The sequence below is a fragment of the Polaromonas sp. genome, assembly GCF_016185115.1.
Taxonomy (GTDB): domain Bacteria; phylum Pseudomonadota; class Gammaproteobacteria; order Burkholderiales; family Burkholderiaceae_C; genus Polaromonas.
The window spans coordinates 114,863-341,485 of sequence record NZ_JACPOF010000020.1; the positions used below are offsets into that span (position 1 = coordinate 114,863).

The 226,623-nt window shown below is 60.1% G+C and carries 222 protein-coding genes and 2 tRNA genes (2 of these 224 only partly in view); 83 read left to right on the forward strand and 141 right to left on the reverse strand.

The genetic code is table 11. The annotated features are described in order from the left end of the window. The 7 genes from HYX42_RS13490 to apbC all read right to left on the reverse strand — a co-directional run. On the reverse strand, window positions 1-545 hold the 5' portion of the coding sequence (locus tag HYX42_RS13490) for a DUF3306 domain-containing protein (protein ID WP_293403829.1). The gene continues 163 nt to the left of window position 1, outside the view; only the first 545 of its 708 coding nucleotides appear in the window; its start codon is at window positions 543-545; its stop codon lies beyond the left edge, outside the window. After that, window positions 538-1,110 carry a DUF3305 domain-containing protein gene (locus HYX42_RS13495; RefSeq protein ID WP_293404541.1) on the reverse strand — a complete coding sequence of 191 codons (573 nt, stop codon included), beginning with the start codon at window positions 1,108-1,110 and terminating at the stop codon, window positions 538-540. The genes HYX42_RS13490 and HYX42_RS13495 overlap by 8 nt, the downstream gene beginning before the upstream one ends. Before the next feature lie 48 nt (window positions 1,111-1,158). Next, window positions 1,159-4,047, reverse strand: a complete 2,889-nt coding sequence (gene fdhF / locus HYX42_RS13500; protein WP_293403831.1) for a formate dehydrogenase subunit alpha — start codon at window positions 4,045-4,047, stop codon at window positions 1,159-1,161. A 1-nt stretch (window position 4,048) separates the two neighbouring features. Beyond that, entirely contained in the window at window positions 4,049-5,854 is a 1,806-nt protein-coding gene (locus HYX42_RS13505) for an NAD(P)H-dependent oxidoreductase subunit E (RefSeq protein ID WP_293403833.1), read from the reverse strand. A 24-nt stretch (window positions 5,855-5,878) separates the two neighbouring features. After that, window positions 5,879-7,507 (reverse strand): OFA family MFS transporter, encoded by a 1,629-nt coding sequence (locus tag HYX42_RS13510; RefSeq protein ID WP_293403835.1) that lies wholly within the window; start codon window positions 7,505-7,507, stop codon window positions 5,879-5,881. Between the two features lie 474 nt (window positions 7,508-7,981). Further along, entirely contained in the window at window positions 7,982-8,926 is a 945-nt protein-coding gene (locus HYX42_RS13515; protein ID WP_293403837.1) for a LysR substrate-binding domain-containing protein, read from the reverse strand. A gap of 12 nt (window positions 8,927-8,938) precedes the next feature. After that, the gene (gene apbC / locus HYX42_RS13520; protein WP_293403839.1) at window positions 8,939-10,030 is read right to left on the reverse strand and encodes an iron-sulfur cluster carrier protein ApbC; all 1,092 of its coding nucleotides are present in this window, start codon (window positions 10,028-10,030) and stop codon (window positions 8,939-8,941) included. 189 nt (window positions 10,031-10,219) lie between these two features. Here apbC and metG point away from each other — a divergent pair, with 189 nt between their 5' ends. After that, window positions 10,220-12,382: a methionine--tRNA ligase gene (metG, locus tag HYX42_RS13525; protein WP_293403841.1), complete on the forward strand. Its 2,163-nt coding sequence runs from the start codon at window positions 10,220-10,222 to the stop codon at window positions 12,380-12,382. A 16-nt stretch (window positions 12,383-12,398) separates the two neighbouring features. Here the strand turns inward: metG and HYX42_RS13530 are convergent, their stop codons facing one another. Next, the gene (locus HYX42_RS13530) at window positions 12,399-14,153 is read right to left on the reverse strand and encodes a 7TM diverse intracellular signaling domain-containing protein (RefSeq protein WP_293403843.1); all 1,755 of its coding nucleotides are present in this window, start codon (window positions 14,151-14,153) and stop codon (window positions 12,399-12,401) included. A gap of 101 nt (window positions 14,154-14,254) precedes the next feature. Between HYX42_RS13530 and HYX42_RS13535 the strand changes: the two genes are divergently transcribed. After that, window positions 14,255-15,925 (forward strand): SulP family inorganic anion transporter, encoded by a 1,671-nt coding sequence (locus HYX42_RS13535; RefSeq protein ID WP_293403845.1) that lies wholly within the window; start codon window positions 14,255-14,257, stop codon window positions 15,923-15,925. Window positions 15,926-15,952: 27 nt separating this feature from the next. On the opposite strand, the gene bamE is transcribed toward HYX42_RS13535, so the two are convergent. Beyond that, window positions 15,953-16,492, reverse strand: a complete 540-nt coding sequence (gene bamE / locus HYX42_RS13540; RefSeq protein ID WP_293403847.1) for an outer membrane protein assembly factor BamE — start codon at window positions 16,490-16,492, stop codon at window positions 15,953-15,955. Window positions 16,493-16,552: 60 nt separating this feature from the next. On the opposite strand from bamE, the gene HYX42_RS13545 reads away from it, so the two are divergent. From HYX42_RS13545 to nadB, 3 genes are all read left to right on the forward strand, one after another. After that, entirely contained in the window at window positions 16,553-16,780 is a 228-nt protein-coding gene (locus tag HYX42_RS13545) for a DUF3460 family protein (RefSeq protein WP_293403849.1), read from the forward strand. A 104-nt stretch (window positions 16,781-16,884) separates the two neighbouring features. After that, window positions 16,885-17,730: a ScpA family protein gene (locus tag HYX42_RS13550; RefSeq protein ID WP_293404542.1), complete on the forward strand. Its 846-nt coding sequence runs from the start codon at window positions 16,885-16,887 to the stop codon at window positions 17,728-17,730. Between the two features lie 33 nt (window positions 17,731-17,763). Then, entirely contained in the window at window positions 17,764-19,371 is a 1,608-nt protein-coding gene (nadB, locus tag HYX42_RS13555) for an L-aspartate oxidase (protein ID WP_293403851.1), read from the forward strand. Here the strand turns inward: nadB and HYX42_RS13560 are convergent. Genes HYX42_RS13560 through nadC form a run of 3 tightly spaced genes read right to left on the reverse strand, consistent with a single transcriptional unit; the run spans window position 19,314 to window position 23,141 of the window. Further along, complete coding sequence (locus HYX42_RS13560) at window positions 19,314-21,155, reverse strand: chorismate-binding protein (protein ID WP_293403853.1); 1,842 nt, start codon at window positions 21,153-21,155, stop codon at window positions 19,314-19,316. The two genes, nadB and HYX42_RS13560, sit on opposite strands and share 58 nt — an antisense overlap. Then, a complete protein-coding gene (nadA, locus tag HYX42_RS13565) occupies window positions 21,139-22,269 on the reverse strand; it encodes a quinolinate synthase NadA (RefSeq protein WP_293403855.1) in 1,131 nt (376 codons plus the stop codon). The genes HYX42_RS13560 and nadA overlap by 17 nt, the downstream gene beginning before the upstream one ends. Continuing rightward, window positions 22,266-23,141 carry a carboxylating nicotinate-nucleotide diphosphorylase gene (gene nadC / locus HYX42_RS13570; protein ID WP_293403857.1) on the reverse strand — a complete coding sequence of 292 codons (876 nt, stop codon included), beginning with the start codon at window positions 23,139-23,141 and terminating at the stop codon, window positions 22,266-22,268. Before nadC ends, nadA begins: the two co-directional genes overlap by 4 nt. Window positions 23,142-23,323: 182 nt before the next feature. Between nadC and panD the strand changes: the two genes are divergently transcribed. From panD to HYX42_RS13620, 10 genes are all read left to right on the forward strand, one after another. Then, the gene (gene panD / locus HYX42_RS13575) at window positions 23,324-23,704 is read left to right on the forward strand and encodes an aspartate 1-decarboxylase (RefSeq protein ID WP_293403859.1); all 381 of its coding nucleotides are present in this window, start codon (window positions 23,324-23,326) and stop codon (window positions 23,702-23,704) included. 109 nt (window positions 23,705-23,813) lie between these two features. After that, window positions 23,814-24,968 (forward strand): ABC transporter substrate-binding protein, encoded by a 1,155-nt coding sequence (locus HYX42_RS13580; RefSeq protein ID WP_293403861.1) that lies wholly within the window; start codon window positions 23,814-23,816, stop codon window positions 24,966-24,968. Between the two features lie 41 nt (window positions 24,969-25,009). Beyond that, complete coding sequence (locus HYX42_RS13585; protein ID WP_293403863.1) at window positions 25,010-26,344, forward strand: adenosylmethionine--8-amino-7-oxononanoate transaminase; 1,335 nt, start codon at window positions 25,010-25,012, stop codon at window positions 26,342-26,344. Further along, window positions 26,337-27,035 carry a dethiobiotin synthase gene (gene bioD / locus HYX42_RS13590; protein ID WP_293403865.1) on the forward strand — a complete coding sequence of 233 codons (699 nt, stop codon included), beginning with the start codon at window positions 26,337-26,339 and terminating at the stop codon, window positions 27,033-27,035. Before HYX42_RS13585 ends, bioD begins: the two co-directional genes overlap by 8 nt. Further along, complete coding sequence (bioF, locus tag HYX42_RS13595) at window positions 27,014-28,231, forward strand: 8-amino-7-oxononanoate synthase (protein ID WP_293403867.1); 1,218 nt, start codon at window positions 27,014-27,016, stop codon at window positions 28,229-28,231. The genes bioD and bioF overlap by 22 nt, the downstream gene beginning before the upstream one ends. Window positions 28,232-28,388: 157 nt before the next feature. Then, window positions 28,389-29,402 carry a biotin synthase BioB gene (bioB, locus tag HYX42_RS13600; protein ID WP_293403869.1) on the forward strand — a complete coding sequence of 338 codons (1,014 nt, stop codon included), beginning with the start codon at window positions 28,389-28,391 and terminating at the stop codon, window positions 29,400-29,402. Between the two features lie 60 nt (window positions 29,403-29,462). Beyond that, complete coding sequence (panB, locus tag HYX42_RS13605; protein WP_293403871.1) at window positions 29,463-30,368, forward strand: 3-methyl-2-oxobutanoate hydroxymethyltransferase; 906 nt, start codon at window positions 29,463-29,465, stop codon at window positions 30,366-30,368. Between the two features lie 27 nt (window positions 30,369-30,395). Continuing rightward, window positions 30,396-31,241 (forward strand): pantoate--beta-alanine ligase, encoded by an 846-nt coding sequence (gene panC / locus HYX42_RS13610; protein ID WP_293403873.1) that lies wholly within the window; start codon window positions 30,396-30,398, stop codon window positions 31,239-31,241. Then, the gene (locus HYX42_RS13615) at window positions 31,222-32,016 is read left to right on the forward strand and encodes an alpha/beta fold hydrolase (RefSeq protein ID WP_293403875.1); all 795 of its coding nucleotides are present in this window, start codon (window positions 31,222-31,224) and stop codon (window positions 32,014-32,016) included. Before panC ends, HYX42_RS13615 begins: the two co-directional genes overlap by 20 nt. A gap of 35 nt (window positions 32,017-32,051) precedes the next feature. Then, the gene (locus tag HYX42_RS13620) at window positions 32,052-32,474 is read left to right on the forward strand and encodes an N-acetyltransferase (RefSeq protein WP_293403877.1); all 423 of its coding nucleotides are present in this window, start codon (window positions 32,052-32,054) and stop codon (window positions 32,472-32,474) included. Between the two features lie 319 nt (window positions 32,475-32,793). Here the strand turns inward: HYX42_RS13620 and HYX42_RS13625 are convergent, their stop codons facing one another. The 4 genes from HYX42_RS13625 to HYX42_RS13640 form a co-directional block, all read right to left on the reverse strand. After that, the gene (locus HYX42_RS13625; RefSeq protein WP_293403879.1) at window positions 32,794-33,816 is read right to left on the reverse strand and encodes an NAD(P)H-dependent glycerol-3-phosphate dehydrogenase; all 1,023 of its coding nucleotides are present in this window, start codon (window positions 33,814-33,816) and stop codon (window positions 32,794-32,796) included. A gap of 76 nt (window positions 33,817-33,892) precedes the next feature. Further along, window positions 33,893-34,357 (reverse strand): protein-export chaperone SecB, encoded by a 465-nt coding sequence (gene secB, locus HYX42_RS13630; protein WP_293403881.1) that lies wholly within the window; start codon window positions 34,355-34,357, stop codon window positions 33,893-33,895. 219 nt (window positions 34,358-34,576) lie between these two features. Then, a complete protein-coding gene (gene grxC / locus HYX42_RS13635) occupies window positions 34,577-34,834 on the reverse strand; it encodes a glutaredoxin 3 (protein ID WP_293403883.1) in 258 nt (85 codons plus the stop codon). 64 nt (window positions 34,835-34,898) lie between these two features. Beyond that, the gene (locus HYX42_RS13640; RefSeq protein ID WP_293403885.1) at window positions 34,899-35,309 is read right to left on the reverse strand and encodes a rhodanese-like domain-containing protein; all 411 of its coding nucleotides are present in this window, start codon (window positions 35,307-35,309) and stop codon (window positions 34,899-34,901) included. Window positions 35,310-35,446: 137 nt separating this feature from the next. Between HYX42_RS13640 and gpmA the strand changes: the two genes are divergently transcribed. The 3 genes from gpmA (at window position 35,447) to HYX42_RS13655 (ending at window position 38,662) form a co-directional block, all read left to right on the forward strand. Then, window positions 35,447-36,202 carry a 2,3-diphosphoglycerate-dependent phosphoglycerate mutase gene (gene gpmA, locus HYX42_RS13645; RefSeq protein ID WP_293403887.1) on the forward strand — a complete coding sequence of 252 codons (756 nt, stop codon included), beginning with the start codon at window positions 35,447-35,449 and terminating at the stop codon, window positions 36,200-36,202. A 197-nt stretch (window positions 36,203-36,399) separates the two neighbouring features. Continuing rightward, window positions 36,400-37,842 (forward strand): S41 family peptidase, encoded by a 1,443-nt coding sequence (locus HYX42_RS13650; RefSeq protein ID WP_293403889.1) that lies wholly within the window; start codon window positions 36,400-36,402, stop codon window positions 37,840-37,842. 52 nt (window positions 37,843-37,894) lie between these two features. Further along, window positions 37,895-38,662, forward strand: a complete 768-nt coding sequence (locus HYX42_RS13655; protein ID WP_293403891.1) for a HesA/MoeB/ThiF family protein — start codon at window positions 37,895-37,897, stop codon at window positions 38,660-38,662. Here HYX42_RS13655 and HYX42_RS13660 read toward each other — a convergent pair. After that, the gene (locus HYX42_RS13660) at window positions 38,659-40,797 is read right to left on the reverse strand and encodes an AsmA family protein (RefSeq protein WP_293403893.1); all 2,139 of its coding nucleotides are present in this window, start codon (window positions 40,795-40,797) and stop codon (window positions 38,659-38,661) included. The genes HYX42_RS13655 and HYX42_RS13660 overlap by 4 nt on opposite strands. A 233-nt stretch (window positions 40,798-41,030) precedes the next feature. Here HYX42_RS13660 and HYX42_RS13665 point away from each other — a divergent pair, with 233 nt between their 5' ends. Further along, window positions 41,031-41,411 (forward strand): response regulator, encoded by a 381-nt coding sequence (locus HYX42_RS13665; RefSeq protein WP_293403895.1) that lies wholly within the window; start codon window positions 41,031-41,033, stop codon window positions 41,409-41,411. A 38-nt stretch (window positions 41,412-41,449) separates the two neighbouring features. On the opposite strand, the gene HYX42_RS13670 is transcribed toward HYX42_RS13665, so the two are convergent. Continuing rightward, entirely contained in the window at window positions 41,450-42,082 is a 633-nt protein-coding gene (locus HYX42_RS13670; protein WP_293403897.1) for a response regulator transcription factor, read from the reverse strand. Window positions 42,083-42,213: 131 nt separating this feature from the next. Between HYX42_RS13670 and HYX42_RS13675 the strand changes: the two genes are divergently transcribed. The 6 genes from HYX42_RS13675 to HYX42_RS13700 all read left to right on the forward strand — a co-directional run bounded on the left by HYX42_RS13675 (window position 42,214) and on the right by HYX42_RS13700 (window position 45,834). Then, window positions 42,214-43,554: a CHASE3 domain-containing protein gene (locus HYX42_RS13675; RefSeq protein ID WP_293403898.1), complete on the forward strand. Its 1,341-nt coding sequence runs from the start codon at window positions 42,214-42,216 to the stop codon at window positions 43,552-43,554. Window positions 43,555-43,816: 262 nt separating this feature from the next. Next, entirely contained in the window at window positions 43,817-43,981 is a 165-nt protein-coding gene (locus HYX42_RS13680) for a DUF1328 domain-containing protein (protein WP_293403900.1), read from the forward strand. An 80-nt stretch (window positions 43,982-44,061) separates the two neighbouring features. Then, window positions 44,062-44,463, forward strand: a complete 402-nt coding sequence (locus HYX42_RS13685; RefSeq protein WP_293403902.1) for a hypothetical protein — start codon at window positions 44,062-44,064, stop codon at window positions 44,461-44,463. 83 nt (window positions 44,464-44,546) lie between these two features. Continuing rightward, window positions 44,547-44,912, forward strand: coding sequence for a hypothetical protein (locus tag HYX42_RS13690; protein ID WP_293403904.1), 366 nt, complete (start codon window positions 44,547-44,549; stop codon window positions 44,910-44,912). 8 nt (window positions 44,913-44,920) lie between these two features. Then, window positions 44,921-45,373, forward strand: coding sequence for a hypothetical protein (locus HYX42_RS13695; RefSeq protein WP_293403906.1), 453 nt, complete (start codon window positions 44,921-44,923; stop codon window positions 45,371-45,373). A gap of 146 nt (window positions 45,374-45,519) precedes the next feature. Then, entirely contained in the window at window positions 45,520-45,834 is a 315-nt protein-coding gene (locus tag HYX42_RS13700) for a BON domain-containing protein (protein ID WP_293403908.1), read from the forward strand. Window positions 45,835-45,951: 117 nt separating this feature from the next. On the opposite strand, the gene HYX42_RS13705 is transcribed toward HYX42_RS13700, so the two are convergent. The 17 genes from HYX42_RS13705 to HYX42_RS13785 form a co-directional block, all read right to left on the reverse strand. Further along, a complete protein-coding gene (locus HYX42_RS13705; protein ID WP_293403910.1) occupies window positions 45,952-46,578 on the reverse strand; it encodes a thermonuclease family protein in 627 nt (208 codons plus the stop codon). A 1-nt stretch (window position 46,579) separates the two neighbouring features. Then, window positions 46,580-47,410 carry a DUF429 domain-containing protein gene (locus tag HYX42_RS13710; protein WP_293403912.1) on the reverse strand — a complete coding sequence of 277 codons (831 nt, stop codon included), beginning with the start codon at window positions 47,408-47,410 and terminating at the stop codon, window positions 46,580-46,582. Between the two features lie 27 nt (window positions 47,411-47,437). Then, entirely contained in the window at window positions 47,438-48,319 is an 882-nt protein-coding gene (locus HYX42_RS13715) for a DMT family transporter (protein ID WP_293403914.1), read from the reverse strand. Window positions 48,320-48,368: 49 nt separating this feature from the next. Next, on the reverse strand, window positions 48,369-48,791 hold the full coding sequence (locus HYX42_RS13720) for a BLUF domain-containing protein (RefSeq protein ID WP_293403915.1): 423 nt from the start codon (window positions 48,789-48,791) through the stop codon (window positions 48,369-48,371). 12 nt (window positions 48,792-48,803) lie between these two features. Beyond that, window positions 48,804-49,535, reverse strand: coding sequence for a GTP cyclohydrolase I (folE, locus tag HYX42_RS13725; protein WP_293403916.1), 732 nt, complete (start codon window positions 49,533-49,535; stop codon window positions 48,804-48,806). Window positions 49,536-49,626: 91 nt separating this feature from the next. Next, a complete protein-coding gene (locus tag HYX42_RS13730) occupies window positions 49,627-51,348 on the reverse strand; it encodes an ATP-dependent DNA ligase (RefSeq protein ID WP_293403917.1) in 1,722 nt (573 codons plus the stop codon). Then, on the reverse strand, window positions 51,345-52,394 hold the full coding sequence (locus tag HYX42_RS13735; RefSeq protein ID WP_293403918.1) for a ligase-associated DNA damage response exonuclease: 1,050 nt from the start codon (window positions 52,392-52,394) through the stop codon (window positions 51,345-51,347). The genes HYX42_RS13730 and HYX42_RS13735 overlap by 4 nt, the downstream gene beginning before the upstream one ends. A gap of 139 nt (window positions 52,395-52,533) precedes the next feature. Continuing rightward, entirely contained in the window at window positions 52,534-52,992 is a 459-nt protein-coding gene (gene nudB, locus HYX42_RS13740; protein WP_293403920.1) for a dihydroneopterin triphosphate diphosphatase, read from the reverse strand. A gap of 306 nt (window positions 52,993-53,298) precedes the next feature. Next, window positions 53,299-55,086: an aspartate--tRNA ligase gene (gene aspS, locus HYX42_RS13745; protein ID WP_293403922.1), complete on the reverse strand. Its 1,788-nt coding sequence runs from the start codon at window positions 55,084-55,086 to the stop codon at window positions 53,299-53,301. 100 nt (window positions 55,087-55,186) lie between these two features. Then, window positions 55,187-55,807: a DUF502 domain-containing protein gene (locus HYX42_RS13750; protein WP_293403924.1), complete on the reverse strand. Its 621-nt coding sequence runs from the start codon at window positions 55,805-55,807 to the stop codon at window positions 55,187-55,189. Then, the gene (locus tag HYX42_RS13755) at window positions 55,807-56,160 is read right to left on the reverse strand and encodes an FmdB family zinc ribbon protein (protein ID WP_293403926.1); all 354 of its coding nucleotides are present in this window, start codon (window positions 56,158-56,160) and stop codon (window positions 55,807-55,809) included. Before HYX42_RS13755 ends, HYX42_RS13750 begins: the two co-directional genes overlap by 1 nt. Before the next feature lie 130 nt (window positions 56,161-56,290). Continuing rightward, on the reverse strand, window positions 56,291-57,844 hold the full coding sequence (gene ubiB, locus HYX42_RS13760; protein WP_293403928.1) for a ubiquinone biosynthesis regulatory protein kinase UbiB: 1,554 nt from the start codon (window positions 57,842-57,844) through the stop codon (window positions 56,291-56,293). Continuing rightward, window positions 57,841-58,416: a hypothetical protein gene (locus HYX42_RS13765; protein WP_293403930.1), complete on the reverse strand. Its 576-nt coding sequence runs from the start codon at window positions 58,414-58,416 to the stop codon at window positions 57,841-57,843. The genes ubiB and HYX42_RS13765 overlap by 4 nt, the downstream gene beginning before the upstream one ends. A gap of 175 nt (window positions 58,417-58,591) precedes the next feature. Further along, a complete protein-coding gene (locus tag HYX42_RS13770; RefSeq protein ID WP_293403932.1) occupies window positions 58,592-59,563 on the reverse strand; it encodes a TIM44-like domain-containing protein in 972 nt (323 codons plus the stop codon). A gap of 55 nt (window positions 59,564-59,618) precedes the next feature. After that, on the reverse strand, window positions 59,619-60,350 hold the full coding sequence (gene ubiE, locus HYX42_RS13775; protein ID WP_293403934.1) for a bifunctional demethylmenaquinone methyltransferase/2-methoxy-6-polyprenyl-1,4-benzoquinol methylase UbiE: 732 nt from the start codon (window positions 60,348-60,350) through the stop codon (window positions 59,619-59,621). Window positions 60,351-60,484: 134 nt separating this feature from the next. Next, window positions 60,485-60,898, reverse strand: coding sequence for a DUF971 domain-containing protein (locus tag HYX42_RS13780; RefSeq protein WP_293403936.1), 414 nt, complete (start codon window positions 60,896-60,898; stop codon window positions 60,485-60,487). Further along, the gene (locus tag HYX42_RS13785) at window positions 60,898-64,839 is read right to left on the reverse strand and encodes an FAD/FMN-binding oxidoreductase (RefSeq protein WP_293403938.1); all 3,942 of its coding nucleotides are present in this window, start codon (window positions 64,837-64,839) and stop codon (window positions 60,898-60,900) included. Before HYX42_RS13785 ends, HYX42_RS13780 begins: the two co-directional genes overlap by 1 nt. A 223-nt stretch (window positions 64,840-65,062) precedes the next feature. On the opposite strand from HYX42_RS13785, the gene ugpB reads away from it, so the two are divergent. The 5 genes from ugpB (at window position 65,063) to ugpQ (ending at window position 70,027) form a co-directional block, all read left to right on the forward strand. Further along, window positions 65,063-66,391: a sn-glycerol-3-phosphate ABC transporter substrate-binding protein UgpB gene (gene ugpB, locus HYX42_RS13790; RefSeq protein WP_293403940.1), complete on the forward strand. Its 1,329-nt coding sequence runs from the start codon at window positions 65,063-65,065 to the stop codon at window positions 66,389-66,391. A gap of 56 nt (window positions 66,392-66,447) precedes the next feature. After that, window positions 66,448-67,329, forward strand: coding sequence for a sn-glycerol-3-phosphate ABC transporter permease UgpA (gene ugpA, locus HYX42_RS13795; protein ID WP_293403942.1), 882 nt, complete (start codon window positions 66,448-66,450; stop codon window positions 67,327-67,329). Further along, a complete protein-coding gene (ugpE, locus tag HYX42_RS13800; protein ID WP_293403944.1) occupies window positions 67,329-68,180 on the forward strand; it encodes a sn-glycerol-3-phosphate ABC transporter permease UgpE in 852 nt (283 codons plus the stop codon). Before ugpA ends, ugpE begins: the two co-directional genes overlap by 1 nt. Further along, entirely contained in the window at window positions 68,180-69,199 is a 1,020-nt protein-coding gene (locus tag HYX42_RS13805) for a sn-glycerol-3-phosphate import ATP-binding protein UgpC (RefSeq protein ID WP_293403945.1), read from the forward strand. Before ugpE ends, HYX42_RS13805 begins: the two co-directional genes overlap by 1 nt. Window positions 69,200-69,277: 78 nt before the next feature. Next, entirely contained in the window at window positions 69,278-70,027 is a 750-nt protein-coding gene (ugpQ, locus tag HYX42_RS13810) for a glycerophosphodiester phosphodiesterase (protein ID WP_293403946.1), read from the forward strand. Between the two features lie 244 nt (window positions 70,028-70,271). Here the strand turns inward: ugpQ and HYX42_RS13815 are convergent, their stop codons facing one another. Continuing rightward, window positions 70,272-70,562 carry a hypothetical protein gene (locus HYX42_RS13815; protein WP_293403947.1) on the reverse strand — a complete coding sequence of 97 codons (291 nt, stop codon included), beginning with the start codon at window positions 70,560-70,562 and terminating at the stop codon, window positions 70,272-70,274. Window positions 70,563-70,674: 112 nt separating this feature from the next. Here HYX42_RS13815 and hemA point away from each other — a divergent pair, with 112 nt between their 5' ends. From hemA to grxD, 4 genes are all read left to right on the forward strand, one after another. Beyond that, window positions 70,675-71,964: a glutamyl-tRNA reductase gene (hemA, locus tag HYX42_RS13820; protein ID WP_293403949.1), complete on the forward strand. Its 1,290-nt coding sequence runs from the start codon at window positions 70,675-70,677 to the stop codon at window positions 71,962-71,964. A 134-nt stretch (window positions 71,965-72,098) separates the two neighbouring features. Further along, window positions 72,099-73,217 (forward strand): peptide chain release factor 1, encoded by a 1,119-nt coding sequence (prfA, locus tag HYX42_RS13825; RefSeq protein WP_293403951.1) that lies wholly within the window; start codon window positions 72,099-72,101, stop codon window positions 73,215-73,217. Window positions 73,218-73,225: 8 nt separating this feature from the next. Continuing rightward, window positions 73,226-74,074: a peptide chain release factor N(5)-glutamine methyltransferase gene (gene prmC / locus HYX42_RS13830; RefSeq protein WP_293403953.1), complete on the forward strand. Its 849-nt coding sequence runs from the start codon at window positions 73,226-73,228 to the stop codon at window positions 74,072-74,074. A 100-nt stretch (window positions 74,075-74,174) separates the two neighbouring features. Beyond that, window positions 74,175-74,495, forward strand: a complete 321-nt coding sequence (grxD, locus tag HYX42_RS13835) for a Grx4 family monothiol glutaredoxin (RefSeq protein WP_293403955.1) — start codon at window positions 74,175-74,177, stop codon at window positions 74,493-74,495. Window positions 74,496-74,523: 28 nt separating this feature from the next. On the opposite strand, the gene HYX42_RS13840 is transcribed toward grxD, so the two are convergent. The 9 genes from HYX42_RS13840 to HYX42_RS13880 all read right to left on the reverse strand — a co-directional run bounded on the left by HYX42_RS13840 (window position 74,524) and on the right by HYX42_RS13880 (window position 81,818). Further along, on the reverse strand, window positions 74,524-74,793 hold the full coding sequence (locus HYX42_RS13840; protein WP_293403957.1) for a hypothetical protein: 270 nt from the start codon (window positions 74,791-74,793) through the stop codon (window positions 74,524-74,526). A 75-nt stretch (window positions 74,794-74,868) separates the two neighbouring features. Further along, window positions 74,869-75,087, reverse strand: coding sequence for a DNA gyrase inhibitor YacG (locus tag HYX42_RS13845; protein ID WP_293403959.1), 219 nt, complete (start codon window positions 75,085-75,087; stop codon window positions 74,869-74,871). Window positions 75,088-75,141: 54 nt separating this feature from the next. After that, window positions 75,142-75,897 carry a cell division protein ZapD gene (zapD, locus tag HYX42_RS13850; RefSeq protein WP_293403961.1) on the reverse strand — a complete coding sequence of 252 codons (756 nt, stop codon included), beginning with the start codon at window positions 75,895-75,897 and terminating at the stop codon, window positions 75,142-75,144. Window positions 75,898-75,936: 39 nt separating this feature from the next. Continuing rightward, on the reverse strand, window positions 75,937-76,533 hold the full coding sequence (gene coaE / locus HYX42_RS13855) for a dephospho-CoA kinase (RefSeq protein ID WP_293403963.1): 597 nt from the start codon (window positions 76,531-76,533) through the stop codon (window positions 75,937-75,939). Window position 76,534: 1 nt separating this feature from the next. Beyond that, complete coding sequence (locus tag HYX42_RS13860) at window positions 76,535-77,485, reverse strand: A24 family peptidase (protein ID WP_293404543.1); 951 nt, start codon at window positions 77,483-77,485, stop codon at window positions 76,535-76,537. A 32-nt stretch (window positions 77,486-77,517) separates the two neighbouring features. After that, window positions 77,518-78,735, reverse strand: a complete 1,218-nt coding sequence (locus HYX42_RS13865) for a type II secretion system F family protein (RefSeq protein WP_293403965.1) — start codon at window positions 78,733-78,735, stop codon at window positions 77,518-77,520. Window positions 78,736-78,817: 82 nt separating this feature from the next. Beyond that, window positions 78,818-80,551, reverse strand: a complete 1,734-nt coding sequence (pilB, locus tag HYX42_RS13870) for a type IV-A pilus assembly ATPase PilB (protein ID WP_293403967.1) — start codon at window positions 80,549-80,551, stop codon at window positions 78,818-78,820. Window positions 80,552-80,729: 178 nt separating this feature from the next. Further along, window positions 80,730-80,806: transfer RNA gene (locus HYX42_RS13875), tRNA-Pro, on the reverse strand. 28 nt (window positions 80,807-80,834) lie between these two features. Further along, window positions 80,835-81,818: a polyprenyl synthetase family protein gene (locus HYX42_RS13880; RefSeq protein ID WP_293403969.1), complete on the reverse strand. Its 984-nt coding sequence runs from the start codon at window positions 81,816-81,818 to the stop codon at window positions 80,835-80,837. Window positions 81,819-81,983: 165 nt separating this feature from the next. Here HYX42_RS13880 and rplU point away from each other — a divergent pair, with 165 nt between their 5' ends. The 4 genes from rplU to proB all read left to right on the forward strand — a co-directional run bounded on the left by rplU (window position 81,984) and on the right by proB (window position 85,041). Beyond that, complete coding sequence (gene rplU / locus HYX42_RS13885) at window positions 81,984-82,295, forward strand: 50S ribosomal protein L21 (RefSeq protein ID WP_077593996.1); 312 nt, start codon at window positions 81,984-81,986, stop codon at window positions 82,293-82,295. A 28-nt stretch (window positions 82,296-82,323) separates the two neighbouring features. After that, window positions 82,324-82,581, forward strand: coding sequence for a 50S ribosomal protein L27 (rpmA, locus tag HYX42_RS13890; protein WP_293403975.1), 258 nt, complete (start codon window positions 82,324-82,326; stop codon window positions 82,579-82,581). A 171-nt stretch (window positions 82,582-82,752) separates the two neighbouring features. Continuing rightward, window positions 82,753-83,823, forward strand: coding sequence for an Obg family GTPase CgtA (gene cgtA, locus HYX42_RS13895; RefSeq protein ID WP_293403977.1), 1,071 nt, complete (start codon window positions 82,753-82,755; stop codon window positions 83,821-83,823). Between the two features lie 81 nt (window positions 83,824-83,904). Then, entirely contained in the window at window positions 83,905-85,041 is a 1,137-nt protein-coding gene (gene proB / locus HYX42_RS13900) for a glutamate 5-kinase (RefSeq protein ID WP_293403979.1), read from the forward strand. Window positions 85,042-85,065: 24 nt separating this feature from the next. Here the strand turns inward: proB and HYX42_RS13905 are convergent, their stop codons facing one another. Together HYX42_RS13905 and HYX42_RS13910 are read right to left on the reverse strand one after the other, a co-directional pair. Further along, entirely contained in the window at window positions 85,066-85,599 is a 534-nt protein-coding gene (locus tag HYX42_RS13905) for a CNP1-like family protein (protein WP_293403980.1), read from the reverse strand. Then, a complete protein-coding gene (locus HYX42_RS13910) occupies window positions 85,599-86,255 on the reverse strand; it encodes an RNA pyrophosphohydrolase (RefSeq protein WP_293403982.1) in 657 nt (218 codons plus the stop codon). The genes HYX42_RS13905 and HYX42_RS13910 overlap by 1 nt, the downstream gene beginning before the upstream one ends. Window positions 86,256-86,380: 125 nt before the next feature. On the opposite strand from HYX42_RS13910, the gene HYX42_RS13915 reads away from it, so the two are divergent. The 3 genes from HYX42_RS13915 to HYX42_RS13925 are packed head-to-tail and all read left to right on the forward strand — an operon-like array spanning window position 86,381 to window position 89,707. Continuing rightward, the gene (locus tag HYX42_RS13915) at window positions 86,381-88,123 is read left to right on the forward strand and encodes a proline--tRNA ligase (RefSeq protein WP_293403984.1); all 1,743 of its coding nucleotides are present in this window, start codon (window positions 86,381-86,383) and stop codon (window positions 88,121-88,123) included. 15 nt (window positions 88,124-88,138) lie between these two features. Continuing rightward, entirely contained in the window at window positions 88,139-88,792 is a 654-nt protein-coding gene (locus HYX42_RS13920; RefSeq protein ID WP_293403986.1) for a lytic transglycosylase domain-containing protein, read from the forward strand. A gap of 45 nt (window positions 88,793-88,837) precedes the next feature. Beyond that, window positions 88,838-89,707 carry a hypothetical protein gene (locus HYX42_RS13925; protein WP_293403988.1) on the forward strand — a complete coding sequence of 290 codons (870 nt, stop codon included), beginning with the start codon at window positions 88,838-88,840 and terminating at the stop codon, window positions 89,705-89,707. 205 nt (window positions 89,708-89,912) lie between these two features. Here HYX42_RS13925 and eutC read toward each other — a convergent pair whose 3' ends face one another. The 8 genes from eutC to HYX42_RS13960 form a co-directional block, all read right to left on the reverse strand. After that, window positions 89,913-90,515 (reverse strand): ethanolamine ammonia-lyase subunit EutC, encoded by a 603-nt coding sequence (gene eutC / locus HYX42_RS13930; RefSeq protein ID WP_366931154.1) that lies wholly within the window; start codon window positions 90,513-90,515, stop codon window positions 89,913-89,915. Between the two features lie 7 nt (window positions 90,516-90,522). Next, window positions 90,523-90,732, reverse strand: a complete 210-nt coding sequence (locus tag HYX42_RS23255; RefSeq protein WP_366931155.1) for an ethanolamine ammonia-lyase light chain EutC — start codon at window positions 90,730-90,732, stop codon at window positions 90,523-90,525. Further along, a complete protein-coding gene (locus HYX42_RS13935; RefSeq protein WP_293403990.1) occupies window positions 90,729-92,135 on the reverse strand; it encodes an ethanolamine ammonia-lyase subunit EutB in 1,407 nt (468 codons plus the stop codon). Before HYX42_RS13935 ends, HYX42_RS23255 begins: the two co-directional genes overlap by 4 nt. Before the next feature lie 63 nt (window positions 92,136-92,198). Continuing rightward, window positions 92,199-92,672 (reverse strand): NUDIX domain-containing protein, encoded by a 474-nt coding sequence (locus tag HYX42_RS13940; protein ID WP_293403992.1) that lies wholly within the window; start codon window positions 92,670-92,672, stop codon window positions 92,199-92,201. Between the two features lies 1 nt (window position 92,673). Further along, window positions 92,674-93,615: an ATP-binding protein gene (locus HYX42_RS13945; protein ID WP_293403994.1), complete on the reverse strand. Its 942-nt coding sequence runs from the start codon at window positions 93,613-93,615 to the stop codon at window positions 92,674-92,676. An 8-nt stretch (window positions 93,616-93,623) separates the two neighbouring features. After that, a complete protein-coding gene (argJ, locus tag HYX42_RS13950; protein WP_293403996.1) occupies window positions 93,624-94,853 on the reverse strand; it encodes a bifunctional glutamate N-acetyltransferase/amino-acid acetyltransferase ArgJ in 1,230 nt (409 codons plus the stop codon). Window positions 94,854-94,971: 118 nt separating this feature from the next. Further along, entirely contained in the window at window positions 94,972-97,749 is a 2,778-nt protein-coding gene (gene secA, locus HYX42_RS13955; protein WP_293403998.1) for a preprotein translocase subunit SecA, read from the reverse strand. 150 nt (window positions 97,750-97,899) lie between these two features. Beyond that, complete coding sequence (locus HYX42_RS13960) at window positions 97,900-98,883, reverse strand: M23 family metallopeptidase (protein WP_293404000.1); 984 nt, start codon at window positions 98,881-98,883, stop codon at window positions 97,900-97,902. A gap of 83 nt (window positions 98,884-98,966) precedes the next feature. On the opposite strand from HYX42_RS13960, the gene HYX42_RS13965 reads away from it, so the two are divergent. Further along, window positions 98,967-99,263, forward strand: coding sequence for a hypothetical protein (locus HYX42_RS13965; protein ID WP_293404544.1), 297 nt, complete (start codon window positions 98,967-98,969; stop codon window positions 99,261-99,263). 115 nt (window positions 99,264-99,378) lie between these two features. Here HYX42_RS13965 and HYX42_RS13970 read toward each other — a convergent pair. The 6 genes from HYX42_RS13970 to petA all read right to left on the reverse strand — a co-directional run bounded on the left by HYX42_RS13970 (window position 99,379) and on the right by petA (window position 103,738). Continuing rightward, window positions 99,379-99,454 (reverse strand) — tRNA-Thr (locus HYX42_RS13970). A 13-nt stretch (window positions 99,455-99,467) separates the two neighbouring features. Next, window positions 99,468-100,028 (reverse strand): ClpXP protease specificity-enhancing factor, encoded by a 561-nt coding sequence (locus tag HYX42_RS13975; protein ID WP_293404545.1) that lies wholly within the window; start codon window positions 100,026-100,028, stop codon window positions 99,468-99,470. Window positions 100,029-100,067: 39 nt separating this feature from the next. Beyond that, on the reverse strand, window positions 100,068-100,679 hold the full coding sequence (locus tag HYX42_RS13980) for a glutathione S-transferase N-terminal domain-containing protein (protein ID WP_293404002.1): 612 nt from the start codon (window positions 100,677-100,679) through the stop codon (window positions 100,068-100,070). Between the two features lie 121 nt (window positions 100,680-100,800). After that, entirely contained in the window at window positions 100,801-101,571 is a 771-nt protein-coding gene (locus HYX42_RS13985) for a cytochrome c1 (RefSeq protein ID WP_293404004.1), read from the reverse strand. Between the two features lie 16 nt (window positions 101,572-101,587). Beyond that, a complete protein-coding gene (locus tag HYX42_RS13990; RefSeq protein WP_293404006.1) occupies window positions 101,588-102,997 on the reverse strand; it encodes a cytochrome bc complex cytochrome b subunit in 1,410 nt (469 codons plus the stop codon). Between the two features lie 114 nt (window positions 102,998-103,111). Beyond that, window positions 103,112-103,738 carry a ubiquinol-cytochrome c reductase iron-sulfur subunit gene (gene petA, locus HYX42_RS13995; protein WP_293404008.1) on the reverse strand — a complete coding sequence of 209 codons (627 nt, stop codon included), beginning with the start codon at window positions 103,736-103,738 and terminating at the stop codon, window positions 103,112-103,114. Window positions 103,739-104,034: 296 nt separating this feature from the next. Between petA and mscL the strand changes: the two genes are divergently transcribed. Continuing rightward, entirely contained in the window at window positions 104,035-104,466 is a 432-nt protein-coding gene (mscL, locus tag HYX42_RS14000) for a large conductance mechanosensitive channel protein MscL (protein ID WP_293404010.1), read from the forward strand. 238 nt (window positions 104,467-104,704) lie between these two features. Here the strand turns inward: mscL and pdxA are convergent, their stop codons facing one another. From pdxA to cysK, 3 genes are read right to left on the reverse strand one after another with little or no spacing between them, the layout of a single operon-like run. Continuing rightward, window positions 104,705-105,739, reverse strand: coding sequence for a 4-hydroxythreonine-4-phosphate dehydrogenase PdxA (gene pdxA / locus HYX42_RS14005; protein WP_293404012.1), 1,035 nt, complete (start codon window positions 105,737-105,739; stop codon window positions 104,705-104,707). Between the two features lie 18 nt (window positions 105,740-105,757). Beyond that, window positions 105,758-106,543, reverse strand: a complete 786-nt coding sequence (locus HYX42_RS14010) for a Nif3-like dinuclear metal center hexameric protein (RefSeq protein ID WP_293404546.1) — start codon at window positions 106,541-106,543, stop codon at window positions 105,758-105,760. Between the two features lie 2 nt (window positions 106,544-106,545). Further along, a complete protein-coding gene (cysK, locus tag HYX42_RS14015; RefSeq protein ID WP_293404014.1) occupies window positions 106,546-107,469 on the reverse strand; it encodes a cysteine synthase A in 924 nt (307 codons plus the stop codon). A 189-nt stretch (window positions 107,470-107,658) separates the two neighbouring features. Between cysK and HYX42_RS14020 the strand changes: the two genes are divergently transcribed. Further along, entirely contained in the window at window positions 107,659-108,804 is a 1,146-nt protein-coding gene (locus HYX42_RS14020) for a trypsin-like peptidase domain-containing protein (protein ID WP_293404016.1), read from the forward strand. Window positions 108,805-109,164: 360 nt separating this feature from the next. On the opposite strand, the gene tatC is transcribed toward HYX42_RS14020, so the two are convergent. The 28 genes from tatC to HYX42_RS14160 all read right to left on the reverse strand — a co-directional run bounded on the left by tatC (window position 109,165) and on the right by HYX42_RS14160 (window position 135,676). After that, window positions 109,165-109,977, reverse strand: coding sequence for a twin-arginine translocase subunit TatC (gene tatC / locus HYX42_RS14025; RefSeq protein ID WP_293404018.1), 813 nt, complete (start codon window positions 109,975-109,977; stop codon window positions 109,165-109,167). Window positions 109,978-110,028: 51 nt separating this feature from the next. After that, the gene (gene tatB / locus HYX42_RS14030; protein ID WP_293404020.1) at window positions 110,029-110,496 is read right to left on the reverse strand and encodes a Sec-independent protein translocase protein TatB; all 468 of its coding nucleotides are present in this window, start codon (window positions 110,494-110,496) and stop codon (window positions 110,029-110,031) included. Between the two features lie 126 nt (window positions 110,497-110,622). Then, entirely contained in the window at window positions 110,623-110,859 is a 237-nt protein-coding gene (tatA, locus tag HYX42_RS14035; protein ID WP_293404022.1) for a Sec-independent protein translocase subunit TatA, read from the reverse strand. 230 nt (window positions 110,860-111,089) lie between these two features. Then, complete coding sequence (locus tag HYX42_RS14040; RefSeq protein WP_293404024.1) at window positions 111,090-111,449, reverse strand: histidine triad nucleotide-binding protein; 360 nt, start codon at window positions 111,447-111,449, stop codon at window positions 111,090-111,092. A gap of 29 nt (window positions 111,450-111,478) precedes the next feature. Next, window positions 111,479-111,850 carry a hypothetical protein gene (locus HYX42_RS14045; protein WP_293404026.1) on the reverse strand — a complete coding sequence of 124 codons (372 nt, stop codon included), beginning with the start codon at window positions 111,848-111,850 and terminating at the stop codon, window positions 111,479-111,481. 31 nt (window positions 111,851-111,881) lie between these two features. Then, the gene (locus HYX42_RS14050; protein WP_293404028.1) at window positions 111,882-112,265 is read right to left on the reverse strand and encodes a phosphoribosyl-ATP diphosphatase; all 384 of its coding nucleotides are present in this window, start codon (window positions 112,263-112,265) and stop codon (window positions 111,882-111,884) included. Beyond that, the gene (hisI, locus tag HYX42_RS14055) at window positions 112,252-112,668 is read right to left on the reverse strand and encodes a phosphoribosyl-AMP cyclohydrolase (RefSeq protein WP_293404030.1); all 417 of its coding nucleotides are present in this window, start codon (window positions 112,666-112,668) and stop codon (window positions 112,252-112,254) included. Before hisI ends, HYX42_RS14050 begins: the two co-directional genes overlap by 14 nt. Window positions 112,669-112,881: 213 nt before the next feature. Continuing rightward, a complete protein-coding gene (hisF, locus tag HYX42_RS14060) occupies window positions 112,882-113,661 on the reverse strand; it encodes an imidazole glycerol phosphate synthase subunit HisF (protein ID WP_293404032.1) in 780 nt (259 codons plus the stop codon). Between the two features lie 129 nt (window positions 113,662-113,790). After that, the gene (hisA, locus tag HYX42_RS14065) at window positions 113,791-114,531 is read right to left on the reverse strand and encodes a 1-(5-phosphoribosyl)-5-[(5-phosphoribosylamino)methylideneamino]imidazole-4-carboxamide isomerase (RefSeq protein WP_293404034.1); all 741 of its coding nucleotides are present in this window, start codon (window positions 114,529-114,531) and stop codon (window positions 113,791-113,793) included. Between the two features lie 55 nt (window positions 114,532-114,586). Next, window positions 114,587-115,276, reverse strand: coding sequence for an imidazole glycerol phosphate synthase subunit HisH (gene hisH / locus HYX42_RS14070; RefSeq protein WP_293404036.1), 690 nt, complete (start codon window positions 115,274-115,276; stop codon window positions 114,587-114,589). A 24-nt stretch (window positions 115,277-115,300) separates the two neighbouring features. Then, window positions 115,301-115,912 (reverse strand): imidazoleglycerol-phosphate dehydratase HisB, encoded by a 612-nt coding sequence (gene hisB, locus HYX42_RS14075; RefSeq protein WP_293404038.1) that lies wholly within the window; start codon window positions 115,910-115,912, stop codon window positions 115,301-115,303. Beyond that, the gene (gene hisC, locus HYX42_RS14080) at window positions 115,909-116,997 is read right to left on the reverse strand and encodes a histidinol-phosphate transaminase (RefSeq protein ID WP_293404040.1); all 1,089 of its coding nucleotides are present in this window, start codon (window positions 116,995-116,997) and stop codon (window positions 115,909-115,911) included. Before hisC ends, hisB begins: the two co-directional genes overlap by 4 nt. Then, window positions 116,994-118,337 (reverse strand): histidinol dehydrogenase, encoded by a 1,344-nt coding sequence (gene hisD / locus HYX42_RS14085; protein WP_293404042.1) that lies wholly within the window; start codon window positions 118,335-118,337, stop codon window positions 116,994-116,996. Before hisD ends, hisC begins: the two co-directional genes overlap by 4 nt. 16 nt (window positions 118,338-118,353) lie before the next feature. After that, complete coding sequence (hisG, locus tag HYX42_RS14090) at window positions 118,354-118,992, reverse strand: ATP phosphoribosyltransferase (protein ID WP_293404044.1); 639 nt, start codon at window positions 118,990-118,992, stop codon at window positions 118,354-118,356. A 139-nt stretch (window positions 118,993-119,131) separates the two neighbouring features. After that, window positions 119,132-120,403 (reverse strand): UDP-N-acetylglucosamine 1-carboxyvinyltransferase, encoded by a 1,272-nt coding sequence (gene murA, locus HYX42_RS14095; RefSeq protein ID WP_293404046.1) that lies wholly within the window; start codon window positions 120,401-120,403, stop codon window positions 119,132-119,134. A 13-nt stretch (window positions 120,404-120,416) separates the two neighbouring features. Further along, the gene (locus HYX42_RS14100; RefSeq protein WP_293404048.1) at window positions 120,417-120,662 is read right to left on the reverse strand and encodes a BolA family protein; all 246 of its coding nucleotides are present in this window, start codon (window positions 120,660-120,662) and stop codon (window positions 120,417-120,419) included. Between the two features lie 128 nt (window positions 120,663-120,790). After that, window positions 120,791-121,546, reverse strand: a complete 756-nt coding sequence (locus tag HYX42_RS14105; RefSeq protein ID WP_293404050.1) for an ABC transporter permease — start codon at window positions 121,544-121,546, stop codon at window positions 120,791-120,793. Further along, the gene (locus HYX42_RS14110) at window positions 121,543-122,502 is read right to left on the reverse strand and encodes an ABC transporter ATP-binding protein (RefSeq protein ID WP_293404052.1); all 960 of its coding nucleotides are present in this window, start codon (window positions 122,500-122,502) and stop codon (window positions 121,543-121,545) included. The genes HYX42_RS14105 and HYX42_RS14110 overlap by 4 nt, the downstream gene beginning before the upstream one ends. 69 nt (window positions 122,503-122,571) lie before the next feature. Beyond that, entirely contained in the window at window positions 122,572-122,841 is a 270-nt protein-coding gene (locus HYX42_RS14115; protein WP_293404054.1) for an STAS domain-containing protein, read from the reverse strand. A 13-nt stretch (window positions 122,842-122,854) separates the two neighbouring features. Beyond that, window positions 122,855-123,487 carry a phospholipid-binding protein MlaC gene (locus HYX42_RS14120; protein WP_293404056.1) on the reverse strand — a complete coding sequence of 211 codons (633 nt, stop codon included), beginning with the start codon at window positions 123,485-123,487 and terminating at the stop codon, window positions 122,855-122,857. A 212-nt stretch (window positions 123,488-123,699) separates the two neighbouring features. Further along, window positions 123,700-124,482: a VacJ family lipoprotein gene (locus HYX42_RS14125; protein WP_293404058.1), complete on the reverse strand. Its 783-nt coding sequence runs from the start codon at window positions 124,480-124,482 to the stop codon at window positions 123,700-123,702. Beyond that, entirely contained in the window at window positions 124,479-125,000 is a 522-nt protein-coding gene (gene mlaD / locus HYX42_RS14130; RefSeq protein ID WP_293404060.1) for an outer membrane lipid asymmetry maintenance protein MlaD, read from the reverse strand. Before mlaD ends, HYX42_RS14125 begins: the two co-directional genes overlap by 4 nt. A 139-nt stretch (window positions 125,001-125,139) precedes the next feature. Then, window positions 125,140-125,940: a lipid asymmetry maintenance ABC transporter permease subunit MlaE gene (gene mlaE, locus HYX42_RS14135; RefSeq protein WP_293404062.1), complete on the reverse strand. Its 801-nt coding sequence runs from the start codon at window positions 125,938-125,940 to the stop codon at window positions 125,140-125,142. Further along, window positions 125,937-126,818 (reverse strand): ABC transporter ATP-binding protein, encoded by an 882-nt coding sequence (locus tag HYX42_RS14140; RefSeq protein WP_293404064.1) that lies wholly within the window; start codon window positions 126,816-126,818, stop codon window positions 125,937-125,939. The genes mlaE and HYX42_RS14140 overlap by 4 nt, the downstream gene beginning before the upstream one ends. A gap of 403 nt (window positions 126,819-127,221) precedes the next feature. Then, window positions 127,222-128,688, reverse strand: a complete 1,467-nt coding sequence (locus HYX42_RS14145; protein ID WP_293404066.1) for a glutamate synthase subunit beta — start codon at window positions 128,686-128,688, stop codon at window positions 127,222-127,224. 65 nt (window positions 128,689-128,753) lie between these two features. Continuing rightward, window positions 128,754-133,487, reverse strand: coding sequence for a glutamate synthase-related protein (locus HYX42_RS14150; protein ID WP_293404068.1), 4,734 nt, complete (start codon window positions 133,485-133,487; stop codon window positions 128,754-128,756). A 160-nt stretch (window positions 133,488-133,647) separates the two neighbouring features. Next, a complete protein-coding gene (locus HYX42_RS14155; RefSeq protein ID WP_293404070.1) occupies window positions 133,648-134,364 on the reverse strand; it encodes a transposase in 717 nt (238 codons plus the stop codon). A gap of 163 nt (window positions 134,365-134,527) precedes the next feature. Continuing rightward, a complete protein-coding gene (locus HYX42_RS14160) occupies window positions 134,528-135,676 on the reverse strand; it encodes an ABC transporter substrate-binding protein (RefSeq protein ID WP_293404072.1) in 1,149 nt (382 codons plus the stop codon). Window positions 135,677-135,710: 34 nt separating this feature from the next. Here HYX42_RS14160 and HYX42_RS14165 point away from each other — a divergent pair, with 34 nt between their 5' ends. Next, on the forward strand, window positions 135,711-135,869 hold the full coding sequence (locus tag HYX42_RS14165; RefSeq protein WP_293404074.1) for a hypothetical protein: 159 nt from the start codon (window positions 135,711-135,713) through the stop codon (window positions 135,867-135,869). Here HYX42_RS14165 and HYX42_RS14170 read toward each other — a convergent pair. From HYX42_RS14170 to HYX42_RS14210, 9 genes are all read right to left on the reverse strand, one after another. Beyond that, window positions 135,863-137,113: a CynX/NimT family MFS transporter gene (locus HYX42_RS14170; RefSeq protein WP_293404076.1), complete on the reverse strand. Its 1,251-nt coding sequence runs from the start codon at window positions 137,111-137,113 to the stop codon at window positions 135,863-135,865. The genes HYX42_RS14165 and HYX42_RS14170 overlap by 7 nt on opposite strands. Next, entirely contained in the window at window positions 137,110-138,312 is a 1,203-nt protein-coding gene (locus HYX42_RS14175; RefSeq protein WP_293404078.1) for a deoxyguanosinetriphosphate triphosphohydrolase, read from the reverse strand. The genes HYX42_RS14170 and HYX42_RS14175 overlap by 4 nt, the downstream gene beginning before the upstream one ends. Before the next feature lie 20 nt (window positions 138,313-138,332). Beyond that, window positions 138,333-139,448, reverse strand: a complete 1,116-nt coding sequence (aroB, locus tag HYX42_RS14180) for a 3-dehydroquinate synthase (protein ID WP_293404080.1) — start codon at window positions 139,446-139,448, stop codon at window positions 138,333-138,335. Window positions 139,449-139,516: 68 nt separating this feature from the next. After that, window positions 139,517-140,056: a shikimate kinase gene (locus HYX42_RS14185; RefSeq protein WP_293404082.1), complete on the reverse strand. Its 540-nt coding sequence runs from the start codon at window positions 140,054-140,056 to the stop codon at window positions 139,517-139,519. 149 nt (window positions 140,057-140,205) lie between these two features. Further along, complete coding sequence (locus tag HYX42_RS14190) at window positions 140,206-142,263, reverse strand: type IV pilus secretin PilQ (protein WP_293404547.1); 2,058 nt, start codon at window positions 142,261-142,263, stop codon at window positions 140,206-140,208. A 104-nt stretch (window positions 142,264-142,367) separates the two neighbouring features. Next, a complete protein-coding gene (locus tag HYX42_RS14195) occupies window positions 142,368-142,922 on the reverse strand; it encodes a pilus assembly protein PilP (RefSeq protein ID WP_293404084.1) in 555 nt (184 codons plus the stop codon). After that, window positions 142,919-143,587, reverse strand: a complete 669-nt coding sequence (locus tag HYX42_RS14200; RefSeq protein WP_293404086.1) for a type 4a pilus biogenesis protein PilO — start codon at window positions 143,585-143,587, stop codon at window positions 142,919-142,921. Before HYX42_RS14200 ends, HYX42_RS14195 begins: the two co-directional genes overlap by 4 nt. A gap of 12 nt (window positions 143,588-143,599) precedes the next feature. Next, window positions 143,600-144,238 carry a PilN domain-containing protein gene (locus HYX42_RS14205; protein ID WP_293404088.1) on the reverse strand — a complete coding sequence of 213 codons (639 nt, stop codon included), beginning with the start codon at window positions 144,236-144,238 and terminating at the stop codon, window positions 143,600-143,602. Next, on the reverse strand, window positions 144,235-145,314 hold the full coding sequence (locus HYX42_RS14210; protein ID WP_293404090.1) for a pilus assembly protein PilM: 1,080 nt from the start codon (window positions 145,312-145,314) through the stop codon (window positions 144,235-144,237). Before HYX42_RS14210 ends, HYX42_RS14205 begins: the two co-directional genes overlap by 4 nt. Before the next feature lie 270 nt (window positions 145,315-145,584). Here HYX42_RS14210 and HYX42_RS14215 point away from each other — a divergent pair, with 270 nt between their 5' ends. After that, window positions 145,585-148,017: a penicillin-binding protein 1A gene (locus tag HYX42_RS14215; protein ID WP_293404092.1), complete on the forward strand. Its 2,433-nt coding sequence runs from the start codon at window positions 145,585-145,587 to the stop codon at window positions 148,015-148,017. An 18-nt stretch (window positions 148,018-148,035) separates the two neighbouring features. Here the strand turns inward: HYX42_RS14215 and cyaY are convergent, their stop codons facing one another. Beyond that, window positions 148,036-148,365, reverse strand: coding sequence for an iron donor protein CyaY (gene cyaY / locus HYX42_RS14220; RefSeq protein WP_293404094.1), 330 nt, complete (start codon window positions 148,363-148,365; stop codon window positions 148,036-148,038). Between the two features lie 12 nt (window positions 148,366-148,377). Between cyaY and HYX42_RS14225 the strand changes: the two genes are divergently transcribed. Together HYX42_RS14225 and lysA are read left to right on the forward strand one after the other, a co-directional pair. Further along, entirely contained in the window at window positions 148,378-148,590 is a 213-nt protein-coding gene (locus HYX42_RS14225; protein ID WP_293404096.1) for a lipoprotein, read from the forward strand. Next, on the forward strand, window positions 148,587-149,885 hold the full coding sequence (lysA, locus tag HYX42_RS14230; protein WP_293404098.1) for a diaminopimelate decarboxylase: 1,299 nt from the start codon (window positions 148,587-148,589) through the stop codon (window positions 149,883-149,885). Before HYX42_RS14225 ends, lysA begins: the two co-directional genes overlap by 4 nt. Before the next feature lie 12 nt (window positions 149,886-149,897). Here the strand turns inward: lysA and HYX42_RS14235 are convergent, their stop codons facing one another. From HYX42_RS14235 to HYX42_RS14255, 5 genes are all read right to left on the reverse strand, one after another. After that, window positions 149,898-150,566, reverse strand: coding sequence for a sulfite oxidase heme-binding subunit YedZ (locus HYX42_RS14235; RefSeq protein ID WP_293404100.1), 669 nt, complete (start codon window positions 150,564-150,566; stop codon window positions 149,898-149,900). A gap of 1 nt (window position 150,567) precedes the next feature. Further along, window positions 150,568-151,566 (reverse strand): protein-methionine-sulfoxide reductase catalytic subunit MsrP, encoded by a 999-nt coding sequence (gene msrP / locus HYX42_RS14240; RefSeq protein WP_293404102.1) that lies wholly within the window; start codon window positions 151,564-151,566, stop codon window positions 150,568-150,570. A 67-nt stretch (window positions 151,567-151,633) separates the two neighbouring features. Beyond that, window positions 151,634-153,013 carry a c-type cytochrome biogenesis protein CcsB gene (gene ccsB / locus HYX42_RS14245; RefSeq protein WP_293404548.1) on the reverse strand — a complete coding sequence of 460 codons (1,380 nt, stop codon included), beginning with the start codon at window positions 153,011-153,013 and terminating at the stop codon, window positions 151,634-151,636. A gap of 11 nt (window positions 153,014-153,024) precedes the next feature. Beyond that, complete coding sequence (locus HYX42_RS14250) at window positions 153,025-155,238, reverse strand: cytochrome c biogenesis protein ResB (protein WP_293404104.1); 2,214 nt, start codon at window positions 155,236-155,238, stop codon at window positions 153,025-153,027. Window positions 155,239-155,383: 145 nt separating this feature from the next. Continuing rightward, window positions 155,384-156,046, reverse strand: a complete 663-nt coding sequence (locus HYX42_RS14255; RefSeq protein ID WP_293404106.1) for a c-type cytochrome — start codon at window positions 156,044-156,046, stop codon at window positions 155,384-155,386. Window positions 156,047-156,251: 205 nt separating this feature from the next. Here HYX42_RS14255 and yihA point away from each other — a divergent pair, with 205 nt between their 5' ends. Continuing rightward, window positions 156,252-156,992: a ribosome biogenesis GTP-binding protein YihA/YsxC gene (gene yihA / locus HYX42_RS14260; protein ID WP_293404108.1), complete on the forward strand. Its 741-nt coding sequence runs from the start codon at window positions 156,252-156,254 to the stop codon at window positions 156,990-156,992. A 6-nt stretch (window positions 156,993-156,998) separates the two neighbouring features. Then, window positions 156,999-157,898 carry an alpha/beta fold hydrolase gene (locus HYX42_RS14265; protein ID WP_293404110.1) on the forward strand — a complete coding sequence of 300 codons (900 nt, stop codon included), beginning with the start codon at window positions 156,999-157,001 and terminating at the stop codon, window positions 157,896-157,898. Window positions 157,899-158,124: 226 nt separating this feature from the next. On the opposite strand, the gene HYX42_RS14270 is transcribed toward HYX42_RS14265, so the two are convergent. Continuing rightward, a complete protein-coding gene (locus tag HYX42_RS14270; protein WP_293404112.1) occupies window positions 158,125-159,036 on the reverse strand; it encodes a lipid A biosynthesis acyltransferase in 912 nt (303 codons plus the stop codon). Further along, complete coding sequence (locus HYX42_RS14275) at window positions 159,033-159,905, reverse strand: lysophospholipid acyltransferase family protein (protein ID WP_293404114.1); 873 nt, start codon at window positions 159,903-159,905, stop codon at window positions 159,033-159,035. The genes HYX42_RS14270 and HYX42_RS14275 overlap by 4 nt, the downstream gene beginning before the upstream one ends. A 209-nt stretch (window positions 159,906-160,114) precedes the next feature. On the opposite strand from HYX42_RS14275, the gene metK reads away from it, so the two are divergent. Next, window positions 160,115-161,302 (forward strand): methionine adenosyltransferase, encoded by a 1,188-nt coding sequence (metK, locus tag HYX42_RS14280; RefSeq protein WP_293404116.1) that lies wholly within the window; start codon window positions 160,115-160,117, stop codon window positions 161,300-161,302. Window positions 161,303-161,366: 64 nt separating this feature from the next. Here the strand turns inward: metK and HYX42_RS14285 are convergent, their stop codons facing one another. Genes HYX42_RS14285 through HYX42_RS14295 form a run of 3 tightly spaced genes read right to left on the reverse strand, consistent with a single transcriptional unit; the run spans window position 161,367 to window position 162,220 of the window. Beyond that, a complete protein-coding gene (locus HYX42_RS14285; RefSeq protein ID WP_293404118.1) occupies window positions 161,367-161,768 on the reverse strand; it encodes a DUF2177 family protein in 402 nt (133 codons plus the stop codon). A 20-nt stretch (window positions 161,769-161,788) separates the two neighbouring features. Then, window positions 161,789-161,998 (reverse strand): hypothetical protein, encoded by a 210-nt coding sequence (locus tag HYX42_RS14290; protein WP_293404120.1) that lies wholly within the window; start codon window positions 161,996-161,998, stop codon window positions 161,789-161,791. A gap of 6 nt (window positions 161,999-162,004) precedes the next feature. Then, the gene (locus tag HYX42_RS14295; protein WP_293404122.1) at window positions 162,005-162,220 is read right to left on the reverse strand and encodes a hypothetical protein; all 216 of its coding nucleotides are present in this window, start codon (window positions 162,218-162,220) and stop codon (window positions 162,005-162,007) included. Between the two features lie 350 nt (window positions 162,221-162,570). Here HYX42_RS14295 and HYX42_RS14300 point away from each other — a divergent pair, with 350 nt between their 5' ends. Both HYX42_RS14300 and groL read left to right on the forward strand, forming a co-directional pair. Then, window positions 162,571-162,861, forward strand: coding sequence for a co-chaperone GroES (locus tag HYX42_RS14300; protein WP_293404124.1), 291 nt, complete (start codon window positions 162,571-162,573; stop codon window positions 162,859-162,861). A gap of 64 nt (window positions 162,862-162,925) precedes the next feature. Continuing rightward, on the forward strand, window positions 162,926-164,584 hold the full coding sequence (gene groL / locus HYX42_RS14305) for a chaperonin GroEL (RefSeq protein WP_293404126.1): 1,659 nt from the start codon (window positions 162,926-162,928) through the stop codon (window positions 164,582-164,584). A gap of 331 nt (window positions 164,585-164,915) precedes the next feature. Here the strand turns inward: groL and HYX42_RS14310 are convergent, their stop codons facing one another. From HYX42_RS14310 to tal, 5 genes are all read right to left on the reverse strand, one after another. Beyond that, on the reverse strand, window positions 164,916-165,911 hold the full coding sequence (locus HYX42_RS14310) for an ABC transporter substrate-binding protein (protein ID WP_293404128.1): 996 nt from the start codon (window positions 165,909-165,911) through the stop codon (window positions 164,916-164,918). 164 nt (window positions 165,912-166,075) lie between these two features. Continuing rightward, window positions 166,076-166,435, reverse strand: coding sequence for a DUF805 domain-containing protein (locus HYX42_RS14315; protein WP_293404130.1), 360 nt, complete (start codon window positions 166,433-166,435; stop codon window positions 166,076-166,078). A gap of 159 nt (window positions 166,436-166,594) precedes the next feature. After that, window positions 166,595-167,050 carry a GFA family protein gene (locus HYX42_RS14320; RefSeq protein ID WP_293404132.1) on the reverse strand — a complete coding sequence of 152 codons (456 nt, stop codon included), beginning with the start codon at window positions 167,048-167,050 and terminating at the stop codon, window positions 166,595-166,597. A gap of 60 nt (window positions 167,051-167,110) precedes the next feature. Beyond that, complete coding sequence (gene pgi, locus HYX42_RS14325; RefSeq protein ID WP_293404134.1) at window positions 167,111-168,655, reverse strand: glucose-6-phosphate isomerase; 1,545 nt, start codon at window positions 168,653-168,655, stop codon at window positions 167,111-167,113. 2 nt (window positions 168,656-168,657) lie between these two features. Continuing rightward, window positions 168,658-169,605, reverse strand: coding sequence for a transaldolase (gene tal, locus HYX42_RS14330; RefSeq protein WP_293404136.1), 948 nt, complete (start codon window positions 169,603-169,605; stop codon window positions 168,658-168,660). A gap of 185 nt (window positions 169,606-169,790) precedes the next feature. On the opposite strand from tal, the gene zwf reads away from it, so the two are divergent. Further along, entirely contained in the window at window positions 169,791-171,245 is a 1,455-nt protein-coding gene (gene zwf / locus HYX42_RS14335) for a glucose-6-phosphate dehydrogenase (protein ID WP_293404138.1), read from the forward strand. A 132-nt stretch (window positions 171,246-171,377) separates the two neighbouring features. Then, complete coding sequence (locus HYX42_RS14340; protein ID WP_293404140.1) at window positions 171,378-172,223, forward strand: SIS domain-containing protein; 846 nt, start codon at window positions 171,378-171,380, stop codon at window positions 172,221-172,223. Window positions 172,224-172,256: 33 nt separating this feature from the next. Here the strand turns inward: HYX42_RS14340 and HYX42_RS14345 are convergent, their stop codons facing one another. Next, window positions 172,257-173,024: a DUF3047 domain-containing protein gene (locus HYX42_RS14345; RefSeq protein ID WP_293404142.1), complete on the reverse strand. Its 768-nt coding sequence runs from the start codon at window positions 173,022-173,024 to the stop codon at window positions 172,257-172,259. 146 nt (window positions 173,025-173,170) lie between these two features. After that, window positions 173,171-174,415 (reverse strand): porin, encoded by a 1,245-nt coding sequence (locus HYX42_RS14350; RefSeq protein ID WP_293404144.1) that lies wholly within the window; start codon window positions 174,413-174,415, stop codon window positions 173,171-173,173. A gap of 276 nt (window positions 174,416-174,691) precedes the next feature. Here HYX42_RS14350 and coq7 point away from each other — a divergent pair, with 276 nt between their 5' ends. Next, complete coding sequence (gene coq7 / locus HYX42_RS14355) at window positions 174,692-175,309, forward strand: 2-polyprenyl-3-methyl-6-methoxy-1,4-benzoquinone monooxygenase (RefSeq protein WP_293404146.1); 618 nt, start codon at window positions 174,692-174,694, stop codon at window positions 175,307-175,309. 59 nt (window positions 175,310-175,368) lie between these two features. Here the strand turns inward: coq7 and HYX42_RS14360 are convergent, their stop codons facing one another. Beyond that, window positions 175,369-175,827: an OsmC family protein gene (locus HYX42_RS14360; protein WP_293404148.1), complete on the reverse strand. Its 459-nt coding sequence runs from the start codon at window positions 175,825-175,827 to the stop codon at window positions 175,369-175,371. A 283-nt stretch (window positions 175,828-176,110) separates the two neighbouring features. On the opposite strand from HYX42_RS14360, the gene ilvA reads away from it, so the two are divergent. The 8 genes from ilvA (at window position 176,111) to HYX42_RS14400 (ending at window position 185,084) form a co-directional block, all read left to right on the forward strand. Beyond that, entirely contained in the window at window positions 176,111-177,748 is a 1,638-nt protein-coding gene (ilvA, locus tag HYX42_RS14365; RefSeq protein ID WP_293404150.1) for a threonine ammonia-lyase, biosynthetic, read from the forward strand. Window positions 177,749-177,759: 11 nt separating this feature from the next. Further along, window positions 177,760-177,987: a cysteine-rich CWC family protein gene (locus HYX42_RS14370; RefSeq protein ID WP_293404152.1), complete on the forward strand. Its 228-nt coding sequence runs from the start codon at window positions 177,760-177,762 to the stop codon at window positions 177,985-177,987. Further along, window positions 177,984-179,024 (forward strand): nicotinate-nucleotide--dimethylbenzimidazole phosphoribosyltransferase, encoded by a 1,041-nt coding sequence (gene cobT / locus HYX42_RS14375; RefSeq protein ID WP_293404154.1) that lies wholly within the window; start codon window positions 177,984-177,986, stop codon window positions 179,022-179,024. Before HYX42_RS14370 ends, cobT begins: the two co-directional genes overlap by 4 nt. A 7-nt stretch (window positions 179,025-179,031) precedes the next feature. Next, complete coding sequence (locus HYX42_RS14380) at window positions 179,032-179,877, forward strand: adenosylcobinamide-GDP ribazoletransferase (RefSeq protein ID WP_293404156.1); 846 nt, start codon at window positions 179,032-179,034, stop codon at window positions 179,875-179,877. A gap of 111 nt (window positions 179,878-179,988) precedes the next feature. Next, window positions 179,989-180,537, forward strand: coding sequence for a histidine phosphatase family protein (locus tag HYX42_RS14385; protein WP_293404158.1), 549 nt, complete (start codon window positions 179,989-179,991; stop codon window positions 180,535-180,537). A 26-nt stretch (window positions 180,538-180,563) separates the two neighbouring features. Next, on the forward strand, window positions 180,564-181,532 hold the full coding sequence (locus HYX42_RS14390; protein WP_293404160.1) for a 5'-nucleotidase: 969 nt from the start codon (window positions 180,564-180,566) through the stop codon (window positions 181,530-181,532). Window positions 181,533-181,575: 43 nt separating this feature from the next. Continuing rightward, window positions 181,576-183,411 carry an ABC transporter ATP-binding protein/permease gene (locus tag HYX42_RS14395; RefSeq protein WP_293404162.1) on the forward strand — a complete coding sequence of 612 codons (1,836 nt, stop codon included), beginning with the start codon at window positions 181,576-181,578 and terminating at the stop codon, window positions 183,409-183,411. A 47-nt stretch (window positions 183,412-183,458) separates the two neighbouring features. Beyond that, complete coding sequence (locus HYX42_RS14400) at window positions 183,459-185,084, forward strand: MFS transporter (RefSeq protein WP_293404164.1); 1,626 nt, start codon at window positions 183,459-183,461, stop codon at window positions 185,082-185,084. A gap of 68 nt (window positions 185,085-185,152) precedes the next feature. On the opposite strand, the gene queC is transcribed toward HYX42_RS14400, so the two are convergent. The 3 genes from queC to HYX42_RS14415 all read right to left on the reverse strand — a co-directional run bounded on the left by queC (window position 185,153) and on the right by HYX42_RS14415 (window position 187,176). Continuing rightward, the gene (queC, locus tag HYX42_RS14405; protein ID WP_293404166.1) at window positions 185,153-185,854 is read right to left on the reverse strand and encodes a 7-cyano-7-deazaguanine synthase QueC; all 702 of its coding nucleotides are present in this window, start codon (window positions 185,852-185,854) and stop codon (window positions 185,153-185,155) included. A gap of 97 nt (window positions 185,855-185,951) precedes the next feature. Next, a complete protein-coding gene (locus HYX42_RS14410; RefSeq protein ID WP_293404168.1) occupies window positions 185,952-186,803 on the reverse strand; it encodes a class III extradiol dioxygenase family protein in 852 nt (283 codons plus the stop codon). A 19-nt stretch (window positions 186,804-186,822) separates the two neighbouring features. Beyond that, window positions 186,823-187,176, reverse strand: coding sequence for a protocatechuate 4,5-dioxygenase subunit alpha (locus HYX42_RS14415; RefSeq protein ID WP_293404170.1), 354 nt, complete (start codon window positions 187,174-187,176; stop codon window positions 186,823-186,825). A gap of 95 nt (window positions 187,177-187,271) precedes the next feature. Between HYX42_RS14415 and HYX42_RS14420 the strand changes: the two genes are divergently transcribed. The 4 genes from HYX42_RS14420 (at window position 187,272) to HYX42_RS14435 (ending at window position 191,697) form a co-directional block, all read left to right on the forward strand. Continuing rightward, a complete protein-coding gene (locus HYX42_RS14420; RefSeq protein ID WP_293404172.1) occupies window positions 187,272-188,195 on the forward strand; it encodes a LysR family transcriptional regulator in 924 nt (307 codons plus the stop codon). Window positions 188,196-188,464: 269 nt separating this feature from the next. Beyond that, window positions 188,465-189,397: an arginase gene (gene rocF, locus HYX42_RS14425; RefSeq protein ID WP_293404174.1), complete on the forward strand. Its 933-nt coding sequence runs from the start codon at window positions 188,465-188,467 to the stop codon at window positions 189,395-189,397. Window positions 189,398-189,487: 90 nt separating this feature from the next. Then, entirely contained in the window at window positions 189,488-190,795 is a 1,308-nt protein-coding gene (locus HYX42_RS14430) for a hypothetical protein (protein WP_293404176.1), read from the forward strand. Between the two features lie 38 nt (window positions 190,796-190,833). Further along, window positions 190,834-191,697, forward strand: coding sequence for a DNA adenine methylase (locus HYX42_RS14435; RefSeq protein ID WP_293404178.1), 864 nt, complete (start codon window positions 190,834-190,836; stop codon window positions 191,695-191,697). A gap of 69 nt (window positions 191,698-191,766) precedes the next feature. Here HYX42_RS14435 and HYX42_RS14440 read toward each other — a convergent pair whose 3' ends face one another. From HYX42_RS14440 to HYX42_RS14455, 4 genes are read right to left on the reverse strand one after another with little or no spacing between them, the layout of a single operon-like run. Continuing rightward, window positions 191,767-192,801 (reverse strand): formylglycine-generating enzyme family protein, encoded by a 1,035-nt coding sequence (locus HYX42_RS14440; protein ID WP_293404180.1) that lies wholly within the window; start codon window positions 192,799-192,801, stop codon window positions 191,767-191,769. 13 nt (window positions 192,802-192,814) lie between these two features. Beyond that, window positions 192,815-194,479, reverse strand: a complete 1,665-nt coding sequence (locus tag HYX42_RS14445; protein WP_293404182.1) for a sulfatase-like hydrolase/transferase — start codon at window positions 194,477-194,479, stop codon at window positions 192,815-192,817. Further along, on the reverse strand, window positions 194,476-195,318 hold the full coding sequence (locus HYX42_RS14450) for a type 1 glutamine amidotransferase domain-containing protein (protein WP_293404184.1): 843 nt from the start codon (window positions 195,316-195,318) through the stop codon (window positions 194,476-194,478). Before HYX42_RS14450 ends, HYX42_RS14445 begins: the two co-directional genes overlap by 4 nt. Before the next feature lie 25 nt (window positions 195,319-195,343). After that, window positions 195,344-196,057, reverse strand: a complete 714-nt coding sequence (locus HYX42_RS14455) for a TetR/AcrR family transcriptional regulator (protein WP_293404186.1) — start codon at window positions 196,055-196,057, stop codon at window positions 195,344-195,346. Between the two features lie 172 nt (window positions 196,058-196,229). Here HYX42_RS14455 and HYX42_RS14460 point away from each other — a divergent pair, with 172 nt between their 5' ends. The 5 genes from HYX42_RS14460 to HYX42_RS14480 are packed head-to-tail and all read left to right on the forward strand — an operon-like array spanning window position 196,230 to window position 201,787. Further along, window positions 196,230-196,529, forward strand: coding sequence for a hypothetical protein (locus HYX42_RS14460; protein ID WP_293404188.1), 300 nt, complete (start codon window positions 196,230-196,232; stop codon window positions 196,527-196,529). Further along, window positions 196,526-198,313 (forward strand): arylsulfatase, encoded by a 1,788-nt coding sequence (locus HYX42_RS14465; RefSeq protein WP_293404190.1) that lies wholly within the window; start codon window positions 196,526-196,528, stop codon window positions 198,311-198,313. The genes HYX42_RS14460 and HYX42_RS14465 overlap by 4 nt, the downstream gene beginning before the upstream one ends. Continuing rightward, window positions 198,310-199,776 (forward strand): NAD(P)/FAD-dependent oxidoreductase, encoded by a 1,467-nt coding sequence (locus HYX42_RS14470; protein ID WP_293404192.1) that lies wholly within the window; start codon window positions 198,310-198,312, stop codon window positions 199,774-199,776. Before HYX42_RS14465 ends, HYX42_RS14470 begins: the two co-directional genes overlap by 4 nt. Further along, window positions 199,773-200,840, forward strand: coding sequence for an MBL fold metallo-hydrolase (locus tag HYX42_RS14475; RefSeq protein WP_293404194.1), 1,068 nt, complete (start codon window positions 199,773-199,775; stop codon window positions 200,838-200,840). The genes HYX42_RS14470 and HYX42_RS14475 overlap by 4 nt, the downstream gene beginning before the upstream one ends. Window positions 200,841-200,851: 11 nt before the next feature. Further along, the gene (locus HYX42_RS14480) at window positions 200,852-201,787 is read left to right on the forward strand and encodes a haloalkane dehalogenase (RefSeq protein WP_293404196.1); all 936 of its coding nucleotides are present in this window, start codon (window positions 200,852-200,854) and stop codon (window positions 201,785-201,787) included. On the opposite strand, the gene HYX42_RS14485 is transcribed toward HYX42_RS14480, so the two are convergent. Continuing rightward, the gene (locus tag HYX42_RS14485) at window positions 201,773-202,834 is read right to left on the reverse strand and encodes an amidohydrolase family protein (RefSeq protein ID WP_293404198.1); all 1,062 of its coding nucleotides are present in this window, start codon (window positions 202,832-202,834) and stop codon (window positions 201,773-201,775) included. The genes HYX42_RS14480 and HYX42_RS14485 overlap by 15 nt on opposite strands. A 204-nt stretch (window positions 202,835-203,038) precedes the next feature. Here HYX42_RS14485 and HYX42_RS14490 point away from each other — a divergent pair, with 204 nt between their 5' ends. Further along, the gene (locus HYX42_RS14490; protein ID WP_293404200.1) at window positions 203,039-204,286 is read left to right on the forward strand and encodes an acyl-CoA dehydrogenase family protein; all 1,248 of its coding nucleotides are present in this window, start codon (window positions 203,039-203,041) and stop codon (window positions 204,284-204,286) included. Between the two features lie 105 nt (window positions 204,287-204,391). Here HYX42_RS14490 and HYX42_RS14495 read toward each other — a convergent pair whose 3' ends face one another. Then, the gene (locus HYX42_RS14495) at window positions 204,392-205,021 is read right to left on the reverse strand and encodes a hypothetical protein (RefSeq protein ID WP_293404201.1); all 630 of its coding nucleotides are present in this window, start codon (window positions 205,019-205,021) and stop codon (window positions 204,392-204,394) included. Window positions 205,022-205,126: 105 nt separating this feature from the next. On the opposite strand from HYX42_RS14495, the gene HYX42_RS14500 reads away from it, so the two are divergent. The 9 genes from HYX42_RS14500 to HYX42_RS14540 all read left to right on the forward strand — a co-directional run bounded on the left by HYX42_RS14500 (window position 205,127) and on the right by HYX42_RS14540 (window position 214,607). Beyond that, on the forward strand, window positions 205,127-205,765 hold the full coding sequence (locus tag HYX42_RS14500; protein ID WP_293404203.1) for a TetR/AcrR family transcriptional regulator: 639 nt from the start codon (window positions 205,127-205,129) through the stop codon (window positions 205,763-205,765). Between the two features lie 239 nt (window positions 205,766-206,004). Then, complete coding sequence (locus HYX42_RS14505) at window positions 206,005-206,778, forward strand: enoyl-CoA hydratase/isomerase family protein (RefSeq protein ID WP_293404205.1); 774 nt, start codon at window positions 206,005-206,007, stop codon at window positions 206,776-206,778. Between the two features lie 82 nt (window positions 206,779-206,860). After that, complete coding sequence (locus HYX42_RS14510) at window positions 206,861-207,502, forward strand: TetR/AcrR family transcriptional regulator (protein WP_293404207.1); 642 nt, start codon at window positions 206,861-206,863, stop codon at window positions 207,500-207,502. Between the two features lie 230 nt (window positions 207,503-207,732). Beyond that, the gene (locus HYX42_RS14515) at window positions 207,733-208,725 is read left to right on the forward strand and encodes a tripartite tricarboxylate transporter substrate binding protein (RefSeq protein ID WP_293404209.1); all 993 of its coding nucleotides are present in this window, start codon (window positions 207,733-207,735) and stop codon (window positions 208,723-208,725) included. Window positions 208,726-208,779: 54 nt separating this feature from the next. Next, window positions 208,780-209,559: an SDR family oxidoreductase gene (locus tag HYX42_RS14520; protein ID WP_293404211.1), complete on the forward strand. Its 780-nt coding sequence runs from the start codon at window positions 208,780-208,782 to the stop codon at window positions 209,557-209,559. A 21-nt stretch (window positions 209,560-209,580) separates the two neighbouring features. After that, window positions 209,581-210,810 (forward strand): acyl-CoA dehydrogenase family protein, encoded by a 1,230-nt coding sequence (locus HYX42_RS14525; RefSeq protein WP_293404213.1) that lies wholly within the window; start codon window positions 209,581-209,583, stop codon window positions 210,808-210,810. Between the two features lie 3 nt (window positions 210,811-210,813). Next, window positions 210,814-211,938 (forward strand): acyl-CoA dehydrogenase family protein, encoded by a 1,125-nt coding sequence (locus HYX42_RS14530; RefSeq protein WP_293404215.1) that lies wholly within the window; start codon window positions 210,814-210,816, stop codon window positions 211,936-211,938. Window positions 211,939-211,969: 31 nt separating this feature from the next. Next, window positions 211,970-214,048, forward strand: coding sequence for an acetate--CoA ligase family protein (locus HYX42_RS14535; protein ID WP_293404217.1), 2,079 nt, complete (start codon window positions 211,970-211,972; stop codon window positions 214,046-214,048). A 22-nt stretch (window positions 214,049-214,070) separates the two neighbouring features. Further along, the gene (locus tag HYX42_RS14540) at window positions 214,071-214,607 is read left to right on the forward strand and encodes a nuclear transport factor 2 family protein (protein WP_293404219.1); all 537 of its coding nucleotides are present in this window, start codon (window positions 214,071-214,073) and stop codon (window positions 214,605-214,607) included. Between the two features lie 263 nt (window positions 214,608-214,870). On the opposite strand, the gene HYX42_RS14545 is transcribed toward HYX42_RS14540, so the two are convergent. The 12 genes from HYX42_RS14545 to HYX42_RS14600 all read right to left on the reverse strand — a co-directional run. Next, complete coding sequence (locus HYX42_RS14545) at window positions 214,871-215,650, reverse strand: SDR family oxidoreductase (RefSeq protein ID WP_293404221.1); 780 nt, start codon at window positions 215,648-215,650, stop codon at window positions 214,871-214,873. A gap of 85 nt (window positions 215,651-215,735) precedes the next feature. Then, window positions 215,736-217,391 (reverse strand): NAD(P)/FAD-dependent oxidoreductase, encoded by a 1,656-nt coding sequence (locus tag HYX42_RS14550; protein WP_293404223.1) that lies wholly within the window; start codon window positions 217,389-217,391, stop codon window positions 215,736-215,738. Between the two features lie 34 nt (window positions 217,392-217,425). After that, window positions 217,426-218,196 (reverse strand): glucose 1-dehydrogenase, encoded by a 771-nt coding sequence (locus HYX42_RS14555; RefSeq protein ID WP_293404549.1) that lies wholly within the window; start codon window positions 218,194-218,196, stop codon window positions 217,426-217,428. 38 nt (window positions 218,197-218,234) lie between these two features. Continuing rightward, a complete protein-coding gene (locus HYX42_RS14560; protein ID WP_293404225.1) occupies window positions 218,235-219,197 on the reverse strand; it encodes a branched-chain amino acid ABC transporter permease in 963 nt (320 codons plus the stop codon). Beyond that, on the reverse strand, window positions 219,194-220,078 hold the full coding sequence (locus HYX42_RS14565; protein WP_293404227.1) for a branched-chain amino acid ABC transporter permease: 885 nt from the start codon (window positions 220,076-220,078) through the stop codon (window positions 219,194-219,196). The genes HYX42_RS14560 and HYX42_RS14565 overlap by 4 nt, the downstream gene beginning before the upstream one ends. A gap of 54 nt (window positions 220,079-220,132) precedes the next feature. Further along, complete coding sequence (locus HYX42_RS14570; protein WP_293404550.1) at window positions 220,133-220,858, reverse strand: ABC transporter ATP-binding protein; 726 nt, start codon at window positions 220,856-220,858, stop codon at window positions 220,133-220,135. 19 nt (window positions 220,859-220,877) lie between these two features. Further along, window positions 220,878-221,633 (reverse strand): ABC transporter ATP-binding protein, encoded by a 756-nt coding sequence (locus HYX42_RS14575; protein WP_293404229.1) that lies wholly within the window; start codon window positions 221,631-221,633, stop codon window positions 220,878-220,880. Between the two features lie 13 nt (window positions 221,634-221,646). Then, the gene (locus HYX42_RS14580) at window positions 221,647-222,399 is read right to left on the reverse strand and encodes a glucose 1-dehydrogenase (protein ID WP_293404231.1); all 753 of its coding nucleotides are present in this window, start codon (window positions 222,397-222,399) and stop codon (window positions 221,647-221,649) included. 40 nt (window positions 222,400-222,439) lie between these two features. Continuing rightward, entirely contained in the window at window positions 222,440-223,318 is an 879-nt protein-coding gene (locus HYX42_RS14585) for an SMP-30/gluconolactonase/LRE family protein (protein ID WP_293404233.1), read from the reverse strand. Continuing rightward, a complete protein-coding gene (locus HYX42_RS14590) occupies window positions 223,315-224,550 on the reverse strand; it encodes an NADH:flavin oxidoreductase/NADH oxidase (RefSeq protein WP_293404235.1) in 1,236 nt (411 codons plus the stop codon). Before HYX42_RS14590 ends, HYX42_RS14585 begins: the two co-directional genes overlap by 4 nt. A gap of 35 nt (window positions 224,551-224,585) precedes the next feature. Continuing rightward, on the reverse strand, window positions 224,586-225,824 hold the full coding sequence (locus HYX42_RS14595) for an ABC transporter substrate-binding protein (protein WP_293404237.1): 1,239 nt from the start codon (window positions 225,822-225,824) through the stop codon (window positions 224,586-224,588). Between the two features lie 108 nt (window positions 225,825-225,932). Further along, a protein-coding gene (locus HYX42_RS14600) for a long-chain-fatty-acid--CoA ligase (protein WP_293404238.1) crosses the window boundary here: on the reverse strand, window positions 225,933-226,623 show its 3' end. It continues 962 nt past the right edge of the window; only the last 691 of its 1,653 coding nucleotides appear in the window; its start codon lies beyond the right edge, outside the window — the gene reads right to left on this strand; it ends in the stop codon at window positions 225,933-225,935.

Sequence of the window (226,623 nt, forward strand, 5' to 3'; positions counted from 1 at the left end):
TCCTGACTTTCACGCGACTGTGCCACGGTTTGGCCTGTGGGGGTATTCGCACTTTCCCCTGATGATGCAGCGATGCTGCCTGCGGCTTCGTCATCTTGGTCCGTCACATCATCAAACAGATGGAGGAACTTGCTGCCGTTCATCTTCCTGAGCATGGACTCGGGTATCGGGTCAGGAATTGAATAGTCGTCAATGTATGTGTCCAGACCATCCATCACGTTGAAGTGCGGGTCGGAGAAGAGCTTTTTCATGGCCGCATTGCGCACGGCACTGCCCACACCACGGACCATAAAAGGCGTGAAGTCAGAGTCTTTTGTGAGCACCTTCGCATCATCAAGCGAAAGGACTTTTTCCGGAAGTGCGGATGGCGCCGCAGCGGGGCCCTCCGTTGCGGACATCGGCGCCGGCTGGCTGGCTGGCGGTATGACCAGCTCGTCTGGAACGGGTTTTGCGGCCGGCACCGTCTCATCGAGTGGCTTGCCCTGCAAGACCTTTGTCTTGCGGCGCGCCCAGCGCCCCAGAAAACCGCCTGGTTCCTCAGCCACGCCCAGGCCCTCCGGATGCCTTGCCCGTGCTGACACGCGCGGGATTTCCAAAACGGTCCTCCAGGGTCTTGAAACTCTGGGGCCGCTGGCGGCGTTTGGCTTCCTGCACATGGTGCTGCGCAACAAAAGTCTTTACCCACTGCACCACATCCGGCGATGCCGGCACCTGTTCAACGTTTTCCTGCGCATCCAGCCAGCGTCCCGCGTCGTGGTAACTCAAGGTAACGGTTTGCGGCAGAGCTATCGGCTCATCAGCCACGGCAGCTTCTTCCTCCATACGCCAGACCACCCAGAAACATGGCTGCTGTGTGGTGACATTGAGGTAATAACCTTCTGCATCACCGAGGAACAGCTCGACCGTAAAACCGGGATGCAGCCATCGCGTTTCATTTTCATCGTCAAGCAGCAGGCGCGGCTGGGTTCCGAAGCTGTCCTCATGCGGCACCACATCGGCAAGCGACCAGCGCCAGGACTGCCAGCGGTTGGCAATACGTTCACGGCGCATGACAACAGCCACGACAACCGCAGGGCGGGGGACAGGGTGACCGTCCTGCGGGGAACGCATCGAGAAGTCGGACATGCCCGCAGTGTACGGCTGCACGGGCGAGTCCGCTTATTCCGTAATGGCGGCCTTTGTGCCGTATCCGGCCACCAGCGCAGGTTGACCGCCGCGGCGGATTGCCACGGCACAATATTTGAACTCGGGAATCTTCCCGAACGGATCAAGCGCTGCATTGGTCATCAGATTGGCCGCGGCCTCGTAGTACGCAAATGGAATGAACACCGCACCATGAGGGGTGCCGTCGTCACGCCGCACATGAATGGCCACGCGCCCGCGGCGTGACTCCACGGTGATTGCATCCCCCTGCTTCAGCCCCATGGCATTCAGGTCATCGCCGCACATCGAAGCCGTGGCCATGGGCTCAATCGCGTCGAGAACGGTGGCACGCCGCGTCATGCTGCCGGTGTGCCAGTGCTCCAGCTGGCGGCCCGTGATCAGCACAAAGGGGTAGTCGGCATCCGGCCGTTCGTTGGCCGGAATGATGTCGGCCGGCACAAGGTGTACGCGCCCATCGGCGGTGGCAAATCTATCAATAAAAACGGTGGGGGAACCGGGATCTTCCGCGCTGAGGCAGGGGTAGGTCACACTGGATTCGCGTTCCAGGCGCTCCCATGTAATGCCCGAGATCGCAGCATGCATGGCCTGGCGCATCTCTTCATACACCGCAGCCACCCCATCGCTCTCTCCGGCATACTGCCAGTCCAGGCCCATGCGTTGTGCAATCTGCTGGATGATCCAGAGGTCCGGCCTGGCCTGGCCTGGTGGGTCGATCGCTTTTTTTCCCAGTTGCACCATGCGATCGGTGTTGCTGACGGTGCCAGCCTTTTCGGGCCAGGCTGTAGCGGGAAGCACCACGTCCGCCAGCCATGCGGTTTCGGTCATGAAGATGTCCTGTACCACCAGATGCTCCAGGCTGGCGAGCGCGTGCCGTGCGTGGTTGAGGTCGGGGTCACTCATGGCCGGGTTCTCACCCATGATGTACATGCCGCGCACCTTGTGCGGATCGCTGTCAGGCGCAAGCGCCTTGTGCATGATCTCAACGACGGTGTAGCCCGGCTTGTCGTCAAGTTTCATGCCCCAGAAATTTTCAAACCACTGATGAGCACCGGCATTGTCTACACGCTGGTAGTTGGGGAACATCATGGGGATCAAACCGGCATCACTGGCCCCCTGCACATTGTTCTGGCCTCGCAGGGGATGCAGCCCGGAACCGGGCTTGCCGATCTGGCCGGTCACGGTCACCAGCGCAATCAGGCAACGCGCGTTGTCCGTACCGTGCACATGCTGGCTGATGCCCATGCCCCACAGAATCATCGCCCCCTTGGCACTGGCAAACGCGCGCGCAACCTCGCGCAGGGTTTTTGCGGGAATGCCGCAAATCGGCTCCATGGCTTCAGGGCTGTAGCCTTTGACGTTTTCCCGCAGTGCTTCGTAGTTGCTGGCACGGTCACGAATGAATGCCTGGTCTGTCAGGCCTTCTTCAATCACCGTGTGGATCAGCGCATTGAGCATGGCCACATCGGTGTCGGCCTTGAACTGCAGGGTGCGCCAGGCATGTTTGCCGATGTCGGTGATGCGGGGGTCCGCCAGTACGATTCTGGCGCCCTTTTTCGCCGCATTCTTCATCCACGTGGCCGCCACCGGGTGGTTGGACGTGGGGTTGGATCCGATCACAAAAATCAGGTCCGAATGCTCAACGTCGTTGACCTGGTTGCTCACCGCTCCGGAGCCCACGCCTTCAAGCAGGGCCGCCACGCTGCTGGCATGACACAAACGGGTGCAGTGGTCGACGTTGTTGCTGCCGAAGCCGGTACGCACGAGCTTCTGGAACAGGTAGGCTTCTTCGTTGCTGCCTTTCGCAGAGCCAAATCCGGCCAGCGACTTCTTGCCCCGCGTATCACGCAGGCCCTTGAGCTTGCCGGACGTCAGCGCCAGCGCCTCGTCCCAGGTGGCCTCGCGGAAAACATCCGACCATTGCGCCGTGTCGCGATTGAGTTTGTCCAGCAGTTCCGGGTCTTTCGGTACGCCGGCCTTGCGGATCAGCGGAACCGTCAGGCGTTGCGGGCTGTGCGCGTAGTCAAACCCGAACCGCCCCTTGACACACAGCCGGCTGTGGTTGGCCGGACCGTCGCGCCCATCGACGCTCACGATCTCATTGCCCTTCACGTTATAGGTCAGCAGACAGCCCACACCGCAGAACGGGCAGACGGAGTCGACTTTTTTGTCTACAGACTGCGAACCCACCTGCGTCTTCGGCATCAGTGCACCGGTCGGGCAGGCCTGTACACACTCGCCGCAGGCCACGCAGGTGCTGTCGCCAATGGGGTCGTTCAGGTCGAACACGATCTCGCTGTGCGAGCCGCGCATGGCATAACCGATCACGTCGTTGACCTGCTCTTCACGGCATGCGCGTACGCAGCGGTTGCACTGGATGCAGGCATCAAGATTGACGGCCATGGCCGGATGGCTCATGTCGGCAACCGGCTGTTCGCGGCGCAGGGCCTTGAGTGCCGGGCGCACCGACACGTCCATGCGCGAAGCCCACTGGCTCAGTTCACCGTGCTGCAGGGCGTCGTCCGTTTTGCCATCACCGTCATTCCACTTGTAACCCTTGTCAGGCATGTCGGACAGCAGCATTTCCAGCACCATCTTCTGACTCTTGAGGGCGCGCTCACTGTTGGCCTGTACCTCCATGCCCGCGGTGGCGTTGCGGCAGCAACTGGGCGCAAGCGTACGCTCGCCCTTGATCTCAACCACGCAGGCGCGGCAGTTGCCGTCGGGTCGCAGTCCGTCCTTGTAGCAAAGGTGCGGAATGTCAATGCCATGACGCTTCGCGGCCTTGAAGATGGTCTCGCCTTCAAACGCGTGAATGGTTTTCTCGTCCAGTCTGAACGACACCGTCTGGGGAGTCACTTCTGCAAGTTTGGCAATAGCATTCATGTCATGCCACCTCGTGGGCGAAGTATTTCTGGACGCAACGCACGGGGTTGGGCGCAGCCTGCCCCAGTCCGCAAATGGACGCGTCGGTCATCACGATGTTCAGGTCTTCCAGGGTGTCGTTGTCCCAGACAGGCGATGCCATGAGCGCGACGGCTTTGGCTGTGCCAACACGGCAGGGCGTGCATTGGCCGCAGCTCTCGTGCGCGTAAAACCGCATCATGTTCAGCGCTGCATCGCGGGCCTTGTCGTGCTGGCCGAGCACGATCACCGCGGCAGACCCGATAAAACCGCCATGCAGTTGCAGGGTGTCGAAATCCAGGGGTACATCCGACAGGCTGGCCGGGAAAATCCCGCCAGACGCACCACCTGGCAAATACGCATACAACGTATGGCCATCCTGCATGCCTCCGCAATACTCCTCGATCAGTTCAGCCACCGAGATGCCGGCGGGCGCCAGCTTGACGCCGGGAAACTTCACACGCCCGCTCACACTGAAGGAGCGCAAGCCCTTGCGGCCGTTGCGCCCAAAGCTGGTGAACCAGCTTGCACCCTTTTCAACAATGTCACGCACCCAGTAAAGGGTCTCGAAGTTGTGTTCCAGCGTAGGCCGACCGAACAGGCCGACCTCTGCAATGTATGGCGGCCGCATGCGCGGCTCACCGCGCTTGCCCTCAATACTCTCGATCATGGCGGACTCTTCTCCGCAGATATAGGCACCTGCGCCGCGTCGCAGCTCCAGCGTCGGCAAACCTGCATACGGCGGGTTGGCCTGCAGCTTCGCGATCTCCGCCTCAAGGATGGCCCGGCAGCCGTGGTATTCATCGCGAAGGTAGATATAGCACGCATCCGTGCCCACCACCTGCGCCGCCACCAGCACGCCTTCCAGAAACCGGTGCGGGTCACGCTCCAGATAGGTTCTGTCCTTGAAGGTACCAGGCTCACCTTCGTCAATGTTCACCGCCATCAGGCGCGGGGCCGCCTGGTCACGCACAATGCGCCACTTGCGTCCCGCCGGGAAACCGGCGCCCCCCAAGCCCCGCAGCCCTGAATCTTCCATGGCGCGAATGACGCCTTCGACATCCTGACGTCCACTGGCCAATGCTATGGCGAGCGCGTAGCCACCACCGGCCCTGTAGGTCTCATACCCGGCATATCCCGGTGCGATCTCAACTGCGTGCGGATAAGGTGACACCGCTCTTTCGGCATGGCCGGATGCGATGAATTCGGTGGCTGGCGATGCAGCGGGGTGAACCGTCAAGGCCTGCCTGACGGCTGCGAGTACAGACTCCGTCGTCGCTGCCGGCACCGGATGCTGGTGAACCACCACGGCTGGTGCCTGTTCGCAGCGCCCTATGCACGGTGCTGCTATAACCCGTACATCAGCCGTGCCCAGCAATGCCGGCAGCCGGGCCAGCAAATCCTGCGCACCGGCCATCTCGCAGCTCAAGCCGTCACACACCCGCACCGTCAACTGCGCCACCGTTTCGTCACCTCTGACCACCTCGAAGTGGTGATAGAAAGTGGCGACCTCGTAGACCTCTGCCATAGGGATTTTCATCTCTTTGGCGAGGGCCACAAGATGCCTGTCATGCAGGCAACGGTAGGCATCGTTGATTTTATGCAGGTGTTCGATCAACAGGTCACGTCGATGCGGGGCCTGTCCCACCAGAGCCCGGACCTCCTGTACCGAATCATCATCCGCCTGCCTGCCCTTGAGCTTGCTTTTGCGGCGGATGCGATCACGCATGTCATCCAGCGTGGCAAGTGCCACCACCGGAACATCGGGGACGAGAACGGGTGAAGCCATGAATATCCTGTTGTGTCGGTCTGATCAGGCGAAGAACTTGGCCACGCTTTGCAGCGTACGGTAAACGCCCCAGGCCAGCGGAATGCCCACTGCCAGCCAGGCAAAGGCCACCAGCGCTGGGCTCACAGCATCAGCACCGCCACCGGTGCGGTGCACCTCGGACGCAGCCATCTTTTCGTGTGCCAGGCGCTTTTCCTCAGCCAGCTCGCTGTCTGTCATGAACCATTTCGGATTCAAGGGCTTGACCAGCAGGTTGCAAATCAGCCCCACTACCAGCATGCCCACAAGGATGTACATGGTCTGGTTGTAAACCTGTTCACGCGGAATGCCAAGACCAAGCTGGTACTCGCGCATGTAGTTCACAACCACCGGGCCAAGAATGCCTGCCGTGGCCCATGCGGTGAGCAGGCGTCCGTGAATGGCACCCACCATCTGCGTGCCGAAGATGTCAGCAAGGTAAGCCGGCACAGTGGCAAAACCACCGCCGTACATGCTCAGTATCACGCAGAACGCGCCCACGAACAGCAAAATGCTGCCGGCAGCAGCACTGCCGGGAACGCTGAAATACATGAGGCCGCCGAGTACAAAAAAGACCAGATAAGTCATCTTGCGGCCCAGCTTGTCGGACAGGCTGGCCCAGAAGAAACGGCCACCGATGTTGAACAGGCTGAGCAGCGCGGTAAAGCCCGCGGCAACCGTCGCAATGGCTGCAAGCTGGGTCTTGTCGAGTTCACCGAACTTCTTTGCCACGCCAATCAGCGAACCGCCAAACACTTCCTGCAGCATGGGGGAAGCCATGCCGATCACGCCGATACCCGCGCTCACATTCATACACAGCACCATCCAGATCAGCCAGAACTGCGGAATGCCCCAGACCTTCTTCACGTGCACATGACGCTGCGTGATCATGGTGTTGTTCACCTGCGCATGAGGCGGCGTCCAGCCGTCCGGCTTCCAGCCGGTTTCAGGAACCCGGTAGCCAAAAGCGCCCGCCATCATGAACACAAAATAAACCAGCGCCATCACAACGAAGGTCTGCATCACACCCACACTGGTCGGCGTGGCGAAATACTTCATGAGGTCAGCCGCCAGCGGCGAACCGATCATGGCACCACCGCCAAAGCCCATGATGGCCATGCCGGTGGCCATACCGCGTCGGTCCGGAAACCACTTGATCAGGGTCGAAACCGGCGAGATATACCCCAGACCAAGACCGATACCGCCGATCACGCCGGAGCCCAGAATCATCAGCCAGAACTGGTGCAGGTAAATACCCAGTGCTGAAATCAGCATGCCACCGCACCAGCACACGGCCGACACGACACCGGCCTTGCGCGGACCGGCACGTTCGAGCCAGCCACCCCAGGTCGCGGCAGAGGTTCCCAGCAACACAAAGAACAGGGTGTACATCCATCCCAGCGTGGAGATTTTCCAGTCGCAACTGGCGGTAAAAAGTTCGGCAAAGAACCCGACCTCAGGTCCGCACTTGATGGCGTCCTTGATGCCCAGCGCTTTCGAAAGTGGCAGCCAGAAAACCGAGAACCCGTAGGCCATCCCGATACACAGGTGAATGGCCAGGGCAGCGGGGGGCACCAGCCAGCGGTTAAAGCCCGGCCCCGCAATGATGCGTTCCTTATCGAGAATTCCTGACATGTACTGTCTCCGTGTTGTGTATTTATTGAAACCTCGCCAAGAGGCTGGCAGAGTGTCGCGGCGGCGGCGCAAGCCGGTCAAATTGAATCGAAACATGCATTGATTCAAAAAATAAATGAGGGGAATATGGCCCCCACGTTCGCTCACTGCGTGTAGCTCTCTGCCCCCCGAGGGGGCTGGCCTTGCTTGGGGCGGCCCTGCGCTGCGGCCCATGGCCCCCACGTTCGCTCACATCGCGTAAGCTCTCTGCCCCCCCGAGGGGGGCTGGCCTTGCTTGGGGCGGCCCTGCGCTGCGGCCCATGGCCCCCACGTTCGCTCACATCGCGTAAGCTCTCTGCCCCCCCCGAGGGGGGCTGGCCTTGCTTGGGGCGGCCCTGCGCTGCGGCCCATGGCCCCCACGTTCGCTCACATCGCGCAGGCCCTCTGCCCCCCCGAGGGGGCTGGCCTTGCCCGGCGCGCTATTTACCAGTCGCCCTACAGTGTCAGCAAACCACTGTGTGCCGCTGCGTGGCGCAGCCAGGCCGCATCCTGCGCGAGTGTCAAGGCTGCCTCCAGGGTGCGTGAGCGGCGGTCGCTGCCCTGTGCAATAAAGCCGATCGCGGTGCGGACTTCAGGACTGATCAGCGGCAGCGCTTCAAGCTCACGGTAACCACGCACCGCGCCGACCAGCGCACCTGGCATCACCGTACACACATCCCCTTCAACCACCGAGAGTGCGAGGGTGAGGATGGAGTTGGTTTCAATCGCAGGCCGGCTCACCACACCGGCTTCAACGAAGGCGTTTTCGACAATCGTACGGTTGTGCATCTCGCGCGTCAGCAGGCACAGGGGGTGAGTTGCTGCCTGGGCCCAGGTGGTGGCAGGACCGATCTGCAAGGTACTCTTGTGCGCCCGGGCCGCCCTGCGCACAAAAAAGTAATGCTCGGTGTACTGCGGTATCTGCCGCAGGCGCGGGCCATTGGTCCGCAGGCGATCGGTGTAGCCCAGTCCCATGTCGAGGGTCAGGCTCTCAAGGCCGGTCTCCAGCTCGTTTGAACTCATGGAGCGCACCTCTGGCGCGATGCCAGGATGGCGCGCTTTCAACAAGGCGCAAAACCGCGCCGCGATCGGCACCGCCGTGGGTACGGCGCCTATGCTCAGGGAACCTTGCGGCCGACCAACCACACTGTCGAGCTCCTGCTGCAGCAATTCGCGCTCATGCAACATGCGCTGGGCGCTCGCCAACACCCGTTCACCCTCAACGGTGAAGCCCTCAAAATTGCGTTCGCGCCTGACAATCACATGGCCGAACTCCGCTTCCAGAGCGCGCAAGGCATTCGACAACGCTGGCTGCGTGATATGGCAGGCCTGGGCGGCACGGCCAAAATGCCTGTGCTCGTCAAGTGCTACCAGGTAACGCAGGGACGCCAGCAGGTTCATGGACGTGAGCGATCAGGTGTTTTTTGAAATTGTGATGGATGGGAACTTCGCCGAGAAGTCCTTGGACTTGGCCGCGACCGTGATCGCCACTTTACGGGCCACCGCCTTGTAGATAGCAGCCACTTCACCGTCCGGGTCGGCCACCACTGTGGGCCTGCCGTTATCGGCCTGAAGGCGGATCTGCATGTCCAGCGGCAAGGCGCCAAGGTAATCCATCTGGTAGTCGGCAGCCATTTTCCTGCCGCCGCCTTCACCAAAAACATGCTCGGCATGACCGCATTTGCTGCAAATATGAACGGCCATATTTTCGACAATGCCGAGTATGGGCACACCAACCTTTTCGAACATCTTGATGCCTTTTTTGGCATCAAGCAGCGCGATGTCCTGCGGTGTGGTGACGATCACTGCGCCGGTCATCGGCACGCGCTGGCTCAGGGTGAGCTGGATGTCGCCGGTACCGGGGGGCATGTCAACGATGAGGTAATCAAGGTCGCGCCAGTTTGTCTGTCTAAGCAGTTGCTCAAGCGCCTGTGTCGCCATGGGGCCGCGCCAGATCATGGCTTCGTCCTGCGCAATCAGGAAACCAATCGACATCACCTGGATGCCGTAGTTTTCCAGGGGCTCCATGTTTTTACCGTCGACGCTTTCAGGCCTGCCTTCAATGCCCATCATCATGGGCTGGCTGGGGCCGTAGATGTCGGCATCGAGCAATCCTACGCTGGCACCTTCGGCCGCCAGGGCAAGGGCGAGGTTGACAGCCGTGGTACTTTTACCCACGCCCCCCTTGCCCGATGCCACCGCAATGATGTTTTTGACATTGGGCAGCAACTGAACACCGCGCTGCACACTGTGGCTGGCGATTTTGATCGTGAGATTGACCGATACATTGTCAACCCCCGGGACCGTTTTGGCTGCGGCAATCAGGCTTTTGCGAAACGCCGCCATCTGGCTCCTGGCGGGATAACCCAGTTCAACATCAAACGACACGTCACCGTCAGTGATCAGCAGGTTTTTTACCGCCTTGCTGGTTACGAAATCCTTGCCCGTATTCGGGTCGAGGACGGTTTGCAGTGCGGTCAAAACCGCCTGTTGTTCTAAAGCCATCTGAAAAACTCCGGGTAAAACTGGGGACCGAATACCTGCAAAACTTGTCCGGCGCGCCCGCCGGGGTTGGCGTGAAGTCTAACGCCGCAAGGTCCGGCCACAGGGTAGCAAGGGATTACACCGGGGGGACAGGGCCATCGGGACTTAAAATTGCGGACCAGTCCCCCTAAAGCCCAACCAAGCCCATTCATGTCCCAGCGCCGCCTGTTTGTCACCACCGCCCTGCCCTACGCCAATGGCAGGTTCCATATCGGCCACATCATGGAGTACATCCAGGCCGACATCTGGGTCCGCTTTCAGCGCATGCAGGGCAACGACGTCAACTTTGTAGGCGCCGATGACGCACACGGTGCGCCCATCATGATTGCCGCCGAAAAAGCGGGGGTGACGCCGCAGCAATTCGTGGCCGACATTGCAGCCGGCCGCAAAGAATACCTGGACGGTTTTCACATCAGTTTTGACAACTGGAGCTCTACCGACTCGCCTGAGAACCATGACCTGGCCCGGCAGATCTACCGTGACCTGCGTGACAACCCGCAAGGCTCACTCATAGAGACCAAAACCATAGAGCAGTTCTTTGACCCGGAAAAGAACATGTTTTTGCCTGACCGTTACATCAAGGGCACCTGCCCCAGGTGCGGCACCAAAGACCAGTACGGCGACAACTGCGAAAACTGCAGCGCGGTGTATGCGCCCACAGATCTGATCAACCCATACTCGGCCCTGTCGGGGGCGACGCCTGTACTCAAAAGCTCCGAGCACTTTTTCTTCAAGCTCTCCGACCAGCGCTGCGTGGACTTTCTTGAAAAGTGGACCCAGGGCAACGATGAAAGCGGCAAGCCCCGTCTTCAGCCTGAAGTTGCCAACAAGGTCAAGGAGTGGTTCAGCGTACGCACCAACCCCGACGGCACAAAAAGCGAAGGCCTGGGTGACTGGGACATCAGCCGCGACGCGCCCTACTTCGGCATCGAGATCCCTGATGCGCCCGGCAAGTACTTTTATGTCTGGCTGGATGCACCCGTAGGTTACCTGGCCTCGCTGAAAAACCTGCTCGACAAGCGTTGTATCGAAGCCGGCGAAGACGGGCTGTCGTATAGCGAATACATGGCCGACCCGGCGCTGGAGCAGTACCACTTTATCGGCAAGGACATCGTCACCTTCCACACCCTGTTCTGGCCGGCGATGCTGCATTTCAGCGGCCGAAAGACGCCGAACAACATTTTTGTGCACGGCTTTCTCACCGTGAACAACGGCGAAAAAATGAGCAAGAGCCGCGGCACCGGCCTGGACCCGCTCAAATACCTGAGCCTGGGCATGAACCCCGAGTGGCTGCGTTATTACCTGGCCGCCAAGCTCAATGCCAAGAATGAAGACATTGACTTCAACGCCGATGATTTCATGGCGCGGGTCAATAGTGATCTGATTGGCAAGTACATCAATATTGCCAGTCGGTCTTCCAAATTTATTAACGAGTACTTTGGCGGGCAACTTCGTTGGAGCGAAAGCCCGCACACTATTCCACATTCGGATTTACTGTTTGAGATCAGAAGGACTGCACAAGTTGTGCAAAGCTTCTACGAACAAAGAGAGTTTGGCAAAGCCTTGCGAGAAATCATGGCTTATGCCGACAAAGTCAACGAGCGATTTGACTCATCAAAACCGTGGGCACTCGCAAAAAATGAAAGCGCAAAAGGTCAAGTCCAAATGATTTGTTCTCAAGCGCTGTGGGGCTTCAAAGCAATGACGGTAATGTTGGCTCCAGTTTTCCCATCTGTCGCAGAGACTGTACTTAACGATTTCTTTGTGAAGCCTCCAGGGTTTGAATTTGAGAGGGTCAAAAACTTCCATTGGACAGACATGGAAGACGCCCCGACGAGGATTGGCGAATACAAACATCTGATGCAGCGAGTGACTTCCGAGCAACTGGACGCCCTCTTCGAGCCACCGGCATCAGCCGAACCCGCACAGCCGGAGGCAGTAGCCACCGTCCCCGGCGGCGAAGAGCTCGCCCCCGCCATCACCATCGACGACTTCGCCAAAATCGACTTGCGCATTGCCAAAATCGTCAACTGCGAAGCCGTTGAAGGTTCCGTGAAGCTGCTGCGCCTGACGCTGGATGTGGGTGAAGGCAAACACCGCAATGTCTTCAGCGGCATCGCATCAAGCTACAAGCCTGAAGACCTCATCGGCAAGCACACGGTGATGGTCGCCAATCTTGCGCCGCGCAAGATGAAGTTCGGCATCAGCGAAGGCATGGTGCTGGCGGCCAGCCATGCCGATGAGAAGGCACAACCCGGCATTTATGTGCTGGAACCCATGCCCGGCGCGCTGCCTGGCATGCGGGTGCGCTGACCGGCGCCCACGCGCCCTATACCCGGATCACATCGTCGCCGTCTGGTGGCTGTGAGAACGGCTGACTGCCGCTCCTGTAATGCATAAAACGCAAGGCCTTTCGGGGGGTTTTGGCAATCTCTTCGAGCAGGTTGCCCAGGTGCCTGAGCAGCCTCTCGCCGTCATCCTTGGGTAATGGGCAGCTCACGCAGGCCACATGCAAGTGCAGCATCAGGTCGCGCGGCAGGTTGCGGCCCGGGCGCAGGCCTTCTGCAATGATGCGTTGGGCCACGTCGGTGACCTGCGACTCGGTGGTTTTGCTTTCAATCAGCAAGACGAAGTCGCCGTCATTGTGCCGGCCCACCGTGTCACTGACTTGCGCGGGCGTGGCGACACAGGCGCCCGCACGCACCAGCGCAGCCTGTGCGAGCGAGGCCCCATATGCCATCCGTATTTCAGCCCCATTAACCAGCCGCACGCGCAGCACCGCACCGACCTGCGGGTCACGCTGGTGCCGCTCAAGAAGATGTTCCAGCCTTTCCATCAACAAACGGTGGCTGGCCACGCCGGTCAGCGGGTCGACGCGCGACAGCGCGCTCAGGCGAACCTGGGTATCACGCCGGTCACGGCTGCGAAAGTACAACGCCACCAGCAACAACGGAATCTCCAGCGCCGCGCCGATCTGCGCGCCAAACTGCGAGTAGAAGCTGATGGGCACTACATCAAGGTTGCGCAGTATCGGGAACAGCGAGCCGACAAAAAGACAGAAGAACCCCGCCAGCGCCCACAGCCCTATGACGGGTCGGCGTACCGAAAACCAGATCAGGCTCCCCATGAGCACCGGCAGGAAATAGAGGTAGGCGAGGTTGGATGTATAAAAAAGCCGCGAGCGCCCCAACAGCAGAAAACCGATGGCGTAAGCCAGCGACGTCAGCATGACGCTGACCAGGAAGGCACTGACGACATGGTTGCCGCGCTCGACCACCAGCCTGTGCACCAGCAACGCGGCCCATCCGGCAGACAGCATGGGCACGACGATGGCGGCAATGTCGTTCCACCAGGCGTGGTGCGGCCAGAAATACTCACCCGACAGCCCGGTGAGGGTTAACTGGCCGAGACCCAGAATCACCACATAGGCGGCGTACACCAGATGTATGGGGTCGCGCCAGTTCCAGGCATTGAAGCAGCTGAGTACAACAACCAGAATGACAAACCCGAGATACGCACCCAGCACCATATGCAGGGTACTGCTCTGGCGGTCAAAACTGGCACGGTCCCAGAGCTGCCAGTAGACGCCGACCCGACTGCTGTGACGAACCGCCAGGTACACGGCGCGGGGTTCGCCCGGCAGAAGCTCCAGCTGGAAGGCCGGATGCAGGTAAGGCCGGGACCATCTGGCCACAGGCAGGGAGTCACCCGAACGCTGCACATGCCAGTCACCACCCGGCACAAGGTCATGCAGCGACGCAGAGTCGAGGCCCGGATGAACCACTGTCAGCACTGCGTCTACCGGTGCAGTAACGGCGGGCAGGACAATGCGCAGCCAGCCTGTGCTCATGCCACCGAGCGGCAGCTGCTGGTTGCCAGAGACAACAACACCTTCGCCGCGTGCAAACCGGTTTCTGACGAACTCGAGGGACTGCTGCCCGGATTCGTCCATCACCACTTCAGTCGGATACTGCACGCCCTTCCAGACGGGTGCCTGTGTATGCGCGGCGCGCACCGGCAACGCCATACCCACAATGAGCACAGCGCAGGCCAGCAGAAAGGTTTTGAATCCGGGCGTTTTCATGTGAGCTTCAGGCTCGTGGGTATCTCAGGGCAAGAGCATGGTTTCAGTATGGATGAATAAACAGCGAAAATCCAGCGTAGCAGCGGCCACAATACGATTCCATGCCACCCATCCCGAACTTCGCACAATTCCGGCCACGTTTGCTGGACAGTCTGCACAACTACTCCCGCGAGCGGTTTGTGAAGGATCTGGGGGCAGGCGTCACCGTCGGTATCGTGGCGTTGCCACTGGCCATGGCTTTCGCCATTGCATCGGGGCTGAACCCGCAGGCGGGCATATGGACGGCCATCATTGCGGGCGCTCTCATCGCGGCACTGGGTGGCTCGGCGGTGCAGATAGGTGGCCCGGCTGGCGCATTTATCGTCATCGTCTATGGCATTCTTGAACGCTACGGCCTGGCCAACCTGCTGATTTCTACTGCCTGCGCGGGGGTATTGCTGTTTTTGCTGGGTTTCCTCAAACTGGGAACGCTGGTGCGTTATGTACCTGTCAGCATCGTGATCGGTTTTACCAACGGCATCGCAGTGCTCATCGTGCTTTCGCAGGTCAAGGACCTGCTGGGCCTTGATATTGCGAAAATGCCGGTTGATTTTTTCTCGCAGCTGCGCGTGATAGCTCGCCACCTTGACAGCCTGAACCTCCATTCCCTGGGCCTGGGCATTGCCTGCCTTCTCGGACTGTTCATCTGGCCTAGGCTGTTCGACACGCGCGCACGCGCCAGTCAGGGCTTTACCACCCGATTGCTCAAGCTGGTGCAGGCTGTCGAAGGCCTGCCGTTGCAACGCGCCACACGCATGGCATCGCGCATGCCGGGTCCCATCGTGGCGCTGGTCACCCTGACAGCGTTTGCCTGGTTTCTCAGCCTTCCCGTTGAAACCATAGGCTCGCGATTCGGCGGCATTCCGCGTGCCCTGCCGGTTTTTGCATTGCCAGATTTTTCATGGCAAACGGTACGCCTGCTGGTAGACCCCACCATCACGATTGCGTTGCTGGGTGCTGTCGAGTCGCTGCTGTGCGCACGTGTGGCCGACCAGATTTCAGGGCAGCCGCGACATGACCCGAACCAGGAGTTGATGGCCCAGGGCGTGGCTAATTTCGTGGTGCCTTTTTTTGGCGGCATGCCCGCCACCGGCACGATTGCCCGCACGGTGACCAACGTGCGGGCCGGTGCCACCTCGCCGGTCTCCGGCATTGTGCACGCCGCCACACTGATGGTCAGCGTGCTGGTGGCAGCGCCGCTGGCCGTTCACGTGCCGCTGTCGGTGATGGCTGGCATCCTTCTGTATGTGGCCTGGAACATGGGCGAGTGGCGCGAGTTCACCAAGCTGCGCCAGGCTGGCAGCCATTCGGCACTCATCATGCTGGGCACGTTTTTGCTGACCGTCATTTTTGATTTGACAGTGGCCCTGCAGGTCGGCCTGATCCTGGCCTGCATTCTGTTTATCCGTCGTATGAGCACACTGTTTCAGGTCGTCGAGGTCTCGCGCACGCCGGAAAGCGCAAGCTTCCAGCTTTACGGCTCGCTGTTTTTTGGCGCCGTCGCCAAACTTGACCCGATATTGACGCTGGTTGAAAGCTCACCCCAGGGGCTGGTGATTCGGCTGGATTTGCAGTCGCTGCAATCGCTTGATCCTTCAGGCCTGGATGTACTGGAGCAGGTGCACAAAGCGATCGTGCTGCGCGGCGGACGCCTGGTACTGGCTGGGCTCAATGCCGAGCCCAGAGCCGTGATGGAACGGTCCGGCTTTCTTGAAAAAGTCGAGTCACTTTGAGTCTGCACAAAACGGAAAAGCGCTGGCTCAACCGCCCTTGGGGTTCGCCAAGGCCTCCTCGACCGACGCCGTGCTGACAACTTTCAGGTCGCTGTCAAACACCACGGTAAAAACCATCGCCGTATTGGGCGGGTTCAGGTAGCGCCATTCGTAATGGGTCTGCTGCTGACCTGCATAAGGCGTGATTTTCATGGGCTTGCCCAGCGTTTTTCGCACCTGCTCCATCGGCATGCCGGGCAATATCCTTGCAAAATTCTGGGGGCTCAGCACCTGCCTCAACGCGCTCATTTTGCCATCCGGCCCTATGGTGATCATGTAATTGACCATGCCCTGGGGCTGGCGGTTGTACTCAAAGGTGCGGGCACCGGGGGCAGCGGCAGCGCCCGGCGAGGGCATGGAAGCCATGTCTGATGCGTCCCAGACCTTCTCGGGCTCACCGAAGCGGGCCCTCACATCCGCTTCAGTCGCCACGCCCTCTTCAAGTTCGGCAATGTTTTGGGAATCACAGGCAGCCAGACCCAAAACAAGGCCCAGGCTCAGGATTGAAGGGAATAAAAAAGATCGCAAGGCAGTCCCCGGTAAAATCGGGCTTGGTTCGTCAAACCCTATAAAGAACAGTTTAGCCCCATGTCCCTCCTACGCTTCTTCCGGCGCGCCGACTACACCTCGGACACCACCCAGTTCATCGACGGGCTCAAGGCCAGCAAGCCGACCCTGGAAGCCGAGCAACGTGCTGGCCGGGCGCTGCTCTGGGACAAAAACCTGAACCGCGCAGAACAGGCTGATTATCTGGATGCCAAGGTTGCCCAGAAGCCTTATGTCTACGGCACCGCAGGCCACCCGAACAGCAAATAGGCAGCAAGCCGGTTTTTCTCTGACCCAGCGTCACCGCCGGCCACCTGTTCATGTCCCAGCCAACCTCTTCACCCCCAGAATCCGGCCAGTCGCCCATACCCGGCATGCATGACATCCCCGGCATGGCGCTTGCGGCCATGCCCAGCCCCGACATGCCTGCAGTCATAGATCAGGTCGCCCTGGCACGCCTGTACGGCGAGCCCTTGTTTGCGATGCCGCATGACCTGTACATCCCGCCGGATGCATTGCAGGTTTTTCTCGAAGCCTTTGAAGGCCCGCTGGACTTGCTGCTGTACCTGATCCGCAAGCAGAACTTCAACATTCTCGACATCCCCATGGCTGCCGTCACGCGGCAATACCTGGTGTATGTCGATGAAATCCGCGCCACAAACCTTGAACTCGCTGCCGAGTATCTGCTCATGGCGGCCATGCTGATCGAGATCAAGTCGCGCATGCTGCTGCCGCCCAAAAAGGTGGCCGAGGGTCAGGAGCCCGAAGACCCGCGCGCCGAACTGGTCCGCCGCCTGCTCGAATACGAGCAGATCAAGCTGGCTGCCCACAAGCTCAACGAAATGCCGCAGTTCGGCCGCGACTTCCTGCGTGCACAGGTTTATGTCGAGCAGGCGCTGCAGCCGCGCTTTCCTGATGTCAATGTGGTTGACCTGCAGGACGCCTGGCGTGACATTGTCAAACGCGCAAAGCTGGTACAGCACCACGTGATCAGCCGCGAAGAACTCTCGGTGCGCGAACACATGAGCATTGTTCTGCGCAAACTGCAGGGCCGAAAGTTCCTGGAGTTTGAAGAACTGTTCGACCCCACCCGCGGCATGCCCGTGCTGGTGGTGACCTTCATCGCGCTGCTTGAGCTGTCCAAGGAAGGGCTGCTTGAAGTCACGCAAGCCGAGGCCTTTGCGCCCATTTACGTAAGACTGGCGTACACACCAGCCTGAATTCCCCGCGCCCAGCCGGCGCCTGATCGCTTCATGAATTCCAGCAACCCGCGCACCGAGCATTTCGACGTTCTCATCATCGGCAGCGGCCTGGCCGGCCTGACGGCCGCCCTGCTGCTGGCCCCGACGCACCGGGTAGCGGTGGTAACCAAGCGCGACCTGCGAGATGGCGCCAGCGGATGGGCCCAGGGCGGGCTGGCAGCCGTGATGGCCGATGGCGACACCACACAGCAACACGTTGACGACACCCTCGTGGCCGGCGCAGGCCTGTGCGATCTGGATGCCACCCGTGCCGTGGTTGAAGGCGCGCCGGCGGCAATTGCGTGGTTGCGTGAACTGGGCGTGGCCTTTTCACAAGACCCCGATCAGCCCGGCGAGTTGCACCTGACACGCGAAGGCGGCCACCGCCAGCGCCGCATTGTCCACGCAGCGGATGCCACAGGCGCAGAGGTGCAGCGAACACTTGTCAGCAAGGTACTCAAGGAGCCGCGCATCACCCTGTTTGAACACCACATGCTGGTGGACCTCATCATGGGCGCTGGCGACGCATATATACCCCGATGCAGCGGGGCGTATGTACTGGATGTCACCACGGGCCGTATCCAGGCCTTCACCGCCAGCCACACCATTCTTGCGACCGGCGGTGCAGGCAGGGTTTATCTGCACTCGACCAATCCTGACACCGCCACAGGTGACGGCATCGCCGCCGCCTGGCGCGCAGGTTGCAGGGTCGGCAACATGGAGTTCGTGCAGTTCCACCCGACTTCGCTCTGCCACCCAGATGCGCACTCTTTCCTGATCAGCGAGGCAGTGCGTGGCGAGGGTGGCCAATTGCTGCTGCCGACATCAAAGGGTGGTACGCGCTTCATGCCGGCGCATGACAGCCGCGCAGAGCTGGCACCGCGTGACGTCGTCGCGCGGGCGATTGACTTCGAGATGAAAACACACGCACTTGACTGCGTCTACCTCGATATCTCGCACCAGAGCCCGGCCTTTTTGCACGAGCACTTCCCCAACATCCTGCAGCGCTGCCTGGCGCTTGGCATAGACATTACCCGGCAACCCATACCGGTGGTACCCGCCGCCCACTACACCTGCGGCGGCGTGATGACAGGCTTGGACGGACAGACCGACGTGGCTGGCCTGTATGCCATTGGTGAGACCGCCTGCACCGGCCTGCATGGGGCAAACCGCCTGGCCAGCAACTCACTGGTCGAATGCCTGGTGCTGGCACGGGCGGCAGCAGAGGCGATAGGGCGGCAACAGCCCGTCGCGGCAGGACCGGTCTCAAACGGGCAAGACGACCAGACCACGCCCATCGCCGACACCACCATGGTGGCGGACAAACTGGACGAACTGCGCCGCCTGATGTGGGACGACGTGGGCATCGTGCGCACGACCGCGGGGCTGGCACGCGCAGCGCACCGTATTGCGCTGCTGCAGTCAGAACTGAAAGTACTTGATGGCAGCTCGCGCGTCACCCGCGAATCGCTCGAGCTGCGCAACCTCGCCCAGGTGGCACAACTGATCGTGCAATCCGCCCAGGGCCGTCATGAAAGCCGTGGCCTGCATTTCAGCCGGGACTATCCCGATACCGCAGCTTCTGCCAGTCCCAGCATCCTGGTGCCCGCCGAGGCCTGATCAAGGCTGGCTGGTATCCAGCCGCGCAGGCTGTTCACAAACGCCAGCGACTTCACGCGGGCCAAGTCCTCCAGCCGCACCACGGCTTCCACCACGCGACCGGTCGCCAGCGCGTGCGCACGGCCCACGCCAGCCAGCAGGCCGCAGTGCAGGGCAGGCGTGACCCAGCGGCCATCCAGCAGCAGGGCCACATTTCCGCGCGTGCACTCGGTAATCTCGCCCTCGGCATTCCACAGCAGGGTGTCAAACACGCCCGGACGGATAGGGGCGAACGCATCGTAATGCGACCGCCGCGTGGTCTTGAAGCGTACAAACTCGCTGCGCGCATCGTCCATCGACGTCTGCGCCAGTTCGAGCACGACCTGCGCTGGTGATGCTGGCAGCTCAAATGCCTCGGCACGCAACTGCCCCTGCGCGTCCAGCAGCAGGCGTACGCGCCTCGCACCCGGGGCATGCTGCTGCGCCAGCAACTCCAGGACGCGCTGCACCTGCAACGCGTCCCAAGGGTAGGCAAAATGCCCCGCTGCCTGCGCCAGGCGCGCCAGATGCGCAGCCTCGTGACGCAAGCGGCCATCTTCAAGGCAGAGGGTTTCAAGCAGCTCGAAAGGCTGGCTGGCACGCTGCACAAAAGCCTGTTTGAGCTGCCATTCACGCCATTCACCAACGGCCGTTGAACCCCAGGTGATGCCGCTGCCTATCCCGCAGTGTGCGGTCCGGCCGCTCAGTGTAACACTGCGTATAGGCACATTGAAAGTCGCTGCGCCGCCGGGACGCACCACACCCAGCGCACCGCAGTAGACGCCGCGCGGCCCGGCTTCCAGGGCATGGATGGCGCGCATGGCCTGGATCTTGGGCGCGCCGGTCACAGAGCCACAGGGGAACAGTGCCGCAAAGATATCGGCCAGGCGGCAACCGCCCCTCGTACGCGCCTCGACGTCGGAGGTCATCTGCCATACCGATGGCAAAGCCTCGACGTGAAAAAGCCGGGGGACACGTACGCCAGATGGCACGGCGATGCGCGACAGGTCGTTGCGCAGCAGATCCACGATCATCACGTTTTCAGCCCGCTCCTTGGGCGACAGGCGGAGCGCTGCGGCCTGGGCGGCATCGGTTTCAGGCGTGGGGCCACGGGGCGCGGTGCCCTTCATGGGCCGCGTCAGGACCAGGCCGTCTGCCCAGTCAAAAAACAACTCTGGCGACACCGACAGCACCTGCTCCTCACCAGTGTCAAGGAAAGCCGCATAACCGCCCGGCTGGGCGCGCTGCAGGGCGTGGAACAGGGCCAGCGCAGGCTTGACCCCATCCTCCACACCCTCTGCAGACAAGGCCGACAGCACACCATGCATGCGGGCCGTGAAGTTGACCTGGTACCAGGCACCGTCTGCGATGCCCTGCTGCAGCGTGGCCAGGGCCGCATCGAAAATGCTGCGCGGGAGGGCCTGCTCCCATTCCACCCGCACCGCATCACCAGCTGCGTCCGGCCAGGGCAACGCGCTGTCATAAACCGCAAACCAGGCCAGCGGCCCTTCAGCGGCATGGGTTTTCAAGGCGGCGTCAAAAGCAGGCGCGGCTTCATATCGCAGGTAGCCCACGCACCAGGCGCCTTGCTGCGCTGCGTGCTCCACCGCATCAAGCAGCGGCCTGACCTCGCCGGTCTCGCGGGCTATCAGCACTTTGCGTGGCGGGCCAAAAGCGTGACGCAGGCGCCGCCCGCCTGGATCACGCGGGTCGGTGAAATCTACAAGGGCGGAAAGCCCGGACGCGGACTCAGGCAGCGCCGACATTCGGCACCAGCCCCGCAGCCGCCTGGCCCGGGCGCAGCGTTGCCGTGAAGGCCAGCATGCGGTCTATGGGCAGGCGTGCGCGCAGGCCCGTGCCCTCGTCTACCAGCACTTCATTGGTACCGGTTTCCAGCACGTGGGCCAGTCCGGCCAGGCTGTTCATGGCCATCCAGGGACAGTGCGCGCAGCTTTTGCAGGTGGCGCTGTTGCCAGCCGTCGGCGCTTCAATAAATGTCTTGCCCGGGTTGAGCCTGCGCAGCTTGTGCATCATGCCGTTGTCGGTGGCGACAATGAACTCCTTCACGTCCATCTCGCGTGCGGCCTTGAGGATGGCCGAGGTCGAGCCCACCGCGTCGGCCAGCACCACCACGTCGGGATGTGATTCGGGATGCACCAGCACCCGGGCCAGCGGATGCTCCTTTTTGAGCTCCGCCAGTTCAAAGGCCTTGAACTCGTCATGCACGATGCATGCGCCGTTCCAGAACAGCATGTCAGCCCCAGTTTCGCGCTGCACATAGGCACCCAGGTGACGGTCAGGCGCCCAGAGTATCTTTTTGCCCTGTGACTTCAGGTGCGCCACCACATCGACTGCGCAGCCCGACGTGACCAGCCAGTCGGCGCGCGCCTTCACCGCCGCGCTGGTGTTCGCGTACACCACCACCGTGCGGTCCGGGTGCGCATCGCAAAAGGCAGTGAAATCATCCACGGGGCAGCCGAGGTCCAGCGAGCAGGTGGCGTCGGGATCGGGCATCAGCACTGTCTTGTGCGGCGACAGGATTTTTGCGGTCTCGCCCATGAAGCGCACGCCGGACACCACCAGCGTCTGCGCAGTATGGTCACGGCCGAAACGTGCCATCTCGAGCGAGTCAGACACCAGCCCGCCGGTTTCTTCGGCCAGGTCCTGCAGATCGGGATGCACGTAGTAATGCGACACCATCACCGCATTGCGGCTTTGGAGCAGGCTGCGTATGCGCTGTTTGAGCGCTGCACGCTCGGCCTGCGACGGCTCCGCAGGCACCCGCGCCCATGCGTGGCGTGTACCGCAGGCAGCGCCGGCCTGCGCAGTTTCAGGTTGTTCGTAATCGACCCGGATATCCGGCAGGGTGGCGGAACTCATGCACCCACCGCCGGCGCATCGAAGCGCATTGAGAAATCCACCGCCTGGATGTCCTTGGTCAGCGTACCGATGCTGATGCGGTCAACGCCGGTTTCCGCCAGCGCACGCAGGCCCTCCAGCGTGACACCACCGGAAATTTCCAGCACCGCGCGGCCGGCATTGATGCGCACGGCTTCCTGCAGGTCGGGCAGGCTCATGTTGTCCAGCAGCACCATGCGTGCACCGGCCGCCAGGGCCTGTGACAGTTCGTCGAGGTTCTCAACCTCGATTTCCACAAAGTCGGCCTGCGCGGCCACCTGCGCTGCGCGCTGCAGCACCTGGGCGATACCGCCGGCAGCGGCAATGTGGTTCTCCTTGATCAGTACCGCGTCGTACAGGCCCACGCGGTGGTTGGTTCCACCGCCGGTCAGCACCGCATACTTCTGGGCCAGGCGCAGGCCCGGCAGGGTCTTGCGCGTGTCGACGATCTGGCTCGAAGTACCCGCCACAACGGCCACATAACCCGCTGTCTTGGTCGCAACAGCACTCAACAGCTGCAGGAAGTTCAGGCAGGTTCGCTCCGCCGACAGCAGCGCCCGGGCCTGGGCCCGGACTTCAAACACGACCTGGCCAGCCTCGCAGCGCTCGCCGTCCGCCACATGCCAGACCAGACTGGCCTGCGGGTCAAGCTGGTGGAAGGTCGCCTCGACCCAGGCCTGGCCGCAGATCACGGCGGCCTGGCGGGCCTGCACCTGCGCCCTGGCCTGGGTGGCCGCATCAATCAGGCCGGCGGTCAGGTCGCCATCGCCAATATCTTCAGCCAGTGCCCGTGCAGCATCAGCCCCAGCCAGGACAGCAAGCGCCCCAGCCGAAAAATGGAAGGATTTTTTCATAAGCCATCTAATAAAAATTGGAGTCGGCCGGTGTTTTAAACTAGCAGCCTGCTTTGAGGCGCCGCGGCGTACCTCAAAAAACTGACGCGAATGTTACAGCCTATTCAAAAGCGCCTTTGATTCATGACCTGCCGGCCGCAAAAAACCGGTATGCCAAAAACCGGATTCGATCCCTTCACACCATGTTCCGCACCCTGCTCAAATCAAAAATCCACCGCGCTGCCGTGACGCACTGCGAGCTCAATTACGAAGGTTCATGCGCCATCGACGAAGACCTGCTTGACGCCGCCAACCTGGGCGAGAACGAGCAGGTGCACATCTGGAACATCAACAATGGCGAGCGTTTCATCACCTACGCCATCCGCGCAGAACGCGGCAGCCGCATCATCTCGGTGAATGGTTCTGCCGCACGCCGTGCTGCGGTGGGCGACCTGGTCATCATTGCCGCCTTTGCGCAGGTTGAAGAGAAGGAAGTGAAAGGCTTTTTGCCCAAGCTTGTTTTCGTCAACCCCGACAACCGCATCAAGGAAGAGCGCTCGACCATCCCTGTGCAGCCGGCCTGAGCAGGTATAGCGTTTCTGGAAAACTGCTATCTCACACCAGACAGGCGCGGCGATGCGAATCCGCGTAGGGTCAGCAGGCTTTTGCATTACTGAACCTTCTGGACACATCATGACTTCAAAACCCGTATCCGTTTTAACCCGCCGCGACCTCGTTGCCCTGGGCGGCCTCACCGCGACCAGCCTGGTCCTTCCCGCATTCGCGCAGGCACCCGCAGCCGGGCGCACCCTGAAAATCGGCAGCTCGTTTGACGACAGCAGTTTTGAAAAAGCCAATGGCAATGGCAACTTTCGCGGTGCTTCGGCCTGCTTCAACGCCATCAACAAAACCGGCGGCATCAACGGTGCGAAGGTAGAGCTGGTGATTGCCGATGACCAGTTCAAGCCCGATGTCGCCAAAACAAACGCGCTGGCCTTCCAGGCTGACAAGTCCATCCTGGCCATGATCAATCCACTGGGCACGCGACAGACGGCAGCCATCATGGAGTCGGTGCAGGACATGGCCATTGTCGGCCCCAACACCGGCACCTCCGGCCTGCGCAAGACCAGCCCGCCCAATGTGTTCTGGATTCGCGCAAGCTACGACGCCGAAGTCGAGAAGCTGATCAACACCGCCATCACGCTGGGCATGAACAAAATCGGCATCGTCTATCCCAAGGACCCCTTGGGCACATCGGTGCTGGCGGCATTTCAGAAGTCGATGGCCGATGCCAAACTCCAGCCGGTGGTTATGGCCACAACGCCAGGCACGGCCAGCACCGAAGTCGAGCCTGCAGCACAGGCGATTGCCAAAGCACAGCCGCAAATGGTGATCATGGTGCTGGGTGGCATTGCCCCGCTATTCCTCAAGGCATTGCGCGCCGCAGGCGGCACCAGTACGGTTTACGGCCTGTCCATCAGCGCCAGTCCGGCCAACATCACAGCCATGGGCGAAAGTGGGCGCGGCATGGGCTTTGCGCTGGTCGTGCCTTCACCTTTTTCGACCAAAAATGAACTGGTGCGCCGCTACCAGATCGACATGGCCGCCAGCGGCTGGACCGACTACTCCACGCCCACACTTGAAGGCTATGCCAATGCGCGCGTTCTGGCCGAAGGCCTGCGCCGGGCCGGCAACAACGTCACACGCGCATCGCTGATCGCGGCGCTCGACAGCATCACCGGCTTCAACATGGGCGGCATGACCGTGAGTTTCGGCGCCGGCAACCGGGTGGGTGGCAGTTTTGTGGACGTAGGCGTGCTTGGCACCGGCGGCCGGATTGTCAGCTGACGGACACTGGTCTCGCGCACGCTCCGCTTTTTTTCACCTGCATGTCCATGAACAACACCTCGCTGCTCCAGCGCAGCCTGACGCACGTGTGGCATCCATGCACGCAGATGAAACGGCACGAGACATCGCCGCTGGTGCCCATTGCAAAAGCCGAAGGCGTCTGGCTTTACGACTTTGAAGGGCGCCGCTATCTTGATGGCATCAGTTCATGGTGGGTTAACCTGTTCGGCCATGGCCATCCGCACATCAAGGCCGCGCTGGTCGCGCAACTGGATCAGCTCGACCATGTGATGCTGGCCGGTTTCACGCATGAACCCGTGGTGCAGCTGTCAGAAAAACTGGGCCAGCTCACGGGCCTGGGCCATGCCTTCTATGCCAGTGACGGCGCTTCGGCGACAGAGATAGCGCTGAAGATGAGCGCCCACTACTGGCGCAATACCGGCCGGCCAGAAAAATGCCGCTTTGTAGGCCTGGCGGGCGGCTATCACGGGGAAACTGTCGGTGCGCTGGCGGTGACCGACATTGCCCTGTTCCGCGAAGCCTACGCCCCCCTCGTGCGGCTGGCAGCCACCGTGCCCAGCCCCGACGCCCGCGCCGCACAGCCGGGCGAAAGTGCAGCCGACGTGGCCCACCGCGCGGCCAGCGCCCTGGAGGCATGGCTGGAGCTGCACCACAGCGGCACCGCCGCCCTTATCGTCGAGCCGCTGGTGCAGTGCGCCACCGGCATGGCCATGCACGATGCCTGTTACCTCCAGCATGTGCGTGCGCTATGTGATCGCTATGAGGTGCACCTGGTGGTGGACGAAATCGCCACGGGCTTCGGCCGTACCGGCACGATGTTTGCCCACCAGCAGGCCGGCATACGGCCCGACTTCATCTGCCTGTCAAAAGGCCTGACTGGCGGCACGCTGCCGCTGTCTGCGGTACTGACCACCGACACGGTCTACCAGGCTTTTTACGACGACGATGTAGCGCGCGGCTTTTTGCATTCGCACTCCTATACCGGCAACCCGCTGGCCTGCCGCGCGGCACTTGCCACACTGGAGCTGTTTGAAAAAAACGATGTGCTGGCCCGCAACGTCATGCTGACCCAGACCATCAGTCAGGCTTTTGCGCCCCTGACCTCCCACGCACGCATCAAAAACGCCAGGCAACTCGGCATGATCTGGGCATGGGACGCAAACACCACATCGCCCTCTTTTTCACGCCGCTACCAGCAGCAAGCCATGACGCACGGCGTGTTACTGAGACCGATCGGCAACACGATTTACGCCATGCCCCCTTATGTGATGGACGAGGGAGCGGCAACGCATTTGGCGCAAGGCGCGCTCGCGGCACTTGAGGCCACGCTTGCCGAAGACAACACGCATGCCTGAGGCACGCAGGTTTTCGGTTTTTGTCACCGGAACGGACACCGGCGTCGGCAAGACACTGGTGAGTTGCGCGCTGCTGCATGCGCTTGCAAAACACCATGCACGCGCCGTCGGCATGAAGCCGGTGGCAGCCGGAACCGAACTGATTGATGGCAGGCAGGCCAATGAGGACGTTCTGGCCTTGCGTGGGGCTTCCAGCTGCCGCGTACCGCCCGAACTGGACAACCCGGTGCTGCTGCCCGATCCGGTGTCGCCCCATATTGCGGCAGCGCGCGCGGGGGTTCGCATCAGCATGGCCCACATCGTCGCCTGCCACCGGCAGTTGCTGCACCTGGCCGACGCCGTGGTGGTGGAAGGTGCAGGCGGCTTTATGGTGCCGCTGTCGGAAACCGAAACCGGTGCCGACCTCGCCACAGCGCTGAACCTGCCCGTGGTGCTGGTAGTAGGCCTGCGCCTGGGTTGCCTCAACCATGCACTGCTCACCGCCCAGGCCATACGTGCGCGCGGCCTGACGCTGGCAGGCTGGGCCGCCAACCACATTGACCCGGGCATGCTGGCGCAGGCCGGCAACATCGCCTTCCTGCAGCAGCAACTGGCGGCGCCGCTGCTGGCCAGCATTCCTTTTCAGTCAAAGCCTGATCCCCGAAACATCACCATGGACATTCCCCCTGCATGGCAAGTACAGCCCTTCTGACAAACTCCTGGCTGGATGAATTTCCGGCGCGTATCGCAGAACTGGACCGCCTGCACCTGCGCCGCAGGCGCCGCATTGTTGTGCCGCAGGACGGTGCCTGCCTGGAGGTGGACGGGCAGTGCATGCTGGCGTTTTGCAGCAACGACTACCTCGGCCTGGCCAACCATCCGGCGCTGGTGCAGGCCGCCTGTGACGGTGCCCATGCTTTCGGCGTAGGCTCGGCAGCCTCGCCCCTGGTCAGCGGCCACACGGCGGCCAATGCTGCACTCGAACGCGATTTGGCGCGCTTTACCGGCCAGGCGCGCGCACTCTACTTTTATGCGGGTTACGCCACCAACACCGGCATCGTGCCCGCGCTGGTCGGCAAGGGCGATGCGCTGTTTTCGGACGCACTCAACCACGCCTGCCTGATTGATGGCGCCCGGCTGTCGGGCGCGCAGATTCATCGCTACGCGCACGCTGACCTGGCAGCGCTGGAACAGGCGCTTGGCAACAGCCCGGCGCGGCGAAAGCTCGTCATCAGCGACGCCGTGTTCAGCATGGATGGCGATGTAGCCGATATACCGGCGCTGCTGGCCTTGTGCGAGCGTTACGACGCCCTGTTGCTGCTCGACGACGCACACGGCTTTGGGGTGATGGGGCCGCAGGGACGCGGCAGCCTCGCGCACTTTGGCCTGTCGGGCGAAAACGCCTCGCCCCGCGTGCTCTACATGGCCACGCTGGGCAAGGCCGCAGGTGTGGCAGGGGCCTTTGTGGCTGGCAGCGACGCCCTGATTGAATGGCTGCTGCAAAAAACCCGCAGCTATATTTTCGCCACCGCCGCCCCCGCCTTGCTGGCCACGGCCCTGCAAACCAGCCTGCAGCTGATTGAGCAGGACGAGTGGCGGCGCGAGCACCTGCAGCGCCTGATTGCGCGCCTGCGTCAAGGCCTGACTCAGGGCCTGCAAGGCAGTTCATGGCAGCTGGGCGAGTCGCCCACCGCCATTCAGCCCGTGGTGATTGGGCCCAACGACGCTGCGCTGGCCGTGATGGAAGGCCTGCGCGCACGCGGACTGTGGGTGCCCGCCATTCGACCGCCGACTGTGGCGGTGGGCACTGCGCGTTTACGCATTGCCCTGTCCGCCGCGCACACCGAGGCCGACATTGACCGTCTGGTGCTCGCATTGACAGACCTGGCCAGAACAGGTGCCGCATGAAAAATCCGCCGGCATCAGGGCTGGCTAAAATTTACATCGACAGGATGGCGCACCTCTGTCGTCATGCGCGAGCCGGCGCACCGGACAGATCGAAAAACTGCTGACACCGATCCCCTTGCATTTGTGAATATTTCAATACATTAGGAGCGCCACATTCATGTCCTCTATCCTGACCCAACCCATTGCCTTCCACCCACCACGCCCGGCCGCACCTGAACGCGAACACGGCCGCTGGAGCGTTGACGACATCGAAGCGCTGTTCAATCTGCCGTTTCCTGAACTGATGCACCGCGCCCAAACCGTGCACCGTGAAAACTTCAACCCCACGCATGTTGAATTTGCCACCTTGCTGTCGGTCAAGACCGGCGGCTGCGCTGAAGACTGCGGTTACTGCCCGCAGGCTGCCCGCTACGACACTGGCGTGGAGGCCAGCAAGCTGATGGAGCCGGCAGAAGTGCTGCTCGCAGCCCAGCGTGCGCAGGCCGCAGGTGCCACAAGGTTCTGCATGGGCGCCGCCTGGCGTTCACCCAAGGACCGCGACATTGAAAAGGTCGCCGAACTGGTGCGCACCGTCAAGGCGCTGGGGCTGGAGACCTGCGCCACGCTGGGCATGCTGGAAGATGGCCACGCCCAGACCCTGCAGAGCGCGGGCCTGGACTACTACAACCACAATCTCGACAGCGCCCCCGATTTTTACGGTGACATCATCACCACACGCGACTACCAGGACCGGCTCGACACGCTGGCGCGCGTGCGCAGAGCCGGCGTCAAGGTCTGCTGCGGCGGCATTGTCGGCATGGGTGAAAGCCGCCGCCAGCGCGCCGGCCTGGTGGCCGAACTGGCCAACCTCACGCCCTACCCCGAGTCGGTGCCCATCAACAACCTCGTCAAGGTAGAGGGCACACCGCTGGCCAACCAGGCCGACCTGGACCCGTTTGAATTTGTGCGCACCATTGCCGTGGCGCGCATCACCATGCCGACCGCACGCGTGCGCCTGTCTGCAGGCCGCCAGCAAATGGGTGACGGCATACAGGCCTTGTGTTTCCTCGCCGGCGCCAACTCGATTTTTTACGGCGACAAGCTTCTGACCACCGGCAACCCCGACACCCAGGCCGATGTTGACCTGCTGGACCGCCTGGGCATGACACGCTCGGCGCCACAGGCCGCCTGACGCAGCTGGCACCGGCTTGCCGGGGCTGGTTAGACTCTGCCTAATTTCACGGGTTGCCTCATGACTTCAAACACCTCTTCCGCCGCTGCGGCCTCGGGTACGCCCTACGGCACGTTGCCGCCATCGTCGACACCTTCGGCGCGCAAACCGATGAGCCTGCCGCGCCTGCGCGAGATGCATGCCCATGGCGAAAAAATCGCCATGCTGACGGCCTACGACGCCACCTTTGCCGCCGTGGCCGATGCCGCGGGCGTTGAGTGCATCCTGGTCGGCGATTCGCTGGGCATGGTCTGCCAGGGCCTGACCAGCACCGTCGGCGTCACGCTGGAAACCATGCGTCACCACACCGAGAGCGTGGCCAACGGCCTGCGCCGCTCGCAGGGCACAGCCTGGCTGATCGGCGACCTGCCCTTCGGCTCGTATCACGAATCAAAAGAGCAGGCGCTGCGCAGCGCCGTCGTGCTGATGCAGGCCGGGGCGCACATGGTCAAGCTTGAAGGCGGTGGGTGGACCGCCGAAGTCGTGCGTTTTCTGGTCGAGCGCGGCATACCGGTCTGCGCGCACCTGGGCCTGACGCCGCAAACCGTGCATGCACTGGGCGGCTATCGCGTACAGGGCAAGTCCGATGAATCAGCCGCGCTGCTCAGGCGCGAGGCCACCGCGCTGCAGGACGCAGGCGCCGCCATGCTGGTGCTGGAGATGGTGCCTGCAGCCCTGTCTGCAGAGCTGACCAAAACACTGACGCACTGCCCGACCATTGGCATAGGCGCAGGCGACGGCACTTCCGGCCAGGTGCTGGTGCTGCACGACATGCTGGGCATGAACCTCGGCAAGATGGCGAAGTTCGTGCGCAACTTCATGGAAGGCCCGGACAACAAAACCGCCAGCATTCGCGGCGCCATGGAAGCGTATGTACGCGCCGTGAAGGACGGCAGCTTTCCGGTCAACGCCAGCCACGCCTGGTAAAAAACAATTCGCCAAGGGAGACAAACCATGCACATCGTCCACACCATCGCCGAGCTGCGCGAAAAGCTCAGCAGCTACAAACGCCCGGCCTTTGTGCCCACCATGGGCAACCTGCACGACGGCCATATCGCCCTCGTCAAACAGGCCAAACCGCTGGGCGACGTGACCGTCTCCAGCATCTTCGTCAACCGCCTGCAGTTTGCCCCGCATGAAGACTTCGACAGCTACCCGCGCACACTCGACGCCGACGCGCAGCGCCTGGAAGCCGCGGGCTGCAACGTGCTGTTTGCCCCACGCGAGCAGGAGCTGTACCCCCAGCCGCAAACCTACAAGATGCACCCGGCCACCGACCTGAGCGACATTCTTGAAGGCCACTTCAGGCCCGGTTTTTTCATAGGCGTCAGCACCGTGGTGCTCAAGCTTTTCTCTTGCGTGTATGCCGGCATGCCCTCGGGCATCGCCGCCTTCGGCAAGAAGGACTACCAGCAGGTCATGGTTGTGCGCCGCATGGTGCAGCAGTTTGCGCTGCCGATTGAAATCCTCGCCGGTGAAACCCAGCGCGCCGAAGACGGCCTGGCGCTGTCATCACGCAATGGCTACCTCAGCGAAGCCGAACGCAAGGAAGCGGCAGAACTTTCAAAAGCCCTCAAGGCACTCGGTGCAGCCGCCAGGGCCGCCACACCGGCCGACCTGCCGGCTCTTGAAGCGCAAGCCATGCAGGCCCTCGCCCGCCGCGGCTGGAAGCCCGACTACCTCACCGTGCGCCGCCGCGCCGACCTGATGCCGCCGCAGGCATCCATGGAGGAGCCCCTGGTGGTGCTGGGCGCCGCAAAACTGGGCAGCACGCGGCTGATTGACAACCTCGAAATCTAGGCTGCGCAGCGGGATGCGCATTCTTGGCTGGGTCATCGCCTTGCTTGCTCTGGCTTACGCTGGCATTTGCATCGCTGCATACAGCTACCAGCGCTCGCTGATCTACTATCCCCAGCCGCGTTCCATCACGGCGGCCGCCAGCACGCTCAAACTGCAGGTACCGGGCGCTGACCTGATCGTCACCGTGCGACAGGCAAAAGGAACAAAAGCACTGGTTTATTTTGGTGGCAACGGGGAGGATGTTTCGTACAACCTGCCCGCGCTATCAGAGGCTTTTCCAGAGCATGCCATCTACCTGCTGCACTACCGCGGCTATGGCGGCAGCACGGGCAGCCCGTCCGAGGCGGACATCAGCGCCGATGCGCTTGCACTCTTTGACAAAATTCACACCCAGCACGCTGAAGTGCTGGTCATCGGACGCAGTCTGGGGAGCGGTGTGGCAGTGCGTCTGGCCAGCCAGCGGCCAGTTAACCGGCTGGTACTTGTCACGCCCTACGACAGCATCCGGGCCCTGGCCGCGAGCGCGTTCCCCTGGCTGCCCGTTCGCTGGCTTTTGCGGGACAACTATGATTCCACCAGCTATGCGCCTGCCGTCTCGGCAAAAACACTGGTCATCGAGGCCGAGCATGATGAAGTCATCCCGTCTGCCAGCACACGCCGCCTGCTGGCAGCCTTCAAACCGGGCGTGGCGTCACTGAAAGTCATTCCCGGGGTGGGCCACAACGACATATCCAATACGCCCTTGTACATGGCAGCACTGGCGGGCAAACCATGAAGGGGATAACGGTTAGACAAGCCACTACGGCTGATATGCCATCAGTCGCCGCCCTGTTTAACGCCTACCGCCAGTTCTACGAGCAACCAGACGACCTCAGGCTGGCCACGCGCTTCATCAGCAACCGTTTGTTGAACAGCGATTCGGTCATTCTTGTCGCCGAATCTGAAGATGGCCACAACAGAACCCTCACCGGTTTTTGCCAGCTCTACCCGGGCTTCTGCTCTGTGCTGGCCAAACCCATCTACACGCTTTACGACCTGTTTGTAGCGCCCGGTGCGCGCAAGACAGGCGCCGGCCGGGCGCTGCTGCTGGCGGCGCATGAGCACGCGCGTACCCACGGCTTTGCACGGCTGGATTTGAGCACCGCCAAAAACAACCATGCCGCACAGGCGCTGTATGAATCGCTGGGCTGGGTGCGTGACGAGGTTTATTTCAGCTACAGCAAAGCCGTCTGACAGTCGCCATCTTCCACCCCATGACACCTTCCCTGACGCCATTTGCCACTCCGCTATCAAATCAATAGCTACTCACGTACGTATCTATTGATCTAAAGCCAAATTTGGCATCCAAAACACCCATTCAAGAACGCAAAAGTTAATATAGGAGTTAACATTTTTGTGGAATTCAACTCAAGAAATCAAAAAAGTTAATATATAAGTTAACTTTTAGTCAATTTCAAGGCATTTTCCAGGCATCAAATCAAGCTGCAGCCCAATAAACACAAGCGTGAGCAGCTACCAAATAAATAGCAACTGCTGTATCAACGGTACGGGATCAGGGCAACTCGGCGGTGGGGTTGCGCCCCATCAGCAGCGACACCGCTTCAGGCGGCGTGAGCTTGCCGTCCAGCAGGGCGACGACGGCCTGCGAAATTGGCATTTCGACACCCAGCCCTGCGGCGCGCTGCACAACGGTGCGGGCGCAGTAAACGCCTTCGGCCACATGGCCAAGCGAGGCCACGGCCTGATCCAGTGTTTTGCCCTGCGCCAGCGCCAGGCCGACCTTGCGGTTGCGGCTGAGGTCGCCTGTGGCAGTCAGCACCAGGTCGCCCAGGCCTGACAGGCCGGTGAAGGTTTCGGCGCGGGCGCCCAGCGCCACGCCCAGGCGGGTCATTTCGGCCAGGCCACGCGTAATCAGCGCTGCGCGTGCATTCAGCCCCAGTTGCAGGCCGTCACAGAGGCCCGTAGCAATCGCCAGCACGTTCTTGACGGCGCCGCCCACCTCGACACCCACGATGTCGTCATTGGCGTAGACGCGCAGCGTACTGCCGTGAAAGCCTTCGACCAGGGCCGCCCGCACGTCGGCATGCTCGCTGGCCGCGACCAATGCAGTGGGCTGGCCGTTGGCGACTTCCTGTGCGAAGCTGGGGCCGCTGAGCACGCCGGCCTTGAGCGCCGGAGCGACCTGCGCACGAATCTCATGAACCATCAGGCCGTAGGGCTGGGCCGCGCTTGCTACAGCCGCTTCAAAACCCTTGCTGAGCCAGGCGACAGGCGCTTTTGCCTGCACCAAATCCTGCAGCAGGCCGCGCACGCCAGACACGGGCGTGGCAATGATGAGCAGGTCCTGGCCATTGATCGCGTCGGCCAGTGTGCCTGCACCGCCTGCAATGTTCAGGTTGCCGGGCAGGGCGACGCCCGGCAGGTATCGGCTGTTGCTGCGTTCGGCCTGAAGCCGGGCAGCCGTGGCTGCGTCACGCGACCACAGGGTGATGCTGTGGCCGGCGCTGCGCCGCGACGCTGCATTGACGGCCAGCGCCGTGCCCCAGGCACCGGCGCCCAGAATGGTGATGTTCATGAGGGGTGAGCCGGTGAACCTGGTATGGCGGGAGGCATGGCGGGAGGCGTGGCGCGCCTGCTGGCGGGCAGCAAGATCAGACGATGATTTGCGGGGCGGCTGGCTCGGCGGCGGCAGCGGCCTGCTGCTGTTCGTACATGGCCTGGAAGTTGATTTCAGCCAGGTGCACAGGCGGGAAACCGCCGCGCTGGATCACGTCGGCCACGTTGCCGCGCAGGTAGGGGTAGACGATCTGCGGGCAGGCGATGCCGAGCACGGCGTTGAGCTGCTCTGGCGGCATGTTGCGCATTTCAAAAATGCCGGCCTGCTTGGCCTCGACCAGGAACACGGTCTTGTCGCCGATCTTGGTCTGCACGGTGGCTGTCACGGCCACTTCAAAAATGCCGTCGGCCACAGGGGTGGCTTCAACGCCAAGCTGGATGTCAACCGCAGGCTGCTCCTGGCTCATCAGGATTTCAGGGGAGTTGGGCTGCTCAAGCGAGACGTCCTTCAGGTAGACGCGCTGGATCTGGAATACGGGGTCCTGGTTGGCTTCAGCCATGGTGATCTTTCGGGTTTGCGGTGGTGAATTAAAACGGCCTGCGACTCGCACAGGCTTGGAACTCATTATCTCAAGGAATGTGGACCCCACGGTCGCTCACTTTGTGTAGCTCCCTGCCCCCGAGGGGCCGCTGCGCCTGCGGTCCGGCAAAGCCGGTCCCGCGGCCCCTGCCTGCAAAAGCCCCGCTCCGGCAAGGTACGCCAGGTTTTTATCGTGGATTCAAGAAGCGTTGAGAAGCGGCATCAGGCCGCCCTGGCCGTCCAGCGCGACGAGGTCGTCGCAGCCGCCCACATGGGTTTCGCCTATGAAAATCTGCGGCACCGTGCGGCGGCCGGAAATCTCCATCATCTTCTGGCGCTCACCGGGCACGAGGTCGACGCGAACCTCATCAAACTCTGCGCCGCGCGCCTTCAAAAGCTGCTTGGCGTGTATGCAGTAGGGGCAGGTGCCTGTGGTGTAGATCTTGACGGTTTGCATGGTCGGGTTCCTGTTCTGGGGGGCGTCTGGCGCGCGCTCCACTCATCCAGTAGTAGTTGCGCCTTCAGGCTTTCTCAAGGGGAAGGTTAGCGTCTTTCCATGATTTCAGCCCGCCGCCCAGTGCTTGGGCCTGCTCGTAACCGAGTTTTTTGGCGACGGCCACAGCGCGGTTGGCCCGGGCGCCAGTGGCGCACACCAGGATGAGCGGGACGCCCTTGTTCTTGACCGCCAGCGGCAGCTTCTCTTCCAGCTCGCTGAAAGGCACGTTTTTGGCCCCGCCCACATGGCCGGCAGCGTATTCATCGGGCTCGCAGACATCAACGACGACAGCCCTTTCGCGGTTGATGAGCTGTACGGCACCTGCAGCGCTGAGGGCGCCGGCATTCATGCCGCTGGCAATCGTCGGCCAGAGCAACATGCCGCCGGAGGCAAGGGCAATCGCGAACAGCATCCAGTTGTCGATCAGAAATTTCACGTTGAACCTTTGGTGTTTTCGGGAGGCAAATGGGAGGGCAAAGGCGTGATTTTAGAATGGAGGTGTAAACGGGCCGGATCAGCCCCATCTTTTGACCTTACCAAGCCCTTCCCAAAATCCTTCCAGAACCCCAAAAAATGTACAAACTCGTCCTTATCCGCCACGGTGAATCGACCTGGAACCTTGAAAACCGCTTCACCGGCTGGACCGACGTGCCCCTGACGGAAACCGGTATTGAACAGGCCCGAAACTCCGGCAGGCTGCTCAAGGCCGAAGGCTATGACTTTGATGTCGCCTACACCAGCGTGCTCAAGCGCGCGACCCACACGCTCTGGCACGCGCTCGATGAAATGGACCGCACCTGGCTGCCCGTGGTTCACAGCTGGCGGCTCAATGAACGCCATTACGGCGGCCTGCAGGGCCTGAACAAGGCCGAAACCGCCGCAAAGTACGGCGACGCCCAGGTGCTGGCCTGGCGCCGCAGCTACGACGTGCCGCCACCGCCGCTGGCACCGGACGACGAGCGCAGCGAGCGGGCCGATGTGCGCTACGCGAAGCTGCTGCCCGAACAGGTGCCCCTGACGGAATGCCTCAAGGACACGGTGGCGCGCGTGCTGCCCTTCTGGAATGAAGCCATGGCCCCCGCCATACAGGCCGGCAAACGCATTCTGGTGGCCGCCCACGGCAACTCGATCCGGGCGCTGGTCAAGCACCTGGACAACATCTCGGATGACGATATCGTGGGCCTGAATATTCCCAATGGGATACCGCTGGTCTATGAGCTCGACGCAGACCTGAAAGCCTTGCGCCACTACTACCTGGGTGACGCCGAAGCAGCCGCCAAGGCTGCTGCGGCAGCCGGTGCGCCGGGCAAGGTCATGAGCACCAGCTAGGGCCTACAGACGCTGGACAATGTAAACGTCGGGTAAAACCCTGCTCAAAATGGCCTGATTGACGTCTATTTGCGCATTTTTTGCGTACATATGCAGTGACGCAAAGGAACTGAAGCGCTCGGTCTTTGTCCTAGGTGTATATTGTTCAGACAAGGGTGCAAAAAGTGCGCCCCCACAGGCTAAAAAGGTATTTTTGTATGGGTCAAAAGCTGAAAATCGCTGGCTGGATTTCAATCGGCGCCATGGCAGGCGCCCTCACCACGGTGCAGTTGCAGGCGGTTGCACGTGGCGGCCTGGCCCCCCTGCCGCTTGAAGAACTGCAGCAGCTTGCTGCGGTTTTTGGCATGGTCAAGACCGATTACGTCGAGCCGGTTGATGAAAAGAAACTGATTTCCGACGCCATCTCCGGCATGGTCGCCAGCCTGGACCCCCACTCCGCCTATTTCGACAAAAAGTCCTTCAAGGAATTCCGCGAAGGCACCAGCGGCCGTTTTGTCGGCGTTGGCATTGAGATCAGCCAGGAAGACGGGCTGGTCAAGGTGGTCTCGCCCATCGAAGGCTCACCCGCCGACCGCGCCGGCCTCAAACCCAATGACCTGATCACCAAGATTGATGACACCGCCGTCAAGGGCCTGTCCCTCACTGATGCCGTCAAGAAAATGCGCGGCGAGCCCAAAAGCAAGGTGGTGCTGACCATCTTCCGCAAGGATGAAAGCCGCACCTTCCCCGTGACCATAGTCCGCGAAGAAATCCGCACCCAGTCCGTGCGCAGCAAGGTCATTGAGCCGGGTTACGCATGGATTCGCCTGAGCCAGTTCCAGGAACGCACTGTTGACGATTTCGTCACCAAGATGGAAGCCATCTACAAGCAGGAACCCAACCTCAAGGGTCTGGTGCTTGACCTGCGCAACGACCCGGGTGGCCTGCTTGATGCGGCCGTGGCGATCTCTGCCGCATTCCTGCCCGAGAACGTGACGGTTGTGTCTACCAACGGGCAACTGGCCGAAAGCAAATTCATCTACAAGGCCTCGCCAGAGTTCTATCTGCGCCGCGCCACCAGCAATGACCCGCTCAAGCGGCTGCCGGCAGCGATGAAGACCGTGCCCCTGGTCGTACTGGTCAATGAAGGCTCGGCCTCTGCCAGCGAGATCGTCGCCGGTGCCCTGCAGGACCACAAGCGCGCCATCATCATGGGAAACCAGACCTTCGGCAAGGGTTCGGTGCAAACCGTTCGTCCCCTCGGGCCTGATACCGGTATCAAGCTGACCACGGCCCGCTATTTCACGCCAAGCGGCAAATCCATCCAGGCACGCGGCATTGTTCCTGACGTGATGGTTGACGAAACGCTGGAGGGCAGCCCGTTTGCAGTCCTGCGCACCCGTGAAGCCGACCTTGAAAAACACCTCAACAGCGGCCAGGGCGCAGAAGTCAAGGATGCAGCGCGCGAGAAGGCCCGCGAAGAAGCATTGAAGCGCCTCGAAGAGGACTCCAGGAAGCCGCCCGAGCAACGCCGCCCGCCCGAGCTTGGCAGTGACAAGGACTTTCCCCTGATCCAGGCCCTCAACAAGCTCAAGGGGCGTCCGGTAATGGTGAGCAAGACCGCTGTAGTTGAAAACAAGAACGAGAAAAAAGACAACTGACAGGACCACTGGCCGAGCATCAGCTGCCGCCTGACCATTTCATGAACCAGCCGTGAACGACACGCAGCTGCTGCGTTATTCGCGGCACATCCTGCTCGATGAAGTAGGCATAGAAGGCCAGGAGAAATTCCTGGCCTCACATGTACTGATAGTCGGTGCGGGCGGGCTCGGCTCACCCGTGGCGCTCTACCTGGGCAGTGCCGGCATAGGGCACATCACCGTGGTCGATCACGACACCGTCGACGCCACCAACCTCCAGCGGCAGATCGCCCACACGCTTTCAGGCATCGGGCAGTTCAAGGCCGAGTCCATAAGGCAGTCGATTGCAGACATCAACCCGGATGTGCAGCTGACGGCGGTCACACAACGAGCGGATGATGCGCTGCTCGACACGCTCGCAGCACAGGCTGATCTCGTGGTTGACTGCACCGACAACTTCGCCACACGGCATGCCATCAACCGGGCTGCGGTCAGGCATCAAAAACCACTTGTATCCGGCGCGGCCATCAGGTTCGATGGGCAGGTGGCCGTGTATGACACACGCCGCGCATCGTCACCCTGCTATGCCTGCGTATTTCCTGAAACAGAGCATGTGGAAGAGGTGCAGTGCGCGACCATGGGCGTTTTTGCGCCACTGGTAGGCATCATTGGCAGCGTTCAGGCGGCAGAAGCCCTGAAGGTGCTTTGCGGAACGGGGGACCCACTGACGGGTCGCATGCTGATGCTGGACGGCCGCAGCATGTCGTGGAGCGAATTGCAGATGCCGCGGGATCCGCATTGTGCAGTTTGCGGTCACCGGCCCGCTGGTCCCGTTCTTTAGTTCACCGCCTGGGCTGGCGTGGGGGCCGGAGCGGAAACCTCAGCACGTTTACCGGGCTGGACGGTCGCCACTGGCGAGCCAGCCGCCGCTGGCTGGGCTTTCGCTTTGGGGTCTGCAGCAACCGCAAGCGCACCGCGGCAGTCCGCATCTTCACCCGGGCCCGTCTCTATGGTTGCGGCCAGCGCCAGCAGGGGGTTGATGAATGCCAGCCCAAGAGTCAGGCCGGCACGGGCACCCAGAGCGAGTTTGTCAGGGCCCGCTGAAGGCGATGCAAACGTGCCGCCAATCTTCAGGGGCGAACGTAGACTCAAAATACTGTGGTCCTTGGGCTGGGGATGCAAGGTGATGTCCAGGGTCTCGTTCGCCAGATTGATCTGTCCAGCCCCGTTGATCACCGTGTCAGACGTATCGAGCACGATCACCTTGCTGCTCATCATGCCCTGCTTGACCTCAAACGCGGCAGCTGAACAAAGCAGCTTGACGTTGCGGTCCCCGCGCACAAGGAACTTGATCACCTCGCCACCATCCAGGCCCATGAACTCCAGCAATATGTTGCTGAGTTCACCTTTGCCCATCAACACAGCCACGTCACCGGAAGATGACGCGAGCATCTGCGCTGCAGAATTTCCGCGCCCCGTCAGGTTCACCTGCCCGCTGACCTTTCCAAAAGAGCTTTTTGTGCTTTCTATGGTCGGGAAGAGCTGGTTAAGCTGGACTGCACGCAATGCAAGGTGTGCATCGAAAGCAGCAGGCACCACATTGACATCAACACTGAACTTGCCGGCAAGGGAGCCACCCGCAACCGCGAGCATGAGCGGATCAAGCTGGAGTACGCCATTGTTCAGCTTCACGTGAACGCTGCCCTTGTCCAGTGGGAGTTCTTCCACGTGACGGATTTTCGTGGCGCTGTAAACCACATCGGCATTCATGGATTTCAGGCGCACAAGATCGAGCGTTGCAGTTGGCAGAACCTTGCGGGAAGGGTTGCCTTTGGCCACGGTTACAGGCTTTGCGCCCGCAGCACCGGCCACTACGGTGCCCGGGTCTTTGGCAGACTTTACAGCGGCCTTCACAGGCAAACCGATGACCGGCCTCAGATCCTCAAAGTCCAGCAGCCTTGACTGAACCTTGCCGGTGAGCAAAGGAACAGCTGATGAAGTATCAAAGGTCAGATCCCCGCTCAGGTCAGAACTGCCCAGCACCCCCTGAATCTGCCGCGCAGACCACACATCACCATGCTTGTCCAGCCGGCCCCGCAGCTTGTAGGGCGGCGTAGAGGGCAGAACCACCCCGGCAAGCCGGTAAAGCTCCTCAAGATCGTGGCCCTGAATGTCAAAACTTGCGTTAAGCCCACTCAATTCCTGCAGGTTTTCAATCGTGCCTTTGGCCTTGAGCATGGTATGACCTGCAGCAGCATTGACCTCAAGGGGAAATGCGGCCTGAAAGTCCTTGCTGAGCTGCAGCACGCCGCCTGCCCGGCCGTTGGCGGTAAACGGCGCATTGCGCCACTTGCCCGCCACCTTGTAAGTCAATGGCAGGTCAGACAAAGACGTCCCCCTCGTCCCGGTTGCGGGTGTGCTGCCTTCCGCCACAAGCGAAAATTGTGCACTCATGTCTGCGCCCTGCGCAGATGCGCGGTACTTTAGGGTGCCGGCATCCACAGTCAACGCGCCTATCACCGGCACCGAGCCCGTATCCGAGGTGTCACGCGACAGTGCCCATGTGCGGCGGCCATCCGGTTCCACCTGCAGGCCTATCTGGGGTTCTATCAGCGAAATCCGGGGCAACTCCACCTTGCCCCTGAGCAGGGGCCACAATCTGATATCAAACTCCGCCGCCCTGGCCTTGACCAGATAGGGCTCGCTGGCCCACTCGGGATTGGCCAGTTCAAGCCCTTCAGCACGCACCGTGACCGTTCGGCCAAGGCCAACCGACAAGTGCTGGGTGATCTCAAAACGGCGGCCGAGCTGGTCGGAAACATATCGGTTGATCGGGCCCCGCATGGCGTCCCACGGAAAAAACACGATAAGCAATACCAGCGCCAGAATAAATAACGCCACCCCCACGAAAATTCGCCTGCCGACGGTCTGTCGTGCAGCAGGGTCAGGAAGTTCTGCGGAGGGAGTTGTAGGCATCCCTTAATGTCGGCCGGCCAACCCGACAAGACCATGGGCCATCGCCATTGAAAGGTGTGGGCGTCTGCCTACAGCCATGGGTAGGAAACATCCTACAGCCCGCACACCCGCGTGCTGTCAGAATCGAGACAAATGCAGATACATTAGGAAACAACCAGACCTTGCAACGTGATACTCACAGCAAGGCACCACGAGCCATCGCCGGCAGCAGCGGCCCACCTGGACCTGATCCCGTGAGATTGAAAACCTTCATAGTCGAAGACAACCCGACCATTCGCGAAAACCTAATTGCGACTCTTGAAGAACTTGCAAGCGTTGAAGCCGTGGGCACCGCAGACACGGAAAATGAAGGCAAGGCCTGGCTCACGACAAGATCTGGCGACTGGGATCTGGCCATCATCGACCTGTTTCTCAAACAAGGCAGCGGTCTGGGGGTGCTCAGCGCCTGCCGTAACCGAAAACCGTCACAGAAGGTTGTGGTCCTGAGCAACTACGCGACTACAGACATTCGCCAGCGCTGCGCGCAGATAGGCGTGGATGCCGTATTCGACAAATCCAATGAGATTGACGCGCTGGTGGACTATTGCATTCAGCTAGGCAGCACCAGCGGGTGAAACCGCGTTGTAAACACGATTTCAGGGCACAGGCGAAATCAGTCGATCAGCTTGTTCTTCAGGGCGTAGTAAGTCAGGTCGCTGTTAGACGCAAGACTCATCTTTTCCATCACCCGCGTTCTGTAGGTGCTCACGGTTTTGACACTGAGCGACAGGGCCTTGGCGATGTCGCCGGCGGTTTCGCCCTTGGCAAGCTTGAGGAACACCTGGAATTCGCGTTCCGACAGCTGCTCGTGCGACGCCATGTCATTGGGCCTGTTCAGTTGCTGGGCAAGAAGCTCCGCAACCGTCGGTGTGATGTAGCGCTTTCCAAGGGAAATGACGCGTATCGCATCGACAATTTCGGCAGGGTCACATTCCTTGTTGAGGTAACCACTGGCGCCCTGGCGGATCAGGTTGACCGCGTAGTGCTCTTCAGGATAACCGCTCAAAATGAGAATGCCGACGTCAGGCGCCTTGGCACGTATCATCGCCAACGCGTCAATGCCGCTTTGGCCCGGCATGGACAAATCCATGACCAGAATATCAAGTTCGACATTGCGCACGAGGTCAATAGCCTCCCGGCCACTGCCAGCCTCACCAACAACACGCAAATCCACCTGGTCGGAGAAAAATTGCTTGAGCCCGGACCGCACAATCGCGTGGTCATCCACAATTCCAATTTTGATCATGTCGCTGTCTTTCTAGGAAAGCCTGCATTGCAGGTAAACGGTGTGACACAGGCTAACCAGCCGGCTGCCCACATTAATTTCAGTACCCATTATTGACGAATAACATCGGGAAGTATCCTACTGATCTTGTCATGAAAAAATTTGCGCTTCCCAAAATGGCCATCAGCCTGCCCCTGGCAGTGCTGGCAGCTGCCATCCTGATTTTCATCAATGAACTCAGTTTTAGCCAGTCTACCGCTGCTGCTGCCAGTATCGAAGAGGCGCAGCAAACCCGGGGGGCACTCAACAAACTCATGCAGCATGTGCTAGATGCCGAGACAGGCCAGCGCGGGTACCTCCTCACCGGCGAAGCCCGCTACCTGGAACCTTACAGTGCGGCTACCGCAGAGATCAACCAGAACCTGGACGTCCTGCGTCAGCTCTTTGTTCCCTATCCGGACCAGCTGACCGAATTCGCCGCCATGTCGCGTCACGTATCGAGCAAGCTGGCGGAGATGGATCTGAGCGTGAGAATGCGCCGCGAGGGTAACGAAGACGCCTGGAAGTTCGTCATGACGACCGACGTGGGTCAGGAGCACATGGAAGCGATTCGTGCCCAGTCCGTCAAACTTGCAGCCAGAAGCATCACGCGCATGGAACAGGCCCAGTTGCAGATCAAGCAGACATTGCAGCTGTCCCGTATCGGTGTCGCCATCATGGCCATGGCAGGTCTGCTTGCTTTCTACATGTACCTTCTGCAGACCCAGGCCCTGCTGAAATCGGGAGAGCGGGAGAAAGAGTCCTTGCAGCGGGAACGGGATCAGCTGGATCTGCAGGTAAGGGAGCGAACAGCCAACCTCGCCGAGCTGGCTACCCACCTGCAAAATGTCCGTGAAGATGAACGGGGGCATCTTGCCCGCGAACTGCACGACGAGCTCGGCGCCCTGCTCACGGCCGCAAAACTCGATGTGGCAAGGCTGAAATCGCGCCTGGCAGGCAACCTGCCGGAGGCTGCAGACCGGCTGGCCCATCTCACGGAGACACTTAACAGCGGTATTGCGTTGAAGCGCCGTATTGTGGAAGACCTCAGGCCATCGTCGTTGTCGCACCTCGGACTGGTTGCATCGCTGGAAATTCTCGCGCGGGAGTTCGAGGAGCGCTCGGGTCTGTCCATCACCACCGATCTCGAAACCGTAGATCTCGGCGGATCGGCGCAGCTGACTGTGTACCGACTGGTGCAGGAGTCGCTCACCAACATTGCGAAATATGCCGAAGCAACCCAGGCCGTGATCAGTCTTCAGAACATGGAGAGCTACATCCTGATCGAGGTTCATGACAACGGCAAGGGCTTTGAAGTCAGCAATGTCTCCAGCAGCAGTCATGGCCTGGCTGGAATGCGCCACCGCGTGGAAGCCGCTGGCGGGCGGCTGACGGTTGAAAGCGCCAGGGGAGTTGGCACACGTATTTCCGCTGTGCTGCCAAAGACCATCTGATCTGATATGCCCGACCAGGGGCAAACAGCGTCAGTGCCATCTGGCACATGCGCAGTTTTCGTGTGAGCGGTGGTTAACGGACAATAAACTGTCAGCATCGTCCTACGGCACGTGAACTACGCTGCTGACAACTCTGCGGCACGACAGCCGATGACTAAAACCGGCGTCAGTACATAAGCTTGCAGCATGTTTCAAGAGTCCGACTCCCACTCGCCAAGATGAGTGGGGACGGCACTGAAAAACCCCTCTTCAAGGAGCTTACATGTTGCACTACTCTGTCGTGTTTTTGGTCATTGCATTGATCGCCGCAGTTTTTGGGTTTGGCGGCATCGCAGCTGGTGCGGTGGAAATCGCAAAGATTCTGTTTTTCATCTTCGCCATCATGGCCGTTGTCAGCTTTGTCGTAAGCCTTCTGCGTAAAAACTGATTCCATACCGCCGCCTGCCGCGCTGACGACAGGCAATTCCGCTTCAAGCCTCCAGACCCCACCTAACCCAAGGAACTTTCATGACCATCACCACATCCCGAACCCCCGATTCACTTCCCGGTGTTTCCGGCGTAAAGCAGGCTTCGGATCAAGCATTGCACTCTGCAGAAAAAGCAGTTGACAACACCCGTGTGTATGCCAATGACGCGCTGGATCGCGCTGAAGACAAGGTGCGCGAACTGCGGGGCAACGTGGATCCCATGATCGAAGCCATGGCAATGAAGGCCCAGAAGCTGGCTCGTCAGAGCCTTGACATCGCGGCCGAAGCCAAAGAAAAAGCGCAGCAATCGTTGTCGCGGTATGCAAGTGCCACAACACAGTACGTGTCGGAACAACCTGTGCGTTCTGTGCTGATCGCAGCGGCGGTTGGGGCGGCAGTTGCACTGCTTGTATCAGCCAGTCGCAACCGCAACCGCTATTAAGCCGACCTGATCGCGAACGGCGGATATGCCTTCATGCGTGCATGAACTGCGTACCGCCGAACCAAAAACAAGTGCACAAAACCATGCTTCACCCCCTGTTCTCCACCGTCATACAACGTCCGGATCTGGTTGCAGACCATGCATCGGCGTACGCTGCCCTGTTCAACCAGGAGGTGAAGGCGATGGGAACGAATTTCGTGGAGCGGGTCGCCGTGTGGGTTTTGGTTGTGTTGTGCGGATTTCTTTTTCTGTCCCTCACCGGTATCGCACTGATGCTCGGATTTATCCATAACCAGTTCCACTGGACACTTGTTGCAGTGCCAGGATTCGCTTTGATACTGACAATGCTTGCCTTCCTGAAAACCAGGCAACCTCTGCCGCAGGAGAATTTTACGGAACTGAAGGCCCAACTCGACAGCGACATTCACGCGCTTCGTATGGCAGCTTGAGGCAGATCATGAACGCACCTGACCTTACCCCCCAGCAACGTCTCACGGCAAGCCGCAACGCCATCGTTCGTTACATGAATCATGAGGAAGGCTCTGAGCGCAACAGTGCAAATCATTCCGGTTCGGACGGCATGGAGGGCTATGGGGAGCCTCCTCCCCGGGCAGGATCCTGGTCAGCCATCAAACATACGGCCAGGGTCTGGTGGCAGCACCATCCTGCCCAACTGGTACTCAGCCTGGCAAAACCTGCACTTGGCCGATACGCAGAAGAAAAACCGCTGCAGCTATTGGGAATTGCTGCGGGCGTAGGGGCTGCCGCGGTTGTATTTCGACCGTGGCGGCTCATATCCGTGACCGGCCTCGTATTTGCAGCGATCAAGACATCGGACCTGCCCGTTCTCTTGATGTCACTGCTGTCGCGGGGCGCGGAGACAGAGCATCACACGGGGGAAAGCCCATGAATGTATTGATCCAGCCGAATCCCCGGCGAGTTCACGACCCCCGTTTAAAACACCACCATTAACCACCGGTTGATCGACGTAGTGCGACCGATCAACAGGCTTTTTAACTACAGCACTGACAGACTTCAATCATCAAAGGAAATAATATGAAATACGCTCGCGCAATCGCATTTGCCGCCCTGGCCGGTATCACCATTTTGTCCACAGGCTGCGCCGTTGTGCGTGGCCAGGAAACCGCAGGCGCGTATGTTGACGATGCCGCCATCACGACGGCGGTCAAGGCCAAGTATGTCGAGGACAAGACTGTTGCGGCCACCGCCATAAGCGTTGAAACGCTCAATGGCACGGTACAGCTCTCAGGCTTCGCCAAGTCCCAGGCAGAAAAAGACAAGGCTGAAGCCCTGGCACGCGGCGTGAAGAATGTCCGTGCTGTGCGTAACGATATCGCCGTCCGTCCTTAAGGATAAAACTTCCGGGCGTTGCCGCCGGATATAAAAAGCCTCCGTTACGGAGGCTTTTTTGCGCCCGCAGCTGCAAGCAAATTACTGTCACAGACCCCAACCCATTTGTTTTTGCCATCAGTGATGGCTTTTGCCTGGGGCCGAGGGAAAGCAGCTGCCATGGCGTTTTCTGAAGTCACGCGGAATCTCGGGCGCATCAAGGGCAAAAACACCAAGACGGGAATTGCTGGAAACCTGTTGCTCTCGCGCATAGGGACCTCGGTAGTTGCGGTAGCCGTAAGACCACGCATGCCCGTGGCTGACCATCCACCGCCCAATGTCTTCATCTCCCATATCAACCCGTGCCAATAACCGCCCATAGTCATCAACACGCTGGTAGGTGATGGTGACCATCTGACCCAGTACCTTTCTCCGCAGGGCTTCCCGCGCCTGGGCACCGTGTGGTTGACAGATTTCCGGCGCATCAATGCCTGAGATGCGCACCTTCAGTAATGTGCCGCCGCCATTTATCCAGACGGTATCTCCATCGACCACCCGACTGACAATGCCCGTTTGCACCTGAGGAGATGCTGCAGCCAATGGATGCGCTGCGAACATCGTCAGCAGACAGGCAAATGCCGCCGCAGCTTTGCGCAGAATGCTGCTCGCCGATGCACGTGGGACCGTCCGCAGTTTGACCCCATGCCTCTCCATGCGGGCACTGGTTTCAGCTCGTCTCCTGAATCGCCGCGTGTACGTCGTCATGTCATGCAGTGATGATCCATCCCTCGATGGGATCAATATCAGGTGGAAGTCCATAGAGCGGCACGCCCTCCTCATGCCGGGTTTGCGCCCAGGCGGCCTGCATCAGGCACAGGATGGCATCCAGCCTGTCACCTTTTGCATCATCTGCCAGGCTGTCGCGCTGGGCATGCGTCAATTTGAGCCGGAGCGACAATCGGGTCTGCCCATGCTCGAGTGCAGTGATCAGGTCCTTGCGCGCAATCAGCCTGTCCGGCGTCTGCCTGGACTTGTCGTCACTTTTGTACGAGCGCTGCCCCAATATTTCGCGAGCCAGCAATCCGGGATAGGCTTCCAGCGCAACGCGCGTACGGTCACCTTCATGCAACCCCGGCATGTGCACACCGGCTGCCAGCAGTCGCGGTACACCGGCATGCAACATGTAGGCAACAGGCGGGTTGACCCATTTCATGGAAGGACTGGCGCCAGCCGGAATGTCCGAGGCCCGATGTGCAAATTTGCCACCCACTGGCCGCGCATTGCAGAAGGCCGCAAAAGTACGCCGTATGTCCACTCGCTCCATGCCTGCATAGTGCCTGATGAGTTCCGGCCACGTCTGCGGCCAGTCGAGTTGCAGCACCAGCTCGCGCGGCAGACCGAAAGGGAAGTCAAAAGCACCCAGCCAGTGCTTCGGGCGAGCAACCCACTCACCAAAAGCATCGAGCGAGTCCAAATGCTCAATACTGGACAGCTGGACACGCCCTGACGAGCAGGTTCCCAAAGCCATCACAATCGGTTTATGGCGGGTGGGTGCGCTTGAAAAATCACACCCGACCAGCAATCCTGTAGAAGTCATGCCCTGATTGTCATGCACCCGAAGGCGTCAACCCACGGCAAGGCTCATCACACCGGCAGCGATCAGGACCGCGCCCAACAGGCGCTGGACACGGTCCCCTTCGCCAAGCAGGTGACCGCCAATGAGGGCGGCAAACAGCATGGACACCTCACGCGCGGGAGCAACATGTGACAGCGGCGCAACCTGCATGGCATAAAGCACCAGCACATAAGACAAGGGACTGATGGTGCCTATGAGAAGTGCATATTTCCACTGGCTCCGCCACAGGGCGAGTCCGGCCTTGCGGTCCCCCAGAAAGGACGGTGCCAATACCGCAACACGCACAAAATTGCCAAAATAGTCAACCAGTATGGGCGACATCAACAGGAACTTGACGGCATACCCATCAACAACCGTGTAGCTCGCAATAAAGGCACCCGTCAGCAGGCCATAAAGCATGCCCTTGTGGACCCGCTTTCGACGGGCAGGTTCATGGGCCGCCCGCAAGAGTGCAGGGCCGCCGGCAATCAGGAACACACCGGCCACCACAGCGGCAATTCCCGCAAGCCCCAGTGCAGAGATTTGTTCGCCCAGAAAAACAATGGCCACAAGGGAGGACAACAAGGGGCCTGAGCCACGTGCGAGTGGATACACCACCGTGAGATCGGCTTTGCGGTAGCCGCGCAGCAGGATGACGTAGTACAGCACATGAAGCACACCGCTGACCAGAATCAGCGCCCACTCATGCCAGTCCCATCCCGGTATAACGCCCCAGGCGGCCCACAAACCCACGGGTGCCCAGACCAGCATCACCATGATGCTGGTGAAAAAAGCGAAGCGGGAGTCACCTCCCGCCTTTTTGGCCGCGATGTTCCAGCTGGCGTGAATCAGGCCGGCAAGGATGACCAGGGCAAACGCGGAAAGCGGCATGACATACCCAGCTCACTGCGCCAGTCGGCGTTGAGCCATTATTGAAGGGTCAGGTGCGGCCCATGATGGAGGCGGTCGCCATCAATTCTTCAAGCAAAGCAAGGGATACCTTTCCCGACACGGAGTACGGGTCGAGCTCGGGCGTCTCCGAGTACTTGAGCAGGATTGAAGTATTGAGTTTGGCAATATTGACCTGGCCCATGGTCCAGCTTCCAAAACGGCGTTCAGAGATTTCTTCGTAGTGAAGAAGGATGACATCCTTGTGGCGAATGTCTTTCTGGATGTGCCCATACAACTCGCTGACCTGTGTCCTGCCGCCCTCCAGGGCCTGCAGAAAGATGCCGCCACCATAACAAAGGATGCCGGTGATGCCGCAAGCGGGGTTGTGGCTGCGCGACTGGGCCAGTATGGCTTCTGTTGCTGCAGGGGTCTGGTCAGCGGCTCGGCTGGCGTAAAGAAGTCGTACCAACATGTTTGAATGTCCTCAGTTGCCGTTGTTGTGCTTTGGAATCAGAGAGAGGAATTCACGGCGCAGGTTGGGATCTTTCAGGAAGACACCTCGCATGACCGAGTTGATCATCTTGCTGTCCATATCCTTCACACCACGCCAGCCCATGCAGAAGTGGGTGGCCTCCATAACAATGGCCAGGCCGTCCGGGGAAGTTTTTTCCTGTATCAGGTCAGCAAGTTGCACCACAGCCTCTTCCTGTATCTGGGGACGGCCCATCACCCACTCTGCCAGGCGTGCATATTTGGACAGCCCAATCACGTTTGTATGCTCGTTAGGCAGAACACCGATCCAGAGTTTGCCGATGACAGGGCAAAAATGGTGAGAGCAGGCACTGCGCACAGTGATCGGACCGACGATCATCAGCTCGTTGAGATGCTCGGCGTTCGGGAATTCAGTGATGGTTGGCCCCGTGACATAACGGCCCTTGAATACCTCATTGAGGTACATCTTGGCGACGCGTCGCGCGGTATTGTTGGTGTTGTGGTCGCTCGCCGTGTCAATCACCATGCTGTCCAGCACACCCTGCATCTTGACCTCAACCTCGTCCAGCAATTTTTCAAGCTCGCCCGGTTCGATGAACTCGGCAATGTTGTCGTTGGCGTTGAAACGTTTGCGGGCGAGGTTCAGGCGTTCCCGGATCTTCACGGATACCGGCGTGCCTTCGTCTGTGCTGTCGCGTTGTGGCGTATCGGATTTCATAAGCATGGCCAATGTTACCAGCCGGCCCAAAAATCAGGCATATCCGGGGTTTTGGCCCCAAGCCACCCACAAGCCTGCTGTCATTACGGCCTTTTAGCTATAACTTCAATAGCAACTCAAGACTCTCCAGCGTGTCTGCATCATGCAGGGGCTTGTCGTCGCGTATTCGGAGCATTCTGGGAAACCGTACGGCAATACCGCTTTTGTGCTGCGGGCTGCGATTGATGCCCTCAAATCCCAGCTCAAACACAAGGGTGGGTTTGACACTTCGGACCGGTCCGAATTTTTCGAGGGTGGTTTTGCGAATCACGCTGTCTATCCGGCGAAATTCTTCGTCGGTCAGACCAGAATAGGCCTTGGCAAAGGCCACCAGTTGCAACGCATCAGGCAAAGCAGGTTCCCGCTTTTCAATCGCCCGAACAACTGCGGCGGCTTCTTCTGCATTGATTGGCCGGCGATTCCAGACCGCAAACGTGTAGTCGGTGTAAAGCGACGCACGCCGGCCATGGCCGGCTTGCGCGTATATCAGGACGCAATCGACCGTCATGGGTTCTATCTTCCACTTCCACCACAGTCCGTCAGCCTTGGTACGACCCGTACCATAGGCCGCATCCAGCCGTTTGAGCATGAAACCCTCAACACCGCGTGCGCGCGATTCTGTACGCAGCGCTTCAAAGGCCTTCCACGAAGACAGTTTTTCCACCGGGGAGATTTTCAGCGCTGTACCAGCCAGCAACTCCTCAAGCTTCTGGCGGCGATCACTCTGGGGCTGACTGCGAATATCCTGATGCTTCAGCTCAAGCAGGTCATACGCCATGAAGGTCACAGGCGCATCACTCAGGATTTTCTTACCCAGGGTTTTGCGCCCGATACGCTGTTGCAACAGGGCAAAGCTGGCAGGCCTGCCCATTGAAGATTCAGACGTATCAGCATCCTTGGCCCACACCATGATTTCTCCGTCCAGCACCGTACCGTCAGGCAGTGACTGGGCCAGCGCAACAATCTCGGGAAAGCGCTCCGTGACCAGTTCTTCGCCGCGTGACCATATCCATACCTGCCCGGCCCGCTTCACGACCTGTCCACGAATGCCGTCGTACTTCCACTCCACCTGCCAATCACCAACAGGTCCCAGTCTGGCATCCAGTCCCTCGAGAGGCGTATCCAGCTGGTGTGCAAGAAAAAAAGGATAGGGCTGCCCCGCGTCCTGAACATCCGCCAAACCCGCCTCCGTGACCGCAAGCAGGGCCTCATACCGATCGGCGGTGGGCATCGCTTTCGCATCCACGTAGCCCATCATCCGCTGCGCAATGCGTTTGGGGTCAACGCCCGAATGGGCCGCCAGCGCGCGCTGCACAAGCAGCTTGCTGACACCCACACGAAAGCCGCCACCGACCAGCTTGGTCAGCAGAAAGCGGCCCTGGGAATCGAGCTCGCACCAGTAAGCACGTATGCGAGAGGCGACTTCGGCTTCGGGCAAACCGCGAAGGGGCAGAAGCCGGTTTTCCACCCACTCCGCAAGACCCAGGTCTGATTCAGAAAAGTCCAGCGGAAGAATGTAGGCGATGGTCTCGGCCAGATCGCCGGTGGCCTGATAACACTCTTCAAAAAGCCAGTCCTCGATACCCGCCGCATCACAGGCCAGGGTGCGCAATGCGGAAGTCTTCACCACTTGCCTTGGCTTGCCGCCAGAAAGAAAATAAACAGCCCAGGCGGCATCGCCTGCCGTCGCCCTGGCAAAGTATCTTTGCAGGGCATCTACCTTTGCAAGAGTGGATGTTGTCGCGTCGAGTTCGGTAAACAGCCGGGCGAAATGTTTCATGAGGCCGTATCCGGCAATGGGGTGGCGGCAGGAGGCGCAGCGTCAAACTGGGTGTCTGCGGATTCGTCGCCGTACTCTGTCTCAAAAGCCTCTGCCTGGAGACCTTGTTCAGTGAGGTAGCGCACAAGCACTGGAACGCTACCGTGCGTGACAATGACACGACTGGCACCGGTCGCCCCTATGGCGCCCATGAGGCCCGGCCAGTCGGCATGATCGCTGAGCACAAATCCCCTGTCATAGCCCCCTCGCCGACGCGCGCCGCGCAATTGCATCCACCCACTGGCGAATGCATCGCTGAAATCGCCAAAACGCTTGATCCAGGGCCCCCCCGCGGCGCCCGGCGGGCAGAGCACCAGAGCACGCCTGAATTCAGCGGGATCCATGACATCGCTGACCATTTGTGTTTCGGGCAGGTGCACACCCGCGGCGCGGTAAGCGGTATTGAGGGTCTGCACTGCGCCGTGAACGATGATGGGGGCTATGCTGGCGTCAACACCGCTCAGAATGCGCTGCGCTTTTCCGAAGCTGTAACACAGGAGCACGCTCGCCCGGCCGGCCGCGGCATTGCCTGACCACCACGTGTTGATCTCGGTAAAAAGTTCTGCATCAGGACGCCAGCGATAGATGGGCAGGCCGAATGTGGATTCAGTGATGAACACATTGCAGGGCACAGCCTCGAAAGGCACGCACGTCGCATCCGGTGCGACCTTGTAGTCGCCGCTGGCGACCCAGACCTGACCCGCGTGCTCAAGCCGGACCTGCGCAGAACCCAGGACATGACCAGCGGGATGCAGGGACACCTTCACACTGTTGTGCGTGATCTGGTCGCCATAGTCCAGCGTTTGCAGGTTGATGCCTTCGCCAAGCCTGGACCGCAACACGCCTTCGGATGGCGCGCTGGCCAAATAATGGCCATGCCCCACCCGCGCATGGTCAGCATGGGCATGTGTGATAACCGCACGGTCAACGGGCCGCCAGGGGTCGATATAAAAATCACCGGGGGGACAGTACAGGCCTTCCGGCCTCTGGACAATCAGATCCTGCATTCGGAAGATGTGGGTGAAATTATCCAGACCATAAACTGATTCCAGCTTAGGAAGGCCGCCTGCACGGGGCTGTAGGCGGCGCGATAAAAGCGGCGTACGCAAGCATCCCTTTGCGGAAGCTCCCATCCCGACGGAAGGTTCAGGCGCTGCGCCGAGCGACCATTCGGGAAAGCATCAGCACCGCCTCGGCATTGGAGGGCGAAAAACACCGATCTGCAGCTTCCAGCCAGGGCAACCATTCGAATGCCGTGTGTTCGCGCGGATTGAGCTGCACCGGCAGCCTTTCGGGCACGCACAGCCCGAACACATGCTCGGTGTTGTGCGTCACGCCCGGCGCGTAGCGCGCGCGCCAGGCGGGGTAGATCTCGTAGATGTTGGATAGCTTCCAGTCGGCCAGCTGCCCCGACGCGCCGCGAATGCCGGTTTCCTCGAACACCTCGCGCAGGGCCGTCGTCCCCAGCGGCTCCGACAGCGAATCGCGCGAACCGGTCACTCCCTGCCAGAAACCGGGGTGGTCGGCGCGCTCGATCAGCAAGACATCGCGTTCGGGGGTGTAAATCACCACCAGCACGGATTCGGGAAGTTTGAAAGTGTTCAAGAGGCCATGCTAGCGCAGCAGGGCGCAGGGCAGGAACACGGCAGGAGCAATGGCAGGATGAAGGGAGCGGCAGCTGGAGTGCGCGCATAACCTGTACACAGCACGCGAACGGGTCGACTCAATTTCAACAGTTTGTCGGAAAAGCTATCAAATAAATAGCGGCCCACGCACGTATCCATTGGCTTGCAGCCGTTTTATAGGCTCAAAAACGGCGTTTTTCGCAGTTTTTCCGGCATCCAGCCCCCAAAAAAGGCTTCATGCCCGCCAAAATGTAAAGTCGACTTTACATTTTGGCGGCACCGCCGTTCAGGCCGGCTGAGGATTGCGCAGGCGGATATGCAGCTCGCGCAACTGCTTTTCATCGACCGGGCCCGGCGCATGCGTCAATAGATCCTGTGCGCGCTGGGTTTTGGGGAAGGCGATCACGTCGCGAATGGACTCGGCGCCCGTCATCATCGTGACGATGCGGTCCAGCCCGAACGCGAGGCCTCCATGCGGGGGCGCGCCATACTGAAGCGCATCCAGCAGGAAGCCGAATTTCTGCTGCGCTTCTTCCGGGCCTATCTTCAGCGCGTTGAAAACCTTGCTCTGCACTTCCGCACGATGAATACGCACGGAACCGCCACCGAGTTCCCAGCCGTTGAGGACCATGTCATAAGCCTTGGCGATGCATTTACCGGGATCGGTGTCCATCCAGTCTTCATGGCCGTCCTTGGGCGCCGTGAATGGATGATGCACGGCGCTCCAGCGCTGGTTTTCCTCGTCATGCTCGAACATCGGGAAGTCAACCACCCACAGGGGTTTCCATCCCGCTGTAAAGAGACCAGCCTTCTTGCCGAAAGCACTGTGACCGACCTTCAGGCGCAGGGCGCCTATGCTGTCGTTGACGATTTTTTCCTTGTCAGCGCCGAAGAAAATCAGGTCTCCATTGGCGGCGTTGGTACGCTTCAGTATCTCTGCAATCGCTGCGTCATGGATGTTCTTGACGATGGGGCTTTGCAGGCCTTCACGCCCCTTGCTCACGTCATTGACCTTGATCCAGGCCAGGCCCTTGGCACCATAAATTTTCACAAACTCGGTGTAACCGTCTATCTCGCCGCGGCTCATTTCCGAGCCACCTGGCACGCGCAGCGCCACAACACGCCCGCCCGTCGTGGTGGCCGGTGCGCTGAATACCTTGAAGTCCACGTCGCCCATGATGTCCGTCAACTCGGTGAACTCCAGGTTCACGCGAAGGTCGGGCTTGTCCGAGCCGTAGCGATGCATGGCTTCTGCATAGGCCATGACTGGAAATTCACCGAGGTCGGTATCCAGCACGTTCTTGAATATCTTGCTGATCATTCCCTGGAACATGTCGCGGATGTCCTGCTCCCCCATGAACGATGTTTCAATATCGATCTGCGTGAATTCCGGCTGACGGTCGGCACGCAGGTCTTCGTCACGAAAGCATTTCGTGATCTGGTAATAACGGTCAAAGCCGGACACCATCAGCAGTTGCTTGAACAACTGCGGGCTTTGCGGCAGGGCAAAAAACATGCCCTCGTTAACGCGGCTGGGCACCAGGTAATCACGCGCACCTTCAGGGGTGCTCTTGGTCAACATGGGTGTTTCGATGTCAATAAAACCATTGGCATCCAGGAACTTGCGGGTCTCCATTGCAACGCGGTAACGCAGCATCAGGTTGTTCTGCATGTAGGGGCGACGCAGGTCGAGCACCCGGTGCGTGAGGCGGGTGGTCTCCGACAGGTTGTCGTCGTCCAGCTGGAACGGCGGGGTCACGCTGGGGTTGAGTACCGTCATCTCATGGCACAGCACCTCAATCTTGCCGCTATTCAGGCCGTCATTGGTGGTCCCTTCCGGCCGTGCACGCACGACACCCTTGACCTGGACGCAAAACTCGTTGCGCACGCTTTCTGCCGTCGAAAACATGTCGGCGCGATCAGGGTCGCAGACCACCTGGACATAACCTTCACGATCACGCAAATCCACAAAAATAACGCCACCGTGGTCGCGCCTGCGGTTAACCCAGCCGCACAGGCTGACGGTTTCACCCATCAGGGCTTCTGTCACCAGCCCACAGTAATGTGAGCGCATTTGTGATTTGACTTGGGACACCATGGACATAGATAAATTCGCTTTTAAATTCGATTGCATTTGCGGACAGCGCAGTTGACACCCGTACCGCGCTTCAGGTTTATTTGGGTTTGTAATTGGCCGCGCTGCCGGGCACCACCACACCCATGGAAATCACATACGTCAGCGCTTCGTCAACGCTCATCTTGAGTTCTATGCAGTCTTCGCGCCTGAGCATGACGAAGTAGCCACCAGTAGGATTCGGCGTGGTCGGGACATACACGCTGAGGTAATCACCGGGTAAATGGTTCACGACATCACCACCCGGGGTACCGGTCTGGAAACCAATGGTCCAGACGCCTTCACGGGGCCATTGAATGAGCAGGGCTTTACGGAAGGCATTGCCATTCTCGGAAAACAGTGTGTCGGAAACCTGTTTGACACTCGAATAAATGGACCGCACGATGGGGATGCGATTAAGCAGAATATCCCACCAGCTGACCAGCTTCTTTCCCAGGAAGTTGCTTGCCAGCGCGCCTATCAGCAACACGATAAACAGCGCAAGCAAAACACCAAAGCCGGGAATGTGAAACCCGATCAGTTTGTCCGGATGCCAGGAGCCCGGGAGAATCAGCAGCGTCTGATCCAGCGTTACCACGATCCAGTCGAGTACCCAGACAGTAATGCCCAATGGCACCAGTACCAGCAGGCCCGCGAGCAGCCACTTGCGGATCGCAGACATCAGGCGCCATCCTTGCCGGAAGATGGTTTGCTGGGAGCGGGGGCCGGGGATGCAGCCGGCGCAGGTGCGGCGGCGCTCGCGGCAGGGGCGGGGGTCGACTCGCCGGATTTCGAAGACCCCGAAGATGCTGACTCACCCTGGCCCGATGGTGCGGTCGCGCCGGTAGCCTGGCCTCCGCGAAAATCAGTGACGTACCAGCCTGAACCCTTGAGCTGGAACCCGGCCGCCGTTACCTGCTTCTGGAAGGCAGACGCGCCGCAATTGGGACAGACGCTGAGGGGCGCATCCGACATTTTTTGCAAAACATCCTTTGCAAATCCGCAGGACTCGCATTTGTAGGCGTAAATTGGCATGGCTATAGGTATTTCGGGTGAGGCGGCGGGAGTTCGCACCCAAGGTGCAAAACCTTTAATTATAGGCGTTGCCCGCGGATCACAATACCGTTACAGGCCCCGCAACCAAAGGCCCAAGAGTGGCCGTCACCTAAAAAATATGCACCTTCATGACGACCTGCATGACGATCAGCCCCAGTAAAAATCCGGTCCCGCCATAAATGATGCCCTGCAGCAGCTTGTTGGTACGTTTCTGCTCGGCCAGAAGCTCCAGCAGTTCCCTGTGATGGGAGGCTGGTCTGTCTTTTAGATATTGCGACAAAAGTCTGGGCAGACCGGGCAATAGCTTGGCATAGGCAGGAGCTTCAGCTTTCAACTGGGCCAGCAGTTTTTCAGGACCTACCTGCTCCAGCATCCACTTTTCGAGGAAAGGTTTGGCCGTGCTCCACAAGTCCAGGTCGGGATCAAGCTCCCGGCCCAAGCCCTCGATGTTGAGCAAGGTTTTTTGCAGCAGCACAAGTTGCGGCTGTATTTCGACGTGGAACCGGCGAGAGGTCTGGAACAGGCGCATCAATACGAGGCCGAGCGAGATTTCCCTGAGTGGCCGGTCAAAATAGGGCTCGCAACAGGCGCGAATTGCAGCTTCAAGCTCATCAACACGTGTGCTCGCGGGAACCCAGCCGGATTCAATATGCAGCTCAGCCACACGTTTGTAATCACGCTGGAAAAAGGCGCTGAAGTTCTGCGCGAGATATTCCTTGTCGATCTCTGTCAGCGTACCAACGATGCCGAAATCCAGGGAAATGTAGCGGCCGAAGGTCGCAGTCTCCAGGCTGACCTGGATGTTGCCGGGGTGCATGTCGGCATGAAAAAAACCGTCGCGAAACACCTGGGTGAAAAAGATGGTGACGCCGTCACGCGCCAGTTTTTTCATGTCGACGCCCGCATCGCGCAGGCGCTGGATCTGGCTGATGGGTACGCCCTTCATGCGCTGCATCACCATCACATCGGGCATGCAGAAATCCCAGACCATCTCGGGGATCATGACCAGGTCAAGGTTCTGCATGTTGCGCCTTAACTGGGCCGCATTGGCAGCCTCGCGGAGCAGGTCCAGTTCATCATGCAGGTATTTGTCAAACTCGGCCACCACTTCGCGCGGTTTCAGGCGCTTGCCGTCGGCAGAGGCGCGCTCTACCCAGCCGGCCATCATGTGCATCAGCGCCAGGTCTTTTTCGATTGCAGGCTTCATGTTGGGGCGCAGGACCTTGACGGCCACTTCCCGCCCATCTGGCAAGGTCGCGAAATGCACCTGTGCAATCGAGGCGCTGGCTACCGGGACGGAATCAAAAGTCCCGAAGATCTGGGCCAGCGGCCTGCCAAAAGCTTTTTCAATAATCGCAATCGCAATGGCGGAATCGAAGGGGGGCACCCGGTCCTGCAGGCGGGCCAGCTCGTCGGCAATGTCGGTCGGCAGCAGGTCGCGCCGGGTTGACATGACCTGACCGAACTTGACAAAGATGGGCCCCAGACTTTCAAGCGCCTCCCGCAAGCGCATGCCCCTGGGCGCCCTGAGATTTCGGCCCACCGAAACAATGCGCGTCAGCAGCCGTATCCAGGGCTTCTCAAAGCTGGAGAGCACCAGTTCATCCAGGCCGAAGCGCAGCACGGTCCAGATGATGAAAATCCCGCGAAAAATCCGGCTCATGCAGCAGCCTTGCCATCGCCCGCACCAGACGCGGCTGCAGGCACCACCGCAGTACCCGGTGCTCCGGGCCGCATCGCGATGAACTGCCTGAGGCCCGCAAGGATTTTTCGACCCGTATCGGCCAGGGCATGGGCAGGGATATCACCCACAACCCGGGACAAATCCTCCTCTGCGTCCCACCTGAGGTTCTCCGCCAGCCAGCCAAGTTCCGCTGCAAGCTGGACATCGCCCTCAATCTTGACGGGCGGCGGTTTACCTGCAAATACGGATTGGGCGACCACCAAGGGAGATTCGGCTGCTACAGAAACCGACAGATCGGGTTTGGCTGACGCCGGTGCCCGGTCAAATAAACCGGCAGGCGTGACCCGCAGATCCAGAGAAAAAACACCCCAGCGCACGTGAATGACATTGCCTTTTTTGCGCATTAGACGGTCTTGCGCCTCTTTTTCCTGCATCACCACATGGTTCAGGAATAGAACAAGCCGCTGCTGGCCCTCATCAACCATCCATGCAGGCGGCTGAAAACGGTTTGCAAGGGATTCCAGAAATGAAAAAGGGGACGATGTATTCATACGTCCCCGATTTTGACCGATAAACACGGAATCACCGACTGGCTTGGTCACGCATATGGGTTGCTCATCGCAGCGATGCCTGTGCAAGTCAAGCCATGGAACCGGCTTCGCCGGGCCATAGGCGGGCGGCCCCCTCGGGGGGCAGCGACCCACACGAAGTGGGGGAGCGTGGGGGCTACTGAAGTGCCTGCACGCCCGCCACCAGCCAGCCGCTGCCACCGTTACGCGGCTTGGTCATGTTCCAGACTTCGCGGAAAGGGCTTGCGCCTGCTGATACATCTTCCCGGATCATGCCGGAGAACTCGACGCTGGCCATATACACATCGTTGAGTTCTTCAATGCCAAGCAACTGCGCATTGAGCATGACCACGTCGGTCTTGTTCGTACCGCCACCGGTGTGCGACTCGCGGTCAGCCAGCTGAACCTTGATCTGTTCCAGCATTTCGTCGGTCATCATGGAGCGCAGGCTGGTGATGTCGGAGCGGTCCCAGGCATCCTGCAAAGTCAGGAAGTTGGTTTTGCTGGCGTTGAGGAAGCCGTCGGCGTCAAAGCCTGCAGGTACACCCCAGTTTTGCGAACCCAGCAATGCAGAACCAATCATGGAACCAGAAGCATTTTTGCTGGCGTCAAAAGCCATGCTGTTGCGTTCCCACGGCCTCGCAGATGCGTCGTTGCCGACATTCTCGGGACTGTAGTTTTTGGGCGTTGTCGCCGTGCTGGCATCACCGGCGCCCTGGAATGCATACGGCGTCTGTGCCTGCCCGCCGGACTGGCCTTTAAGCTTGCGCATCACAAAACCGATCACCACCATGACCACCAGCGCCAGCAGGGCGAACATGATGATCTGGCCAAATGCGCCACCCAGACCGAGTGATGAAGCAAGCCAGGCCAGGCCAAGACCCGCCGCCAGACCACCAAGCATCGCACCCCAAGGGCGTTTCGGTGCTGCGGCAGGCGCGGCGGCAGCAGGTGCGGCGGGTTTGGCTGCTGATGTGGCACCGCCCGGAGTTGCTTCACGCTGCGTTACGTTGGACGACTGCTTGCCGATGGACTTGCCACCCCCAAGACGTTTGGCTTCTGCGTCTGCGCCCGCCAGGGTCAGCGTCAATGCCAGCATGGCAGAAAGAATGATGGACCAGATTTTCATGAAAAGTCTCCTTGGGGCAATTTGTCTCGTTTGGTTATTCTTGAACTGTTGGCTGTTAACACTTGATTCCAACATGCAATGCCACGATGCCGCCTGACATGTTGTGATAGTCCACATGGCCGAAACCACCTTTAAGCATCATGGCCTTTAACTCGTCCTGGTCAGGATGCATGCGTATGGACTCGGCCAGGTACCGGTAGCTTGAGTCGTCATTGGCCACCAGCTTGCCGATTTTTGGCAGCACCTTGAATGAGTACCAGTCGTAAATTTTCGTCAGCGGTTTGGCGACTTTCGAAAACTCGAGCACCAGCAGCTTGCCACCCGGCTTGAGTACGCGGTTCATTTCAAGCAGGGCGGCATCCTTGTGCGTCATGTTGCGCAGGCCGAAAGCCACCGTCACCAGATCAAAATGGGCATCCGGGAAAGGCAGGTGCTCGGCATCGCAAACCAGCGTCGGCACGCTGATGCCGGCATCCAGCAGGCGGTTGCGGCCTTCGCGCAGCATGGCTTCGTTGATGTCAGTGTGCACCACCTTGCCGTTGACACCGACCTTGGGCGCAAAGGCCATGGCGAGGTCACCGGTGCCGCCTGCGATGTCAAGCACGTACTGACCGTCCTTCACGTTGGCCACCAGTACCGTGTATGCCTTCCATGCGCGGTGCAGGCCCATGGACATCAGGTCGTTCATCACGTCATATTTCGGCGCGACGGAGTCAAACACGCTGCGAACGCGGCCGGCTTTTTCCTGCTCGTCTACCGACTGAAAACCAAAGTGGGTACTGGACATACCTCAATGCTAGAGGTCAAAGCCGCCAATCACGGCGACAACCCTTTGGTGGTTCGGGGCATTCACGGCTTTTATGCTTGAAAAACAACAGTGGCCAAGGCCGCCACCCAAGCGGATAAAGCTCCCGCCTGACCTCAGTGATTGCCGCAGGCGTGCCCGTTATCGGCAACCATGGGGGCGTCGCGGCTAATGCCGGCGGCAACCAGCCTTGCCTCATAGTCGGCCCACAATTTCTCCTGCCCGGAACCGAGCTCGTAGAGATAGTCCCAGGTGAATATGCCGCTTTCGTGACCATCGGAAAACAGCGGTTTCACACCGTAATTGCCGACCGGCTCCATCCCCGAGATATCCACGTCGCGCTTGCCCGTCTGCAAGATCTCCTGACCAGGCCCATGGCCCTGCACCTCTGCGGACGGCGAATACACGCGCATCAGCTCAAACGGAATCCTGAATTCAGCACCATCCGAAAATGCGATCTCCAGCACGTGCGACTGACCATGCACCGTCAATGCGGTGGGCGTTGGGGAGTCCTTGCTCAGGCCAGCCATCAGACCAGCACCCGTTCAATACCGCCATGATTGGCAGCCTCAACATAGGCCGGCAGCCATTCGGTGCCCAGAATCTGGTTGGCCATCTCCACCACGATGTAGTCGGCTTCCAGCAGGCCATTGTTCAAATCGTTGCCGTAGCGTGACAGGCCCTGCAGGCAACTTGGGCAGCTCGTCAGGATCTTGACGTTCTCCTTGCTGTCAACCACACCCATGGCGCGCAACTGGTCTTCACCCTTGCGCAGCTCTTCTTCCTTGCGAAAGCGGATCTGCGTAGAGATATCGGGCCGGGTAACGCCCAGCGTACCGGATTCACCGCAGCAACGGTCGTTCTTGAGCACGTTGTCGCCCAGGAGCGCCTTGACCGTTTTCATCGGCTCCTGCAGCTTCATGGGGCTGTGGCAGGGGTCATGGTACAGGTAACCAGCGCCGGGCATGTCGGTGCGCAGGGTGATGCCTTTTTCAAGCAGGTACTCGTGGATATCGATGATGCGACAGCCCGGGAATATCTTGTCGAACTCATAGCCCTGCAACTGGTCATAACAGGTGCCGCAGCTCACCACCACCGTCTTGATGTCGAGGTAATTCAGCGTGTTGGCCACACGGTGAAACAGCACCCGGTTGTCGGTGATGATCTTCTCAGCCTTGTCGAACTGGCCGCTGCCGCGCTGGGGGTAACCACAGCACAAATAACCTGGCGGCAGCACGGTTTGCACACCGGCATGCCAGAGCATGGCCTGCGTCGCAAGGCCGACCTGACTGAACAGACGTTCCGAGCCACAACCCGGGAAATAAAACACCGCTTCGGTTTCCGGTGTCGTGCTTTTCGGGTTGCGGATGATGGGGACGTAATCCTTGTCTTCAATGTCCAGCAGCGCACGCGCCGTCTTCTTGGGCAGGCCACCGGGCATCTTCTTGTTGATGAAGTGGATGACCTGCTCTTTCACCGGCGCACGGCCTACGGTAGCTGGTGGCCGCGCCGTCTGCTTGCGCGCCAGGCGGCGCAACAAATCGTTGGCCAGGCGCTGCGCCTTGAAGCCGACATCGACCATCGCGCTGCGCATGAACTTGATGGTTTGCGGGCTGGTCGCGTTGAGGAAGAACATCGCCGCCGTGTTGCCCGGCCTGAAAGACTTCTGCCCCATCTTGCGCAGCAGGTTGCGCATGTTCATGGACACTTCGCCGAAGTCAATGTCGACCGGGCAAGGCGTCAGGCATTTGTGGCAGACCGTGCAGTGGTCGGCGACATCTTCAAACTCTTCCCAGTGCTTGATGCTGACGCCGCGCCGTGTCTGCTCTTCATACAAAAAGGCCTCGACCAGTAACGAGGTTGCAAGAATCTTGTTGCGCGGGCTGTACAGCAGGTTGGCACGCGGCACATGTGTGGCGCAGACCGGCTTGCACTTGCCGCAGCGCAGGCAGTCCTTGACGCTGCCGGCAATCGCGCCAATATCGCTCTGCTGCATGATGAGCGATTCATGCCCCATCAGGCCAAAGCTCGGCGTGTAGGCATTGGTCAGATCAGACAACAGGTCTTTCAGCGGTCCGTTGGGCTCGGCGGCCAATTTCTGCGTGGCAGCGAAAACACCGTTGCGCAGCAGCTTGCCCTTGTTGAAGCGCCCTTCAGGGTCAACCTTGGCCTTGTAGTCGGCAAAAGGCTGAAGCTCCTGGTCGCTCAGAAACTCCATCTTGGTGATGCCGATGCCGTGCTCGCCCGAAATCACGCCATCGAGTGAACGCGCCAGCGTCATGATGCGGGTAACCGCCTCATGCGCCGTCTGCAGCATGTCGTAGTCATCGCTGTTGACAGGCAGATTGGTGTGAACGTTACCGTCACCGGCATGCATGTGCAGTGCAGCCCAGACGCGGCCCTTGAGCACACGTTTGTGGATGGCGGTGCACTCGTCAAGAATCGGCAGAAAAGCGCCGCCCGTGAAGATGGCCTGCAGCGGTGCGCGCAACTGGGTCTTCCAGCTTGCACGCAGCGTGTGGTCCTGAAGGTCCTTGAACAGCGGCTCGACATCGCGCAGCCAGCCAGCCCACAAATCGCGCACCTCGACAATCAGCGCCAGCGCCTGGCCCACGCGGTCTTCGAGCAACTCGGCCGACGGGATTTCGTTCGCGTCATCCGACTTGCCCAGGGGCAGGTTGCCGGTGCGAAAGAACATCTCCAGCTCGTCACACAGCCTGATCTTGTTGCGCAGGCTCAGTTCGATGTTGATGCGCTCGATGCCGTCGCTGTATTCAGCCATGCGCGGCAAGGGGATGACCACGTCCTCATTGATCTTGAAGGCGTTGGTGTGGCGCGAGATCGCCGCAGTGCGCTTGCGGTCCAGCCAGAATTTCTTGCGCGCATCGGGGCTGATGGCGATAAAGCCTTCGCCTGCGCGCGAGTTGGCGATACGCACCACTTCGGAGGTGGCACGCGCCACCGCATCAGCGTCATCACCGGCAATGTCGCCAAACAGCACCATCTTCGGCAGGCCACCGCGCTTGGACTTGGTCGCGTACCCGACGGCGCGCAGGTAACGGTCGTCAAGATGCTCCAGCCCGGCCAGCAGCACCGGCGAACCCAATGCCTGGGTCCGCTTTTGCTCGGCGAACATGAAGTCCTTGATCTCGACGATGCTGGGCACAGCGTCCTTGGCATTGCCGAAAAACTCCAGGCAAACCGTGCGCGTGTGCACGGGCATGCGATGCACGATCCAGCGCGCGCTGGTGATCAGGCCATCGCAGCCTTCTTTCTGGATGCCCGGCAGGCCGCTGAGGAATTTATCGGTGACATCCTTGCCCAGGCCTTCCTTGCGGAAGCTTTGGCCGGGAATGTCCAGCCGCTCGGTGCGCACTGGCGTCTTGCCATCGGCCTCAAAATACTTGAGCTCAAAGCTGGCCATCGCGGCGTCGTGAATCTTGCCCAGGTTGTGGTCAATGCGCGTGACTTCCAGCCACTGCGAATCGGGTGTCACCATGCGCCATGAGGCCAGGTTGTCGAGTGCCGTGCCCCAGAGCACCGCCTTTTTGCCGCCTGCATTCATGGCGATATTGCCGCCTATACACGAGGCTTCGGCTGATGTCGGGTCCACTGCAAAGACAAAACCACCGCGCTCGGCCGCATCGGCCACTCGCTGTGTGACCACACCGGCTTCCGTCCAGATGGTTGCCACCGGCTCGGCGATGCCGGGCAGCCTGACCATCTCGACCTCGGTCATGGCTTCGAGTTTTTCGGTGTTGATGACGGCAGATTTCCAGGTCAATGGAATCGCGCCGCCCGTGTAGCCTGTGCCGCCGCCGCGCGGAACAATCGTCAGGCCGAGGTCAATGCAGCCCTTGACCAGGCCAGCCATTTCAACCTCTGTGTCAGGCGTGAGGACCACAAACGGGTACTCGACCCGCCAGTCGGTGGCGTCCGTCACATGTGACACACGCGAGAGGCCATCAAACTTGATGTTGTCTTTCAGGGTCAGTTTGCGCAGCTTGCGCTCTGTCCGCTGGCGCAGTTCTGCAATCTCTTCGAAGGAATCAGAAAAACGGCCTACCGAACTGCGGGCAGCCTGCAGCAGTTCCTGCACGATGGCATCACGTTCACTGTCCACATCGGGGGTGCGGCGCTTTTCGACCTCATTGAGGCGGTGCTGCAGCGCATCAACCAGAAGCTTGCGGCGCTTGGGGTTGTCCAGCAGGTCATCCTGCAGATAGGGGTTGCGCTGCACGACCCAGATATCGCCCAGCACCTCATACAGCATGCGCGCCGAACGGCCGGTGCGGCGCTCATCGCGCAGGCGGTTCAGCAAGTCCCAGGAATGCTCGCCCAGCAGGCGAATGACCACTTCGCGGTCTGAGAACGAGGTGTAGTTGTAGGGAATCTCGCGTATGCGGGCCTCGCCTGCCTTGGCATCGGCGACGAGCTGGTTGAGTTCCTGGAATGTCGTTGGGGCGTTCATCGTGCAATTTCGGCGGCCCGGGCAGTCGCGAAACCGCTGCCTGGCGCTCTTGTCCTGTGTCATTGCTATGTTAACGCAGCGCAGCATTTGCCCCGGAGAGCAGGAACCATGACCTCATGGGAAACCCGCTTGTTAAAAAACCGCCAGATCGCTTAAATCCCCTTGTCACAAACAGTTTGCACACTGTTCGATTCACCAAACGCAACCGTTTTCAGGAGTCTTAATGAATACCAACTCGTCAAAAGCCCGCCTTTCCGGGCTGGCCATTGCCGCTACTGCCCTGCTGGCCCCGCTTGCCGGCCAGGCCCAGACCGAAGTCCAGTTCTGGCATTCCATGGTGGCGGTCAACGGCGAGTGGGTCAATGACCTGGCCAAGGATTTCAATGCCAGCCAGAAGGACTACAAGATCGTCCCGGTCTTCAAGGGCAGTTACGACGAGTCCATGACCGCCGCTATCGCCGCCTTCCGCGCCGGCAATGCACCACACATCCTTCAGGTGTTTGAAGTCGGCACTGCAACCATGATGGCCAGCAAGGGCGCTGTGGTGCCCGTGGCCCAGATCATGAAAGACGCCGGTTACAAGTTCGACCCCACCGCCTATGTCTCTGCAGTGGCCGGTTACTACACCGCGCCCAACGGCCAGATGCTGAGCTTCCCGTTCAACAGCTCGACCACCATCTTTTATTACAACAAGGACGCCTTCAAGGCAGCCGGACTGCCCACAGACAAGGCGCCCACGACCTGGCCCGAAGTGGTCAATGCCGCCGCCAAGCTGAAAGCCTCGGGCCACAAGTGCCCCTTCACAACGGCCTGGCAGGGCTGGACGCAGCTTGAGAGCTTCTCAAGCTGGCACAACGTCGAATTTGCGACCAAATCCAATGGCCTGTCGGGCATGGACGCGCGCATGAAGATCGACTCTCCCCTGCACCAGCGCCACATCGAGAACCTGGCCAATATGTCCAAGCAGGGCCTGTTCATCTACAAGGGCCGCGGCAATGTGCCCGAAGCAAGTTTTGTCTCCGGCGAATGCGCCATGATCAACACGTCTTCAGGCTTTTACGGCAACGTGGCCAAGAACGCCAAGTTCGCTTACGGCCTGGCGCCCCTGCCCTACTACCAGGACATCGCCGGCGCACCCCAGAACACCGTCATCGGCGGTGCCAGCCTGTGGGTGATGTCGGGCAAAAAACCGGCGGAATACAAAGGTGTGGCGGCATTTTTCAACTACATCTCCAGCCCCGAAGTGCAGTCAGCCAGCCACAAGCGTACGGGTTACCTGCCTGTGACGACGGCGGCCTACCAGCTGACCGAGAAATCCGGCTTCTACAAGCAGAACCCCGGCACCGACGTGGCGGTGACGCAGATGATCCGCAAGGTCACTGACAAGAGCCGCGGCATACGCCTGGGCAACTATGTGCAGGTGCGTGCGATTGAGGACGAAGAACTCGAACAGGTCTGGAGCGGCAAGAAGACCGCAAAAGAAGCGCTCGATGCCATCGTCAAACGCGGCAACGAACAGCTCGAACGCTTCCAGAAGGCGAATAAGGGCTGATGCCCTGACCACAGCGGCTGGCCAGCCGCTGTGACACCCGCCATACTTGCCGACTTATGGAAAAACGCGTTCTCTTCCGCTCTGCCTGGCTGCCCTGGCTGCTGCTGGCGCCACAGGTCATCGTCATCAGCGTATTTTTCTTCTGGCCGGCGGCGCAGGCGCTGATGCAGTCCTTCCAGGTGCAGGATGCGTTCGGCACCTCGACCGAATGGGTGGGGTTTGCCAACTTCAGGCAGCTTTTTAACGACGCGGGTTACCTCGCCTCTTTCAAGACCACAGCGCTGTTTTCCATCCTGGTTGCCGTACTGGGCATAGGCCTGTCGCTGGTTCTGGCGGTCTTTGCCGATCGCATCATCAAGGGCGCGCTGTTTTACAAGACGCTGCTGGTCGTGCCCTACGCTGTGGCCCCTGCGGTGGCAGGCGTGCTGTGGGTTTTCATGTTCTCGCCCTCGCTGGGCGTGGTGGCTTACGCCCTCGGCAAGATGGGTATCAACTGGAATCATCTTCTGGATGGCGGCCACGCGATGACGCTGATCGTGATGGCAGCGGTCTGGAAGCAGATTTCGTATAACTTTTTGTTCTTCCTGGCCGGCTTGCAGTCGATTCCCAAATCACTGATTGAAGCTGCAGCCATCGACGGCGCGCGCCCCTGGCGGCGGTTCTGGACCATACAGTTTCCCCTGCTGTCGCCGACCACCTTCTTCCTGCTGGTGATCAACATGGTCTACGCCTTCTTCGACACCTTCGCCATCGTCGATGCCACCACACACGGCGGGCCGGGGCAGGAGACGTCCATCCTGGTCTACAAGGTGTATTACGACGGCTTCAAGGCCATGGACCTTGGGGGCTCGGCTGCCCAGTCGGTCGTTCTGATGGCGATCGTGGTTGTATTGACTGTCCTCCAGTTCCGCTACGTTGAAAAGAAGGTGAACTACTGATGGTCGAGCGCAGAGCAACTCTGGGAATACTGGCCCACGCCGTGATGATTCTCGGCGTGTTGATCGTCGCCTTCCCGCTTTACCTGGCGTTTGTGGCATCGACCCATACCGCGCAGGAAATCGTGCAGACCCCCATGCCGCTGCTACCAGGCAGCAACTTCTGGGAAACCTACAAGGCCGCCCTGTTTGGCAATGCCAATGGCCAGGGTTCGACTGCACCCGTAGCGCACATGATGTGGGTCAGCCTGGTGACCGCGCTGGTCATCACCTTCGGCAAGATCGCCATCTCGCTGCTGTCGGCGTTTGCGATTGTCTATTTCCGCTTTCCGCTGAAAAACTTTTTCTTCTGGGCGATTTTTGTCACGCTGATGCTGCCGGTGGAGGTGCGGATCGGCCCGACCTACAAGGTGGTGTCTGATCTCGGCATGCTCAACACCTATGCCGGCCTCACAGTGCCTTTGATCGCGTCGGCCACGGCGACCTTTCTGTTCCGCCAGTTCTTCCTGACGGTACCCGATGAACTGGTCGAAGCCGCCCGCATGGACGGCGCCGGCCCGATGCGCTTCTTCTGGGACATCCTGCTGCCGCTGTCCAAGACCTCCATGGCGGCGCTCTTTGTGATCCAGTTCATCTACGGCTGGAACCAGTACCTCTGGCCGCTGCTGGCCACCACCAGCGAAGACATGTACCCGGTCGTCATCGGCATCAAACGCATGATTGCCGGCGGCGACTCCCAGAACGAATGGAATGTGGTCATGGCGACCGCCATCCTCGCCATGCTGCCACCCGCATTTGTGGTGGTGCTGATGCAGAAGTGGTTCGTCAAGGGCCTCGTGGATACGGAAAAATAATGGCATCTCTTTCATTTAAAAACGTCGTCAAGCAATACGGTTCCGGCAAAACCGCCGTCAAGGTGCTGCACGGCGTGGACGCCGAAATCAAGGACCACGAGTTCATCGTCATCGTCGGCCCGTCCGGCTGCGGCAAGTCGACCTTGCTACGCATGGTGGCCGGGCTGGAAGAAATCTCGGGCGGCGAGATCAACATTGGCGGGCGTGTCGTCAACGACCTGGAGCCGTCCGAACGCGACATCGCCATGGTGTTCCAGAACTACGCGCTCTACCCGCACATGACGGTGTTCGACAACATGGCTTACGGCCTGAAAATTGCGAAAGTGCCCGTCGCCGAGATCAAGACCCGCGTCGACAAGGCGGCAAAGATTCTGGAACTGGGCCACCTGCTGGACCGCAAGCCCCGCGCCCTGTCGGGTGGCCAGCGCCAGCGCGTGGCCATGGGCCGCGCCATCGTGCGCCAGCCACAGGTGTTTTTGTTCGACGAGCCGCTGTCCAACCTCGACGCCAAGCTGCGCGTGCAAACCCGGCTGGAAATTCAGAAGCTGCACCGCGAGCTCGGCATCACCTCGCTTTTCGTCACGCATGACCAGGTCGAGGCCATGACACTTGCGCAGCGCATGATGGTGATGAACGCCGGCCGCATGGAGCAGTTCGGCACGCCCGAAGAGGTTTACAACCGCCCTGCCACGACTTTCGTGGCCAGCTTTATGGGCTCGCCGCCCATGAATTTGCTGAAACAGGCGCCGAATGCCGACTTTGGCGGCAAACCTGGTGCCATCCTGGGCATACGCCCAGAGCATTTGCAGGTCGGCAACACGGGCTGGGCGGTACAAGTTGACACCATCGAAATGCTGGGCGCCGAGCGGCTGGTGTATTGCAGGCTGGGCAATGAGTTTCTGATTGTGCGTACCGATGAAAGCCTGTCGAGCGCGCCTGAGATCGGCTCGACGATTCATGTCGCGCCGCGTATGGATCGCCTCCACTGGTTTGACGCTGATAGCGGAAAGCGAATCTAGTTGAACGTGCGCAGCGCAGGGCCGCCCCAAGCAAGCACAGCCCCCTCGGGGGGCAGCGCAGCACACGAAGTGGCAAGCGTGGGGGCGAATGTTTGGCCCTACCCCCGCTGGATCGCACACCGCGGCGCCGGCAAGCTGGCGCCTGAAAACACCCTCGCCGCCTTCAAGCTGGGCGCCAGCCACGGCTACCGCATGTTCGAATGCGACGTCAAACTCAGCGCCGACGATGTGCTGTTTTTGCTGCACGATGCGACGCTGGAGCGCACCAGCAATGGCAAGGGCGATGCACGCGCCCTCGACTGGCAAACCCTGTCAAAGCTCGACGCCGGCAGCTGGCATTCAGCGGCGTTTGCCGGTGAGCCACTGGCCAGCCTTGAAGTCATTGCGCGCTATTGCCTGGACAACCACTTCTTTCTGAATATCGAGATCAAACCCACACCTGGGCTTGAAGGCCTCACCGGGACCACAGTTGCGAATGCGGCCGCCGCCCTGTGGGCAGGCAATACAACACCGCCCCTGCTGTCGTCATTCCAGCCTGCCTCATTGCAGGCAGCGCGCCTTGCCCAGCCGCAGTTGCCGCGCGGACTGCTGCTGGACGCGCTCAAGCCGGGCTGGCTGGACACCGCCAGTGCGCTGGACTGCACAGCTGTTGTCTGCAACTACCGCCTGTGGAACGAGGCGACTGTGAGCCAGGCGAGGGAGGCGGGCCTCAGGACGCTTTGCTACACCGCCAATGAATCAGCGGCCGTGCAGGAGATGCTGGCGCTGGGCCTGGACGGCATCATCACTGACCAGGTGCATGTGTTCAAGCCTGACGACCAGCATTGACTGGCTGGATCGCAGCCTGGTTTTGCTACTAATTTAATAGCTACTCACGTACGTATCTATTGGCCTACAGGCCAATTTGATGCCAAAAACAGGCCTTTTTTGGGCTTTTTTTCGGGTTTTGGGCACGCCAGAAATGCCAGAAAACAAAAACTTGCCGTAAAAGTTAAATTTTTGCTGTATACGTTAAATTTTCAGAATCTGGCGGGATGCAGCGCCGTCAGACCGTCAGAATCATCCAGGCCGATCAGGCCTTCCAGCCCCGGCCCAGCACCCAGTGGCAAAGCGCGCCGCCGACCACCAGCGCCGCATAGGTCGCCATTTTTCCGTCAACCCCAAACACCACCAGCCCCGCCACCAGGATGGCGAGGTTCACGACAAAAATAATGCCCAGCTGCGCCCGCCAGCTGTAGCTTGAGGCGCGTTTGCGTTTGTAAAACCGGCCGAAAAACTGCGCCAGCAACATCAACAGCAAGGCCACAGCCGCTGCGGGCAGAATGAAATTGAGCAGGTGGTCGGCGAGAAGGTAGGCGGTCATGCGGGTTCCATCGTCCGGTGAAAGGCCCCGCCAAGCGCGCCACAAAGAGCGATTGAACGGCTATTGATACAGGCCAAAGCCTGCCGGGGTGCTTCAATTTTATAATCAGGGCATGTCAGTCTGGGCCCTTGGGCTAAACCACAACACCGCACCGCTTGATTTGCGCGGTCGATTTGCGTTCTCCATGGACCAGATAGAGCCGACCCTCAAGGGTTTGCGCTCCTCGCTCGCCCGCCAGCCCGAAGCCACGATTCTCTCGACCTGCAACCGCACCGAGATCTATTGCGCCGGCGAAAACACCGACCTCGACAACACGCTGGAGTGGCTGGCCCACAGCGGCGGCGTCTCGCCCGCCCTGCTGCGCTCACATGCCTACACGCTGCAAGGCGACCAGGCCGCACGCCATGCGTTTCGCGTCGCCAGCGGGCTGGATTCCATGGTGCTGGGCGAGCCGCAAATCCTCGGCCAGATGAAAGACGCGGTGCGTGCCGCCGAAGACGCCGGCGCCATGGGCACCACGCTGCACCAGCTGTTCCAGCGCTCGTTTGCCGTCGCCAAGGAAGTGCGCAGCAGTACCGAAATCGGCTCCCACAGCATCAGCATGGCCGCAGCGGCCGTCCGGCTGGCCGGCCAGCTGTTTGAAGACCTCGGCGATATCCGCATTCTTTTTGTGGGCGCAGGCGAGATGATCGACCTGGCTGCCACCCACTTCGCCGCGCGCAAACCCAAATCGATGGCGATCGCCAACCGTACGCTGGAGCGTGGCGAAAAGCTCGCCGGCCGCTTTGGTGCAGAAGTCATGCGCCTGGCTGACCTGCCCACGCGCCTGCACGAGTTCGACGCCGTCATCAGCTGCACCGCCAGCACCCTGCCCATCATCGGCCTGGGCGCGGTGGAGCGCGCCGTCAAGCTGCGCAAGCACAAGCCCATGTTCATGGTCGACCTGGCTGTACCGCGCGACATCGAGCCCGAGGTCAAGGAGCTGCCTGACATTTACCTTTACACCGTCGACGACCTCGCGCAGGTGGTGCAGACCGGCAAGGACAACCGCCAGGCCGCCGTGGCCGAAGCCGAAGTCATCATCGACGCCGGTGTGCAGAACTTCATGCACTGGCTGGGCCAGCGCGGCACGGTGCCGCTGATCCGGCAGATCAACGCCCAGGCCGACGAATGGCGTGCGCTTGAAATTGCACGCGCAAAAAAACTGCTGGTCAAAGGCGAATCGATTGACGACGTGCTGGATGCGCTGAGCCGCGGCCTGACGCAAAAAATGCTGCACGGTACGCTGGCCGAACTGCACGCAGGCGATGCTGCCAACCGCGAAGCCACGGCGCAAACAGTCTCAAAACTGTTTTTGCGCGGCCAGCTGCCCAAACTGCGGCCTGAAGACAAAGAGCGTTAGCGGCGATTCATCGCCGCCCGGGTTTTGTCATTGCGGGCCTGATTCGCAATTCAGAACCCGAACCCCGTATACGCACGCGAAGTCATGGATCCCGGATCAAGTCCGGGATGACAAGCAGATAAAACCTTTCCCCCATGAAACCCTTTCTCCGCCAGACCCTCGACCGCCAGCTTTTAAGACTGCATGAACTGGACGCGCTGCTGTCCGCCAGCGATGTGGTGAGCGATCTGGACCGCTTTCGCAGCCTCACGCGTGAGCACGCCGAAGCCAGCACGATTGCAGAGCAGTACCGCAAGCTCACCAGCCGCGAGGCCGACCTCGCCAGTGCGCAAGCCATGCTGGGCGACGCCGGCAATGATGCCGAAATGGTCGAGATGGCCGAAGAAGAAATTACGGCCGCCAAAGCCGACATCGCGCAGATCGACGAAGCGCTGCAACTGATGCTGATCCCCAAGGACCCGGACGATGTACGCCCGGCTTTTGTCGAAATCCGCGCGGGCACGGGCGGTGATGAATCTGCCCTGTTCGCAGGCGATTTGTTCCGCATGTACACACGTTATGCAGAGCGCAAGGGCTGGCGCACTGAAATCATCAGCGAGTCCCCCAGTGAATTGGGCGGCTACAAGGAAGTCGTGTTGCGTGTGGAAGGCGCCCTTGATGCCAGCGGCGTCGGCGTCTACGGCAAGCTGCGCTTTGAGTCGGGCGGCCACCGCGTGCAGCGTGTGCCGGCGACCGAGACCCAGGGCCGCATCCACACCAGCGCCTGTACGGTGGCGGTGATGCCCGAGCCTGACGAAGCCGTGGCGATACAGATCAACCCCGCCGACCTGCGCATAGACACCTACCGCGCCAGCGGCGCCGGCGGCCAGCACATCAACAAAACTGACTCTGCAGTGCGCATCACCCACCTGCCCACCGGCATCGTCGCCGAATGCCAGGACGGCCGCAGCCAGCACAGCAACAAGGCGCAGGCGCTGAAAGTGCTGACCGCGCGCATCCATGAAAAAGACCGGTCTGAACGCGCCGCCAAAGATGCAGCCCTGCGCAAGGGCCTGGTCGGCACCGGCGACCGCAGCGACCGCATACGCACCTACAACTTCCCACAGGGCCGGCTCACGGACCACCGCATCAACCTGACCCTGTACAAGCTGCTCACCATCATGGAAGGCGACCTGGAAGACGTGGTCACCGCCCTGCAGGTGGCCAGTGGTGCCGAACAGCTGGCTGAGCTGGAAACGGCCTCCCAGAATTGAGCGCCGCCATGGCCATGACTTGTGCACAGGCCCTGCAGGCCGCTGCCGCGCTGGGCCTGGACAGGCTGGATGCGCAGTTGCTGCTGTTGCACGCGCTCGGCCGTCCTGATGCCGGCCGCGCCTGGCTGCTCGCGCATGACGATGATGTGCTGGACGAGACCGTTAACGACGCTTTTCACCAGCTCTGCCTGCGCCGCTCAAACAATGAGCCGCTGGCCTATCTCGTCGGCTACAAGGAATTTTTTGGGCAGCGGTTGAAGGTGGATGCCCGCGTGCTGGTGCCGCGCCCGGACACCGAGACGCTGGTGCAATGGGCTCTCGACCTTGCGCCGCAGTGGGCATTCACCCAAAAAATCAGGGTGCTGGATCTGGGCACCGGCAGCGGCGCGATCGCGCTGGCACTGGCGCACACATGGCGGCAGCAAGGCCGTCCGGTGGAGATGTCTGCCATCGATGCGAGTGCCGACGCGCTGACTGTCGCCCGCGAAAACGCCGCGCAACTCGGCCTCACGGTGCAGTTTGCCGAAAGCACCTGGCTGGACAAAGTCAGCGACCACTTTCATTTGATACTCAGCAATCCGCCGTATATCGCCGACGCCGACGACCATCTGGCAGCCCTGAAACATGAGCCCCTTGAGGCATTGACGGCCGGAACCGACGGGCTGGACGACATCCGCCAGATCATCGGGCAGGCACCCGGACACCTGCATGCGGGCGGCTGGCTGCTGCTGGAGCATGGCTACGACCAGTCCGGCAGGGTGTGCGAATTGCTGGCGGAACAGGGCTTTACACAGGTGCAAAGCCATCAGGATATTGCGGGGATAAACCGCTGCTCCGGCGGGCAATGGTTTGCCTGAAACTTAAACCTGCGAACAGCGGGATAATCGGGGCATTGAATTTTTCGGGCCAAGCGGCATCTGCAAGCCACTGACCCAACCACCAGATCAAGGATTGACCATGAGCGACACCCAGCAACGCATTGACCAGATCGTTAAGTCCAGCGACGTTGTGCTGTTCATGAAAGGCACGGCGCAGTTCCCGCAATGCGGTTTTTCAGGCCGCGCCATCCAGGTACTGAAGGCCTGCGGCGTCAGCAAACCCGCCACCGTGAACGTACTGGAAGACCCTGAAATCCGCAACGGCATCAAGGAATACAGCAACTGGCCGACCATTCCGCAACTCTACGTGAAGGGTGAGTTCATCGGCGGTTCGGACATCATGATGGAGATGTACGAAAACGGCGAACTGCAACAGGTGCTGGGCACGCCTGCAGCCTGACGCGGCCTGTGCCAGAGCCCTTGCGAGCCTAGCGTGTGTACCCGGTGCAGACGCCGGCGTTGACTGCCCCCTTGCACTCGATCTTGAGCCTGGCCCGGCGCTCCGCACGGGTTTCTTCCGAACCCGGCATGAACTTCACCCTGGCTGACTTTGGCTTGTCGGCCTTTTTCTTTTTGGCGGCAGGCTGGGCCGGTGGTACGTCGGCTTCTGCTGCGAACGCAGCACCAGACATTGCTGCGGCGATCAGTACGCTGAAAAGCCCGAGCCGAACGCGCTGGAGCACGGATTTCTGATTCATATTTCCTCCCTGTCTTTTTGGAAACCAGCGGCTCTTGATGGCCGCATCACGACTACGCTCAGGCTTCAGGCCTGATCACTGGAATTTCGGATCGCCGTAAAACTCATCATCCGGCGGCGTATCAACCGGCATACGAAAACTCTCGCTGGCCCAGGCGCCGAGGTCCATGTTCTTGCAACGCTCGCTGCAAAAGGGACGAAACGCATTGCTGGGGGCATAAATGCTTTTGCCCTTGCAGGCAGGGCACACCACAATTTTCGGGGCTGGCTGATCTGGTGTCATGGCTGGCTTCATGATTTGCAGATGGTGATAAATACCTGGCTGGACAAGGGCTGCAGGCCCATCAGTTCAGGAGCAGAGCGTCAGTTCAAAAGAGGCGTCATCGGTCGAAGCATGCAGGCGGTCATCGCCTTCATGGCGCATGAGGCGCACTGACACCATCAGGCGGTTGCCGCTGATCTCGGGAATCAGGCCCAGCGACGGGTCCATGCGCAGGCGCAGCAACTGGAAAGTACGCCCCTGCGGCAGGTTTTGCTGGTACTGGCCGGCGGCCGCCATCACTTTTTGCGCGGCACCGGAGTCGCGGAGCAGCTGCAGCAACAGTCGAATCGATTCAGCGAGGGGCACAAGCGTCGAGATCCAGCGCTGCAGGTCCTGCTGTCGCCGGGAGACATCAAAGTGTTGCCACGCAAAGTAGGCGGGCAAATCAAACTCACAGGTACCGCCGGGAATGCCGACGCGGCTGCGTATGCTCATCAGCCAGTCGTTTTCGGTCAGCGTCTGGCCCGCCTTGCCCGCCAGGCCATTCAACGCCGAAAAACAGCCTTCAAGCTGCGCGGTCACGTCATCCAGCACGGCTTCAGCAATGGCCGGGTTGCCGCGGTAGCTGTTGAGTATCTGCTTCTGCTTTTCAAGATCTTTCAGCACGTCCATTTTCAGGTCGGCACGCGCGGCGACGTCCATCACTTCAAAGATCGTGGTGATGGCGTAGTGATGGTCGGTGGGGGTGTCCCTTGCTGCCAGTTCCCCAAGACGGTGGAAGAGGTGCTCAAGCCGCAGGTAAGTGCGTATGCGTTCGTTGAAGGGATACTCGTAAAGGATCACGGCACTGTCTTTATCGGCTCATTGAGGGATGTCTGCGCATCATAGCCCGAAGCTGCGTGAAATCTGCCCAACCGCCAGCTCCAGTTCTTCGAGCGACAGGCCATCGTTGTAGATGCAGATGTCAGCTGCCGCACGCCGCGCAGCGCGGGTAGCCTGCCCGGCCATCACCTTCTGCACGGCCTCCGGTGTCCAGCCGTTACGCGCAATGACCCGCGCGACCTGGGTGGCTTCACTGCAATCAACGACCAGCACCTTGTCCAGTTGCTGGCGCCAGCGGCCTGACTCGACCAGCAGCGGAATGTCAAAGAGCACGCAGGCACTGCCCCTGCGCATGGCCTGCTCTGCCTGACGCAATGATTCCAGACCTACCATCGGATGAATAATGGCTTCAAGCTGAAGGCGTGCTGCGGGATTGTCAAACACCAGTTGCCGGATGAAGTCACGGTCCATGGCGCCTTCAGGCGTGACGGCCTGCGGGCCGAACTGCCTTGCCACCGGCGAGACAGCCGCGCCGCCTGCAGCGGTGACGGCGCGCGAAATGGCATCCGCATCAATCAGCACAGCGCCGCAATCGACAAACATGCGGGCAACGGTACTTTTGCCGCTGCCTATTCCACCGGTCAGCCCGACTCGCACGTCAGCGCATCACAAAAGGAAAGGCAAACGGCAGCAACGCCCGCACCTGTTCCGGGCCTAGCACCAGACAGACCAGTCCGGCGCCCGCGAGGAAAGGGCCAAAGGCGATGGGAATGTCTTTGTTGGCGAGCCGCCCGGCAATCAGCATGGCACTGCCCAGCGCAGTGCCGACGACAGCAGACACCAGCACAATGGCCAGCAGATAGTCGGCGCCCAGCCATGCGCCCAGGGCGGCCAGCAGCTTGAAATCGCCGTAGCCCATGCCCTCCTTGCCCGTGGCCAGGCGATAGAGGTGATAGATGGCCCACAAAATCAGGTAGCCCGCAACAGCGCCCCAGACGCTTGACGCCAGCGGCACCGTCAGGCCCAGCAAGGCCGCGACCAGTCCCAGCCACAGCAGCAGGTAGTTCAGGCTGTCCGGCAGCAACTGGGTATCGAGGTCAATCATGAACTGGCAGATCAGAATGGCCGCAAATGCACACCACGCCGCCGCAGTCCATGTCAGCCCCCAGCGATACGCACACATGCCGAACAGGATACCGGTGACAATTTCCACGAGCGGGTAACGCACGCTGATGCGTTTGCCGCAACCGGCGCATTTGGCCCCAAGCGCCAGGTAACTCAACACCGGTATGTTCTGGTACCAGGCAATGGCAGAGCCGCAGTGGGCGCAGCGCGAACGGGGTTTGGCGATTCCAAGAGGCGGCAATGCATCAAGCGCCTTGCCAGCAGCTTCTGCACTGGTGTAAAGGTGTTGCGGGGGTGCGGTTTTGCCACCAAAAACGAGATCCCACAGCGATACATTGACCCCCATCGCAGGATCGGCGGCCATGAGGTTGTCGCTGGATTCACGCAGCCACTGCCGGTACATGATGAGCGGCGTCCTGTGAATCACCACATTGAGAAAGCTGCCGATCAGCAAGCCAAACACACCTGCGATGCCGGCAAGCATCCAGGCCGACAAGCCAGCCGCCCCTGCCAGCATCAGACGACTTGACCCAGCTTGAAGATGGGCAGGTACATGGCTACCACGATGCCGCCGATCAGGCTGCCAAGAAACACGATGATGATGGGCTCCATCAGGCTGGAAAGGCCGGCCACCATTTCATCAACCTCGGCCTCGTAAAAGTCTGCCGCCTTGCCCAGCATGTGGTCTACAGAACCGGACTCTTCGCCAATAGCACACATCTGAAGCACCATGGTCGGGAACAGGTTGGCGTTGCTCATGGCCGCCGTCAGGCTGGTGCCGGTCGAGACTTCCTGCTGTATCTTCTCGGTCGCATCGGCATACAGCGAATTGCCGGAAGCCCCGCCAACGGAATCAAGCGCTTCAACCAGCGGAACACCGGCCGCAAACATGGTGGACAGCGTACGCGTCCAGCGCGCAATGCATGATTTTTCAATCAGGGCGCCAAAGACAGGTATCTTGAGCATGACCCGGTCCATGACCCGCTGCATCTTCTCGCTGCGCCGCCAGGCCTGGAAGAAGAAGTACAGGCCACCGCCCGTACCGCCAAAAATCAGCCACCAATAGGCTACAAAAAATTCGCTGATGGCAATCACCAGCAGGGTAGGCGCAGGCAAATCGGCACCGAAGGAGGAAAACACCGACTTGAATGCCGGAATCACAAAAATCATGATGACGGCCACCACCACAAATGCGACCACGACTACGGAAATCGGGTACATCAATGCCGACTTGATTTTGGACTTGATGGCTTCTGTTTTCTCCATATAGACCGCAAGCCGGTCAAGGAGGGATTCAAGGATACCGGCGGCCTCACCCGCTTCAACGAGATTGCAGTACAACGCGTTGAAATAAAGCGGATATTTGCGGAAGGCAGCACTCAGGGAAGTACCGGTTTCGACATCGGTACGCACATCATTGAGCAGTTTGGTGACACTGGCATTCGCATTACCCCGACCCACGATATCGAAGGACTGCAGAAGGGGAACGCCAGCCTTCATCATGGTGGCCAGCTGGCGGGTAAAAATCGCGATGTCCTTCGGCTTGATGGACTTGCCGGAGCGCATGCGCCGCCGCTTGATCTTGACAGGCATGACGCCCTGCCTGCGCAGCGCGGCCTGGACCTGGTTTTCGCCGGCTGCCCGGATCTCGCCCCTGACCGCCTTGCCGCCGCGGTCCTTGCCTTCCCATTCGAAAACGAATTCCTGAACACCCTTGGATACTGCTGTTGCCATAAATTTTCTCGTTCAGAGAGCGGGGTTACCGTGAAGCATGACCTTCGCGCACCGTGCCACGCACACGAAACGGCAGGCGTCGTCAGACATTGGTGCAGGCCAGAACTTCCTCGACCGACGTCAAGCCTAGTTTAACTTTATAGAGCCCGGCCTGACGCAGGCTGCGTACCCCCTCGGACTGAGCCTGTGCGGCGATCTCAAGCGCGCTGCCGTCACGCAGGATGATGCGCTGGATTTCTTCAGTAATGGGCATGACCTGGTAAATACCGACGCGCCCCTTGTAGCCGTTTGTACACATCGAGCAACCCACGGGTCGGTAGGGCGCCCATGAACCGTCAACCTCATCATCCGTAAAACCGGCCTCAAGAAGTGTTTCCCGCGGAATATCGTGGGGCTTCTTGCAATTGGGGCACAGGCGCCGGGCCAGGCGCTGCGCGGTGATGAGGATCACGCTGGATGCAATGTTGAAGGGCGCAATGCCCATGTTGCGCATACGTGTCAGGGTGGTAGGCGCATCGTTGGTGTGCAGCGTCGACAGGACCAGGTGACCCGTCTGCGCGGCCTTGATGGAAATGTCGGCGGTTTCGAGATCCCGTATCTCACCCACCATGATGATGTCCGGATCCTGGCGCAGGAAAGCCTTGAGCGCCACCGGAAAAGTCATGCCGGCCTTGTCGTTCATGCTGACCTGGTTCACGCCAGGCAGGGTAATTTCAGCCGGATCCTCTGCCGTGGCGATGTTGACACCGGGCTTGTTCAGGATATTCAGGCAGGTATAGAGTGAAACCGTCTTGCCGGAACCCGTGGGGCCGGTCACCAGCACCATGCCATACGGACGGCTGATCGCATCCATCAACCGGGCTTTTTCCTCGGGCTCATAGCCCAGCGCATCAATGCCCAGCTTGGCGCTGCTCGGGTCAAGAATACGGATGACGATTTTTTCGCCATACATGGTCGGCAAGGTGCTGACCCGGAAATCGATCACCCGGTCCGGCCCGATCTTGAGTTTCATCTTGCCGTCTTGTGGCACCCGTTTTTCGGAGATGTCCAGCTTGGATATCACCTTGATGCGGGCGGCGAGCTTTTCCTTGATGGCCACGGGCGGCGAGGCGATTTCGCGCAACTCGCCATCAACCCGGAAACGGACGCGGTAGGTGTGCTCAAACGGCTCGAAGTGCAGGTCAGATGCCCGCATGCTGAAGGCATCGAGCAGCATTTTCTGCAGAAATTTGACGACCGGCGCGTCTTCGACCTCGGCAACGCTGGTATCGGTGCTTTCGCTCGACATCTCGGCGCTGGACTCATCGAACTCAAAGTCGTCGCCGATGATGCTTTCCATCGCCTCGGCAGCGGTGGTCGTTGATGCCTCCACGAGCTTGGACAGCTTGTCGTATTCGGCAATGACCCAGTCCACGCCCATCTGGGTCGAGAACTTGATTTTTTCCGCCGCTTCCTGGTCGGAGGGGTCCGCCGTTGCAACGATGAGGCGGTTGTTGCGCTTGCTCAGGACAACGATGCGGTAGGTCTGGCAGATCTTTCCGTCCAGCAGCCCCTTGGGCAGCCGCTGTACATCAATGGCGTCAAGGTCAAGCAGGGGCGCGGCAAAAGCCGAAGACATGGTGTGGGCGAGATCAGACGCGGAAACCGCGCCGGAGCCCGTCAGTTCGGCAATAAAGCTGGTGCGGCCGCTCTGGGCCTTGCGAAAAATGTCTTCAGCGGCTTTCTGACCCAGTTTTCCCGCCATCACCAGGGCCCGGCCCAGACCGGGTAATGCCATGGAAGGGGCTTCGTTCAGTACGGTTTCAACAGCGGCCATAGTCCTGTAAATCCTGCCCCATCGAGGCAACGGGTAGCATCAAGTAGATATCATCGCCCATCGCGCCATGGGTGTAAATCGAAAATATAAGCTTGCCCCCGCCATGTGGGGAAACCGGCAAAAAGGCAGGATGTGGCACCAAAAGCCCACGAATGCGTTGTGATGGGGAGACCATGAATGGTCGGGGTGAGAGGATTCGAACCTCCGGCCTCTACGTCCCGAACGTAGCGCTCTACCAGGCTAAGCTACACCCCGCGCCGGCACTGGCGCAGCTTGCAAGAGATCAGGAGCGCCGCTCCAGCAATTGCGAGGCCAGTTGCCGTAATGCATTACTGTAAATGTTTTCAGGGAAGGTCCGCAAGGCATCAAGCGCCCTTTGCGCCTCTGCCATGGCGGCGTCCCGGGTTGCGACCAGCGCGCCGGTTTTCTGGACGATTTCAATGATTTCCGCCATTTTTGCCGTGCCACCCGTTTCGATGGCTTCGCGTATGGTGGCCCGCTCTGCCTCGCTTGCCCGCTGCATGGCGATGATGAGCGGCAAGGTTGCCTTTCCCTCACGCAGGTCATCGCCCAGGTTCTTGCCCATTTCAGACACATCGCCGTCGTAGTCGAGCACATCGTCAATCACCTGGAAAGCGGTGCCCAGCGCCTGGCCGTACTCGGCGCAGCCCGCCTCCAGGTCCGGCGACACTTTCGCCAGCAAGGCACCCAGCCGCGCGCTTGCTTCAAAGAGTTTTGCGGTTTTGGACCGGATCACCAGCAGGTAACCCTCCTCGGACAGGGAGGCATCATGCATGTTCATGAGCTGCAGAACCTCGCCCTCCGCAATCACGTTGGTCGCCTCCGCCAGTGTCTGCATGATGCGCATGTCGCCAGCGTCCACCATCATCTGGAAAGCGCGGGAATACAGGAAATCGCCCACCAGCACGCTCGCCGGATTGCCGAAAGCCTCGTTCGCTGTCGCCCTGCCGCGCCTGAGCGTGGATTCATCCACCACGTCGTCGTGCAAAAGCGTGGCAGTGTGGATGAATTCGACGACGGCCGCCAGGTTGAAGCGCTGCTCACCCCTGTAGCCCAAGGCGCCGCAAACCAGCAGCAACAGGGCCGGCCTGAGGCGTTTTCCACCCGCTGCGATGATGTATTGAGACACCTGGCTGACCAGCGGGACTTCGGACTTCAGGCGCTGGCCAATCACCGCGTCCATTCCCTGCATGTCATCGGCGATCAGGGCCAGGGCGGAGGCGGTGCTTGAAGAGTTGACGGACAAGAGGCGTTCCAGACGTTAAATGTGGCCAGATTATAGGAAGGCGGGGCCTTCCCGGCGGGGGGTATGCTGGGCAAAACCGCCCTGACTGGCTATTTTCTGCCTGCCATGCTAGAATCTTGGGCTCTGTGGAAATCCGTCCGCAGAACTCAATTTAAGAGGTCTTACATGTACGCGGTCATAAAAACCGGTGGCAAACAATACAAGGTTGCTACTGGAGAAAAAATTAAAGTAGAACAGATTGCTGCGGACGTAGGCCAAGAGATCGTTATTGACCAGGTATTGGCTGTCGGCACCGGCAGCACTATCACGGTTGGTACGCCCTTGGTGTCCGGCGCTACTGTTACGGTTACTGTCCTTTCCCAGGGCAGGCACGACAAGGTTCGCATCTTCAAGATGCGCCGTCGCAAGCACTACCAGAAACGTCAGGGTCACCGTCAGAACTTCACGGAACTGCAAATCGGCGCCATCGTCGGTTAAGCAGGAACGCACCAAGGAGTATTGAAAAATGGCACAGAAAAAAGGCGGCGGCTCTACGCGAAACGGGCGTGATTCACAACCCAAAATGCTCGGCGTCAAGAAATTTGGCGGCGAGATCATCAGCGCAGGCAGCATCATTGTTCGCCAGCGCGGCACCAGGTTCCACCCTGGCGTGAACGTCGGCGTGGGCAAGGACCACACCCTGTTTGCGCTGGTCGATGGCCAGGTGTCGTTCGCCACCAAGGGCGCACTGAACAAGCACACTGTCAATGTGACCCCGGCGTAAGCTGATCACTTCGATTAAGTCGCTTGACTGAAACGGAGCCCCGACCTGTCGGGGCTTTTTTTTCGTTCTTATCTTTTAAAAAAGCGACGGGCCGCCCCGAGCTCTTTTTACTGACAAATCTGGTAAAAAGTATCGTGCGGAGCGCAGCGTAGCGAAACTTTTTACCAATTTATGAAATTTGTAGACGAAGCCTTTATTGACATTGCCGCAGGCGATGGCGGGGCGGGCTGCGTCTCGTTCAGTCACGAGAAGTACAAGGAATTTGGCGGCCCCAACGGAGGTGATGGCGGTCGCGGCGGCCATGTCTATGCGGTGGCCGACATCAACCTCAACACCCTGGTAGATTTCCGCTTTTCACGCCGCCACGAGGCCCGCAACGGCGGCCATGGCATGGGCTCTGACATGTTTGGCGCCAAGGGCGACGACATCATTCTGAAAATGCCGGTCGGCACCATCATCTCCGATGGCGAAACCGGCGAGGTGCTGTTCGAGCTGCTGGTGCCAGGCGAGGAAATCATGATTGCCAAGGGCGGCGACGGCGGTTTTGGCAACCTGCGTTTCAAGAGTTCGACCAACCGTGCCCCACGCAGCAAAACGCCTGGCTGGCCCGGCGAACGCAAGAGCCTGAAGCTGGAACTGAAAGTGCTGGCTGATGTCGGCCTGCTGGGCATGCCCAATGCGGGCAAATCCACCTTCATCTCGGCAGTGTCCAACGCCCGTCCGCGTATTGCCGACTACCCCTTCACCACGCTGCACCCCAACCTGGGCGTTGTACGCGTCGGGCCCGAGCAGAGCTTTGTCGTGGCCGACCTGCCCGGCCTGATTGAAGGCGCATCCGAAGGTGCAGGCCTGGGTCACCAGTTCCTGCGCCACCTGCAGCGCACACGCCTGCTTTTGCACATCGTTGACCTGGCACCGTTTGACGAGGGCGTGGACCCCGTCGCGCAGGCCAAGGCCATCGTCGGTGAACTCAAGAAATACGACGAGGCGCTGTACAGGAAGCCGCGCTGGCTGGTGCTGAACAAGCTCGACATGATCGACGTCGACAAACGCGCGGCGATCGTCAAGGATTTTGTCAAGCGCTTCAAGTTCAAGGGTCCGGTGTTCGAGATTTCCGCGCTGACGCGCGAGGGCTGCGAGCAGCTGATCAAGACCATTTACAAGCACGTCAAGGAAGTGCAAAAGAGCGAGCAGCCGCCGGAAGACATTGATCCGCGGTTTGTCGAACTGCCACCCGAATAATCGCCAGGCGCCACAAAGGCGCTGCCCAGCAACCAGACAAAGACAGACTCTGTGCCTGCAACGGACAGAAATACCTCCAGCATGTCAGACACCACAAGTTCCAGCGTCCTGCGCAATGCCAAACGCATCGTGGTCAAGGTCGGTTCCAGCCTGGTGACCAACGAAGGCCGCGGGCTCGACTTCAATGCGATTGGCGAATGGTGTACACAACTCGCCGCACTGGTGAAGGACGGGCGCGAAGTCATCATGGTCAGCAGCGGTGCGATTGCCGAAGGCATGAAGCGTCTGGGCTGGGCCAACCGGCCCAAAGCCATCCATGAGCTGCAGGCGGCAGCGGCTGTCGGGCAGATGGGGCTGATACAGGCCTATGAAACCAAGCTGCGCGAAAACGGCATTGGCAGCGCACAGGTGCTGCTCACCCACGCCGACCTTGCAGACCGCGAGCGTTACCTCAACGCACGCTCCACGCTGCTGACCCTGCTGCAACTGGGCGTGGTGCCCGTCATCAATGAAAACGACACCGTCGTGATCGATGAAATCAAGTTTGGCGACAACGACACGCTGGGTTCGCTGGTGGCCAACCTGGTGGAGGCCGATGCGCTCATCATCCTGACCGACCAGCGCGGCCTCTACACCGCCGACCCGCGCAAAAACCCCGATGCAAAATTTGTCGATGTCGCCAAAGCCGGTGACCCGGCGCTCGAGGCCATGGCCGGCGGTGTCGGCTCCAGCATAGGCAGCGGCGGCATGATCACCAAGATTCTTGCAGCAAAACGTGCGGCAGGCTCCGGCGCATCAACCGTGATCGCCTGGGGCCGCGAGCCACAGGCCCTGATACGCCTGACGCAAGGCGAAGCCATAGGCACCCTGCTGGTGGCGCAAACCCAGAAGAACCAGGCCCGCAAGCAATGGATCGCCGATCACCTGCAGATGCGTGGCTCGGTCACGGTCGATGCGGGCGCAGTCAGCAAGGTGCGTGATGAAGGCAAAAGCCTTCTGCCGATTGGCATGACGGCGGTGCAGGGCGAGTTTTCGCGCGGCGACGTGATTGCCGTGCGGGATGCCGAGGGTGTGGAGATTGCGCGAGGTCTCGCCAACTATTCGAGCTCGGAAGCCCGGCTGATTTGCCGCAAGGCTTCTTCAGAGTTTGAAAAGCTGCTGGGCTACACCGGCGAGGCTGAAATGTTGCACCGGACCAACCTGGTGCTTACCCGCTAAGGCTGCTGGCCACGCCAGCAAGCGCTACTGGTCGCGGTAGAGATGGCGGTTTTTGACCTTGGTGATGATCTCGCCTACCGAGCCTGCCGTTGCGCGTGCATCGCATGCGCCGGCTTTTGCAAACGCAAGCGCGTGACGTGAGGGCAGAGGATCAAACACCGACTGCCACTGCGGATTGCTCGTCGGCTGCCATTTGCCCACCACCTCGCGCGCATAGACTTTCACTTCGCCGGTAACGCAGTGAATGCCTTCATACACCACGTTCTTCACGCCGCTGGGGCTTGTGGCCACCATCACGTAACGGACGACACCGTCGGCGTTGGAAATGGTGATGGTCGCCGGGTCCACGCCATAGATCAGTGACGAATTACCGGCGACTTCAAACGTCACAAGTTTGCGGACATCGTAGGCAGGCGGTGGAGGAACTTCGGTTTCCTTCCAGTCGGGGTTGTCCTGGAAGAACTGGGCATGGCCGGACGCCGGCGCAAGCAGAGTCACGGCCAGCAGCATGGCCGGAAGCGCCGCAGCAGACGCCTTGAAAACCGATTTGAATCTCATCATTCTTTCCTGGGGGTATCCGGACCAAGGCTGGTTTTCGGATCAGGTTCAAAAGTAGCGCCGGGCGGCAACTCGAAAGAGGCGCCTGGGCGGCCCGCGTTGTCAGAACCATAAGGCGAAGACGGGTCGCGTGGATGCGCGTTGCCCCTGAGATAGCGGTTGCGATGGTCAGGCCTGTGGTCAAGCCTCGGTACAAAACGCGCGAGCTCGGTCAGGGCCATTTCATAAACGCCACGCTTGAATTCAACCACGACATCAAGCGGAACCCAGTAATCGTTCCAGCGCCATGCGTCGAATTCAGGGTGGTCGGTGGCACGCAGGTTCAAATCCCAGTCGTGACCAACCAGCTGGAGCAGAAACCAGATCTGTTTCTGCCCCTTGTAGTGTCCGCGCGCATCGCGGCGGATGAACCGGTCAGGCACCTCATAGCGCAACCAGTCTCGGGTTCGGGCCAGCACCTGTACGTGCTGTGGAAACAATCCCACCTCTTCATGCAGCTCACGGAACATGGCCTGCTCGGGATTTTCGCCCCGGTCAATGCCACCCTGCGGAAATTGCCACGAGTGGGTACGGATACGTTTGCCCCAAAATACCTGACTTCTCTGGTTGAGCAAGATGATGCCGACGTTGGGCCTAAAGCCGTCCCGGTCAAGCATAATCAAACCTCAAATTTTTTAAACTGAGTCCATTATGCACAGCGAAGGCGCTACAGCCAAGCTGCCGCAAGGGCTCCGGCCCGCATCCCGCGCCGTTCCAACCCCGAATTCCAGAAAAAACGCACATGAAAGCCTCGCAGTTCTTCATTTCCACCCTCAAGGAAGCTCCCGCAGACGCAGAGATCGTCAGCCACCAGCTCATGATGCGTGCCGGCATGATCAAAAAGCTGGGCGCCGGCATCTACAACTACATGCCCATGGGCCTGCGCGTGATACGCAAGGTTGAGGCCATCGTCCGCGAGGAAATGAACCGCGCCGGCGCCGTTGAAATGACCATGCCCGTCATACAGCCGGCAGAGCTCTGGCAGGAAACCGGCCGCTTTGAAAAAATGGGCCCCGAGCTGCTGCGCATCAAGGACCGCCACGGCCGCGACTTTGTGGTGCAGCCGACCAGCGAGGAGGTCATCACCGACGTGATGCGCCAGGACATCAAGAGCTACAAGCAGCTGCCGAAAAACCTGTACCAGATCCAGACCAAGTTCCGCGACGAGCGCCGCCCGCGCTTTGGCCTGATGCGCGGACGCGAATTCATCATGAAGGACGCCTACAGCTTCGACCGCGACCAGACCGCCGCCAAGGTGAGCTACCAGGTCATGGCCGCCGCCTACCGCCGCATCTTTGACCGCTTTGGCCTGACCTACCGCGCTGTCGCCGCCGACAGCGGCGCCATAGGCGGCGACCTGAGCGAAGAGTTCCAGGTGATTGCCGCGACCGGCGAAGACGCCATCGTTTACTGCCCCGGCAGCGATTACGCCGCCAACATGGAAAAAGCCGAAGCCCTGCCGCCTCAGGATGAGCGCAAGGCGGCTTCACAGCCCCTGACCAAAACCGCCACGCCGGGCCAGGCGACCTGCGCCGATGTGGCCGAGCTGCTCTCCATCCCGCTGCAGTCCACCGTGAAGTCGCTGGTGCTGGCGACCGACGAGCTCGATGAGGCCGGCAAGGTCAAGAAGACGCAGGTCTGGCTGTTGCTGCTGCGCGGCGACCATGACATGAATGAAGTCAAGGTCGGCAAGGTGCCCGGCCTGGCCGGTTTCCGCTTTGCCACCTTGCCCGAGATTGAAGAACACTTCGGTTGCAAGCCGGGTTACCTCGGCCCCCTGAATTTGAAGAAGCCCGTGAAGCTTGTCGTCGACCGCGAAGTCGCCGTCATGGCCGACTGGGTCTGCGGGGCCAACGAGATCGACTTCCACACCACCGGCGTGAACTGGGGCCGCGACCTGCCCGAGCCTGAACTGGTGGCCGATCTGCGTAACGTCGTTGCGGGCGACCCGTCGCCCGACGGCAAGGGTGCGCTGGCCATTGAGCGCGGCATCGAGGTTGGCCATGTGTTCTACCTCGGCACCAAATACAGCCAGGCCATGAACGCGACCTTCCTCGGTGAAAACGGCAAGCCGCAGTTTCTGGAGATGGGCTGCTACGGCATAGGCATCACGCGCCTGCCGGCCGCTGCCATCGAACAGAACCACGACGCCAAGGGCATCATCTGGCCCGACGCGATTGCGCCCTTCACGATCGTGCTCTGCCCCATCAGCCCGGACCGCTTTCCCGAGGTCAAGGCGGCTTCAGACAAGCTCTACGCAGGGCTGATCGCCGCAGGTGTGGACGTGATGCTGGACGACCGCAACGAGCGCCCGGGCGCCATGTTTGCCGACTGGGAACTGATAGGCGTGCCGCACCGCGTGACCATAGGCGACCGCGCGTTGAAAGAAGGCCAGCTTGAATACCAGCACCGCCGAGATGCGGAGTCGACCAAGGTCGATGCTGCTGGCGCGCTTGAATTCCTCAAGGCAAAACTCGGTATTTAGTCTCTTGCAACTTCCATGCAGCCAGACCACGCGCACGACACCAGCACCGGGCCACAGACAAGAAGGGCCTGCCTGCTGACCTCGTCTGCGCTGCTGGGCTCGCTGCTCTTGCCGCAGCAGGCGCATGCGGGCGGGCAGCTGGAAGAGCCGATGATCGACTCGGTGCGCACGGCGCTCAGCTCTGCCATCGCCAGCCAGGCGCCGCCCGTGCCCGAGTTCAAGGACACCGAAAGCCGCCTCGCCTACCTGCGCTGGCTGGGCGCGATGAGCGACCGTCTCAAAAAGAAAAAACCCGAGTGGCAGATCCGCAAGGAGTTTCTGCAGACCGTCTGGTACGAAAGCAAGCGCGCCGCGCTGGACACCACGCTGGTGCTGGGCCTGATCCAGGTCGAAAGCAACTTCCGCAAATTTGCCGTCAGCCCGGTGGGAGCGCGGGGCTACATGCAGGTCATGCCCTTCTGGACGCGGGTGATAGGCGATGGCGACGCGAGCAAGCTCTTTCACATGCAGACCAACCTGCGTTTTGGCTGCGTGATCCTGCGCCACTACCTGGATCGCGAAAAGGGCGACCTCTTCATGGGGCTGGGCCGCTACAACGGCTCGCGCGGCAAGGCACCCTACCCCAACGCCGTGCTGGGTGCCAGCACCAACTGGGAATTCAAGGGCTGAGCGGGCGCGCACCTTGACCTGCGCCTTCGCATATTCACCTGCGCCATGAGCCTGTCCAGAATCACCCGCCTGCTCTGCAGCTTTGTCGCAGCAGCCGTTTTCTGCAGCCAGCCGGTCACCGCCAGCGCGGCCGAATTCTCACTGCTGCCCGAAGGCACGTTCGGGCCTGTGGCCATCGGCGTCACGGGTGAGATCAGGGACGGCGACTTCGAGAAGTTCAGGACTTTTTTGCTGCAACCCGGCAACCTCAAGGCCTATACCAATTACATCTGGCTGGACTCCCAGGGCGGCAATGTCATCGAGGCCATGAAGTTTGCCGAGCTGTTTGAAAAAAGCACGGCAAGCGTGGTGGTGGGGTCAGAATCGCGGTGCTACAGCGCCTGCTTTCTGCTGTTTGCCGGCGGCAGTGACCGGGTGCTCTACCCGTTTGCCGAGCTTGGCGTGCACCGGATTGCCGCCAAAGACCCCGGCATCAGTGAGGCCACACGCACCCAGTTGCTGCAGGCTGTCAGCAGCAAGGTCTACGGCTACCTGATGGCCCAGGGTATGCCACAGGCTGTGCTTGACGAGATGCGGGACACACCCGCCTCCAGCATGTTCATCATCGACAGGCAGATGCTCAGGCGCAAGGGCTGGAACCGCAGCATGCTGATGCAGCCGGCCTTCCTCGACTTGGTGGAAAAAGCCTGCGGCCCCCACCCGGAGCCGGAGAAATCACTGTTCGAGTATCAGCGCGACGACACCGCCCGTGAACGCATGAAACCCTGGACGGCCTGCAAACTGGACCTGCAGGCCCAAACCACCCGCCGCTTTGTGCAAGCCGAACTCGCACTGGTCGAGGCCGGCAAGCCCTCGCTGATGTTTGCGGCGGGCAAGGCGAAAGAAGCCGCCACAGCCGCCAGCGCATTGAAATAAGGGTGCAACGGCAGTTTTTTAACGTATACGTTAAAAATTTCCAAAAAGTTAATATAGGTATTAACATCTCGGACTGGTACCGGCTTTTTGGCGCTGAAAAGCCCAAAAAAAGCTCAAAAATGAGCGTTTTCGGGTGCCAAATATGGTTGTAGCCCAATAAATACGCACGTGAGCAGCTATGAAAACCATAGCAATTTGACGCTCGTCACGACTGTCCGATGAGAAAATTACCGTGCGGCATCCCCTTGCCCACCGCCGCCACAACCGTTTCATCCTTCAGGCCGACGCCCGACAGCTGCCGCGCCTGCATCTGCGTGATCAGGTAGTGCACTTTCGCCGCAGCCTCGTCCCACGGCAGGCCCGCCGGGCGGATGTTGGAGACGCAGTTGCGGCTGGCGTCGGTCAGGCCCACACGCGGGGCCCAGGTGAGGTAGGCGCCCATGCTGTCGGGTGAGCTCAGGCCCGGCCGCTCGCCAATCAGCAGCAGTACCAGCCGCGCACCCAGCAGCTCGCCAACTTCATCGCCTATCGCGACGCGGCCCTGCTGAACGATGACGGGTCGTGCAGTGGGCACCCCATCCCCCAGCAAACTGCCCAGTGCGACCAGGAACGGCACGGCGTTTTGCGCTACAGCCAGGGACGACAGGCCGTCGGCGATGACCACAGCGATGTCACAGCCGCCTCCCTGCACACTCCCCTGCATCAAGGCCATGGCCTTCAGGCGCTCACGCGACGGGGCATCCAGGCGCCTGCCCAGGTCGGGGCGCTGCAGGTATTCCAGCCGGTCGGTCACCTCACTGTGCAGCACACATGCTTCAGCTGCCTTGGTCCATGTCCTGCAGCAGCTGCGGCACATCCAGCGCCTGATGCACGGCGTCACGCGCCTGCGCATGGGCGAGCTGGAAGGCGAGTTGCGGCTGTGTCGGCAAACTCGCGCCAGTGCGGCCCAGCGCAATGCGGGCATCGGTGAACTGGCGAAGCTGGCCCCATGGGTTGGTGATGACGGGTGGCTTTGGAGAAGTCATGCCTGACCAAGCCTTTTGATGGACTCAAGAAACGTGGGAGGCAAATCTTCCGTCAGTTGCATGTGTCGGCTACCGCCAGTGGTGATCTGCATTTTCTCCAGCCAGGCCTCAAACTCCGGAGCAGGCCGCAGCCCCAACGCCCGGCGCGCATACAGCGCATCGTGGAAAGACGTGGTCTGGTAATTGAGCATGATGTCGTCCGAGCCCGGCACGCCCATGACAAAGGTGCAACCCGCCACGCCCAGCAGGGTCAGCAGCACGTCCATGTCGTTCTGGTCGGCTTCTGCATGGTTGGTGTAGCAGACATCGCAGCCCATGGGCAGGCCCAGCAGCTTGCCGCAGAAATGGTCTTCAAGCCCGGCGCGGATGATCTGCTTGCCGTCGTACAGATATTCAGGACCGATAAAACCCACCACACTGTTCACCAGCAGGGGCCTGAAGTGCCGGGCCACGGCATAGGCCCGCACCTCGCAGGTTTGCTGGTCCAGCCCATGGTTGGCACTGGCCGAGAGCGCACTGCCCTGCCCGGTTTCGAAATACATCACGTTGCTGCCGACCGTGCCGCGTTTGAGTGACTGCGCCGCATCGTGTGCCTCGGCCAGCAGCTTGATGTCAATGCCAAAACTGCGATTGGCGGCTTCCGTGCCGGCGATGGACTGAAAAACAAGGTCCACCGGCGCGCCACGGTTGATGGCCTCAATCGTGTTGGTCACATGCGTGAGCACGCAGGACTGCGCGGGGATGCCGTAGTGCCGGATGATCTCGTCCATCATGCCGACCAGTTTGACGACCTGCGGCACGTTGTCGGTGGCAGGGTTGATGCCGAAGACTGCATCACCGCTGCCATAGAGCAGGCCGTCGAGCAGGCTGGCTGCAATGCCTGCTGCATCGTCGGTCGGGTGGTTGGGCTGCAGGCGCGTCGACAGCCGGCCGGGCAGGCCTATGGTGTTTCTGAATGCCGTGACGACGCGGCATTTCTGCGCGGCAAGAATCAGGTCCTGGTTGCGCATCAGCTTGCTGACGGCGGCGGCCATTTCGGGTGTGATGCCGGGCGCTACTGCGGTCAGTACAGCGCCGTCCACGCCATCGCTCAGCAGCCAGTTGCGGAAGTCGCCTACCGTGAGGTGGCTGATGGGCGCGAACGCCGCTGCGTCATGACTGTCGATGATGAGGCGGGTGACCTCGTCGTCCTCATAGGGCACGACGGCCTCATTGAGGAAGGTGGCCAGGGGCAAATCGGCCAGCGCCATCTGCGCGACGACGCGCTGCTCGTCGGTGGCGGCAGCAACACCGGCCAGCACATCGCCAGAGCGCAGCGGCGTGGCTTTGGCCAGCAGGTCTTTCAGGTCATGAAAGCTCCAGGTGGATGTACCGGCGGTGTGGGTGAATCTGGCGCTGGGCATGACGCATCTTGTGCACTTTTCATGCCGGGCGCAATCGGTCGCTGCTTACATGCGGCAAAAAACTCAGCCCAATGTGGCTCCGGCAAATTCGCGCTCTGCGGCAAACCAGTCCAGCACGGGGATGGCACCGGGAAGCACCGGCTGCACTTTCACGGGCAGCGACTGCCATGCAAAGGATTGCCCTTCGCGCATCTGCAGCTCGCCAGACCACTCGAAGACCTTGCAGAAATGCAGTTTGACCAGGGCGTGCGGGTAATCGACCATCTCGATCTTCCAGTCGTGCACGGCACCTATGGTGATGCCGACTTCTTCCTGCAGCTCACGGCGCAGCGCCTGCTCCACCGTCTCACCGGCTTCGAGCTTGCCGCCCGGAAATTCCCAATAGCCTTCGTAGACCTTGCCTGCGGGACGGGAGGTCAGCAGGAAGTCACCATTGGGCTGCAGCAGCACACCGACGGCCACATCCACGACCTTGCGGTCCTTGCCGGCTTCCACGCCTTCTCGCGGCCTGTCGCCGTGGGCTATGAGCACCGACACGTCAGTAGTCCTGCGATTTTTCTGAGGGGTCGCGGGCAACGTAGTCGGCCACCGGCGTGATCGCAGGCTTTACAGCCGTCTCACGACCCGCATAGTCACGCGCAAACTGGTAGGCCACACGGCCGCTGCGCGAACCGCGTTCCAGCGCCCAGACCAGCGATTCAGGCCGCGCAGCCGCCATCGCACTTTCGGGCACACCGAAAGACGACAGCCACTGCGTGACGATGGTGAGGTATTCGTCCTGGCTGAAGGGGTAAAAACTTACCCACAGGCCGAAGCGCTCTGACAGCGAAATCTTTTCTTCAACAACTTCACCGGGGTGCACTTCACCGTCTTCACTGTGCGTGTAGGTGAGGTTTTCGGTCATGTACTCGGGCAGCAGATGGCGGCGGTTGCTGGTCGCATAGATCAGCACATTGGGCGTTGATGCCGCCACCGAACCATCAAGAATCGACTTCAGCGCCTTGTAGCCGGGCTCGCCTTCTTCAAAGCTCAGGTCATCGCAGAAGACGATGAATTTCTCGGGCAGGCCTGAGACCACATCAACGATATCGGGCAGGTCGGTCAGGTCGGTCTTGTCAACCTCAATCAGGCGCAGGCCTTTGGGCGAATATTCGTTCAGACAGGCCTTGATGAGCGACGACTTGCCGGTGCCGCGCGCGCCGGTCAGCAGCACGTTGTTGGCAGGTTTGCCATTGACGAACTGCTCGGTGTTGCGGCGTATCTTTTCTTTCTGGTCTTCAATCTCCTTCAGATCGCCCAGGCTCATGCTGCCGATGTGGCGCACGGGCTCAAGCGAGCCGTGACCGGAGCTGCGCTTGCGGTAGCGGTAGGCCACGGACGCCGTCCAGTCGGGTGCCGTGAGCGGATGCGGGAGTATGGATTCAATGCGGGTGATCAGCGAATCGAATCGCGTGATCAGCCGTTCAAAATGCTCGTTCATTTTTATTCTTAGCTTCTGTAATCGGCGTTGATCTTCACGTATTCATAGGAGAAATCGCAGGTCCAGACGGTGTCAGTCGCATCGCCACGGCCCAGCACCACACGCACGGTGATCTCGCTTTGTTTCATCACGCGCTGGCCATCGGCTTCGACGTAGCCCGGATGACGGCCGCCATTTTTGGCGACCAGCACATCATCCAGGTACAAATCGATTTTGGTCTGGTCGAGGTCCTCAATGCCGGCGTAACCGACTGCAGCCAGAATGCGGCCGAGGTTGGGGTCGCTGGCAAAAAAAGCAGTCTTGACGAGCGGCGAATGGGCGATGGCATAGGCCACCTTGCGGCACTCCTCGCCAGTCTTGCCGCCTTCGATGACCACGCTGATGAACTTGGTCGCGCCTTCGCCGTCGCGGACTATGGCCTGTGCCAGCTTGCGGGCGATTTCCAGCATGGCCGCGCGCAGGGCCTTGCCTTCTGCGCTGTCCAGCGAGGTGATGGCAGCGTGCTTCGCCTTGTTGGTGGCCATGACCACAAACGAATCGTTGGTGGACGTATCGCCATCAACCGTCACGCGGTTGAACGAACCTTCGGCGAGTTCACGCGCCAGCTGCGCCATGAGCGGCTGCGCCACTGTTGCATCGGTAGCCATGAAGCCCAGCATGGTGGCCATGTTGGGGCGGATCATGCCTGCACCTTTGCTGATGCCGGTAATGGTCACTTCTGCACCGCCAATGTTGACCTTCTTTGAAAAAGCCTTGGCCACGGTGTCGGTGGTCATGATGGCTTCTGCGGCATTGGCCCAGTTGTCTGCTTTTGCGTCAGCAATCGCTGCGGGCAGGCCGGCTTCTATGCGCTCATGCGGCAGCGGCTCCATGATGACGCCGGTTGAAAACGGCAGGATCTGCTCGGGCGCCAGATCCAGGTCTTTTGCCAGCGCAATACAGCTGGCCCTTGCACGCATCAAACCGTCTTCACCGGTGCCGGCGTTGGCATTGCCGGTGTTGATGACCATGGCGCGTATGCCGAAATTTTGTGCCAGATGTTCGCGGCACAGCTGCACGGGTGCGGCGCAAAAGCGGTTCTGCGTAAACACAGCGCCTACCGATGCGCCCTCATCGAGCAACAGGACGGCCAGGTCCTTGCGGTTGGCCTTGCGTATGCCCGCTTCGGTGATGCCCCAGCGCACACCGGGCACTGGATAAAGGTCTGATGCAGGTGTGGCGACGAGATTGACGGGCATGTTTTCCTGACTCCAGAGAGTAGACCAGCAGACTGACAAGTTTTTCCGACGGGCCGCCCCTAGGAAAAAGCGCCCCCTCGGGGGGCAGAGAACTACACGAAGTGAGTGAACGTGGGGGCTAAGTCAATTGTCCGTGGCAGTTCTTGTATTTTTTGCCCGAGCCGCAGGGGCAAGGGTCGTTGCGGCCAACACGCGGCACTTCGCCCGCGGGAATGGCCTGTGCACGGCGAGTCGGCTCGTCTTCCATGACGACTTCCACTTCGCCCGTCTCTGTCGGTGCGGTGTAGGTCACGTTGGCGATATTCTCGGCGCGGTTTTCCATTTCTTCGGCAGCCTGCTCAAGCTGCTCGCCCGACTGGATCTTGACCGTCATCAGCACCTTGGTGACCTCGTTCTTGACGCTGTCGAGCAGCTGGCCGAAGAGCTCGAACGCCTCGCGCTTGTATTCCTGCTTGGGCTGCTTCTGGGCGTAGCCGCGCAGGTGAATACCCTGGCGCAGGTAGTCCAGCGAACTCAGGTGTTCACGCCAGTGCGTGTCTATGCTTTGCAGCAGCACGATGCGTTCAAATTGCAGGAAGTTTTCCTCACCGATTGCGGTGACCTTGTCGTCAAAAGCGGCATTGGCCGCAGCCAGCACTTTTTCAAGGATGTCTTCATCGGTGATGGCGGCCGAGCCTTCGATGTCCTTGCCCAGCGGCAGGTCGATTTGCCATTCATCAAACAGGACTTTCTCAAGCCCCGCAACATCCCACTGCTCTTCCACCGTTTCGGCGGGCACGTACTGGTGCACGAGGTCGGTAAAACAACCTTCACGCAGCGAGGCGATCTGGCCCTGCAGGCTGGCGGCGTCCATGATGTCGTTGCGCTGCTGGTAGATCACCTTGCGCTGGTCGTTGGCAACGTCGTCGTATTCGAGCAGCTGCTTGCGGATGTCGAAGTTGCGCGCTTCAACCTTGCGCTGTGCGGACTCGATGCTGCGCGTGACGATGCCGGCCTCGATGGCCTCACCGTCCGGCATCTTGAGCCGCTCCATGATGGCCTTGACGCGGTCGCCCGCGAAGATGCGCATCAGCGGGTCGTCCAGGCTCAGGTAAAAACGCGACGAGCCAGGGTCGCCCTGACGGCCTGAGCGGCCGCGCAGCTGGTTGTCGATACGGCGCGACTCATGGCGCTCGGTGGCGATGATGCGCAGGCCGCCGAGCGACTTGACCAGTGCATGCTCTTCATCCCACAGCTTGCGCAGGCGGACGATTTCTTTTTCCTTTGCAGCGGCGTCTATGGACTCGTCAGCCTCAACAGCCTCGACCAGCTTTTCAACGTTACCGCCCAGCACAATGTCAGTACCACGGCCTGCCATGTTGGTGGCAATCGTGATCATCTTGGGACGCCCGGCCTGGGCGACGATATCGGCTTCACGCGCATGCTGCTTGGCGTTGAGCACCTGGTGGGGCAGGTTTTCCTTGATCAGCAGCTGGTCGATGATTTCTGAATTTTCAATCGAGGTGGTGCCGACCAGCACGGGCTGGCCGCGCTCGTAACACTCACGGATGTCCTTGATGGCCGCTTCGTATTTCTCACGCGTGGTTTTATAAACGCGATCCAGCTGGTCATCGCGCTTGCTGATGCGGTTGGGCGGGATGACCGTGGTCTCAAGCCCATAGATTTCCGAGAACTCATAAGCTTCGGTATCGGCCGTACCGGTCATGCCGGCCAGCTTGCCGTAGAGGCGGAAATAGTTCTGGAAGGTGATGGATGCCAGCGTCTGGTTCTCTGCCTGGATGGGCACGCCTTCTTTCGCTTCCACGGCCTGGTGCAGGCCATCGCTCCAGCGGCGACCCGTCATCAGGCGGCCGGTGAATTCATCGACGATGACAATCTCGGGGCCTTGCTCGCCGGGCTGCACGACATAGTGCTGGTCGCGGTGATACAGGTTGTTGGCACGCAGCGCCGCATACAGGTGGTGCATCAGCGTGATGTTGGCCGGGTCATACAGCGTGGCGCCTTCGGGGATCAGCCCCAGGTTGAAAAGAATGCGCTCCGCGTTCTCGTGGCCCTGCTCGGTCAAAAAGACCTGGTGGGTTTTTTCGTCCAGCGTGAAGTCGCCCGGCTTGGTCACGCCCTCGCCGGTACGCGGGTCAGCTTCGCCTTCCTGGCGCGTGAGCAAGGGAACCACCTTGTTCATCGCGATATACATCTCGGTGTGGTCTTCAGCCTGACCGCTGATGATGAGCGGTGTGCGCGCCTCGTCGATCAGGATGGAGTCCACCTCGTCAACGATGGCGTAGTTCAGGCCGCGCTGCACGCGGTCTGCCACTTCATACACCATGTTGTCGCGCAGGTAGTCGAAACCGAATTCGTTGTTGGTGCCGTAGGTGATGTCGCTGCGGTAGGCGGCCTGCTTTTCTTCGCGGGGCATGTTGGGCAGGTTGATGCCGACGCTCAGGCCCAGGAAGTTGTAGAGCTTGCCCATCCAGCGTGCATCGCGGTTGGCCAGGTAGTCGTTGACCGTGACGACGTGAACGCCCTTGCCGGTCAGCGCATTGAGGTAGACCGGCAGGGTTGCCGTGAGGGTCTTGCCTTCACCGGTGCGCATTTCGGAAATCTTGCCGTTGTGCAGCGACATGCCGCCCAGCATCTGCACATCGAAGTGCCGCATCTTCATGACACGCTTGCTACCCTCGCGGACCACGGCAAAGGCCTCGGGGAGCACATCATCCAGCGTCTCGCCGGCAGCTACGCGCGTCTTGAACTCTTCTGTCTTCGCACGCAACTGGTCGTCGTCCAGCTTTTCGTATTGCGCTTCCAGCGCATTGATGCGCTCTATGGTTTTACGGTAGGTTTTCAGCAGGCGGTCGTTGCGGCTGCCGAAGATTTTGGTCAGGATATTGGAGGCCATAAATGCGAGGCCGCCCTGCAACCCTCATGGGTTGCAACGCGGCCAAAATCCCTTATTGAATACGGACTGGTACTGCAGTGCTCAGGTATGGGCGCGCACAGTAAAGTTCAACCGTGCGCCAAACCTGCCATTTTACCTGTGACGCCCGTCCTATTTCGGACGGGGCATTTGCGCCGCCTGCACGGGCTGTTTGACAGGGCTGAGAACAGCCATTTTGGTGGCCGGCATGTCGCGGCCCGCCGTCAGGAATTTCTGAGGGTCCTGGAAAACGCCCTGCACCAGCACTTCGAAGTGAAGATGCGGCCCGGTAGACCTGCCCGTGGTGCCGACTTCGGCAATCTTCTGGCCGCGCTTGATCAGGTCACCTTTTTTGACCAGCACCTTTGAAGAATGGGCATATCGTGTGATGAGGTCATTGCCATGGTCAATCTCGACCATATTGCCGTAGGCGGGGTGGTATTCCTGGGTTACCACGATGCCGCCTGCAGCCGCCACTATGGGCGTGCCCGGCTCGGAGGGGAAATCAAGCCCGGTGTGCAGGGCCGAGCGGCCATTGAGGGGGTCAATGCGCCAGCCAAAGGACGAGCCCAGAATGCCGCCGGCAACGGGTTGCTGCGTCGGCACCATGAGCTTTTTGATCTTCTGGTCAAACAGGCGGGACTCCATGACGGTCATCAGGTCGACGCGCTGGTCGGTCAGTTTGTCGAGATCGGCCAGCGTCGCCTGCAGTTCTTCCATGGTCAGTGAGCGGCTGCCAACCAGGGCCCCGCCACTGCCCATGGTGGATTTGATCTCCGCAGGGCTGACGCCCGCCAGCCCCGAGACGCGCTCACCCAACGCCTCAAGCTGCATCATCTTGGCCTGCATCTCGCCCAGCCGTTTGGCCATGACGTCGAGGTTTTCGCGCATGAAACGGTCACGCTGGTCAAATTCGTCCTTGACCATGAGCTTGACGAGCGAGCCAATGACAGGCCAGCCTTCACGCGCGCCTTTGAGGAACACCCAGTGGTACAGGCCCGCAGCCACCAGCATCAGCGCGAATGAGGCCACAAAACCGGCAACCACCAGTTTTGTACCGCTCAGGTAAATCGCCCGGCTCTTCGCCAGCCACGCATCCGTGATAATCAAATGCACTTGTAGTCCCTCGCAAACCAGGCCATTCAGACCAGACTGTCCTCGTGACCCAGAATTCATATCCCGTCAGACCCGCACAACCCGTGAGGTCGGTTACAGCCCATCAGGCCGTTGAAAACTCACCCACGCTCGGGCGACTCGCTGAGCTGGTGAAAGAGTCCAGCGATCGGCTCAAGGCCATACAACCACTTATTCCCGAGGGTCTCAGATCAGCCGTCAAGGCCGGACCCATTGAAGGCGAAACCTGGTGTCTGCTCGTCAGCGGAAACGCTGCTGCTGCAAAACTCCGCCAACTGACGCCGCTTATCCAATCCCGCCTTCTCGGCAAGGGATGGAAGGTTACATCAATTCGGCTCAAGATACTAATAGGCAAAAAGTAGTACATCAAATCTACAACCAAGGTCAAAAAAAGGTTGACACTGGGGCTGGTCGCTATCTTTTAGCTAGCGCAACGTCTTGAGGCAAGCCGTCTGACGCCGCGAACTGAGGGAGGGGTGGTGCCGATTATCGGAATCGAACTGATGACCTACCGCTTACAAGGCGGTTGCTCTACCAACTGAGCTAAATCGGCACGGAAAACTATTTTACTTGACGCGTGTGAGTGAAGGCCTGCCGCCCTGTTTTGGTTTCGGCGGAGTTGGCGGCTGGGGGTCATCGCCCGCGCTGGAGCCGCTGTCGGCAGGTACCAGTTGAACAATTTTGGCTTCGGCCGGGGCTGCAGATGGCACAGGTGCCACCGAAAGCGCAGCAGGCGTGGGCGCGGGCCTGGCTTCGGTCACTGCAGCTGAGGGCGAAAGAACGGATGTCGTCCCCGGGCTTGATGCAGTGGCCAGCGGGAAAGCCATGCCCTGGCCGTTCTCGCGGGCATAAATCGCAATCACACGGCCAATGGGCACCATGATGTCGCGCGCACTGCCTGCAAAACGCGCCTTGAACTCGATGAAGTCATTACCCAGCTTGAGTGACGAGGTCGCATCAAAGCTGATGTTCAGCACAATCTCGTTGTTCTTGACGTACTCACGCGGCACCTGCACGCTGTCATCAACAGCCACAGCGACATAGGGCGTGAGCCCGTTGTCGGTGCACCACTCATACAGGGCCCGTATCAGATACGGGCGTGTGGAAGTGGAGTCCAGCGCGTTCATGAATTCAGCCAAGATTCAAAGTCCCGATGCGCCAGGCAATTACTTGCGCATTACCTTTTCAGAAGGAGTCAGTGCTTCGATATAGGCCGGGCGCGAGAAGATGCGTTCTGCGTACTTGAGCAGCGGCGCAGCATTCTTCGACAGGTCGATATCATAGTAATCGAGGCGCCACAGCAAAGGAGCGATGGCCACATCCAGCATGGAGAAGTTGTCACCCAGCATGAACTTGTTTTTCAGGAAGATGGGAGCCAGCTGCGTCAGGCGATCCTTGATGTGGGCGCGGGCTTTCTCAAGCGCCTTCTCGTTGCCCTTGGCGGCACGCGACTCCAGCGTGCTGACGTGAACAAACAGCTCTTTTTCAAAGTTGAGCAGGAACAGGCGCACGCGTGCACGGTCAACCGGGTCGCCGGGCATCAGTTGCGGGTGCGGGAAGCGCTCGTCAATGTACTCGTTGATGATGTTCGACTCGTAGAGGATCAGGTCACGCTCGACCAGAATGGGCACCTGGCCGTAGGGGTTCATGACGTTAATGTCTTCGGGCTTGTTGTACAGGTCCACATCGCGGATTTCGAAATCCATGCCTTTTTCAAACAGCACAAAGCGGCAACGATGCGAGAAGGGGCAGGTCGTGCCTGAATAAAGGACCATCATGATTCGAACTCCTGAAAACAAAAGAGTGGAGGCCAAGAGTTGAAGCTCGGGACCCTCCACTCCGAAGGTGCCGGCAGGCCACGCCAAAGGCAGCAGGCCAACCGGCAGAAACGGCTAAAAATTACTTGACGTCTTTCCAGAACGCGGCATTGAGGCGCCACGCCACAAAGGTCAGGCCCAGCAGGAAGAGCAGTACCCAGACGCCAACGCGCAAACGGGTGTTTTGTGCCGGCTCGGCCATCCACTGAAGGTACCCCACCAGATCGCCCATGGCCTGGTCGTATTGCAGGGGTGTCATGGTTCCTGGCGTGACCTGCTGCCAGCTTTTGAAAACGGAGACCTTGTGGCCATGCTCTTCGCGCTCTTCAAAAACCGGCTTGCGCTCACCCTGCAGTTCCCACAATACGTGTGGCATGGCGACGTTGGGGAACGCCATATTGTTCCAGCCTGTGGCCTTGGTGTCGTCGCGGTAGTAGGTGCGAAGGTAGGTGTAGATGTAATCGGCACCGGTACCGCCGGCGCCTGAGCGTGAGCGGGCAATCACGGTCAGGTCGGGCGGGTTGCCGCCAAACCATTCCTTGGCCTGTTTGGGATCAATGGCAGCCTTCATGGTGTCACCGACTTTTTCAGTCGTGAACATGAGGTTTTCCTTGATCATCTGGTCCGTCAGCTGTGCGTCGCCACTGCTCAGGTCTTTCAGGCGGTTGTAGCGCATGAAAGCAGCAGAGTGGCAATTCAGGCAGTAATTGACAAACAGCTTGGCACCATTTTGAAGGGCAACGACGTCGTTGGTTTTGGCGGGCGCCTTGTCCCAGGCCATGCCGGCTTCGCTGGCGTTTGCACCGGCTACAAAACCAAGCGCGGCGATCAACGTGAGTATCAGTTTTTTCATTGTTGTTATCTCCAGCTTAGTGCCCGTGGAAAATGATACGGTCAGGCGGTGTTCCCGGCGTACCCAGGCGGCTCCACCATGGCATCAGCAGGAAGAAACCGAAATAAAAGAGGGTGCCGACCTGCGACACACGCTCGCCGATGGGCGATGGCGGCTGCACACCAAGATAGCCAAGAATCAGGAAGTTGATGACAAATATGCCGTAGAGGTATTTGTTCCAGCCTGGACGGTAACGAATCGACTTGACAGCGCTCTTGTCCAGCCATGGCAGGGGGAACAGGATGATGACCGCACCACCCATCACAACCACACCCCAGAACTTCGCGTCGATCAGCAGCATGGCTGCAATCACGACAACCGAGGCACCGACGATCACGGCCTTGAACAGCGTGGCGAGTTTTGTCTTGAGAACTGCAAATGCAGCACCGGCGATCACGCAGGCGATCAGGGCATACATCATCTCGCTGGTAATCGCACGCAGCATCGAATAGAAGGGTGTGAAGTACCAGACCGGTGCAATATGCAGCGGCGTTTTCAGCGGATCAGCCGGGATGAAGTTGTTGTACTCGAGGAAGTAGCCACCAAACTCCGGTGCCAGGAAAATGATGGCGGTAAAGACCATCAGGAACATGCAGACAGCAAAAATGTCGTGCACCGTGTAGTAGGGGTGGAAGGGGATGCCGTCCAGCGGGTGGCCCTGTGCATCTTTCGGTGCATTCGGACCCTTGATTTCAACACCATCCGGGTTGTTGGAGCCGACTTCATGCAGGGCAATGATGTGGGCAGCCACCAGGCCCAGCAGCACCAGAGGCACGGCAATGACGTGGAAAGCAAAGAAGCGGTTCAGCGTTGCGTCACCGACCACATAGTCACCGCGAATCAGCAGCGCCAGGTCAGGGCCGACGAAAGGAATCGCGGCAAACAGGTTCACGATCACCTGGGCGCCCCAGTAGCTCATCTGGCCCCATGGCAGCAGGTAGCCCATGAAAGCCTCGGCCATCAGGCACAGGAAAATCGCACAGCCGAAGATCCAGATCAGTTCGCGTGGCTTGCGGTAGCTGCCGTAGATCAGGCCGCGGAACATGTGCAGGTACACGACCACAAAGAAGGCGGAAGCGCCTGTGGAATGCATGTAGCGGATCAGCCAGCCCCATGGCACGTCGCGCATGATGTATTCGACCGAACCAAACGCCAGTGCGGCATCGGGCTTGTAATGCATCGTCAGGAAGATGCCGGTGGTGATCTGGATGACAAGCACCAGCATGGCCAGCGAGCCGAAGATGTACCAGAAGTTGAAGTTCTTCGGCGCGTAGTACTCGCTCATGTGCTCTTTGTAGAGCTTGCTGGCGGGGAAGCGGTTGTCGATCCAGTTCATCGCCTTGTCGGCGAGGGGTGCATCGGGGGAAATTTCTTTGAATTCAGCCATAACTGATCCTGGTTCGGTGGGGTTCTTTTGCGAGCAACCGGGGCATGCGTATCTGCAATTGCCTCAGCTGCCGGCTACAAGGTCTTGCGAGGTGGTCCGTGTGTGCGAAACGCCTCAGGCCTTTTTGTCTTCACCAATCAGCAGACGGGTGTCTGAGAGGTACATGTGCGGCGGGACTTCCAGATTGTCGGGTGCGGGCTTGTTCTTGAAGACACGGCCAGCCATGTCGAATGTGGAGCCGTGGCAGGGGCAGAGAAAACCGCCACCCCAGTCCGACTGCATGCCGCCCACCGCGCCGGGCTGGAACTTGTCGGAAGGCGAGCAGCCCAGATGGGTGCAAATGCCGACAGCCACAAAAACTTCAGGCTTGATGGAGCGGCCTTCGTTGCGCGCATATTCGGGGGTCAGCTCTGAGGGCTTGCGCTCGGACTTGGGATCAGCGAGCTGGCTGTCCAGTTTTGGCAGTTCTGCCAGCTGTTCCGGCGTGCGCTTGACGATCCAGACAGGCTTGCCGCGCCATTCAACCGTGATTTTTTCGCCGGGCTTGACCCCGGAAATGTCAACTTCAACAGCCGCGCCGGCCGCTTTTGCCTTTTCGGAAGGCTGAAAGGTGCTGACAAAGGGGACTGCGGTGGCAACTGCGCCAATGCCGCCAACGGCAGCGGTGGCAACGATCCAGTTTCTTTTATCTTTATCCAAAGGGGCACCTTCTGGGGCGCCATTCGCGCTTGCGTGAGTCATGAGAGTCCTTCAAGAACCGGCTTGAAATAGGCTTGGTGGGGTCAACCCGTAATTGTAGCGGAGCGCGAAGTCGCTTTTCAAGCGTGATGGATGGGTCCGCGCACGATTGCGCCCCTCCCGAATGAAGTATGTGCCTGCTTTTTAAGCAGCTCCTGCCTTGTGCCATGCGCTTGTACAAAGATCATGAAATGCCGCAGCAAGCGCTCATAATGGCCACGAAAGTCAAACGGGCAGATGCACCAGCCGGAGGCATCTGGACATTTCACCGGCAAAAATCAATCAAAGGAGAATCCAGCATGGGCATGATGAAGGAATTCAGGGAGTTTGCGATCAAGGGCAATGTGATCGATCTGGCGGTCGGCGTCATCATCGGCGCGGCCTTTGGCAAGATTGTTGATGCGGTGGTGACCGACCTCATCATGCCGGTGGTGGGCCTGGTTTTCGGCAAACTGGATTTTTCCCAAATGTATGTGTTGCTGGGTACGGTCCCTGCGGGCACTGACATGTCGCTGGAAGCACTGCGGAAAGCTGGCGTGCCGGTGTTCGCCTACGGCCACTTCCTGACCATCGTTCTCAACTTCCTTATCCTGGCCTTCATCATTTTTTTGATGGTCAAGGAAATCAACAAACTCAAGCGCAGCCAGGCAGAACCTGCAGCTGCAGCGCCCGCGGCACCGCCGGAAGACATCGTTCTTTTGCGTGAAATTCGGGACAGTCTGAAGAAATAAGCACCCCCATGTTGCCGCTCACTGCGTGTAGCGGCCTCTCCCCTACAGGGGACGGCGCCTGCGAAGCTTGTCTCACCCCGTCGGACGCTCACTGCGTGTAGCGCTTTCCCCCTTCCAGGGGCGGCGCCTGCGCGCCGGCAAAGCCGGTCACGCGGCCCCCGCTTGCGAAGGCATGGCGCTGGTATCTATCGGGTAGCTGGTGCTCACGCCGGCATGGGCTGTGAAAGCTTTTTTCGTTTCAAGAAGACAGCTTTCGCGCCATGCGCACAGCGGCAATCAGGCTGGACGCATCGGCCTTGCCGGTTCCGGCAATATCAAAGGCGGTGCCGTGATCAGGGCTGGTACGTATCAACGGCAGGCCCAGCGTGACATTCACGCCCTGCTCCACGCCCAGGTATTTGACGGGAATCAGCCCCTGGTCGTGGTACATGGCGACAACCACGTCAAACTCGCCAGGCTTTGCCGCTGTGTGGCGGGCCCTCATGAAGACCGTGTCGGGTGCGAACGGCCCATGCACATCCAGGCCTGCAGCACGCGCCGCAGCGATGGCGGGGGCAATGATGGCCTGCTCTTCAGACCCGAACAGGCCGCCCTCGCCTGCATGGGGGTTCAGACCCGCGACGCCAATGCGCGGTGCGCGGCCCAAAGTGGCGCCGAGTGCCTGATGGGTGATCTGCAGGGTTTGCAGCACATTGTCAAAGGTCACCGCATGGATAGCCGCCTGCAGCGACATGTGAATGCTCACCAGCACCGTCCTCAGTTCGTCATTGGCCAGCATCATGCGTACCGGTACGTCCGCTACGCTTTTGCCCATGAAGGCCGCTGCTTCTGCCTGAAGCATTTCAGTGTGTCCCGGAAAATTGGCAAACTGGCCGCCAGCCGCCGCCAGTGATTCCTTGTGAATAGGCGCGGTAACCATCGCCGCCGCGCGGCCAGCCAACACCTCGCGCGCGGCCCACACAATGCACTGCCCTGCGGCCCGACCGGCCAGGGCATTGACCGCGCCAAACGGCAGCAGCCCGGCGAGGTCGCCTTTCTGCAAGAGCGGGATGCAGCCTGGCGGCACCTGCGCCGCACCAGACAGGTCGGCCAATTGAACAAGCGGAAGCTGCGGAGCCGTACCGGTCAACGATGCCGCACGACGCAGGGTTGCTGCATCACCGACCACCACACAATCGGCAAGATCAGCCGGCGCCTCGCGAAACGCGCGTGCAATCGTCTCCGGCCCTATGCCGGCGGCATCACCCATGGTAATGAGCAGCGGTTTTTTCATGGCCTGGTTCTTTTCTCTTCACGCGGGGTTGTCTATGTCAATGAACTCATGCACCAGGCCAAACCGGGAGGCAACATGCGCAGCCACTGCGGGCGCGCCGTAACGCTCTGACGCATGGTGCCCGCAGGCGATAAAGGCCACGCCCATCTCGCGCGCGTAGTGAGCCTGGGGTTCGGAGATTTCACCCGTGATGAAGGCATCTGCGCCCGCAGCAATCGCGGCTTCAAAGTAGCCTTGAGCCCCGCCGCTGCACCACGCCACATTCTGTATGGCTTTCGCTGAACCCTGCACCAGCGTCACAGGCCGCTCAAGCGCCGCCGCAACGCCATCCGCAAGTGCCTCTGGACTTGCGAACCCGCTGCCATCCGGCTTGCCGCCGACAAAGCCCAGCCCCTGATCGCCAAAGCGCCCCTTCTCACCTTCATGAGCGGCCAGGCCAAGCTTGAGCCCGAGTTGCGCGTTGTTGCCCAGTTCGGGGTGTGCATCCAGCGGCAGGTGGTATGCAAACAGGTTGATGTCATGCGCGAGCAGAAGGGCCAGGCGCTGTTTCATCCAGCCCGTGACCCGGCCATCCTGGCCCCGCCAGAACAGGCCGTGGTGCACAAAAATCGCATCGGCATTCGCGGCGACGGCGGCTTCGATGAGGGCCAGGCTGGCTGTCACGCCGGACACCATCTTGCGCACCTCGGGCTTGCCTTCAACCTGCAGGCCGTTCGGGCCGTAGTCCTTGAAGCGCTCGGGCTGCAGCAGCTGGTCAAAAGCGCCTAGTAGCAATGCACGTGGTGCGACCACCGCATCCTGCATGGTCACGGCAGGAAACCCTCTACCGAAAGGTAGCGCTCGCCGGTGTCGTAGTTGAAGCCCAGAACCACGCTGCCTGCCGGGATCTCAGGCAGCTTCTGGGCGATGGCCGCCAGTGTGGCTCCTGACGAGATACCGACCAGCAAGCCTTCTTCTGCCGCACTGCGGCGCGCAAAGTCCTTGGCGGCCTCGGCTTCGACCTGGATCACGCCATCGAGTACAGCGGTATCCAGGTTGGTGGGGATAAAGCCCGCGCCTATGCCCTGGATCGGGTGCGGGGAAGGTTTGCCACCGCTGATGACCGGCGAGGCCGAAGGCTCAACGGCAAATACCTTTGTTTTGGGGAATTTCTCTTTCAGCACACGCGCCACGCCGGTCAGGTGGCCACCGGTACCCACACCTGTGATGAGATAGTCCACCCCGTTCGGGAAGTCCGCCAGTATTTCTGCAGCAGTGGTGCGGACATGCACCTCAATGTTGGCAGGGTTCTCAAACTGCTGGGGGGTCCAGGAATCGGGCGTCTCGGCCTGCAGCTCTTTGGCACGCGCGATAGCGCCGTTCATGCCTTTTTCGCGCGGGGTCAGGTCAAAGCTGGCGCCGTAGGCCAGCATCAGCCGTCGCCGCTCGATGCTCATGCTTTCGGGCATCACCAGCACCAGCTTGTAGCCCTTGACGGCCGCGACCATGGCCAGCCCCACACCAGTATTGCCCGAGGTCGGCTCGATGATGGTGCCGCCGGGCTTGAGTGCGCCCGATTTTTCAGCCGCCTCGACCATGCTGAGCGCAATGCGGTCCTTGATGGAGCCGCCCGGGTTGCTGCGCTCTGACTTGATGTAGACCTGGTGTGACTGGCTGGCCGCGCCAAAAAGCCGGTTGATTCGTATGTGTGGCGTGTTGCCTATGGTCGCAAGGACGCTGGAAGCTTTCATGGCGGTCTCCTGTTGTTGCCTGATGTTGAATGTCCGGGGATTGAATTTACCGCTTTTAACAGCGATCGCCAGCCAGACGACACCGGCGGATACAAACTGGGCGAAAATCCGGGGAAACCCAAAGCGCACAAGGCTTTGGCCTCCGATGTCCGTGATCCCCCCTGCGGCCTGTCTGCCCCACTTCTGACCATGCGTAAATTCTGGCTCCTGTTTTCACAAACCGTCACCGTCTTCCTGGCGGGCTATTTTGTCGTGGCCAGCCTCAAACCCGAGTGGCTGGACCGCAAACCCGGCATGAACGCCGTGTCTGTCCTTGAGGCACCCGCCAGCGGCGTGCAGCGCGCAGCCGGGCCGGTGGGCAGTTTCAGTTCGGCCGCAAAGATTGCCTCTGCCGCCGTGGTCAGCATCAACACCAGCAAGGCCGCCTCCAGAAACCCGCAGTCCGAAGACCCCTGGTTCAAATTTTTCTTCGGCGACCAGGGCCGTGCCGAACCGCAGGGCGGCCTGGGCAGCGGCGTCATCATCAGCAACACCGGCTACATACTGACCAACAACCACGTGGTTGAAGGTGCTGACGAGATCGAGGTCATCCTCAATGACAAACGCAAGGCCAAAGCCAAAATCATAGGTACCGACCCGGACACCGACCTGGCCATCCTCAAGATCGAACTCGACAAGCTGCCGGTCATCGTTCTCGGCAATTCCGACCAGTTGCAGGTGGGCGACCCCGTTCTGGCCATTGGCAACCCCTTCGGCGTGGGCCAGACCGTCACGGGCGGCATCGTCAGCGCACTGGGCCGCAACCAGCTGGGCATCAACACCTTCGAGAACTTCATCCAGACCGACGCAGCCATCAACCCCGGCAACTCCGGCGGCGCACTGGTCGATACCGCCGGCAACCTGATGGGCATCAACACCGCCATCTATTCGCGTTCTGGTGGCTCCATGGGCATCGGTTTTGCCATTCCCGTCTCGACCGCCAAACAGGTGCTGGAAAGCATCGTCAGGGACGGCCAGGTCACACGCGGCTGGATTGGCGTGGAGCCCCAGGAGCTCAATGCCGAACTGGCCGAGACCTTTGATGTCAAGGCCAAAAGCGGCGTCATCATCACAGGTGTGCTGCAAAACGGCCCGGCCGCGCAGGCTGGCATTCGCCCGGGCGACGTGATCACTGCGGTAGACGGCAAGGGCGTGAGCACCGTGACGGAATTGCTGGGTGCCGTGTCAGCGCTCAAGCCAGGCGTTCCGGCGCCATTGACCGTTGTGCGCAAGGAAGGCAAAAGCGATATCGCCGTTACGCCGGGCAAGCGCCAGCGGCCCAAGGTTCAGCGCTAGGCTGGCCGCCGCCAGTACGCAGGCTGGGCGGCACACGGGGCCGTGGGTCATAAATTTTGCTGTCTACATTAAATTTTTAACGTATACGGCAAAATTTTCCTGAAAGTTAACTTCTATATTAACTTTCGGTCTTGTGAACCCGCGCCGCACCGAAAAATCGTCAAAAAATGGCTCGAAAAGGCCATTTTTGAGTGCCAAATCAGGCTGCAGACCAATGAATACGTGCGTGAGCAGCTATGGATTTAGTAGCAATTTCACAACCGGAAGCCACGTGCGGTTACGGTGGCGGATCAAGTCGGCAGTGGCGGCGAGGCCGATTGAGCGCAAGGGCTGCCATCCCCGCTGCACAGGCCGTAAGGCCTAGGGCGTTTCGGACTTGGCGACTTCGGTATCGGTTTCAGGCTCGACCGGCGCTTTTGTGTGCTTGACGAACATCTGCGCAGCAATGATGCCCACCTCATACAGGCCGCCCACCACGCCCAGCAGCATGATCATGGAGCCCGCGTCCGGCGGCGTAACCAGTGCCGTGCCAATGGCAGCCGCGACCCAGAAATAGCCGCGGTATTCGCGCAGCTGGGCCACCGTGAGGACGCCCATGCGCACCAGCAGAATCACGGCAATCGGCACTTCAAACGCCAGGCCGAACGCCAGGAACATGCCGAGCACAAAGCTGAGGTATTCCTCGATGTCAGGCGTGGCCGTGATGGACTTGGGCGCAAAACTCTGGATGAAATGAAAGACCTGGCCGAAGACGACGTAATAACAAAATGCCACGCCGACAAAAAACAGCACGGTGCTGGACACCACCAGCGGCATGACCAGCTTCTTCTCGTGCGAATAAAGGCCAGGCGCGACGAAGGCCCAGACCTGGTAGAGCACCACCGGCAGCGCAATCATGAAGGCCGCCATGAAGAGAATCTTGATAGGCACCACAAACGGTGAGATCACGTTGATGGCGATCAGTTTGGAGCCGGCAGGCAGCGAGTTGATCAGGGGCTGCGCCATGATGTCATAGAGCGCGGCGGGGCCGGGGAAAATCGCGAGAACCGCGGCCGCCACGCCAATGGCGATCACCGCCTTGATCATCCGGTCGCGCAACTCCATCAGGTGCTGCACAAAGGGCTGTTCAGTGCCTGCCAGTTCGTCCGGCTTGTCGGTGTTGGAATCGCTCATGGGGAAGATTTGCGCTTTATGGAATGCGCTGGGGTCGCGCGCCGGAAATGATCAGGAACGCGGACCCGACTGGGGACGGAAACGCGCCACACGCGCCGCACCCGACTGGGCCCTGGTGCGCACGCCGGAACGTGCCTTGTACCACTGCGGCGTGGCACCGGTTTTCAGGCGCCACTTCTTTTTGGGGTGCTTGTATTCGGGATAGACAATCATGCCGGGCAAATCGCCGTAGCTGTCCTGGCTGGTCGCCTCAGACCATGACTTCTCAAAATCGCTGGTGTGCGTCTGGATGGAGTTCTCGACATCGCGGGCAGCGCCCTCGACGGTTTCCTTCATCTTCTTGAGCTCATCGAGCTCCATGGAGCGGTTGACCTCATTCTTGACGTCGGCCACATAACGCTGGGCCTTGCCCAGCAGCGTACCGACCGTGCGCGCAACACGCGGCAGCTTTTCAGGGCCGATCACGATCAGCGCAACCGCGCCAATAAGCATGATCTTTGAAACGCCAAGGTCAATCATGCGCGTAGCTGTCGTTGAACGAGGATTCCAGGCAAGCAGGGGCCGCGGAACCGGCTTTGCCGGGCCGCAGGCGCAACGGCCCCCTCGGGGGGCAGGAAGCTACACGCAGTGAGCGACCGTGGGGGCTCACGATTTCTGGCGGGCTTCGACGTCGATGGTGGTTTTGTCGGCGGCTGTGCCGCTGGCGACCTGCTGTGGTGGCACCGGCGTCTCAGGCGTGGCCGAACCGTCTTTCATGCCGTCCTTGAAGCCCTTGACGGCGCCGCCCAGGTCGCTGCCCATGTTCTTGAGCTTCTTGGTGCCGAACACCATGACAACGATGAGCAGCACGATCAGCCAGTGCCAGATTGAAAATGAACCCATGATTTGCTCCTAAATCTATATGCAGTGGTTGCAGGTGAATTTAACGATTCTAAAGCCCCGGCCCTTGCAGCGCAGGTTACACCTTAGCGCCGGGTAGGGTTAGTCGGCAGCACGGGGGTAAACAGCACTTCCCCGTTTTCGCAAGCAGAGCCGTGGAACCGGCTTCGCCGGGCCACAGGCGAACGGCCCCCTCGGGGGGCAGCGACCCGCGCAGCGGCGGAGCGTGGGGGCTATCCTCTCAGCCATGGGCGCGGACCACCCATGACATGGATGTGCAGATGATGCACTTCCTGCCCGCCTTCAGCCCCGGTATTGGTCACGATACGAAAGCCGCCTTCGGGATAAGGCCGGCAGCCCTGCTCCAGCGCCAGTTTCGGCGCCAGCGTCATCATGCGGCCCAGCAGCGCCTCGTGTTCAGCGCCAACCTGCGCCATGGACGGAATGTGCGCTTTGGGGATCATCAAAAAATGCACCGGCGCCCAGGGCGCAATGTCATGAAAGACAAAGATGTCTTCGTCTTCATAGACTTTGCGGCTGGGGATGGTGCCGGCGGCGATCTTGCAAAAAATACAGTTGTCGGGGTGACTCATGGCAACTCAGGCGATGGGGGTCATGCAGGTCAGACGGCGCTGTTCAAAACCGGCAGGCGTTGCGAGTTAAATCGCATCCAGCCCAGAACACAGCGGTAAAGGTACCAAAGCCAGATGATGAAATACGCAATGGCTCCGGGGAAGAAAAACAGCAGCCACAGGGGCGAGGTCACCACAAGCCAGAGCATGGTCCACCAGAAGGTGCTGATCATGTAGTTGTGGTGCGATACGTAAAGGGGGTCCGTCTCATCGGCCCGGCGTATGTAGTTGATGATGAGCGCGATGATGGCGAAAACGCCACCGCTGAACCACGCCAGCGTATGCAAGCCGTACAGCACATGCATGACGGTGCGATCACCATCGGTCCTGGGTTCAAAATCGGCGAAGTTGGTTTCACTCATGCGTGCTCCTGTTGGGTTACGACGGTCAATGTCAGCGCTTCTCGGCCGCGTCACGGCCCTGCGCCTTGCGCAAGGCCTTTTCTTCAATACCGCTGGTGCCTTCGCGGCGCTCCAGTTCGGCAATCACATCGGCAGGGCTCAGGCCGTAGTGCGCGAGCGCAATCAGGCTGTGAAACCACAGGTCAGCCACTTCACCTACGAGCTTGCCCTGCAGTTCGGGCGTTGCACCGCCATGGTCAATGTCCTTGGCCGCCATGACGGTTTCTGTCGCCTCTTCACCAATCTTTTTAAGGAAAGCATCCGGGCCCTTGTGCAGCAGGCGGGCGACATAACTTTTCTCCGGGTCGCCGCCATTGGCAAGCTTTCGGCTTTCTATGGTTTGCGCCAGGCGCTGGAGGGAATCATTCGTGGTCATGTTTGCCGGGGGTTTGTTTGTACATGCTTTTCGGGTCCTTGAGGACAGGCTCGGTCACCACCCACTGACCGTCTTTGTAAAGACTGAAAAAACAGCTGTGGCGGCCGGTGTGGCACGCAATGCCGGGCTCATGCCCAAGCTGCGTGACCTTGAGCAGGATCACGTCGTTGTCGCAGTCCATACGGATCTCGTGCACCGTCTGCTGGTTGCCGGACTCCTCGCCCTTGTGCCACAACCTGCCGCGTGAACGGCTGTAATACACGGCCTGGCCCAACTCGGCAGTTTTTTGCAGCGCCTCGCGGTTCATCCACGCAAACATGAGCACGTCGCCGCTGGCAGCTTCCTGCGCAATAACCGGGACCAGGCCCTTGTCGTCCCAACTGATGTCGTCTAGCCATTTCATGGTGTCTATTGTCCGGGATTTGGAACGGGCGTTATCGGGAGCGCCATTATCCAGGGCAAGGATATCGCGGGACCGGCTTTGCCGGACCGAAGATATCGTCCCGGCAGGGGAAAAGGCGTAGCGACACGAAGTGCGCGAAGCCGATAGGGGTTGCAGATTTTTCCGCCCCAGCAGGGGGGGAAGGCGCTACACGCAGTGAGCGTCCGACGGGGGTTACAACCGTACGGGTATTCCGCGCGCCGCCATGGCCTGCTTGGCCTGCTGCACCGTGTATTCACCGTAATGAAAAATGCTGGCAGCCAGCACCGCATCGGCGCCGCCAAGCTGTATGCCATCAGCCAGATGCTCCAGGTTGCCCACGCCGCCCGATGCGATCACCGGCACATCGACCGCGTCACTCACAGCGCGGGTCAGCGCCAGGTCAAAACCCGATTTGGTACCGTCGCGGTCCATGCTGGTGAGCAGGATTTCACCAGCCCCGCGGCGCGCCATCTCCGTTGCCCATGCCACGGCGTCCAGGCCGGTGTTTTTACGGCCGCCATGGCTGTAGACATCCCAGCCCGCACCGCGTGTTTTTGCATCTTCTTCCGAGCGGCGCTTGGCATCAATCGCCACCACAATGCACTGCGCACCGTACCTAGCCGACGCGTCTTCAATCACCTGAGGGTTGGCCAGCGCGGCGGAGTTGAAACTGGTCTTGTCGGCACCCGCATTGAGCAGGCGGCGCACATCATCCACCGTGCGCACACCGCCGCCCACCGTCAGTGGAATAAAGACCTGCGAGGCCACCGCTTCAATGATGTGAAGGATCAGGTCACGCCCATCGCTGGTGGCCGTGATGTCGAGAAACGTCAGTTCGTCCGCGCCCTGTTCGTTGTAGCGTGCAGCGATTTCAACCGGATCGCCCGCGTCTCGCAGCTCGACAAAATTGACGCCCTTTACCACGCGGCCGCCGGTGACGTCAAGACAGGGGATGATTCGTTTAGCTAACATTCAGCCCCCACGGTCGCCCACTGCGTGTGGCTCCCTGCCCCCAAGGGGGCCGCCCCGCCTGCGGCCCGGCGAAGCCGGTTCCGCGGCTCCTGCTTGCATGCAGAAAACCGCTAATCGTGCCGGCAAAGTTCATCCATTCAATTCGTCGGCTCTGGCCTGTGCTTTTTCAAAGTCCAGATCGCCGCTGTAAATCGAGCGGCCACAGATCACGCCCTCAACGCCTTCGTCTTCGACATCGCAAAGCGCTTCAATATCGGCCATGCTGGAAAGCCCGCCAGAGGCGATCACGGGAATCGTCAGGGCCTGTGCCAGCTTGACAGTCGCTTCCATGTTGATGCCGGTGAGCATGCCGTCGCGGCCTATGTCGGTGTAGATGATGCCTTCGACGCCGTAGTCCTGGAACTTCTTGCCGAGGTCTATGACTTCATGGCCGGTCATCTTGCTCCAGCCGTCGGTGGCAACCTTGCCGTCCTTGGCGTCCAGCCCCACGATGATGTGGCCGCCGAACGCAGTGCAGGCGTCCTGCAGGAAGCCCGGGTTTTTGACAGCTGCGGTGCCGATGATGACGTAGCGCAGGCCGGCGTCAAGGTAACGCTCTATGGTGTCGAGGTCGCGAATGCCGCCACCGAGTTGAACATCGACTTCACTGCCGACTTCAGCCAGGATTTTCTTGATCGCCGCTTCATTTTTGGGCTTGCCCGCAAATGCGCCGTTCAGGTCTACCAGGTGCAGGCGGCGCGCGCCCTTGTCTACCCAGCTGCGGGCCATTGCCGCCGGATCCTCGCTGAAAACGGTGGATTGATCCATGTCGCCCTGCTTGAGGCGTACGCAGTGGCCGTCTTTCAGGTCAATCGCGGGGATAAGTAGCATGTTGCGGTCAGAAAACGGAAAAAGTCAGCGGTTTAATGGAAAGGAGAAGTGTGAATCACGGGTTCCAGTGCAGAAAATTGCGGTACAAGGTCAGGCCCTGGTCAGCACTCTTTTCCGGGTGAAACTGTGTTGCAAAAATATTATCGCGTGCAATCGCAGCGGTAAAGCGTGCGCCGTACTCAGCTTCGCCTGCAGTGTGGCGCGCATCAGACGGATGGGCGTAAAAGCTGTGCACAAAGTAGAAATACGCGCCGTCAGGCACGCCAGCCCAGACCGGATGGGCCTTTCCGGTCGATGCACCATTTTGGTAAACCTGGTTCCAGCCCATCTGGGGTACCTTGTAGCGACTGCCATCAGGCTGGGTTTTACCCGCAAGGTCAAACTTGATGACTTCGCCGGGAATCAGGTCAAGCCCGGCAGTGCCTGCACCGCCGTCACCGGGAACGCCTTCCTGGCTGTGGGTGAGCAGCATCTGCATACCCACGCAAACCCCAAACAGCGGTTTGTGCGCTGCCGCGTGAAGCACCGCGTCCTTCATGCCGGACTCGGCCAGTTCGCGCATGCAATCGGCAATCGCACCCTGGCCGGGCAGCACCACGCGTTCGGCGTTCATCACGTCTTCGGCCCTTGAGGTCACGATGACTTCAAAGCCACTCCCTTTGGCAACGTGTTGCACAGCCTGCGATACAGAGCGCAAATTGCCCATGCCGTAGTCGACCACGGCGACTGTTTGGGGTGTTGCCATCGGGTTATGAGCCGGGCACCGGGCCTAGAGCGAGCCCTTGGTCGAGGGAATGACCCCCGCAGCGCGCGGATCAATCTCAAGAGCCATGCGCAACGCACGTGCAAAGGCCTTGAACACCGTCTCGGCCTGGTGGTGCGAGTTGTCACCACGCAGGTTGTCGATGTGCAGCGTCACGAAGGCGTGGTTCACAAAGCCCTGGAAAAATTCATAGGCCAGCTGGCTGTCGAAGGTGCCTATCATGCCGCTCTTGAAGGGCACGTGCATCTCAAGCCCGGGTCGGCCCGAAAAATCAACGACCACCCGCGACAGTGCTTCATCCAGCGGCACATAGGCATGGCCGTAACGGCGCAGGCCTTTTTTGTCGCCCACGGCTTTGGCTACCGCCTGCCCCAGCGTGATGCCGACGTCCTCCACCGTGTGATGGCCATCAATGTGCAGATCACCCTCGGCGTGGATGTCGAGGTCGATCAGGCCGTGACGCGCAATCTGGTCCAGCATGTGGTCAAAAAAACCAATGCCTGTCGACAGGCTGGCCTTGCCGGTACCGTCAAGGTTGACCTTCACGGTGATTCTGGTTTCCGCAGTGTTGCGGGAAACCTCGGCGATGCGTGGGAGGGCAGTTGTAGGGGTGGTCATAGGGATTCTTTGAGCGCCGCCAGCATTTGTGCGTTCTCGTCTGCGGTGCCAACCGTCAGGCGCAAACAATTGGCCAGCAATGGATGCATTTTAGAAACGTTTTTGACAAGCACCTTGCGCGCCTTCATGCCGTCAAAGGTTTTTGCGGCATCTGGCACCCGGATGAGGATCATGTTGGCGTCACTTTTCCAGGCCTTCACGCCGCCGAGGCCACCCAGGGCCCGTAGCAGTTGGGCGCGCTGCTCCACGAGATCGCGAGCCTGCGCTGCAAACTCGGCCTGATGCTCAAGCGCAAACAGAGCGCACTCGTAGTTGAGCACGCTGACGTTGTAGGGTGGGCGTACCTTGTCGATCTCGGCAATCAACGCTTTCGGACCAATCATGTAGCCAATGCGTACGCCAGCCAGACCGAACTTGCTCATGGTGCGCATCAGCAGCACATGACTGTGCCCTGCAATGCGGTCGATGTAACTCCTGCTTGAAAACGGCTGGTAAGCCTCGTCAAACACGACCAGCCCCGGCGCGGCACTGACGATTTTTTCAATCACTGCGTCGTCCCACAAATTCGCCGTGGGGTTGTTCGGGTAGGCAATGTAGATGATGGACGGCTGGTGCTCGGCGATGGCGGCCAGCATTGCAGCCTCATCGAGTTCAAAGTCCGCAGTCAGCGGTACACCGATGAACTTGAGGCCCTGCAACTGGGCGCTCATGCCGTACATCACAAAACCAGGCAGTGGGGCAAGAATGGATCCGCCCTCCACATCGCAGGCCATGGCCAGCAGGGAGATAAGTTCGTCCGAGCCATTGCCCAGCATGATGTCAAAACCTTCCGGCATCTGCGCGTAGTCCGCGAGCGCCTTGCGCAGATCGTTCACGCGGCCATCGGGATAACGGTTCAGCGCCAGTGCGCCCAGGCGCTGGCCCAGGTGCGCCTGCAATGCAGCAGGCAGGCGGTGCGGGTTCTCCATGGCATCGAGCTTGACCATGCCGGCGGAATCCTGGATGGCATAGGCGTGCATGGACTGCACGTCCTGGCGAATCAGTTTTTTGAGCCTGGGGGCGAGTGGGGCGTCGGGCGCTGTCATTTGGTTTTTCTCATGTCGGGGACGGTCTTCAGGCGCATTTCTGCGGCGCGTGCATGGGCCTGCAGGCCTTCGCCATAAGCCAGTTCTGCGGCCACCTGGCCCAGAACCTGCGCACCCTGCTCGCTGACTTCAATCAGGCTGGAGCGCTTCTGGAAGTCATACACCCCCAGCGGGCTGGAGAAGCGTGCGGTGCCGCTGGTGGGCAGCACATGATTGGGGCCGGCGCAATAGTCGCCAAGTGATTCGCTGGTGTACGCACCGAGAAATATCGCACCGGCATGTTTGAGGCGCGGTTCCCAGCGATGCGGGTCGCTACTGCTGACTTCAAGGTGCTCGGGCGCAATGCGGTTGCTGATACCGCAGGCTTCTTCCATGCTGCGGGTGTGAATGAGAGCGCCACGGCCGTTCAGTGATTTGGCAATGATGTCAGCGCGCGGCATGTGTGGCAGCAGGCGGTTGATGGCCTCCTGCACCGCGTCTATGTAGGCTTCGTCCGGGCACAGCAGTATGCTTTGCGCCAGTTCGTCGTGCTCGGCCTGGCTGAACAAATCCATCGCCACCCAGTCTGCGGGTGTGCTGCCATCCGCAAGCACCAGGATTTCAGACGGGCCGGCAATCATGTCTATGCCCACAGTGCCAAAAACGCGCTTCTTGGCGCTGGCCACATAGGCATTGCCCGGGCCGGTGATCTTGTCAACCTTGGGCACGGTCTGCGTACCGTAGGCCAGCGCAGCGACGGCCTGCGCGCCACCAATCGTGAAGGCGCGGGTCACACCGGCAATATATGCCGCAGCCAGGACCAGCGCATTTTTTTCACCTTTGGGCGTAGGCACGACCATGATGATTTCGCCAACGCCTGCAACGTGCGCAGGTATGGCATTCATCAGCACTGATGAGGGATACGCCGCCTTGCCACCGGGAACGTAGATGCCGACGCGATCCAGCGGCGTGACCTTCTGGCCGAGGAGCGTGCCGTCTTCATCACGGTAACTCCAGCTCCCGCCACTGGCCTTCTTTTGTGCCTCGTGATAGCTGCGCACACGACGGGCCGCTGCTTCAAGCGCGTCGCGCTGGGCGGCAGGAATGGACTCAAACGCAGCCTTCAGTTCAGCCTGCGTGAGTTCAAGTGCCTGCATGGAGGCCACCTCCAGCCCGTCAAAACGTGCGGTGTACTCAAGCACCGCCATATCACCGCGCTGTTGCACATCGGCCAGGATGTCGGCCACCCGCTGTTCGATCGCCGCATCAGTATCTGCCGACCAGTGCAGGCGTGCCTTGAAATCAGCATCAAACGATGCTGATGCAGTGGACAGGCGGACGGGGGCGGCTACCAGTTTCATTGTTTTGAGAGAAATACTATTTTTCAAGTGCGCTCGCAAACGCATCTATGAGTTTGCGGATGGGGACCTGTTTGAGTTTGAGCGCCGTCTGGTTCACGACCAGATGCGAGCTGATGTCCATGATGCGCTCAACCTCGACAAGATGGTTGGCCTTCAAGGTGTTGCCTGTAGAGACCAGGTCAACAATCGCATCGGCCAGGCCGGTCAGTGGTGCGAGTTCCATACTGCCATAAAGCTTGACCAGGTCAACGTGCACACCCTTGGATGCAAAAAACTCGCGGGCAATGGCTACGTACTTGGTGGCCACGGTCAGGCGGGAGCCCTGCTTCACGGCAGCGGCGTAATCAAAGCCCTCACGCACCGCCACGCTGATGCGGCATTTGGCAATCTGCAGGTCCAGCGGCTGGTAGAGGCCCTGGCTACCTGATTCGAGCAGGGTGTCCTTGCCCACGACGCCAATATCCGCACCACCGTACTGCACATAAGTAGGCACATCTGTGGCCCTTACCAGCACCACGCGCAGGTCGGGCTGGTTGGTATCGAGAATCAGCTTGCGTGATTTTTCAGGATCATCAAGAACTTCAATGCCCGCGCTTTTCAGCAGGGGAACGGTGTCGTCGAAGATCCGGCCTTTTGACAGTGCAAGCGTAATCACAGTGATGCTTTCAAAAAGTGGAGAGCGTCAAAACAGGCCCCGTCCTGGCAAGTCAAGCCGCAGGACCGGCTTTGCCGGACTGCAGGCGGGCGGCCCCCTCGGGGGGCAGCGTAGTACGCGAAGCGACAAGCGTGGGGGCTCATTTCACCCTCTCGATGTCCGCACCAATGCCGCGCAACTTGGCTTCCATCTGGTCATATCCGCGATCAAGGTGGTAGATGCGGTCAACCAGCGTCTCGCCGTCAGCAACCAGGCCGGCAATGACCAGGCTGGCTGACGCGCGCAGGTCGGTGGCCATCACCGTGGCGCCCGACAGGCGTTCAACACCTTCCATGACTGCAACCTTGCCTTCGATCTGGATTTTTGCGCCCAGGCGCACCATTTCATTGACGTGCATGAAGCGGTTTTCAAAGATCGTCTCGGTGACCGTGCTCGGACCGGTCGAAATTGCATTGAGCGCCATGAACTGGGCCTGCATGTCGGTCGGAAAGCCCGGGTATTCGGTCGTCTGGAAGGACTGGGCGACAAGCCGTCCGCTGGCCTGGATGCGGATGAAACCATCGCCACCGGTCACCGTTGCACCAGCCTCACGAAGCTTGTCAACCACAGCAGCCAGATGGTCGATGCGACCATTCTTCAGCACAACATCACCCCCGGTTGCCGCGACCGCACACAGAAAGGTGCCGGTTTCAATACGGTCAGCCACCACCTGGTGGGTGCAGCCATGCAGGCGCTCAACCCCCTGGATAACGATGCGGCTGGTGCCGTGGCCTTCAATCTTCGCGCCCATCTTGATGAGCATCTCGGCCAGGTCGCCGATCTCCGGCTCCTGCGCGGCATTTTCAAGAACCGTCTCACCCTCGGCCAGACTGGCGGCCATCAGGAAATTTTCAGTGCCGGTGACCGTCACCATGTCGGTGGTGATGCTGCAGCCCTTGAGCCTTTTCTGCCCTGCGGGCAGCTTGGCAATCATGTAGCCGTGCTCGACGGCGATCTCGGCGCCCATGGCCTGCATGCCCTTGATGTGCTGATCGACAGGCCGCGAGCCGATGGCGCACCCGCCGGGGAGCGACACCGTCGCCTCGCCGAAGCGCGCAAGCAACGGACCAAGCGCCAGAACAGAGGCGCGCATGGTCTTGACCAGCTCATACGGTGCCTCAGGGGAACTGAGCGCACCTGCATTCAGGATGACCGTGCTGGGCGCCGCCTCACTGCGCTCGGCCGTCACGCCCATATTGCGTATGAGCTTGAGCATGGTGCTCACGTCCTGCAGGCGTGGGACGTTCTCCAGCGTGACGGTATCCGCCGTGAGCAGCGCAGCGCAGAGCTCCGGAAGGGCGGCATTTTTTGCACCGGAGATGGTGACGGTGCCGGCGAGCGGCTTGCCACCCTTGATCAATAACTTGTCCATGATTTTTGTGCTTCTAAGACTGTGGGTTGGCTGCCCATTCCGCAGGCGTGTAGGTTTTCATCGACAGGGCATGGACCTCATCGGTCTGCATGCGCGTGCCCAGAGTGGCGTAGACCTTCTGGTGGCGCTGTATGAGGCGTTTGCCTTCAAATGCGGCAGACACGATGGTGGCGTACCAGTGGCGGCCGTCACCGGACAGTTCGACGTACTCGCAGGGCAGGCCTGCGGCAATGATGGCTTTGAGTTCTTCGCTGGTCATAAGTTATCTATTCAGGCACGAGACGAGTGTCTTTGCAAGCAGGGGCCGCGGCACTGGCTTTGCCAGGCCAAAGGCGCAGCGCTCCCTCGGGGGGCAGAGAATTACACGAAGTAAGTGAACGTGGGGCATTAACTTCTGATTTTGTAGCCGGTTTTCAGCATGGTGACTGCGATGGCGCTGACGACAAGCAGTGCGCAGCCCACAATCCCCAGACTGAGCCACGGCGAAACATCGCTCACGCCAAAAAACCCGTACCTGAAGCCATCGATCATGTAGAAGAACGGGTTGAGGTGACTGACCTTTTGCCAGAACGGGGGCAACGAGTGGATGGAATAAAACACGCCACTCAAAAACGTCATGGGCATGATGACAAAGTTCTGGAAAGCCGCCATCTGGTCGAATTTTTCAGACCACAGGCCGGCCACCACACCGAGTGCACCCAGCATGGCTGCGCCCAGCACGGCAAACAGCAATATCCACAGCGGCGCGACAAAAGACGGCATGCCGAAAAATGCCGTGACCGCAAACACACCCAGGCCTACCAGCAGGCCGCGCGCAACCGATGAGCCTACGTAGGCAAAAAACCAGTGCCAGTGCGACAGCGGAGTCAGCAGCACAAATACCAGGCTGCCCATGATCTTGCTCTGTATCAGGGATGACGAGCTGTTGGCAAATGCGTTTTGAAGCACACTCATCATCACGAGGCCGGGCACCAGAAAGGCGTTGTAGCTGACCTGACCATAAACCAGCTCTTTCCCCTGCATGACATGGCCGAAGATCAGCATGTACATGACCGCCGTCAGCACGGGGGCACCAACGGTCTGAAAGCCCACTTTCCAGAAGCGCAAAACTTCCTTGTAAAAAAGGGTCTGCCAGCCAGTCATAGCGCAACTCCGGACAGATTCAAGGCCACAGGCTCTTTCACGGCTTTTTCAGCCATCAGGTCAAGAAATACATCCTCAAGGTCGGCCTTGCGGATTTCGACATCCTCGGCGACCAGCCCTGCCTCACGCACCGCAGCCAGATATTGCTCGATTTCACGTGCGTTGTGCGCAGGGAACTGCACAATCCGCCCGGTGATGCGGGCACGCTCGGCCAGCTGTTTTGGCAGCTCGCTGTCGATCTTGAAACGCAGCACATTGGATGATGCAGCCTTGAGCAGTTCCGACGTCTGCGCCAGCGCAACCACCTTGCCCTGCTTGAGCATGGCAATACGGCTGCACAGCGCTTCTGCTTCTTCCAGATAGTGCGTGGTCAGCAGCACGGTGCTGCCCTGCTTGTTGAGTTTGGCGATGAACTGCCAGAGCGTTTGCCGGAGTTCCACGTCCACGCCTGCCGTGGGCTCGTCAAGCACGATGACCTGGGGTTTGTGTACCAGCGCCTGCGCCACCAGGACGCGGCGCTTCATGCCGCCTGAAAGCTGGCGCATATTGGCGTTGGCCTTGTCTGCAAGGCCGAGGCTGACGAGCAATTCGTCTATCCAGTCATTATTTTTCTTGATGCCGAAATAACCGGACTGGATGCGCAAGGCTTCACGCACCGTGAAAAACGGGTCGAACACCAGCTCCTGCGGCACGATGCCCAGTTTGCGCCGCGCGGCGGCGTAGTCCCTCACGACATCGCTGCCCTGAACCTCCACCGACCCGCTGGTAGCGCGTGACAGGCCGGCAAGAATGCTGATCAGGGAGGTCTTGCCCGCGCCATTGGGGCCGAGAAGGCCGAAAAACTCGCCTTGCCGGATGTCAAAGCTGACGTCGTCAAGTGCCTTGACCACGGGTCCCGAGGCGGCCCGCGAAGATGAATAGGTTTTGGAGACCGACTTGAATGAGATGGCAGGCATTAGCCCACCATTTTAAGGGGCTGGCGCATTCCGGTGCCCCGGTGACCGCAAAGCCCTGCGCCGGAGGGGTCAGGCCGTGACAGGAATCAGTTCTGCGACGCCGTACAGGCCAGCCAGCTGGCGCAGCCGGGGGGGCAGGCCACTGACCGAAAACTCCTTGCCGGCAGCCAGCGCTTCACGACGGCAGGACAGCAGGACTGCCAGTGCCGACGAATCAAATTCAGTCATCGCACTTGCGTCGGCCACCACCTGCCCGCCCTGCTGACTGACCAGTTGCTTCAACCCGCCGGAAAAACCGGCAGCCTGGGCATGCGTCAGTACGGGTGGAAGTGTCAGCATGGATGGTGCCCGCTCAGGACTTCTTGCCGGCATTGGTCTGGTTGCGCTGCACCAGGGATGCAATCAGTCCGTCCACGCCCTTGGCGTTGATTTCCTGGGCAAACTGGGTGCGGTAGGTTTCCACCAGCCAGACACCCAGCACATTGAGGTCATAGATCTTCCAGCTGCCATTGGTTTTTTCCATGCGGTAGTCAAGCTGGATGGGGTCGCCCCGGCCCAGAACCTCGGTACGTACGGTGACCTCGGTGTCGCCAGCTTCAGCCCGCAGGGGCTTGACGCTGACGCTCTGGTCCTTGACCTGTGCAAGAGCACCGGAATAGGTGCGAACCAACAGGGTCTTGAACTCTTCCTGCAGCTTCTTTTGCTGATCAGGTGTGGCTTGCCGCCAGTTGCGTCCCACGGCCGCAGCAGTCATGCGCGTGAAGTTCACGTTGGGCATGATCTGGCTGTCAACCAGCACCAGCACCTTGTTCAGGTTACCGGCCTGCACATCCTTGTCCGACTTGATCTTGTCGATCACATCGGTAGAGACACGCTTGATCAACGCATCGGGTGCTTCATCAGCAGCACGAACAGCAGGTGCAGATGCCAGCAGGGCCACGCTGCACACAGCGGCGAATAGATGGGCCAGGGTTCTACGGTTCATATCTTGTCCTTCTTGCTATGTCACTTCGAAATCATCGAGGGTTTGTACATCTACAGCGCACCAGTTGCACTCCTGGAGTACATCGCGTCCAGTTTGATCCCTGCAAATGGCGGCAACGGGTGGATTCTCAATTGCCACAGAGGTAAGGACGGTTAAGTTTTACCCCTGTATTTGTAAAGCATGTAAGCCTTTCGGCCAGAGGGCCTTACGCGTTACCTTGCGGCAGGTGGCGCACCACTTGGAGGCGCCCCTGCGGGTCGGCTTTCGGGCAGGTCGTAACGCTCTTCCTTCTCGGGGGCATGGTCACGAATCTGGCTCTCACGGCGCTTGAGATAAAGGTCGCGGGTAAAGCTGTATTTGTCGAGAGCTGCCTGATCCAGCACATCGCCGGCACTCAGGAAATTGGCACGCGTGTTGACCACACGCAGCGCCGCGAGGGAATTGCGCACCGGGACCCTGTCAGTGCGGTTGACCAGATCCGCATTCGCATCAACGGCGGTGCCTATGCCATCGCGGAAATTTGATGGCCCAAGCAAGGGCAGAACCAGGTAAGGGCCGGAGCCCATGCCCCAGTAGCCCAGCGTCTGGCCAAAATCTTCGGAGTGCTTTTCAAGCCGCATCTCGGTTGCAATGTCAAACACGCCGGCGAAACCAAAAATCGTGTTGAAGCTCACACGCATCAGCGTCTCGACCGATTCCCTGGGCTTGCCCTGAAGGATGTTGTTGACCAGCGACCAGACATCGCCGATGTTGCCGAAGAAGTTGGTCACACCTGTGCGCACAGGCGACGGTGTGATGTCGCGGTAGGCGGTGGCGACCGGCTTGAGGATGGCGCGATCCACACCTTCATTGAAACCGAACACGCCCCGGTTGAAAGGCTCGAAGGGATCCGCCGGATTGGCGTTGGGGCCAATCGCGCAACCCTGCACCAGAACCAGCCCCAAGCCTGCTGCGAGCAATCGCAACGCCTTCGTTATCGTGTTTTTTGTATTCATTTTTTATCGGTACTCCCTGAATTCCCTGCCGCAGGCGCGGCTGCCGCTGGCGCCGGATTCGAACTGTCTGCGGCCTTGTTATACAGAAACTGGCTGATCAGGGTCTCAAGAACCACAGCCGACTGCGTGGTCTTGATGACGTCACCTGCAGCCATGTTTTTGTCGCTGCCACCGGCTTCAATGCCGACATACTGCTCGCCGAGCAGTCCGCTGGTCAATATCTTGAGCGAACTGTCTTTCGGGAAAACATATTTGCTTTCCATCGCAAGGTTGACGCTGGCCTGGTAGAGCTTGTCGTCGAAGACGATGTTATCGACCCGTCCCACCACCACACCCGCGCTCTTGACGGCTGCACGCGGCTTGAGGCCGCCTATGTTGTCGAACTTGGCCGTGACCTTGTACGCAGTGTCGAAATTGAGCGTCAGCAGGTTGGCCGACTTGAGCGCCAGGAACAGGATCGCGGCCGCGCCCGTCAGTACAAACAAACCAACCCAGAGGTCATTTTTCGAGCGTTGCATTGTTTTTCTCTTTGTCTGCCTTCAGACCCCGCCCAACGGGGTTGAATTGAAGGAAAAATGTTACATCCATTCTCGCATGGCTGGCAAAAACCGGCAGGCGGACGTTTGGGGCTTTTGGGCCGTTTGGCGCAATTGTTGGTTAAACGCTGAACATCAAGGTGGTCAGCAGGAAGTCCAGCCCCAGCACGGCCAGGGAAGCCACCACCACCGTGCGCGTGGTGGCGCGCGAGACGCCTTCCGGGGTCGGCTGTGCCTCAAAACCCTGGTAGAGGGCAACAAAAGTCACCGTCACCCCAAACACAAGACTCTTGACGACCCCGTTGCCGACGTCACGCCAGACATCGACACCGGATTGCATCTGGCTCCAGAAAGAGCCGGCATCAACGCCAATCATGACGACGCCGACAACCCAGCCGCCAATGATGCCGACAGCGCTGAAAACAGCCGCCAGCAGGGGCATGGCGATGATGCCGCCCCAGAAACGGGGTGCCAGCACACGCTTGACCGGATCAACAGCCATCATTTCCATGGCTGAAAGCTGTTCGCCGGCCTTCATCAGGCCAATTTCGGCCGTCAGTGCCGTACCGGCGCGGCCTGCAAACAGCAAGGCTGTGACCACCGGCCCCAGTTCACGTACCAGGCTGAGGGCTACCAGCAGGCCCAAAGCCTCTGATGAACCATAGCGCTGCAGCGTGTAGTAGCCCTGCAAACCGAGCACAAAACCGACAAACAGGCCGGACACCGAGATGATGGCCAGAGAATAGTTGCCCAGAAAGAATATCTGGTCGCGCACCAGGCCGAAACGTGCCAGGGCCGGGCCGCTCATGGCCAGCAGGCGGCCGAAGAGCCGGGTCGCATAACCCAGTGCATCCAGCTGACCGCGAACAGCGAAACCCAGGTCTGACAGCAGCCGCGCCGGGCTGTAACGGGGGCCGCTCATGAGCGCCCTCCCCCGCCGGATGCCTGGTTGCCGAAGTCATCGGCCACATTGGGGCCAGGGTAATGGAATTTCACGGGGCCTTCACTGAGCGCATTGACGAACTGGTGGACCAGCGGGTCTGTGGAATGACGTACTTCATCAGGTGTGCCCTGGGCTGCAATGCCGCCATTGGCCAGGATGATGACCTGGTCCGCAATGCGAAAGGTGTCCTCAAGGTCGTGCGACACCACAATGCTGGTGATGCCTACCGTGTCATTGAGCTGGCGTATCAGCCTGGCCGCCGTACCAAGCGAGATCGGATCGAGACCGGCAAAGGGTTCGTCATACATGATGAGTTCGGGGTCCAGTACCATGGCCCTGGCCAGCGCGACGCGCCTGGCCATACCGCCCGAAACTTCGCTGGGCATGAGGTCACGCGCACCGCGCAGGCCGACAGCATTGAGTTTCATCAGCACGATATCGCGAACCAGCGCTTCATCGAGAGCCGTGTGCTCCCTGAGCGGGAAAGCGACGTTGTCGAAAACGCTCAAATCAGTGAACAGCGCGCCGAACTGGAACAGCATTCCCATGCGGCGGCGCGCGGCGTAGAGATCTGCCTGCATCATCTCGGAGACGTTTTTGCCGTCAAACAGCACCTGGCCGCTGTTGGCCTTCTGCTGGCCGCCTATCAGGCGCAACACGGTGGTCTTTCCGCCGCCGGAAGCGCCCATGAGCGCCGTGACCTTGCCGCGCGGCACGGAAAAATTGACTTTGCTCAGGATGATGCGGTCGCCCGCAGACGCGGGGTAGGAAAACGTCACATCCCGGAATTCAACCAGTGAGGCAGATGAAGCTGGTGGAGCGGAGTTTGCGGAAGAGGCAACAGGAATGTCTGGCATGAAAATCAGGGTGCCAACAGGCTGTTGGATTGTGTGGGGCGTTCCGTGAATGATAAAGGCATTGGCCCCATGCCCGGATGACACATCCCACATTCCGGAGTAGTCTCCCCCGCTACACTTTTAATAGCTTCTCACGTGCGTATTCATTGGCCTTGATGCGATTTGGCAGTCAAAACAGGCCTTCAGGAGAGAAAATGTTAACCTGCAACTTAACATTTTCCTTTTCTCCCAACTTCCAGGTGTATTTTGTTAACTTCCATATTAACAAATTGGTCTTTTCAGGTGCCAAAATATGCCTTCAGACCAATGAACACGCACGTCAGCAGCTATGTTTTTTATAGCGAAAAAAAAGGGGCGCTTTTCTCAAGCGCCCCTGTCTGATTCGAATACCTGGCTACCGGCTCTATCGTGGCAGGTCGCTGTAACCCATGAGGAATTCGTCAACCGCACGGGCGGCCTGACGCCCTTCCCTGATTGCCCATACAACCAGGCTCTGCCCACGGCGGATATCGCCGGCTGCAAACACCTTGGGCACGTTGGTGGCGTAGCCGCCGGTGAAGTCGGTGGTCGCTTTGGCGTTGCCGCGGTTGTCTTTCTCAATGCCGAAGGCTTCGAGCACCGATGACACCGGTGACACAAAACCCATGGCCAGCAAAACGAGGTCAGCCTTGAGCAGTTGCTCTGAGCCGGCCACTTCAACCATCTTGCCGTCTTTCCACTCGACGCGAACCGTCTTCAGGCCGGTGACCTTGCCTTTTTCACCCATCAGTTCCTTGGTGGAAATGGCGAACTCGCGCTCGCAGCCCTCTTCGTGGCTGGACGAGGTACGCAGCTTGATCGGCCAGTAAGGCCAGGTCATGGGGCGGTTTTCTTCTTCGGGCGGCTGGGGCATCAGCTCGAACTGCGTGACGCTGGCCGCGCCGTGGCGGTTGCTGGTGCCGACGCAATCAGAGCCGGTATCACCGCCGCCGATGACGATGACGTGTTTGCCGTCGGCGCGCAACTGGCCCTTGACCTTGTCGCCCGCATTGACCTTGTTCTGCTGGGGCAGGAATTCCATCGCGAAGTGCACGCCGTCGAGATCACGGCCAGGCACGGGCAGGTCACGCGACTGCTCTGCGCCGCCGGTCAGGATGACCGCATTGAAGTCTTTTTGCAGCTGTTCAGGCGAAATCGTTTCCTTGGCCCAGTTGGTGACTTTGGAGTCTTTTGGCAGGCTGCCCACCATCACGCCGGTACGGAAGGTCACACCTTCGGCCTGCATCTGCTCGACGCGGCGATCAATGTGGACCTTCTCCATCTTGAAATCGGGAATGCCGTAACGCAGAAGGCCGCCGACGCGGTCGTTCTTTTCAAACAGCGTCACGTCGTGGCCGACGCGCGCCAGCTGCTGGGCCGCCGCCATGCCGGCAGGGCCGGAGCCAACCACTGCAACCTTCTTGCCGGTCTTGTGTTTGGGCAGTTGCGGCTTGACCCAGCCTTCGGACCAGGCGCGGTCGATGATGGCGTGCTCAATCGACTTGATGCCGACAGCTTCGTCATTCACATTCAGCGTACAGGCGGCCTCGCAAGGTGCGGGGCAGATGCGGCCGGTGAATTCGGGAAAGTTGTTGGTGCTGTGCAGCGTGTCGATCGCGTTCTTCCAGTCGGCACGGAAGACCATGTCATTGAAGTCCGGAATCACGTTATTGACCGGGCAGCCGTTGTTGCAGAACGGCGTGCCGCAGTCCATGCAACGCGCCGCCTGCTTGTTGGCCTGCACGTCGTCGAGGCCGATGACAAATTCCTTGTAGTTCTTCAGGCGCTCGGGCACGGGCTTGTAGCCCTCTTCGATGCGCTCGTATTCCATGAAGCCGGTGATTTTTCCCATGATCGTGGTCCTGTCGATTCTTTTATCTTGATGCGTGAGTGACTAAGGCAGGTGGCAAGCTGCGATTACTTCGCAGCCGCCGTTTCCTTGTTGGTCGCTACCTGGGCGCTGGTGGTTTCGGTTGAAGCTTCCAGGCGGCGCTCCTTGCGCTCTATCAGGGCACGCTTGTATTCATTCGGGAAAACCTTCACAAACTTCAGGCGGGACTCGCTCCAGTTGTCGAGCAGTTCGCGCGCACGCTTGCTGCCGGTCCAGCGGTTGTGGTCCTGCAGCAGGCGCTTGAGGATCTCTTCATCAGACTCACCGGCATGCCATTCGGCCTTGTCGTGCGTGTGCTGTTCGGCCGTGGTGACCACCTTGTCCATGGAAACCATGGAGGTGTTGCAGCGCGTGGCAAACAGACCGTCTTCGTCATAGACATAAGCCACGCCGCCGCTCATGCCGGCAGCAAAGTTGCGGCCGGTCTTGCCCAGCACGGCAACCGTGCCGCCCGTCATGTATTCACAGCCATGGTCGCCCGTGCCTTCAACGACTGCCGTCGCACCAGACAGGCGAACAGCAAAACGCTCACCGGCCACGCCGCTGAAAAAGGCTTCGCCTGTGGTCGCGCCGTAAAGCACGGTGTTGCCGACGATGGTGTTCTTCACGGCGTCGCCGCGGAAGTCGATGCTCGGACGCACAACAATGCGGCCGCCGGAGAGACCCTTGCCGGTGTAGTCATTGGCATCACCGATGAGGTACATGGTGATGCCCTTGGCCAGGAATGCCCCAAAGGACTGGCCGCCCGTGCCCTCAAGCTGGATGCGCAGGGTGTCATCCGGCAGGCCTTGTGGGTGATGCCGTGTCAGCTCGCCCGAGAGCATGGCACCCACGGTGCGGTTGACGTTGCGCGCCACTTCGATGAACTGGACTTTCTCGCCCTTTTCAATCGCCGCTTTTGATTTTTCAATCAGGCGCACATCGAGTGCTTTTTCCAGGTTGTGGTCCTGGTTCATCACATGCAGGCGCGGCACGTCGGCAGGCACTGCCGGCTGGTGGAAGAGACGGCCGAAGTCCAGGCCGCCAGCCTTCCAGTGGGCAATGCCTTTCTGCGTGTCGAGCAGGTCGGCGCGGCCAATCAGGTCGTCAAACTTGCGCACACCGAGTTGCGCCATCAACTGACGCGCTTCTTCGGCAACAAAGAAGAAATAATTGACGACATGCTCGGGCTTGCCGCTGAATTTCTGGCGCAGCACCGGGTCTTGCGTGGCAACACCCACCGGGCAGGTGTTGAGGTGGCACTTGCGCATCATGATGCAGCCTTCAACCACCAGCGGTGCGGTGGCGAAACCGAATTCATCAGCGCCCAGCAGCGCACCGATAACAACGTCACGGCCGGTCTTCATCTGGCCATCGGCCTGCACGCGAATACGGCCGCGCAGGCGGTTGAGCACCAGCGTCTGCTGTGTTTCGGCGAGACCAATTTCCCAGGGCGAGCTGGCATGCTTGATGGACGACCAGGGCGATGCGCCCGTGCCGCCGTCATGGCCTGCGATCACGACATGGTCGGCCTTGGCCTTGGCCACACCGGCTGCAATCGTGCCGACACCGACTTCGCTGACCAGCTTGACGCTGATGCTGGCGCGCGGGTTCACGTTCTTCAGGTCGTGAATCAGTTGCGCCAGATCTTCAATCGAATAGATGTCATGGTGCGGTGGTGGCGAAATCAGGCCGACGCCAGGCACGGAGTAACGCAGCGCACCGATGTATTCAGTGACCTTGCCGCCGGGCAACTGGCCGCCTTCACCGGGTTTTGCGCCCTGGGCCATCTTGATCTGGATCTGGTCGGCAGACACCAGGTATTCGGCCGTCACACCAAAGCGGCCGGATGCGACCTGTTTGATGCGTGAGCGCAGCGAATCACCGTCGAGCAGCGGCAGGTCAACCTCGACCTGTTTAGGGCCGATGACACTTTTCAGTGTTTCACCCTTTTTGATCGGGATGCCCTTGAGCTCCTGGCGATAACGTGCGGGGTCTTCACCGCCCTCACCCGTGTTGCTCTTGCCGCCAATGCGATTCATGGCCACGGCCAGCGTGGCGTGCGCCTCGGTGCTGATGGAGCCCAGCGACATCGCGCCGGTGGCAAAACGCTTGACGATTTCCTTCGCCGATTCGACTTCATCAATCGGGATGGCTTTGGACGGATCGATTTTGAACTCGAACAGCCCGCGCAGGGTCATGTGGTTGCGGTTCTGGTCGTTGATCAGCTGCGCATATTCCTTGTACGTGTTCCAGTTGTTGGAGCGCGTGGAATGCTGCAGCTTGGCAATGGCGTCGGGCGACCACATGTGGTTTTCACCCCGCACGCGCCAGGCGTACTCGCCGCCAGCGTCCAGCATGTTGGCCAGCACCGGGTCGTCGCCGAAGGCGGCGTTGTGCATGCGCAGGGCTTCCTGTGCAATCTCGAACACGCCCATGCCTTCAACCTGGCTTGCAGTACCGGTGAAGAACCTGGCGATGGTGTCTCGGTTCAGGCCAATGGCTTCAAACAGCTGGGCGCCGCAGTAGCTCATATAGGTCGACACGCCCATCTTGGACATGATCTTGGACAGGCCCTTGCCAATCGCCTTGATGTAGTTGTAGATCGCCTTGTCGGTGCTGAGGTCGCCCGGCAGGCCCTTCGACAGCTCGGCCAGGGTTTCCATCGCGAGGTAGGGGTGAACGGCTTCTGCGCCATAACCGGCCAACACTGCGAAGTGGTGCACTTCACGTGCAGAACCGGTTTCGACCACCAGGCCGGCCGTGGTGCGCAGGCCTTCCTTCACCAGGTGCTGGTGAATGGCAGACAGTGCCAGCAGCGCGGGAATCGCCACCTGCGTGGCACTGACGCCACGGTCGCTGACGATGAGGATGTTGTTGCCGCCCTTGATGGCGTCAACAGCTTCGGCGCACAGCGATGCCAGCTTGGCCTCCACACCTTCATGGCCCCAGGCCAGCGGATAGGTGATGTCGAGCGTGTAGCTGCGGAACTTGCCCTGCGTGTGTGCCTCGATGTCGCGCAGCTTTTGCATGTCGGCAGGGTTGAGCACCGGCTGCGCAACTTCAAGGCGCATGGGCGGGTTGACCTGGTTGATGTCCAGCAGGTTGGGCTTGGGGCCGACAAAAGACACCAGCGACATCACGATGGCTTCGCGGATCGGGTCAATCGGCGGGTTGGTCACCTGCGCAAACAGCTGCTTGAAGTAGCTGTAGAGCGACTTGTTCTTGTTGGACAGCACGGCCAGCGGGCTGTCGTTGCCCATGGAGCCCGTGGCTTCCTCACCATTGACGGCCATGGGCGACATCAGGAACTTGATATCTTCCTGCGTGTAGCCGAAGGCCTGCTGGCGGTCGAGGAGCGAGGCGCCGGAATCGGCGGGCTGGATGGCTGCGCTTTTTGCAGCGACATCGTCGAGCTTGATGCGCAGGTTTTCAATCCACTGCTTGTAGGGCTTGGTGTGCGCCAGCGTCGCCTTGATCTCTTCGTCATCAATCATGCGGCCCTGTTCCAGGTCGATGAGGAACATCTTGCCAGGCTGCAGACGCCATTTGCGGACGATCTTGTTTTCGGGCACCGGCAACACGCCCGATTCGGACGCCATGATGACAAGGTCGTCGTCGGTCACGCAGTAGCGCGATGGGCGCAGGCCGTTACGGTCGAGCGTGGCACCGATCTGGCGACCATCGGTGAACACGATGGAAGCCGGGCCGTCCCAGGGTTCCAGCATGGCGGCGTGGTATTCGTAGAAGGCCTTGCGGCGCTCGTCCATGGTGGTGTGCTGCTCCCATGGCTCGGGAATCATCATCATCACCGCCTGGCTGATCGGGTAGCCCGACATGGTCAGCAGTTCAAGGCAGTTGTCGAAAGTCGCGGTGTCGGACTGGTCGGCAAAGCTGATGGGGTAAAGCTTTTGCAGGTCTGTACCCAGCACCGGAGAAGACATCACACCTTCACGCGCCTTCATCCAGTTATAGTTGCCCTTGACCGTGTTGATCTCGCCGTTGTGGGCGACATAACGGTAGGGGTGGGCCAGTGGCCACTCGGGGAAGGTGTTGGTCGAAAAACGCTGGTGCACCAGGCCCAGGGCCGAGACGCAGCGCTTGTCGGTCAGGTCCATGTAATAGGTACCTACCTGATCGGCCAGCAGCAGGCCCTTGTAGACCACGGTGCGGCTGGACATGCTGGGAACGTAGTATTCCTTGCTGTGCGTGAGCTTCAGGCGCTGGATGGCCGCACTGGCGGTCTTGCGTATCACATACAGCTTGCGCTCCAGCGCGTCCTGCACGATGACGTCGTTGCCACGGCCAATAAAGATCTGGCGCAGGATGGGCTCTTTTTCACGCACGGTGGGCGACATGGGCATGTCGCGGTTGACCGGCACATCACGCCAGCCCAGCAGCACCTGGCCTTCGGCTTTCACTGCGCGCTCAAGTGCCTGCTCGCAGGCCAGGCGGGATGCGTGTTCTTTCGGCAAAAACACCATGCCTACGCCGTATTCACCGGGAGGCGGCAACTGCACGCCAGTCTTCGCCATTTCTTCACGATAAAGCGCATCAGGCAGCTGGATCAATATGCCGGCACCGTCACCCATGAGCTTGTCGGCACCGACTGCACCCCGGTGATCCAGGTTCTCGAGAATCTTGAGGCCCTGTTGGACGATGGAGTGCGATTTGTGGCCCTTGATGTGCGCGACAAAGCCGACGCCGCAGGCATCGTGTTCGTTGGCACCAGAGTACAAGCCATGGTCTTGAAGATCTTTAATTTCAGCTGCCGTCGTCATGGCGCACTCCTAGTCAATTTATTCGCGGGGATAGGGATGATAAAGCGCAGCAACAACAATGCCAAATCTATTAATTAGGGTCAGATTCCAATTAATTCCACATAAATAAAGTCGGAATTTAATTGGGGACATATTTAAAATACCCAAAAGGCCAACGAAATCAAATATCTTTTTTGCCCACATCTTTCGTGGAAGAATTAATTGGTCTTCCACCCCGCATTTTTTGAACGCGGCGGGCGGTCTGTTTTTGCAGATCAGCAACAAAGTCAGGTTCGCCCAAGGCCCAGCCGCTGAGCACAGACCGGGTCAGGGCATCCTGCTGAGGGACAGATACACCCGCGCGCACCAATTCGGCGTAAGCAGCTTCACGGGCGAAGGGCGTGTTGCCAAGAGTCCAGTACAGGGAATGCGGCGTCACCAGCCTGTCGCTACGCAGGCCGCCATAGTGGCCATAGCTTGACCATGGATAGTCACCCGCCTCTGCCGCCAGGCCGGCACGTACCGGGTTGAGATCCATATAGGCCATGCATGCAAGCAGGTAGCGGTCTGTCTGGATCAGGGTAGAACGATAGCGGCCCTCCCATAGCGTGCCTGATCGCTCATGGAGGTCATTGAAATACCGTACATAACTCCGGCCAACAGCCTGCATCATGCCCGGCAGCCCTGTGTCCGTCTCCGGCGTGACCAGCAGGTGAAAGTGGTTACCCATCAACACGTAGGAGTGCACGGCAACCTCAAACTTCCTGGAGTTATCGTAGAGGAGCCCCAGCAGGTGCCCGTAATCGGCTGCGCTCCTGAAGATGGGCTGCCGGTTGTTGCCACGCTGTATGACGTGGTGCGGATAGCCGGGCAAAGTCAATCTGGGAAGGCGGGCCATGCGGATGGATCCTGGGTTGTACTGAACCCAGTTTAATTGGAATCTGACCCCGTTTAATTGGGGTTGTTGCTCGTCAAATCCCCATCCGTTAATCCGGCTGGTTTCCAGCCAGCCCCCGAGCCAGTCCGGCCACCTCACACTCACTTAGGGTGACATGCTGGTTTCAGCGCACGACCTTGCCATCAGGCGTGATTGTCACAAGATCAACGGCCCTCACAGACTCGTATTTTTTGGCGCGTAAATTCACACGAAAGCCGCTCATGTCGTAATCGGTCATGCCCTCGAATGCCTTCTGCAAACCGGTACGGTCTGGCTTTCCGCTACCGGAGGCGCTGCGTCTGACACCTTCGGCAAATGCGCGGGCCGCGACATAGCCCTCAACGCTCTCATAGCTGGGCGTCTGGTCGGTCTGGTTCAGTACGTCGAGGTACTCCTTTATCAGAGGCGTGCCGACACTGCGCGGGGAAGGCACGACCTGCGAGATCACAACGCCGCCGATTTCCTTACCCAAAGCGCTGAACAGTGGGTCAATGCCGACGACCGAGAAATTGAGGAACTGGCCCGCGTATCCCGCACGGCGCATTTTCCGGATAAAAGCGGCGGAAGAGTTGAACAGGCTGACCTGGATGATGGCCTGGGGTTGTGCCTTCATCAGCGCAGCAACGGCGGCGTCCACCTTGTCACTGTTAACCGGAGACAGCGCACTGGCGACCAGGGGCGGCCTCTTGAGGTCAATCAGCGCCTGGTGGACAGCTGCCAGCCCCGCCCGGCCCATCGCATCTTCTTCGGCAAACACCGCTATCCTGTCCTGGCTGAGGGTGGCGCAGTGGCGTGCCACCTTGTAGGCTTCATCAGCAAGCGCAGGCCGCACGTGGAACACGCTGGTGAGGCCTGTGTCGTGCAGCGCGTCAGAAGCAGCGAACGGCGCAAAGAAAAGGGTGCTGGAAGCCCGAGCCACACCATATGCGGCGTCGCAGCTGGCCGTGCCTGCAAATCCGAAGAGGCCATCAACGCCCTCGTCTATCAGTTGCCTGGCGTTGGCAGCCGCCTTGGCGGCGCTGTAACCATCGTCGAGTGCCTTGACTTCTATCCGGTAGCCGCCCGCACCATTTTTTGCATTGATGGCGTCAAAATACATTTTTGCACCATTAAAGTAAGCCAGCCCGATCTGATCGGCAGCACCGGTCAGGGGCACGGACTGCCCCAACACCAGCTTTCGCCCCTTTGCGGCCTGGGCCCAAAGTGCAGGGCTGGCCACAAGGGCACCTGCAGAAACACTGCGCAACACCAATTGGCGGCGATTGATGGTCATGGCGTCCTCCATTGTTTGGAAAATACATGCGGGCATGTTTGATGCCATCGAACAGCCTGCAGCAGCAGGGCAGACCGTCGATGAATCACAAGTCCAGCAGCGTAAGGCCGAACTGCAGCAGGAAACACGGGGATGGATGCCGAGATGTCATAAGGCCATGCACAGGTATTGCATGGAGCCGGTCGGCTATTGAAATCGGGGTGAGCGCAGTCGTTCGAGTTCGGTTCTGATCGATAGTGCGAGGCACAGGCCGGCGATGCACAGGGCGGCACTCACAGCGCCTGTCCATTGCCATCCACCGGCACGTACGGCCACCCATGCCATCAATGGAGGAACCACAAACTGCCCGGCAGAAGACCACTGCTGCAGCCAGCCCACAGTGGCCGAGACTGCATCAGGACGAGGTGCCAGCCTGATCGACAGGCTAAACAGGGTGGCAGGAATCAGTCCCCCCACTGCGGAAAAAGCCATGATGGCTGCGTATTGCCACCACGGCCCGATATGGGCGCCAAAGGCCAGCAGCGTACCCGTGCCCATGACAAGGAAACCCGCAGACAACAGGACCGGCGCGGAAATGCCTTTTTCCAGCAGACGTCCCGCCACCACATTACCGACCATGTTCAGCGCTGCGGCCAGCGCCGTGAGCCAGGCTGCCGTCGTGCTGGCCACACCAGCTGCGGCATAAATGGTCGGCAGGAACCCCACCACCGCCAGCCATTGCCCGGCGTAGACCGCAAACGTCAAGGCCATCAACCACACGGGTCTGGAACGAAGTGTCAACGCCAGCAATGTGCGGGTCACTGATTTATCCGGCGCGGCGGCCTCTGCATGATCGCGCACGCTGCGATCGGAAGGAACCTGCCAAAACAACAACAGTGCCATCAGTATGGCCACGCCTGATAAAAGGCACCACCAGATTCGCCAGCCACTGTCCTGCGATCCAAGAAGCATGGCCCAAGGCCCCAGCAACAGGGCCAGTGATGTTCCCAGTGGCATATAGGTGCCCCATACCCCCATCATGCTGTTGATACGCTCACGCGGCACCAGCATACGCAGCAGGCCGGGCCCGGGCAGCACCACCCAGAGAAAGCCCAGGCCCTCAAACGCGCGCGTCACCAGCAACCAGGTGGCGCTTTCGGCAAGAGAACCAAGCAGACTGGCCGTGCCGAGGACGAGCAGCCCCCCCACCATGCTGCGTTTGAGCCCCATGCGCTGCACGGCCAGGCCGGTCATCAGTCCCAGGCACATGCCGGCAAATTGCACCAGCGACAGCAGGAAACCAGCCTGCAACAAGGTGACGCCAAGCACCCGCTCGAGCACAGGTACGGCCGGGGGCAGCTTGCCGATGTGCATCGCCGCACCCAGCGCGGCCGCCACTATGCAGAATGCTGTCGGCATACTTGGCTGAATGCCGCCCTGGCTGGCAATTTTGCTCATGCGGGAAACGCTGCCCGCCCGACCAGCCGCCCGTGCTCTTTCGATGCAAAACGGTCTGTCATGCCGGCAATGTAATCGGCCACCACACGTTCGGGCCGGACGCCTGCCGAATGCGTCATGTCAACCCCATCGAAACGGTCGGTGTGTGCCTGCGGCATCTGCAGGGGGTCGGCCATGTAGGCGGCGAACAACTCACGCACCACCTGCTTGGCAGACTCGGTGGTTTCGGAGACCTTCGGGTGTCGATAGAGGTTTTTGAGCAGGAATTGTTTGAGTGCAGCCGATTGCGTCGCCATGTCCGCGCTGAAACAAATCAGCGGCGGCCCCTGCCGGACGGCATCCACATTCGCTGCCCCCCTGCGTGCGATCACCCGCGTGGTTGCGTCTATCACGTCGTAGACCTGCGCGCTGAGCATGCGGCGTATGGTCTCGAACAGAAGCCTGCGTCCTCTTAGCAAAGGATGGGCCAGGCTGGTTTCCCGGCGGTAACAACTGAACAGCTCAACCTCTTCAAGCTGCTCCAGTTGCAGCAGGCCAGAGCGCACGCCATCATCAATATCGTGGGCGTTGTAGGCAATTTCATCCGCCAGATTCGCCAGTTGCGCCTCCAGCGAGGGCTGCAGCCTGAGGGAGCCCGCAGCTTCTGCGGGAGGCAAAAACCGGTGTGCCACACCACCTGGCTCGCGCGCCTCAATGCGCAACGCATTGCGGCGCGAGCAGTGTTTGAGTATGCCTTCGCGCGTCTCGAAAGTGAGGTTCAGTCCGTTGTATTCCGGGTAACGCTCTTCCAGCGAATCCACCACGCGCAGGCTTTGCAGGTTGTGCTCGAAGCCCGCACTTTGCGGGTTGTGCGCCTTCAGGCAGTTGTTCAGGGCGTCCTGACCGGCGTGCCCGAAAGGTGTGTGGCCAAGATCGTGCGCCAGCGCAATGGCTTCGACCAGATCTTCGTTGATGTGCAGCGCACGGGCAATGGAGCGGCCCAGTTGCGCGACCTCGAGCGAATGCGTGAGGCGGGTCCGGAACAGGTCTCCCTCATGGTTGAGGAAAACCTGGGTTTTATAGACCAGCCGGCGAAACGCAGTCGAATGCACGATGCGGTCGCGGTCACGCTGAAAGTCCGAACGCGTCGGTGCTGCAGCTTCGGGAAACCTGCGCCCACGTGACAAGGCCGGGTCGCAGGCATAAGGTGCCAGGTTCATGGCGAATGGTGCTGCGTAAATTAGCGGCAGCAAGTGTCTATGACTTCACGAACCAGGGCATCTGGCGCGGCACGAACAACGGCCCGACCGGGTCCTTCAATCAGTACGAACCTGATCTCGCCCGCCTCTGACTTTTTATCCACGCGCATCAGTTCCAGGTAACGGCCTGCATTGTCCTGGCTCGACAATACGGGTCCCTTCACCGGAAGACCAGCCCTTGCGACGAGGTGAACCAGGCGCTCAACAAATGCGTCATCCACCAGCCCCAGACGCCGGGACAGGTGCGCGGCCATCACCATGCCACACCCAACGCCTTCACCGTGCAACCACTCGCCATAACCAAGGCCAGACTCAATGGCATGCCCGAAGGTATGGCCGAAATTAAGGATGGCGCGCAAGCCCTGCTCCCGTTCATCCTGACCGACGACCCAGGCCTTGATTTCACAACTGCGCCTGACGGCATGCGCCAGCGCCACGGGGTCGCGCGCGAGCAGGGCATCCATATTGGTTTCAATCCAGTCAAGAAAATCAAGGTCGGCGATGGGCCCGTACTTGATAACTTCCGCCAGGCCTGCACTCAATTCGCGGGCAGGCAAGGTGTTCAGCACGTCCAGGTCACACACGACCAGTTGTGGCTGGTAAAACGCGCCAATCATGTTCTTGCCAAGCGGATGGTTGATGGCCGTCTTCCCGCCTACCGAGGAATCGACCTGGGCCAGCAAGGTCGTGGGTACCTGCACAAAAGGCACACCGCGCATGTAACTCGCCGCAGCAAAACCGGTCATGTCACCAACCACGCCACCGCCCAGCGCAAACAGGACAGTTTTCCGGTCACAGCCGTTTTCCAGCAGCGCGTCAAAAATCAGCTGCAGGGTCTGCCAGTCCTTATAGACCTCGCCATCCGGAAGCACAGTCAGCAGCACCTTTTTGTAGTGCCCGCCGAGCGCCGCCTGGAGCTGCCGGGCATAAAGGGGGGCGACGGCGGTATTGCTGACAATCAGCGCCGTTGTCGCCGGAGGAAGCTGTCTGTAAGTGGCGGAATCACCCAGAAGTTCCGGACCAATAACAATAGGGTAACTGCGCTCTGCGAGGTTGATTTGAACCTGGGCGCCTGCTGGCGGGATATTTGCGGACATAGGTTTCAAGTGTAGAGGCTTGCAGGGCGTCCTGTAAGCGCCGACAGGCGCACTGAAGCAGCCCGCAATCAATGCGACTGTACAACGCCAGCGAGCTCAAGCTGCATCAGAATGGTATTGACCAGTGTCGAGACGGAAGGTCGGCCTGTTTCAATAACAAAGCGCGATGTTTCGCGGTACAGGGGATCGCGCACGGCATAGAGTTCCTTCAGGCGCGCCAGCGGATCTGAAACCTGCAGCAGGGGCCGATTCTGGTCATTGCGCAAACGCCTGAACACCTCTTCAGGTGCCGAGTGCAGGTAGACCGAGAGTGTTCGCTCACGGAGGCGTCTGCGATTGGCCTCGCGCAAAATGGCGCCGCCCCCGGTGGAGAGCACGCACGCCCCTTGTTGCGTCAACTCGTCAATCAGCTCTTCCTCGAGATCACGAAAAGCCGCCTCACCTTCACGTTCGAAGAATTCGCGGATGGAGCAGCCGATACGCTGCTCTATGACCTGGTCGGAGTCAACAAACCTGATGCCCAGGCGCCTGGCAAGCTGCCGCCCAATGGTCGACTTGCCCGAGCCAGGCAAACCGACGCAGGCGATTCTGGCGGGATGGTTGTTCACGTTCTGATTTTAGAGCCTGTGAATTTGCCATTCACAATGGCCGGGGCGTTTCGGCACCGCGAGTTGCCGGTGAGACCGGGGCGTGCCCCGCGCATGACAAATGGGCATCCGGCAGCGGGCATTGCCCGCCGCAGGCCATCAGCGAAACATCAGCGCAATGTAGCTCCGCTCGTGAGCATCTTGGGCGTGATGAATACCAGCAACTCGTTCCGGCTCGCCGTACGGGTCTTCTGCTTGAACAGGTTGCCAATGCCCGGCAGATCTCCGAGAAACGGAACCTTGGTTTCGTCCTCGCGGTCGTTCTGCTCATAGATGCCGCCCAATACAACCGTGCCGCCGTTTTCAACCAGCACCTGGGTCTGGATGTGCTTGGTATCGATGGCAAATCCATTCGAAGTGGATCGGCCGACACTGTCCTTGTTGACGTCCACATTCAGGATGATGTTGCCCTCGGGCGTGATTTGCGGGGTCACTTCAAGTTTCAGGTTGGCCTTGCGAAAGGCAATGGATGTTGCGCCGCTCGATGTCGCCTGTTGATAGGGCAACTCGGTGCCCTGCTCGATCACGGCCTTGACCTGGTCTGCCGTGACGATACGCGGGCTGGACACAATCTTGCCCTTGCCATCTGCTTCGGCGGCTGAAATTTCAAGGTTGAGCAGGCGGGTCAGATTGGAACTGAACAGGGAGATGGCAAATGTCGCAGCGGGGAAGCCGTTTTGACCGACTGCCGGCATATTGACAAAGTCGCCAGCGTTTGTCCCAAAATTCCCCCCGGCTACTGGCGGATTGGTGGCGTTGACGCTGGGCGCAATATAGCTGTTCCCAAACATCACATTGCTGTTGTTATTCAGGGTGAAAGGCCGGCCGCCCAGGCGCACACCCAGTGAACGGCCAAAAGTATCAGCCGCCTCTACGATACGGGCCTCAATCAGCACCTGACGCACAGGAATATCGAGCTTGGCAATCAGCGCCTGAATCTGCTCAAGTTTGGCCGGTATATCGGTGATAAAGAGCTGGTTGGTGCGCGACTCCGAGATCACGCTTCCACGCGTGGACAGGATTCTGGTAGCCCCCGCACCTGTTCCCACCAGGCCCGCGGAAATTTCCGAAGCCTTGGCGTAGTTCAGCTTGAAATCCTGTGTGCGCAAGGGCTCCAGACTCTGAATGGCGTTTCTCGATTCAAGATCGAGTTTTTCCTTGGCGGCCAGCTCATCCTTGGGTGCGATCAACAGGACGTTACCTGACTTGCGCATGCCCAGGCCTCGCGCCTGCAGGATGATGTCCAGCGCCTGGTCCCACGGGACATCCTTCAGGCGCAAGGTGACATTGCCTGTAACGGTGTCGGATGTCACCACATTGAAATTGGTGAAATCAGCAATCACCTGAAGCAGGGAGCGTATTTCAATATTCTGGAAATTGAGCGACAGTTTTTCACCATTAAAGCCCGGACCCTGGGTCAGCTTGCCCGGATCAATCTTTTGCTGGCGGATTTCAAGCACAAACTGGTTATCACTCTGGTAAGCACTGTGCTCCCACAATCCTTTCGGCTCCACGATCATCCGGACCTTGTCCCCTGCCTGGAAGGTCGTGACGCTTTGCACCGGGGTACCGAAGTCCGCGACATCAAGACGACGGCGCAGCCCCTCGGGCAATGCGGACTTTAAAAACTCCACGACAAGTGTCTGACCTTGCGGCCGTATGTCCACGCCAACCTGGTTATTGGGCAGGTCTACGACAATCCGCCCGGAACTGTCAATGCCGCGCCTGAAGTCAAGATCCTTGAGTGGCAGGACGTCACGATTACGATTCTCCGCGAATGCCTGCGGCGCCGCACTGGAAGGTCCCGCCGCAACGATCGGGTCCAGGGAAATAAGAAGCGACTTCCCCTGGATCTCTGCCTTGTAAGCCGTGGATGCCTTCAGGTTCAGCACCACACGCGAACGCTCCCCGGCCTGAACAACGTTGGCCGAACGCAGGTTTCCAAGATTGATGTCCACAGTGGATCGACCCATGGCGTTGCCAACACCGGGAAAGTCAAGTGCAATGCGTGCAGGCGTCTGGATGCTGAATCCGGTCGGAATTGCAGTCAGGGGTTCCGCAAGTTCAACCCGTATGACCTCCACGCCGCCCTGCACCGATCCGGTAACGGACTGGATGGAATTGCCAGTGGCAGGCGACTGGGCCTGTACCGTCAATGATGCTGACATCACCAGCAGGGAAAGCATCCAGGCCATCTGCCTGGGCAAGCCGTCAAGCAAACTGCGCAGGCCGCCCCCCGGGGCAACGGCTTGTCGTGTCAATGTCTGCTTGTTCATTTTGATACCTCTTGAAGCTGTAATGTCGCCGTGCGTTCTATCCACTCGCCACCGGAATCCTGGACGATCTCGCGCAGCGTCAGCCCCGTGTCGGTGACTTTCGTGATGCGCCCATAGTTCTGCCCAAGATAGCCACCCACCTTGACCTGATAGAGCAGGTTTTCAACGCGCACAAGCGCTACGGGCTGGCCAAGCTTGAGCAGGCTCCCCACCATCACAACTGCATCAAGCGGATAGGCCTCCAGGGGTTCCTTGCGCCTTGCAAGCTCCGGCGCAATCAAGGCAGCATTTGCAGCGGACTGGGTGGATTCTCGCCTGAGCGCCTGGGTTAATTTCTGGTTGCTGAAGGGCTCAATGGCACCCTCGTCTGCATAGGGCTGGGGGGAGAATTTGGTGGGCTCAGGTATGCGATCCACCCTGGATTTGGTCAAACTACGCTGCTCCGCCATCCAGCCCTGCAATTGCTCCTCTTCCGAAGCACCGCAGCCGGCAAGCCCCAGGATCAGGGAACCGGAAAGCACCAACAGGCAGATGTTCTTGCTAAAAGTCATTTCTTGGGCCCCGCCACCTTACGCTGCGCCGACACTTCGTCGTTATCAAGATAACGGAATGTTTTTGCGGTCGTATCCATCGAGAGGGTTCCGTCTTTTCCAGCGGGGGTGATTGTCAGGTTGTTCAACGTGACGATCCGGGAAAGATTGGCGATATCCGCCGCGAACAAGCCCATATCGTGATATCGCCCCGTCACCCGGACCGAAATGGGCAATTCGGCGTAGTACTCTTTCACGCTGACCTGCCCAGGGCGGAAAAGCTCGAACTGCAAACTGCGGCCGAGGCCGGCCTGGTTGATATCAGACAGGAGTGCATCCATTTCAGCCTTGCTCGGCAACTGCTTTTCGAGTTGCGTCACATACTGCTGCACCTGTTCGCGCTGCTTCTTCAGGGCATCCAGGCTGGCAGCTTGCGTCAGCTTTTTCGTGAAATCAGCCCTCAGCTGGACTTCCTTGGTACGCTCGGATGTCAACTCTTCGTCAGACGAGCTCAACCAGACAAACCACAATGCCACAACCACAAACGCAGTAACGCCCACGCACAGGAGGTATCGCGGCAGGGCTGGCCATGAAGGCGGATCGTTCGGATTAAGCCCGACAAACTGGGACTTCAGTGCGGCCTGGACCGCTGCGAAATCAATATTTATTTTAGGTACTTTGGCCATGAGCTACCCGCTTCAAATCTTTGGCTTTGACGCCGGCACGGCGGCAGGCACAGCGCCTGCCGGTGCGGAACTGACCGGTTTGGGCTGGTCGCTTGCACGCCTCAGGCCTATGCGCATGGAGAAATTCGAAACCCGGCGCTGATCGCGGGCACTCAAAGCCACGCTTGAAGCCGTGATCTCGATCAATTCCGGACGCGTCAGCCACTGGCTGTTATTGGCCAGGTTACGCAATAGCTCGGAAACACGCTCATTGGACTGCGCCACGCCAGTGATCAGAACCGTCTGGTTCTCCTGCCGCATGTTGGTGATGTAGACGCCGTCGGGCAACTGCCGCACCAGTTCCGACAGCAGGTAAACGGGCAGATTGCGATTGCCCTGCAAGTCTTCTACCGCGTTCTGGCGGGCACGCAGGGCTGCGATCTCCGCCTGCAAGCCGGCAATATCCTTGATCTGGCCTTCGAGCTTTGTGATTTCCCTCTTGAGAAGGGTATTCCTGTCCCTTTGCCCTGAAATCTGGGTCTGGTACCAGGAATAGATAGCACCGCAAATCAGGCCGCCTATGAGGGCAGCAATGCCCATTGCAGTGAAAAAGAGTTCCCGCTTGCGCTTGCGTGCAGCTTCGCGGTGGGGGAGCAAATTGACAAGAATCACCGCAGGAACCTCCGCAGGGCGAGGCCGCAAGATGTCAAATAGGAGGCGGCTTCGCGACGCATCTTCTTCTCACGGACATTGCTGCCAATAGTCATGCCCTCAAACGGATCTGCGCACATGCAGGCAAAAGAGGTCTGCTGGGTGACCGCTTCGGTCAAGCCCGGAAGCGCGGACGAACCGCCGGCCAGCATGACGTAATCGACCTTGTTATGGGGTGTACTGGTAAAAAAGAACTGCAGCGCACGCCCGATTTCCTGGGCCATGCTCTCAACAAAAGGCTTGAGCACCCCCGACTCATAATCTTCGGGCAGGTCGCCGCTGCGTTTTTTGCTCTCGGCCTCTTCGGGTGAAAAACCATACTGCCTGACGATGAGCTGCGTGAGCTGGGCGCCACCAAAAGCCTGGTCCCGCTCGTACAGCACTTCATCGTTCTTGATGACCTGCATGCTGGTCGTGAGCGCACCGACCTCGAACAGCGCCACCATCGTATCCACGCCCTTGTTGGGCAGGTTTTCAATCAGCCGCGCCGTCGCCAGCCTGGACGCATAGGACTCCACGTCCACCACCACCGGCTTCAGGCCGGCTGCTTCGGCAAGACCCTGACGATCCTGGACCTTTTCCTTGCGTGAGGCTGCTATGAGCACCTCCACATCACCTGCGGATGTGGCGCTCGGGCCAACCACGCAGAAATCAAGGCTCACTTCATCCAGCGAGAAGGGAATGTACTGGTTGGCTTCGGACTCGACCTGTATTTCGAGTTCGGACTCGTTCAGGCCGCCCGGCAAAATAATTTTCTTCGTGATCACCGCGGAAGCCGGCAGCGCCATGGCGACCTGTTTGGTCTTGGTACCGCTCTTTTTGACCAGCCGGCGAACCGCTTCGGCAACTTCTTCAAACTTCTCCACGTTGCCGTCGGTGATCCAGCCGCGCTCGAGCGGCTCGATGGCGCAGCGGTCCAGAACCAGGTTGCCCGCCTTGTCACGGCTCAACTCGACCAACTTTACGCTGGAAGAACTGATGTCAAGACCAAGCAAAGGCGGATCCTGACGGCTGAATAAAGACCCCAAAGAGATCAAAACGGTCCCCAAAAGACGGCTAATGAGTAGCCTTACGTACTTAAGAAATCACTTGAATACTATCAGCAAGCTCTTTGTACAGTAAGGATTTTTCCCGTTTTGAGCATTATTACCGTTGCCAAAAGCCGACGCTTTCGGGGAAGCCTGAGCAATCAGGGGCTGTGGCAAGTGCTTTGCCCGAAAGGCAACAGTGTAAGTGGCTACTTGTCTGGCACACTTTCAATATGCTGCCCATTTTTATAATGCGTGTGCGTCCCAACGATTGTTTACATGCCGCCCAATACCCCTTCCGATACCTCCCCGGCCTCCAAACCCGCCCCGTCCGGCCAACGCCCATGGTTGCGCCTGTTGGCGAAGTTGTCGCTCTGGGCTGGGGGTATTGCGCTGGCCGTAGTGTTCAGCGCGGCGATGGTGGTGGCCGTCGCCCTGGCCGTCGCCTACCCCAACCTGCCTGACATCTCCGACCTGTCCGACTATCGCCCCAAGCTGCCGATGCGGGTTTATTCGGCCGACGGCGTCGTCATCGGGGAGTTCGGCGAAGAACGCCGCAGCCTGACGCCCATCAAGGACATCCCCCAGGTCATGAAAGATGCCGTCCTGGCGATTGAAGACGCCCGCTTCTTTTCCCACGGCGGCGTGGATTACCTGGGCGTCATACGCGCCGGGCTTGCCAACGTAGGCCGGGCCAAAAGTCAGGGCGCATCGACCATCACCATGCAGGTCGCCCGCAACGTCTACCTCTCGTCCGAGAAGACCTTTACCCGCAAGCTCTATGAAATCCTGCTGACCTTCAAACTGGAACACCTGCTGACAAAGGACCAGATTCTCGAAATCTACATGAACCAGATTTTCCTCGGCAACCGCGCCTACGGGTTTGCGGCAGCCTCGGAAGCCTATTTCGGAAAACCCCTCAAAAACATCAGCATCGCGGAAGCGGCCATGCTCGCCGGCCTGCCCAAGGCGCCATCGGCCTATAACCCCATCAACAATCCCAAGCGCGCAAAGTCCAGGCAGCTCTACATCATCGAGCGCATGGAGGACAACGGCTTCATCACCGCCGCCCAGGCCGCCGCAGCGAAAGCAGAAGAACTGGCCGTCAAGTCCGGGCCGGATGCAGGCAGGGTACACGCTGAATACATTGCCGAGACCGTGCGCCAACTGGTGTTTAACCAGTATGGTGAGCAGACCTACACGCGCGGCCTGAACGTCTATACAACACTCAATGCTGCTGACCAGACCATGGCCTACAAGGCGCTCCGCAAGGGCATCATGGACTATGAGCGCCGCCAGATCTATCGCGGTCCCGAGCAGTTCATCGATATTCCTGCCGATCCTGCACAGGCCGACGAGGCCATTGACGATGCCCTCACAGAGAACCCTGACAACGGGGACGTGATGTCTGCTGTCGTTCTGGAAGCCAATCCCAAGCGCATCCTGGCGATACGCCAGAACAGCGAAAGTGTCGAAATCACGGGCGATGGCCTCAAACCGGCACAGTCAGGACTGGCTGACAAGGCCGCGCCCAACATCAAGATACGCCGGGGCGCCGTCATCCGCGTTGTGAAGACACCCAAGGGGACCTGGGAAATCACGCAGATCCCCGAGGTCGAAGGTGCTTTTGTAGCGCTGGACCCGCGGGACGGCGCCATACGTGCGCTGGTGGGCGGTTTCGATTTCGAGAAAAACAAGTTCAACCACGTCACCCAGGCCTGGCGCCAGCCCGGCTCCAGCTTCAAGCCCTTCATCTACTCCGCAGCGCTGGAAAAGGGCTTCACGCCGGGCACCGTCGTCAATGACGCCCCCCTGTTTTTTGACGCCGGCGTAACTGGCGGGCAGCCCTGGGAGCCCAAGAACTACGACGGCAAGTTTGAAGGCCCGATGAACCTGCGGACCGCCCTCAAGAAGTCCAAGAACATGATTTCCATCCGCATACTGCAAGCCATAGGCGCGCCCTATGCCCAGGACTGGATTACCCATTTCGGATTTGAGGCGGAGAAGCACCCTGCCTACCTGACCATGGCCCTGGGCGCAGGCTCTGTCACGCCCATGCAAATGGCCACGGCCTATTCGGTATTCGCCAACGGTGGGTACCGCATCAACCCCTACCTCATCACCCGCATCACCGACCAGAAGGGCAAGGTGCTGGTTGACGTCAAACCGCCCAAGCCGGACGAAGCATCGCGCGGCGTGGACGCACGCAATGCCTTCATCATGTCCAGCCTGCTGCAGGAAGTTGCACGTTCCGGTACGGCAGCGCGTGCACAGGCCACCCTCAAGCGGCCTGATCTTTATGGCAAGACCGGCACGACCAATGACTCCATAGACACATGGTTCGTGGGCTACCAGCCCACCCTGGCTGCGGCTGTGTGGATGGGTTACGACACACCCAAGAACCTCGGTGATCGTGAAACCGGCGGCGGCCTGAGCCTGCCGGTATGGATTGATTTCATGGCCTACGCACTGAAGAACGTGCCCGTCTCCGAAATGCCGGTGCCCGAGGGCGTGGTGAATGTGGGTGGCGAGTGGTACTACGACGAATACACCAAGGGCGCAGGCGTGAGCAGTGTCGGGCTGCAGGACCCCGGAGCCGCGGCGCAGCAGGCAGCGGCCCCGGGCGCTTCTCCGGGCACCCCAGGTACACCGATTTCAGTCCTGCCCCCCGCAGACGAGAAAAAGCGGATTCTCGACCTGTTCAAAAACTGACGCAATGGGCCCCGGGGTTCAAGGCGTAAAGGTCAGCGCTTGCCCGGCCTGTTCGCTCGCATAACGCGAGAGTCCGGCGAAAAACTCGCTGGCATCTTTTGTGTCTGACCACTGCTGGCCATTGAACTTGTAGTGAAAACCGCCAGCCTTGGCGGCCATCCAGATTTCCTGCAGCGGTTTTTGCAGGTTGATGATGATCTGGCTGCGGTTTGAAAATGTCAGCGTGATCATGCCGCCGGTGCGCTGGTTGTCGATGTCCGCGTCGGTATCGTCGTTGATCCGGTCGCATGCGAGCTCCACGGCCCTCAAGGCAGCCTCTGCATGTTCCAGGTATTCAAGCTCGGTCATTACAATCCCATCATGGTTTCTTCACCCCAAATTCTAGGCTCCACACGGAACACCCCCTCCCGCCATGGACTTGTGCTGGCAGTTCTTGCATTGTGTGCGTTGGCAGGCTGCGGCCAAAAGGGCCCACTGTATTTCCCCACCATACCCGCACCACCCGTGCTGAACGTGCCTGCACCCCAGACGCCCCTCGCAGCACCACAGGTGCCAGCATCGGCAGCACGATGAGCAGGCCGCCGGAAGGTGCAGGCCAGCAACTGCCTGGCCACCCATTTGTGGCCTACCGCGATGGATCACTGTATGTGGAAGATGTCGCGCTCGACGCAGTGGCGCGGGCACACGGCACGCCACTTTTTGTGTACTCCAGGGCCGCCATGCTGTCGGCCCTGTCAGCCTATCAACGGGGTTTTGCAGGGCGTGATGCGCAGATCTGTTATGCCATGAAGGCCAACTCTTCTCTGGGCGTTCTGCAGGTGTTTGCCAGGGCAGGTTGCGGCTTTGACATCGTTTCGGGCGGTGAGCTTGACCGCGTGCTGGCCGCAGGCGGCGATGCAGGGAAAGTCATTTTTTCAGGCGTCGGCAAAACGCGCGCAGAGATGCAGCAGGCCCTGTCTGCCGGAATAGGCTGCTTCAACGTCGAAAGCGAGGCCGAACTGGATGTACTGTCCGGGGTCGCCGCAGGCATGGGCCTGCGTGCGCCGGTCAGCATTCGCGTCAATCCCAATGTCGACCCGAAAACACATCCCTACATTTCTACCGGGCTCAAGGGCAACAAGTTCGGCGTGGCGCATGAAGAGGCTTTGCGCATCTACCAGCATGCGGCGTCGCTCAAGGGCCTGAAGGTGGTCGGCATCGACTGCCATATCGGCTCGCAGATCACCGACCCCACCCCCTATCTTGATGCGATGGACCGCGTGCTGGACCTCGTCTCGGCCATTGAAAATGCAGGTATCACACTTGACCATATCGATTTCGGCGGCGGCCTCGGCATCAACTACAACGGCGACACCCCGCCCGAAGCAGATGCGCTGTGGCTACAGCTGCTGGCAAAGGTGGACGCACGCGGCTATGGCAGCAAAAAGCTCATGATCGAGCCGGGGCGCTCACTGGTGGGGAACGCCGGCGTTTGCGTGACAGAAGTGCTTTACATCAAGCCCGGCGAGCAGAAGAACTTCTGCATCATCGATGCAGCCATGAATGACCTGCCACGTCCTGCGATGTACCAGGCCTTCCACGCCATCGTTCCGCTTGAGCCGAATACCAGGGCAGCCAAGGCCACCTATGACGTCGTCGGCCCGGTTTGTGAAAGCGGGGACTGGATAGGCCATGACCGTGAACTGGCTGTGGCGGCTGGTGACAAACTGGCCGTTCTGTCAGCCGGCGCTTATTGCATGAGCATGGCCAGCAACTACAACACCCGCGGTCGTGCGGCCGAACTGCTGGTGGACGGCAGCCAGGCACACGTGATCAGGCAGCGTGAGAATTCGCAGGACCAGATGCGCCACGAGCGCCTGGTCGGCTAGGCACCAGCCGGCTTATCTGGCGGTGACCGGCGCTACTGGACGGGCAGGTTTTGGCTTCTTTTTCCTGATGTACTGCACGACTCGCCACCCCAGAAGCACAGCGATGATGGCGGCGTAAACAAATACCTCGGCAAAATTGTTTTTGCCTGAGCGCATCCAGAAAAAGTGCAGCAGGCCCAGCCCGACAATCAGATAAACCAGTTTGTGCAGTGCCTGCCAGCGTTTGGCGCCCATGGCCCTGATGGCGGCATTGAACGAGGTCGCTGCAAGTGGCGTCAGCAACACAAAGGCTGAAAAACCCACAAGAATAAAGGGCCGCTTGGCGATGTCTTTGGCGATATCCGCCACATCAAAGCTCATGTCGAACCCGCTGTAACTCAGCAAGTGCACCACCACATAAAAATAGGCAAACAGCCCCAGCATGCGCCGAAAGCGTGTAAGCGCAGGCGTGTTGCTGATGACACGCAGCGGCGTAACCGCCAGCACGATACAGATGAAACGCAGCGTCCAGTCGCCAGTTGCGCGAATCAGGTATTCGGCCGGGTTGGCGCCCAGGACATTGGCATTGCCCATCTGGGCCTGGATGACGTTCCATGCCAGCCACGCAAACGGCAACAGGCACACGATGAAAAGAATGACTTTTGCTGCTGGATGCAGCAAAAGCTTCTGCCGCGACACCATCTCAGAAAAACTTCTTGAGGTCCATGCCAGCGTAAAGCTGGCCTACCTGCGCTTCGTACCCGTTAAACATCAGCGTCTTGCGTTTCTTGGCGAACAGGCCGTCTTCGCCGATGCGGCGCTCGGTGGCCTGGCTCCAGCGCGGGTGATCGACGTTCGGGTTCACGTTGGAATAAAACCCGTACTCCTGCGCAGCAGCCTTGTTCCAGGCGGTGCGCGGTTCCTTGTCGGTGAAGCGGATTTTCACAATGCTCTTGCCGCTCTTGAAACCGTATTTCCATGGCAGCACCATGCGCACCGGCGCGCCGCTCTGGTTGGGCAGGACCTCGCCATACATGCCGAAGGTCAGCAGTGCAAGCGGGTGCATGGCTTCATCCATTCGCAGTGCTTCCACATACGGCCACTCCAGCACACGCGAACCGACAAAAGGCATGGTCTTGGGATCGGCCTGGGTGATGAACTCGACGTATTTGGCGCTGCCCAGCGGTTCGACTTTTTTGATCAGTTCCGACAGCGAATAACCCACCCATGGAATCACCATGGACCAGCCCTCAACGCAGCGCAGGCGGTAGATGCGCTCTTCCTGCGGGCTCAGCTTGATGAGGTCTTCGAGTGTGTAGCTTCTGGGCTGCTTGACCAGGCCCTCAATGGCGACCGACCAGGGCCTGGTCACCAGCGTACCGGCGTTCCTGGCGGGGTCGGCCTTGTCGGTGCCGAACTCGTAGAAGTTGTTATAGGTCGTGACGTCCTTGTAGTCGGTCACTTTCTCCATGGTCACTGCGCCAGACACCGCAGACTTCACACCCGGCAGCGCCGCCAGCTTGCCCGGCTTTGTCACGGTCTGCGCCATGGCCTGGCGGCCGGCCCAGCCCGCAGCGGCCACACCGGCAGCGCCTGTGGCCATCAGGCGGATCATGTCACGGCGGCCCTGATAGACGCCTTGCGGCGTTATCTCGCTGGCAACCGGGTGGTTAAAACCGCTGGTGTTGGTCCTGATGAGCATCGTGTTGTCCTTGATTTACTGGTTAGTCTTTATACGCACGCTATCCTTACAAGGATTCAACCAGCGGCTACAAGGTTCCGTAACTGTGCAACCCGGAAAGGAACATGTTGACGCCCAAAAAGGCAAATGACGTCACTGCCAGCCCCACCAGAGCCCACCAGGCTGCAACAGTGCCACGCAGGCCCTTCATGAGGCGCATGTGCAGCCAGGCCGCATAGTTCAGCCAGACAATCAGCGCCCAGGTTTCTTTCGGGTCCCAGCTCCAGTAACCACCCCAGGCCTCTGCGGCCCACAGCGCACCCAGCACGGTCGCAATGGTGAAAAAGGCAAAGCCGACGGCAATAGCCTTGTACATGACATCATCAAGTACCTCGAAACTTGGCAGGCGCGCCGCAATGCGCTTGCGGCCCAGCAAAATGCCTGCGGCGATCACGCCCGAGACCAGCAGGTAACCCAGCCAGTAGTTGCTGCCGCCGGCTTCGATTGGCGACTTGCTGCGAAACACAATCGGCACAAAACACAACACCACGCCGAGCACCCACAGCGGTGTGAGTTTGTACCAGCGTTTCTCATCAGCCTGCTGCTTGATGAGGTAAGACAGCGCCACCATGGCCGACAGCGCAAACATGCCATAGCCAATAAAGTTGGCCGGCACATGCAGCTTCATCCACCAGCTCTTGAGGGCCGGCACCAGCGGCTGGATTTCATGCGCTTCACGAATCACCGTGTACCAGAGCAGAAAACCCACTGCGGCACTGACGACCAGCATGACAAAGGCACCGAGTGCGCGCGTGTTGTACTGCGCTTCGAAATAGAGGTAGAAGGCCGCCGTCATCCAGCAGAACAGCACAAACACTTCATACAGGTTGCTGACCGGAATATGGCCAACGTCAGCGCCAATCAGGTAGCTTTCATACCAGCGCACCATGGTGCCGATAAGCGCCATGCCCACGGCGACCCAGGCGATTTTCGAACCCAGCAACTCAAGCGTGTCGCTCTGGGATTTTGCGAACATGCCCAGCCAGTAAAAGATCGTGCTCATGAAAAACAGCACGCTCATCCAGAGGATGGCCGACTGGCTGGATAAAAAGTATTTGAGCCAGAACACCTGGTCGGCACGCGCCAGATTCCCTGCGCCATTGACTTGGTAGGAGGCGATACCCAGCAAGGCAAAAGCACTCACAAGCGCCATCAGCACGCGCAGCGGACGCCAGAACCAGCCCATGGCGATGGCAGCCGGCACGGCGGCGATCAGGATGCCTTTTTCATAGACATCCATAAAAGCGCTGTAACGCGAAAAGGCAAACAGCCCGCCCGCCACCACCAGCGCGGCAAAAATCCAGTCCAGCAGATTGCGCCTGGCGAAATAACCCTCATTGAGGCTCAGCGTCTGTGCTGCGGCCCCACGCCCCGCCGACAGTGTCGTCGTGACGTTCTTGTTGTCCATGCTTGTGGTGTTCATTGGGGCGCCTGCAGCAGTTTCGTTTTCAACATCTCGAATTCCCTGTCGCCATCCATGGTCTTGCGGTTGGTGGACAGGGCCATGGTCGCGTGGCTGGAGACGGCCGGGCCGTCCACTGTGACCGAGGCGGCATCATCATGCTGATTCTCGGCCTTGCCGCCGCGCGGTGCAAGCCATACCCATACACGGCGCTCACGCACGTAGAGCATGGCAAATACACCGATGATCAGGAAGGCACAACCGAGGTAAACAATGGTCTTGCCGGGTGCCCTCGCGACCTGGAATACGCTGGCCTGAACCTGGGTGAATTCCTTGAGCTCAAACGCCATGGGCGCGGGGTAATGGTGTGCGTCAGACAGGCTCAGCACCATCTGCGCCATGAAACCCTGGGTTTTCTCGTCCTGCGGCAGCGGTTTCAAACCAGCCTGCTGGCGCGTCATTTGCGTCAATTCGAACAGCACGCCGTTCAAAATGCGAACGAGCACTTCACCGGCGCGATTGCGCTCGGCTTCAGGGACGTTGGCTTCCATAAAGGCGGAAATCGCCTGCAGCCCCGCCATCTTCCTCGACACCTCGGGCGTACCCTCGGGCCACTCACCGGCAAACAGCGCCAGTGCGCGCGAAGCCGAGCCTGCCAGCTGCTGTATCAGTTCGGGCCTGTCGGCGCCTATGGCCAGCGTGGCATAGCGATTGACAGCCAGTTCGCGTTGCGCCGGGTCTGCCAATGCCTTGCGCATGCGCAAAAAGGTGTCCATGCTGCCTTCGCCATCAACCGGGATGCGCAGGTATTGAAAGGTATCGGCGGGGTTTTCACGCACGCCCAGCAGGTACACAGCCGGGCTGTTGTCGCCGTCGGCCATCTTCACCGGCAGCATGTAGTTGTTGTACTCGCGCGCCTGACCGGCGGCATCGCGCAGCTTGTAACTCACGCTGGGGCCGACATTGCGCAGCTCTTTCTGGGTGACCGTCTTGTTGGCAGCGCCCAGGCGCGAATCAATGGCCTGGCGCAAATCAACCTTGCGCACATCAACGCCACTGCCCTCGCCCACGTTTTTGCCTGATGCGAAGTTCTCGACATTGATGACACGCAGGGCTGTGTACTCCAGCGTCATCTTGTCGGCGCCGTTTGTCAGCGCACTCGTGCTGCCAATGGTGCCCTGGATTTCAAACGGCTTGCTGGTGGCGCCAGCGGCAGTCCCCATGGGCACCGCCTTGAGCGTGACGCTGGAGCCGCCATCGTCAAAGCTGGACTGGTAAATCTCCACACCCTTGTGGCGGGCCGGGTGGTTCACCTCGACACGTGCGGGAATCTTCTCGCCGGTTTCCTTGTCGTGAATGATGATGTCGCTGGCAAAGAGCTTGGGCATGCCGGTCGAGTAGTACTCGACGATGAATTTTTTCAGCTCGATCGAAAACGGCAATTCCTGCAGCAGCACGCCACCCGGCTGGTTGAGAATGGCGGTGCCAGACCGCGAACCTTCAGACACCAGCAGGTTGGCGCGGAAGGTCGGGTTGCTGTCGCTCAGGCGGTGCTTGAGCGGCACATCGGCAATCAGCCCGCCACCGGTGTAGGTCGATTTGTCATTGAGCAACATCTGCAGGCGCACGATCATGTCGCCATCCAGCAGGCCGCCTATGCACACCAGCACGATGGCACTGTGCGCAGCGATGTAGCCCAGCTTGTTGGCTGCGCCTTTCTTGGCGGCCACCATCCAGCCATCACCGCCAGCCGAAGGACGTTGCTGGAGCTTGACCTTCCAGCCGCTCTGCACCAGCGTCTGGCCTATGCGGCGCGCGGCCACTTCAGGCGATTCGGCCAGTGTGTTTTCAGCGCGGTGCCCGAACGCCTTCAGGCTTTGCTCGCGCAGGTTTTCCTTGAGCTGATTGAGGTCGACGAGTATTTTGGGTGCATTGCGTGCGATGCACAGCGAGGTCGACACCACCAGAAAAGCCAATATCAGCAAAAACCACCAGGCGCTGTAGACAGTGTTCAGGCTGGCCAGGCTGAAGACCTGCGCCCAGAACGGGCCGAACTGGTTGACATAGTTGCCCAGCGGCTCGGCCTGCTTGAGCACGGTGCCGATGATGGACGCGATGCAGATGACCGTCAGCAGCGAGATCGAAAAACGCATCGACGACAACAACTCCACCGACGCCCGGACGGTGCGGGAGCCCCAGTTGACCTTCATGCCTTGGGTGGAAACTGTCATGCGGGGGAAATTTGGTTTGGGTGCAGCGGAGAACCGGAAAAAGCAAAAAGGCGGGCTTTCATCGAAAGACCCGCCTTTGGTGTGAGTGTTATTGCGGCTATGGGTTCAACAAATCGGCTTCAGGAACCGCAATTTCAGCAAACGATCAGCGCAAACCTGCGATGTAGTCGGCCAGCGCGCGGATTTCGCGGTCATTGAGTTTGGCTGCGACCTGGTTCATCTGCAGGCTGTTCAGGCGCACACCGTCACGGAAAGCGGTCAGCTGCGTGGCAACATATTCGGCATGCTGGCCACCCAGGCGCGGGTACTGGGCGGGGATGCCGGCACCGTTCGGGCTGTGGCAGCCTGCGCAGGCGGCGATCTGGCGGTCAGCCACGCCGCCGCGGTAAATGCGCTCACCCAGGGCAACGAGGTCCTTGTCCTTGGCGAAGCCGGGCTTGGCCTTTTTGGACGCAGCCCAGTAGGCGATGTTTTTCATGTCGTCGTCGGACAGCGCAGATGCGAAGCCCTGCATGATGGCGTTCTTGCGCTTGCCGGACTTGAACTCCTGCAGCTGCTTGACGAGGTATTCAGGGTGCTGCTGTGACAGCTTGGGGTTGACCGGGGTGCCCGAATTGCCATCGGCGCCGTGACAGCTGGCGCAAACTGCCGTGAAGCTGGCCTCGCCCTTGACCAGATCAGGCTTGGTGACCTTGGGTGCTGCGGCGGCGGCAGGTGCTGCGGCATGAGCAGCTTCTCCGGCAGCAAACGCGGGCAAAGCAGGCACAACCAGGAAGGCGGCCAAAAGGGAAGTAGCAAACAGCTTCATATCGGGGGATGTTTTAATGGGTTGGCGCACAAAACTTATAACTTTCTGATTTTACAATGGCTTCAGGGCCTTGCCAGAATGTTCTGCATATCCCCACCCGGTCCGACTCAGTCATATTGAGCCCCATTCGGGATTTGACAGCGGCAAACCGCTTCACCGCCACCGCTCCGCAGCGCCTGGCACCCACCGACAGGCCCGCCAGTACATGACCACACCCACCTCCAGCCCTTCGAGCACCGGCGCCAAGCCAAAAATCATCGCCACCGGGCCCAACCCGAAAATCGCGATGGGCTGGCTGCACACGGCAAAGTTCCTGACCACAGCACCAGAACTCAAGCATCTGCCCCGCCTTGACGTGCCGGAAATCGCCTTTGTCGGCCGTTCCAACGCCGGCAAGTCAACCTGCATCAACACCCTGACCCAGCAGCACCGGCTGGCCTATGCATCGAAAACACCGGGCCGCACGCAGAGCATCAACCTCTTCACGCTGGGCAAGCAGGGCGTGACCGATGCCGTGCTGGCCGACCTGCCCGGCTACGGTTATGCTGCCGTGCCCAAGGAGGCCAAGTACCGCTGGCAGCAGGTGATGGGCAACTACCTGCAGACGCGTGACAACCTCAAGGCCGTGGTGCTGCTGTGCGACCCGCGCCTGGGCATGACAGAGCTTGATGAGATTTTGCTTGACGTGATTCGCCCGCGTGTCGAGGAAGGCCTGAAATTTCTGGTTTTGCTGACCAAATCCGACAAGCTCAACAAGACCGAAGCCGCCAAGGCCATGCAGATCACAAAACTGCAGGCGGGTGGCGGTGATGTGAAGATGTTTTCCGCGCTGAAAAAGCGCGGCGTTGAAGAAGTTGCGCAGCACCTCTGGGACTGGGCACATCCGGCTGAAAAGGCTGAGCAGCCTGAAAAAAATAGCGAGCAACAGGACTCCAGCGAGGAGTAATCATCCGTGATCGCCTCAGGCCTGCGCGAACTGCCCCACGGCATCACGCTGTCATGCCGCACGGCGGGCGAGCCGGGCCGGCCGGTGCTGATGTTTTTGCACGGATTCCCCGAAGCGGCTTTTGTCTGGGACGGCATGCTGGCCCATTTTTCAAAGCCGGAGAACGGCGGCTTCCGCTGCATTGCGCCCAATCTGCGGGGTTTCGAGCTGTCCAGCGCACCCCTTGATGCCAAAGCCTACCGGCCCAAACATCTGGTTCAGGACATTGCAGCCCTCATCGCGGCCGAAGGTGGAAAGCTGGAGTGTCTGATTGCCCACGACTGGGGTGGTGCAGTCGCCTGGAACCTGGCGACCAGCCATCCCGCTTTGATGAAAAAGCTGGCCATCATCAACTCGCCGCACCCCGGCACCTTTCTGCGCGAGTTGCAGCACTCGCCCGCACAGCAGGCGGCCAGCGCGTACATGAACTTTTTGATCCGCCCCGACGCCGAAGAGCTGCTGGCAGCCGACGATTACCGCCGGCTCTGGACGTTTTTCACCAGCATGGGCGCGGCCGATGGCCACAACCCCTGGCTGACCGACGAGCGGCGCGCGCAGTACCGTGCCATCTGGCAGCGCGGCCTGACCGGCCCGCTGAACTACTACCGCGCCTCACCTCTGCGGCCAGCCCGGCCCGGTGACCCGGCAGCGTCGGCGGTAACGATCCCGCGCGAGATGCTGCAGGTGAACCTGCCCACACTGGTGATCTGGGCGACGCAGGACAGCGCCCTGCTGCCCTCGCTGCTGGATGACCTGCAGGACTATGTGCCGCAGATGCAGCTCAAACGTGTTGAAAACGCCACCCACTGGATAGTGCACGAGCAGCCGGAACTGGTGGCCCGCCATTTGCAGCAGTTTCTGACCTGAGGTGGCTGTGCACGCGAGACAAATTTGCTATGAAAATAATAGCATTTCACGTGCGTATTTAAAGGGCTGGAGGCATAAAACACCCTTAGAAATGGCCTCAAAAAGGCATTTTTAAGGTCTTGACGAGCTTTCTGACCACCAAAAAGCTACGCCCTGAAATTAATGCATCACCAATAAAGCATTAAATGGATAAAGCTTCATATATGAATCTTTATTTCGAAAAGCGCTAATAAACCGACGGATCGCCTTCAGGCCGCGTCTTGAAGCGCTTGTGTACCCAGTAGTACTGCGCGGGCTGGGTCGCGATGTAACCCTCAAGCCGCTTGTTCATCAGCGCGGTGTCAGCCACCACATCGCCGGTCGGGAAGTTCTCCCAGGCCGGCATGACTTCCACCTCATAACCCTGGGCCGTCAGGCGGTTGACGATAGGCACCACCTTGGCCCGGCCCAGCCTGGCAAAGCGCGACAGCGAGGGCACCGTGGCGGCAGGTACGCCGTAAAACGGCACAAAAATCGATTCTTCCGGGCCGAAGTTCATGTCGGGCAGCAGGTAAAGCGGCTGGCCATCACGAAGCGCAGCAATGATGGGCTGCACGCCTTCGATGCGCCCAAACAGCCGCGCACCGCCGCCGGGGCGGCCGGCAAAACGCCGGCGGCCGCGGAATATCCAGCGGTCCAGCACTCGGTTGGCCTGGTCTGTGTAAATGGTGGTGAAGCTGCGCGCCAATTGCTGCGTGATGGCCGTCCAGCCTGCATCCAGCCCGAAGAAATGGGGCGCAAAAATGACCGTGGGCTGCGTGCCCTCAAGCTCATGCACAGCGCCGGTCAGCCTGAGCCGCCTCGCCACTACATGCGCCGGGGCATGCCAGATCCAGCTGCGGTCCAGCCAGGCCTGCGCAAAATACACAAAGATCTGCCGCGTCAGCACCTTGCGCTCTTTTTCGGTCAATTCAGGAAAGCAGAGCCGCAAATTGCTTTTCACCACATGCCGGCGCGACGACACGGCCAGGTACAAAAACCAGCCCAGCCCTTTGCCCATGGCGCGCACCAGCGCAAGAGGCAAGGCTGCCAGCACCTGCATGAAAACAATGCCGCCACGCGTGAAAAAGTAGTTGAGCCACTGCCGCGCTGTCCTCATGCGGCGTCTCCCGTTGCAGCTTCCCTGCGCGGCGTCTTGTAGCGGCCATAGCCCCAAAGGTACTGGCCCGGCTGGCTGCGTACGATGGTTTCAATGGCCTCGTTGATGCGGGTCACAGCCGATACAAGGTCGGTTTTGGCCTCACCCGGCCCGTCAATCACGCCCGCAACGGGCGGCCGGATCTGGACCACATACCCGCCGCCATGCGGCAGTCGTTCACAGCTCACCGGCAGCAGCACCGCGCCGCTTTGCAGTGCCAGGCGGGCGGCCAGGGTCATGGTGTAAGCCGGTTTGCCGAAAAACGGCGCCCACACGCCCAGTCCTTCGGGCGGCACCTGGTCTGTCAGCAGGGCCACGGCCTGGTTGGCCTTGAGGGTTTTATGCATCAGGCGTATGCCGCTGAGGGACGCCGGCACCACCGTCAGTTGCGGCCGCTGGCGCGTAGCCAGTTCGATCTCGGCCAGCCAGGGTTTGCGGGCCGGGCGGTAGATGGCGGTGATCGGCCCGTAGACCTCTGCCAGCGCCTGCGGGCCCAGCTCAAAGCTGCCGCAATGCGGGCCGAAAAAAATCACGCCCTTGCCCCTGGCGAATGCCGCTTCGGCATGGGCCTGGCCTTCCATGCGCACATTCCCGAGGCAGGATTCGATCTGCGGACGCATCCAGAGTTTGGGCAGCTCGGCCACAAAACGCCCGGCCTCGGCAATCGCGGGGCGCGCCTCTTCAAATGTCAGCCCGGCCTGCGCGACGTTGGCGCGGAACTGCTTGCGGTAGCGCGGGCTCGCAGCCCAGACGAGCCAGCCCAGCGCACCGCCCAGGGCGTGCAGCGCGGCCAGCGGCCAGCGGGAGAAAAACCGGAACAACCAGAGCATCTAGCGGGAATATTTTTCGGGGAGGTTGGGGAAAGGGTCGAAAACCGGGAAATCGGACGGGGAAACCGGCGGGCTGCCGCACATCATATAATTGCGGCTGTCGCTGAGTTATTGAACAACTTGCAGAGCGACATTAAACCAAACTGCTAAAGCGTTCGCCGGGACACACCAGACGGCAACGCGCCGATAAACCCAATGGAGTGTACGCAATGGCGAACGATTTTCTCTTTACTTCCGAATCCGTCTCTGAAGGCCATCCCGACAAGGTAGCCGACCAGATTTCCGACGCAATCCTCGACGCGATCTTCAAGCAGGACCCGCTGTCGCGCGTCGCCGCTGAAACCCTGACCAACACCGGCCTGGTCATCCTGGCAGGCGAGATCACCACCAACGCGCATGTCGACTACATCCAGGTCGCGCGCGACACCATCAAGCGCATCGGCTACGACAACACCGAATACGGCATCGACTACAAGGGCTGCGCGGTCATGGTCTGCTACGACAAGCAGTCCAACGACATCGCCCAGGGCGTGGACCACGCGTCTGACGACCACCTGAACACCGGCGCCGGCGACCAGGGCCTGATGTTCGGTTACGCCTGCGACGAAACGCCGGAGCTGATGCCAGCCCCGATTTACTACGCACACCGCCTCGTCGAGCGCCAGGCCCAGCTGCGCAAGGACGGCCGCCTGCCTTTCCTGCGCCCTGATGCAAAAAGCCAGGTCACCATGCGTTATGTTGACGGCAAGCCCCACAGCATCGACACCGTGGTTCTGTCGACCCAGCACAGCCCGGACCAGTCGGAAACCCCGCACAAGATGAAGGCCTCGTTCAACGAAGCCATCATTGAAGAAATCATCAAGCCTGTGCTGCCAAAGGGCATGATCACCAAGGACACGCGCTACCTGATCAACCCGACAGGCCGTTTTGTCATCGGCGGCCCACAAGGCGATTGCGGCCTGACCGGCCGCAAGATCATTGTCGACACCTACGGCGGCGCCTGCCCGCACGGCGGCGGCGCATTCAGCGGCAAGGACCCTTCGAAAGTTGACCGTTCTGCAGCCTACGCAGCCCGCTACGTGGCCAAAAACATCGTCGCTGCCGGCCTCGCCAAGCAGTGCCAGATCCAGGTGGCTTACGCCATCGGTGTTGCCAAGCCCATGAACATCACCGTCTACACCGAAGGCACCGGCGTGATGTCGGACGAAAAACTCTCTGCACTGGTGCAGGAGCACTTCGACCTGCGTCCAAAAGGCATCATCCAGATGCTGGACCTGCTGCGCCCCATCTATGAAAAGACCGCAGCCTACGGCCACTTCGGCCGTGACGAGCCGGAATTCACATGGGAAAAAACAGATAAGGCAGCAGCGCTCCGCGCAGCTGCAGGCCTGAAGTAAGTTCAGTTACTTCCAAAAAAAAAAAGCCACCGCGAGGTGGCTTTTTTGTGCCCGCCAGATGCTGCTAGCGATTGAAATAATCCAGCGCTAACTTGCCCGCAATGCTGGCCACACCGCTCACCAGCGTGCCCCAGGCCATATCCAGAATGCTCAGGCCGACTGGCCAGTTTTTCAGCACCGCCATACAGGTCAGGTCATAAGCCGCATAGGCAAAAAAACCGAACAGCGCACCAAGCACGGCTACGCGCATGAGGCTGGCAGTTTCAACGGGCAGGACCGCAAAAATCATCAGTCCGATGGGGAACAGCAGATAAAAAGCCGCAGCAGCCACCAGGTTGGGTGATTCAGCCAGGTGCTCGGCCATGCCCTGCTGGTACCAGGAGACGGCAATCACGCGCAGCCAGACCATGTCGATAATGAACATGGTCAGAAAAACGGCGAGGTAAACGCCTGCGTACTTCAACATGGGCCGCTCCGGTATATGGATTAGCCGCGGGTGTACGGCGTCTCTGGAATGTACTTGTTCTTTGTGCCCTGCAATTCGTCAGAGGGCTCAGCGTCGGGCTGGGGAACGGGCACCGTCTTGTTGGTGCCTTGCTGCCCAAAGGCGGCGCTCGCGCCCCTGGCGCTTGTTTTTTCTTCTTCAGGGGCGGGAAGCGTCCCCGATGAGGTTGATTTGGAGGGTGGTTTGGCCATAAGCCCTCAGGTCACAAAGCTGCTGGCCAGCTGGTCGCGGCTGGCCGATTCGGCCGGATGGCCTGAACCGTGTTTGGCGGTGAACGGCCAGGGGTGGGCAGACAGGCGTTTCACTGTCTTGACGCTTGCCAGTACGTCGCCCTGGAAAGCGCTGGAGTGGAATTCGTGCGCTTGTGTGCCGGCTGAAGCGCCCCGCACATTGTTCAAATCGAATAAGACCATCGTTGCTGCCCCAATCAGTGCCCGGCTGGGCTTTGTTGCTTGATTTACTGGATTGCAGCCGCCCTCCGGCAGCTTCTGTATTCACTCTATTCAGCTGCCACAAGGTCACAAGTCAGTCTTTTCTGAAGATTTCTGTAGGACAGCCAAAGCAGGCCACTCGCAACTGGCCGGCCCCGGCAGCACTGATTTTTACAGCCGGTCTTGAAACTGACACCAAAAGCCCCTATGATTAGCACTCGACGGTTATGAGTGCTAACAAGCACCTCGAAACCTCAGATTGCCAAACGCCAGCTCGTCTGCAGTTGGCGCTTTTGATTCTTAAAACCATTGTTTAAAAACAAGGAGCTCTCATGAAACTTCGCCCATTGCACGACCGTGTGATCGTCAAACGCGTTGAAAACGAAACCAAAACCGCTTCCGGCATCGTCATTCCTGACAGCGCCGCTGAAAAGCCGGACCAGGGCGAAATCCTGGCTGTTGGCCCAGGCAAGAAGAACGACAAGGGCGAAATTCAGCCCGTCGGCGTCAAGGTTGGTGACCGCGTCCTGTTTGGCAAATACAGCGGCCAGACCGTCAAGGTCGATGGCGATGAGTTGCTGGTCATGAAAGAAGAAGACCTCTTCGCCGTTGTCGAAAAATAAAGCGCCTTCGCTTTCCTTCTCTACAACCCGGTTATCAGTTTTAAAAATTTTTTAGGAGCCACACATGGCAGCAAAAGATGTAGTTTTCGGCGGCGAAGCCCGCGCACGCATGGTCGAGGGTGTCAACATCCTGGCCAACGCCGTCAAGGTGACCCTGGGCCCCAAAGGCCGTAACGTTGTGCTGGAGCGCTCTTTCGGCGCCCCTACCGTGACCAAGGACGGTGTGTCCGTCGCAAAAGAAATCGAACTGAAGGACAAGCTGCAGAACATGGGCGCGCAGATGGTCAAGGAAGTCGCTTCCAAGACCTCCGACATCGCTGGTGACGGCACCACGACCGCTACCGTGCTGGCACAGGCTATCGTGCACGAAGGCATGAAGTACGTTGCCGCCGGCATGAACCCCATGGACCTGAAGCGCGGTATCGACAAGGCTGTGACGGCCCTGGTTGACGAACTGAAGAAGGCTTCCAAGGCCACCACCACCTCGAAAGAAATCGCACAGGTCGGCTCGATCTCTGCCAACTCTGACGAAACCATCGGCAAGATCATCGCTGACGCGATGGACAAGGTTGGTAAAGAAGGCGTCATCACCGTTGAAGACGGCAAGTCCCTCGAGTCCGAGCTGGACGTCGTGGAAGGCATGCAGTTCGACCGCGGCTACCTCTCCCCTTACTTCATCAACAACCCTGAAAAGCAGTCCGCGATCCTGGACAACCCGTTTGTCCTGCTCTACGACAAGAAAATCAGCAACATCCGTGACCTGCTCCCTACGCTGGAACAAGTCGCCAAGGCTGGCCGCCCACTGCTGATCATCGCTGAAGAAGTTGATGGCGAAGCCCTGGCAACGCTGGTGGTCAACACCCTGCGCGGCATCCTGAAGGTTGTCGCCGTCAAGGCCCCTGGCTTCGGCGATCGCCGCAAGGCCATGCTGGAAGACATCGCCACCCTGACCGGCGGCAAGGTCATCGCTGAAGAAGTCGGCATGTCGCTTGAAAAAGCAACGCTGGCTGACCTCGGCCAGGCCAAGCGCATCGAAGTGGGCAAGGAAAACACCATCATCATCGATGGTAGCGGTGCTGCTGCCGACATCGAAGCACGTGTCAAGCAGGTGCGTGTCCAGATCGAAGAAGCGACCAGCGACTACGACCGTGAAAAACTGCAAGAGCGCGTGGCCAAGCTGGCCGGCGGTGTTGCAGTGATCAAGGTTGGCGCTGCCACCGAAGTCGAAATGAAAGAGAAGAAAGCCCGCGTTGAAGACGCACTGCACGCTACCCGCGCTGCTGTGGAAGAAGGCATCGTGGCTGGTGGCGGCGTGGCTCTGCTGCGTGCCAAGCAGACCGCTGGCGCTATCAAGGGTGACAACGCTGACCAGGACGCCGGCATCAAGCTGGTCCTGAAAGCCATCGAAGCCCCGCTGCGCGAAATCGTTTACAACGCAGGCGGCGAAGCCTCTGTGGTGGTGAACGCTGTTCTGGGCGGCAAGGGCAACTACGGCTTCAATGCAGCCAACGACACCTACGGCGACATGATCGAAATGGGTATCCTGGACCCAACCAAGGTGACCCGCACCGCACTGCAGAACGCAGCGTCTGTCGCATCCCTGATGCTGACGACCGAAGCCATGATTGCTGAAGCTCCAAAAGACGACGCACCTGCTGGCATGGGCGGCATGGGCGGCGGCGACATGGGTGGTATGGGCGGCATGGGCGGCATGGGCATGTAATTGCCTGCGGACTTACCGGGGATTTATCTCCGGTTCAAGCCCGCAACCGGCCAAAAAGCCAAAAGGGCTGCAGCGCTTTCGCGTTGCAGCCCTTTTTCATGGCTGGCCGGTTACGCCCGCTCAGGCCAAATGTTAAGTTATAAGTTAACATTGTTAATATGGAACTTAACATTTGGGCATTTTGAGGCTTTTCGGGCATCAAAATCGCCCCAAAAAGACCAAAAACAGGCCTTTTTAACCCTCAAATCAGGCTGCAGGCCAATAGATACGTGCGTGAGCAGCTATTAAATCTATAGCAATTCACACCTCGCACCCTCTCCCACCTGTACGCCTATCGCCCCGCCATGGACAGGGCACGCTCGTAGTACGAAAGATCAAGGTACTTGCCGGGGTCGGGTGCCTTGCCGCCCCACTGCCCTTCGATCTCGGCACGCAGGGCCAGCACATTGCGGAAACCCTCCATGCTGAAGCGCGCATCGGTGGCCATACCAAAACCCGGCGTGTTCAGGGCGTCGTAGCTTTGCGCGGCAACGGCCGGCAGAAGCTTGAAGCGGTCTTCGAGCAGCTTGATCATCTCGGCGCGGTTGGCCGGGTTCATGGCGTAGCGCGTGCCTTCGATATAAGCGGCCATATAGCGCTCAAGCGCAGAAGCGTTGGCCGCCGCCCAGCTGCGCATTACGAATGAACCGCTGGCCTGGTAGGCGCCTGCCAGGTCGGTGGCGCGGCCCAGGCTTTTAATGCCGCGCTCACGAACCGTGAATGAAAAAGGCGGGTTCACCATGCTGGCGGCCAGATCGGGATTGGCCACCATGGCTGCCGAGCGCCCCTGGGTGCCGCCTGCCAGCTTGAGTGTGTAATCACGCCCGTCGATGAGACCGTTGTTCTTGAGGATTTTGCGGCCCACCAGCGCATAGGCGGTGTTGGGCGCATCGACGGCGAGCGACTTGCCGCGGATGTCGGCAAACGAATTGATGTCTGGCCGCACCATGAACTCGTTCATGCCGGAGTCGCCGCCCATCACGATGATCACGTCGTTCTTCGCCACCTCCACCATGGCGACGGCGTTGTCGACGGCTGCAATGGCAATCTCGAATTTGCCTGCGGGCAGGCCGGCGCGCTGGGAGTCGGAGTCCGGCGTGTTCTGGATTTCAATGGCCAGATTGCGTTTGGCAAAAAAGCCCTTGTTGATGGCAGCCAGCAGAGGCAGGTTGCTGGAGCCGGGAAAGACGTTGACCCTGAGCGTGACCGGCGGTGGTGGCGGCGAGATGCAGCCAGAAAGAACCAGGCCAGCGAGAACGGCCGTGGCCGTGAAAATCCGACGATGCATGCTTTGTCTCCTGCGTTGTAATCTTTAGCTATCTAAGCATTGTGGAGCGCGAGGCTGAGCGTCGCCATACTGGTTTACCACGCAGGGCGTTCCAATAAAAAAGGCCGCAACGCTTTGACGCTGCAGCCTTGATGCTGGCCGCTCTCAGCGGCCGCAAGCCTTGCCTATACGCTGCCCGGCGAGCCGTCAGTTATGGCACGGGCCGGTCCATCGCCATGGACGTTGGGGCCTTCTGAAGGCTGGACAAACCAGTACAGCAAGACGAACCAGCCAATGCCGGTGAGCAACAGCAACTGCCACCAGCCCGTACGGCCGATATCGTGAAGGCGACGGGCACCGACTGACAGAAGCGGGACAAGCAGCGCCAGGGACAGGATCATGTTCAATATGTCGCTGACAGACGCAGCGACACCCAGCAACACAAACGCAAACAGCTCAAACCACCAGAATTCCGGGCGCGATGCGCGGCCCGAGAAGTTGGCGTACTTGCTGAAACACGTGGAAATGGCCTGGCCGAAATTCATGTGACTCTCCTCCTCAGGATGTGTGCGGGGTGGATTCCCCACCGCATGATAAGCCGCGGGCACAAGGTGCCCGATCAGACGCTACCTGGCAGGCGACATGGCGGCAGTGGCCGTTCCGGCAGGGTGCAGCCTGACCGGGATTCCCATCCGCAAATCTTTTCAAGCGCTCAAGGGGCGGGAGCCCGCCTGTCGAACGGGTGATGGATTTGCAGGGGGAGCTGCGGGATATTGTGGAAGGCCGTCATGAAGCGGCCACCAGCTGGCCTTGTCCGCCACATAAGCATTGAAGGCCAGGTGCGCACTGACAGGTTCAGACAGCAAACCGGCACGAATGCGAACCACGCCAGGCACGGCTGCCCGCCTGCTGAAAACCGGCGAACCGCATGTCCGGCAAAAAGCGCGCACCTTGCCGGGTGAGGATTCATAAAGCTGCAACAAGTCTTCGCCCGACTGGAAGCTCAGGTTGGCAGTTGGAACAGGAATATTGGTGCCCACCGGGCCGCCTTGCGCGTGCCGGCACTGCGAACAGTGGCACACCTGGATTGGCGCCAGTTCACCTGCGATGGTGAAGCGAATGCCTTTGCAAAGGCATGAACCGTGATGTGTGCTGCTCATGGTTTTCTCCATCATGGCAAAAATGGCAACAGGGCGGACCCCATGCCCAAAAAGCAGAAGCTAGCGAAGGCGCTGCAGCAACCCGGCGGTGGAAGCATCAAGACCGCCCACGTCGCCGCTCTTGAGGCGCGGCTCTATGTCTTTGGCCAGCACCTTGCCAAGCTCCACGCCCCACTGGTCAAAGCTGTTGATGCCCCAGATGGCGCCGCTGACAAATACGCGGTGCTCCTGCAGGGCAAGTAGCGCACCGAGGCTGGCGGGGCTTAATTCATCGAGCAGTAAAAAGGTGCTGGGCCGATTCCCCGGGAAGTTCTTGTGGCCTCCCTCATCTGTTTTCCCGACCATCAGGGCTTGCGCCTGGGCCAGCACATTGGCGAGCAGCTTGTCGTGATGCCCCTTGAGGCCGGACATGGGTTTCCTGACGGCAATGAATTCAACCGGCACGACCGCCGTACCCTGGTGCAGCATCTGGAAGTAGGCATGCTGGCCATTGGTGCCGGGCTCGCCCCAGAGTACAGGGGAGGTGTCAAACGGCAGCGGCTGCCCCTGGGCATCCACCCGTTTGCCGTTGCTTTCCATTTCCAGCTGCTGCAGGTAGGCGGGCAGGCGGCGCAAGGCGCTGCTGTAAGGCGCAATGCTGCGGCTTGCGAAGCAATGAAAGTTGCGGTACCAGACATCCAGCAGGCCCAGACGTACCGGCAGGTTTTGCGCCAGTGGGGCTTCGCGGAAATGCTCGTCCATCGCATGCGCACCGGCCAGGAAATCCCTGAAGCCCTGGGCTCCAATCGCGATGGCAATCGGCAGGCCAATCGCCGACCAGAGCGAATACCGGCCACCAACCCAGTCCCAGAACCCCAAGGTGGTGGTGATGCCGAAATCTTTGGCGCCGCTGACATTGCTGGTCAAGGCAGCGAAGTGGCGGCTTACATCCTTGCCGCCGCCAGCTTCAAACCATGACTTCGCCGACTGCGCATTGGTCATGGTTTCGGCGGTGGTGAAGGTCTTGGACGCGATCAGGAACAGGGTGTTCTGCGGCCTGAGCCGGGCCAGCACCTCGGCCAGTTCTTCGCCATCGACGTTGGAGACAAAGTGAAAACGTTTGCCCCCGATGGCGTATTCGGCCAGCGCCAGCACGGCCATCTGCGGGCCGAGGTCAGAGCCGCCAATCCCGATGTTGACGATGTCGGTGATGGCAGCGTCAGCGCGCACTTCTTCTGCATACCCGAGCATGGCGTCCAGCGTGGCATGAACCTGCGCCAGGTCGCCGGACATGCCTGGCGCAGCAGGGCTGCGCAGCAGGAAGTGTTTGACCGCACGGTCTTCGGTGCTGTTGATGTGTGCGCCCGCAAACATGGCATCGCGGTGCTGCTCAAGCCCGCATTCACGCGCCAGTTCAAGCAACAGCTGTTCTGTGGCCTGGTCGATGCGGTTTTTGGAGAGGTCTGCAAACACATGCGGGGCCTGCTGGCTGAAGGCCTCAAAACGCTGCGCATCGGCCGCGAAAGCGTCACGCAAATCCAGGTTTTTGCCCGCCGATGCGTACAGTGCCTGCAGCCTGGGCCAGGCGGGGGTACGGTCGCAGCGTGCGCGTGAAATCAACCCCATGCTCAGGCGGCCAGCATCAGCTGTTCAAGCTTCACGGCATCGGCAGCGAAGGCGCGAATCCCCTCGGCGAGTTTTTCGGTGGCCATGGCGTCCTGGTTGAGGGCATAGCGAAAGCCGGCTTCATCGAAATTGGCGGCAGGGAGGTCCATGGCCTTGGCTGCGTCTGCATCCAGCGCTTTGGCCAGAGGCGCCTCTGAGGCCGCCAGTTGCGCCAGCAGCTCGGGGCTGATGGTGAGCAGGTCGCAACCGGCCAGCGCGGTGATTTGCCCGACGTTGCGAAAGCTCGCGCCCATGACCTCGGTGGCAATGCCGAAATGTTTGTAGTGGTTGAAAATCTCGCGCACCGATTTCACGCCGGGATCGTTGGCGCCAGACATTGCGGTTTCGTCCCAGGCTGCACCTGCGGATTTTTTATACCAGTCGTAAATGCGGCCGACGAAGGGCGAGATGAGCTGCACTTGCGCCTGACCGCAGGCGATGGCCTGGCAGAACGAAAACAGCAGGGTCAGGTTGGTGCGTATGCCGCGACGCTCCAGCTTTTCAGCAGCCTTGATGCCCTCCCAGGTGGCAGCGACCTTGATGAGCACGCGGTCGATGTGAATGCCTTCGGCCTGGTAGAGCTCGATGATACGTTCACCGCGTGTGTAGGTGGCATTGGCGTCAAAACTCAGGCGCGCATCAACTTCAGTCGACACGCGGCCAGGCACGATGGAAAGGATCTCGCAGCCAAACCGCACCAGCAACCTGTCCATGATTTCATCGAGTGCCCTGCCCCGGAAACGTCCTACGGTGTCTGCCAGCAAGGGCTGGTAGTCGGCTTTCTGCACCGCCTTGAGAATCAGCGATGGATTGGTCGTGGCGTCCTGCGGCAAGAACTGCCCGAGCTGCCTGAAGTCGCCGGTGTCGGCGACGACGGTGGTGAATGTCTTGAGAGCGTCGAGTTGATTCATGGCGAAGAGTGTAGGGGGTGCCGGTCATGCCTGATGTCAGCAGAGTGCGTGTGTGAGTTACCATTATGCCGAGCAATCATGAAACTTTATTACAAGATGCCTCCCACGACCGTGCTTGCCTGGGGCGGCCCTGCGCTGGGCACATCATGACCCCCACGCTTTTCATGTCATCGAAAGTCTGAAGCATGAGTTTTGACCTGATTCTTTTTGGCGGTACGGGCGACCTGGTCTGGCGCAAGCTGATGCCTGCGCTGTTCCAGGCATTCCGCCACGGGTCTTTGCCCAAAGATGGCCGCATTGTTGGCGTCGCACGCGATGACCTGTCTGACGGGCAGTACCGGGCGCTGATCAAGTCGCGTTTTGATGCTGTCGAGCTGGCCAAACGCCCCAGCGAGGAAGAGTTCTCAAGATTTGCCGACCTGTTGTTTTACCTGCGCATGGACCTGTCAAACGCAGGCGATTACGCCAGGCTGGGCGCCAAACTGAAGGAACACAATGCGGATACGGTCGTGATGTACCTCGCGACCGCCCCTGCCCTGTTTACCGTGTTTTGCGAGCAGATTGCCGCCGCCGGCCTGGCCAGCCCGCAGATGCGTGTGGTGCTGGAAAAGCCGCTGGGCCACGACCTGCAGTCCAACCGCGCCATCAATGAAAGCGTGCGCAAGGTGTTCAGCGAGCGGCAGATCTTCCGCATCGACCATTACCTGGGCAAACCTTCGGTGCAAAACCTGTTTGCGCTTCGCTTTGGCAACGCCCTGTTTGAGCCGCTGTGGCGGCGCGAGACGATTGCAAATATCCAGATCACGATTGCAGAAGAACTGGGTATTGAAAAACGTGGCGCCTTTTACGACAGCACAGGTGCCTTGCGTGACATGGTGCAGAACCACGCGCTGCAACTGCTGTGCGCCATCGGCATGGAGCCGCCCATCAACGCGCACGCCGACGCGATTCGCGACGAGAAACTCAAGGTTCTGCGATCACTGAAAGCCTGGACGCCCGAGACTCTGCGCCAGCACGTGATTCGCGGCCAGTACTCCGCCGGCAACGTCGATGGAGCGCCCGCTGCGGCATACCGCCAGGAGGCCGGTGTGGACGCCGCCAGCAAGACCGAAACCTTTGTCGCCCTGCGCACGGAAATCGCCAACTGGCGCTGGGCCGGCGTGCCCTTTTACATACGCACCGGCAAGCGGCTGGCGGACAGGGCGGCGTACATCGAAGTGAACTTCAGGCCGGCGCCGCACGCCATCTTCAAGTCGCCCCTGGGTGCGGCCAACCGGCTGGTGATCCATCTTCAGCCCAAGGACGGGCTGGAACTCCATTTACTGGCGCAGGGCCAGGACAACCGGCGCACATCGCAAACGCTGTCGCCGGTACAGCTGGACCTCGACTTTGACAAACGCTTTGGCTCGGAACGCGTGGGGGCTTATGAACGCCTGCTGCTTGACGTCATCGACGGCAGGCTGAACCTGTTTGTACGCAGCGACGAACAGGAAGAAGCCTGGCGCTGGGTCGAGCCCATCATGGACAGCTGGAAGAACGATGCAGAAGGCCCGCGCCAGTATGCGGCGGGTACCTGGGGGCCGAGTGCGTCCAGTGCAATGATCGCCCGGGATGGCTTCTGCTGGACTGAAGAGTGTTAGCCCCCACGCTTGTCGCTTCGCGTACTGCGCTGCCCCCCGAGGGGGCCGCCCGCCTGTGGCCCGGCAAAGCCGGTTCCACGGCTCGGACTTGCATTGCGGGAACAGCATTGCCGGGGAACGGAGACCACACCCATGCTTGACCGTATCAAGGCTTCTTTGCCGTCGCTGGCACCAGCAGAACAACGCGTCGCCCGCCTGGTGCTGGCCGACCCGCGCGCCTTTGCCAACCTGCCGATCACGGAGCTGGCAGCGCGCTCGCATGTCAGCAAACCCACCATCGTGCGCTTTTGCCGCAGCATTGGCTACGATGGCCTGAGCGATTTCAAGCTCAAGCTGGCGGGCAGCGTGAGTGAGGGCGTACCTTTCATTCACCGCAGCGTGGATGTGGACGACAAGACCAGCGACGTGGTGGTCAAGGTCATCGACAACACGGTGGCGGCATTTCTCAAATACCGCAACGATGCCTCTTCGGTCGCCATACAGAAGGCCACCGATGCGCTTGAGGAAACCTACAAGGCGGGCAAACGCATTGAATTTTTCGGCGTGGGCAACTCGGGCATCGTCGCGCAGGACGCGCAGCACAAGTTCTTCCGGCTGGGCGTGACCAGCATTGCCTACAGCGATGGCCACATGCAGGTGATGAGCGCCTCATTGCTGGGCCCGGGCGATTGTGTGGTGGTGATCTCGAATTCGGGCCGGACGCGCGACCTGATGGATGCCTGTGATATTGCACGTAAAAATGGTGCGACCACCATCGTGATTACGGCCACCGGCTCACCGCTGGCTGCCGCCGGCAACATACACCTGGCTGCTGATCACCCCGAAGGTTATGACCGCTACAGCCCCATGGTGTCGCGGCTGATGCACCTGATGGTGATTGATATTCTGGCGACCTGCCTTGCGCTGCGCATTGGCGGCAAGCTGCAGCCACTGCTCAAGGAAATGAAGAACAACCTGCGCAACAAACGCTATACGTAAGCCATAAAACCGCAAAAGCGGCCGGGGCAGGGTTCAGGGCCTGGCGGCCGTTATGGTGAGCGGGCCATACCAGGCCTGCGTGTTGCTCTGGGTGTTGTCGCTGTCGGTCATCACACTGACGCTCATGAGCGCACCGGGGGCCTCGCCAAATGCCTTTTCAAAATCTGCACGGATGCTGCGCTCATAGTCCACCCAGCTGTTGAGCTTGCCGTCACCGGACTCAACCACCAGCTTGCGGATTCGGTCGGTGCGCGGATTGATGATCACACTGCCCGCCGGGCGCTTCTTGCTCCAGACGTACATCAATGTTGCATAGGGCAGCTCTTCGCCGGTCAGCAGGCGCGCCAGCTCGGAGAGCATGGCATTTTTGGGCGAGAACCTGCTTCTGTCGCCATCAAAAGCCAGCACGATACGAACCGAGCAATCGTCGGTTTCCTTGACGGACATGTCGGCCTGCGCCATGAGGGCAGGCACCTTCCAGGAAAACCTGAGCCGGCCGATATCAGCGGGCGGGATGTGCACGACTTTTCGCACCAGGCTGGCCGACGACTTTGCGCTCGCCACCAGGGCCTCACGCCCGTCCTCGCGCGCATAGCGGAACTGCGTGGCTTGCTTGCCGGGAAATTTGAAGTGCTGCCAGACCTCGCCGGACGCCTGGAGCGGCATGGATGCCTTCGCCCACGGGTTGTTTCCCAGAGCCTCCTGATTCACATCAGAACGTGATGCGTCGGCTGGAATGGATGAACATGCCACCAGCTGGAAAACAATCCAGATGGACATGATCTTGCCTAAAAACTTCATGGTCAGAGAATAAGGGATGTCACACGCAAGAGCTTGAGGGCAAACACGTATCGAATGTTAATAACGCGTCTGCATAAAAAAACCCCGCTGCAAGCAGCGGGGTTTTTTATTTTCAGATTCAAAAGCTGGACTAGCCAGCCCGTGAATTAGAAGGAGTGCTGAACACCCACAACGGTCTTGCTGTCTTTGTAGATAGCAGCGTTGGCGACGGTAGCAGCGTTGTCAAACGTGTTGCCGTACATGACGTAGGCAGTGGTACGCTTGCTCAGGCTGTAACGTGCACCGATCTGTGCTTGACGGATGTCGGTAGTACGTGCAGCAGCGCCGTCAGCCTGGATGTATGCACGGCCGAAAGTGATGTAAGGAACGATCGCGCCGAACGGAGCCGACAGACCCAGCTGGTATGCACGGAAGCTGGAGGTCGAACCTGCTGCGGTACCAGCTGGCACGCCGGTGATACCACCGTCACGACCCGTGTTGTAGGTACCAGCGAGCTTGACCACGCCGAAGTCGTAGCTTGCGCCCAACTGGGTGAGGTTACCTGTACGGCCGGTGCCGAAACCAGCAGCAGCTGGGTTGTTGGTCAGACGGTTGCTGGTGTATGCCAGAGCGGCAGACAGAGGACCGTTTGCGTACTGAGCCATCAGGCTGTAGCGGCGAGCAGACGTTTCAGCAGCCACGCCAGCAGCGGTGGTGGACTGATTGGTTTCTGGACCAGCTTGGCCAGCGCCGTACTGGGCACGGATGGTAAAGCCACCCATGTTAGGGCTGATGTAAGTCAGGCCATTGGCACGGGTGCCGCCAGCGTAGGTGTTGCCGAACAGGTGAGCGGAGTATGCACCGGGAACGCCTTCAGAACCGATGTTGTAGCCGGACAGGGTGCCCAGTTCATACAGGTTGGTGTACTGATAGCCGATGTTGAACGTGCCGAAACCACCCGAGAGACCCAAGTAGGTTTGACGGTTCGTGGAAGAAGACAGTGCGGTTGAAGCTGGGATAGCTGCGGTGTTGACGACTGCGAAACCGCCGCCGTAAGCCGTAGCAGCAGCGCCAACTGGGGCGGTACCGATTTGCTGGCCAGCAGTTGCTGCGCGAGCGCCGAACAGCGAGCCACCGTTGCCGGTTGGGGTGATGCCTTGCTCAACCACGAAGTTGGCTTTCAGGCCGCCACCGAGGTCTTCCGTACCACGGAAACCGATACGGTTACCAGCATTGGCACCGTCCATCACGCCAGACGAACGCTGCGTTGGGGTACCGGTAGCGGTAGCACGGCCTTCAGCGCGCTGTGCGCCGTAGCCGATGTCAACAACACCGTACAGGGTCACGGAGGACTGGGCAGATGCTGCGCTGACAGCTGCGAGTGCAGCCAGGGCAATCAGGGATTTTTTCATTGAGAGTTTCTCCAAGGTTAAACATAGGGCTCCAGGATTTTGGATCCCCGGGCCAACCTCCGTTTAGGAAGTTGTATGTATTGCACCAGACCCCGCAGGCTATGGCAAAGGAATTGGGCCGGATTTATCGAGAAAAAAGCTTTTCCGTTGCACCCATGCAACAAACCCAAACCACCCGTGGGAGCCGCACAACACCCGCCCCCGTCCCCGAGGGATGCCGGGGAAGACCAATTGCCATAAACTTCTCCCACCTACCCCCAAAAGACGTCCCCCTGCATGGATTCCCTGATCAACGCCGCCGATGGCGCACTTCGTACCCTGTTCGCCAGGCCACGGGCCGGCCGACCCTGCCCAACCGTGGCTGGTGACATCACGGAACTGACAGGCCCGGAAAAAAAGCTTGCCGGTGCACTCATGCGGGTGAATCACGTCGGCGAGGTCTGCGCACAGGCCCTTTACGCCGCGCAGGCCATCAGTACGCAGGATCCGGCCCTTAAACAGCAGTTTCTGGCCGCCAGCGAGGAGGAAACAGACCATCTGGCCTGGACACGCCAGCGGCTGGATGAGCTGGGAGCACGGCCCTCACTGCTGAACCCATTGTGGTACGCCGGGGCATTCGGCCTCGGGCTGGTTGCCGGCCGGCTGGGCGACCGGCTCAGCCTCGGTTTTGTTGTCGAAACCGAGCGGCAGGTGGAAGCACACCTGGCGGGCCACCTTGAGAAACTGCCTCCCGCTGACCATGAGTCGCGCGCCATCGTGGCGCAGATGAAAGACGATGAGGCCCGCCACGCGCAGGAAGCCTCCAGTGCAGGGGCGCTTGAGCTGCCGCCGCCGGTCAGGGCGCTGATGAGTGCGGCCGCAAAGGTGATGACCACCACGGCGCACTACATCTGATCGCAGCCGGGCCCAATCTGCCCCCTGGCTGACTCCAGGCCGGCGGCAAGGAAGCAGGTTCAGGCTTCCTGAATCTCGAAACTGGTGGTGATGTCTGCCGTTTTGCCCAGCATGATGGTGGCGGAGCAGTATTTGTCGTGGCTCATGGCAATCGCCCGCTCGACCGCACTGGCAGCCAGCGCCTTGCCAGTAACCAGAAAATGCATGTGGATTTTTGTGAACACCTTGGGGTCGACCGTGGCGCGTTCGGACGTCAGCTTGACAGAACAGCCACGCACATCGTGCCGGCCGCGCTTGAGGATCAACACCACGTCGTAAGCCGTACAGCCGCCTGTGCCCGCAAGCACAGTCTCCATGGGGCGCGGGGCGAGATTGGCGCCGCCATTTTCAGGTTTGGCCTCATCCGGCGCGCCATCCATCACCAGGGTGTGCCCGCTGCCTGTTTCAGCCAGGAAAGTCATGCCTGAGCGCGACCCGGTCGTAGCGCTGGGACCGGTCCAGCTCACTGTGCATTCCATATCCATCTTTCCTTATGCAAAAAATTTATAGTCAATCACATCTAAAAACTGCACAAGTGTGTAATTTTCACTACAAAGGCAATTGTGCAGCGCAACATCACTCGATATACTTCAAATCATCGCATCAATATCAAGCAGATATTTTTGCACTGGTTGTCTCCTCCACCTCCTCTAAGGTGGATTTACAGGCCCAGACCTCACGGTCTGGGCCTTTTTTCTTGCCCGCGCCGTTCCACAGGGCGCCAAGACAGCGCCCGATATGATGTGAGGCTGCGAGAAAACAATGCCAACACACACCAGCACAGCCGCCAAAACACCTGCGAAAACCCGCCCTGCACCCGCACGCAAGCCCGGTATCAATGCAGGCAACAAGAACCTCCAGCCCGCCGACTACCTGAAAAAGATTCTGACGGCCCGGGTCTATGACGTGGCGGTTGAATCTGCACTCGAAAAAGCCAAAAACCTCAGCGCCCGGCTGAAAAACACGGTTCTGCTCAAGCGCGAAGACCAGCAACCCGTCTTCAGCTTCAAGCTGCGCGGCGCCTACAACAAGATGGCCCATCTGAGCGCTGCCCAGCTCAAAAAAGGCGTGATCTGCGCCTCGGCAGGCAACCACGCACAGGGTGTGGCCATGAGCGCGCAAAAGCTGGGAACACGCGCCGTCGTGGTCATGCCAACGACGACCCCGCAACTCAAGATTGACGCGGTCAAAAGCTGGGGCGCGGAAGTGGTGCTGCATGGCGACAGCTATTCGGACGCCTACAGCCACTCCCTGCTGCTGGAGAAAAAGCGCGGCCTGACCTTTGTGCACCCGTTTGACGACCCCGATGTCATCGCCGGGCAGGGCACGATTGCGATGGAGATCCTCATGCAGTTGCAAAGCCTGGGCTCCAGCCGCCTCGACGCCGTGTTTGTGGCCATTGGCGGCGGCGGGCTGGTCTCAGGCGTGGCCAACTACATCAAGGCCGTGCGGCCCGAGATCAAGGTCATAGGCGTGCAGATGAACGACTCCGATGCCATGATGCAATCGGTCAGCGCCAGCAAGCGGGTGACGCTGAACGACGTGGGCCTGTTCTCGGACGGCACGGCCGTCAAGTTGGTAGGCGAGGAAACCTACCGAATCAGCCGCGAGCTGGTCGATGAATTCATCAGCGTGGATACGGACGCCGTTTGCGCCGCCATCAAGGATGTGTTTGTCGATACGCGCAGCATCGTCGAACCCGCCGGCGCACTGGCGGTGGCGGCCATCAAGAAATACGTGGCTGACAACAAGAAGCAGGGCGAGACCTACGCCGCCATCCTGTGCGGCGCCAACATGAATTTTGATCGCCTGCGTTTTGTCGCAGAGCGCGCCGAAGTCGGCGAAGAACGCGAAGCACTGTTTGCAGTGACCATCCCCGAAGAGCGCGGCAGCTTCAGGCGCTTTTGTGAAGTCATCGGCGAACTGCCCGGCGGGCCCCGTTCCGTGACGGAATTCAACTACCGCATCAGCGATGACGCCAGGGCGCATGTATTTGTGGGCCTGACGACGTCAGCCAAAGGCGAGAGCACCAAAATCGCGGCCAACTTCACGCGCCACGGCTTCAAGGCCCTCGATTTGACGCACGACGAGCTGGCAAAGGAACACATCCGCCACATGGTCGGCGGGCACAGCGCCCTGTCGAAAGACGAGCGCCTGCTGCGTTTTGTCTTTCCCGAGCGTCCGGGCGCACTGATGAAGTTCCTCTCCAGCATGCAGCCCAACTGGAACATCTCACTTTTTCATTACCGCAACCAGGGCGCTGACTACGGCCGCATCCTGGTGGGGCTGCAGGTACCCAAGGCTGACAACAAGGCCTTCAAGACCTTTCTCGACACCATGGGCTATCCCCATGTCGAGGAAACCGGCAACCCGGTCTACCGCCTGTTCCTGCAAAGCTGAAACCACCGGCCATGACTGCCCCAGGCACACCCCAGGATGCAGGTCTGCAAGACACATCAACATGCCCGCGATGCGGTGCCGGCCTGCGCTGCGGCATGGTCGCCGGGGACAGCAAGTGCTGGTGCTTTGCGATGCCGCATGTCATCCCCGTGCCGCAGGCTTCCGGCAACGATGTCACCTTGCAGGCCGGTTGCCTCTGTCCCGCATGCCTGCAAAAACTGATTGAAGAAAAAGCATGACTTTCGCGCTCCCGGCCATAGAGCCCATCACGGACGTCAGGCTTGAAGCCAAGCTGCGCCACAAGATCGACCACAAGACAAAACCCGTGGGATCGCTGGGCCAGCTCGAAGACATCGCACTGCAACTGGGCCTGATACAGCGCAGCGACGTGGTCAGCTTCAAGGACCCGCAGATGCTGGTGTTCGCCGGCGACCACGGCATTGCTGCTGATGGTGTGTCGGCTTTTCCGCAAGAGGTCACCGTGCAGATGGTCGGCAACATGCTGGCCGGCGGCGCGGCAATCAATGTGCTGGCCAGGCAGCACGGCTTTCATCTACAGGTCGTTGATGCCGGTGTTGCTGCCAACTTTGACGACCACCCGCACCTTATCAAAAAGAAGGTTGCCCACGGCACAAAAAACTGCACCAAAGCTGCAGCCATGTCCGGGGACGAGCTCCACACCGCCCTGCAGGCTGGTGCGGACATTGTCAAATCCCTGCCCGGCAACATCATTGCTTTTGGCGAAATGGGCATCGCAAACACATCCTCGGCCGCCTTGCTGCTGCACCGCCTGACCAACATTACGCTTAAAGACGCCACCGGCCGCGGCACCGGCCTGACCGACCCGCAGTTGCTGCACAAACGCAAGGTCCTGATGCTTGCCGTGTTGCGACACCCTGATGCCGTGGACCCGCTGCAGGTCATGGCGGCCATGGGAGGTTTTGAGATCGCCATGATGACGGGCGCCATGCTGCAGGCCGCCAGCCAGCGCCGCGTCATCCTGGTCGACGGTTTTATCGCCGGCGCCGCCGCCCTGGTTGCCCAGGGGCTGTCCCCGCAAGTGCTTCACTACATGGTGTTTTGCCACCGCTCTGCAGAGCGCGGCCACCGCCTGCTGCTGGAACATTTGAAGGCCAGGCCGCTGCTGGACCTTGACATGCGACTGGGCGAAGGTACGGGCGCGCTGCTGGCCTGGCCGCTGGTGCAATCGGCTGCCCGTCTGATGAACGAGATGGCCAGTTTTGCGTCGGCAGGCGTGAGCAACAAGGACGGCTAGCGCAACCATGAAAGCGATCAGCCAGTTTGTGCGCGAGTACCTGCTCGCACTGCAGTTCTTCACCCGCATTCCCGTCACCGGCCGGCTCGCGGAATGGGTGGGCTACAGCCCCGACATGCTGCGCGCCAGTGCGGCGCACTTTCCCGGCATAGGCGTTCTTGTCGGCGTCATCGCTGCCGCGGCATTCGCCTTTTTCCAGATGCTGCTGCCCGACAGCACTTTTTCGCCGCTGGTGGCCGCCGTTTTATCAACTGTGGTGACAGTGCTCGTCACAGGCGGCTTTCATGAAGACGGCATTGCCGACGTGGCCGACGGGCTTGGCGGCAGCCCCAACCGTGACCGCGCCCTTGAGATCATGAAAGACTCACGCATAGGCGCATTCGGCGCGATGGCACTGGTGCTGACCCTGCTGGCCAAGGTCGCGCTGCTCGCTATCCTCGGTTCGATTGAAGGCGCGCCCACCAACTGGGAAGAAGCACCATTTGACGCCTGGTACATCTGTTCGGCTTTACTGGCTGGCCACGTTGTTTCACGCGGCCTGCCGCTGCTACTGATTTACCTGCTGCCGCATGTGGGCGATACGGCTCTCTCCAAATCAAAACCCCTGGCAGACCAGATCAGTCCGGCCAGCCTTGTGCTGGCATCGGCCTGGTGCCTGGCGGTGTTGCTGGCGGTGTTCAGCGTGATGGATGCCATCAACCTGCTGGTGGCCTGCAGCTTTGCGGCGCTGGCCATGCTCTGGATGGCCCGCATGTTCAAACGCCGGCTGCAGGGGTTCACGGGCGACTGCCTGGGTGCGACCCAGCAGGTCTGCGAAATTGCCTTTTATTTCGGGCTGGCCATCAGTCTCTAATATGAGCCCCCACGTTCGCTCACTTCGTGTAGCTCTCTGCCCCCTCAAGGGGCTAGTTTTCCTTGAGGCGGCCCGGCGGAAAATTGCATGGCCAGGCCTTGCATTCCAGCCATGACTCTCTGGCTCGTCCGACATGCCCAGCCGCTGATTGACAACGGCATTTGCTACGGACAGCTCGACATGCAGGCCGATGCCCAGGCCACACAGGACGCCGCAGCCGCCCTGTCCAGAATTCTCCCGGGAAACATCCTTGCCGCAAGCTCGCCGCTGCAAAGATGTCGCCAGCTTGCCGACGCCCTGACGAATGCCAGGCCTGACCTTGCATTCACGAGCGACTCCCGCCTGCAGGAAATGCACTTTGGCAACTGGGAAAATCGCGCCTGGAGCAGTGTTCCCAAATCGGAAATGGACGACTGGGCGGCAGATTTTGGCAACTACAACGCCGGACAGAATGGCGAAAGCGTCTCAATGTTCATGAGCCGTGTCGCCTCGGCATTCGATGCCATGCCCCGCCACACCGATGTTTTGTGGGTCACTCATGCAGGTGTAATTCGGGCAGCGCAATTGCTGACTCAAGGCGTACGCGAGGTAAACAAGGCAGACCAGTGGCCTTCAGATGCACCTTCCTATGGACAATGGTGCACACTCGAAATCAAATGACTCACCCCCGTTGCTAAGGTAACCACATGGCAGCAAATCTGGATGGTCAACTCGTCGTCGCAATCTCCTCGCGCGCGCTGTTTGACTTTGAAGAAGAAAACCGCATCTTTGAAAGCGGCCTGGCGGCACCACCCGTACCGGGCGCGAAAAAAGATGCGGCCTACATGAAGCTGCAGCTTGACCGGCTGGATGTCCCCGCCAAACCCGGCGTGGCCTTCTCGCTGGTCAAAAAACTGCTGGCTTTCAATGAAGTCCCCGAGCAGCAGGGTGAGCCGGCGGCAGCGAGCCCGCCGCAACAGCGCGTTGAAGTGGTCATCCTGTCGCGCAATGACCCGGTCTCGGGCATGCGTGTCTTTCGCTCGGCGCAGCACTACGGCCTCAACATACAGCGCGGCACCTTCAACCGGGGCGAAGCGCCCTGGCGCTACCTCAAACCCCTGCATGCCAACCTGTTTTTGTCTGCCCATTTGAGCGACGTTCGCGATGCGCTGGCTGCCGGTGTGCCTGCCGCGCAGGTCTACCCCCATTCCGCACGCGCCAGTGATGCACACCCGAACGAAGTGCGCATTGCTTTTGACGGTGATGCGGTGCTGTTCTCCGACGAGGCGGAGCGCGTGTTCCAGACCGGCGGCCTTAACGCCTTCCAGCAGCATGAGCGCGACAAGGCTTCGCAGCCCCTGCTGGCCGGGCCATTCAAGCCGCTGCTCGAAGCACTGCACCGCCTGCAGCAGGCCGGCACATCGCACATGCGCATTCGCACCGCGCTGGTCACCGCCCGCAGCGCCCCCGCACATGAGCGCGCCATCCGCACGCTGATGGACTGGAACATCGAAGTCGATGAAGCCATGTTCCTGGGCGGACTGGCCAAGGGAGAATTTTTGCGCGAATTCGAACCCGATTTCTTCTTTGACGACCAGACCGGCCACGTCAATGCCGCGGCCGAACACGTGCCTGCCGGCCATGTAGCCAGCGGCGTTTCAAACCAGCTTTACTGAGGCCTGTTCAAGCCTTCACACACCCTCAAGATCGGATACCAGCGTGAACCAGCCAATACGGCCAGCGGGCCTGCTCGCCAGATTCAGTTCCTTCACAACTTTTGCCAGAAGGGTAGGGGCACTTGCTGCACCCTATTTCAGGTCAGAGGACAAATGGAAGGCGCGTGGCCTGCTGCTGGCCATCGTGCTGCTCAACCTCGGCACGGTTTACATGGCCGTGCAGTTCAATGACTGGTACCGGGTGTTTTATGACGCGCTTGAAAAACGCGACCAGGCCGTTTTCTGGCAGCAGATGGGCCGCTTCAGTTACCTGGCCTTCGGGGCCATCATCATTGCGGTCTACAAGTTCTACCTGACACAGCTGCTGCAGGTGCGCTGGCGTTCATGGATGACGCGCGACTACCTGCGCCGATGGCTGTCCAACCATGCTTTCTACAAGATGGAGCTGGCCCGCTTTTCAGCCCAGACGGACGTGAATGCAAGCCCGGACAACCCCGACCAGCGTATTCAGGAAGACGTGCACTCGTTCACCACCTCCACCATTTCGCTGAGCATGGGCCTGCTCAACTCGGTCGTGACGCTGACCAGTTTTGTCGGCATTCTCTGGGCATTGTCGGGCTCTTTCGGCTTCACCGTGGGTGGCAACACCTACACCATTCCCGGTTTTATGGTCTGGGCCGCCATCGCCTACTGCCTCGTCGGCAGCGTGCTCACGCATTACATAGGCCGCGCGCTGATCAGGCTCAACTTCACGCAGCAGCGCCTTGAAGCGAACTTCCGCCACCACATGGTGCGCGTTCGCGAGTACAGCGAATCCATTGCCCTCGACCGCGGCGAGACCGTGGAGCGCAGCCAGCTCGACGGCCGTTTTGGCGCAGTACTTGGCAACTACATCCAGCTGATACGCGCCAACAAAAAGCTCATCTGGTTCCAGAGTTTTTTCGGCCAGGCCGCCGTGATCTTCCCCTTCATCGTGGCAGCCCCGCGCTTTTTCAGCGGCGCCATACAGCTCGGCCAGCTGATCCAGATTTCTTCGGCCTTCGGCAAGGTGCAGGATTCACTCAGCTGGTTTGTCGACAGTTACGACAGCCTGGCCAGCTGGCGCGCCACCACGGACCGCCTGACCAGTTTTGAAGACAGCATGGCAGCCATAGACCAGCAGGCCCGGACCCGGACCCGGGCGACGGTTGACGGCGTCGCGGGCAGCGCAGTCGCACCGCTGGGCGCAGACAGCCTTTCCACCGAAGGCCTGAGCATCAAGCTGCCCTCAGGCCAGACCCTGCTGGGCGACCTCACACTCACTGCACGCGCAGGCGACAGCGTGCTGGTCAAGGGCCCGTCTGGCAGCGGCAAGTCCACGCTGTTCCGCGCCCTTGCCGGCATCTGGCCTTTTTCAGAAGGCAAACGCCATCTCCCGCCAGACACCATGTTCATACCCCAGCGCCCCTACTTTCCCGACGGCTCCCTGCGTGACGCCCTGGCTTACCCGCAGTCCGCCATGCAGTACACCGATGAGGCACTCAAACAGGTGCTGACAGATGCCCTGCTGCCGAAACTGGCCAGCCGGCTGGACGACAGCGACGCATGGAGCCAGAAGCTGTCAGGCGGGGAACAGCAAAGGCTGGCCATTGCACGCGTGCTTCTGAAAAAGCCCCGCTGGATATTTGCCGATGAAGCGACAGCCGCGCTTGACGAGGCTGCAGAAAAAACGCTGTATGAAAAACTGCAGGCCCATCTTCATGCCGTGCATGGCGGTATGGTGTCGATTGCGCACCGGCCAAGCGTTGCGGCCTTCCACAACCGCCAGTGGGAGCTGGTGCCCCAGCCAGAAGGTTCGCCCGCACGTTACAACCTGCATGAACGCTCACTGTCGGCATGACCCACCACAAGCAGCCACCGATTGAAACCCTCCTGAAAAGTCACTGAATGCCAGAGGAACTACAGCAGCCCGCCAGCGCCACGCCGGTCACGCCCGAAAAGCTCTCGGCCTGGGATCCCATCAAGGTCCCGGTCTTCCGCATGCTGTGGCTGACCTGGCTCACAGCCAACACCTGCATGTGGATGAACGACGTCGCCGCCGCCTGGCTGATGACGTCCATGACCACATCGCCGATCTGGGTGGCACTGGTGCAGACCGCGTCCACGCTGCCTGTGTTCATGCTGGGCCTGCCCAGCGGCGCACTGGCAGACATCCTGGACCGCAGGCGCTACTTCATCATGACCCAGTTCTGGGTCGCTGTCGTCGCCGTGCTTTTGTGCATCGTGGTCATCTCCGGTGTCATGACGCCGCCCCTGCTGCTGGCCCTGACCTTTGCCAATGGCGTGGGCCTGGCCATGCGCTGGCCGGTGTTCGCCGCCATCGTGCCCGAACTGGTCAAACGCGCGCACCTGCCTGCGGCGCTGGCCCTCAACGGCGTGGCCATGAATGCCTCGCGCATCATCGGCCCGCTGCTGGCCGGCGCCATCATTGCCAGCGCCGGTACCGAATATGTTTTTGTGCTGAACGCCGTGCTGTCGGTCATCTCGGGGCTTGTCATCATGCGCTGGCGCCGCGCCCACACGCCCAACCCGCTGGGCCGCGAGCGCCTGGTCAGCGCCATACGTGTTGGCGTGCAGTTCGTCATGCAGTCCAACCGCCTGCGTGCGGTGCTGGTGCAGGTGTCGCTCTTCTTTTTGCATTCCACTGCCCTGCTGGCCCTGTTGCCGCTGATCGCCCGCAACCTGCATGGCGGCGATGCCGGCACCTTCACGCTGCTGCTGGCCTCCATGGGCGTGGGCGCGATTGTGGCGGCGCTCAACCTGTCGCGCATGCGGCAACTCATGCCGCGCGACACCCTGGTCCTGCGCTCGACCATGCTGCAGTCGGTGGTGACCGTCATCGTCGCGTTTTCGCCCAACATCTATATCGCCGTACCGGCCATGGTGCTCAACGGCGCCGCGTGGATTGTCTGCGCCAATTCACTCAGCGTCTCGGCACAGCTGTCGCTGCCCGACTGGGTGCGCGCACGCGGCATGTCCATCTACCAGATGGCCATCATGGGTGCCAGCGCGGCTGGTGCTGCCCTGTGGGGGCAGATATCAACCATGAGCACGGTGGCCACAGGCCTGACGGTCGCGGCCATCAGCGGCACCGTCACCATGCTGATAGCGCAGAAGCGCCTGGGCGACCTCAGCATTGAAGAAGACCTGACGCCCTCACGCGACTTCAAGGTGCCCGAGCATGCGGCGCCCGGCATCGGCCAGGTGGTGGTCACGATTGAATACCTGATTGATCCCATGCGCAGCACGGAATTCCACGCACTCATGCACGAGAGCCGGCGCAGCCGCCTGCGTCAGGGCGCCCTGCAGTGGGAACTGCTGCGCGACATCGGCAAGCCCGGGCGTTATGTGGAGCAGATCATCGACGAGTCATGGACAGAACACCTGCGCCGCTTCGACCGCGTGACCGCCAGCGATGTGTCACTGCGCGAGCGCAAGCTGGCGTTTCACATTGGCGAAGAGCCGCCGCTGGTCACCCGGCACATCGTTGAGGATGTATTACGGCATCCGTAACCACTACGAGTGTCATCCCGGACTCGATCCGGGATCCATCCCCGCCACGTTGTGAGCGTGGGGCTACCTCAAATCTGCCGTTCCATGTAATTTTTGAAGCCCCTTGCGCGCAGTTCGCAGGCCGGGCAGGTCCCGCAGCCATAACCCCACGCATGGCGGTGCTTGCGGTCGCCGAGGTAGCAGGTATGTGTGTGCTCCACGATGAGGTCGACCAGCGGCTGGCCGCCGAGTGAATGCGCCATGGCCCAGGTGTCGGCCTTGTCTATCCACATCAAGGGCGTCTCGATCAGAAAACGCTTGTCCATGCCCAGCGACAGCGCCAGCTGCATCGCCTTCATGGTGTCATCGCGGCAATCGGGGTAACCTGAAAAATCGGTTTCGCACACACCCGTCACCAGCACCTGAAGGTCACGCCGGTAAGCCAGCGCGGCAGCCAGCGTGAGAAAAAGCAGGTTGCGGCCGGGCACAAAGGTGTTGGGCAGGCCGGAGCTTTCCATCTTGAAAGCGACATCGCGCGTGAGTGATGTGTCACTCACCTGCCCCAGCACGGCCAGGTCCAGCATGTGGTCTTCACCGAGCTTGTGCGCCCACTGCGGAAACTGCGCCTTGATCTCACGCAGCACATTGAGCCGGGCCTCCAGCTCAACAATATGCCGCTGGCCGTAGTCAAAAGCCACGGTCTCGACACGCGCGTATTTCGAGAGGGCCTGCGCAAGGCAGGTGGTCGAGTCCTGGCCGCCGGAAAAAAGAACGAGTGCGGAAGTATGCATGGGCAGATTTTCGCTCACCCCGAAAAACAGGCTTTTTGCACCCCGGTCTGCTGCGATGGCCCAGGACGCATACGCGGCCTTCGCCCGACGTCAGGCCTCAGTCACAAGGCTCCAGCGCCAGCAGGCCGGTGGCGGTATTTGAAATCGGTATGTGGTAATTGCTGTGCACCTTGCGAACGGCAGGGCTGGCGCCCGTGCTCAGGGCAGCGCGCATGGCCAGCCACATCAGCAACTCAATGCCCTGTGTACCGGCCTTGCGGACCAGCTCGGTGGTGCTGAACTGGGTGGCCCACTCAGGATTGGAGAGCAGGCTGTCCATGAACTGGAGGTCAAAACCCTTGTTGATGAACCCGGCACGTTCCCCATCGAGCTGATGCGACAGGCCACCCGAAGCAATCACCGCCACTTTTTTGTCGCTGTCCCAGGCCCTGATGGCATCGCCCACAGCCTTGCCCAGCGCGTAGCAACGCTTTGCAGACGGCAAGGGGAACTGCACGGTGTTGATGCACACCGGCACGATGGCGACCGGACACGCATCGCCCGGCCACAAAAGCTTGAGCGGCAGGGTGCAGGCGTGGTCAACCAGCATCTCCTGGCAGGTGGTGATGTCAAACTCCTGCCCGACCAGTGTGTTGATGATTTGCCACGACAGATCCACCTCACCCCTGAAAGGCGGCAGTGTCGGTATGCCCCAGCCCTCGTCGGCGTTCTCGTACTGCGCCGCTGCACCCACTGCAAACGTCGGCATCTTGTCGAGGAAGAAGTTGAGGCCGTGGTCGTTGTAAAACATCACCACCACATCCGGCCGGGTTCTGGCCAGCCAGTCGTGCACCGGCGGGAAACCGTCGAAAAAGGGTGCCCAGTACGGGTCTTTCTGCAGGCCCTTGTGGATGGCGCCACCGATTGCCGGGATGTGTGAGGTGGCGATGCCGCCTATGAGTTGTGCCATGACATTTTCCTTTGGTTGATCAGCGGCCAGCCGCCAGCAGACGCGCCTTGAACTCTTCCACCGACACGCCGGTCTGCTGCGCGCCAATGTCCTGCATGTTCAGCCCGAAGATACCCGCGAACTTGGCCAGGTAGTACGCATTGCCGCCTGCGGCGATCAGGTCAAGAACGGAGCGCGAACGTATGGCCGCAGCCTGCGGCTCCGTCAGCTTGTAGCGGCGCATGTAAGCCTCCTCGTCCTCCAGGAAAGCGTCACGGTTGGCCTGCGAGTTGAATGAAAAGCACATGCGGTTCAGCGCATAGCCTTTTCTGGCCTGTTCGCCATCAAACAGGGTTGTGCCGGGAATGGCTCCGGTGGCCGGGGTGGTGCTCATGCGTCGCTCCTTTTTTGACTGTCTGTTGATCGTCGTCAAACCCGAGTGTGGGCCGCCCATTGCCAAAGATAAACAGCGGTTTCATGATGGGTTGCATGAGCAAATTCGATTACTCGCAACTTGATGGCCGGCTTTTGAAGCTGCTGCTCGCGGTGATGGAAACCGGCTCCATCACCAGGGCCGCAGAGCAGCTTGGCGTCACCCAGTCGGCGGTGAGCCACCTGCTGGACAAGCTGCGCGGCATCGTCGGCGACCCGCTGTTCGTCAAGTCGGGGCGCGGCATCGTGGCAACGGATCGCGCCCAGGCTCTGGCCATACCGGCGCGAGAGCTGTTGTCTGCAATGGAGCATTTCGCGACATCGGGACCGTTCAATCCGGCACACTGGCAAACCACCTTCACCATTGCCGCCAATGATTTCCAGCGTGATGTGCTGCTGCCGCCGCTGATGGCCAGACTCCGGGACAAGGCGCCCGGGGTTTCGCTTCGGGTGATCCCGTCCGACATCCCGGATCTGGACATGCTACGCCATGAAAGCTGCCAGCTCGTGATCAGCCCCCGCCCGCCCGATGGCGCAGACATTTTGCAGAAGCGCCTGTTTGAAGATGAATACCGCGTTTTTTACGATGCCGACCAGCGCCTGCCGCCGGTGACGCGTGAAGACTATCTTTCAGCGGAGCATGTGACGGTGATGTACGGGCCGCACCGCCACCTTGACCTGGACCAATGGCTTGAGGCGCAGGGCATCAAACGCAACTTCAGGGTGATGGTGCCCGGCTTCGCCGGCCTGCCGTCGTTCATTCGGGGCACTCCGCTTGTCACGACGGTTCCCGGGCTGCTTCGCACCGGCCTGCTCCACGGCCTGGCCAGTGCCCAGGTGCCCGTGCCCTGCCCCACCATGCCCATGTACATGATCTGGCACAAACGCCACCAGCATGACGCCGCGCACCGCTGGCTGCGCGGCGAACTGGAAGCAGCGGCGCCCCGGCTTGCCCCTGGCGGCAGCGGCTCATCAAAATAGCGCCCAAGCCCCGGGCCGATAACAGGCTGTTTCTGGCAGCTGGCGTCAAAACCAAATGTTAATATGGAAGTTAACATTTTGGGGGTTCAGGGCCTTCAGCCCCTCAAAAAACGACTTCCAGGCCGTTTTTGGGCGGTTTTCAGGTGCCAAATTGGGCTACAGACCAATAGGTACGCACGTGAGCAGCTATAAATACCATAGCATCACAAAGCAACTCCCGGGCAGTCATCCGGCTTGACCAGACCTCGCCGACCGGGACAATGCACCCAATGCCTCTCCCACATTCGCCTCGTCCACACGCCATCAGCCTCATAGGTGCGCCCACCGACGTTGGCGCCAGCACCCGCGGCGCAGGCATGGGGCCAGACGCGCTGCGCGTGGCGGGCCTGGTCGAGGCACTGCGCGCCAGCAAGCTCAACGTCACCGACCTCGGCAACCTCGCCGGCCCGCCCAACCCGTGGGCGCAACCCGTCGCAGGCGTACGCCACCTGGATGAAGTCGTGGCCTGGAACCGTGCCGTGTTTGACGCTGTGGGCAACGCGCTCAGTGCTGGCCAGACGCCGCTGCTCATGGGTGGCGACCACTGCCTGGCGATAGGCTCCATCAGCGCCGTTGCACGACACTGCCGCCAGCAGGGCAAGCAGCTGCGCGTGATCTGGCTGGATGCCCACACCGACATCAACACCGAAGCCACCAGCCCCAGCGGCAACCTGCACGGCATGCCCGTCGCCTGCCTGCTCGGCCACGGCCCCGCAGCCCTCACAGGCTGGAGCGGCCAGCAGGCTGCGCTGGCCCCCAATGACATCGCCTTCATCGGCATACGCAGCGTAGACGCCGAAGAAAAGCAGGCCATCAAACAGCTCGGCCTGCAGGTCTACGACATGCGCCACCTCGACGAACACGGCATGCGCAACACCATGACCGAAGCCCTGCACGGCGTCGACGAGAACACCCACCTGCACGTCAGCTTCGACCTTGATTGCCTGGACCCGCTGGAAGCCCCCGGCACAGGCACAGGCGTGCGCGGCGGCCCCACCTACCGCGAGATGCAGCTCTGCATGGAGATGATTGCCGACACCGGGCGGCTGGCATCACTTGATGTGGTCGAGATCAACCCGGCGCTTGATGTGCGCAACCGCACGGCTGAACTGGCGGTTGAATTTGTACTCAGTTTGTTTGGCGCATCCACGCTGGTGCGTTAGGGATTAGACCTGCGGGCGCTCGATAGTCTTTATCCCCATAGACAACTCACCAAAGCATATGTAACCATATGTCTCTTTTAGAGGGGCGATATGCACACAAACAAGATAGTCCGGGTAGACCAGATTTTTCTCGACAACAACAATCCGCGACATGACCCGATCGACAGTGAGCCGGAAATAATCGCCTACCTCTTGAAAGAGGAAAGTGTCAAACCTCTCGCGAAATCTATAGCCAAGCTCGGAAGCACAAGCCCACTGGAAAGAGTAGCGGTTGTGCCGCATCCCAAGGTAAAAGACAAGTTCATTTCTGCTGAAGGTAATCGCCGAATTTGCGCTCTGAAACTTTTGGCAGACCCTTCAAAATCTGGCTCAGAAGCCAATCGAAAATATTTTCAAAGCTTATCCGACAGCATGGGCACCGCGCCTAAATCGGTGGACGCGGTTATTTTTGATTCGGCAATCTCAGCTCGACCTTGGTTATCGTTAAGACACGAGGGGCCACAAGGCGGTGTAGGCACACGGCAATGGAATTCTGGGCAAAAGACGCGATTTAACATGCAAGGCGACAAGACGTCCAATCCGAACGTTCAGGCTGCCTTGCTCATGGACTACGCAAAAAAACACAGCCTTACGACCGACGCGCAACATAAAAAACTAAAGATTTCGACCCTTACCCGATATCTAACTAATCCAGTATTCCGACACACCGTTGGTTTAACTGACAACCGCTCACTCACCGTTCATGTACCGAAGGAAGAGTTTGACAAAATAGCTAAGCGATTTTTGCTGGATGCTACGGCCGACAACAGTGCCGTGAACTCACGCACAAACGTCCAGCAACGCATTGATTACGCCAATCAACTTAGAAAAGACGGTCTGGCACCTAGCTCAAATATTGACCCAGTAGACCTCTCAGACGCACCGGTTGCTCCTAAGTCCAAAGGCGGTTCAGGGAAGCGAGATAACACAAACCCTGACAACCGTCGCCACGTTATACCGAGCACGTTCACAGCTCATATAAAAGAGCCAATTTTGAAACGACTGTATGACGAACTAAAGAAGTTAGACGCAGAAGAGCACTCATTTGCCGCCGTGTATTTACTTCGCGCAGTAATTGAACAAGCCGCTGCAACGACCTTACAAAAGGCTGGCATAGCGCCGCCAACAGAACTACACAAAAAACTTGGTCGAGTAGCGGATTTGCTGCAGAAAAAAGGTTGGAATGATCGGCAAGTCAAAAATCTACGCGTTATGGCAAATGACGTGGAAAGTCGATATTCACCAGACTCAATTGGGCATTTCGTCCATGGCGGAAAAGTGCCCACGCGTACTGACTCCATAAAGCTTTGGGACTCTCTGCAAGACGTCATGACGGAACTGATCACACCGACAAAATAGGGGTGGCCAAAAATCGATTTGTTAAGTAGCATGCAGCAATGCCGGTAACAAATACTCCTCTTCGCTATCCTGGCGGCAAAAGCCAACTAATCCCGTTTGTCATTGAAGTACTACGACGCAACGATTTGTTTTATGGTGAGTACGCGGAACCGTTTGCCGGAGGCTCTGGTATTGCAATTCACTTGCTTTTGAACAACTATGTCACCAAGATTTATCTGAATGATTTCGACCCTGCAATTTATGCTTTCTGGCGAAGCGTCTTAAATCACTCCGAAGAACTTTGCGAACTTGTTCAACGAACTGATATCACTATAGAAGAATGGAAAAAACAGCGAGAGATCTACGCTTTTCCCACTGGGCACACCGTCGTAGAAAGAGGTTTTTCGACTCTCTTCCTTAATAGAACAAATCGGTCCGGAATTATCAAGGCTGGTGTCATCGGAGGCCTTAATCAGAACGGCAACTATCTTCTCGACTGTCGCTTTAACAGAGACGATTTGATTCTCAAGATAAAGCGTATTGCCGCTGTTAGAAGTCAGGTCAAGCTGACAAGACTTGATGCCGTTCAGTTTCTCCACAAGGTGATTCCCGAGACCGGCGAAAACACCTTAGTGAATCTTGATCCACCCTATTACGAAAAGGGTTCGGAACTCTACACAAGTTTCTATAAGACCGAAGACCACTCCACACTCGCCCATGCTGTAGAAAAAATCGACCGAAGATGGATGGTGACTTACGATGACGCTCCCGCGATACGGCAACTCTATGCTCGGTTTCCTAGGTTTACCAGCGACCTCAATTATTCGGCTCAGGTGAAACGGGTCGGTACTGAACTATTGGTTCTTGATCCAAAGCTTATTGCTCCACCGTTGAGTGATTTCAAGATTATTCGCGTTCAATAGCTGACCTCTGCGTAACTTATGCGTTGAACTTACGAGGAAAGTCAGTGAAAACAGATCGATCAAATCCCATTACCTTTGCATAACCGTCCTGAATCCCAAATGACTGGCCCCCAGATCATCATCCTGCGGCTGCCGGGCACCCGCCCTGTAGCGCATGCAATAGTCGGGTGAGCACAGGTAAGACCCACCCTTGATCACACGCTGCCCGGCAACGGTTTGGGCCATGCGCGGTGCCTGATCAGGTTTGCCTTCCGGGTCACCATGAAAAGGCCGCCAGGCGTCTGTCGTGAACTCCCACACATTGCCAATCATGTCGAACAGGCCATACGCATTGGCGGCATAGCAGCCGACCGGGGCCAGGCCTGTGAAGCCGTCTTCTGCTGAATTGACCATGGGGAAGATGCCCTGCCAGCTGTTGGCGTCTTTGGGCTGGGCGTGGTCTTTGCTGGCTTGTGGCTGGCCTGCGCGTGCGGCCCATTCCCATTGCGCTTCTGATGGCAGGCTGCGACCTTTCCATTTTGCATAGGCTTTTGCGTCTGCGTAGCTCACGGCGACGACGGGGAATGCATCGCGGCCTTCGATGCTTGTTGCGGGGCCGGCGGGGTGGCGCCAGTTGGCACCGGGCACATAGCGCCACCACTGCATGGCGCTGCCCTGGTTGTTAACGTTGGCGGGCACGACGAACACCACCGCACCGGGCAGGCGCATCTCGGGCGGCAATGCAGCCTGCAGTTTGGGGTCGGGGCCGCGCTCTGCATCTGTGACGTAACCGGTGGCTTTGACGAAGGCTGCAAACTCTGCGTTGGTGACTTCTGTTCTGTCCATCCAGAAGCCGGCGACCTTGACCTTTTGAATCGGCGACTCTTCGGGGTAGACGGTGTCGCCCATGTCGTAACTGCCGCCGGGCACCCAGACCATGCCCGGGTGCTTGGCATCAGGCTGCGCAGGCAAGGTGCACTGCGTGACTTCAGGGGCGCGCTTACTCGCTACCTTCACCGGTACCGCTTCAGGTGCTCGCTGCCTCGTCAACACCACACCCGCTGCCACGCACACAGTGACGAGAGCGATGGATATCAGCAGTATTTTTTTGCTCGGTACGGCCATGATTGCAGGCGGTCTAGTTGTACCAGTAGGTGTATTCGTCAGCAGGCGTCTGCTTCTGGTCAAGCGTCTTGTCGATGGCAACGGGAAGCTCTATGAACGATGGCCACAGAGGCGGCGGCATGTTGGCGTGGTGGGCCTGCAGCACGGCTTTCAGCTCAAGCACCTTGTCTGCCTGCGTGACGGCGAGGTTGATCTTCTCGGTGGGGTCTACATTCAGGTTAAAGAGCCAGTCCTTTTTTGGTTTCTCTGACACGATGAGCTTCCATCCACCCTGCTGCACGGTGCGGTAAGGCCCGTCGCGCCAGAACAGCGCACGGCCGGGTTGCTGCACCGCGCCCTTGCCGAGAAAGGGCATGAGGTTGACGCCATCTGTCACGCGGTCGGTCGGCAGGCTGCCGCCTGCCGCTGCAACCACCGTCGGCAGTATGTCGATGCTGGAGACAGGCTGCTTGTATTGCGAGCCCGCCGGTATGCGGCCCGGCCACATGGCCACATAGGGCACACGCACGCCGCCTTCAAACTGCGTGAGCTTCCAGCCGCGGTAGGGCCGGTTCACTTCAGGTATGCCGATGTAGCCGGGCGCGCCGTTGTCGCTGGTGAAGATGACGATGGTATTGTCCGTCAGGCCTTCGTCTTTCAGGGTTTGCAGCACGCGGCCCACGCTGCGGTCTACCGCCCTGACCATGGCCGCATACACGCGCCGCCTGTGGTCGGCGATGTTGGGCAGCGCGTCGTAATCGGCCTTGCTGGCCTGCAGCGGCGTGTGCACGCCCCAGTGCGCCAGGTACAAAAAGAAGGGCTGGTTTTTGTTGCGCTTGATGGCGGTCACGGCCTCATCGGTGAAGTAGTCGGTCAGGTACTTGTTGGGCTCAAACCATTTGCCGTTGTTGTAACTGACACCAAAGCGCATGTTGGGCCAGAGGAATTTGTCGACCGGGTCAAACGCCTGCTTTGCATTGACGACATTGGGGGAGTTCTCGGGCAGGTACAGGCCACTCTCCATGAACAGGCTCTCGTCAAAGCCCTGGTTGTTGGGCCGCATTTCTGCGGTGCTGCCCAGGTGCCATTTGCCGATGTGGATGTTGTGGTAGCCGCGCGCCTTGAGCAGCTCTGCCACGGTCTGCTCTGTTGGCGGCATGCCCAGGTCGTTGAACGATTTGGCTTCACGGGCTTTTTGCTGATCAATGATGACAGGGTGAAGCCCACGGGTTTCGGCATACATGGGGCCTGCAACCCGCGCCATCGCGCCCGGCGTGGGCGTGAACTCGACGCCAAAACGCCAGGGGTAGCGGCCGGTCATGAGCGCGGCACGCGAAACGGTGCAAATTGCCGCGCCCGCATAGCCATTGTCAAAGCGCACACCGTCGCGTGCGATGGCGTCGATGTTGGGTGTCGGCACACCCTCTTTGCCATAACCTCCGCCGTAGGTGGTGACGTCGTTAAAGCCCATATCGTCAGCCAGGATGACGATGACATTAGGTGCGCGCTGCGCGGGTGGCTGCGCGGCAGTGGCCGGCCCGGCTACCCAAGGCACGGCCTTGTTCGGGTCACGCGGATACACAATATCTGTGTACCAGCCAAGTGAGTGTTGCAGGATGAGCAGGCGGTTGGCATAGGCCAGCCCGCCCAGGCCAGCGATGAGCACGGCAGCGGTGATCAGTGTGTTGCGCAGCTTCATGCGGTGGCCAGTCTTTCGGCCACGGACTGGCCACCCGCAGCGCGCAGCATTTTTTGTGCGGTTTCGACACCTGCGTTCTGGTTCTGGCCTGTCACCAGCCGGCCATCAACCACTGTGAGGTTGGCAAAGGGCTCAAGCACCTTGCTGGAACTTTCAAACAACGCACCTGCCGCACGCAGCTCGCGCTCGGGGTGCTGTGGCGTGATGGTGATGCCCAGCTGTTTGACCTGGCGGTTGGTCACGGCGGTGAGGCGCTTGCCCTTGACCAGAGGCTGGCCGTTGGTGTCTTTGGCAAGCAGCAAGCCGAGCGGGCCGTGGCACACGCCGCCTATCACCTTGCCCGCCGCCCATGCATGGGTGATCTGCTCACCCAACACCGCAGAGGTCCCAAGGTCATAGGCCGCACCCCAGCCACCGGCGAGAAAAATGATGTCGTACTGCGTGAAATCGAGCGCCTCGATACGCAGCGAGTTCTTGACCTTGGCCTGAAACACGGGGTCTTTCAGGTAGCGCTTGTCTGATGGTGCTGCAAGAAACCAGCGAAACGAGTCAGGCTCGATGGGTATCGCCCCGCCGCGAATGCTGGCCACATCGACTGACATGCCGGCATCAAGAAACTCGTAATACGGAGCGGTCATTTCTGAGCCGAAAACGCCGGTCGCCTTGCCGCTTGCACCCAGTGTCGAATGGCTGGTAGTCACTACCAATGCCCGGCCACCCTTGAGAGTGTGCGAAGGGCCCCTGTAAGCAGGGTGCAGCCCGAACGCGGTAAGCAGGGCGGGCAGACCCAGCCACAAAAAGAGGCCCAGGACGGTGGCAATGATGAAGGCGATCAACATGGTGTGTTCATTCAATGAAGTAGGGTCAGGCACGCGCCTTGACAGGCTTGAGGGTGGCGAGCTTGCGTGTGGCGGACTTGTGAATGGCAGGCCTGCGGTTGGCGGGCCTGCGCTTGACGGCTACGGCGGGCGCTTGCTGTTCAATCAGGTAGCTGGAGATGAGTTCCATCAGGTAAACATTCAGATTCGGCGGGTTGCCGGGGCGGCTGAGCGCCTGGTTGCCGCCCACAATCGCCAGGTAAAAGAGCGATGCCAGTTCGGACGATTTCTTTTCATCATGGGTCAGCCCCATGAACTTTTCCCTGAACAGACCCATGCGCGACTGGTCAATGTCGGCCAGCATCTTTGCCACATCAGGGTCGCGCCGGCCTTGGCCCCGCAGGGCAAGTTCGAAGCGCATGTTTTCAAGGTCTTTACCCGCATGCGCCAGCCCGGCCTTGAGCAGGTGGGCCAGGTCATCGCGCGGGTCGGTGAAAGACGCCGTTTCTGCGCGCAACTGCTTCTCCAGCGCCATCTCGCGCTCACACCAGCGTGCGAGCAGGGCCGCAATCATTTCTGCATGATCGGTGAAATGCCAGTAAAAGCTGCCGCGTGTCACACCCAGCGTATCGGCAAGCATGAGTACGCGCGCCTTGTCGAAACCGCCTTCGACCACGGCATTGAAGGCAGCGTCCAGCCAGTCGTCACGCGACAGCCGCGACGCTTCTGCAGGTTTGCCGGTTTTTGCCTTGATCGCCATGAAGTTCCTGTTGATGGGCAAGTTGCCGCCGGCGCGGAAAACGCCAGCCCCAAATTAGACCATACACATGTGTATTGTGGTGTTATATTAGATTTTCCATACACATGTGTATTGAGTCAATCAAGCCATAAGAAAGCAAAGGGCAAGCCGAAGGCCAGTCGCAGTACCCCAGATGAGACAAGTCATTTCCCTGATCATCAAGCTGGCCCTGCTGGCCCTTTACGTGGCAGCGCTTGCGGGTCTCGCAGGCATATTGCCATCCGGCCTGGCGGGCCGGGTGCAGAACATCGCGCTCATCATCCTGGCCATACACGTGATCGAGATGGCGGTGATGTTCAGACACGTCAAACGCTATCGGGGGCCGCTCGCCGTGAGCATGCTGCTGACGCTGCTGTTCGGCTTGCTGCACTGGAAGCCGCTGGCTGATGAACACAAGGCGGCGCTGGCCTTGAAGGACAAGCCCGCGCCATGAAAGCACTCATGCTGCTCATGGGCCTGGTGCTGGCGATGTCATCGGCGATGGCAGCAGGCAACTCGCGGCCCAACATCGTGCTGCTGCTGGCAGATGACTGGGGCTTTAGCGATGTGGGCGCTTTCGGCGGCGAGATAGCCACACCCAATATTGATGCACTGGCGCAGCGCGGCATGCGTTTTTCAAACTTTCACGCCAGTGCCTCCTGCTCACCCTCGCGCGCCATGCTGCTGACCGGTGTGGACAACCACCGCAACGGCGTCGGCAACATGCGCGAGACAGTGCCCCGCGCCCAGGTGGGCAAGCCGGGCTACGAGACGGTGCTCAACAAACGCGTGGTCACGGTGGCCAGCCTGCTGCGTGACGGCGGCTACCGTACCTACGTGGCGGGCAAGTGGCATGTAGGCAAGGAAGATTTCAACCTGCCACCGGCGCGCGGCTTTGACCGCTCCATCATCCAGGCGGACAGCGGATCTGACAACTGGGAGACCGCCAAGCGCTACCTGGACCTCTCGGACAAGGTCAACTGGTTTGAGGACGGCAAGGAGGCCCTGATGCCGGCCGACTATTACTCGTCACAGTATTTTGTAGACAGGACGATTGAGTACATCGATTCGGGCGTGAAAACCGGCAAGCCGTTTTTTGCCTACGTGGCTTTCCAGGCCAACCACATCCCGGTGCAGGCACCAAAGGAATTCATCGCCAGATACAAGGGCCGTTACGACAAGGGCTGGGCCGTATTGCGGCAGGAGCGCCGCGACAAAGCGATAGCGCTGGGCCTGATGCCCAAAGACACACCCATGGCCGCCATGCACACCACACTCGACTGGAATGCACTGAGCGACACCGACAAACAATACCAGGCCAGGCGCATGGAGGTCTATGCCGCCATGGCAGACGCGATGGATCACCACGTGGGCAGGCTGGTGGAGCACCTGAAAAAGACCGGCGAATACGACAACACGGTATTTGTTTTTCTGTCTGACAACGGGCCGGAGGCGTCAGACCCGTATGTGCTCTTAAGTGGCCGCATGTGGCTCGGCTGGCAGTACAACAAGGGCATTGAGCAACTGGGCGAAAAGGGGGCGTACAGCATCATCGGACCAAGCTGGGCCAGCGCTGCCGCGTCACCGCTAAGCAGCTACAAGTTTTATTCCGGTGAAGGCGGCATACGTGTACCGCTCATCATTGCGGGTGCGGCGGGCATGCCGAACAACCAGGTCTTCAACGGGTTTACGCACATCAATGACATCGCGCCCACCCTGCTGGACCTGGCGCAGTTGCCTCGCCCCGCAGGCAGCTACAGGGGCCAGCAAATTGAACCCATGACAGGTGCAAGCCTCATGCCTGCCCTGAAGGGCCAGGTGCAAAACGTGCACGCGGTGGACAAGGCCATCGGCTATGAGCTCTCGGGCAACGAAGCGGTTTTCAAGGGTGACTACAAACTCATCAAGAACATACCGCCCGTCGGCGATGGCCTGTGGCATCTCTACGACATTCGCAACGACCCCGGTGAAACGAAAGACCTGCAGGCGAGCTTGCCGGACATGTTTGCCGCCATGAAGGCGGACTATGCCGCTTACGCCAAAGCCAACGGCGTGTTGCCCATGCCCGAAGGCTACGACCCTGTCAGGCAGGTGCAGACCAACGCCCTGATCAATGTTTATGTGCCCCGCTTCAAGCGTACGGGCTTGCCCATACTCGCTGGCCTCGCCTTGCTGGTGGCGGGTTTCTTCTTTTTGCGCAGGCGCCGCCGCATTCGACGCGCAACAGGCCAGGCATGAGCATTGAACACATCGACATCCTGATTGTGGGCGCGGGCCTGTCCGGTATAGGCGCTGCGGCGCACGTCAAAAAGAACTGCCCCGGCCGCAGTTTTGCCATTCTTGAAGCGCGCAACACGCTGGGCGGCACCTGGGACCTGTTTCGCTACCCCGGCATACGCTCGGACTCGGACATGTACACGCTGGGTTATGCCTTCAGGCCGTGGACAGAAAAGAAGTCCATCGCCGATGGCGACACCATACTCCAATACATCACCGACACCTCGCGTGACCATGGACTGGACGGCCACATACGTTACGGCCACCGCATCAAACGCGCGGACTGGTCATCCACCGACACACGGTGGAATATCGAGATTGAAACAGGTGCGCAGCGTGAGCGCATGCAACTGAGCTGCAACTTCCTTTATGTCTGCACCGGCTACTACAACTACGAGCAGGGCTACACACCAGACTTTGCCGGCGCCGAACGTTTTACGGGCCGCATCGTTCACCCGCAGCAATGGGCTGGCGATATTGATTACGCGGGCAAGCGTGTGGTGGTCATAGGCAGCGGCGCGACGGCAGTGACCCTGGTACCGACCATGGCAGCCACGGCCGCGCATGTGACCATGCTGCAGCGATCACCCACCTATGTCGTGTCACGCCCTTCTGAAGACAGGCTTGCCGACTGGCTCAGGCGGCACCTGCCTTCAGGCCTGGCCTACGGCCTGACGCGCTGGAAGAACGTGCTGCTGGGCATGCTTTTTTACCGCCTGTCAAAGCGCAGACCGGATCGCATCAAGCAGATGATTGTTGACGGCGTCAGAAAGTCTGTTGGCCCGGATTGCGATGTAGACAAACACTTCACCCCCAGCTACAAACCGTGGGACCAGCGTGTCTGCCTGGTGCCTGATGCGGATCTGTTCAAGGCGATACGCCAAGGCAGGGCCTCTGTGGTCACCGACCACATCGACACTTTTACCGAAACAGGCATACGGCTCAAATCAGGCCAAGAGCTTGAGGCGGACCTGATCGTCACCGCCACCGGGCTGGACCTGCTGGCACTGGGCGGCATGGAGCTTCTGGTCGATGGGAAGGCGGTCGTCATGAAAAAGACCATGAGCTACAAGGGCATGATGCTGGCCGGTGTGCCCAACATGTTTTACGTCACGGGTTACACCAATGCATCATGGACACTTAAGGCCGACCTGGTCGGCGACTATGCCTGCCGGCTGCTGAACACCATGGCGCGCAAGGGCTGGAAGCAATGCACACCGACGCTGAACGATGCGCGCTTGAAGGAAGAAAGCTGGATTGACTTCACGTCGGGCTACATACAGCGCTCGATTGACAAGTTCCCGACCCAGGGCAACCGCAAGCCATGGCGGCTGCATCAGAACTACGTGCTGGACCTGCTCACACTGCGCTTTGGCCCGGTGCAGGACGGTACCATGGTTTTTTCGAAAGGCAGTGCATCATGAAGAGGGCCGTTGTCGCATTTGCAGTGTTGCTCGCGGCTCTTGTTGCCGCTTACCTTTTCAGAAGCCCACTCAGCATGATGGTCGCCAAAAAGGTGGCAGCTCAGCGCCTGGCAACGGACGCCCTGAACGACTTGCCCGACGGCCTGCACGTGGGTTTGTGCGGCGCGGGCTCGCCCTTCCCCGATGAAAAACGCACGGGGCCGTGCACGCTGGTGGTCGCGGGCAAGCGGCTTTTCGTTGTTGATGCGGGCAGCGGCAGTGTGCGCAACATCGGCAAGATGGGCTTTCAGCACGGCCGCATCAACGCGATATTCCTCACACACTTTCACTCTGACCATATCGACGGCCTGGGCGAGCTGATGCTGCAGCGCTGGGCCTCGGCAGCAAACACATCACCTGTTCCCATCTACGGCCCGCCCGGTGTTGAAACAGTTATGGCAGGTTTCATGCAGGCTTACGAGCAAGACAAAGGTTACCGCGTAGCCCATCACGGCGAGGCGACGGTGCCTGCCAGCGGCTTTGGCGGCAAGCCCCTGCCCTTCACGCCTGGCGCCGACGGCCGCGCGGTGGTGCTCAAGGATGCAGACCTCGAAGTGGCCGCCTTTACTGTTGACCACGGACCGGTTCACCCTTCGGTCGGTTACCGCTTCACCTACAAGGGGCGCAGCGTGGTTATCAGCGGCGATACGAAAAAGTCGGCAGCAGTGCAACGCGAAGCGGCGGGCGTGGACCTGCTGGTGCATGAAGCCCTGTCTTCGCCCATGACGGACCTGCTAAGGGACGGCGCCGCAAAAGCCGGCCGCACCAACCTGGCGAAGATATTTGAAGACATCAAAAATTACCACACCTCACCCGAAGAGGCGGCAGAAACCGCACGCGACGCGAAGGTGGGCTACCTGCTGCTCAACCATATTGCACCGCCAATGCCGATACCCGGCCTTGAAAAAGCCTTTCTTGGCAAGGCGCCCGGCATTTACGGCGGGCCGCTGCGGGTAGGCACAGACGGAGATTTCATCAGCCTGCCTGCCGGCTCAAAAGCCATCAACTTCACCCATCGGTTTTGATACCCGCCGTCATGCACAACACAGTACCCACCCTTACAGGCAAAGTGCTCCGTACACCCGAAGCACGTTTCGCCAACCTGCCCGGTTTTGCATACACGCCGCATTACACCGACATTGGCGGCCTGCGCATCGCCCACATTGATGAAGGCCCGCGTGACGCACCCGTGGTGCTGTTGATGCATGGCGAGCCGACCTGGTCTTACCTGTACCGCAAGATGATCCCGGTGCTGGTCGATGCAGGTTACCGCGTGGTGGCGCCTGACCTGGTGGGTTTCGGGCGCTCCGACAAACCCGTGGCCAAGGCCGACTACTCTTACCTGCACCACGTGCAATGGATGACGGCATGGATGCTGGCCAATGACCTGCGCGGCATCACACTGTTTTGCCAGGACTGGGGTTCACTCATAGGCCTGCGTTTGGCGGCGGAGCAGCCCGACCGCTTCGCGCGGGTGGTGCTTGCCAATGGGGGTTTGCCTACCGGCATGGACGACATTCCCGGGGCTTTCAAGGTCTGGCGCGCGTTCTCGCGTTACAGCCCGTGGTTTCCGATTGGGCGCATCGTCAAGGCCGGATGCGTGAATGGCCTGGGGCCTGAAGAAGTGGCGGCCTACGATGCGCCGTTTCCGTCACGCAGCTACAAGATGGGTGCGCGTCTTTTTCCCGGCTTTGTTCCGACCACACCTGAAGACCCCGAACGCGCCAACAATGAACGCGCATGGGAAATCTTCAAACGCTGGGAGAAACCATTCCTGACCCTGTTCAGTGACAGGGACCCCGTCACACGTGGCGGCTACAAGGCCTGGCAAAAGATCGTGCCCGGCGCACAAGGCCAGCCGCACGCGACCACACGTGGCGCAGGACACTTTCTTCAGGAAGACAAGGGGCCTGAAATTGCGAAAGCCGTCGTTGCGTTCATGCAGTCGACACCAGCTTCAGCCGGGCGCTGACATTTTGTAGACCCGGGCCGCCGTGCCGCTGAAGAGTGATGTGCGCTCTTCAGCAGTGCAGGCAACGGTCAAACGTTTGAAGGCATTCCACAGTTCGCTGTAACCGCATGACTGCTTGTCTACCGGGAAGTTGCTTTCAAACATGCAGCGGCCGGCACCAAAGGTTTCAATACACATCTCGACATATGGCCGCCAGGCCTGGGCCAGTTCTTCAGACGAAGGCGGCAGATCACGCTCATGCAGCCGCAGGCCGAAGACTGGCATGCCCAGGCCGCCAATCTTGATGCTGACGTTCGGGCAGGCGGCCAGCTCATGCAAATCATCTTTGCAGCGCTGCAATTCCGCCTGCTGGCGGCCTGCATACGGGCCAACCCCGAGAACCGTGCCTACATGGTCAATGATGATGGGTGTTTCAGGAAAGTCCCTGGCCAGCCCCAGCAGGTCGGGCAACTGCGGGTGATAAAGCCAGGCATCAAAGCCCAGGCCGAAGCGGGCCAGTTGCGCAAAGCCTTCACGAAATGCCGGGTCTGACAGGCGAAGCGGCGGCACGGGCCGTGAGATGAATCTGTTGATCAGTTCGCTCGCGTCGTAAGGTGTCGCATAACGTATGCCGCGCAGCCGGCCACCGGCCGCGGCAAGCTGGGCCTGCAGCACCTCCTCGACAGCGCTGCCCAGCATCAGGTCAGCATGGCCAACAATGGCTTCTGCCACCCGGCAGTTGCCGTAAATGCCGCTGGCCGCCATGGCAGCATTGCCGTTGGCAAACTCCACCTCACCCACAGGCTTCAAGTGCTCTGGCCCTGCGCTGCGGTACATCGCATGCCCTTCCACGTAAACCGTGGCGCAGATGTTGTGGCCCTGGCTGATGTCGACCAGCAGGTCATGCAACAGGTAGCGGTTGGCGACGGCCCTGACGTCCCACAGGTGGTGGTGGGCGTCAATGATGGGCAGGGCTGGTTCAAGCGCCTCTTCGCGTGGCGTGCGGGCCAGCCACTGCGTGATTTCTTCCGTGTGGCGTACGATGTTGCCGGCGTAGGGTTTGGGCATGGTGTGCAGAGTTCTCGAAGGGCTGTTCCAGGCTGCATTTTGACTTTTTCACAAGCTGCACGGGCTGGTTCATGAAACGTGCGGTCACGCTGGTGACTGCCACAGCGGCCGGTCGATGTTTGAATTGACACCACAACACTGCAAGCCTTCATCCATCAAGCCGCACAAGCCCGCGCGGTACTTCACCCTTCCAAAGGACATCACATGATCTGGGAACATTCCGAAAAAACCACCGACCTGCTCAAGCGCATGGGCGCCTTCTTTGACGAACACATTTACCCGAACGAGGCGCGCTTTCACCATGAGCTGGACGCCTTTCGCAAGGCCGGCAACGCCTGGCAGCCGCTGCCGCTGATTGACGAGTTGAAGCCGATTGCCCGAAAGGCCGGCCTCTGGAACATGTTTTTGCCGCATGCGCATGGCGATGTGCCGGCGATTTCCAACCTCGACTATGCACCGCTGTGCGAAGTCATGGGCCGCGTCTCATGGTCGGGCGAGGTGTTCAACTGTTCGGCACCGGACACCGGCAACATGGAAACCCTTGAGCGTTATGCCACCAAGGCGCAGAAGGACGAATGGCTTGAGCCGCTGCTGCGCGGCGAGATCCGCTCGGGCTTTTTGATGACCGAGCCGGCGGTGGCGTCGTCGGATGCAACCAACATTCAGTGCTCCATCGTGCGTGAAGGCGACGAATACGTCATCAATGGCCGCAAGTGGTTCTCGTCAGGTGCGGGCAACCCGCGCTGCAAGATCTTCATCGTCATGGGCAAGACCGATGTCGACGCACCGCGCCACGCACAGCAGTCCATGGTGCTGGTGCCGCGCGACACCAAGGGCGTGACGGTGCTGCGTCCGCTGACGGTGTTTGGTTACGACGATGCGCCGCACGGCCACATGGAAGTGCTGCTTGAGAATGTACGCGTGCCCGTCGCAAACATCCTGCTGGGCGAGGGCCGCGGTTTTGAAATTGCGCAAGGCCGCCTTGGCCCCGGGCGCATTCACCACTGCATGCGCTCCATAGGCGCAGCAGAGCGTGCACTTGAGATGATGGTTGACCGCCTGCAGTCACGCCACGCCTTCGGCCGTGCGCTCTCGGAGCAGTCGGTCTGGCATGAACGCATCGCCGAGTCGCGCTGCATGATTGACCAGGCGAGGCTGCTTACGCTGAACGCTGCTCACAAGATGGACACGATAGGCAACAAGGACGCCCGCGCAGAGATCGCCATGATCAAGGTGGTCGCACCCAACATGTCGTGCAAGGTGGTCGACTGGGCCATACAGGCGCACGGCGCAGGCGGCGTGAGCCAGGACTTCTGGCTGGCCGAAGCCTACGCCCACCAGCGTACGGTGCGCATTGTTGACGGCCCTGATGAAGTGCACCGCAACGCGATCGCCAAGATTGAACTGGCCAAGCGCACTGCTGTGACCGGCGTGGGCGGCAAGGCGAAATAAGCCATGCTGCAGCGCTGAATTTCCTGCGCGCAAAACATCAGGCGGTGTCTGCAAGGGCATCGCCTTTTCTTTTGGCCCGGCAACAACTCAATTGAACCCGCCAGGCTATGACGAATGAGCAACTGCATTTTTGCGGTATCTCGCCACCAGCCGCAGTATCAATGCCGCCACAAGAACAACGACAGGCAGCATGTACCCGGCAGATACCGGAATACGCTTGCCAAAAGTCACCATGAAGCTGACCCAGATGTAGTAAGCCCCGGTGATGTGCAAAAGCTGCAACCACCGCGCGCCCAGCCAGCGCACGGCGCCGTCCCATGAGGTGGCGGCCATGAGCGCGATGAATAGGTAGGCAATGCCGCCGGTGATCATGTTGCCCAGACTGCTCTGCTGCGCAAACCCTGTGGCGTCCAGCCTGGCAAACGCCACGATGGCCGCCAGATGCACCGCGTGCGAGAAGGCAAACGCCAGTCCGAATGCGCGCCGGTGCAACAGCAGCCACTGCGTTCGCGGCCCACGCCAGAGCTGCACAAGTGCCGAGGCCGTGAATGCGACAAGAAAGAAGACCAGAGATGTCCGCGCCGTGAGGCGTATCACCATGCGAATGCCCTGAACCGGGTCAGAAGCTGCGAGCAGCGCCGAAAGCACCCAAACCAGCAACAACAGTGAAAGAGCCCCGACTGTGCGTGCAGTCCGCGGGGATGGGTGGGTGGTGAAAGCAACAGCAGTTTTCATGTGGTGGCCCCTGGTGATGTGGAGTGGACTTGAGTGGATTGACATGTGGCCACCGATTACATTAAGGTTTGGTGTTTCCATCAACTTCCCACACAAGGTGCTTACATGGGTACTGAGCGCGAGACCTATCACCACGGCAACCTGCGGCAGGCGCTGGTTGATGCTGCACTCGCACTGGCTGCGCGGCTGGGCCCCGAGGGTGTGAGCGTGCGGGAGGCGGCGCGCCTTGCCGGTGTATCTTCGGGCGCACCTTTCAGGCACTTTCCTAACCGTCGCGCGCTCATGACGGCTGTCGCAGAAGAAGCCAGCGGGCACCTGCGCATCAAGGTCCAGCGCTCTGTGCGGGCCAGTGACAGGACCGCGCACCGCCGCCTGCAGGCCATAGGCCGGGCGTATCTGCGCTGGGCTGAAGATCACCCCGCCCATTTCAGGATCATCTCGGCGCGCGACCAGATCGACATTGATACGTCACCCGGCTTGCAAAGCGGCATCCAGGCGGTTCGCGAGCAGACCGAAGAGACGATACGCGCAGCCCAGGCTGAGGGCAGCGTGGATGGGGCCTGGGACGCGGGGCAGCTCTCGCTGCTCTCGCGCGCCTGTGTATACGGCCTTGCCCGAATGCGTATTGACGGCCACCTGCCGCAATGGGGCGTGGCCCCCGGGGATGAGTCGCGTGCACTTGACGACGCACTCGCCCTGCTGCTGCAACTCATGCGCAAACAGGACCAGGCCGGGCCTGCCTGACAGATAACCAGCAAGGCCCGGGTTTGCGATTTGCGCCGCACAAATCAGGAGCCGCATTCTTCCAAGGGAAAACACCTAGACCACCCGTTTACCCCTCTGGCGGCGGTCACTTTTGCGACGCCCAAGCCCCATTTCAGGTGCCCGGCAACTTGCAGCCTTCCCAATGAGCGGTTAGCATTTGTCTTAACTTACCGTACGGCAGGTAAATGTATTTGACTTAACTGAAGGAGACTTTGAACGTGGAACTGAACACCCTCAAACTGACCGTCGACGCAGGCGTTGCCGTCGTCACCCTGAACCGCCCACCTGTCAACGCACAGAACATCGAACTGCGCGAAGAAATCACCAAGGTGTTTGACCTGCTGTCTGACCGCGACGATGTGGCCTGCATCGTCCTGACTGGCGAAGGCAAGGCCTTCTCGGCAGGCGCCGACATCCGCGAGCGTCCCAACCTGGCCGGCACGCCCGGTGCCTACGGTGCGCACAACCGCCGCGTGCGCGAGTCCTACTACGCTGTGGTCGAGTGCTCCAAGCCCATCATTGCCGCCATCAACGGCCCGGCACTGGGGGCGGGCTTCGGCCTGGTCATGGGCTCGGACATCTGGGTGGCTTCTGAAGACGCTTATGTCTCCATGCCCGAGATCAATGTCGGCCTGGCCGGCGGCGTGACCTTTCTGCAAAAACACTTCAGCCAGTCACGCGCACGCCGCATGTTCTACACCGGCATGAAGGTGTCGGCGCAGGAGCTGTACCGCCTGGGCCTGATCGAAGCCTGCCTGCCCGCTGCAGAACTGATGCCTTACTGCATGGAGATGGCGCGCGAGATTGCCTCCAAGAGTCCGATTGCCATGCGCCTGGCCAAGGAAGCCGCACGCATGACGCAGCTGATGCCTATCCGTGACGCCTATCGTTACGAGCAGGGCAACACTGTGGCGCTGTCCAAGACCGAAGACTCGAAGGAAGCGCAGCGCGCCTTCCTTGAAAAGCGTGCACCGGTCTACACAGGTCGATAAAGCCGGCCGCTGACCCTGATAATGGAAAGGGCCGGCTTCAAGCTGGCCTATACTTTTTCCTCCAATAGAACATGGGTAAATGATGGCAACCAGTCGTCCGGCAGAAGACACGGCCACTGAGACAGACAGCTTCAGGCCGCGCGTCGACAACCGCCAGGAACAGATCATCGGCATCGCCTGCCGGCTGTTCGCACGCCGCGGTTATGAAGGCACCTCCCTGCGCGACATCGCAGAAGAAGCCAAGATCACCAAGGCCGCGCTGTACTACCACTTCCCCAACAAGGAAGCGCTTTACCACCGCATCGTTCTCGACTCCCTGCAGGCGCTGATTTACCACGTACGTGCGGCCGTCGACCTGGCGCCGACGCCGCTGGAAAAGGTCCGCCAGTTCATGCTGGTATCGGCAGAGTTCATGGATGCCGACCGCGACTCCTGGATGGCGGGCTCCAACGCCTTCTGGATGGGCGCAGAGAGCGAGCCGCGCACGCTTGCGGTGGCCCTGCGCAATGAGTACGAGGCGATGCTCCGCACCTGCATCAGCGACGCCATCAATTCAGGTGAGTTCAGAAAGAGCAACGTCGCGATGACGGGGCGCTTTTTGTTGTCAGCCCTGAACCAGATCAGCCGCTGGCACAACCCCAAAGGTGCGATGACGATCCGTGAAGTCATCGAGCAATACCTGGACATGGCCCTGCACGGCTTGCAGGCACCCGCGAAAGCCTGATTCCGCAAGAACGGTCAGCGCCGCGCGAGCACCCATCCCGGGCCTGACCGGGAATCCACCCTACTCCCCTTGAAAGTGCACTCTTCGCCCTAGGGTTACTACCATGCAGTTACTTACCTGCCGAACGGTAGAATTATTTTAACGACCAAGCCCAAGCCACGCCTTTTCCGCGCGGCTGCCTGCTACACGGCTACTTGCCACCGCATTTTTGAAAAAGGATTGACCAGCCCATGTTCACCCGACGCGCAGCCTTGAGTCTTGCCTCGCTGGTATCACTGGCTTCACTGGTGTTGGCAACTGCAGCCAGCGCACAAACGGCAGCCAGCTTCCCGACGAAACCGGTGCAGGTCATCGTGCCCTACGCAGCGGGCGGCGTCACAGACATCCTCGCGCGCATCGTGGCGCTGCGCCTGGCCGACAAATGGAAGCAGCCCGTCGTCGTTGACAACAAGCCCGGTGCCGGCACGGTCATAGGCACGGCCGCTGCAGCACGCGCGCCCGGCGACGGCCACACCCTGCTCATCACCGCCTTCGGCTTCACGGCCAACCAGGTGCTGGTGCCCAACCTGCCCTACGACCCCAAGGCACTGGCGCCACTGTCCATGCTGGCTGACTCCTACAGCTACCTCTATATCAATTCAGCCGTGCCGGCTCACAACGTGCCCGAGCTGATCGCGTATGCCAAGGCCAACCCCGGCAAGCTGACCTTTGCCTCGTCGGGCAACGGCTCCAGCCCGCACATCGCTGCCGAGCTGTTTGCGTGGCGCACCGGCATAGACATGATCCACGTGCCCTACAAGGGCAACGGCCCGGCCATCAACGACCTGGTCGGCGGCCAGGTCAATGCACTCTTCGACACCGTGGCCACCATGAGTTTTGTGAACAGCGGCAAGCTCAAGGTGCTGGGCATAGGCAGTCCCAAACCGATTGCGCGTTCGCCCAACGTGGTGCCGATTTCAAAATCAGGCGTGCCTGCGCTGGCTGACTTCACCGCCGGCGGCTGGTTCGGCATGTTCATCCCTGCAAGCACGCCCGTCGATCTGCAAAAGAAGATTTACGCCGACGTGCGCGCCGTGCTGGAGACAAAAGAAGTGCATGACGCCATCCTGAAAGCCGGCCTTGAGCCTTCCATCATGTCGCAGGCCGACTTTGCAACCTATCTGAAAAAAGACCTGGACACCTGGGGTCCGGTCATCCGCGAACGCAAGATCCGCCTCGACTGACACACGTCCAGCGCAAGAACAGACAAACAAACAAATAAAGAGAGACAAGCAGACATGGAACACAAGACAACTTCGATACCGGAAGTACCCCCGCTGGGCCGCCTCAAGGGCAGGCGCATTGTGGTGACGGGCGCAGGCTCCGGCATAGGCGCGGCGATTGCGCAGCTCTTCATTGCCGAAGGTGCGCAGGTCGCCGCCATTGACCGTAATGAAGACGGCATCAAGGCCTGGCTCAAGCCTGGCAGCGCGGGTAACAGCATTGCACTCAAAGCCGACATCGCAGATGAAAGCTCGGTCAACGATGCCGTCAAGCGCGCCGCTGAAGCACTGGGTGGCATTGATGGCCTGGTCAATGCGGCCGGTGTCTCCAACACCGACCTGCTGCGCGATGTGAGCCTGGCCGACTGGAAACGCACCATAGACATCAACCTCACAGGCAGCTTTCTGGTGAGCCGCGCCTGCCTGCCCTGGCTTGAGACAGTGCAGAACAGCACCATCGTCAATTTCTCGTCCGGCCAGGGCCTGCAGCCCTTTGTACGCCGCGGTGCATATGCGGCATCGAAAGCCGGCGTGATCTCGCTGTCGAAAACACTGGCCATGGAATGGGCGCCGATACGCGTGAACACCATCTGCCCCGGCGCCGTCGACACACCCATGGTGCGCGCCGGCTACACCGCCGAGGCCCTGCAGACGCAGGTCGGTGCGCGCTACGCCCTTGGACGCGTGGCCGAGCCCATAGAAATCGCACGTGCAGCCCTTTACCTCACAGGCAGCGAATCATCCTTCGTCACCGGCATTGCGCTAGCTGTTGACGGTGGCCGCAGCTACCACTGACCAATCTCCAGGATGGCAAACATGACCCAAACCAACACCCAGGCACCCACCTCGCAGGAAGTGGCCGCAGCTGCCGCCGACCCTTATGCCGCCTTCCGGCAGGAGCTGGTGGAGTTCACCGAATCGCCCGAACTTGCGCCCATGAAGGAAATTGTTCGCAGCAACCAGAAGATGTCGCGTGCCGAGTACAGCGCCTGGCAGAAAGCCCTGTTCAAAAAGGGATGGGGCGCGCCCAACTGGCCGGTTGAATACGGCGGCACGGGCTGGGACCTGCAGCAGCGCTACCTGTTTGAAGAAGTCACAGCCGCTGCCGACTGCCCGCCGCAATATCACCACGGCATAGGCCACATCGGCCCGGTCATCATGCATTTCGGCACAGACGAGATCAAGAACCGCTTTTTGCCGCGCATTCTCGACGGCACCGAACACTGGTGCCAGGGCTACTCTGAACCCGGCGCAGGTTCTGACCTCGCGTCGCTCAAATCAAGCGCCGTACGTGATGGCGACGACTATGTGCTCAACGGCCAGAAGATCTGGACATCCCACGCGCATGAAGCCGACATGATGTACACACTGGTGCGCACATCAAGTGAGGGCCGCAAGCAGGCCGGCATCTCGCTGCTGCTGGTGCCGCTGAACACACCGGGCATAGAGATTCGCCAGATCCACACCATTGACCAGTGGCACCACGTGAACGAGGTCTTCCTCAACAACGTGCGGGTGCCCGTGAAGAACCTGGTCGGCGTTGAAGGCGAAGGCTGGAAGTGCGCCAAGTTTCTGCTGGACCGCGAGCGCCTCTCGCCTTCAACCGTGCCGCGCCTGGCGCGCCAGCTCGAGCAGGTCGCTGAACTGCTGGCAGAAAAAATGAAAGCCAACCCCGGCCTGCCCAGCATTCATGCATTGCAGGAACGTCTTTTCCTGGCGCAAGCCTCGGCCAAGGGTTCACGCCAGATGCTGCTCAGCGCCATCCAGGAAGAAATGCATGGCACGCTGGCCTCGTCGAAATCTTCTGCACTCAAACTGCACACCTCGGAGCTGTCGCAGCAAATCGTCGGCATTGCATTCGACATTGCAGGCCCCGAATATGCCGCACGCCTGGTGCCTGAAGTTGAAGCGCCGGACGGCTCTGATGACATGGACATCGAGCGCCAGCTGACCCACACCTATCTTTTCTACCGCTCGCGCTCGATTGCCGGTGGCACCAGCGAAGTGCAGAAGAACGTGATTGCCCGCGACCTGTTTGGAGCCTGAGACATGCCTTTTACCGTTACCCCAATGTTCCCTGGTGACCTCTACGACACCACGGACCGCATGGCCGCCACGGCCGCACCCGCCTGGTCTGGCGACAAAAACAGCAGCGGCAGCGCCAAATGGACGCAGATTCTTGAGCTCGGCTGGCAGGGTGTGCTGGTCAGCGAAGAAGCTGGCGGCGTAGGCGCGACGCTGGCTGAGTTTGCCGCCATTGCAGAAGCCGCTGGCCGCCATGCCATGGCCCTGCCGTTGATTGCACGCTGCGTGGTCTCGCCCATGCTGCTGGCAGCTAGCGGCAAAAACGACGCGGCACTTGCATTGCTTGAACAACTCTCGGCCGGGCAGGCGTCCGTCTGCCCCGTCATCCAGCCAGACAGTGCCCGCTCACTTCAGGCTACACCAGCCAGCGGCGGCAGCATCAAGCTGCAGGGCATTCTCAAGGGCGCAGACCTGACCGAGCCCGCCAGCCACATCGTCTTCAACGCCGCCAGCGCCAATGGCTCTGCACCCGTACTGGTGTTGCTCGCCACCAGCGATCTGACACAGCCCGTACGTTACTTCGAAGGCCTGGACGGCCGCCGCACGGCCGACATCTCGCTGGACGGCGTGGTTGTCGAAGCCAGCCATGTACTGCTGCAGGGCGATGCAGTGGCCACTGCGGCCAAATCTGCGATGTCCACCGGCGCGGTCATGACCAGCGTGCAGACCGTGGGCGCACTGGGCGCAATGATTGAACAGACGATTGAATATCTGTCGACACGCACCCAGTTTGGCGTGGCACTCTCGACCTTCCAGGCGCTGCGCCACCGTGTCGTTGAAATGTATGTGGCGTATGAAAGCGCACGCGGCCTGGTGAAGGATGTGACCGAAGACCTCTCTGCCAACCCTGCCGCCGACCAGCGCGATGCAGCTTTGACCAAGCTGTATCTGGCCACCGTGGGCCGCACCGTGGCAGAGTCTGCAATCCAGATGCATGGCGGCATGGGCATGACGGTTGAAATGCCGGCCGCCCGCCTGGCCATGCACGCACTGATGTGCAACCTGCAGTATGGTGACCGCTATCACTATCTTGATTCGCTGTCGTCGCAGATGGCAGCTGATGTACAAACAGCAGCAATTGCGGCCTGATAAATACAGAAATACAGGCCTCGCCAAAAACATGCATTCACTACATTCACTTTTTTTTCCTGAATCGGTCGCGCTGATAGGCGCCTCGTCAGACCCCGAACGCATAGGCGGCCGCGTGCTGCGCTTCATGCTCGAAGGCGGCTACGAAGGCACCATCTACCCGATCAACAAGGGCGAGCCCATAGTGCAGGGCCTGAAGGCCTATAAAAACATCACCGAAGTGCCGGGCCAGATCGACCAGGCCGTCATCATCATTCCTGCGGCCGGTGTTGAAACCGCGTTGCGCGAAGCGGTCAGCAAGGGCATCAAGTCGGTGCAGATCCTGACTGCAGGTTTTGCAGAGATCGACGAAGCCGGCAAGGTGCAGCAGCAAAAACTGGTCGACATCTGCCGTGAAAACAATGTGCGCATGCTGGGCCCCAACTCTTTGGGCCTGCTGAACCTGTCGAACAAATTTTCAGCCACGTTCTCAACTGCGCTCAATGGCCTGCGGCCCGTCAAGGGCAACATCGCACTCGCCACCCAGAGCGGCGCCTTTGGTTCCGCCACCTACGGTATGGCGTCTCTGCGCGGACTGGGCTTTTCAAAAATCATCGCCACCGGCAACGAAGCCGATGTCGATGTCGCTGAATCCATCGACTACCTGGCAGAAGACCCCGAGACTGCCGTGATCTGCGCGGCCGTCGAATCCTGCAAGGACGGCAACCGCCTGCGCGCTGCTCTGCTCAAGGCCGCGAAGGCCGGCAAGCCGGTGCTCATCATGAAGGCTGGCCGCACAGAAGTCGGCGCCACCGCTGCCGCGACCCACACCGGTTCACTCGCCGGCAATGACACGGTTTACGACACAGTGTTCGCCGAATGCGGCGCCTTCCGCCCGCAGTCGATTGAAGAGATGCTGGACATCGCCTACGTCTGCTCTGTCACTGGCGCATTGCCGAAGAACAATGACGTAGCCATCCTCACCGGCTCAGGCGGCATAGGCATTCTGATGGCCGACCACGCCAGTGACCACGGTCTTCAATTGCCCAAGCTGTCCGCAGCCGGCAGCGCCGCCGTGCTGGAGGTACTGCCCTTTGCCGTCGCCGCCAATCCGCTGGACACCACCGCACAGGTCACTGCTGTCAAAAGCGGGGTGACGCGCACACTCGATGCGCTGCTCTCGCACTCATCCTGCGGCACCATCTTTGCCTACCTGGCGCACGTCGGCCTGTCGCCGGTGCGCTTCAAATCCACCAGCGACGAGATGATTGCGCTGAAAGGCAAATTCCCCGACCGCGCCATCATCATGGTGATGCTGGCGACGAAAGAAGTTGCCGCCGAACTCGACAAACACGGCATACCGACCTTCGCCGACCCGTCGCGCGCCGTGCTGGCGCTGGCTGGTGCGCGCAAGCTCGCGCAGCGCCGCGATGCGCTCTACGCACCATCGGCTGCAAAAAAATCTGCCAAAGCCCTGGGCGATGTGTCTACCGAAGCCGCCGCCAAGAAGGTGCTGGCCGAAGCCGGCCTGCCCATGCTGCCCGAGGCCGTCTGCAGCTCTGCAGAAGCCACGGTTGCCAAGGCCACCGAGTTCGGCTTTCCGGTGGTCTGCAAGATTTCGTCTGCGGACATTCCGCACAAAACCGAGGTCGGCGGCGTGATGCTCAACCTGCCCGATGCCGATGCCGTGCGCGCGGCCTATGACGAACTGCTGCGCCGCGCAAAAGCTGCCGTGCCCAACGCCCGCATCGACGGCGTGCTGGTCACACCCATGCTCAAGGGCGGCGTGGAAACCATCATGGGCATCCACATGGACCCGACCTTCGGCCCCATGGTGATGTTCGGCTCCGGCGGCACGGCTGTCGAGCTGTTCAAGGACGTGGCCTTTGCCTCGGCACCGGTCAACGAAGCCCGTGCGCGCGAGTTGGTCGATTCGGTCAAGTCGTCGCAGCTGCTGCGCAAGTGGCGCGGCGGTCCGCAGTTCGACGAGCAGGCGCTGGTCAATGCCATCTGCAAACTCTCGGAGTTTGGCCAAATGCACGCCGACGTACTGGAAAGCATTGACGTGAACCCGCTGATGGTGCGTGAAAAAGGCGCTGTCTGCCTGGACGCCGTCATCACGCTGCGTTAGTCACAAAAGAAGGGGACGAGACATGGACAAGGAAGACCTGCTGCAGGCGCTGCTGGACCGCGAGGCGATCCGCGAGACCATGAACGCCTACTGCCGCGGCATTGACCGTGGCGACGAGGCCGCCCTGCGCTCGGCCTACTGGGAAGACGCCACCGACAGGCACGGCGCCTACGAAGGCAGCGCCAGCGGTTTTATCGACTACGCCGTCAAGGCACGGGCCAGCGGCGCGCGCATGATCCACCAGGTCACCAATGTCTCCATCGTGCTCAAGGGCACGCAGGCAGCGGTTGAAACCTACTTCCAGGCTTTCCAGTACGACAACGATCCGCAGGGCAAGCTGCGTGAGACCTTTTTGATCGGCCGATACGTTGACCGTTTTGAAAAGCGCGGCGACGAGTGGCGTGTTGCGGCGCGCACGGTCGTCTATGACTGGATGAAGGAAAGCCCGGCGCCCGAAGGTGATGAGGCGACACGCTTCGGTGCGCGGGCCCCGCAGGGCCGGATGAAGCCTGACGACGCCTGGTACGCGCTGCTGGCGCAACCGCCGTTCAACAGCTGAGGCGAACCGGCCATATGTAAAGCTGACTTTACATTTAGACCTCATCGGCGAGCATCAGCGCGCCAGAACGCCTGGAAAAGGCCAAAAACAGCCATTTTTAGCTGGCAAATTAGGCTGCAGACCAATGGATACGGGCATAAGAAGCTACTGAATTAATAGCAATTCACTGCTTTCACACAACAACCGCTTTCAAAAATTCGGGGTCATGGATCCCGGGTCAAGCCCGGGATGACAACGCCAATGCCCGTGTTGCTACCCTCGGGCTATTTCTTCCAGCCGCTCATGTCCAGCGCTGCCATCACGGTGTTCGACAGCCCGCCGTCCACCGGCAGGTCAACGCCGGTCACATAGGCCGAATCCTTGCTGAGCAGAAACGCCACCACACCGGCCATGTCGTCGGCCTCGGCCACGCGGCGCAGCGGTATGCGCGCCTCGCGCTGGGCGCGCGCGTCCGGCGTTGAATAGGCTGCGGCGGTGCCCGGAGTGACCGTCAGGCCTGGCGAAAACGCATTCACGCGAATGCCGTCAGGGCCCCACTCATTGGCCAGCTGTTTCACCAGCATCAGCGCGGCCGCCTTGCTCGCGCTGTAAGGCCCCAGCGGCGCCTGCGCATTGGTGCCCGAAATCGATGCCGTGACGACGATGGCGCCGCGGCTGGCCTTCAGTGCAGGGTAAGCGGCTTTGGCCAGCAGCCAGGGCGCGCGCACGTGTACGGCAAACACCTTGTCCCAGTTGCCCACGTCATAGCTGGCCAGCGGACCGGGAATCGCAAAACCGGCATTGCTGACCACTGCGTCCAGCCCGCCAAAGGCCTCGGCCGCCTGAACGATGACGTCTGGCAGCGCAGGGTCAGAGATGTCGCCGGCAACGGCAATGGCCTGCCCGCCCAGGCCGCGTATCTCGGCGATCAGGCTCTTGAGTTCATCGGCATGCTGGTCCGACAGCACCAGCTTCGCGCCGCCCGACGCCTGTGCGTCACGCGCCAGCCTCAGGCAGATGGCCCGGCCAATCCCTCGGGCAGCCCCGGTCACAATCGCACGCATGAAATGTCTCCTTCAAAAATAAAAAAGCGGCTGGTTGCCCTTACGGGAAACCACAGCCGCCTGACAGCCTTGTGTCGCCTGCGAATCAGGCCTCGGCACGTTCCTTTGTCTTTTCCTCGGCACGCCCGAACGTGAAGCCGCTGTAGCCATCGCTGACAGCAGCGGCGCACAACTCACGGTATTTGGCGAAGCCGCCAATAAACATTGTCAGCCCCTGTGACTTGCCCGGTACGTTGGCGCCCACCCACCACGTCTTGGCCTTGTTGATCAGCGAGCGCTGGGCCAGCCCGTGCACAACCCCCATCCAGTTGTCCTCGGCCTGCGTCGTCGGCTCCATGGTTGCCAGGCCATTTTTCTGCATATGGGTGATGGCGGCGGCGATCCAGTCCACATCGTGCTCGCTGATGCGGATGATGTTGGCCAGTGCCGACGGGCCGTTCGGGCCGGTGGTCATGAAGAGGTTGGGGAAGCCCTCCATCATGATGCCCAGGGTTGAGCGCCCGCCATGCACCCACTTCTGGTTCACGGTACGCCCGCCCTTGCCCACCACGTCGAATGCAATCAGCGCACCGGTCAGTGCGTCGTAGCCGGTGGCCAGGATCAGCATGTCGAGTTCGATCTCACCGGAGGCATTGCGCACGCCGCGCTCTGTGACTTCGAGGATGGGGTCGGTGATGCAGTCCACCAGATGTACGTTGGGCAGGTTGTAGGTCTCGTAGTAGCTGGAGTCCAGGCAGGGCCGGCGCGCAAAGATGGGGTAGCCTTTGGGCTTGAGCGCCTCGGCGGTCTTCGGGTCTTCAACCACCTCCGCGATCTTGCCGCGCACAAACTCGGCCACCTGCTCGTTGGCCTCTTCGTTGACCATCAGGTCGCCAAAGGTGCCCAGCATGGCCAGGCCGCCCTGCTTCCAGGCGTCTTCCAGCAGGGACTGGCGCTGCTCCGGCGTGACGCTGAAGAAGGCGCGGGTGGACTGGGGCCGCGTGCCGCCGACGGTGCTGTTGCGCGCCGCCTCGCGTATGCCGGCATAGTTGCGCCTGACCTCGCTGATGTATTCCGGCGTCAGCGGCACGTTGCGCATGGGCATGGTGAAGCTGGGCGTGCGCTGGAAGACAAACAGCTCGCCGGCCTGCGGACCCACGTCCTGCACGATCTGGATGCCGGTAGAACCCGTACCGATCACGCCGACGCGCAGGCCTTCGAAAGACACCGGCTCATGCGGCCAGCGCCCTGCGTGCAGCAGGCGGCCCTTGAATTTCTCGACACCGGGAATGTCCGGCACCTTGGGCACCGACAGCGGGCCGGTGGCCATGATGCAGAACGGCGCCTCAAAGCGTTCGCCACGGTCGGTCTCTACCGTCCACAGCTTGCGTGCCTCGTCCCAGACAGCACTGGTGATGCGGGTCTTGAACTGGTAATGCTTGCGCAGGTCCAGCCGGGTCGCGACGAAGTCGATGTAGCGCAGCAGTTCGGGCTGGGCTGCAAACTGCTCGGACCAGGTCCACTCCTGCTCCACTTCGGGCGAGAAAGAGTAGCTGTAGTCGATGCTGGGCAGGTCAACCCGAGCACCGGGGTAACGGTTCCAGTACCAGACGCCGCCGAGGTCGCCACCGGCTTCGAAGCTCTGGATCTTCATGCCCATCTCGCGGAACTTGTACGTGGCATACATGCCGCCGAAACCACCGCCGACGATGATCACGTCCAGACGTTTGGCCGCAGTTTGTGTTGAATCCTTGTTGCTCATGTCGTCTCCAGAAAATTTTGGACTTTAAAAATGGCTATACAGCCAGCGTGCCGCCATCGACAGGCAAGGTCACGCCATTGATGTAGGACGCCAGGCTTGACGCCAGGAACACCGCCGCACCGGCGAGTTCCTGCGGCTGGCCGACCCGGCCCGAGGGAATGCGCACCATGAAGCGCGCCAGCCGCTCGGGGTTGGCGCGTGTCGCGTCGGTCATGGGCGTTTCAATCACGCCGGGCGCCAGCGCATTGACGCGTATGCCGTCGGCACCCAGGTCTGCCGCCATCGATTGGGTGAGCATTTTCACCGCGCCCTTGGAAGCCGAGTAACCCAGCGAGCCGGCCTGCGCGATGAAGGCCGCACCCGATGCAATGTTGATGATGCAGCCACGCGTCTTGCGCAGCGCCGGCAGCCAGGCATGAATGGTGTTGAAGGTGCCGAACAGGTTGACATCAAACACGCGGCGGATATTGGCCTGTGCTTTCGGGCTGTCAATGCCTTCACGGATGATGACACCCGCGTTGTTGACCAGCGTGTCAATCGTGCCGACCTCGGCTTCGACCTTTGCTGCGAGTGCGTAAGACGCATCCGCATCCGTCACATCCAGCGCAAAACCCCAGGCCTCGCCGCCCGCAGCACGAATTTGTTTAAGCGTGTCTTCGCAGCGTTCAGCGGTGACATCTGTGACGATGACGCGCGCGCCAGCCGATGCGTAACCCACCGCAATCGCCTGGCCTATGCCGCTGGCGGCGCCGGTGACCAAAGCGAGTTTGCCCTTGAGCAGCGGCGCACCCTTGAGTGCACCCATCACAGCATCGCGGGGTGTTGCGCCCTGAACCTGATCGCTCATGCCTGCTCCTTGCCCGCACGGCGCAGCTCACGCCGCTCCAGCCATGCATAAAACTCGCCGACCAGGCCCTTGCGGAACAGCAGCACGACCAGCACAAACACCAGGCCCTGGATCATCAGCACCCACTCCGCATACGAAGCGAGGTAATGCGACATCGACACGATAAGAATGGCGCCGGCCACAGGCCCGACAAGGGTTTGCATGCCGCCCAGAATGCAGATCAGCAGCGCTTCACCCGAGGTCACCCAGGTCAGGTCAGTCAGCGTCACAACCTGGAAGGCCACCGCCTTGATGGAGCCCGCCAGCCCGGCCAGCGATGCCGAGAGGATGAACACCACCAGCTTGTAGCGGTTGGCCCGATAGCCCAGCGAGATGGCGCGCGGCTCGTTGTCGCGGATCGCCTTGAGCACCTGGCCGAAAGGCGAGTTGACGATACGATAGATGGCAAAGAAGCCGAAGGCCGTGAGGGCCAGCACCACAAAGTACATGACGTAGTTGTTGCCCATGTTGATGAAGCCGAACATGGCGCGGCGCGGCACATCCTGCAGGCCGTCCTCACCGCCGGTAAACGGCATGCGCAGCGCCATGAAGTAAATCAGCTGCGAAAACGCCAGCGTGATCATCGAGAAATAAATGCCCTGCCGGCGGATGGCCAGCGATCCCGTCAAGGCGCCTATGACAGCCGCCAGACCCACGCCCAGCAATATGCCCAGTGCAGGGTCAAAGCCCCACATCTTGATGCTGTGCGCGGTGGCATAACCGGCTGCACCAAAAAACATGGCGTGGCCGAAAGACAGCAGGCCGCAATAGCTCACCAGCAGGTTCAATGCCGCGGCCAGCAGCGCAAAGCAGAGGATTTCAATCAGGAACTGGGGATACAGCGCAAACGGTGCAGCCACCAGCAGGGCAATCGAAATTGCCAGCAATATGCGCACAGTGGCGGGAGAGAAATGTTTCATCGGGCCTCCTGGCCGAACAGCCCGTTAGGCCTGATCGCAAGCGTGATGATCATCACAATAAAAATGACAACGCCTGCAGCGTCGGGGTAGATCAGTTTGGTCAGCCCCTCGACCACACCCAGGCTGAAGCCGGTGATGATGGAGCCGATGATGGAGCCCATGCCGCCAATCACGACCACCGCAAACACGATGACGATCAGGCTGTTGCCCATCAACGGGTTGACCTGGTAAATCGGCGCGGCCATGGCGCCGCTGAAACCGGCCAGGCCCACGCCCAGGCCGTAGGTCAGCATCAGCATACGCGGCACGTTGATGCCGAAGGTGCGCACCAGCGATGCATTTTCATTCGCCGCACGCAGGTATGAGCCCAGCTTGGTGCGCTCGATCACAAACCAGGTGGTCAGGCACAGCATCAGCGACGCAGCAATCACCCAGATACGGTAGGCGGGGATAAAGCTGATGCCTATATCAAGGCCGCCCGACATCGGGTTGGGGTAAGGCTGGCCGGTAGCACCGAACTTCCAGCGGAAGGCGCCCTCCATCAGCATGGCGAGACCAAAGGTCAGCAGCAGCGCATAGACATGGTCCACGCTGTAAAGCCGCCTCAGCATGAGCCTCTCAATCACCAGGCCAAAGGCGCCGACGACAAAGGGTGTGATGACCAGCGCATACCAGTAGCTGATGCCAAAGTATTCAAGCAGGCCCCAGGCGACAAAAGCGCCCAGCATGTACTGCGCGCCGTGGGCAAAGTTGACCACGTGCAGCAGGCCGAAGATGATGGCCAGGCCCAGGCTCATCAGCGCGTAGAACGAGCCGTTTATGAGGCCTATGACCAGCTGGCCGATGAAGGCCGACATCGGTATGCCGAAAATTTCATTCATGGTGTGCTCCCCGCAGGGCGTGGCATGTGCTGCCGCGGTGTTGTGTGGTGAAGGTCATAGTCCGAGCAGGCTTTCAATGCGTGCCAGGTCACCGGCGATGTCTTCACGGCGGAAGTGGTCGACCACCGCGCCCTCTTCAATCACGTAAAAACGGTCCGCCACTTTGGAGGCAAAGCGGAAGTTCTGCTCGACCATGAGCACGGTAAAACCGCGCTCTTTCAGGATGCGAATAGTCTGGCCGATTTTTGAAACAATCACAGGCGCCAGGCCTTCCGTGCATTCGTCCAGCAGCAGGAAGTTTGCACCTGTGCGAAGGATGCGGGCAATCGCCAGCATCTGCTGCTCGCCACCCGACAGCTTGGTACCCTGGCTGCTGCGGCGCTCTTTCAGATTGGGGAACAGCGTGTAGATTTCGTCAACCGTCAGACCGCCCGGGCGCAGCACTGGCGGCAGCAACAGGTTTTCCTCGGTGCTCAGGCTTGAGAAGATGCCGCGCTCCTCGGGGCAATAAGCCACACCCAGCTTTGCAATCGCTTCAGGCAGCATGCTGGTCGTCTGCTGGCCGTTGATCTCAATGCTGCCCTGCCGTTTGGCGAGCAGACCCACGACCGCACGCAGGGTCGTGGTCTTGCCGGCGCCGTTGCGGCCCAGCAGGCAGACCACTTCGCCCTTGCGTACTTCAAGGTTGATGTTGTGCAGCGCCAGGTTTTCGCCATAGTGGCCGACCAGGTTTTTAATCGACAGGCAGAGCGGTTGACCCGATGCTGCGCTGTTCGCCATGGTGTTTGAAGTCGTGGCTTCAGTCATTGGCGCCTCCCACATAAGCTTCGATCACGGCGGGGTCGCGCGAGACTTCGTCGTAAGTGCCTTCAGCCAGGATCTGGCCCGACTGCAGGACGGTCACGCGGTCACACAGCTCTGCAATCACCTTCATGTTGTGTTCAACCATCAGGATGGTGCGACCTTTGGCCACGTCGCGAATGATCTGCATCACCGGGCCAATGTCTTCATGACCCAGGCCGGCCATGGGCTCGTCGAGCAGAATCATTTCAGGTTCAAGCGCAATGGTGGTGGCCAACTCAAGCACCCGCTTGCGGCCATAAGACAGCGACAGCGCGGGCGTGTCGATATAGCGCGTCAGGCCCACCATCTCGATGAGCTCTCTGGCGCGCGCATCCAGCACCTTGAGCGAGCTGTCCCTGCGCCAGAAAGCCCAGGTCATGCCGGCCTTGCGCTGCAGTGCGACGCGCACGTTTTCAAGCACCGTCATCTGGCCGAACACGGCAGAGATCTGGAAGGAACGGATCAGCCCTTTGGAGGCCACGGTCGCAGGGTCGCTTTTCGAGATGTCGGTGCCGTTGAAAAGAATCGTGCCTGCCGTTGGCGTGAGAAAGGTCGTCAGCAGGTTGAAGCAGGTGGTCTTGCCGGCGCCGTTGGGGCCGATCAGCGCATGTATGGTGTGGCGGCGGACCTTGAGGTTCACGTCCTTCACGGCATAAAAGCCGCGGAACTGTTTGCTCAGCCCGGTCGCCTCAAGAATGAAGGACTCGGTCATTGTTGACTCCGGCTCAGAGCAATGCGTGTGTCACGCCGCCATCGACGAGAACAGAGGTGCCCGTGACCCAGCTGCTGTCTGAGGTGGCGAGAAACATGGCTGCCTTGGCGATGTCCTCAACATCACCCAGGCGCCGCAGCGGTGTGCGCTGGGCACGCACGGCGATTTTTTCGGGTGTCACGTTGTTCTGCATGCCTTCGGTGAGCACAGAGCCGGGGCAGACCGCATTCACACGGATGCCGCGCGGGCCGAGGTCAACCGCAGACGAACGGGTCAGGCCCAGCACGCCGGCCTTGACGCCGCCGTAAACCATGGCTTCAGGCACGCCGAGGAAGGCCGCAGCAGAAGCAATATTGATGATGCTGCCGCCTTCGCTCATGGCGTCAGCGCCCACCTGTATGCCCCAGACCACCGAGTTGAAGCCGGTACCCACCATGCGGTTGAGCATTTCGGGCGTGATGTCGGAAATCGGGCCGTAGCGCACCCAGATGGCGTTGTTGACCAGGATGTCAAAGCGGCCATGCGCTTCTTTCATCGCGGTGACAGCTTTTACGAATGTGTCGCGCTCGGCGACGTTGCCGCCAAAGGCCATGGCCTTCGCGCCTGTCGCCTTGATCTCGTCGGCCGCTGCCTGGGCCAGGTCTTCACGCAGGTCCAGCACGCCGACGATGGCGCCTTCGGCAGCCATGGCATCTGCAATGGCGCGGCCAATGCCGCGTGCGCCGCCGGTGATGAGCGCTACTTTTCCTTCAAGCCGTTTGGTCACTTTGGTTTTCCTTGTCTGTCTGTGTCTGTTTATTGAATGTTCAGGCCCTGTCGGCAATGCGTACTTCGGGCAAACCCCGAACGCCAGTGTCGTGAACGGCAAACAGCGCGCCCGCATCGGGATGGTCGTCCTTCAATGCATTGCCGCTGTTGCTGATGCTGGTGACATAAAGAATGTCGAGATTGGGTCCGCCGAAGCAGGGGCAGGTGACGTGACGCACCGGCATGTCTATGAGGCGATCCAGTTTGCCTTCAGGCGAGAAACGCCCCATCTTGCCGATTTCGACCAGCGCGGTCCAGATGAAGCCTTCGCTGTCTACAGTCGCACCATCACCGGCCGAAGCCAGCGGCTCGGTATCTATCAATACAGTGGGCGTGCCGGCCTTGCCCGTAGCCTTGTCGTATGGATAACGCATGATCTTGCGCGTGCGGCTGTCCGTGAAATACAGCCAGTTGCCATCAGGGCTGAAGCAGGTGCCGTTGGAAATCGCAAAGCCCTTGTCCAGCACCTGCACTTTGCCTGTTGCATCGACCTGGTAGAGCGCGCCCAGCTTTTCATTGCGTCCCATGACCAGCGAGCCGGCCACAAAGCGCCCCGCCCTGTCGGTGCGGCCGTCATTCATGCGAATCTTTTCTTCGACGTGCGTGACGCCGGCAATCTTTTCAAGCTTGCCGGTCGTCAGGTCAAGATAGCTGAACTCACTGGCCAGCGCCACCAGCAGACGGCCGCTCTCGCACAGCGCGATAGAGCCTATGGCCGTGGGCAGCAGCCACTCGCGGTACTCACCGCTTGCGGGCATGATGCGCCGCACCAGGCGCGCGTGTGAATCTATCCAGAACAGCGACTGTGTGCGCTCGTCCCAGAGCGGGCATTCACCCAGCTCGTCGCGCTTTTCAGTAACGATTTCTATGCGGGTCATGCGGTAACACCTGGAGTAGAGGCCAGCATGCGCGATGCGTCGCGCTGCAAAACGGTGTTGCGCAGCGGGTCGGCCATGCCGGCACGCTTGGCAAGATAGGAGCCGTGCTGGCGCGGCCAGAGCGCGTAATCAGGGTTTGCGCCCAAAGACATTTGGGCATGCACCGCCCAGTTGGGGTTGAACAGCGCCTCGCGGCCAATCGCAATCAGGTCAGCCTGGCCGGCCTTGAGGATGGCCTCTGCCAGGTGCGGGTCAATGATGAGGCCCACGGCCATCACATCCATGCCCGTCATGGCCTTGATGCGCTGGCCGTCGTTGGCACGGTATTCAAGTCCACGCGCCACACGCGGGCCATCAGTCGGGTAGTTCGAAATACCGCCGCCCGAGGAGCAGTCGATCACATCCACACCACGCGCCTTCAGGCCCATGAGCAGGTCGACGAGTTCGTCCATGCTCAGTTCATGGTCCAGGTCTGCCAGCGATATGCGCCAGAACAGTGGCAAATGTGCAGGCCATTGGGCGCGCACGGCTTCTGCGACTTCAAGCGCAAAACGGTGGCGGTTCTTGATGCTGCCGCCGTATTCATCGGTGCGCACATTGGCGACCGGCGATAAAAACTGGTGAATCAGGTAGCCGTGTGCACCATGCACTTCCAGCATTTCAAAACCCGCCTGGGCCGCCCTATGCGCGGCTTCACCCCAGGCTTTGACGAGTTCTTTCACCTCTGCCGTGCTGAGGGCATGCGGCACCTGCCAGCCGCCATCACCCACAGGCAATGCGCTGGGGCCGACCACCTGCCACGCAGCTTCACCGCGTGCGGCATCGTCTGCGTTGAGGTGGCTGTGCCCTGCCCAGGGGGCCTGCAGTGCACCCTTGCGGCCGGTGTGGCCCAGCTGTATGGCCGGTACCGCGCCGTTGTCTTTCAGCACCTTCGCCACGCGGCGAAGGGGTTCTATCTGGCTGTCTTTCCAGAGGCCGGTGTCGCCGTGGGCATTGCGCCCACGCGCTTCAACAGCCGTTGACTCCACAAACACGATGCCGGCGCCACCGAGTGCGAAGCGGCCCAGGTGGGCGACATGCCAGTCAGTGGCATGGCCGTCCACCGCAGAGTACTGCTGCATGGGCGCAATCACCACCCTGTTGCGCGCAACCACGTCCCGCGCCTTGTAAGGCTGGAACAGCGCAGTGCCGTGGGCATCCGCTTCCTGCAGGGGTACTCCGCTCGGTGGCATCGTCAGGTCCTTGTGTGTTGAGCCGGGCTGGTGGCTTACTTCTTCACGAAGTCGCAACCGCCTTCAGCCATCGGACGGAACACCTGCTCGGCAGGGATCTCTGCGCCGACCTTGTACAGGTCAAACTTGCCTTTGGATTCGGCTGGCGTCTTGACCGTGATGGCGTAGGTGGGGCGCATGACCTGGCCGTCTTCGCGGATCTTCACGTTCTTCATCGAGAAGTCATTGATGGGCATGGACTTCATCTTGGCCATCACTGCCACACCTTCGTCGGTACCGGCTGCCTGCACGGCCTTGAGGTAATGCATGGTGGCGCTGTAGGCACCGGCCATGATGTAGGTGGGGATCACGCCACCGTTCTTGTCGGTGAAGCGGCGAGCCCACTGGCGCGACTCTTCATTGCGGTCCCAGTAGAAAGGTGCAGTGATCTGCAGACCCTGTGCAACGTCAAGGCCCATGGCCGACACGCTGTTGATGGTCATGCCGAAAACGCCGACCTTCTGGCCGCCACGGGCCAGCTTGTATTCAGCTGCCTGCTTGAGGGCGTTGGTCAGGTCAAGGCCGGCGTTCAGAACGACGATGGCCTGGGCCTTGCTGGCCTGGGCCTGCAGCAGGTAGGAAGAGTAGTCAGAAGCGCCCAGCGGGTGGCGAACCGAGCCCACCACCTTGCCGCCGCCGGCTTCGATGAACTTGGTCGCATCAGCCTGCAGCGCAGCGCCGAAAGCGTAGTCCACGGTGATGAAGAAGAAGGTCTTGACGCCCTGCTTGAGCAGCGCGGTCACGCCGGCGTTGGCCAGCTGGTAGGTGTCAACGATGAACTGAACCGTCATCGGCGAGCATTGCTTGCCGGTGAGGTCGGAAGACACCGTGCCTGCGATCAGGTAGGGCTTCTTCTTTTCCTTCATCATGCTGGACACACCGAAGGCGATGGACGATGCCGAGCCGCCGACGATGGTGTCGAACTTCTCGTTTTCAATCCACTGGCGGGCCAGGTTGATGCCGACGTTGGGCTTGTTCTGGTCGTCTGCGGTCACGACTTCAATGGTCTTGCCCAGCACCTTGCCGCCAAAATCCTGCACGGCCATGCGCACTGCAATCGATGAGCCGGGACCGCCGTTTCCGGAATAGGTACCGGTCTGGTCGGCCATTACGCCGATGCGGACCACGTCATCACTGACTTGAGCCTGCGCGGGCATCGCTGCCAGCAACACGCTGCTGCCGGCGACCGCGAGGGCCAGCCGGGACATCTTCTTCAGGGTCGGGAAAACTTTCATGCTTGTCTCCTGTTAAATAACTAACTTTTCAAACTATCAAAACTCTTCAAACTACATGCAAGGATGTTTTCCCGGGGCTGTACCCCGGTCAACATCCGGAAAAAAACTTCAGGCCGGGTCTGTGCTCAGGCGGTGGCCCTTGAACTGCTCGCGCAGCTTTGTCTTCAGCAGCTTGCCGGTGGCGGTGTGGGGCAGGTCTTCGACAAACACCACATCGTCGGGCAGCCACCAGCGCACCACGCGGTCTTTCATGAAGTCCTGCATTTCTGCTGCGGTGATGCTCTCGCCCGGCTTGGGCACGATGATGAGCAGTGGGCGCTCCTGCCATTTGCTGTGCGCCACACCAATCACCGCGGCTTCGCGCACCTTGGGGTGGCCGACAGCCACGTTCTCAAGATCTATGGACGAGATCCATTCGCCGCCGGACTTGATGACGTCCTTGGTGCGGTCTGTGATCTGCACAAAACCATCGGTATCTATCAGCGCCACATCGCCGGTGCTGAACCAGCCTTCTTCATTGGTCGCTGCGCCGGGCTTGTCGCCGTAATATGCCGACACCACCCAGGGGCCGCGCACCTTGATCTCGCCGACCGCCGTGCCGTCGTGCGGCAGGCGCTGGCCTTCAGGACTGAAGATGTCGACTTCAACGCCAAAGATTGCACGGCCCTGCTTGGCCTGGATGTCTATCTGCTTGGCCTTGGGGAGCGATTCGTGCGCCGGCAGCAGGTTGCCTATGGTCGCCAGCGGACTGGTTTCGGTCATGCCCCAGGCATGGATCAGGTAGGCGCCGAAGAGCTCG

Excerpts from the sequence above, each read along its gene's own strand:
- HYX42_RS13495 (WP_293404541.1), bottom strand. The coding sequence starts at position 1,110 with ATGCGTTCCCCGCAGGACGGTCACCCTGTCCCCCGCCCTGCGGTTGTC.
- fdhF (WP_293403831.1), bottom strand. The coding sequence starts at position 4,047 with ATGAATGCTATTGCCAAACTTGCAGAAGTGACTCCCCAGACGGTGTCG.
- HYX42_RS13505 (WP_293403833.1), bottom strand. The coding sequence starts at position 5,854 with ATGGCTTCACCCGTTCTCGTCCCCGATGTTCCGGTGGTGGCACTTGCC.
- HYX42_RS13510 (WP_293403835.1), bottom strand. The coding sequence starts at position 7,507 with ATGTCAGGAATTCTCGATAAGGAACGCATCATTGCGGGGCCGGGCTTT.
- HYX42_RS13515 (WP_293403837.1), bottom strand. The coding sequence starts at position 8,926 with ATGAACCTGCTGGCGTCCCTGCGTTACCTGGTAGCACTTGACGAGCAC.
- apbC (WP_293403839.1), bottom strand. The coding sequence starts at position 10,030 with ATGGCTTTAGAACAACAGGCGGTTTTGACCGCACTGCAAACCGTCCTC.
- metG (WP_293403841.1), top strand. The coding sequence starts at position 10,220 with ATGTCCCAGCGCCGCCTGTTTGTCACCACCGCCCTGCCCTACGCCAAT.
- HYX42_RS13530 (WP_293403843.1), bottom strand. The coding sequence starts at position 14,153 with ATGAAAACGCCCGGATTCAAAACCTTTCTGCTGGCCTGCGCTGTGCTC.
- HYX42_RS13535 (WP_293403845.1), top strand. The coding sequence starts at position 14,255 with ATGCCACCCATCCCGAACTTCGCACAATTCCGGCCACGTTTGCTGGAC.
- HYX42_RS13545 (WP_293403849.1), top strand. The coding sequence starts at position 16,553 with ATGTCCCTCCTACGCTTCTTCCGGCGCGCCGACTACACCTCGGACACC.
- HYX42_RS13550 (WP_293404542.1), top strand. The coding sequence starts at position 16,885 with ATGCATGACATCCCCGGCATGGCGCTTGCGGCCATGCCCAGCCCCGAC.
- nadB (WP_293403851.1), top strand. The coding sequence starts at position 17,764 with ATGAATTCCAGCAACCCGCGCACCGAGCATTTCGACGTTCTCATCATC.
- HYX42_RS13560 (WP_293403853.1), bottom strand. The coding sequence starts at position 21,155 with ATGTCGGCGCTGCCTGAGTCCGCGTCCGGGCTTTCCGCCCTTGTAGAT.
- nadA (WP_293403855.1), bottom strand. The coding sequence starts at position 22,269 with ATGAGTTCCGCCACCCTGCCGGATATCCGGGTCGATTACGAACAACCT.
- nadC (WP_293403857.1), bottom strand. The coding sequence starts at position 23,141 with ATGAAAAAATCCTTCCATTTTTCGGCTGGGGCGCTTGCTGTCCTGGCT.
- panD (WP_293403859.1), top strand. The coding sequence starts at position 23,324 with ATGTTCCGCACCCTGCTCAAATCAAAAATCCACCGCGCTGCCGTGACG.
- HYX42_RS13580 (WP_293403861.1), top strand. The coding sequence starts at position 23,814 with ATGACTTCAAAACCCGTATCCGTTTTAACCCGCCGCGACCTCGTTGCC.
- HYX42_RS13585 (WP_293403863.1), top strand. The coding sequence starts at position 25,010 with ATGTCCATGAACAACACCTCGCTGCTCCAGCGCAGCCTGACGCACGTG.
- bioD (WP_293403865.1), top strand. The coding sequence starts at position 26,337 with ATGCCTGAGGCACGCAGGTTTTCGGTTTTTGTCACCGGAACGGACACC.
- bioF (WP_293403867.1), top strand. The coding sequence starts at position 27,014 with ATGGCAAGTACAGCCCTTCTGACAAACTCCTGGCTGGATGAATTTCCG.
- bioB (WP_293403869.1), top strand. The coding sequence starts at position 28,389 with ATGTCCTCTATCCTGACCCAACCCATTGCCTTCCACCCACCACGCCCG.
- panB (WP_293403871.1), top strand. The coding sequence starts at position 29,463 with ATGACTTCAAACACCTCTTCCGCCGCTGCGGCCTCGGGTACGCCCTAC.
- panC (WP_293403873.1), top strand. The coding sequence starts at position 30,396 with ATGCACATCGTCCACACCATCGCCGAGCTGCGCGAAAAGCTCAGCAGC.
- HYX42_RS13620 (WP_293403877.1), top strand. The coding sequence starts at position 32,052 with ATGCCATCAGTCGCCGCCCTGTTTAACGCCTACCGCCAGTTCTACGAG.
- HYX42_RS13625 (WP_293403879.1), bottom strand. The coding sequence starts at position 33,816 with ATGAACATCACCATTCTGGGCGCCGGTGCCTGGGGCACGGCGCTGGCC.
- secB (WP_293403881.1), bottom strand. The coding sequence starts at position 34,357 with ATGGCTGAAGCCAACCAGGACCCCGTATTCCAGATCCAGCGCGTCTAC.
- grxC (WP_293403883.1), bottom strand. The coding sequence starts at position 34,834 with ATGCAAACCGTCAAGATCTACACCACAGGCACCTGCCCCTACTGCATA.
- gpmA (WP_293403887.1), top strand. The coding sequence starts at position 35,447 with ATGTACAAACTCGTCCTTATCCGCCACGGTGAATCGACCTGGAACCTT.
- HYX42_RS13650 (WP_293403889.1), top strand. The coding sequence starts at position 36,400 with ATGGGTCAAAAGCTGAAAATCGCTGGCTGGATTTCAATCGGCGCCATG.
- HYX42_RS13660 (WP_293403893.1), bottom strand. The coding sequence starts at position 40,797 with ATGCCTACAACTCCCTCCGCAGAACTTCCTGACCCTGCTGCACGACAG.
- HYX42_RS13670 (WP_293403897.1), bottom strand. The coding sequence starts at position 42,082 with ATGATCAAAATTGGAATTGTGGATGACCACGCGATTGTGCGGTCCGGG.
- HYX42_RS13675 (WP_293403898.1), top strand. The coding sequence starts at position 42,214 with ATGAAAAAATTTGCGCTTCCCAAAATGGCCATCAGCCTGCCCCTGGCA.
- HYX42_RS13680 (WP_293403900.1), top strand. The coding sequence starts at position 43,817 with ATGTTGCACTACTCTGTCGTGTTTTTGGTCATTGCATTGATCGCCGCA.
- HYX42_RS13685 (WP_293403902.1), top strand. The coding sequence starts at position 44,062 with ATGACCATCACCACATCCCGAACCCCCGATTCACTTCCCGGTGTTTCC.
- HYX42_RS13690 (WP_293403904.1), top strand. The coding sequence starts at position 44,547 with ATGCTTCACCCCCTGTTCTCCACCGTCATACAACGTCCGGATCTGGTT.
- HYX42_RS13695 (WP_293403906.1), top strand. The coding sequence starts at position 44,921 with ATGAACGCACCTGACCTTACCCCCCAGCAACGTCTCACGGCAAGCCGC.
- HYX42_RS13700 (WP_293403908.1), top strand. The coding sequence starts at position 45,520 with ATGAAATACGCTCGCGCAATCGCATTTGCCGCCCTGGCCGGTATCACC.
- HYX42_RS13705 (WP_293403910.1), bottom strand. The coding sequence starts at position 46,578 with ATGACGACGTACACGCGGCGATTCAGGAGACGAGCTGAAACCAGTGCC.
- HYX42_RS13710 (WP_293403912.1), bottom strand. The coding sequence starts at position 47,410 with ATGACTTCTACAGGATTGCTGGTCGGGTGTGATTTTTCAAGCGCACCC.
- HYX42_RS13715 (WP_293403914.1), bottom strand. The coding sequence starts at position 48,319 with ATGCCGCTTTCCGCGTTTGCCCTGGTCATCCTTGCCGGCCTGATTCAC.
- HYX42_RS13720 (WP_293403915.1), bottom strand. The coding sequence starts at position 48,791 with ATGTTGGTACGACTTCTTTACGCCAGCCGAGCCGCTGACCAGACCCCT.
- folE (WP_293403916.1), bottom strand. The coding sequence starts at position 49,535 with ATGCTTATGAAATCCGATACGCCACAACGCGACAGCACAGACGAAGGC.
- HYX42_RS13730 (WP_293403917.1), bottom strand. The coding sequence starts at position 51,348 with ATGAAACATTTCGCCCGGCTGTTTACCGAACTCGACGCGACAACATCC.
- HYX42_RS13735 (WP_293403918.1), bottom strand. The coding sequence starts at position 52,394 with ATGCAGGATCTGATTGTCCAGAGGCCGGAAGGCCTGTACTGTCCCCCC.
- aspS (WP_293403922.1), bottom strand. The coding sequence starts at position 55,086 with ATGCGCTCACATTACTGTGGGCTGGTGACAGAAGCCCTGATGGGTGAA.
- HYX42_RS13750 (WP_293403924.1), bottom strand. The coding sequence starts at position 55,807 with ATGTCTGCGATCCGCAAGTGGCTGCTCGCGGGCCTGCTGGTACTGGTG.
- HYX42_RS13755 (WP_293403926.1), bottom strand. The coding sequence starts at position 56,160 with ATGCCAATTTACGCCTACAAATGCGAGTCCTGCGGATTTGCAAAGGAT.
- ubiB (WP_293403928.1), bottom strand. The coding sequence starts at position 57,844 with ATGAGCCGGATTTTTCGCGGGATTTTCATCATCTGGACCGTGCTGCGC.
- HYX42_RS13765 (WP_293403930.1), bottom strand. The coding sequence starts at position 58,416 with ATGAATACATCGTCCCCTTTTTCATTTCTGGAATCCCTTGCAAACCGT.
- HYX42_RS13770 (WP_293403932.1), bottom strand. The coding sequence starts at position 59,563 with ATGAAAATCTGGTCCATCATTCTTTCTGCCATGCTGGCATTGACGCTG.
- ubiE (WP_293403934.1), bottom strand. The coding sequence starts at position 60,350 with ATGTCCAGTACCCACTTTGGTTTTCAGTCGGTAGACGAGCAGGAAAAA.
- HYX42_RS13780 (WP_293403936.1), bottom strand. The coding sequence starts at position 60,898 with ATGGCTGGCCTGAGCAAGGACTCCCCAACGCCCACCGCATTGACGGTG.
- HYX42_RS13785 (WP_293403938.1), bottom strand. The coding sequence starts at position 64,839 with ATGAACGCCCCAACGACATTCCAGGAACTCAACCAGCTCGTCGCCGAT.
- ugpB (WP_293403940.1), top strand. The coding sequence starts at position 65,063 with ATGAATACCAACTCGTCAAAAGCCCGCCTTTCCGGGCTGGCCATTGCC.
- ugpA (WP_293403942.1), top strand. The coding sequence starts at position 66,448 with ATGGAAAAACGCGTTCTCTTCCGCTCTGCCTGGCTGCCCTGGCTGCTG.
- ugpE (WP_293403944.1), top strand. The coding sequence starts at position 67,329 with ATGGTCGAGCGCAGAGCAACTCTGGGAATACTGGCCCACGCCGTGATG.
- HYX42_RS13805 (WP_293403945.1), top strand. The coding sequence starts at position 68,180 with ATGGCATCTCTTTCATTTAAAAACGTCGTCAAGCAATACGGTTCCGGC.
- HYX42_RS13815 (WP_293403947.1), bottom strand. The coding sequence starts at position 70,562 with ATGACCGCCTACCTTCTCGCCGACCACCTGCTCAATTTCATTCTGCCC.
- hemA (WP_293403949.1), top strand. The coding sequence starts at position 70,675 with ATGTCAGTCTGGGCCCTTGGGCTAAACCACAACACCGCACCGCTTGAT.
- prfA (WP_293403951.1), top strand. The coding sequence starts at position 72,099 with ATGAAACCCTTTCTCCGCCAGACCCTCGACCGCCAGCTTTTAAGACTG.
- prmC (WP_293403953.1), top strand. The coding sequence starts at position 73,226 with ATGGCCATGACTTGTGCACAGGCCCTGCAGGCCGCTGCCGCGCTGGGC.
- grxD (WP_293403955.1), top strand. The coding sequence starts at position 74,175 with ATGAGCGACACCCAGCAACGCATTGACCAGATCGTTAAGTCCAGCGAC.
- HYX42_RS13840 (WP_293403957.1), bottom strand. The coding sequence starts at position 74,793 with ATGAATCAGAAATCCGTGCTCCAGCGCGTTCGGCTCGGGCTTTTCAGC.
- HYX42_RS13845 (WP_293403959.1), bottom strand. The coding sequence starts at position 75,087 with ATGAAGCCAGCCATGACACCAGATCAGCCAGCCCCGAAAATTGTGGTG.
- HYX42_RS13860 (WP_293404543.1), bottom strand. The coding sequence starts at position 77,485 with ATGCTTGCCGGCATCGCAGGTGTGTTTGGCTTGCTGATCGGCAGCTTT.
- HYX42_RS13865 (WP_293403965.1), bottom strand. The coding sequence starts at position 78,735 with ATGGCAACAGCAGTATCCAAGGGTGTTCAGGAATTCGTTTTCGAATGG.
- pilB (WP_293403967.1), bottom strand. The coding sequence starts at position 80,551 with ATGGCCGCTGTTGAAACCGTACTGAACGAAGCCCCTTCCATGGCATTA.
- rplU (WP_077593996.1), top strand. The coding sequence starts at position 81,984 with ATGTACGCGGTCATAAAAACCGGTGGCAAACAATACAAGGTTGCTACT.
- rpmA (WP_293403975.1), top strand. The coding sequence starts at position 82,324 with ATGGCACAGAAAAAAGGCGGCGGCTCTACGCGAAACGGGCGTGATTCA.
- cgtA (WP_293403977.1), top strand. The coding sequence starts at position 82,753 with ATGAAATTTGTAGACGAAGCCTTTATTGACATTGCCGCAGGCGATGGC.
- proB (WP_293403979.1), top strand. The coding sequence starts at position 83,905 with ATGTCAGACACCACAAGTTCCAGCGTCCTGCGCAATGCCAAACGCATC.
- HYX42_RS13905 (WP_293403980.1), bottom strand. The coding sequence starts at position 85,599 with ATGAGATTCAAATCGGTTTTCAAGGCGTCTGCTGCGGCGCTTCCGGCC.
- HYX42_RS13910 (WP_293403982.1), bottom strand. The coding sequence starts at position 86,255 with ATGCTTGACCGGGACGGCTTTAGGCCCAACGTCGGCATCATCTTGCTC.
- HYX42_RS13915 (WP_293403984.1), top strand. The coding sequence starts at position 86,381 with ATGAAAGCCTCGCAGTTCTTCATTTCCACCCTCAAGGAAGCTCCCGCA.
- HYX42_RS13920 (WP_293403986.1), top strand. The coding sequence starts at position 88,139 with ATGCAGCCAGACCACGCGCACGACACCAGCACCGGGCCACAGACAAGA.
- HYX42_RS13925 (WP_293403988.1), top strand. The coding sequence starts at position 88,838 with ATGAGCCTGTCCAGAATCACCCGCCTGCTCTGCAGCTTTGTCGCAGCA.
- HYX42_RS23255 (WP_366931155.1), bottom strand. The coding sequence starts at position 90,732 with ATGACTTCTCCAAAGCCACCCGTCATCACCAACCCATGGGGCCAGCTT.
- HYX42_RS13935 (WP_293403990.1), bottom strand. The coding sequence starts at position 92,135 with ATGCCCAGCGCCAGATTCACCCACACCGCCGGTACATCCACCTGGAGC.
- HYX42_RS13945 (WP_293403994.1), bottom strand. The coding sequence starts at position 93,615 with ATGAACGAGCATTTTGAACGGCTGATCACGCGATTCGATTCGCTGATC.
- argJ (WP_293403996.1), bottom strand. The coding sequence starts at position 94,853 with ATGCCCGTCAATCTCGTCGCCACACCTGCATCAGACCTTTATCCAGTG.
- secA (WP_293403998.1), bottom strand. The coding sequence starts at position 97,749 with ATGGCCTCCAATATCCTGACCAAAATCTTCGGCAGCCGCAACGACCGC.
- HYX42_RS13975 (WP_293404545.1), bottom strand. The coding sequence starts at position 100,028 with ATGAACGCGCTGGACTCCACTTCCACACGCCCGTATCTGATACGGGCC.
- HYX42_RS13980 (WP_293404002.1), bottom strand. The coding sequence starts at position 100,679 with ATGATGGTCCTTTATTCAGGCACGACCTGCCCCTTCTCGCATCGTTGC.
- HYX42_RS13985 (WP_293404004.1), bottom strand. The coding sequence starts at position 101,571 with ATGAAAAAACTGATACTCACGTTGATCGCCGCGCTTGGTTTTGTAGCC.
- HYX42_RS13990 (WP_293404006.1), bottom strand. The coding sequence starts at position 102,997 with ATGGCTGAATTCAAAGAAATTTCCCCCGATGCACCCCTCGCCGACAAG.
- petA (WP_293404008.1), bottom strand. The coding sequence starts at position 103,738 with ATGACTCACGCAAGCGCGAATGGCGCCCCAGAAGGTGCCCCTTTGGAT.
- mscL (WP_293404010.1), top strand. The coding sequence starts at position 104,035 with ATGGGCATGATGAAGGAATTCAGGGAGTTTGCGATCAAGGGCAATGTG.
- pdxA (WP_293404012.1), bottom strand. The coding sequence starts at position 105,739 with ATGAAAAAACCGCTGCTCATTACCATGGGTGATGCCGCCGGCATAGGG.
- HYX42_RS14010 (WP_293404546.1), bottom strand. The coding sequence starts at position 106,543 with ATGCAGGATGCGGTGGTCGCACCACGTGCATTGCTACTAGGCGCTTTT.
- cysK (WP_293404014.1), bottom strand. The coding sequence starts at position 107,469 with ATGAAAGCTTCCAGCGTCCTTGCGACCATAGGCAACACGCCACACATA.
- HYX42_RS14020 (WP_293404016.1), top strand. The coding sequence starts at position 107,659 with ATGCGTAAATTCTGGCTCCTGTTTTCACAAACCGTCACCGTCTTCCTG.
- tatC (WP_293404018.1), bottom strand. The coding sequence starts at position 109,977 with ATGAGCGATTCCAACACCGACAAGCCGGACGAACTGGCAGGCACTGAA.
- tatB (WP_293404020.1), bottom strand. The coding sequence starts at position 110,496 with ATGATTGACCTTGGCGTTTCAAAGATCATGCTTATTGGCGCGGTTGCG.
- tatA (WP_293404022.1), bottom strand. The coding sequence starts at position 110,859 with ATGGGTTCATTTTCAATCTGGCACTGGCTGATCGTGCTGCTCATCGTT.
- HYX42_RS14040 (WP_293404024.1), bottom strand. The coding sequence starts at position 111,449 with ATGAGTCACCCCGACAACTGTATTTTTTGCAAGATCGCCGCCGGCACC.
- HYX42_RS14045 (WP_293404026.1), bottom strand. The coding sequence starts at position 111,850 with ATGAGTGAAACCAACTTCGCCGATTTTGAACCCAGGACCGATGGTGAT.
- HYX42_RS14050 (WP_293404028.1), bottom strand. The coding sequence starts at position 112,265 with ATGACCACGAATGATTCCCTCCAGCGCCTGGCGCAAACCATAGAAAGC.
- hisI (WP_293404030.1), bottom strand. The coding sequence starts at position 112,668 with ATGAAATGGCTAGACGACATCAGTTGGGACGACAAGGGCCTGGTCCCG.
- hisF (WP_293404032.1), bottom strand. The coding sequence starts at position 113,661 with ATGTTAGCTAAACGAATCATCCCCTGTCTTGACGTCACCGGCGGCCGC.
- hisA (WP_293404034.1), bottom strand. The coding sequence starts at position 114,531 with ATGCTACTTATCCCCGCGATTGACCTGAAAGACGGCCACTGCGTACGC.
- hisH (WP_293404036.1), bottom strand. The coding sequence starts at position 115,276 with ATGGCAACACCCCAAACAGTCGCCGTGGTCGACTACGGCATGGGCAAT.
- hisB (WP_293404038.1), bottom strand. The coding sequence starts at position 115,912 with ATGACCACCCCTACAACTGCCCTCCCACGCATCGCCGAGGTTTCCCGC.
- hisC (WP_293404040.1), bottom strand. The coding sequence starts at position 116,997 with ATGACAGCGCCCGACGCCCCACTCGCCCCCAGGCTCAAAAAACTGATT.
- hisD (WP_293404042.1), bottom strand. The coding sequence starts at position 118,337 with ATGAAACTGGTAGCCGCCCCCGTCCGCCTGTCCACTGCATCAGCATCG.
- murA (WP_293404046.1), bottom strand. The coding sequence starts at position 120,403 with ATGGACAAGTTATTGATCAAGGGTGGCAAGCCGCTCGCCGGCACCGTC.
- HYX42_RS14100 (WP_293404048.1), bottom strand. The coding sequence starts at position 120,662 with ATGACCAGCGAAGAACTCAAAGCCATCATTGCCGCAGGCCTGCCCTGC.
- HYX42_RS14105 (WP_293404050.1), bottom strand. The coding sequence starts at position 121,546 with ATGACTGGCTGGCAGACCCTTTTTTACAAGGAAGTTTTGCGCTTCTGG.
- HYX42_RS14110 (WP_293404052.1), bottom strand. The coding sequence starts at position 122,502 with ATGCCTGCCATCTCATTCAAGTCGGTCTCCAAAACCTATTCATCTTCG.
- HYX42_RS14115 (WP_293404054.1), bottom strand. The coding sequence starts at position 122,841 with ATGCTGACACTTCCACCCGTACTGACGCATGCCCAGGCTGCCGGTTTT.
- HYX42_RS14120 (WP_293404056.1), bottom strand. The coding sequence starts at position 123,487 with ATGAACCGTAGAACCCTGGCCCATCTATTCGCCGCTGTGTGCAGCGTG.
- HYX42_RS14125 (WP_293404058.1), bottom strand. The coding sequence starts at position 124,482 with ATGAATACAAAAAACACGATAACGAAGGCGTTGCGATTGCTCGCAGCA.
- mlaD (WP_293404060.1), bottom strand. The coding sequence starts at position 125,000 with ATGCAACGCTCGAAAAATGACCTCTGGGTTGGTTTGTTTGTACTGACG.
- mlaE (WP_293404062.1), bottom strand. The coding sequence starts at position 125,940 with ATGAGCGGCCCCCGTTACAGCCCGGCGCGGCTGCTGTCAGACCTGGGT.
- HYX42_RS14140 (WP_293404064.1), bottom strand. The coding sequence starts at position 126,818 with ATGCCAGACATTCCTGTTGCCTCTTCCGCAAACTCCGCTCCACCAGCT.
- HYX42_RS14145 (WP_293404066.1), bottom strand. The coding sequence starts at position 128,688 with ATGGGAAAAATCACCGGCTTCATGGAATACGAGCGCATCGAAGAGGGC.
- HYX42_RS14150 (WP_293404068.1), bottom strand. The coding sequence starts at position 133,487 with ATGACGACGGCAGCTGAAATTAAAGATCTTCAAGACCATGGCTTGTAC.
- HYX42_RS14155 (WP_293404070.1), bottom strand. The coding sequence starts at position 134,364 with ATGGCCCGCCTTCCCAGATTGACTTTGCCCGGCTATCCGCACCACGTC.
- HYX42_RS14160 (WP_293404072.1), bottom strand. The coding sequence starts at position 135,676 with ATGACCATCAATCGCCGCCAATTGGTGTTGCGCAGTGTTTCTGCAGGT.
- HYX42_RS14165 (WP_293404074.1), top strand. The coding sequence starts at position 135,711 with ATGTTTGATGCCATCGAACAGCCTGCAGCAGCAGGGCAGACCGTCGAT.
- HYX42_RS14170 (WP_293404076.1), bottom strand. The coding sequence starts at position 137,113 with ATGAGCAAAATTGCCAGCCAGGGCGGCATTCAGCCAAGTATGCCGACA.
- HYX42_RS14175 (WP_293404078.1), bottom strand. The coding sequence starts at position 138,312 with ATGAACCTGGCACCTTATGCCTGCGACCCGGCCTTGTCACGTGGGCGC.
- aroB (WP_293404080.1), bottom strand. The coding sequence starts at position 139,448 with ATGTCCGCAAATATCCCGCCAGCAGGCGCCCAGGTTCAAATCAACCTC.
- HYX42_RS14190 (WP_293404547.1), bottom strand. The coding sequence starts at position 142,263 with ATGTCAGCATCATTGACGGTACAGGCCCAGTCGCCTGCCACTGGCAAT.
- HYX42_RS14195 (WP_293404084.1), bottom strand. The coding sequence starts at position 142,922 with ATGACTTTTAGCAAGAACATCTGCCTGTTGGTGCTTTCCGGTTCCCTG.
- HYX42_RS14200 (WP_293404086.1), bottom strand. The coding sequence starts at position 143,587 with ATGGCCAAAGTACCTAAAATAAATATTGATTTCGCAGCGGTCCAGGCC.
- HYX42_RS14215 (WP_293404092.1), top strand. The coding sequence starts at position 145,585 with ATGCCGCCCAATACCCCTTCCGATACCTCCCCGGCCTCCAAACCCGCC.
- cyaY (WP_293404094.1), bottom strand. The coding sequence starts at position 148,365 with ATGACCGAGCTTGAATACCTGGAACATGCAGAGGCTGCCTTGAGGGCC.
- HYX42_RS14225 (WP_293404096.1), top strand. The coding sequence starts at position 148,378 with ATGGTTTCTTCACCCCAAATTCTAGGCTCCACACGGAACACCCCCTCC.
- lysA (WP_293404098.1), top strand. The coding sequence starts at position 148,587 with ATGAGCAGGCCGCCGGAAGGTGCAGGCCAGCAACTGCCTGGCCACCCA.
- HYX42_RS14235 (WP_293404100.1), bottom strand. The coding sequence starts at position 150,566 with ATGGTGTCGCGGCAGAAGCTTTTGCTGCATCCAGCAGCAAAAGTCATT.
- msrP (WP_293404102.1), bottom strand. The coding sequence starts at position 151,566 with ATGCTCATCAGGACCAACACCAGCGGTTTTAACCACCCGGTTGCCAGC.
- ccsB (WP_293404548.1), bottom strand. The coding sequence starts at position 153,013 with ATGGACAACAAGAACGTCACGACGACACTGTCGGCGGGGCGTGGGGCC.
- HYX42_RS14250 (WP_293404104.1), bottom strand. The coding sequence starts at position 155,238 with ATGACAGTTTCCACCCAAGGCATGAAGGTCAACTGGGGCTCCCGCACC.
- HYX42_RS14255 (WP_293404106.1), bottom strand. The coding sequence starts at position 156,046 with ATGAAGCTGTTTGCTACTTCCCTTTTGGCCGCCTTCCTGGTTGTGCCT.
- yihA (WP_293404108.1), top strand. The coding sequence starts at position 156,252 with ATGACCACACCCACCTCCAGCCCTTCGAGCACCGGCGCCAAGCCAAAA.
- HYX42_RS14270 (WP_293404112.1), bottom strand. The coding sequence starts at position 159,036 with ATGAGGACAGCGCGGCAGTGGCTCAACTACTTTTTCACGCGTGGCGGC.
- HYX42_RS14275 (WP_293404114.1), bottom strand. The coding sequence starts at position 159,905 with ATGCTCTGGTTGTTCCGGTTTTTCTCCCGCTGGCCGCTGGCCGCGCTG.
- metK (WP_293404116.1), top strand. The coding sequence starts at position 160,115 with ATGGCGAACGATTTTCTCTTTACTTCCGAATCCGTCTCTGAAGGCCAT.
- HYX42_RS14285 (WP_293404118.1), bottom strand. The coding sequence starts at position 161,768 with ATGTTGAAGTACGCAGGCGTTTACCTCGCCGTTTTTCTGACCATGTTC.
- HYX42_RS14290 (WP_293404120.1), bottom strand. The coding sequence starts at position 161,998 with ATGGCCAAACCACCCTCCAAATCAACCTCATCGGGGACGCTTCCCGCC.
- HYX42_RS14295 (WP_293404122.1), bottom strand. The coding sequence starts at position 162,220 with ATGGTCTTATTCGATTTGAACAATGTGCGGGGCGCTTCAGCCGGCACA.
- HYX42_RS14300 (WP_293404124.1), top strand. The coding sequence starts at position 162,571 with ATGAAACTTCGCCCATTGCACGACCGTGTGATCGTCAAACGCGTTGAA.
- groL (WP_293404126.1), top strand. The coding sequence starts at position 162,926 with ATGGCAGCAAAAGATGTAGTTTTCGGCGGCGAAGCCCGCGCACGCATG.
- HYX42_RS14310 (WP_293404128.1), bottom strand. The coding sequence starts at position 165,911 with ATGCATCGTCGGATTTTCACGGCCACGGCCGTTCTCGCTGGCCTGGTT.
- HYX42_RS14315 (WP_293404130.1), bottom strand. The coding sequence starts at position 166,435 with ATGAATTTCGGCCAGGCCATTTCCACGTGTTTCAGCAAGTACGCCAAC.
- HYX42_RS14320 (WP_293404132.1), bottom strand. The coding sequence starts at position 167,050 with ATGAGCAGCACACATCACGGTTCATGCCTTTGCAAAGGCATTCGCTTC.
- pgi (WP_293404134.1), bottom strand. The coding sequence starts at position 168,655 with ATGGGGTTGATTTCACGCGCACGCTGCGACCGTACCCCCGCCTGGCCC.
- tal (WP_293404136.1), bottom strand. The coding sequence starts at position 169,605 with ATGAATCAACTCGACGCTCTCAAGACATTCACCACCGTCGTCGCCGAC.
- zwf (WP_293404138.1), top strand. The coding sequence starts at position 169,791 with ATGAGTTTTGACCTGATTCTTTTTGGCGGTACGGGCGACCTGGTCTGG.
- HYX42_RS14340 (WP_293404140.1), top strand. The coding sequence starts at position 171,378 with ATGCTTGACCGTATCAAGGCTTCTTTGCCGTCGCTGGCACCAGCAGAA.
- HYX42_RS14345 (WP_293404142.1), bottom strand. The coding sequence starts at position 173,024 with ATGAAGTTTTTAGGCAAGATCATGTCCATCTGGATTGTTTTCCAGCTG.
- HYX42_RS14350 (WP_293404144.1), bottom strand. The coding sequence starts at position 174,415 with ATGAAAAAATCCCTGATTGCCCTGGCTGCACTCGCAGCTGTCAGCGCA.
- coq7 (WP_293404146.1), top strand. The coding sequence starts at position 174,692 with ATGGATTCCCTGATCAACGCCGCCGATGGCGCACTTCGTACCCTGTTC.
- HYX42_RS14360 (WP_293404148.1), bottom strand. The coding sequence starts at position 175,827 with ATGGAATGCACAGTGAGCTGGACCGGTCCCAGCGCTACGACCGGGTCG.
- ilvA (WP_293404150.1), top strand. The coding sequence starts at position 176,111 with ATGCCAACACACACCAGCACAGCCGCCAAAACACCTGCGAAAACCCGC.
- HYX42_RS14370 (WP_293404152.1), top strand. The coding sequence starts at position 177,760 with ATGACTGCCCCAGGCACACCCCAGGATGCAGGTCTGCAAGACACATCA.
- cobT (WP_293404154.1), top strand. The coding sequence starts at position 177,984 with ATGACTTTCGCGCTCCCGGCCATAGAGCCCATCACGGACGTCAGGCTT.
- HYX42_RS14380 (WP_293404156.1), top strand. The coding sequence starts at position 179,032 with ATGAAAGCGATCAGCCAGTTTGTGCGCGAGTACCTGCTCGCACTGCAG.
- HYX42_RS14385 (WP_293404158.1), top strand. The coding sequence starts at position 179,989 with ATGACTCTCTGGCTCGTCCGACATGCCCAGCCGCTGATTGACAACGGC.
- HYX42_RS14390 (WP_293404160.1), top strand. The coding sequence starts at position 180,564 with ATGGCAGCAAATCTGGATGGTCAACTCGTCGTCGCAATCTCCTCGCGC.
- HYX42_RS14400 (WP_293404164.1), top strand. The coding sequence starts at position 183,459 with ATGCCAGAGGAACTACAGCAGCCCGCCAGCGCCACGCCGGTCACGCCC.
- queC (WP_293404166.1), bottom strand. The coding sequence starts at position 185,854 with ATGCATACTTCCGCACTCGTTCTTTTTTCCGGCGGCCAGGACTCGACC.
- HYX42_RS14410 (WP_293404168.1), bottom strand. The coding sequence starts at position 186,803 with ATGGCACAACTCATAGGCGGCATCGCCACCTCACACATCCCGGCAATC.
- HYX42_RS14415 (WP_293404170.1), bottom strand. The coding sequence starts at position 187,176 with ATGAGCACCACCCCGGCCACCGGAGCCATTCCCGGCACAACCCTGTTT.
- HYX42_RS14420 (WP_293404172.1), top strand. The coding sequence starts at position 187,272 with ATGAGCAAATTCGATTACTCGCAACTTGATGGCCGGCTTTTGAAGCTG.
- rocF (WP_293404174.1), top strand. The coding sequence starts at position 188,465 with ATGCCTCTCCCACATTCGCCTCGTCCACACGCCATCAGCCTCATAGGT.
- HYX42_RS14430 (WP_293404176.1), top strand. The coding sequence starts at position 189,488 with ATGCACACAAACAAGATAGTCCGGGTAGACCAGATTTTTCTCGACAAC.
- HYX42_RS14435 (WP_293404178.1), top strand. The coding sequence starts at position 190,834 with ATGCCGGTAACAAATACTCCTCTTCGCTATCCTGGCGGCAAAAGCCAA.
- HYX42_RS14440 (WP_293404180.1), bottom strand. The coding sequence starts at position 192,801 with ATGGCCGTACCGAGCAAAAAAATACTGCTGATATCCATCGCTCTCGTC.
- HYX42_RS14445 (WP_293404182.1), bottom strand. The coding sequence starts at position 194,479 with ATGAAGCTGCGCAACACACTGATCACCGCTGCCGTGCTCATCGCTGGC.
- HYX42_RS14450 (WP_293404184.1), bottom strand. The coding sequence starts at position 195,318 with ATGTTGATCGCCTTCATCATTGCCACCGTCCTGGGCCTCTTTTTGTGG.
- HYX42_RS14455 (WP_293404186.1), bottom strand. The coding sequence starts at position 196,057 with ATGGCGATCAAGGCAAAAACCGGCAAACCTGCAGAAGCGTCGCGGCTG.
- HYX42_RS14460 (WP_293404188.1), top strand. The coding sequence starts at position 196,230 with ATGAGACAAGTCATTTCCCTGATCATCAAGCTGGCCCTGCTGGCCCTT.
- HYX42_RS14465 (WP_293404190.1), top strand. The coding sequence starts at position 196,526 with ATGAAAGCACTCATGCTGCTCATGGGCCTGGTGCTGGCGATGTCATCG.
- HYX42_RS14470 (WP_293404192.1), top strand. The coding sequence starts at position 198,310 with ATGAGCATTGAACACATCGACATCCTGATTGTGGGCGCGGGCCTGTCC.
- HYX42_RS14475 (WP_293404194.1), top strand. The coding sequence starts at position 199,773 with ATGAAGAGGGCCGTTGTCGCATTTGCAGTGTTGCTCGCGGCTCTTGTT.
- HYX42_RS14480 (WP_293404196.1), top strand. The coding sequence starts at position 200,852 with ATGCACAACACAGTACCCACCCTTACAGGCAAAGTGCTCCGTACACCC.
- HYX42_RS14485 (WP_293404198.1), bottom strand. The coding sequence starts at position 202,834 with ATGCCCAAACCCTACGCCGGCAACATCGTACGCCACACGGAAGAAATC.
- HYX42_RS14490 (WP_293404200.1), top strand. The coding sequence starts at position 203,039 with ATGATCTGGGAACATTCCGAAAAAACCACCGACCTGCTCAAGCGCATG.
- HYX42_RS14495 (WP_293404201.1), bottom strand. The coding sequence starts at position 205,021 with ATGAAAACTGCTGTTGCTTTCACCACCCACCCATCCCCGCGGACTGCA.
- HYX42_RS14500 (WP_293404203.1), top strand. The coding sequence starts at position 205,127 with ATGGGTACTGAGCGCGAGACCTATCACCACGGCAACCTGCGGCAGGCG.
- HYX42_RS14510 (WP_293404207.1), top strand. The coding sequence starts at position 206,861 with ATGGCAACCAGTCGTCCGGCAGAAGACACGGCCACTGAGACAGACAGC.
- HYX42_RS14515 (WP_293404209.1), top strand. The coding sequence starts at position 207,733 with ATGTTCACCCGACGCGCAGCCTTGAGTCTTGCCTCGCTGGTATCACTG.
- HYX42_RS14520 (WP_293404211.1), top strand. The coding sequence starts at position 208,780 with ATGGAACACAAGACAACTTCGATACCGGAAGTACCCCCGCTGGGCCGC.
- HYX42_RS14525 (WP_293404213.1), top strand. The coding sequence starts at position 209,581 with ATGACCCAAACCAACACCCAGGCACCCACCTCGCAGGAAGTGGCCGCA.
- HYX42_RS14530 (WP_293404215.1), top strand. The coding sequence starts at position 210,814 with ATGCCTTTTACCGTTACCCCAATGTTCCCTGGTGACCTCTACGACACC.
- HYX42_RS14535 (WP_293404217.1), top strand. The coding sequence starts at position 211,970 with ATGCATTCACTACATTCACTTTTTTTTCCTGAATCGGTCGCGCTGATA.
- HYX42_RS14540 (WP_293404219.1), top strand. The coding sequence starts at position 214,071 with ATGGACAAGGAAGACCTGCTGCAGGCGCTGCTGGACCGCGAGGCGATC.
- HYX42_RS14545 (WP_293404221.1), bottom strand. The coding sequence starts at position 215,650 with ATGCGTGCGATTGTGACCGGGGCTGCCCGAGGGATTGGCCGGGCCATC.
- HYX42_RS14550 (WP_293404223.1), bottom strand. The coding sequence starts at position 217,391 with ATGAGCAACAAGGATTCAACACAAACTGCGGCCAAACGTCTGGACGTG.
- HYX42_RS14555 (WP_293404549.1), bottom strand. The coding sequence starts at position 218,196 with ATGGGTGCACTCAAGGGTGCGCCGCTGCTCAAGGGCAAACTCGCTTTG.
- HYX42_RS14560 (WP_293404225.1), bottom strand. The coding sequence starts at position 219,197 with ATGAAACATTTCTCTCCCGCCACTGTGCGCATATTGCTGGCAATTTCG.
- HYX42_RS14565 (WP_293404227.1), bottom strand. The coding sequence starts at position 220,078 with ATGAATGAAATTTTCGGCATACCGATGTCGGCCTTCATCGGCCAGCTG.
- HYX42_RS14570 (WP_293404550.1), bottom strand. The coding sequence starts at position 220,858 with ATGGCGAACAGCGCAGCATCGGGTCAACCGCTCTGCCTGTCGATTAAA.
- HYX42_RS14575 (WP_293404229.1), bottom strand. The coding sequence starts at position 221,633 with ATGACCGAGTCCTTCATTCTTGAGGCGACCGGGCTGAGCAAACAGTTC.
- HYX42_RS14585 (WP_293404233.1), bottom strand. The coding sequence starts at position 223,318 with ATGACCCGCATAGAAATCGTTACTGAAAAGCGCGACGAGCTGGGTGAA.
- HYX42_RS14590 (WP_293404235.1), bottom strand. The coding sequence starts at position 224,550 with ATGCCACCGAGCGGAGTACCCCTGCAGGAAGCGGATGCCCACGGCACT.
- HYX42_RS14595 (WP_293404237.1), bottom strand. The coding sequence starts at position 225,824 with ATGAAAGTTTTCCCGACCCTGAAGAAGATGTCCCGGCTGGCCCTCGCG.